The 228,018-nt window shown below is 68.3% G+C and carries 203 protein-coding genes, 4 tRNA genes, 3 rRNA genes and 1 other RNA gene (2 of these 211 running past the window's edge); 107 read left to right on the top strand and 104 right to left on the bottom strand.

Annotated features, from left to right (window positions below; translation table 11 throughout):
- The 8 genes in view from dqs_RS04295 to dqs_RS04260 are tightly spaced (at most 34 nt apart) and all read left to right on the top strand, a layout consistent with a single transcriptional unit that may run on beyond the window.
- A protein-coding gene (locus dqs_RS04295; protein WP_065339760.1) for a GspE/PulE family protein crosses the window boundary here: on the top strand, positions 1–451 show its final stretch. 1,259 nt of this gene lie to the left of the window's left edge; 451 of the gene's 1,710 nt are visible here — the last part of the coding sequence; its start codon lies beyond the left edge, outside the window; it ends in the stop codon at positions 449–451.
- Positions 448–1,653: a type II secretion system F family protein gene (locus tag dqs_RS04290; protein WP_065339759.1), complete on the top strand. Its 1,206-nt coding sequence runs from the start codon at positions 448–450 to the stop codon at positions 1,651–1,653. Before dqs_RS04295 ends, dqs_RS04290 begins: the two co-directional genes overlap by 4 nt.
- A 6-nt stretch (positions 1,654–1,659) precedes the next feature.
- Positions 1,660–3,084 (top strand): hypothetical protein, encoded by a 1,425-nt coding sequence (locus dqs_RS04285; protein WP_065339758.1) that lies wholly within the window; start codon positions 1,660–1,662, stop codon positions 3,082–3,084.
- Positions 3,081–3,671: a hypothetical protein gene (locus tag dqs_RS04280; RefSeq protein WP_065339757.1), complete on the top strand. Its 591-nt coding sequence runs from the start codon at positions 3,081–3,083 to the stop codon at positions 3,669–3,671. The genes dqs_RS04285 and dqs_RS04280 overlap by 4 nt, the downstream gene beginning before the upstream one ends.
- Positions 3,668–4,054 (top strand): hypothetical protein, encoded by a 387-nt coding sequence (locus dqs_RS04275; protein WP_065339756.1) that lies wholly within the window; start codon positions 3,668–3,670, stop codon positions 4,052–4,054. Before dqs_RS04280 ends, dqs_RS04275 begins: the two co-directional genes overlap by 4 nt.
- Before the next feature lie 14 nt (positions 4,055–4,068).
- The gene (locus dqs_RS04270; RefSeq protein WP_011764532.1) at positions 4,069–5,307 is read left to right on the top strand and encodes a hypothetical protein; all 1,239 of its coding nucleotides are present in this window, start codon (positions 4,069–4,071) and stop codon (positions 5,305–5,307) included.
- Positions 5,304–5,993, top strand: coding sequence for a type II secretion system protein (locus dqs_RS04265; RefSeq protein WP_084018216.1), 690 nt, complete (start codon positions 5,304–5,306; stop codon positions 5,991–5,993). Before dqs_RS04270 ends, dqs_RS04265 begins: the two co-directional genes overlap by 4 nt.
- A 34-nt stretch (positions 5,994–6,027) precedes the next feature.
- A complete protein-coding gene (locus tag dqs_RS04260; protein ID WP_011764530.1) occupies positions 6,028–6,675 on the top strand; it encodes a prepilin-type N-terminal cleavage/methylation domain-containing protein in 648 nt (215 codons plus the stop codon).
- A 7-nt stretch (positions 6,676–6,682) separates the two neighbouring features.
- Here the strand turns inward: dqs_RS04260 and dqs_RS04255 are convergent, their stop codons facing one another.
- Positions 6,683–8,650, bottom strand: a complete 1,968-nt coding sequence (locus dqs_RS04255; protein WP_011764529.1) for a monovalent cation:proton antiporter family protein — start codon at positions 8,648–8,650, stop codon at positions 6,683–6,685.
- Between the two features lie 199 nt (positions 8,651–8,849).
- Between dqs_RS04255 and dqs_RS04250 the strand changes: the two genes are divergently transcribed.
- The 6 genes from dqs_RS04250 (at position 8,850) to dqs_RS04225 (ending at position 13,183) form a co-directional block, all read left to right on the top strand.
- Positions 8,850–9,845, top strand: coding sequence for a KpsF/GutQ family sugar-phosphate isomerase (locus tag dqs_RS04250; RefSeq protein ID WP_065339755.1), 996 nt, complete (start codon positions 8,850–8,852; stop codon positions 9,843–9,845).
- The gene (locus tag dqs_RS04245; protein ID WP_011764527.1) at positions 9,845–10,366 is read left to right on the top strand and encodes a KdsC family phosphatase; all 522 of its coding nucleotides are present in this window, start codon (positions 9,845–9,847) and stop codon (positions 10,364–10,366) included. Before dqs_RS04250 ends, dqs_RS04245 begins: the two co-directional genes overlap by 1 nt.
- A 9-nt stretch (positions 10,367–10,375) precedes the next feature.
- Positions 10,376–10,954 (top strand): LPS export ABC transporter periplasmic protein LptC, encoded by a 579-nt coding sequence (gene lptC, locus dqs_RS04240; RefSeq protein ID WP_065339754.1) that lies wholly within the window; start codon positions 10,376–10,378, stop codon positions 10,952–10,954.
- Positions 10,951–11,523, top strand: coding sequence for a lipopolysaccharide transport periplasmic protein LptA (gene lptA / locus dqs_RS04235; RefSeq protein ID WP_011764525.1), 573 nt, complete (start codon positions 10,951–10,953; stop codon positions 11,521–11,523). Before lptC ends, lptA begins: the two co-directional genes overlap by 4 nt.
- Positions 11,524–11,549: 26 nt before the next feature.
- Positions 11,550–12,326 (top strand): enoyl-CoA hydratase, encoded by a 777-nt coding sequence (locus tag dqs_RS04230; protein WP_011764524.1) that lies wholly within the window; start codon positions 11,550–11,552, stop codon positions 12,324–12,326.
- Positions 12,327–12,622: 296 nt separating this feature from the next.
- Entirely contained in the window at positions 12,623–13,183 is a 561-nt protein-coding gene (locus dqs_RS04225; RefSeq protein WP_011764523.1) for a phasin family protein, read from the top strand.
- Between the two features lie 87 nt (positions 13,184–13,270).
- Here dqs_RS04225 and dqs_RS04220 read toward each other — a convergent pair whose 3' ends face one another.
- The 12 genes from dqs_RS04220 to dqs_RS04165 all read right to left on the bottom strand — a co-directional run bounded on the left by dqs_RS04220 (position 13,271) and on the right by dqs_RS04165 (position 28,046).
- Positions 13,271–14,029 (bottom strand): lysophospholipid acyltransferase family protein, encoded by a 759-nt coding sequence (locus dqs_RS04220; RefSeq protein ID WP_011764522.1) that lies wholly within the window; start codon positions 14,027–14,029, stop codon positions 13,271–13,273.
- Positions 14,030–14,046: 17 nt separating this feature from the next.
- Positions 14,047–14,580: a D-glycero-beta-D-manno-heptose 1,7-bisphosphate 7-phosphatase gene (gene gmhB / locus dqs_RS04215; protein ID WP_011764521.1), complete on the bottom strand. Its 534-nt coding sequence runs from the start codon at positions 14,578–14,580 to the stop codon at positions 14,047–14,049.
- A 49-nt stretch (positions 14,581–14,629) separates the two neighbouring features.
- On the bottom strand, positions 14,630–16,717 hold the full coding sequence (glyS, locus tag dqs_RS04210) for a glycine--tRNA ligase subunit beta (protein WP_065339753.1): 2,088 nt from the start codon (positions 16,715–16,717) through the stop codon (positions 14,630–14,632).
- Positions 16,714–17,640, bottom strand: coding sequence for a glycine--tRNA ligase subunit alpha (gene glyQ / locus dqs_RS04205; RefSeq protein ID WP_011764519.1), 927 nt, complete (start codon positions 17,638–17,640; stop codon positions 16,714–16,716). The genes glyS and glyQ overlap by 4 nt, the downstream gene beginning before the upstream one ends.
- A 126-nt stretch (positions 17,641–17,766) precedes the next feature.
- Positions 17,767–20,820, bottom strand: coding sequence for an efflux RND transporter permease subunit (locus dqs_RS04200; protein WP_065339752.1), 3,054 nt, complete (start codon positions 20,818–20,820; stop codon positions 17,767–17,769).
- Between the two features lie 10 nt (positions 20,821–20,830).
- The gene (locus dqs_RS04195; RefSeq protein ID WP_065339751.1) at positions 20,831–21,970 is read right to left on the bottom strand and encodes an efflux RND transporter periplasmic adaptor subunit; all 1,140 of its coding nucleotides are present in this window, start codon (positions 21,968–21,970) and stop codon (positions 20,831–20,833) included.
- A gap of 124 nt (positions 21,971–22,094) precedes the next feature.
- A complete protein-coding gene (lnt, locus tag dqs_RS04190; protein ID WP_065339750.1) occupies positions 22,095–23,609 on the bottom strand; it encodes an apolipoprotein N-acyltransferase in 1,515 nt (504 codons plus the stop codon).
- Positions 23,609–24,454: an HlyC/CorC family transporter gene (locus tag dqs_RS04185; protein ID WP_011764515.1), complete on the bottom strand. Its 846-nt coding sequence runs from the start codon at positions 24,452–24,454 to the stop codon at positions 23,609–23,611. The genes lnt and dqs_RS04185 overlap by 1 nt, the downstream gene beginning before the upstream one ends.
- Positions 24,455–24,549: 95 nt before the next feature.
- The gene (gene ybeY, locus dqs_RS04180; protein ID WP_065341636.1) at positions 24,550–25,308 is read right to left on the bottom strand and encodes an rRNA maturation RNase YbeY; all 759 of its coding nucleotides are present in this window, start codon (positions 25,306–25,308) and stop codon (positions 24,550–24,552) included.
- Positions 25,301–26,284, bottom strand: a complete 984-nt coding sequence (locus dqs_RS04175) for a PhoH family protein (RefSeq protein ID WP_065339749.1) — start codon at positions 26,282–26,284, stop codon at positions 25,301–25,303. The genes ybeY and dqs_RS04175 overlap by 8 nt, the downstream gene beginning before the upstream one ends.
- Positions 26,284–27,633 carry a tRNA (N6-isopentenyl adenosine(37)-C2)-methylthiotransferase MiaB gene (miaB, locus tag dqs_RS04170; protein WP_065339748.1) on the bottom strand — a complete coding sequence of 450 codons (1,350 nt, stop codon included), beginning with the start codon at positions 27,631–27,633 and terminating at the stop codon, positions 26,284–26,286. Before miaB ends, dqs_RS04175 begins: the two co-directional genes overlap by 1 nt.
- Before the next feature lie 14 nt (positions 27,634–27,647).
- Complete coding sequence (locus dqs_RS04165) at positions 27,648–28,046, bottom strand: hypothetical protein (RefSeq protein ID WP_232502217.1); 399 nt, start codon at positions 28,044–28,046, stop codon at positions 27,648–27,650.
- 150 nt (positions 28,047–28,196) lie between these two features.
- On the opposite strand from dqs_RS04165, the gene dqs_RS04160 reads away from it, so the two are divergent.
- Positions 28,197–28,273 (top strand) — tRNA-Met (locus dqs_RS04160).
- A gap of 149 nt (positions 28,274–28,422) precedes the next feature.
- Here dqs_RS04160 and ahpF read toward each other — a convergent pair.
- The 5 genes from ahpF to ftsY form a co-directional block, all read right to left on the bottom strand.
- Entirely contained in the window at positions 28,423–29,976 is a 1,554-nt protein-coding gene (gene ahpF, locus dqs_RS04155; protein ID WP_011764504.1) for an alkyl hydroperoxide reductase subunit F, read from the bottom strand.
- Positions 29,977–30,105: 129 nt separating this feature from the next.
- Positions 30,106–30,669: an alkyl hydroperoxide reductase subunit C gene (ahpC, locus tag dqs_RS04150; protein WP_011764503.1), complete on the bottom strand. Its 564-nt coding sequence runs from the start codon at positions 30,667–30,669 to the stop codon at positions 30,106–30,108.
- A 193-nt stretch (positions 30,670–30,862) separates the two neighbouring features.
- Positions 30,863–31,759 (bottom strand): permease-like cell division protein FtsX, encoded by an 897-nt coding sequence (ftsX, locus tag dqs_RS04145; RefSeq protein WP_065339747.1) that lies wholly within the window; start codon positions 31,757–31,759, stop codon positions 30,863–30,865.
- On the bottom strand, positions 31,756–32,415 hold the full coding sequence (locus dqs_RS04140; RefSeq protein WP_065339746.1) for a cell division ATP-binding protein FtsE: 660 nt from the start codon (positions 32,413–32,415) through the stop codon (positions 31,756–31,758). Before dqs_RS04140 ends, ftsX begins: the two co-directional genes overlap by 4 nt.
- Positions 32,412–33,560, bottom strand: coding sequence for a signal recognition particle-docking protein FtsY (gene ftsY / locus dqs_RS04135; protein ID WP_065339745.1), 1,149 nt, complete (start codon positions 33,558–33,560; stop codon positions 32,412–32,414). The genes dqs_RS04140 and ftsY overlap by 4 nt, the downstream gene beginning before the upstream one ends.
- 195 nt (positions 33,561–33,755) lie before the next feature.
- On the opposite strand from ftsY, the gene dqs_RS04130 reads away from it, so the two are divergent.
- The 5 genes from dqs_RS04130 to dqs_RS04110 are packed head-to-tail and all read left to right on the top strand — an operon-like array spanning position 33,756 to position 37,826.
- On the top strand, positions 33,756–35,147 hold the full coding sequence (locus dqs_RS04130) for a M16 family metallopeptidase (protein ID WP_065341635.1): 1,392 nt from the start codon (positions 33,756–33,758) through the stop codon (positions 35,145–35,147).
- Positions 35,148–35,175: 28 nt separating this feature from the next.
- Positions 35,176–36,528: a M16 family metallopeptidase gene (locus dqs_RS04125; protein ID WP_011764498.1), complete on the top strand. Its 1,353-nt coding sequence runs from the start codon at positions 35,176–35,178 to the stop codon at positions 36,526–36,528.
- Positions 36,525–37,064: a 16S rRNA (guanine(966)-N(2))-methyltransferase RsmD gene (gene rsmD, locus dqs_RS04120; RefSeq protein ID WP_065339744.1), complete on the top strand. Its 540-nt coding sequence runs from the start codon at positions 36,525–36,527 to the stop codon at positions 37,062–37,064. The genes dqs_RS04125 and rsmD overlap by 4 nt, the downstream gene beginning before the upstream one ends.
- The gene (gene coaD / locus dqs_RS04115) at positions 37,061–37,552 is read left to right on the top strand and encodes a pantetheine-phosphate adenylyltransferase (protein ID WP_011764496.1); all 492 of its coding nucleotides are present in this window, start codon (positions 37,061–37,063) and stop codon (positions 37,550–37,552) included. The genes rsmD and coaD overlap by 4 nt, the downstream gene beginning before the upstream one ends.
- A 16-nt stretch (positions 37,553–37,568) precedes the next feature.
- Positions 37,569–37,826 (top strand): YfhL family 4Fe-4S dicluster ferredoxin, encoded by a 258-nt coding sequence (locus tag dqs_RS04110; protein WP_011764495.1) that lies wholly within the window; start codon positions 37,569–37,571, stop codon positions 37,824–37,826.
- A gap of 67 nt (positions 37,827–37,893) precedes the next feature.
- Here the strand turns inward: dqs_RS04110 and dqs_RS04105 are convergent, their stop codons facing one another.
- Both dqs_RS04105 and mutM read right to left on the bottom strand, forming a co-directional pair.
- Complete coding sequence (locus dqs_RS04105) at positions 37,894–39,861, bottom strand: dynamin family protein (RefSeq protein ID WP_065339743.1); 1,968 nt, start codon at positions 39,859–39,861, stop codon at positions 37,894–37,896.
- 123 nt (positions 39,862–39,984) lie between these two features.
- On the bottom strand, positions 39,985–40,803 hold the full coding sequence (mutM, locus tag dqs_RS04100; RefSeq protein WP_011764493.1) for a bifunctional DNA-formamidopyrimidine glycosylase/DNA-(apurinic or apyrimidinic site) lyase: 819 nt from the start codon (positions 40,801–40,803) through the stop codon (positions 39,985–39,987).
- Positions 40,804–40,955: 152 nt separating this feature from the next.
- Between mutM and dqs_RS04095 the strand changes: the two genes are divergently transcribed.
- The 8 genes from dqs_RS04095 to ychF all read left to right on the top strand — a co-directional run bounded on the left by dqs_RS04095 (position 40,956) and on the right by ychF (position 47,687).
- A complete protein-coding gene (locus dqs_RS04095; protein ID WP_065339742.1) occupies positions 40,956–42,671 on the top strand; it encodes a tetratricopeptide repeat protein in 1,716 nt (571 codons plus the stop codon).
- Entirely contained in the window at positions 42,668–43,249 is a 582-nt protein-coding gene (gene lolB / locus dqs_RS04090) for a lipoprotein insertase outer membrane protein LolB (RefSeq protein WP_084018213.1), read from the top strand. Before dqs_RS04095 ends, lolB begins: the two co-directional genes overlap by 4 nt.
- The gene (ispE, locus tag dqs_RS04085; protein ID WP_065339740.1) at positions 43,246–44,094 is read left to right on the top strand and encodes a 4-(cytidine 5'-diphospho)-2-C-methyl-D-erythritol kinase; all 849 of its coding nucleotides are present in this window, start codon (positions 43,246–43,248) and stop codon (positions 44,092–44,094) included. The genes lolB and ispE overlap by 4 nt, the downstream gene beginning before the upstream one ends.
- 18 nt (positions 44,095–44,112) lie before the next feature.
- Positions 44,113–44,189 (top strand) — tRNA-Gln (locus dqs_RS04080).
- A gap of 79 nt (positions 44,190–44,268) precedes the next feature.
- Positions 44,269–45,219, top strand: coding sequence for a ribose-phosphate pyrophosphokinase (locus tag dqs_RS04075; RefSeq protein ID WP_011764489.1), 951 nt, complete (start codon positions 44,269–44,271; stop codon positions 45,217–45,219).
- An 81-nt stretch (positions 45,220–45,300) separates the two neighbouring features.
- The gene (locus dqs_RS04070; RefSeq protein ID WP_011764488.1) at positions 45,301–45,903 is read left to right on the top strand and encodes a 50S ribosomal protein L25/general stress protein Ctc; all 603 of its coding nucleotides are present in this window, start codon (positions 45,301–45,303) and stop codon (positions 45,901–45,903) included.
- Positions 45,904–45,942: 39 nt separating this feature from the next.
- Complete coding sequence (gene pth, locus dqs_RS04065; RefSeq protein ID WP_065339739.1) at positions 45,943–46,599, top strand: aminoacyl-tRNA hydrolase; 657 nt, start codon at positions 45,943–45,945, stop codon at positions 46,597–46,599.
- A complete protein-coding gene (ychF, locus tag dqs_RS04060; protein WP_011764486.1) occupies positions 46,596–47,687 on the top strand; it encodes a redox-regulated ATPase YchF in 1,092 nt (363 codons plus the stop codon). The genes pth and ychF overlap by 4 nt, the downstream gene beginning before the upstream one ends.
- Before the next feature lie 51 nt (positions 47,688–47,738).
- Here the strand turns inward: ychF and dqs_RS04055 are convergent, their stop codons facing one another.
- The 3 genes from dqs_RS04055 to dqs_RS04045 are packed head-to-tail and all read right to left on the bottom strand — an operon-like array spanning position 47,739 to position 50,838.
- The gene (locus tag dqs_RS04055) at positions 47,739–48,140 is read right to left on the bottom strand and encodes a GtrA family protein (RefSeq protein ID WP_065339738.1); all 402 of its coding nucleotides are present in this window, start codon (positions 48,138–48,140) and stop codon (positions 47,739–47,741) included.
- A complete protein-coding gene (locus dqs_RS04050; RefSeq protein WP_065339737.1) occupies positions 48,137–49,813 on the bottom strand; it encodes a hypothetical protein in 1,677 nt (558 codons plus the stop codon). Before dqs_RS04050 ends, dqs_RS04055 begins: the two co-directional genes overlap by 4 nt.
- Positions 49,810–50,838, bottom strand: coding sequence for a glycosyltransferase family 2 protein (locus dqs_RS04045; protein WP_236778731.1), 1,029 nt, complete (start codon positions 50,836–50,838; stop codon positions 49,810–49,812). The genes dqs_RS04050 and dqs_RS04045 overlap by 4 nt, the downstream gene beginning before the upstream one ends.
- A 97-nt stretch (positions 50,839–50,935) precedes the next feature.
- On the opposite strand from dqs_RS04045, the gene dqs_RS04040 reads away from it, so the two are divergent.
- Positions 50,936–51,856 (top strand): ChbG/HpnK family deacetylase, encoded by a 921-nt coding sequence (locus dqs_RS04040; protein WP_011764482.1) that lies wholly within the window; start codon positions 50,936–50,938, stop codon positions 51,854–51,856.
- A gap of 493 nt (positions 51,857–52,349) precedes the next feature.
- Here dqs_RS04040 and dqs_RS04035 read toward each other — a convergent pair whose 3' ends face one another.
- On the bottom strand, positions 52,350–53,630 hold the full coding sequence (locus tag dqs_RS04035) for a sialidase family protein (RefSeq protein WP_065339736.1): 1,281 nt from the start codon (positions 53,628–53,630) through the stop codon (positions 52,350–52,352).
- A gap of 55 nt (positions 53,631–53,685) precedes the next feature.
- Positions 53,686–55,311, bottom strand: coding sequence for an ArnT family glycosyltransferase (locus dqs_RS04030; protein ID WP_065339735.1), 1,626 nt, complete (start codon positions 55,309–55,311; stop codon positions 53,686–53,688).
- 113 nt (positions 55,312–55,424) lie between these two features.
- On the opposite strand from dqs_RS04030, the gene gluQRS reads away from it, so the two are divergent.
- Together gluQRS and dqs_RS04020 are read left to right on the top strand one after the other, a co-directional pair.
- Positions 55,425–56,426, top strand: a complete 1,002-nt coding sequence (gene gluQRS / locus dqs_RS04025) for a tRNA glutamyl-Q(34) synthetase GluQRS (RefSeq protein ID WP_418202060.1) — start codon at positions 55,425–55,427, stop codon at positions 56,424–56,426.
- Between the two features lie 10 nt (positions 56,427–56,436).
- On the top strand, positions 56,437–56,946 hold the full coding sequence (locus dqs_RS04020) for a CoA-binding protein (protein WP_221405619.1): 510 nt from the start codon (positions 56,437–56,439) through the stop codon (positions 56,944–56,946).
- Positions 56,947–56,952: 6 nt separating this feature from the next.
- Here dqs_RS04020 and clsB read toward each other — a convergent pair whose 3' ends face one another.
- The 4 genes from clsB to dqs_RS04000 form a co-directional block, all read right to left on the bottom strand.
- Complete coding sequence (gene clsB / locus dqs_RS04015; protein ID WP_011764477.1) at positions 56,953–58,110, bottom strand: cardiolipin synthase ClsB; 1,158 nt, start codon at positions 58,108–58,110, stop codon at positions 56,953–56,955.
- Complete coding sequence (locus dqs_RS04010; RefSeq protein WP_011764476.1) at positions 58,107–58,856, bottom strand: endonuclease/exonuclease/phosphatase family protein; 750 nt, start codon at positions 58,854–58,856, stop codon at positions 58,107–58,109. The genes clsB and dqs_RS04010 overlap by 4 nt, the downstream gene beginning before the upstream one ends.
- 21 nt (positions 58,857–58,877) lie before the next feature.
- A complete protein-coding gene (gene nadA / locus dqs_RS04005) occupies positions 58,878–59,978 on the bottom strand; it encodes a quinolinate synthase NadA (protein ID WP_011764475.1) in 1,101 nt (366 codons plus the stop codon).
- A 75-nt stretch (positions 59,979–60,053) separates the two neighbouring features.
- A complete protein-coding gene (locus dqs_RS04000) occupies positions 60,054–60,506 on the bottom strand; it encodes a rhodanese-like domain-containing protein (protein WP_011764474.1) in 453 nt (150 codons plus the stop codon).
- 53 nt (positions 60,507–60,559) lie between these two features.
- On the opposite strand from dqs_RS04000, the gene dqs_RS03995 reads away from it, so the two are divergent.
- The 11 genes from dqs_RS03995 to dqs_RS03945 all read left to right on the top strand — a co-directional run bounded on the left by dqs_RS03995 (position 60,560) and on the right by dqs_RS03945 (position 70,598).
- Complete coding sequence (locus dqs_RS03995; protein ID WP_065339734.1) at positions 60,560–61,738, top strand: cation diffusion facilitator family transporter; 1,179 nt, start codon at positions 60,560–60,562, stop codon at positions 61,736–61,738.
- A 181-nt stretch (positions 61,739–61,919) separates the two neighbouring features.
- Positions 61,920–63,329 carry a type I glutamate--ammonia ligase gene (gene glnA / locus dqs_RS03990; RefSeq protein ID WP_011764472.1) on the top strand — a complete coding sequence of 470 codons (1,410 nt, stop codon included), beginning with the start codon at positions 61,920–61,922 and terminating at the stop codon, positions 63,327–63,329.
- 128 nt (positions 63,330–63,457) lie between these two features.
- Entirely contained in the window at positions 63,458–63,934 is a 477-nt protein-coding gene (locus tag dqs_RS03985; RefSeq protein WP_011764471.1) for a DUF4124 domain-containing protein, read from the top strand.
- A gap of 61 nt (positions 63,935–63,995) precedes the next feature.
- Positions 63,996–65,069 (top strand): nitrogen regulation protein NR(II), encoded by a 1,074-nt coding sequence (glnL, locus tag dqs_RS03980; protein ID WP_011764470.1) that lies wholly within the window; start codon positions 63,996–63,998, stop codon positions 65,067–65,069.
- A 43-nt stretch (positions 65,070–65,112) separates the two neighbouring features.
- Positions 65,113–66,543: a nitrogen regulation protein NR(I) gene (gene ntrC, locus dqs_RS03975; RefSeq protein WP_011764469.1), complete on the top strand. Its 1,431-nt coding sequence runs from the start codon at positions 65,113–65,115 to the stop codon at positions 66,541–66,543.
- A 92-nt stretch (positions 66,544–66,635) separates the two neighbouring features.
- Entirely contained in the window at positions 66,636–67,433 is a 798-nt protein-coding gene (locus dqs_RS03970) for a biotin--[acetyl-CoA-carboxylase] ligase (RefSeq protein WP_065339733.1), read from the top strand.
- Positions 67,430–68,167, top strand: a complete 738-nt coding sequence (locus dqs_RS03965) for a type III pantothenate kinase (protein WP_065339732.1) — start codon at positions 67,430–67,432, stop codon at positions 68,165–68,167. Before dqs_RS03970 ends, dqs_RS03965 begins: the two co-directional genes overlap by 4 nt.
- 63 nt (positions 68,168–68,230) lie before the next feature.
- Positions 68,231–68,941, top strand: coding sequence for an SPOR domain-containing protein (locus tag dqs_RS03960; RefSeq protein ID WP_065339731.1), 711 nt, complete (start codon positions 68,231–68,233; stop codon positions 68,939–68,941).
- Positions 68,938–69,558, top strand: coding sequence for a dephospho-CoA kinase (gene coaE / locus dqs_RS03955; RefSeq protein WP_179948011.1), 621 nt, complete (start codon positions 68,938–68,940; stop codon positions 69,556–69,558). Before dqs_RS03960 ends, coaE begins: the two co-directional genes overlap by 4 nt.
- Before the next feature lie 81 nt (positions 69,559–69,639).
- Positions 69,640–70,395, top strand: a complete 756-nt coding sequence (zapD, locus tag dqs_RS03950) for a cell division protein ZapD (RefSeq protein ID WP_011764464.1) — start codon at positions 69,640–69,642, stop codon at positions 70,393–70,395.
- 2 nt (positions 70,396–70,397) lie between these two features.
- Positions 70,398–70,598 carry a DNA gyrase inhibitor YacG gene (locus dqs_RS03945; protein ID WP_011764463.1) on the top strand — a complete coding sequence of 67 codons (201 nt, stop codon included), beginning with the start codon at positions 70,398–70,400 and terminating at the stop codon, positions 70,596–70,598.
- On the opposite strand, the gene dqs_RS03940 is transcribed toward dqs_RS03945, so the two are convergent.
- Positions 70,595–71,551, bottom strand: coding sequence for a Nudix family hydrolase (locus dqs_RS03940; RefSeq protein WP_065339730.1), 957 nt, complete (start codon positions 71,549–71,551; stop codon positions 70,595–70,597). The two genes, dqs_RS03945 and dqs_RS03940, sit on opposite strands and share 4 nt — an antisense overlap.
- The gene (locus dqs_RS03935) at positions 71,544–72,407 is read right to left on the bottom strand and encodes an ATP-binding protein (RefSeq protein ID WP_011764461.1); all 864 of its coding nucleotides are present in this window, start codon (positions 72,405–72,407) and stop codon (positions 71,544–71,546) included. The genes dqs_RS03940 and dqs_RS03935 overlap by 8 nt, the downstream gene beginning before the upstream one ends.
- A gap of 179 nt (positions 72,408–72,586) precedes the next feature.
- Here dqs_RS03935 and mltA point away from each other — a divergent pair, with 179 nt between their 5' ends.
- The gene (mltA, locus tag dqs_RS03930; RefSeq protein ID WP_418202059.1) at positions 72,587–73,819 is read left to right on the top strand and encodes a murein transglycosylase A; all 1,233 of its coding nucleotides are present in this window, start codon (positions 72,587–72,589) and stop codon (positions 73,817–73,819) included.
- A 22-nt stretch (positions 73,820–73,841) separates the two neighbouring features.
- Here mltA and dqs_RS03925 read toward each other — a convergent pair whose 3' ends face one another.
- The 12 genes from dqs_RS03925 to rpsF all read right to left on the bottom strand — a co-directional run bounded on the left by dqs_RS03925 (position 73,842) and on the right by rpsF (position 84,424).
- On the bottom strand, positions 73,842–74,567 hold the full coding sequence (locus dqs_RS03925) for a DsbC family protein (RefSeq protein WP_065339729.1): 726 nt from the start codon (positions 74,565–74,567) through the stop codon (positions 73,842–73,844).
- Between the two features lie 13 nt (positions 74,568–74,580).
- On the bottom strand, positions 74,581–75,744 hold the full coding sequence (locus dqs_RS03920) for a UbiH/UbiF family hydroxylase (RefSeq protein WP_065341629.1): 1,164 nt from the start codon (positions 75,742–75,744) through the stop codon (positions 74,581–74,583).
- A 166-nt stretch (positions 75,745–75,910) separates the two neighbouring features.
- A 5S ribosomal RNA gene (gene rrf / locus dqs_RS03915) occupies positions 75,911–76,023 on the bottom strand.
- Positions 76,024–76,129: 106 nt separating this feature from the next.
- A 23S ribosomal RNA gene (locus dqs_RS03910) occupies positions 76,130–79,014 on the bottom strand.
- 264 nt (positions 79,015–79,278) lie between these two features.
- A tRNA-Ala gene (locus tag dqs_RS03905) sits at positions 79,279–79,354 on the bottom strand.
- Positions 79,355–79,381: 27 nt separating this feature from the next.
- Positions 79,382–79,458, bottom strand: a tRNA-Ile gene (locus dqs_RS03900).
- A 72-nt stretch (positions 79,459–79,530) separates the two neighbouring features.
- Positions 79,531–81,066 (bottom strand): 16S ribosomal RNA (locus dqs_RS03895).
- The 16S, 23S and 5S rRNA genes sit together here with 2 tRNA genes alongside, the layout of an rRNA operon.
- Positions 81,067–81,415: 349 nt before the next feature.
- Positions 81,416–82,825: a replicative DNA helicase gene (gene dnaB, locus dqs_RS03890; RefSeq protein ID WP_011764456.1), complete on the bottom strand. Its 1,410-nt coding sequence runs from the start codon at positions 82,823–82,825 to the stop codon at positions 81,416–81,418.
- 137 nt (positions 82,826–82,962) lie between these two features.
- Positions 82,963–83,418, bottom strand: coding sequence for a 50S ribosomal protein L9 (gene rplI, locus dqs_RS03885; RefSeq protein ID WP_011764455.1), 456 nt, complete (start codon positions 83,416–83,418; stop codon positions 82,963–82,965).
- Between the two features lie 18 nt (positions 83,419–83,436).
- Positions 83,437–83,712, bottom strand: a complete 276-nt coding sequence (rpsR, locus tag dqs_RS03880; protein ID WP_002933051.1) for a 30S ribosomal protein S18 — start codon at positions 83,710–83,712, stop codon at positions 83,437–83,439.
- Position 83,713: 1 nt separating this feature from the next.
- Positions 83,714–84,028: a primosomal replication protein N gene (gene priB / locus dqs_RS03875; RefSeq protein ID WP_065339728.1), complete on the bottom strand. Its 315-nt coding sequence runs from the start codon at positions 84,026–84,028 to the stop codon at positions 83,714–83,716.
- Between the two features lie 12 nt (positions 84,029–84,040).
- Complete coding sequence (gene rpsF, locus dqs_RS03870) at positions 84,041–84,424, bottom strand: 30S ribosomal protein S6 (RefSeq protein WP_011764453.1); 384 nt, start codon at positions 84,422–84,424, stop codon at positions 84,041–84,043.
- Between the two features lie 247 nt (positions 84,425–84,671).
- On the opposite strand from rpsF, the gene dqs_RS03865 reads away from it, so the two are divergent.
- Positions 84,672–84,995, top strand: coding sequence for a hypothetical protein (locus dqs_RS03865; RefSeq protein ID WP_065339727.1), 324 nt, complete (start codon positions 84,672–84,674; stop codon positions 84,993–84,995).
- Between the two features lie 24 nt (positions 84,996–85,019).
- On the opposite strand, the gene hrpA is transcribed toward dqs_RS03865, so the two are convergent.
- Positions 85,020–89,102, bottom strand: coding sequence for an ATP-dependent RNA helicase HrpA (hrpA, locus tag dqs_RS03860; RefSeq protein ID WP_179948010.1), 4,083 nt, complete (start codon positions 89,100–89,102; stop codon positions 85,020–85,022).
- A gap of 142 nt (positions 89,103–89,244) precedes the next feature.
- Here hrpA and dqs_RS03855 point away from each other — a divergent pair, with 142 nt between their 5' ends.
- The 18 genes from dqs_RS03855 (at position 89,245) to dqs_RS03770 (ending at position 107,951) form a co-directional block, all read left to right on the top strand.
- Positions 89,245–89,949, top strand: a complete 705-nt coding sequence (locus dqs_RS03855; protein ID WP_065339726.1) for a class I SAM-dependent methyltransferase — start codon at positions 89,245–89,247, stop codon at positions 89,947–89,949.
- A 1-nt stretch (position 89,950) separates the two neighbouring features.
- Complete coding sequence (locus dqs_RS03850; protein ID WP_011764449.1) at positions 89,951–90,484, top strand: DUF2478 domain-containing protein; 534 nt, start codon at positions 89,951–89,953, stop codon at positions 90,482–90,484.
- A gap of 4 nt (positions 90,485–90,488) precedes the next feature.
- Positions 90,489–90,740 carry a YkgJ family cysteine cluster protein gene (locus tag dqs_RS03845; protein WP_065339725.1) on the top strand — a complete coding sequence of 84 codons (252 nt, stop codon included), beginning with the start codon at positions 90,489–90,491 and terminating at the stop codon, positions 90,738–90,740.
- Positions 90,741–90,834: 94 nt separating this feature from the next.
- Positions 90,835–91,659 (top strand): undecaprenyl-diphosphate phosphatase, encoded by an 825-nt coding sequence (locus dqs_RS03840; RefSeq protein ID WP_011764447.1) that lies wholly within the window; start codon positions 90,835–90,837, stop codon positions 91,657–91,659.
- A 51-nt stretch (positions 91,660–91,710) separates the two neighbouring features.
- On the top strand, positions 91,711–92,286 hold the full coding sequence (locus dqs_RS03835; protein WP_041642290.1) for a YqiA/YcfP family alpha/beta fold hydrolase: 576 nt from the start codon (positions 91,711–91,713) through the stop codon (positions 92,284–92,286).
- 30 nt (positions 92,287–92,316) lie between these two features.
- The gene (locus dqs_RS03830; RefSeq protein WP_065339724.1) at positions 92,317–93,162 is read left to right on the top strand and encodes a class I SAM-dependent methyltransferase; all 846 of its coding nucleotides are present in this window, start codon (positions 92,317–92,319) and stop codon (positions 93,160–93,162) included.
- 66 nt (positions 93,163–93,228) lie between these two features.
- A complete protein-coding gene (locus dqs_RS03825; protein WP_065339723.1) occupies positions 93,229–95,130 on the top strand; it encodes a ribonuclease catalytic domain-containing protein in 1,902 nt (633 codons plus the stop codon).
- Between the two features lie 45 nt (positions 95,131–95,175).
- Positions 95,176–96,078, top strand: a complete 903-nt coding sequence (locus tag dqs_RS03820) for an energy transducer TonB (RefSeq protein ID WP_065339722.1) — start codon at positions 95,176–95,178, stop codon at positions 96,076–96,078.
- Positions 96,079–96,091: 13 nt separating this feature from the next.
- Positions 96,092–96,937, top strand: a complete 846-nt coding sequence (aroE, locus tag dqs_RS03815; protein ID WP_065339721.1) for a shikimate dehydrogenase — start codon at positions 96,092–96,094, stop codon at positions 96,935–96,937.
- Positions 96,934–97,629: a monofunctional biosynthetic peptidoglycan transglycosylase gene (mtgA, locus tag dqs_RS03810; RefSeq protein ID WP_065339720.1), complete on the top strand. Its 696-nt coding sequence runs from the start codon at positions 96,934–96,936 to the stop codon at positions 97,627–97,629. The genes aroE and mtgA overlap by 4 nt, the downstream gene beginning before the upstream one ends.
- 154 nt (positions 97,630–97,783) lie before the next feature.
- A complete protein-coding gene (gene mgtE, locus dqs_RS03805) occupies positions 97,784–99,226 on the top strand; it encodes a magnesium transporter (RefSeq protein WP_011764440.1) in 1,443 nt (480 codons plus the stop codon).
- A 14-nt stretch (positions 99,227–99,240) separates the two neighbouring features.
- Positions 99,241–99,948 carry a two-component system response regulator CreB gene (gene creB / locus dqs_RS03800; protein ID WP_065339719.1) on the top strand — a complete coding sequence of 236 codons (708 nt, stop codon included), beginning with the start codon at positions 99,241–99,243 and terminating at the stop codon, positions 99,946–99,948.
- 23 nt (positions 99,949–99,971) lie between these two features.
- Positions 99,972–101,402, top strand: a complete 1,431-nt coding sequence (creC, locus tag dqs_RS03795; protein WP_065339718.1) for a two-component system sensor histidine kinase CreC — start codon at positions 99,972–99,974, stop codon at positions 101,400–101,402.
- Between the two features lie 112 nt (positions 101,403–101,514).
- Positions 101,515–102,846, top strand: coding sequence for a cell envelope integrity protein CreD (creD, locus tag dqs_RS03790; protein WP_065339717.1), 1,332 nt, complete (start codon positions 101,515–101,517; stop codon positions 102,844–102,846).
- Entirely contained in the window at positions 102,843–104,198 is a 1,356-nt protein-coding gene (locus dqs_RS03785; RefSeq protein ID WP_065339716.1) for a glycoside hydrolase family 3 N-terminal domain-containing protein, read from the top strand. The genes creD and dqs_RS03785 overlap by 4 nt, the downstream gene beginning before the upstream one ends.
- 111 nt (positions 104,199–104,309) lie before the next feature.
- The gene (gene egtB / locus dqs_RS03780) at positions 104,310–105,608 is read left to right on the top strand and encodes an ergothioneine biosynthesis protein EgtB (RefSeq protein ID WP_065339715.1); all 1,299 of its coding nucleotides are present in this window, start codon (positions 104,310–104,312) and stop codon (positions 105,606–105,608) included.
- Positions 105,609–105,751: 143 nt separating this feature from the next.
- Positions 105,752–106,492, top strand: coding sequence for a nidogen-like domain-containing protein (locus dqs_RS03775; RefSeq protein WP_065339714.1), 741 nt, complete (start codon positions 105,752–105,754; stop codon positions 106,490–106,492).
- Positions 106,493–106,571: 79 nt separating this feature from the next.
- Positions 106,572–107,951: a class II fumarate hydratase gene (locus dqs_RS03770; RefSeq protein WP_065339713.1), complete on the top strand. Its 1,380-nt coding sequence runs from the start codon at positions 106,572–106,574 to the stop codon at positions 107,949–107,951.
- A gap of 374 nt (positions 107,952–108,325) precedes the next feature.
- Here dqs_RS03770 and icmF read toward each other — a convergent pair whose 3' ends face one another.
- A complete protein-coding gene (gene icmF / locus dqs_RS03765) occupies positions 108,326–111,592 on the bottom strand; it encodes a fused isobutyryl-CoA mutase/GTPase IcmF (RefSeq protein ID WP_065339712.1) in 3,267 nt (1,088 codons plus the stop codon).
- Between the two features lie 296 nt (positions 111,593–111,888).
- Here icmF and dqs_RS03760 point away from each other — a divergent pair, with 296 nt between their 5' ends.
- From dqs_RS03760 to dqs_RS03745, 4 genes are all read left to right on the top strand, one after another.
- Positions 111,889–112,911: an AraC family transcriptional regulator gene (locus dqs_RS03760; RefSeq protein WP_179948009.1), complete on the top strand. Its 1,023-nt coding sequence runs from the start codon at positions 111,889–111,891 to the stop codon at positions 112,909–112,911.
- Positions 112,912–113,060: 149 nt separating this feature from the next.
- Positions 113,061–115,118 carry a PAS-domain containing protein gene (locus dqs_RS03755; protein WP_065339710.1) on the top strand — a complete coding sequence of 686 codons (2,058 nt, stop codon included), beginning with the start codon at positions 113,061–113,063 and terminating at the stop codon, positions 115,116–115,118.
- On the top strand, positions 115,115–115,846 hold the full coding sequence (locus tag dqs_RS03750) for a response regulator transcription factor (protein ID WP_011764428.1): 732 nt from the start codon (positions 115,115–115,117) through the stop codon (positions 115,844–115,846). The genes dqs_RS03755 and dqs_RS03750 overlap by 4 nt, the downstream gene beginning before the upstream one ends.
- Before the next feature lie 799 nt (positions 115,847–116,645).
- Positions 116,646–117,122 (top strand): VOC family protein, encoded by a 477-nt coding sequence (locus tag dqs_RS03745; protein WP_065339709.1) that lies wholly within the window; start codon positions 116,646–116,648, stop codon positions 117,120–117,122.
- A gap of 21 nt (positions 117,123–117,143) precedes the next feature.
- Here the strand turns inward: dqs_RS03745 and ypfJ are convergent, their stop codons facing one another.
- The 7 genes from ypfJ to scpA all read right to left on the bottom strand — a co-directional run bounded on the left by ypfJ (position 117,144) and on the right by scpA (position 129,622).
- Positions 117,144–118,004: a KPN_02809 family neutral zinc metallopeptidase gene (ypfJ, locus tag dqs_RS03740; RefSeq protein ID WP_011764426.1), complete on the bottom strand. Its 861-nt coding sequence runs from the start codon at positions 118,002–118,004 to the stop codon at positions 117,144–117,146.
- A gap of 95 nt (positions 118,005–118,099) precedes the next feature.
- Complete coding sequence (locus dqs_RS03735) at positions 118,100–119,983, bottom strand: diguanylate cyclase (protein ID WP_084018210.1); 1,884 nt, start codon at positions 119,981–119,983, stop codon at positions 118,100–118,102.
- A gap of 8 nt (positions 119,984–119,991) precedes the next feature.
- On the bottom strand, positions 119,992–122,448 hold the full coding sequence (locus dqs_RS03730; RefSeq protein ID WP_065339707.1) for a sensor domain-containing protein: 2,457 nt from the start codon (positions 122,446–122,448) through the stop codon (positions 119,992–119,994).
- 182 nt (positions 122,449–122,630) lie between these two features.
- Positions 122,631–124,637, bottom strand: a complete 2,007-nt coding sequence (gene accC / locus dqs_RS03725; RefSeq protein ID WP_011764423.1) for an acetyl-CoA carboxylase biotin carboxylase subunit — start codon at positions 124,635–124,637, stop codon at positions 122,631–122,633.
- A gap of 138 nt (positions 124,638–124,775) precedes the next feature.
- Positions 124,776–126,311 carry an acyl-CoA carboxylase subunit beta gene (locus dqs_RS03720; RefSeq protein ID WP_011764422.1) on the bottom strand — a complete coding sequence of 512 codons (1,536 nt, stop codon included), beginning with the start codon at positions 126,309–126,311 and terminating at the stop codon, positions 124,776–124,778.
- Positions 126,312–126,376: 65 nt separating this feature from the next.
- Positions 126,377–127,390 (bottom strand): methylmalonyl Co-A mutase-associated GTPase MeaB, encoded by a 1,014-nt coding sequence (gene meaB / locus dqs_RS03715; RefSeq protein ID WP_011764421.1) that lies wholly within the window; start codon positions 127,388–127,390, stop codon positions 126,377–126,379.
- A 66-nt stretch (positions 127,391–127,456) separates the two neighbouring features.
- Positions 127,457–129,622: a methylmalonyl-CoA mutase gene (gene scpA, locus dqs_RS03710; protein WP_011764420.1), complete on the bottom strand. Its 2,166-nt coding sequence runs from the start codon at positions 129,620–129,622 to the stop codon at positions 127,457–127,459.
- A gap of 326 nt (positions 129,623–129,948) precedes the next feature.
- On the opposite strand from scpA, the gene dqs_RS03705 reads away from it, so the two are divergent.
- A complete protein-coding gene (locus dqs_RS03705; protein WP_011764419.1) occupies positions 129,949–130,620 on the top strand; it encodes a GntR family transcriptional regulator in 672 nt (223 codons plus the stop codon).
- Positions 130,621–131,151: 531 nt separating this feature from the next.
- On the opposite strand, the gene paeA is transcribed toward dqs_RS03705, so the two are convergent.
- From paeA to dqs_RS03690, 3 genes are all read right to left on the bottom strand, one after another.
- Positions 131,152–132,447, bottom strand: a complete 1,296-nt coding sequence (gene paeA / locus dqs_RS03700) for a polyamine export protein PaeA (protein WP_065339706.1) — start codon at positions 132,445–132,447, stop codon at positions 131,152–131,154.
- 153 nt (positions 132,448–132,600) lie between these two features.
- Positions 132,601–134,280, bottom strand: a complete 1,680-nt coding sequence (locus tag dqs_RS03695) for a cation acetate symporter (protein WP_011764417.1) — start codon at positions 134,278–134,280, stop codon at positions 132,601–132,603.
- Positions 134,280–134,600 (bottom strand): DUF485 domain-containing protein, encoded by a 321-nt coding sequence (locus dqs_RS03690; RefSeq protein WP_011764416.1) that lies wholly within the window; start codon positions 134,598–134,600, stop codon positions 134,280–134,282. The genes dqs_RS03695 and dqs_RS03690 overlap by 1 nt, the downstream gene beginning before the upstream one ends.
- Positions 134,601–134,846: 246 nt before the next feature.
- Between dqs_RS03690 and dqs_RS03685 the strand changes: the two genes are divergently transcribed.
- Positions 134,847–135,629, top strand: a complete 783-nt coding sequence (locus dqs_RS03685) for an enoyl-CoA hydratase/isomerase family protein (RefSeq protein WP_011764415.1) — start codon at positions 134,847–134,849, stop codon at positions 135,627–135,629.
- Between the two features lie 13 nt (positions 135,630–135,642).
- Here dqs_RS03685 and dqs_RS03680 read toward each other — a convergent pair whose 3' ends face one another.
- The 6 genes from dqs_RS03680 to urtA form a co-directional block, all read right to left on the bottom strand.
- Positions 135,643–136,596: a LysR substrate-binding domain-containing protein gene (locus dqs_RS03680; protein ID WP_065339705.1), complete on the bottom strand. Its 954-nt coding sequence runs from the start codon at positions 136,594–136,596 to the stop codon at positions 135,643–135,645.
- A 34-nt stretch (positions 136,597–136,630) separates the two neighbouring features.
- Entirely contained in the window at positions 136,631–137,323 is a 693-nt protein-coding gene (urtE, locus tag dqs_RS03675; protein ID WP_065339704.1) for an urea ABC transporter ATP-binding subunit UrtE, read from the bottom strand.
- 429 nt (positions 137,324–137,752) lie between these two features.
- Positions 137,753–138,610 (bottom strand): urea ABC transporter ATP-binding protein UrtD, encoded by an 858-nt coding sequence (urtD, locus tag dqs_RS03670; RefSeq protein ID WP_011764412.1) that lies wholly within the window; start codon positions 138,608–138,610, stop codon positions 137,753–137,755.
- Positions 138,607–139,800: an urea ABC transporter permease subunit UrtC gene (gene urtC / locus dqs_RS03665; protein ID WP_065339703.1), complete on the bottom strand. Its 1,194-nt coding sequence runs from the start codon at positions 139,798–139,800 to the stop codon at positions 138,607–138,609. The genes urtD and urtC overlap by 4 nt, the downstream gene beginning before the upstream one ends.
- 193 nt (positions 139,801–139,993) lie before the next feature.
- Positions 139,994–141,613: an urea ABC transporter permease subunit UrtB gene (urtB, locus tag dqs_RS03660; protein WP_236778730.1), complete on the bottom strand. Its 1,620-nt coding sequence runs from the start codon at positions 141,611–141,613 to the stop codon at positions 139,994–139,996.
- 278 nt (positions 141,614–141,891) lie between these two features.
- A complete protein-coding gene (gene urtA, locus dqs_RS03655) occupies positions 141,892–143,148 on the bottom strand; it encodes an urea ABC transporter substrate-binding protein (protein ID WP_011764409.1) in 1,257 nt (418 codons plus the stop codon).
- A gap of 345 nt (positions 143,149–143,493) precedes the next feature.
- On the opposite strand from urtA, the gene napE reads away from it, so the two are divergent.
- Genes napE through dqs_RS03630 form a run of 5 tightly spaced genes read left to right on the top strand, consistent with a single transcriptional unit; the run spans position 143,494 to position 147,592 of the window.
- On the top strand, positions 143,494–143,652 hold the full coding sequence (gene napE / locus dqs_RS03650; RefSeq protein WP_011764408.1) for a periplasmic nitrate reductase, NapE protein: 159 nt from the start codon (positions 143,494–143,496) through the stop codon (positions 143,650–143,652).
- An 11-nt stretch (positions 143,653–143,663) separates the two neighbouring features.
- Entirely contained in the window at positions 143,664–143,966 is a 303-nt protein-coding gene (locus dqs_RS03645; protein ID WP_169823504.1) for a chaperone NapD, read from the top strand.
- Positions 143,938–146,430 (top strand): periplasmic nitrate reductase subunit alpha, encoded by a 2,493-nt coding sequence (gene napA / locus dqs_RS03640; RefSeq protein WP_065339701.1) that lies wholly within the window; start codon positions 143,938–143,940, stop codon positions 146,428–146,430. Before dqs_RS03645 ends, napA begins: the two co-directional genes overlap by 29 nt.
- A 10-nt stretch (positions 146,431–146,440) precedes the next feature.
- Positions 146,441–146,908, top strand: coding sequence for a nitrate reductase cytochrome c-type subunit (locus dqs_RS03635; protein ID WP_011764405.1), 468 nt, complete (start codon positions 146,441–146,443; stop codon positions 146,906–146,908).
- A gap of 12 nt (positions 146,909–146,920) precedes the next feature.
- Entirely contained in the window at positions 146,921–147,592 is a 672-nt protein-coding gene (locus dqs_RS03630) for a NapC/NirT family cytochrome c (RefSeq protein ID WP_011764404.1), read from the top strand.
- A gap of 19 nt (positions 147,593–147,611) precedes the next feature.
- On the opposite strand, the gene dqs_RS03625 is transcribed toward dqs_RS03630, so the two are convergent.
- Genes dqs_RS03625 through dqs_RS03600 form a run of 6 tightly spaced genes read right to left on the bottom strand, consistent with a single transcriptional unit; the run spans position 147,612 to position 153,391 of the window.
- Positions 147,612–148,556, bottom strand: a complete 945-nt coding sequence (locus dqs_RS03625) for a phosphatidate cytidylyltransferase (protein ID WP_157108140.1) — start codon at positions 148,554–148,556, stop codon at positions 147,612–147,614.
- A 5-nt stretch (positions 148,557–148,561) separates the two neighbouring features.
- Positions 148,562–149,185 (bottom strand): lysophospholipid acyltransferase family protein, encoded by a 624-nt coding sequence (locus tag dqs_RS03620; RefSeq protein WP_065339700.1) that lies wholly within the window; start codon positions 149,183–149,185, stop codon positions 148,562–148,564.
- Positions 149,186–149,214: 29 nt separating this feature from the next.
- Positions 149,215–149,658 carry a hypothetical protein gene (locus dqs_RS03615; protein WP_065339699.1) on the bottom strand — a complete coding sequence of 148 codons (444 nt, stop codon included), beginning with the start codon at positions 149,656–149,658 and terminating at the stop codon, positions 149,215–149,217.
- Positions 149,651–151,009: a phosphatase PAP2/dual specificity phosphatase family protein gene (locus tag dqs_RS03610; RefSeq protein ID WP_065341625.1), complete on the bottom strand. Its 1,359-nt coding sequence runs from the start codon at positions 151,007–151,009 to the stop codon at positions 149,651–149,653. Before dqs_RS03610 ends, dqs_RS03615 begins: the two co-directional genes overlap by 8 nt.
- On the bottom strand, positions 151,006–152,772 hold the full coding sequence (locus tag dqs_RS03605) for a bifunctional alpha/beta hydrolase/class I SAM-dependent methyltransferase (RefSeq protein ID WP_065339698.1): 1,767 nt from the start codon (positions 152,770–152,772) through the stop codon (positions 151,006–151,008). Before dqs_RS03605 ends, dqs_RS03610 begins: the two co-directional genes overlap by 4 nt.
- A 7-nt stretch (positions 152,773–152,779) precedes the next feature.
- Positions 152,780–153,391: a CDP-alcohol phosphatidyltransferase family protein gene (locus dqs_RS03600; RefSeq protein WP_065339697.1), complete on the bottom strand. Its 612-nt coding sequence runs from the start codon at positions 153,389–153,391 to the stop codon at positions 152,780–152,782.
- 223 nt (positions 153,392–153,614) lie between these two features.
- Here dqs_RS03600 and dqs_RS21070 point away from each other — a divergent pair, with 223 nt between their 5' ends.
- A complete protein-coding gene (locus tag dqs_RS21070; protein ID WP_011764397.1) occupies positions 153,615–154,166 on the top strand; it encodes a hypothetical protein in 552 nt (183 codons plus the stop codon).
- 40 nt (positions 154,167–154,206) lie between these two features.
- Here the strand turns inward: dqs_RS21070 and dqs_RS03590 are convergent, their stop codons facing one another.
- Both dqs_RS03590 and dqs_RS03585 read right to left on the bottom strand, forming a co-directional pair.
- Positions 154,207–154,755, bottom strand: coding sequence for a YgjP-like metallopeptidase domain-containing protein (locus dqs_RS03590; RefSeq protein WP_065339696.1), 549 nt, complete (start codon positions 154,753–154,755; stop codon positions 154,207–154,209).
- 7 nt (positions 154,756–154,762) lie between these two features.
- Entirely contained in the window at positions 154,763–156,667 is a 1,905-nt protein-coding gene (locus tag dqs_RS03585) for an ABC transporter ATP-binding protein (RefSeq protein ID WP_269465819.1), read from the bottom strand.
- 148 nt (positions 156,668–156,815) lie between these two features.
- On the opposite strand from dqs_RS03585, the gene gorA reads away from it, so the two are divergent.
- Positions 156,816–158,153 carry a glutathione-disulfide reductase gene (gene gorA, locus dqs_RS03580; protein ID WP_065339695.1) on the top strand — a complete coding sequence of 446 codons (1,338 nt, stop codon included), beginning with the start codon at positions 156,816–156,818 and terminating at the stop codon, positions 158,151–158,153.
- A 9-nt stretch (positions 158,154–158,162) separates the two neighbouring features.
- Here gorA and dqs_RS03575 read toward each other — a convergent pair whose 3' ends face one another.
- The 5 genes from dqs_RS03575 to dqs_RS03555 all read right to left on the bottom strand — a co-directional run bounded on the left by dqs_RS03575 (position 158,163) and on the right by dqs_RS03555 (position 167,490).
- A complete protein-coding gene (locus dqs_RS03575; protein ID WP_065339694.1) occupies positions 158,163–159,794 on the bottom strand; it encodes a GDYXXLXY domain-containing protein in 1,632 nt (543 codons plus the stop codon).
- Entirely contained in the window at positions 159,791–160,753 is a 963-nt protein-coding gene (locus dqs_RS03570) for a DUF2157 domain-containing protein (RefSeq protein WP_065339693.1), read from the bottom strand. The genes dqs_RS03575 and dqs_RS03570 overlap by 4 nt, the downstream gene beginning before the upstream one ends.
- Positions 160,754–161,510: 757 nt before the next feature.
- Positions 161,511–162,467 carry a response regulator transcription factor gene (locus dqs_RS03565; RefSeq protein ID WP_011764391.1) on the bottom strand — a complete coding sequence of 319 codons (957 nt, stop codon included), beginning with the start codon at positions 162,465–162,467 and terminating at the stop codon, positions 161,511–161,513.
- Positions 162,464–165,925: a hybrid sensor histidine kinase/response regulator gene (locus dqs_RS03560; protein WP_065339692.1), complete on the bottom strand. Its 3,462-nt coding sequence runs from the start codon at positions 165,923–165,925 to the stop codon at positions 162,464–162,466. Before dqs_RS03560 ends, dqs_RS03565 begins: the two co-directional genes overlap by 4 nt.
- A gap of 122 nt (positions 165,926–166,047) precedes the next feature.
- Positions 166,048–167,490 carry a TolC family outer membrane protein gene (locus dqs_RS03555; protein ID WP_065339691.1) on the bottom strand — a complete coding sequence of 481 codons (1,443 nt, stop codon included), beginning with the start codon at positions 167,488–167,490 and terminating at the stop codon, positions 166,048–166,050.
- Positions 167,491–167,726: 236 nt separating this feature from the next.
- Here dqs_RS03555 and dqs_RS03550 point away from each other — a divergent pair, with 236 nt between their 5' ends.
- Both dqs_RS03550 and dqs_RS03545 read left to right on the top strand, forming a co-directional pair.
- Entirely contained in the window at positions 167,727–168,416 is a 690-nt protein-coding gene (locus dqs_RS03550; protein WP_065339690.1) for a transglutaminase-like cysteine peptidase, read from the top strand.
- A gap of 34 nt (positions 168,417–168,450) precedes the next feature.
- A complete protein-coding gene (locus dqs_RS03545; RefSeq protein ID WP_011764387.1) occupies positions 168,451–170,364 on the top strand; it encodes a bifunctional diguanylate cyclase/phosphodiesterase in 1,914 nt (637 codons plus the stop codon).
- On the opposite strand, the gene dqs_RS03540 is transcribed toward dqs_RS03545, so the two are convergent.
- The 6 genes from dqs_RS03540 to dqs_RS03515 all read right to left on the bottom strand — a co-directional run bounded on the left by dqs_RS03540 (position 170,365) and on the right by dqs_RS03515 (position 179,213).
- On the bottom strand, positions 170,365–170,703 hold the full coding sequence (locus tag dqs_RS03540; RefSeq protein ID WP_065339689.1) for a hypothetical protein: 339 nt from the start codon (positions 170,701–170,703) through the stop codon (positions 170,365–170,367).
- A 26-nt stretch (positions 170,704–170,729) separates the two neighbouring features.
- Positions 170,730–171,956, bottom strand: a complete 1,227-nt coding sequence (locus tag dqs_RS03535) for a glycosyltransferase (RefSeq protein ID WP_011764385.1) — start codon at positions 171,954–171,956, stop codon at positions 170,730–170,732.
- 79 nt (positions 171,957–172,035) lie between these two features.
- Positions 172,036–174,879 (bottom strand): retention module-containing protein, encoded by a 2,844-nt coding sequence (locus tag dqs_RS03530; RefSeq protein ID WP_065339688.1) that lies wholly within the window; start codon positions 174,877–174,879, stop codon positions 172,036–172,038.
- Between the two features lie 124 nt (positions 174,880–175,003).
- Positions 175,004–175,615, bottom strand: coding sequence for a response regulator transcription factor (locus dqs_RS03525; RefSeq protein ID WP_065339687.1), 612 nt, complete (start codon positions 175,613–175,615; stop codon positions 175,004–175,006).
- Positions 175,612–177,027 (bottom strand): HlyD family type I secretion periplasmic adaptor subunit, encoded by a 1,416-nt coding sequence (locus dqs_RS03520; protein WP_065339686.1) that lies wholly within the window; start codon positions 177,025–177,027, stop codon positions 175,612–175,614. Before dqs_RS03520 ends, dqs_RS03525 begins: the two co-directional genes overlap by 4 nt.
- The gene (locus dqs_RS03515) at positions 177,027–179,213 is read right to left on the bottom strand and encodes a type I secretion system permease/ATPase (protein WP_065339685.1); all 2,187 of its coding nucleotides are present in this window, start codon (positions 179,211–179,213) and stop codon (positions 177,027–177,029) included. The genes dqs_RS03520 and dqs_RS03515 overlap by 1 nt, the downstream gene beginning before the upstream one ends.
- A gap of 235 nt (positions 179,214–179,448) precedes the next feature.
- Between dqs_RS03515 and dqs_RS03510 the strand changes: the two genes are divergently transcribed.
- The 6 genes from dqs_RS03510 to dqs_RS03490 are packed head-to-tail and all read left to right on the top strand — an operon-like array spanning position 179,449 to position 183,164.
- Positions 179,449–179,811: a PilZ domain-containing protein gene (locus tag dqs_RS03510; RefSeq protein WP_065339684.1), complete on the top strand. Its 363-nt coding sequence runs from the start codon at positions 179,449–179,451 to the stop codon at positions 179,809–179,811.
- 37 nt (positions 179,812–179,848) lie between these two features.
- Entirely contained in the window at positions 179,849–180,373 is a 525-nt protein-coding gene (locus dqs_RS03505; protein ID WP_236778729.1) for a Fur family transcriptional regulator, read from the top strand.
- A 25-nt stretch (positions 180,374–180,398) separates the two neighbouring features.
- Positions 180,399–180,572, top strand: a complete 174-nt coding sequence (locus tag dqs_RS20655) for a hypothetical protein (RefSeq protein WP_157108139.1) — start codon at positions 180,399–180,401, stop codon at positions 180,570–180,572.
- 8 nt (positions 180,573–180,580) lie between these two features.
- On the top strand, positions 180,581–181,351 hold the full coding sequence (locus tag dqs_RS03500; protein WP_065339682.1) for a metal ABC transporter ATP-binding protein: 771 nt from the start codon (positions 180,581–180,583) through the stop codon (positions 181,349–181,351).
- Positions 181,348–182,232, top strand: a complete 885-nt coding sequence (locus dqs_RS03495; RefSeq protein ID WP_011764376.1) for a metal ABC transporter permease — start codon at positions 181,348–181,350, stop codon at positions 182,230–182,232. The genes dqs_RS03500 and dqs_RS03495 overlap by 4 nt, the downstream gene beginning before the upstream one ends.
- Before the next feature lie 2 nt (positions 182,233–182,234).
- Positions 182,235–183,164 carry a metal ABC transporter solute-binding protein, Zn/Mn family gene (locus tag dqs_RS03490; protein WP_065339681.1) on the top strand — a complete coding sequence of 310 codons (930 nt, stop codon included), beginning with the start codon at positions 182,235–182,237 and terminating at the stop codon, positions 183,162–183,164.
- 7 nt (positions 183,165–183,171) lie between these two features.
- Here the strand turns inward: dqs_RS03490 and dqs_RS03485 are convergent, their stop codons facing one another.
- The 10 genes from dqs_RS03485 to dqs_RS21005 form a co-directional block, all read right to left on the bottom strand.
- On the bottom strand, positions 183,172–183,480 hold the full coding sequence (locus tag dqs_RS03485; protein WP_011764374.1) for a hypothetical protein: 309 nt from the start codon (positions 183,478–183,480) through the stop codon (positions 183,172–183,174).
- Between the two features lie 112 nt (positions 183,481–183,592).
- Positions 183,593–184,990, bottom strand: a complete 1,398-nt coding sequence (locus dqs_RS03480; RefSeq protein WP_065339680.1) for a (Fe-S)-binding protein — start codon at positions 184,988–184,990, stop codon at positions 183,593–183,595.
- Between the two features lie 97 nt (positions 184,991–185,087).
- On the bottom strand, positions 185,088–185,456 hold the full coding sequence (locus tag dqs_RS03475) for a hypothetical protein (RefSeq protein ID WP_011764372.1): 369 nt from the start codon (positions 185,454–185,456) through the stop codon (positions 185,088–185,090).
- Between the two features lie 65 nt (positions 185,457–185,521).
- Positions 185,522–186,328 (bottom strand): sulfite exporter TauE/SafE family protein, encoded by an 807-nt coding sequence (locus dqs_RS03470; RefSeq protein ID WP_011764371.1) that lies wholly within the window; start codon positions 186,326–186,328, stop codon positions 185,522–185,524.
- On the bottom strand, positions 186,318–186,797 hold the full coding sequence (locus dqs_RS03465; RefSeq protein WP_065339679.1) for an EVE domain-containing protein: 480 nt from the start codon (positions 186,795–186,797) through the stop codon (positions 186,318–186,320). The genes dqs_RS03470 and dqs_RS03465 overlap by 11 nt, the downstream gene beginning before the upstream one ends.
- A gap of 119 nt (positions 186,798–186,916) precedes the next feature.
- Positions 186,917–187,099: non-coding RNA, 6S RNA (gene ssrS / locus dqs_RS21330), on the bottom strand.
- A gap of 47 nt (positions 187,100–187,146) precedes the next feature.
- Positions 187,147–187,443, bottom strand: a complete 297-nt coding sequence (locus dqs_RS03460) for a cell division protein ZapA (protein WP_011764369.1) — start codon at positions 187,441–187,443, stop codon at positions 187,147–187,149.
- 8 nt (positions 187,444–187,451) lie between these two features.
- A complete protein-coding gene (locus tag dqs_RS03455; protein WP_011764368.1) occupies positions 187,452–187,646 on the bottom strand; it encodes a hypothetical protein in 195 nt (64 codons plus the stop codon).
- A gap of 85 nt (positions 187,647–187,731) precedes the next feature.
- Positions 187,732–189,582, bottom strand: a complete 1,851-nt coding sequence (ilvD, locus tag dqs_RS03450; RefSeq protein ID WP_065339678.1) for a dihydroxy-acid dehydratase — start codon at positions 189,580–189,582, stop codon at positions 187,732–187,734.
- A gap of 68 nt (positions 189,583–189,650) precedes the next feature.
- Positions 189,651–192,650, bottom strand: coding sequence for an HD domain-containing phosphohydrolase (locus dqs_RS21005; protein WP_065339677.1), 3,000 nt, complete (start codon positions 192,648–192,650; stop codon positions 189,651–189,653).
- 107 nt (positions 192,651–192,757) lie between these two features.
- On the opposite strand from dqs_RS21005, the gene dqs_RS03440 reads away from it, so the two are divergent.
- Positions 192,758–193,201 carry a FecR family protein gene (locus dqs_RS03440; RefSeq protein WP_011764365.1) on the top strand — a complete coding sequence of 148 codons (444 nt, stop codon included), beginning with the start codon at positions 192,758–192,760 and terminating at the stop codon, positions 193,199–193,201.
- Positions 193,198–193,794, top strand: coding sequence for an OmpA family protein (locus tag dqs_RS03435; RefSeq protein WP_065339676.1), 597 nt, complete (start codon positions 193,198–193,200; stop codon positions 193,792–193,794). Before dqs_RS03440 ends, dqs_RS03435 begins: the two co-directional genes overlap by 4 nt.
- Positions 193,795–193,829: 35 nt before the next feature.
- On the opposite strand, the gene dqs_RS03430 is transcribed toward dqs_RS03435, so the two are convergent.
- Complete coding sequence (locus dqs_RS03430) at positions 193,830–195,938, bottom strand: CHASE2 domain-containing protein (RefSeq protein WP_065339675.1); 2,109 nt, start codon at positions 195,936–195,938, stop codon at positions 193,830–193,832.
- Between the two features lie 126 nt (positions 195,939–196,064).
- On the opposite strand from dqs_RS03430, the gene dqs_RS03425 reads away from it, so the two are divergent.
- Together dqs_RS03425 and lgt are read left to right on the top strand one after the other, a co-directional pair.
- Positions 196,065–196,745: a YceH family protein gene (locus dqs_RS03425; protein WP_011764362.1), complete on the top strand. Its 681-nt coding sequence runs from the start codon at positions 196,065–196,067 to the stop codon at positions 196,743–196,745.
- Between the two features lie 13 nt (positions 196,746–196,758).
- Positions 196,759–197,556, top strand: coding sequence for a prolipoprotein diacylglyceryl transferase (gene lgt / locus dqs_RS03420; protein WP_011764361.1), 798 nt, complete (start codon positions 196,759–196,761; stop codon positions 197,554–197,556).
- 19 nt (positions 197,557–197,575) lie between these two features.
- Here the strand turns inward: lgt and dqs_RS03415 are convergent, their stop codons facing one another.
- On the bottom strand, positions 197,576–197,998 hold the full coding sequence (locus dqs_RS03415) for a helix-turn-helix domain-containing protein (protein ID WP_011764360.1): 423 nt from the start codon (positions 197,996–197,998) through the stop codon (positions 197,576–197,578).
- Positions 197,999–198,064: 66 nt separating this feature from the next.
- Positions 198,065–198,739 carry a PAS domain-containing protein gene (locus dqs_RS03410; protein WP_011764359.1) on the bottom strand — a complete coding sequence of 225 codons (675 nt, stop codon included), beginning with the start codon at positions 198,737–198,739 and terminating at the stop codon, positions 198,065–198,067.
- Positions 198,740–198,867: 128 nt separating this feature from the next.
- Between dqs_RS03410 and dqs_RS03405 the strand changes: the two genes are divergently transcribed.
- The 4 genes from dqs_RS03405 (at position 198,868) to dqs_RS03390 (ending at position 204,439) form a co-directional block, all read left to right on the top strand.
- Positions 198,868–200,250: a malonyl-CoA decarboxylase gene (locus dqs_RS03405; protein WP_011764358.1), complete on the top strand. Its 1,383-nt coding sequence runs from the start codon at positions 198,868–198,870 to the stop codon at positions 200,248–200,250.
- Between the two features lie 100 nt (positions 200,251–200,350).
- On the top strand, positions 200,351–202,798 hold the full coding sequence (locus tag dqs_RS03400; protein WP_011764357.1) for an EAL domain-containing protein: 2,448 nt from the start codon (positions 200,351–200,353) through the stop codon (positions 202,796–202,798).
- A complete protein-coding gene (locus tag dqs_RS03395) occupies positions 202,795–204,003 on the top strand; it encodes a hypothetical protein (RefSeq protein WP_011764356.1) in 1,209 nt (402 codons plus the stop codon). The genes dqs_RS03400 and dqs_RS03395 overlap by 4 nt, the downstream gene beginning before the upstream one ends.
- Complete coding sequence (locus dqs_RS03390; protein ID WP_011764355.1) at positions 203,990–204,439, top strand: hypothetical protein; 450 nt, start codon at positions 203,990–203,992, stop codon at positions 204,437–204,439. Before dqs_RS03395 ends, dqs_RS03390 begins: the two co-directional genes overlap by 14 nt.
- Before the next feature lie 9 nt (positions 204,440–204,448).
- Here dqs_RS03390 and dqs_RS03385 read toward each other — a convergent pair whose 3' ends face one another.
- On the bottom strand, positions 204,449–205,171 hold the full coding sequence (locus dqs_RS03385; RefSeq protein ID WP_065339674.1) for a fumarylacetoacetate hydrolase family protein: 723 nt from the start codon (positions 205,169–205,171) through the stop codon (positions 204,449–204,451).
- 169 nt (positions 205,172–205,340) lie between these two features.
- On the opposite strand from dqs_RS03385, the gene hemP reads away from it, so the two are divergent.
- The 9 genes from hemP (at position 205,341) to adeC (ending at position 213,388) form a co-directional block, all read left to right on the top strand.
- Complete coding sequence (gene hemP, locus dqs_RS20420; protein ID WP_084018199.1) at positions 205,341–205,550, top strand: hemin uptake protein HemP; 210 nt, start codon at positions 205,341–205,343, stop codon at positions 205,548–205,550.
- A 40-nt stretch (positions 205,551–205,590) separates the two neighbouring features.
- The gene (locus dqs_RS03380; RefSeq protein WP_011764352.1) at positions 205,591–205,833 is read left to right on the top strand and encodes a (2Fe-2S)-binding protein; all 243 of its coding nucleotides are present in this window, start codon (positions 205,591–205,593) and stop codon (positions 205,831–205,833) included.
- Positions 205,830–206,306 carry a bacterioferritin gene (bfr, locus tag dqs_RS03375; RefSeq protein ID WP_065339673.1) on the top strand — a complete coding sequence of 159 codons (477 nt, stop codon included), beginning with the start codon at positions 205,830–205,832 and terminating at the stop codon, positions 206,304–206,306. Before dqs_RS03380 ends, bfr begins: the two co-directional genes overlap by 4 nt.
- 286 nt (positions 206,307–206,592) lie before the next feature.
- A complete protein-coding gene (locus tag dqs_RS03370; protein ID WP_084018740.1) occupies positions 206,593–207,342 on the top strand; it encodes an energy transducer TonB in 750 nt (249 codons plus the stop codon).
- 2 nt (positions 207,343–207,344) lie between these two features.
- Positions 207,345–208,106: a MotA/TolQ/ExbB proton channel family protein gene (locus dqs_RS03365; protein WP_011764349.1), complete on the top strand. Its 762-nt coding sequence runs from the start codon at positions 207,345–207,347 to the stop codon at positions 208,104–208,106.
- Positions 208,106–208,522: an ExbD/TolR family protein gene (locus dqs_RS03360; protein ID WP_011764348.1), complete on the top strand. Its 417-nt coding sequence runs from the start codon at positions 208,106–208,108 to the stop codon at positions 208,520–208,522. Before dqs_RS03365 ends, dqs_RS03360 begins: the two co-directional genes overlap by 1 nt.
- 311 nt (positions 208,523–208,833) lie before the next feature.
- A complete protein-coding gene (locus dqs_RS03355) occupies positions 208,834–209,985 on the top strand; it encodes a MacA family efflux pump subunit (RefSeq protein WP_236778728.1) in 1,152 nt (383 codons plus the stop codon).
- On the top strand, positions 209,982–211,952 hold the full coding sequence (locus dqs_RS03350) for a MacB family efflux pump subunit (RefSeq protein WP_011764346.1): 1,971 nt from the start codon (positions 209,982–209,984) through the stop codon (positions 211,950–211,952). Before dqs_RS03355 ends, dqs_RS03350 begins: the two co-directional genes overlap by 4 nt.
- Before the next feature lie 14 nt (positions 211,953–211,966).
- A complete protein-coding gene (adeC, locus tag dqs_RS03345; RefSeq protein WP_065339670.1) occupies positions 211,967–213,388 on the top strand; it encodes an AdeC/AdeK/OprM family multidrug efflux complex outer membrane factor in 1,422 nt (473 codons plus the stop codon).
- A 10-nt stretch (positions 213,389–213,398) separates the two neighbouring features.
- On the opposite strand, the gene dqs_RS03340 is transcribed toward adeC, so the two are convergent.
- The 3 genes from dqs_RS03340 to dqs_RS03330 all read right to left on the bottom strand — a co-directional run bounded on the left by dqs_RS03340 (position 213,399) and on the right by dqs_RS03330 (position 217,471).
- The gene (locus dqs_RS03340) at positions 213,399–214,520 is read right to left on the bottom strand and encodes an alpha-hydroxy acid oxidase (protein WP_065339669.1); all 1,122 of its coding nucleotides are present in this window, start codon (positions 214,518–214,520) and stop codon (positions 213,399–213,401) included.
- A complete protein-coding gene (locus dqs_RS03335) occupies positions 214,513–215,196 on the bottom strand; it encodes a Fe2+-dependent dioxygenase (protein WP_065339668.1) in 684 nt (227 codons plus the stop codon). The genes dqs_RS03340 and dqs_RS03335 overlap by 8 nt, the downstream gene beginning before the upstream one ends.
- 76 nt (positions 215,197–215,272) lie before the next feature.
- Positions 215,273–217,471: a TonB-dependent receptor gene (locus dqs_RS03330; RefSeq protein WP_011764342.1), complete on the bottom strand. Its 2,199-nt coding sequence runs from the start codon at positions 217,469–217,471 to the stop codon at positions 215,273–215,275.
- A gap of 232 nt (positions 217,472–217,703) precedes the next feature.
- On the opposite strand from dqs_RS03330, the gene feoB reads away from it, so the two are divergent.
- Together feoB and dqs_RS03320 are read left to right on the top strand one after the other, a co-directional pair.
- Positions 217,704–219,659: a ferrous iron transport protein B gene (feoB, locus tag dqs_RS03325; protein WP_065339667.1), complete on the top strand. Its 1,956-nt coding sequence runs from the start codon at positions 217,704–217,706 to the stop codon at positions 219,657–219,659.
- Between the two features lie 8 nt (positions 219,660–219,667).
- Positions 219,668–219,922, top strand: coding sequence for a ferrous iron transport protein A (locus tag dqs_RS03320; RefSeq protein ID WP_011764340.1), 255 nt, complete (start codon positions 219,668–219,670; stop codon positions 219,920–219,922).
- Between the two features lie 6 nt (positions 219,923–219,928).
- Here the strand turns inward: dqs_RS03320 and dqs_RS03315 are convergent, their stop codons facing one another.
- Positions 219,929–220,255 carry an AzlD domain-containing protein gene (locus tag dqs_RS03315; RefSeq protein WP_065339666.1) on the bottom strand — a complete coding sequence of 109 codons (327 nt, stop codon included), beginning with the start codon at positions 220,253–220,255 and terminating at the stop codon, positions 219,929–219,931.
- On the bottom strand, positions 220,252–220,956 hold the full coding sequence (locus dqs_RS03310) for an AzlC family ABC transporter permease (protein WP_011764338.1): 705 nt from the start codon (positions 220,954–220,956) through the stop codon (positions 220,252–220,254). The genes dqs_RS03315 and dqs_RS03310 overlap by 4 nt, the downstream gene beginning before the upstream one ends.
- A gap of 178 nt (positions 220,957–221,134) precedes the next feature.
- Between dqs_RS03310 and ruvA the strand changes: the two genes are divergently transcribed.
- From ruvA to dqs_RS03290, 4 genes are read left to right on the top strand one after another with little or no spacing between them, the layout of a single operon-like run.
- Positions 221,135–221,734 carry a Holliday junction branch migration protein RuvA gene (gene ruvA, locus dqs_RS03305; protein WP_065339665.1) on the top strand — a complete coding sequence of 200 codons (600 nt, stop codon included), beginning with the start codon at positions 221,135–221,137 and terminating at the stop codon, positions 221,732–221,734.
- A gap of 55 nt (positions 221,735–221,789) precedes the next feature.
- Positions 221,790–222,848 (top strand): Holliday junction branch migration DNA helicase RuvB, encoded by a 1,059-nt coding sequence (ruvB, locus tag dqs_RS03300; RefSeq protein ID WP_011764336.1) that lies wholly within the window; start codon positions 221,790–221,792, stop codon positions 222,846–222,848.
- 4 nt (positions 222,849–222,852) lie between these two features.
- On the top strand, positions 222,853–223,071 hold the full coding sequence (locus tag dqs_RS03295; protein ID WP_065339664.1) for a hypothetical protein: 219 nt from the start codon (positions 222,853–222,855) through the stop codon (positions 223,069–223,071).
- Complete coding sequence (locus dqs_RS03290; RefSeq protein ID WP_065339663.1) at positions 223,071–223,421, top strand: hypothetical protein; 351 nt, start codon at positions 223,071–223,073, stop codon at positions 223,419–223,421. The genes dqs_RS03295 and dqs_RS03290 overlap by 1 nt, the downstream gene beginning before the upstream one ends.
- On the opposite strand, the gene dqs_RS03285 is transcribed toward dqs_RS03290, so the two are convergent.
- From dqs_RS03285 to dapF, 5 genes are all read right to left on the bottom strand, one after another.
- On the bottom strand, positions 223,418–224,605 hold the full coding sequence (locus dqs_RS03285; protein WP_065339662.1) for a class I SAM-dependent rRNA methyltransferase: 1,188 nt from the start codon (positions 224,603–224,605) through the stop codon (positions 223,418–223,420). The two genes, dqs_RS03290 and dqs_RS03285, sit on opposite strands and share 4 nt — an antisense overlap.
- 65 nt (positions 224,606–224,670) lie before the next feature.
- Entirely contained in the window at positions 224,671–225,174 is a 504-nt protein-coding gene (locus tag dqs_RS03280; RefSeq protein ID WP_011764332.1) for an IclR family transcriptional regulator, read from the bottom strand.
- 143 nt (positions 225,175–225,317) lie between these two features.
- Positions 225,318–226,229, bottom strand: coding sequence for a tyrosine-type recombinase/integrase (locus tag dqs_RS03275; protein ID WP_065339661.1), 912 nt, complete (start codon positions 226,227–226,229; stop codon positions 225,318–225,320).
- Positions 226,230–226,308: 79 nt separating this feature from the next.
- Complete coding sequence (locus dqs_RS03270; protein WP_065339660.1) at positions 226,309–226,962, bottom strand: DUF484 family protein; 654 nt, start codon at positions 226,960–226,962, stop codon at positions 226,309–226,311.
- Positions 226,963–227,002: 40 nt separating this feature from the next.
- A complete protein-coding gene (dapF, locus tag dqs_RS03265) occupies positions 227,003–227,836 on the bottom strand; it encodes a diaminopimelate epimerase (RefSeq protein WP_065339659.1) in 834 nt (277 codons plus the stop codon).
- A 161-nt stretch (positions 227,837–227,997) separates the two neighbouring features.
- On the opposite strand from dapF, the gene dqs_RS03260 reads away from it, so the two are divergent.
- A protein-coding gene (locus dqs_RS03260; RefSeq protein WP_011764328.1) for a hypothetical protein crosses the window boundary here: on the top strand, positions 227,998–228,018 show its beginning. It continues 246 nt past the right edge of the window; 21 of the gene's 267 nt are visible here — the first part of the coding sequence; the start codon lies at positions 227,998–228,000; its stop codon lies beyond the right edge, outside the window.

Genomic DNA, 228,018 nt, shown 5'->3' with positions numbered 1-228,018 from the left:
CGCCGGCTCGGCGCTCGGCGCGCTGCCCCGGCTGCGCGAACTGGGGGTGTCGCCCGAGATGCTGGCGGGTAACCTCATCGGCATCGTCGCCCAACGCCTGGTGCGCCGCCTTTGCCCGGACTGCGCCGAAACAGTGGCGATCGAGCCGTGGGCGCGACCCTACCTCGCCACCAACGACAGCACAGCCGCCACCCGGATGCAGGCCCGCGGCTGTGCCCGCTGCAACTTCCAGGGCTATCGCGGCCGGCTCGCGCTGATGGAAATCCTGCCGGTCGACACGGGGCTGGACGACCTCCTCGCCCGCGGCGCCAACCGTTCCGACCTGCTCGCCCATGCGCAGCGTCAGGGCCATGTCGGGCTTGCCGCTGCGGGGCTCGCCCGGGTGCGGGCCGGAGACACCACGCTGGAAGAACTGCTGCGCGTCGTCGACGTCCGTGGAGCCCGGCGATGAGCAGACTGCAGGCCCATGCCTATCGCGCGGTCAACGGCGACGGCCGCCGGGTGCGCGGTCGGGCCCACGCGCTGCACCTCAACGATCTCGAAGCACGGCTCGCCACCCGCGGGCTCACCCTCATCCACGGCGAAGTGGCGCGCCGCAGCCTTCGGCCCCAGCCTCGCCTGCCCGCGCGCGAGCTGGGCGCGTTCTGCGCCCAGCTCGCCCATCTGCTGGAGGCCGGCATCCCGCTGGTGGAGGCCCTGCGCGACCTCGGCGAGGGCAACGCGACGCCCGCCGCGCGCCCCTGGGACGACATCGCGACCGCGCTCGAGGGCGGCGACACCCTGTCCGACGCCTGCGCCGCGCGCGCCGATCTGTTCGACGAGGTCTTCGTCAGCCTGCTGCGCGCCGGCGAGCAGGCCGGGCGCCTCCCCGCAGTCCTGCACCATCTGGCGGCGACGCTGGAACGCAGTGCGCAGGTGGCCGCCCATCTGCGCCGGATGTCTATCTATCCCACCTTCGTGCTTGCGGTTCTTGCGGTCGCGGCCGGAACAGCCCTGGTCTTCGTGGTGCCGCAACTGAGCTCCCTGTTCCGCAGCCTGGGCGAAACCCTGCCGTGGCAAACCCGCGCGCTGCTCAGCCTGTCGGACCTCGTGCTCAGGCACGGCGCCTGGGCCACGGTCGTGGCGGTCCTTTGCCTCGCCGGCGTGCGCCTCGCGCTCCTGCGCAGCATCGCATTCCGCCTTCAGGTCCACGCCGCGCTGCTGCGTCTGCCGGTGGTCGGCGGGCTGTGGCACACCGCGCTGCTCGCCCGCGTCTGCCAGGTCCTCGCGGTGTCCTACGAGGCCGGCGTGCCGATCGTCGCCGCAGTCACCACCGCCGCGGGCACCGCAGGCAACCTTGTGGTCCGCACCGGCCTGGAGCAGGTCGCCGACGACATTGCGGCCGGGGCAGATCTGAGCGGAGCGCTTGCCTCAACCCGCGTGTTCCCGCCGCGGGTCACACGGATGCTGCGGGTCGGCGAGCACAGCGGTACGCTCGACCGCGCCCTGCGGCACGCCGGCGCCTTCTACGAGCGCGAACTGCAGGAAGGCGTCGCGCGCTTGCAAGCCGCGGTCGAGCCGGCGCTCACTGTGCTGCTCGGCCTGCTGATGCTGTGGATCATGAGCGCGATCCTCGGCCCCATCTACGACGTGCTCGGAAAGCTGCCGCTGTAGGCCGCCATGGGACGAGACTGCCTGCTCCTGATTTCCGCGGCCGGCGCAAGGGCATGGACGCAGCAGCGCAGCGGCCTGGCGCCCGGACCGCACTTCGCCGCCGATGCGGCGGGCCACGCGGCCTTTTCTGAATGGCTGAGCACCTGCCCGGCCGCCTCCTTTACGCTGCTCGCCGACCTCGCGGGCGAAAGCTTGCGCCTGGAAACCCTCCCGCGCAGCCGGGGCCGCGACCGGACATCGCTGATCTCGCGCCGATGCCGGCAGCACTTTCCCGACACCCCATACACCGCGGCGCAGCCCTTCCGGGCGCCATCCGGTGCGCCCCCACGGGAGACAGTGCTGCTGTCCGCGCTCACGCCCGCGGATGCGCTCGAACCCTGGCTGCAGCGTCTGGCCGCGCAAGGCAGTGCGGTACGCTCACTGCACGGCATGGGCTTCGCGCTCGCCCTGTGGGTGCGCCGGCACGGCCGCCGCCAGCCCGTCCTGCGCGGCGACTTCCTGCTGGTGAGCGCGTCCCCCGCGGGTGAGCGGCACAGCTATTTCCAGCACGGGCAGCTGCGGTTCTCCCGCCTGATCGGTGACGGCGAGGAAGCGCCGCTGCGGCGCAGCGAGGCCCACCTCTACGCCCACGACCTGACCGACCGGCGCACGCCGCTGACGATCGTCGGCGTGGGCGCCGAAGACCTCGTCGCCGCGCACAATTCCGGCCCGCACCATGAAGGCGGCATCCCGGCGCCCTTCCAACCGGTCGCGCTGCACCTGCCGTCGCCCGCCGGCCCCGACGCCGCTTGGCTCGCCCCACTCCACCGGCTACTGAGCCGCGCGCTGCACCCGCAGGCCGGGCACGCCCCCGCAGACTTGGTACGCGTCTTCCGCGCCCGCCGTGCCCTCGCCACCCTCGGCGGGATGGCCGCTGCAGTCGGCGTCATCGCGCTTGCCGGGGCAGCGGGCGTCGCCCTCTCGACGCGCCCGCTCGTGCAGCACAACGCCGAGCTCACGGAGCGACTGGCCGTCGACGCACGCACCCTTGCGGCACTTCAGGCCGACACGCCCGCAACGCCGCACCCGCCCGCCGCGATGCGCGCGATCGCGGCCGAGCTTGGCCGCCAACGCCGGCTTCACGCGGAACCCCGGCAGGCACTGGCGACCATCGCCGCGGTGCTCGACCGCCACCCGCAGGCAGTGCTGCACGAACTGCGCTGGGAGCGACCGCCGCAGGACGGCGCCGGCCCGGCACCGCTGCGGGTGACCCTGCGGCTCGAACTGGACGGAAGCGATGACCGCGCCAGCGCGCGTGGTGCCGAACGCCTTGCCGCCGATCTCGCGCGCCAGCCGGGTATCCAGCTCCGGCCGATCCCCGCTGAAACCGCCCCCGGCGCGACACCCGCCGGACATCTCCGGCTCGAACTCCAGTTTCTGGAGCCCGCATGAATCGCCGGCGTGCATGGCGTACTCACGCCTCGAGCTACCGCGCGCTTGTCCTTGGAGCGGCGCTGCTGCTGATCGGCGGGGCAACGCTTGCCGCGGCGCTGACCCACCAGGAAGTCGAGCGGGCGGCTTCGGCCCGCCTGCAGCGGGAGTTGGCGGACACAAGCGCCGGCATCGATGCCACGCGCCAAAGCCTCCTGCAACTGCGCAGTGATCTTGCAAGCTATCGCGCACTGCTCGCACACGGCACGCTCGGCCCCGAGCGCACCGCGCGCTGGGCCGACACCCTTGCCCGCCAGCTCGCCACGCAGGAGCTTGGGCACGTGAGCGTGCAGTTCACCGCTGCACGCCCGCTGCTGGCGGACAGCCCGCAGGGGCTACACGCGGCCACCGCACGTATCGCCGTCGAGCTTTCTCACGAGGAGGCGCTGCTGGACCTCCTCGACGGCGTCGCCGGCACGGCGGACGCCCTCGTCATCGGCCGCGGTTGCGACGTCCTTCGGCGCAGCACAAACCCCGCACCTGCCGCGCTCCACGCGGAATGCGAATTCGACTGGATCGCCCTGTCGGGGCCGGGCAGGGCGCCGTGAAGCGGCGATCCGCCCTGCTCCCGCTCCTGCTCGCGCTGTGGTCCGGCTCCGCCCCCGCGGCCCCGCTCGGACGCTTGTTCTTCACGCCGGCCGAACGTGCCGCCGGCGCGCTGGCAGTTTCACCTCCGCCGACCACCAGCCCGACTGCCGCGGCACCGCGGCTGGACGGGGTGCTACGCACCGGCCGCGGCCGCACGCTCGTCTGGCTCGACGGCGAGCCACGCGTCCTGGAAGCCGGCGCCCGACTCCGGTTCGACCCCGCGCACGGCGAGGCCACGTTCAGCCTGGCAGCCGCCCCGCTGCGCCTGGGCGACACGGACGCCCCCGAGCCCGCGCCGCGCTGGCGCCGCGCGATCACCGGCACGCGCGAGCCCCTGCCATGAGGCACTCCATCCCTGTGGCACACAGAAGCGGCGGCGTCGCGCTGCTCGGCCTGCTTCTGCTCGCGGCGGTGGTTGGGGCCGCGCTGTTCGTTGCCGGTACCGATCTTGAAGGGAAGATACGGGCGCGCCACACCGCGGCCAGCCTCGAGACGCTCGCCTCCGCCCGCGCAGCCCTCGCCGGCTATGCGCTCAGCTATCCGGAGCGCCATCCCGACCAGGGATACGGCTATTTACCCTGCCCGGACAGCGGCAACGATGGCGCACCCGCCGGCGCCTGCGGCAGCCGCGGCCTCGCGGCCTTCGGGCGCTTCCCGTATCGCACGCTGGGTCTTGCAGACGTGCGCGATGGCGACGGCGAGTGCCTGTGGTATGCGGTGGCGGCCAGCGGCAAGAACAACCCCAAGGCGCAGGTATTCGACTGGGACTCGCCGGGCGACTTCGAACTGCGCTCGCTCGGCGGGCACGTCCTGGCGGGGTCCGACGCCCCTTCTGCGCGCGCGCTCGCGGTGGTCTTCGCCCCTGGCCGCGCACTGCAGGGACAGCAACGTCCGCCCAGCGCCGCCCGCTGCAGCGGCGGCGCACGGGCCGCGGATGACATCGCGCACTACCTCGAGGGCGGCTATGTCCCGACCGCGACCGGGCCGCTCAGCGTGCATCAGGGCGAGGCCGGCAACACGTCCAACAACGACCTGATTGCCTGGCTGACCACCGACGACATTTTCGACGCGCTGCGGCGGCGGCCCGAATTCGCCGCCTACCTCAACGGCTTTCTCGACACTGCCGCCGCAGCCCTCGTCACCGCGTCGCTGCAGCCAGCGTTCGTCGACCGTCACGCCGTGCCTGTCGCCGGCCCGCTGGCGCAGGGACCGCTTCCCGACGCAGCAGCACTCGGCCTTGCCTTGACGGCCGCCGCGCGGCACGACAACTGGCGCGAACAGGCGCGCTTCGTGGTCTGCACCGATGGCAGCGCCTGCCTCACGGCCTCACTGGCCGAGAGCGCGGCCGCGCCGGCACCGGTGGGGCTCGGGCAATGCCGGGTTGCCGTGTTGTTTGCCGGCGAACGCATCCGCAGCGGCAACGGCGCCCAACGACGCGGCACAGCGGCCGAACGCGAGGATTACGCCAACTGGTTCGAAGGGCCGAATCCGCAGCTGCTGTCGGGTGGTGGCGGCCAACTCGCGGGCTATCGCCACTTCGCGGTCGCCGACCCGCGCCGCCCCGCCCACGAAGACGTCGTCCGTTGCCTGCCATGAATCGCGCGCCCCAACCCCGGCACCGGCGCGCACGCGGTTTCACGCTGGCCGAACTCGCCATCGTGCTGGTCGTGATCGGCCTGCTCACCGGTGGCATGCTCGGCCCGCTCGCCAGCCGGCTCGAAGCCCGCCAGCGCCAGGAAACGTCGGAACGCCTGCGCGACATCGAGCAGGCGCTCTACGGTTTCGCCATCCTGCATGGCCGCCTGCCCTGCCCCAGCACCGAACCTGACCCCGGCAGCGCGGGTTATGGACGCGAGAACGCACCACCGTGCGACGACAGCGTCGAAGGCATGCTGCCGTGGCGCACCCTTGGCCTGGGGCCGGTTGACGCGTGGGGCACGCCGCGCAGCAGCCCCACGGCGCCCTGGCCGGGTCACTGGCGCTATCGGGTGGATCCCGCCTTCGCCGCCGCCGGCGGCATCAGCGCCGCCACGGTACCCCTCTCCAATCTCCAGCTCTACGACCACGACAACCGGCCGATCACGGTCGAAAGCGAATCGCGCGCGGTCGCCATCGTGTACTCCACCGGCAACAACCTGCGGGCCGACGGGCTCAACGCGAGCTACTCGGCCACCCATCCGCGCTATCAGGCGGGCGAGGCCACTGCCTCGTTCGACGACCTGTTGATCTGGATCGGCCATCCGCTGCTGATTGCGCGGCTCGCCCAGGCCGGCCGGCTCTGACCCCGCTTTCCTTCAACCACTGCACAACACGACCATGCACTCACGACAACACGGCTTCACCCTCGTCGAAATCGCCATCGTCCTCGTCATCATCGGCCTGCTGCTCGGCGGGGTGCTCAAGGGGCAGGAGATTCTCAACAATGCCAAGGTCAAGAATCTCACCCAGGACTTCCGCGGCATCCCGATGCTGCTGCACGGCTACCGCGACAAATACCGCGCCACGCCGGGCGACGACGCCAACGCACGCCGTCACATCTGCCCCGCAGCGGCCGGTGAATGCACGACGAACGGCAACGGTGACGGGCTCATCGGCGGCAACTGGAATGACACCGCAGCGTCCGAGTCCTTCCTGTTCTGGCAGCACGTGCGGATGGCCAATCTTGCGGCGGGCGCCACCGACACCGCGGATCCGGGCTATGCGCCGCGTAATGCGGAAGGCGGCCGCCTCGGCATCCAGAGCAGCGGCGACGCCGCGCCGCTCGGCGTACCCGGCAGCTACGCACTGTGTTCGGCCGCAGTGCCCGGCCGCTTCGTGCGCCAGATCGACCTTGCGGTGGATGACGGCGAACCGGCGACCGGCACCCTGCGCGCCGGTACCCAGGGGGCGGGCGGATTGACCGCGCTGGCCGCCGACACGCCGGTGGACGATGCCGCGACCTACGTGCTCTGCCTCGGATTCTGAGCGCGCATCAACCCTTCAGCACGCGCTCCTCGGCCTGCTCCAGCCCCTGCGGCAGGCCGAGCAGCACCAGCACGTCGCCGGCGACGATGCGGGTTTCGGGGCCGGGCGACAGGCCCCGGATGCCGCGGCGGCGTACCGCGGAGACCCCCACGCCAAACTCTTCCAGCGCGAGTTCGCCTATCGTCCGCCCGACCGCAGGCGCCGCGTCGGGCACCGTCACCGAATGCAGGCGCGCCTGGCTGTTCTCCGCCACTTCGCCGATGTCGGTGGCGCCATGGAAGAAGCCGCGCATCAACGCGTAGCGCTGGTTGCGGATGTCGCGGATGCGCTTGACCACGCGGCTGAGCGGTACGCCGATCAGCGCCAGCGCATGCGAGGCCAGCATGATGCTGCCTTCGAAGGCCTCCGGCACCACTTCCGCCGCGCCGCCCAGCGACAGCTTTTCCATGTCGGCCTCGTCCACCGCCCGCACCACGATGGGCAGGCCGGGGCGCAGCGCATGCGCGTGGTGCATCACCCGCAGCGCAGCCTCGACCTCGGCAAACGAAATCACCAACGCACTGGCGCGCATGATCCCGGCCGCCATCAGCGTCTCGCGCCGCGCCGCGTCCCCATAAACCACGGTGTCGCCGGCCGCGCCGGCCTCGCGCACCCGTTCCGGGTCCAGGTCCAGCGCGACGTAGCTCAGGTTCTCCTGCTCGAGGAAGCGCGCCATGTACTGGCCGCTGCGGCCGTAACCGCACACGATGATGTGCTTGTCGGTATTGAGCGACTGGGCCGCGACCCGCGTCAGCTCCATCGACCGCAGCAGCCATTCGGAAGCGACGAAGCGCATCACGAGCTTGTCGCTGACCTGCACGATCAGCGGCGCCACCAGCATCGACAGCACCAGCGCCGCCACCGTGACCTGCACCAGCCCCGCCGGCATCAGCCGCAGCCCCACGATTTCGGACAGCAGCACGAAGCCGAACTCCCCGCCGGCGCACAACCACAGGCCCGAGCGCATGGCGGTCCCCGGTGGCGAGCGGAACGCGCGCGAAGCGGCGAACACGATCAGGAACTTGGCGGCCAGCAAGGCCACCACCAGGCCGATGACGGCCGGCAGGTGCCACACGATCGTCTCGACGTCGAGGAACATCCCGACGGTGACGAAGAACAGCCCGAGCAGCACGTCGCGGAACGGTTTGATGTCCTCCTCGACCTGGTAGCGATACTCGGTTTCGGAAATCAGCATGCCGGCGAGGAAGGCACCCAGCGCCAGCGACAGGCCCACCAGTTCCGACAGCCAGGCCAGGCCCAGCGTAATGAACAGCACGTTGAGCATGAACAGCTCGCCGGATCGGCGCCGTGCCACCAGCGTGAACCACCACCGCATCAGCCGGGGGCCGAACACCAGCACCAGCGCCAGCAGCACCACCGCCTTGATCCCGGCCAGCCCGAGCGTGACGGCGAGTTCCTCGGCAGGGCGCGACAGGGCCGGCAGCAGAATCAGCAGCGGCACCACCGCGAGATCCTGGAACAGCAGCACGCCGATGATCTCCCGCCCGTGCCGGCTGTCGAGTTCGAGCCGGTCAGCCAGGAGCTTCGACAGGATCGCGGTGGAGGACATCGCGATGGTGCCGCCCAGCGCGAACGCTGCCGCCCACCCCAGTCCGCCCAGCCTGCCAAGCACCAGCGTCAGCGCGATGCTGCCGACTACCTGGGCGGCGCCCAGCCCGAACACGATGTTCTTCATCGCCAGCAACCGCGGCAACGAGAATTCGAGCCCGATCGAGAACATCAGGAAGACGACGCCGAACTCGGCGAGATGGCGGGCGCCCGCGGAGTCGGGCACCAGGTTGAAGGCGTGCGGCCCCACCATCGCGCCGACCAGCAGGTAGCCGAGCACGGGCGGGAGATTGACGCTGCGCAGCACGGCCACCAGCACGACGGCCGCGGCCAGCAGCAACAGGACGAGATCTAGGGTGTTCAACATCGGGCGGGCGGGCCTTGTCCGGAGCGTGCCGGGTGGGCCGCCCATTTGTTATACAATCGCGGGCCGATCATTCGCCGCCGCACTGCAGCACGCTTTGCCGCGGAGACAGCGCAGCGCCGGACGTGGCCGCGCCGGTGACCGGTGCTCTACCCGAACGGCGTCTGCCGCGTTTTTCCACCAGTGTAACCGCTTCGCCAGCATGGACCCAATCGCGCCGGGCACTGCGCCCACTCACCGTGCCGCCGAACTCGCCCGCCACGTGCTGCGCGTCGAAGCTGCGGCCGTCGCCGCGCTCGCCGAGCGTGTGGGCGACGACTTTGAACGTGCCGTCGAGCTGATCCTCGCCCGTAGCGGTCGCGTCATCGTGACCGGCATCGGCAAGTCGGGCCACATTGCCCGCAAGCTCGCTGCCACGCTCGCCAGCACCGGAACCCCCGCCTATTTCGTGCACGCGGCCGAGGCTGCGCATGGCGACCTCGGCATGATCACCCCGGAGGACGTGGTGATCGCGCTGTCGAATTCCGGGGCAAGCGAAGAACTGCTGATGATCGTGCCGCTCGTGAAGCGCCAGGGCGCGCGTCTGATCGCGCTCACGGGGCGGCCCGATTCGCCGCTCGCGCGCGAGGCGGACGTGCATCTGGACGGGGCGGTCAGCGAAGAGGCCTGTCCGCTCAATCTCGCCCCGACCGCGAGCACCACTGCGGCGCTCGCGCTCGGCGACGCGCTCGCCGTGGCCCTGCTCGACGCCCGTGGCTTCGGTCCGGACGACTTTGCCCGCTCGCACCCGGGCGGCTCGCTGGGCCGCCGCCTTCTCACCCACGTCAGGGACGTCATGCGGCCCGCACCGGAAGTCCCGGTGGTGGGGCGCGAGGCCGCGCTCGCCGAAGCGCTGCTGGCGATGACGCGGGGGGGCATGGGGATGACGGTCGTCGCCGATCCCGACGGCCGCCCGCTCGGCATCTTCACCGACGGCGACCTGCGCCGCGCGCTCGAGAAAGGCATCGACGTGCGCGCCGCACGGATCGCGGACCTCATGACCCCGCAGCCGCGCCACATCTCGCCTGATGCCCTCGCGGCGGAGGCGGCCGAAGTGATGGAACGCCAGCGCATCAGCCAGTTGCTGGTGCTCGATGCCGCGGGCAAGCTGGCCGGCGCACTCACCACCCACGACCTGATGCTCGCGAAGGTAATCTGATGGCCCAGCCGGAATCCGCCGCAAAAATCCGCCTGATGGGGTTCGATGTCGACGGTGTCCTCACCGACGGCAGCCTGTACTTCACCCCCAACGGCGAAGAGATCAAGGTCTTTTCCAGCCTCGACGGACACGGCATCAAGATGCTGCAGCAGGCCGGCATCGAGGTTGCGATCATCAGCGGGCGAAGCTCCAGGGCGCTCGCACTGCGCGCAGCCAACCTGGGCATCGGCGAACTGCACATGGGCGTCGAAGACAAACGCGCCTGTCTGGACGACCTTCTCGCGCGCCGCGGCATCGCGCGGGCGGAAGCCGGCTACATGGGCGACGACGTGGTCGATCTTCCCATCCTGCGCGCCTGCGGCTTTTCCGCCACGCCGGCCGACGGCCATCCGTTCGTCCGCGAACACGTCGATTTCGTTGCCAGCCGCGACGGCGGCCGCGGCGCCGTGCGCGAGGTGTGCGACTTCCTGCTGGCGAGCCGCGGCGTGCTCGACGCGATGCACGCCGCCTACCTCGACTGAGCGCCGACGATGCAGGCCGCCTACCGGCTCTATCCCGTGATTGCCCTCGCTCTGCTGGCGGGCGCCTCCGTATGGCTGGAGCGGGTGTCCCGTAACGACACCCCCGCTGCCGCGCCGGCGCAGCAGACGGGGCCGGACTTCATTGCCGAACAGACGCGCCTGATCGGCTTCGGCAAGGATGGCAACATCCGCTACGAACTGGTCAGCGAACGCAGCGCGCATTTTCCCCAGGGCGACATCACCCGCATCGCACTGCCGCGGCTGGTGATGTTCTCCGAGGGACGTGCGACCCGGGTCACCGCCGCGCAGGGCGAGGTCAGCCCCGGCGGCGAACGCGTCGATCTTTCCGGCGCGGTGCGCGTGCGTCGGGGCGGCGACGGCAACGGGAGCGAGCTGGCCCTCGACAGCGAAACCCTCAGCGTCTGGCCAGACGATCATCGCGCCGAAAGCCAGTCCCCGGTTTCGCTGGTCCATGGCCGCAATACTGCGCAGGCCCAGGGCATGCGCGCAGACAACCTGTTCGGCACGCTGGAACTGATCGGCCAAGCCCGCGTCCGCCTGCCCCGTCGTCAAGAGAATCCGTCATGAAGCTCCTCAACCGCGCCCTTCTGGCCCCGGCCGCCCTGACCCTTGCACTGGCCGCTGCGCCGGCCCTTGCCGAGCGCGCCGACCGCGACCAGCCGGTCAACATCGAAGCCAACAAGGTCACGGTGGACGACCGCAACAAGGTCCACATCTTCGAAGGCGACGTCGTCCTGACCCAGGGCACGCTGGTCATCAAGGGCGACAAGCTGGTGGTCACGCAGGACGCCGGCGGTTTCCAGAATGGCGTTGCCACCGCCTCCAACCCGCGCCTGGCCACCTTCCGCCAGAAGCGCGAAGGCAGCAACGAATACGTCTACGGCGAAGCCGAGCGGATCGAGTACAGCAGCCGCACCGAGAAAGCCAAGCTCTTCGTGCGCGCCAAGGTCACCAGCGGCGGCGACGAAGTGCGCGGCCACTTCATCGAGTACGACTCGATGAGCGAGAACTACCTCGTCACCAATGCTCCCGGCGCCGCGCCGGCCGCCACCAGCGGCGGCGACGGCCGGGTGCGCGCGGTGATCCAGCCCAAGAGTGACAACAAAGCGGGCGGCGCCGAAAGCGCCAAGCCCTGAAAACCACGCACTGCCCAGGAGATAGCATGAGCTTCGAGAACATCCTCACCGAGACCCGCGGCCGCGTCGGGCTCATCACCCTCAACCGGCCGAAGGCGCTCAACGCGCTCAATGACGCCCTGGTGGACGAAGTCGGCCAGGCGCTGGACGCCTTCGAGGCCGACGAGAACATCGGCGCAATCGTCATCACCGGTTCGGAGAAGGCCTTCGCCGCGGGCGCCGACATCGGCGCCATGGCGACCTTCTCGTACATGGACGCCTACAAGGGCGACTACATCACCCGCAACTGGGAACGCGTGAAGACCTGCCGCAAGCCGGTGATCGCCGCGGTGGCCGGTTTCGCCCTCGGCGGCGGCTGCGAACTGGCGATGATGTGCGACATCATCATTGCCGCCGACACCGCGAAGTTCGGACAACCCGAAGTCAAGCTCGGCATCCTGCCGGGTGCCGGCGGAACCCAGCGCCTCCCGCGCGCAGTGGGCAAGGCCAAGGCGATGGACATGTGCCTGACCGCCCGCTTCATGGACGCCACCGAAGCGGAACGCGCCGGCCTGGTGTCTCGCGTCGTCCCGGCGGACACGCTCGTCGATGAGGCGCTCTCGGCGGCTGAAGCCATCGCCAGCTACTCGCTGCCGGTCGTCATGATGATCAAGGAATCGGTCAACCGGGCATTCGAAAGCAGCCTCAACGAAGGCCTGCTGTTCGAGCGCCGCGTGTTCCACGCCGCCTTCGCGCTCAACGACCAGAAAGAAGGCATGGCGGCCTTCGTCGCCAAGCGCAAAGCCAACTTCAGTCACGACTGAGCGGCCGCCCACAGCCCGTCTCCCGCGGCGGGGCGCTCGCCCCGCCCGCCTCCCCGCTGTTGCCCACTCCGGGCACTTCCGACTGCGGAAACTCCCTGCAAATCAGTGCTGTAACTCGGTTGTCGTCAGCGCGCCGTAAGATAGGTCGCAAATAATTCGGTCCCAATTGTGCAGCGCACTAAATTGGGGTTGACAGCAGGGTCTCCGGCCTTATAATCGGCCCCAATGTTGCGTTGCAACATCACACATCGGGCACCACGCTGCGATGTAAATGACGTCCTACCAAGGAGATCATCATGACTGCTACCCCTGAGCAAATCACCGCCGCCGCCAAGGCCAACATCGAAACGCTGCTGACCCTGGCCAACTCCGCTTTCTCCAACGTCGAGCGCCTCGCCGCGCTGAACCTGAACACCGCCCGTTCGGTGCTGGAAGACGGCGTTGCCAACACCAAGGCGCTGCTCGCCGCCAAGGACGTGCAGGAGTTCGTCAGCCTGCAGACCTCGCTGGCCCAGCCGCTGATCGAAAAGGCCGTTGCGTACAACCGCAGCGTCTATGAAATCGCTTCGCAAAGCCAGGAAGAGCTGTCCAAGCTGTTCGAAGGCCAGGTCGCCGAGCTGAACAAGAGCCTCGCCGCCGCCCTCGACAAGGCCGCCAAGTCCGCCCCGGCCGGCTCCGACGTCGCCGTCGCCGCCGTGAAGTCGGCGATTGCTGCCGCCAACAGCGCCTACGACAGCGTCAGCAAGGCTGCCAAGCAGGTCGCCGAAATCGCCGAAGCCAATGTGGCCGCCGCGACCAACGCCACCGTGAAGGCCGTCACCACCACCAGCAAGGCCGCCTCCAAGAAGGTTGCCTAAGCTCGGCTGACGCCGCATCCGGCTCCGCCGGACGAAAAAAAGCCCCGCTCATGCGGGGCTTTTTTTGTTTGATAGCGGAGCGCCGATTCAGCCGGCATCCACTTCGGGCAGCAGCGTCGGCGCGTCACCGGTGTAGTGATGCGGGAACAGGCGGCGCATCTCGCCCTCCACCCATTCTTCGGCACGGCGGTTGATCTCTTCCGCCTTGACGCCCTTGACCTCGATCGCCGGGCCGATGCTGACCGTGATCTCGCCCGGATGCTTGAGGAAGGCATTGCGGCGCCAGAACTCGCCGGCGTTGTGCGCCACCGGAACCACCGGCACGCCGGCCCGTTTGGCCAGCCAGGCGCCCCCGACCTTGTAGCGCCGCGCCGTGCCCGGGGCCACCCGCGTGCCTTCCGGGAACACCACCACCCAGAAGCCTTCCTTCAGGCGCGCCCGGCCCTGCTCCACCACCTGCGCCAGCGCGTCCTTGCCGGCGGCACGGTCGATTGCAATGCCGGGAATCGCCGCCAGGCCCCAGCCGAAGAACGGCACCTTCAGCAGCTCGCGCTTCAGCACGAAGCACAGCGGCGGAAAGATCACCTGCAGCGCCATGGTCTCCCATGCCGACTGGTGCTTGGACAGGATCACGGCCGGCCCCGCCGGGATGTTCTCGGCACCGACCACGCGGTAGCGGATGCCGAGCAGGTGGCGCACGAACCACATCACCAGCGGTGCCCACGAGGTGATGACGCGGTGGCGCAGATGCGGGGAGAACGGGAACATCAGCATCCCGAGAATGGCGTACGGCGGGGTGACCACCGCGAGCACGATGGCGAACAACAGGGAACGCAGCAGAATCACGTTGAGATCGAGGTCCTTCAGGCGGTGAGGTCGGCGACCACGGAGGCGAGGTCGGGGTAGATGAGGGCGTTGTCGGGCAGCGCGGGATCCTCGCGGGTCTTGAGTCCCTTGCCGGTCAGCACGAGATAGGGCTGACAGCCGACCGCGGCGCCGGCCTGCAGGTCGCGCAGGCTGTCGCCCACACAGGGCACCCCTGCCAGGTCGGCGTTGAAGCGCGCGGCGATCTGCAGGAACAGGCCCGGCTTGGGCTTGCGGCATTCACAGGTGGAGTCCGCCGCGTGCGGACAGAAGAAGATCGCGTCGAGCCGCCCGCCGACCTGCGCGAGGCTCTTCACCATCTTTTCATTGATCGCGTTCAGCGTATCCATGCCGAACAGGCCACGGCCGACGCCCGACTGGTTGGACGCCACCACGACGCGCCAACCCCATTGGTTGAGCTTGGCGATCGCCTCGAGCGAGCCGGGAATCGGCTTCCACTCTTCCGGCGACTTGATGAACTGGTCGGAGTCGTAGTTGATGACGCCGTCACGGTCGAGAATGATGAGCTTCACAGGGGCTCCGGACGGGAAGGCCGGCCCGGCGGTCGCCGGGCCGTGGCGGTCAGGCCGACAGGCGGGAAATGTCGGCGACCTGGTTCATCAGGCCGGCCAGTTGCGCCAGCAGCGCGAGGCGGTTCTGCCGCGTCAGCGGCTCCTCGGCCATCACCATGACACCGTCGAAGAAGGCGTCGACCTCGGCCCGCACGCCGGCGAGCACGCACAGCGCGTCGGTGTAGTCCTCGTTGGCGACGTGGGACTTCACCAGCGGCGCGATCTCGATCACGCGGTGGAACAGCGCCTTCTCGGCGTCCTCCTGCAGCAGCGCGACATCGGGCTCACCCGGCGCGCCTTCGGCCTTCTTCAGGATGTTCACGATGCGCTTGTTGGCCGCAGCCAGCGCCTCGGCTTCGGACAGTGCGCGGAAGGCCTCGACCGCGGCGAGCTTGGCGGGCACCAGGTCGATGCGGGTGGGCGCCAGCGCGAGCACCGCGTCGATCGCGGCGACTTCGCCGCCGCTCTCGCGGAGCAGGTTCTTCAGGCGTTCGCGCATGAAGTCGAGCAGCTGTGCCTGGAATCCGTCGGCGGTGAGCAGGCCCGGCTTGAAGCCGGCAGCGGCGTCGGCCACCAGTGCGGCCAGATCCAGCGGCAGCGGCGCTTCCATCAGGATGCGCAGCACGCCGAGCGCGGCGCGGCGCAGCGCGAACGGGTCCTTGTCACCGGTCGGCACCATGCCGATGCCGAAGAAGCCGACCAGGGCGTCCAGCTTGTCGGCCAGCGCCACCGCGGCGGCGACATTGCCCGCCGGCAGCGCATCGCCGGCGAAGCGTGGCTGGTAGTGGGCCTGCACCGCGTCCGCAACCACCGCGCCTTCGCCATCGTGCAGCGCGTAATAGCGGCCCATGATGCCCTGCAGCTCGGGGAACTCGCCCACCATCTCGGAGACGAGGTCGGCCTTGGCCAGACGCGCGGCGCGCCTGGCCGCCGCTTCGTCCGAACGCAGGCGCGCGGCGATCTTGCCGGCGAGCGCTTCGAGGCGTTCGACGCGTTCGAGCACGCTGCCGAGCTTGTTGTGATAGACCACGTTGGCCAGCCGCGGCAGGCGCGAATCGAGCTTGTGCTTCTTGTCGGTCTCGAAGAAGAAGCGCGCGTCGGACAGGCGCGGGCGCACCACGCGGGCGTTGCCGGTGACGATGTTCACCGGGTCTTCCATGCGCATGTTCGAGACGATCAGGAAGCGGTTCTGCAGCTTGCCGGCGGCATCGAACAGCGGGAAGTACTTCTGGTTGGCGCGCATCGTCAGGATCAGGCATTCCTGCGGGACGGCGAGGAATTCGGCCTCGAACTCGCCGACATACACCGTCGGGTGCTCGACCAGCGCGGTGACTTCGTCGAGCAGGTCGGTGTAGTCGTCGAGCTGGGCGCCCAGGCGGGCAGCTTCCGCGAGCAGCTGGCGCTCGATGTCGGCGCGACGCTCGGCGAAGTCCGGCACCACCTTGCCTTCGGCAAGCAGCGTGGGCTCGTAGGCGTCGGCGGTGGCGATGTCGATCTCGCCGCGGCTCATGAAACGGTGGCCGCGGGTGCTGCGGCCGGCATCGAGGTCGAGCACGCGGCCCGGCACCACCTCGGCGCCGTGCAGCATCACCAGCTTGTGCACCGGACGCACGAAGGTGGCATCGCCATCGCCCCAGCGCATCACCTTGGGAATGGGCAGTGCCTTGACCGCATCATGCACGATGGCGGCAAGCACCTCGGCGAGCCTGGCGCCCGGCACCACGGCAGTGTGGAACAGCGCCTCGGCCTTGCCGTCCATGCGGCGCTCGAAGGCAGGGACCGCACTCGCGGGGATGCCCTTAGCTTCCATCTTCTTCAGCAGCGCCGGCGTCGGCTTGCCGTCGGCGTCGAGGGCGACCGCGACCGGCATCAGCTTTTCGGTGACTTCCTTCGCGGCCGCTTCGGCGGCGACGCCCGCCATGGTGATGGCGATGCGGCGCGGGCTGGCGAACCAGCGGAAGGCGCCGTCGGCGGCGGCGAGGCCGCGCGCCTTGAGGCCCTCGGCGATCTTGGTGGCGAAGGTTTCGCCCAGCCGCGGCAGCGCCTTGGGCGGCAGTTCCTCGGTGAGCAGTTCGACGAGCAGGGTGTTGGCCGTCATTGCGCGGCCTCCTTGTTCTGTTGCGGCAGCATCGGGAAGCCGAGCGCCTCGCGGGATTCGAAATACGCCTGCGCGACCGCGCGCGACAGGTTGCGGATGCGGCCGATGTAGGCGGCGCGCTCGGTCACCGAGATGGCGCCGCGGGCATCCAGCATGTTGAAGTTGTGCGCCGCCTTCAGCACCATCTCATAGGCGGGCAGCGCCAGGCCGGCGTCCATCAGGCGCTTCGCCTCGGACTCGTAGTTGTTGAACAGCGAGAACAGGAAATCGACGTTGGAGTGCTCGAAGTTGTACTTCGACTGCTCGACTTCGTTCTGGTGATAGACGTCGCCGTAGGTCACCTTCGAACCATCGGGATACACCGCCCAGGTGAGGTCGTAGACGTTCTCGACGCCCTGCAGATACATCGCCAGGCGTTCCAGGCCGTAGGTGATCTCGCCCAGCACCGGCTTGCAGTCGAGGCCGCCGACCTGCTGGAAGTAGGTGAACTGCGTCACTTCCATGCCGTCCAGCCACACTTCCCAACCCAGACCCCAGGCGCCGAGCGTGGGGTTTTCCCAGTCGTCCTCGACGAAGCGGATGTCGTGCGCGTTGGGGTCGATGCCGAGCGCGCGCAGGCTGTCGAGGTAGAGTTCCTGAATGTTGAGCGGCGACGGCTTCAACACCACCTGGTACTGGTAGTAGTGCTGCAGGCGGTTGGGGTTCTCGCCGTAGCGGCCGTCCTTGGGCCGGCGCGAAGGCTGCACGTAGGCAGCATTCCAGGGTTCCGGGCCGATCGCGCGCAGGAAGGTGGCGGTGTGCGAGGTACCGGCGCCGACTTCGAGATCGTAGGGTTGCAGCAGCACGCAGCCGCGCTCGCCCCAGAACTGCTGGAGCGTCAGGATGACTTGCTGGAAGGTGGGTTTGGCGTGGGCAGGCGACATGGTCTCGGGGCCTCGCGGCCGCGCAGCGAACACAAAGACCGGGATTTTACTGGGATTCCCCCACCGGCGGCGAAGTTTGACCCATGCCGCGCGCAAGAAGCGCGCGCGCCATGGCCCGCCCGTCGCTCACCCGCGCCCGAACAGCGCGAGAAAGCGGTTCTTGAAGCTATCGACGTAGGTGAACACCACCGGCACCACCAACAGGCTGAGCACCGTCGAAGTGATCAGGCCGCCGATCACCGCGATCGCCATCGGCGAGCGGAAGCTGGTGTCCGCCGCCCCGGCGCCGATCGCGATCGGCATCATCCCCGCGCCCATCGCGATGGTGGTCATCACGATCGGCCGCGCGCGCTTGCGGCAGGCGTCCAGCAGCGCTTCGCTGCGGCTCATGCCGTGGTCGCGGCGCGCCACGATGGCGTACTCCACCAGCAGGATGGAGTTCTTGGTGGCGATGCCCATCAGCATGATCAGCCCGATCAGCGAGGGCATCGAAAAGCTCTTCTGCGCGATCAGCAGGCCGACGAAGGCCCCTCCGAGCGACAACGGCAGCGCCATCAGGATGGTCACCGGATGCAGCAGATCCTTGAACAGCAGCACCAGCACGATGTAGATGCAGAGCACGCCGGTGAGCATCGCCAGCCCGAAGCTGGCGAACAGCTCGCCCATCACCTCTGCGTCCCCGACCGGCACCACGCGGATGCCCGGCGGCAGGTTCTTCACCGACGGCAGTTCGGCGACCGCGGCGGTTACGTCGCCCAGCGGCAGGCCGGAGAGTTCGATCTCGAAATTGATGTTGCGCGAACGGTCGTAGCGGTCGATGACCGCCGGACCGCCGGCGACCTCGAGCGTCGCCACCTGGCGCAGCATCACCGGGCCTTCCGCGCCGGGCACCGCGAGCCGCTCCAGCAGCGCCAGATCCTGCCGCGCGGACTCGTCCAGGCGTACCAGGATGGGCACCTGGCGCTGCGACAGGTTGAGCTTGGCGAGCGACATGTCGTAATCGCCGAGCGTGGCCACGCGCAGGGTTTCGCCAATGGCGCTGCTGGTGACGCCGAGATCGGCAGCGCGTGCAAAGTCCGGCCGCACCGCGATCTCCGGCCGGATCAGGCTCGCGGTCGACGCCACGCTGCCGAGACCGGGAATCGTGCGCAGGTCGCGCTCCACCGCCAGCGCGGTGGACTGCAGCGCGCGCGGATCCTCGCCAGTGAGGACCAGCACGTATTTTTCGCCCGAGCCGCCGAGGCCCACCTTGCTGCGCACCCCTGGCAGGGGTTCGAGCGCGGCGCGGATGCGGTTCTCGATGTCCTGCTTGCGCGGGCGCTCGCCGCGCGGCGAGAGCTGTACCGTAAGGGTGGCCTTGCGCACCTCGCCCTCCCCCTTGGGCGCGAACGGATCGCCGCCGGCGCTGCCCGCGCCGATGGTGGTGTAGACGCTCACCACGTGATCGACCCGGGTGAGCGCGAGCCGCGCTTCCTCCGCGACCGCGCGCGTGGTGGCCAGCGTCGCGCCGGGCGGCAGCTCCAGGTACACCTGGGTCTGGGAGTTGTCGTCGGGCGGAATGAAGCCGGTGGGCAGCAGCGGCACCAGCATCAGCGATCCGATGAAGAACGCGGCCGCGGCCAGCATTGTCAGCGCGCGGTGGCGCAGGCAGCGCTCGGCCCAGCGCTCATACCACGCCAGCCAGCGCGGCTCGCGATGCGTCCCCACCACGGGCTTCAGGATGTAGGCCGCCATCATGGGCGTGAGCACGCGCGCCACGACCAGCGACGCGAACACCGCCAGCGCCGCGGTCCAGCCGAACTGCTTGAAGAACTTGCCCGCCACGCCGCTCATGAAAGCAGTGGGCAGGAACACCGCGATCAGCGTGAAGGTGGTCGCGATCACCGCGAGGCCGATCTCGTCCGCCGCCTCCATCGCCGCCTCGTATGGGGTCTTGCCCATGCGCAGGTGGCGCACGATGTTCTCGACTTCGACGATCGCGTCGTCGACCAGGATGCCCACCACCAGCGACAGGGCCAGCAAGGTGATCACGTTGACCGAGAAGCCAAGCAGATACATGCCGATGAAGGCCGGGATGACCGACAGCGGCAGCGCGACCGCTGACACGAAGGTGGCGCGCCAGTCGCGCAGGAACAGCCACACCACCAGCACCGCCAGCAGCGCCCCCTCGTACAGCAGCTGCAGCGAACCGTCGTACTCCTCCTGCACCGGCGCGACGAAGTTGAAGGCCTCGGTGATCTCGATGTCGGGATGGGCCGCCCGCAGCTCGTCCAGCGCGCCCTGCACCGCCGCGCCGACCTCGACCTCGCTCTCGCCGCGGCTGCGCGCCACTTCGAAGCCGACCACCGGCTGCCCATTCAGCAGCGCTGCCGAGCGCGGCTCGGCGAAGGTGTCGGTGATGCTTGCCACCTGCGACAGACGGATCGACCGCCCATCGCTCAGCGCAAGCTCCAGATCCGCGAGTTCGGCGGCGGACGCGACCGTCGCCAGCGTGCGCACGGGCTGCTCGCCACCGCCCAGATCGGCGCGGCCCCCGGCGCTTTCCGTCTGCACCTGGCGCAGCTGGCGCGAGATGTCGGCCGCGGTGGCCCCCAGGGCTTGCAGGCGCAGCGGATCGAGCGTGACCCGCAGTTCGCGCGTGACCCCGCCGACGCGGGTCACGGCGCCGACACCGCGTACCGCGAGCAGGCGCCGCGACACGGTGTCGTCCACGAACCAGGACAGCGCCTCGTCGTCCATGCGTGCCGAACGGATGGTGAACGCCAGCACCGGCTGGCCGGCCAGATCGACCTTGTTCACGATGGGGTCGCGCAGGTCGCCCGGCAGATCGGCCTTGACCCGCGCGACCGCCGAGCGCACGTCGTCCACCGCTTCCTGCACCGGCTTCTCGAGGCGGAATTCCACCGTGATGACGACGCTGCCGTCCTGCACCTTGGTGTAGATGTGCTTGAGCCCCTGCAGCGTGGCGATTGCGTTCTCGATCTTGCGCGCCACGTCGTTCTCGAGCTGCGAGGGGGTCGCGCCCGGCAGCGAAGCGGTGACGGTGACCGTGGGCAGATCGATGTCCGGGAAGTTCTGCACCTTCATGCCGGCAAACGACAGCAGCCCGGCGAAGCTGAGCAACACGAACAGCATCACCGCGGGGATCGGGTTGCGGATCGACCAGGCGGATACGTTCATCGGGCGCTCCTCAGCGCGGGTCGGCCGGGGCTTCCGCCACCCGCACCAGATCGCCTTCGTTGAGGAAGCCGGCGCCCGCGACCACCACGCGCGCGTCGGCCGGCAAGCCGTCGACCACCTCCACCCGGTCGCCGACGCGGCGCCCCGTCTGGATCTTGATCTGGCTGACGCGGTCGTCCTCGCCCACGCGGAACACGTAGCTGAAGGCCTCGCGCACCACCACCGCCTGCTGCGGCAGCGTAAGGCCGGTGGACGCGCCCAGTTCGAACTCGCCGCGGGCGAACATGCCCGCGCGCGGCCCCGCACCCGCTTGCGCCGATTCGGCGGCAGCAAGATCGACATAGGCCAGCCCGGAGCGCGTGCGCGGATCGACGGTGGGCGCGAGCATGCGGACCTTGCCGCCCGCCTCGCTGCCGTCCGGCAGCGTCAGGCGCACCGGCGTTCCTACCCGGACCCGCGCCATTTCGGCCGCCGTCAGCTCGGCCCGCCATTCCAGCCGCCCCTGCCGGATCATCCGGAACAGCTCCGCCCCCGTCCCTACCACTGCCCCGACCGTGGCGCTGCGCGACGAGATCACGCCGTGGTCGGGCGCAACCACACGGGCGTGCGCCAGCCGGACCTCCTGGGCCGCGAGCGTGGCGCGGGCCGCGGCGATACGCGCCTGGGTGGTGCGCTCGGCGGTGAGGTACTGCACCACCTGCTGTTCGCTCATCGCCCCGCCGCTGCGCAGGTTGCGCGCACGTTCGGCATTGGCCTGCGCTTCCGCCGCGGCAGCCTCGGCCTCCAGCAGCGCCGCGCGCGCCTGGGCAACGTCGGCGCGCAGCGTGTCTTCGTCGAAGCGGGCCAGCAGTTGACCGGCGCGGACACGGTCACCCACATTCACCAACACCTCGAGCAGGCGCTGATCGCCGACGCCGGCGCCGATGCTGGCCTCCTGCCAGGCGGCAATGTCGCCATTGGCGGCGATGCGCAAGGGCAACGGGCGGCTTTCAGGCGTGGTGGTGGTCACCGTCAGGGCCGGTCGCGGCGCCGCAGGCGGGCGCTCCGCGACCGCATCGCCGGCAGGCGGGCGCAGCACGGCAATGGCAAGGACCAGGGTCGCGGCAAGCGCCGCGAGCACCAGGGCGCGTCGGGAAATAGGCTTCTTCATGAGCGTGTGGTCAGCCGGCGCGGAGCGAGTGGCCGCGACTTCCGGCCACGCACCGAGTTACTGGAATTGGGGCGTCGCGAAGCCTACCACTTCCGCGGAACGAATGACGAATGCCTGCGAGGCGTCACCGTCCCACGCTTCGCGCGAGCGGGCGCACGCGCAGCGCGGCGCCGGCAATGCCGAGCACCAGTGCCAGTGCCGCGAACGCAAGCGCGGCGCCGTCTCCCCAGCGCGCGTAGGGGGTCAGGCCGCTGTAGCCGCGCACTTCGGCATGCAACACGCCCTGCTCGAAGGCCGGCAGCACCGCGCTGACCATTCCGTCCGGCTGGACCACCGCGGTCATGCCGGTGTTGGTCGCGCGCAGCATCGGCCGCCCGCTCTCCAGCGCCCGCACCCGGGCGATCTGCAGATGCTGGGGCTGGGCCAGCGAGTCGCCATACCAGGCAAGATTGGACAGGTTGAGCAGCAGCGTGGCCTCCGGCAGGCTGCGCACGATCTCCGCGCCGAAGAGATCCTCGTAACAGATGTTCAGCGCCACGCGGTGCTCGCCGAACACCATCGGCGCCTGGTGCTCCGGGCCGCGCGTCTGATCCGACATCGGGATGTTGACCAAGCGGTAGAACCAGCCGAAGAGCGGCGGCGAGTATTCACCGAAGGGCACCAGATGGCGCTTGGCGTAGAACTGGCCCGGCTGTTCGCCAAAACTGAGCGCGGCGTTGTAGATGCGCTGCCCGGCATCGCGGCTGAACACCCCCAGCACCAGGCTGCCGCCGTTCGCGCGTACGTAGTCGCCGAGCAGTTCGAGATAGCCATTCGGCAACTGCTCGGCCAGTGCCGGCAGCGTGGTTTCGGGCAGCACCACCAGTTGGGCGGAGGCATCGCGCACCAGTCGCGCATTGGTCTGCAACACCGCGGCGAAGTGCTCGGGGCGCCATTTGAGGTGCTGCTCCACGTTGGTCTGGACGAGCGCCACCGACAGCGGAGCGTCTTCCGGCGCGGTCCACTGCACGCGCCCCAGCAGAGCACCCGCGATCCACGGGATCGCCGCCACAGCCAGGGCCGGGCGCCACGTTGCCCGATCCCGTCCGCCCCGCGCCGCCAGCGCGAGTGCCGCCGCCATCCACGCCATCACGCCGCCGACGCCATACACGCCGACAACCGGCATCAAGCCGGCGAGCGGGCTTGGCGGCGTCTGCGAATAGCCCACGGCCAGCCACGGGAAACCGGTGAACAGCACGCCTCGCAGCCATTCCCCGCCCACCCACAGCCCGGCGAAGAGCAACCCCGAAAGCGCCACGCTACCGGACGGTGCCGTGCGGCGCAGGCGCACGAACGCCGCCGCGACCAGGGCCGGATAGAGCGCGAGGAAGGCGCAGAACAGCGCCACTGCCAGCACCGCCAGCGGCGGCGGCATGCCGCCGAAGCGTGCGAGCGCAACGTAAAGCCAGGAAACCCCGCTGCCGAAGGCCCCCAGCCCCCAGCCGAACCCGAGCAGGAAGCCCGCGCGCGCGCGCGCCTCCCCGGCCAGCAGGAACACCAGCCCGGCCAGGCTCACGAGGGCGAGCGGAAACAGTTCGAACGGCGCCAGCGCGGGCGTAAGCGTCGCGCCCGCCAGCGCGGCCAGCACCAGGCGCCGCATCAGTTCGCCGTCACGTCGGAAACCTGCGGCAGACGCTCGACCAGCAAGGTGTGGATGCGACGGCTGTCGGCGCGCAGGACCTGCACCCGCAGCCCGTCGACGTCGATCACCTCGCCGCGCACCGGCAGGCGCCCGAGCCGCCGCAGGATCAGGCCGCCGATGGTATCGACGTCCTCCTCATGGCAGCGGGTGCCGAAGGCCGCATTGAAGTCCTCGATCTCGGTGCTCGCCTGCACCCGGTAGCGGCCCTTGTGATCCAGCCGGATGCGCGCGCCGATCTCGTCGAAGTCGTACTCGTCCTCGATGTCACCGACGATCTGTTCGAGCACGTCTTCGATGGTGATCAGGCCGGATACGCCGCCGTACTCATCGACGACGATGGCCATGTGATTGTGGCTGACGCGGAATTCGCGCAGCAGCACGTTGAGGCGCTTGGACTCCGGCACGAACACGGCCGGCCGCAGCATTTCGCGCAGGTTGAATTCACGCCCGGCGAAGTAGCGCAACAGGTCCTTGGCCAGCAGGATGCCGACCACGTCGTCCTTGCTTTCACCCACCGCCGGAAAGCGCGAATGCGCGGTATCGATGACGAACTCGGCGATGCGCTCCATGGGGTCGGCGAGGCGGATGACATCCATGCGCGAGCGCGACACCATCACGTCGCGGACCTGGAGTTCGGAAACCTGCAACGCGCCCTCGATGATCGAGAAGGCGTCGGCATCGAGCAGGCCGCGCTCGAGCGCGGCGTGCAGCAGGACCAGCAACTCGTCGCGGTCTTCCGGCTCTCGCGAGAGCATGGAAGACAGCCGTTCGAGCAGGGTCGGTTTACTAGGGACACTATCCATGTAGGGTGCGGTAGACAAGAACCAGGATTTGGGACCGAGCAAGTTTCATGCGTGTTACGTACGCTCCCAAATCCTCGATCTTCCCGCGTGCCTCCTCAGGCGTAAGGGTTGGCGTAGCCGAGGCCCCGCAGAATGTTCGTCTCCGCCGTTTCCATCGCCTCGGCCTCGGCGTCGTCTTCGTGGTCCAGGCCCTGCAGATGCAGCATGCCGTGCACCACCAGATGGGCGAAATGGGCATCGAGCGACTTGCCCTGCTCGGCCGCTTCACGCACCACCACGGGGACGCACAGCACCAGATCGCCCATCAAGGGCATGCCTTCGACCGCCGGAGCGCCTCCTTCCTCACCATAGACGAAGGTCAGGACGTTGGTGGCGTAGTCCTTGCCGCGATACCCCAGGTTGAGCGCCCGCCCCTCGGTCTCGCCGACCAGCCGGACGGTAACCTCGGCGTCGGTGCGCAGCGCGGCCTGCGCCCAGCGCCGGATCTGGTGCTTCTTGGGGGCGGCCGCCTTGTCGCCACCGTCGAGCGCCTTCTGCACCTCCAGCGTCAGCACCGGCAGCTTGGCGGCCACCGGCAGGTCGATGTCGGCGACCTGCGGTTGCTGCACGACCTCGACCCGCAGCGCGACCGCATTGCACGCGCTCGGCTGGATCGTGATCACCGGCAGGTCGCCGTCGTCGTCCCCGGCCACGTCGGCTTCGATGTCGAGATGCGCCCACCCGTCGTTGGGCAGCGTCAGGGTCAGGCGGCGGCCGTCGCCGTAGTCGATCTCCAGGCGCTCGGCCTTGATCCGCGAGCTCTTGCCGGCGGCATCCACCGCGACGATGCGCACCCCGTCCGCCTGCTTAGGCATGTTCTTCACCTGCATCCTTCTTGTGGGCCTCGGCCTGTCGCGCCGCCTGGTTGTCATAGGCTTCGACGATGCGTGCGACCAGCGGATGGCGCACCACGTCTTCCTTCTTGAATTCGGTAAATGCGATCCCGCGCACGCCGGCAAGCACCTCGCGCGCCTCGCGCAGACCGCTGCGGGTGGCGCGCGGCAGATCGACCTGGGTGAGATCGCCCGTGACCACCGCCTTGGCGCCGAAACCGATGCGCGTGAGGAACATCTTCATCTGCTCGGGCGTCGTGTTCTGCGCCTCGTCGAGGATAATGAAGGCGTTGTTGAGCGTGCGCCCGCGCATGAAGGCCAGCGGGGCAATCTCGATGCTGCCGCGCTCGAAGAGCTTGGCCACGCGATCGAAGCCCATCAGATCGTAGAGGGCGTCGTAGAGCGGCCGCAGGTAGGGATCGACCTTCTGGGCGAGATCGCCGGGCAGGAAACCGAGGCGCTCGCCCGCTTCCACCGCGGGCCGGGTCAGGATGATGCGCTCGACCAGGTCGCGCTCGAAAGCGTCGACCGCGCTGGCCACCGCCAGATAGGTCTTGCCCGTGCCCGCCGGACCAATGCCGAAGGTGATGTCGTGATCCTGGATGTGGCGCAGGTATTCGACCTGGCGCGGGGTGCGACCGTGGAGTTCGGAGCGGCGCGTGAGCAGCGCCGGCGCCGGCAGCGGGTTCTCACCGCGATTGGCGATCTCGATCAGGCCGAGTTGCACGTCGTCCACCGTCAGGTCCTTCTCGGCGCGCTCGTAGAAGTGCTTGAGCGCCATCTCGCCGCGCAGCACCTGGGCGGGATGGCCGTGCAGCGTGAACTGTTCGCCACGGCGGGTCACGGTGATGTCGAAGGCGTTCTCGATCTGGCGCAGGTTCTCGTCCAGCACCCCGCACAAGCGCGCCAGCCGGAGGTTATCCACCGGCTCGAAGAACACTTCCAGAATCTTGGCCATCAGCTTTCCCGGGTAAGGATTTCGCCGCGCAGGCTGTGCGGCAGCGCCGAGGTGATCCGCACCTCGATGAACTGGCCGACGAGCCGGTCGCGGTGGGGCGACGGCGCCGGGAAGTTGACCACGCGATTGTTGTCGGTGCGCCCCATCAGTTCCTCGGCGCTCTTGCGCGAGACGCCCTCGACCAGGATGCGCTGCACGCTGCCCACCATCGACTGGCTGACCGCCTGGGCCTGTTCGTCGATGCGCTTTTGCAGCCGGGCAAGCCACGCCAGCTTGGTCTCCTGCGGCACCGGATCTTCGAGGTCCGCGGCGGGCGTGCCGGGTCGGGCGCTGTAGACAAAGCTGAAGGAGCCGTCGAAGCCGACCTCGTCGATCAGCTTCATCGTCTTCTCGAAATCTTCCTCGGTTTCGCCGGGGAAGCCGACGATGAAGTCGGACGACAGCGACAGGTCGGGGCGCGCCGAGCGCAGCTTGCGCACGATGGACTTGAACTCGAGCACCGAGTAGCCGCGCTTCATCGCCGCCAGGATGCGGTCGGAGCCCGACTGGACCGGCAGATGCAGCTGCGACACCAGCTTGGGGATCTTCACGTAGGCGTCGAACAGGCGCTGCGTCATCTCGCGCGGGTGCGAGGTCGTGTAGCGGATGCGCTCGATGCCGGGAATCTCCGCGACGCATTCGAGCAGGAAGGCAAAGTCGCCCTCCTCGCCCGCGTCACGCACGATCTCGCCGCGCCAGGCGTTGACGTTCTGGCCGAGCAGCGTCACTTCCTTGACGCCCTGCTCCGCCAGGCCGGCAATCTCCGCCAGCACGTCTTCGAGCGGGCGCGAGATCTCCTCGCCGCGGGTATAAGGCACGACGCAGAAGGTGCAGTACTTGGAACAGCCTTCCATGATCGACACGAAAGCGCTCGCCCCTTCGACCCGCGCGGGCGGCATGGCGTCGAACTTCTCGATCTCGGGAAACGAGATATCCACCTGCGAGCGGCCGCTCTGCTTGCGCGCCGCGATCAGCGCCGGCAGCCGGTGCAGGGTTTGCGGCCCGAAGACCACGTCCACATAAGGCGCGCGGGCGACGATGGCGTCGCCTTCCTGGCTCGCTACACAGCCACCGACACCGATGATGAGATCGGGCTTGAGCTGCTTCAGGTGCTTGACTCGCCCGAGGTCGTGGAACACCTTTTCCTGCGCCTTCTCGCGCACGGAGCAGGTGTTGAAGAGGATGACGTCCGCCTCCTCCGGGTTGTCCGTCTTGGCAATGCCTTCGCCGGCACCGAGCACGTCCGCCATCTTTTCGGAGTCGTACTCGTTCATCTGGCACCCGAAGGTGCGGATGTAGAGCTTCTTCATCGGGGAAATTCCGTTTACTGCTTGGGGTCGACCACCGCGATTTCCGCCGGGGTAAGCACCCACACCCGGTGCACCTGGCCCGCGTTGTCGATTTGCGCCCGCACCTTGTACTCGCCGGCAATGGCCGTCGGCATCACGATGCGGTTGTCGGTGTCGCGAATCTGCGCGCCGGGACTCAGCGTCAGCACGCGATCGCTCTTGAAGAAACTGCCTGCCTTGATCTTCACCGTTCCCGCCCCCGCAAAGACCATCACCACGCGCTGGGCGTCGGGCGGAAAGCTGCGGGTCAGCGACGCCAGCACCCCACCGGCCGCGAGCGGCAGCAGCAGAAGGACAACGAAGAGGGAGCGAAGCGCGCGCAAGGAAGGGCCCGCAGAACGCGGCAGACAAAAAGGGGGAGCGCCGATGATCACCGAAGCACCTCCCCCTGTCAATTCAAACCCCTTTATAAATCAAGCCCTCTGCTCAACTTCCGCACAGTCGCCGGGGGACCGCCGTCCGCGCGACCGCCGCCCACGTATTGACGGCACCCTCCGCAACCCGCTATATTCGCGCGCTCGGTTGGTGATGTAGCTCAGACGGTTAGAGCGACGGATTCATAACCCGTAGGTCGGCGGTTCGATTCCGCCCATCACCACCACAAAAATTTCAAGCCCCTGTTTTCGCGGCGTTTGCCGTGACCACAGGGGCTTTTCATTTCCCGCGTCGATCACACGAAAGTCGTATCGACCCCTTGGAAGCGAAAATCCCGCCACCGGGCGGGATTTCCGTACATGGCGACCGGAAGGCTCAGGCAGGCACCGACGTCCGGATCAGGTGATCGAAGGCCGCCAGCGAGGCCTTTGATCCCTCACCCATCGCGATGATGATCTGCTTGTACGGCACCGTGGTGCAGTCGCCCGCGGCGAATACGCCCGGCACCGAGGTCTGACCCTTGGCATCGACGATGATCTCCCCGAAGCGGGTGAGTTCGACCGTGCCCTTCAGGAAGTCGGTGTTGGGCAGCAGACCGATCTGCACGAAGATGCCTTCCAGCTCCAGGCGCTTTTCTTCGCCGCTCACGCGGTCCTTGTACACCAGGCCATTCACCTTTTCGGCCCCGGTCACCTCGGTGGTCTGTGCGCTCTTGATCACCGTGACGTTGGGCAGGCTGGCGAGCTTCTTCTGCAGCACCGCGTCCGCACGCAGGGTGTCGGCAAATTCCAGCAGCGTGACATGGGCGACGATGCCGGCGAGATCGATCGCGGCTTCAACGCCGGAGTTGCCGCCGCCGATCACCGCCACGCGCTTGCCCTTGAACAGCGGGCCGTCGCAGTGCGGGCAGTAAGCCACGCCCTTGCCGCGGTATTCCTTTTCGCCCGGCACGTTCATTTCGCGCCAGCGCGCCCCGGTCGCCAGAATCACCGTCTTCGCCTTCAGCGTGCCACCGTTTTCAAGCCTGACCTCGTGGATGTCGCCCGGCACCAGTGCGGTCGCCCGCTGCAGGTTCATCACGTCGACCTCGTACTGCTTGACGTGCTCCTCCAGCGCCATCGCGAGCTTCGGACCTTCGGTTTCCTTCACCGAGATGAAGTTCTCGATCGCGAGCGTGTCCATCACCTGGCCGCCGAAGCGTTCGGCCAGCACGCCGGTGCGGATGCCCTTGCGCGCCGCGTAGATCGCCGCCGCGGCGCCCGCCGGACCGCCGCCGACGACGAGCACGTCGAACACGTCCTTGGCGGAGAGCTTGGCCGCGTCGCGCTTGGCCGCACCGGTGTCGATCTTGGCGAGGATTTCACCGAGTTCCATGCGGCCGGCGCCAAACTCCTGGCCGTTGAGATAGACGGTGGGCACCGCCATGATCTGGCGCTTCTCGACCTCTTCCTGGAACACGCCGCCGTCGATCATGGTGTGGCGGATGTTGGGGTTGAGGATGGACAGCAGGTTCAAGGCCTGCACCACGTCCGGGCAGTTGTGGCAGGACAGCGAGATGTAGGTCTCGAAGTTGAACTCGCCTTCGAGCGCCTTGATCTGCTCGATCACGTCGGCTTCGACCTTCGGCGGATAACCCGCCGACTGCAGCAGCGCGAGGATGAGCGAGGTGAATTCGTGGCCCATCGGCAGGCCGGCAAAGCGCACGCGCGCCTCTCCGCCCTTGGGGCCGACCGAGAACGAGGGCTTGCGCTCATTGTCGTCGCGCCGCTCGATCACGGTGATCAGGTGGGACTGCTCGGCGACGTCGGCCAGCAGTTCCTGCATTTCGCGCGACTTCGCGCCATCGTCCAGCGACGCCACGATCTCGATCGGCTGCGTCACCCGCTCCAGATAGGCTTTCAGTTGAGTCTTGATGTTGGCGTCCAGCATGATGATTTTTCCTTGCTTGTTCGGCGCCGCCGGTGTTTTCGGCAGCCAGATACGACACAGCCGGCGCATGGCCGGCTGCAGAGCACATCGCCCCGGGCCGGATGGGCCCGGGCAGATTGCAGCGGCTGCTTAGATCTTGCCAACCAGGTCGATGGACGGAGCCAGCGTCTTTTCGCCTTCCTTCCACTTGGCCGGGCAGACTTCGTTCGGGTGCGAGGCGACGTATTGGGCGGCCTTCAGCTTGCGCACGGTTTCGGTGACATCGCGGGCGATGGCGTTGTCGTGCACTTCCATGGTCTTGATGACGCCTTCCGGGTTGATGATGAAGGTGCCGCGCAGCGCCAGGCCTTCTTCGGCGATATGCACGTCGAAGGCGTTGGTCAGCGCGTGGGTCGGGTCACCAACCAGCGCGAACTTGGCCTTGCCCACGGCGGGCGAGGTTTCGTGCCACACCTTGTGGGAGAAGTGGGTGTCGGTGGTGACGATGTACACCTCGGCACCGGCCTTCTCGAACTCGGCGTAGTGTTCAGCCGCATCTTCGATTTCGGTCGGGCAGTTGAAGGTGAAGGCGGCCGGCATGAAGATCAGCACGGACCACTTGCCCTTCAGGTCGGCGTCGGTCACTTCGATGAACTTGCCGTTCTTGTAGGCTTGGGCTTTGAAAGGCTGGACTTGGGTGTTGATCAGGGACATTGCGTATCCTCCAAAACAGGGTGAGTGGAACGGCGTGACAAAACTCTATGGCTGAAGTTTAAGACCGGGGCCTGAATTGCTCTAATTGATTATCAGGATACCGCTCATTGATAACAACTATGAGAAGCTTCGAGCGCCCTCAGTGACCTCGCATGTTCCACTTTACCTATATGGCAACACCGCCGGGCCGATTTCAAGCCCCGGCGAGGTGTCGCCGCACCGAGATCGCCGCCCCCATCCAGCCCAGCACCGCGGCAAAGGCCACTACCACCGCCGACTCCACCGCCCCCGGCCCGCTCAGCGCGAACACCGCGCCGTAGCTTTCCGCCAGGGCTGCAACCGGACGCTCCAGCGCCTTCACCCCCAGCCACACCGTGCCCAGCGCCACCAGCCCGCCGAGCGCGCCCTGCAGGCTGCCGAACCAGTAGAACGGCCGGCGGATGAACGGGTCGGTTGCGCCAAGCAGGCGGCTGACTTCGATCTCGGCGCGCTGCGTCATGATCTGCAGGCGGATGGTGTTGAAGGTGACGATCACGAGCGCCAGCCCCAACAGTGCCGCGAGCATCAGCACCGCGGAGCGCCCCAGCCCGAGCAGCGCATGCAGGCGTTTGACCCAGGCGGAATCGACCTGCACGTGGGCGACCGCCGGCCAGCCCTTCATCTGGGTCGCGAGCCGGTCGAACAGCGCCGGATCCTCCCCGCGCGGGCTGACGATGAAGGCATCCGGCAGCGGATTGGCGGCCAGCCCCCCGAGCACATCGCCCAGCCCGCTGCGCTCCAGTTGTTTGAGCGCCTCGTCGCGCGATACGTAGCGATAGCTCGCCAGTGCCGCCTCGGCCTTCAGGTTCCGGTCGACCGCGGCCACCTGTGCCGCGCCGGCGCCGGGCGCCATGAAGACGCTGATCTCGGGCGTACCCGAGACACCGCGGACCAGCGACGAGACGTTGTCGAGCAGCAGATAGCCGCCCGCAGGCAGGGACAGTGCGATGCCAACCACCAGCGCCGACAGCAGCGTGCAGAGCGGTTGGCTGGCCAGCCGCCGCAGCGCGTGGGCGATCGCACGCAGGTGAAGATAGAGCCAGTGGATCATGCGGCCTCCGCGAGCAAGCCTTTGCTCAGCATCAGGCGGCGCGGAGCGTTCTCGGCAAACAGACTGGCGTCATGGGTGGACACCAGCACCGTGACACCTGCGCTATGGAAGGACTTGAACAGCGCGGCGATACCCGCCGCCGAGGCCGGATCGAGGTGCGCAGTGGGTTCGTCGGCGATCAGGACGCTCGGGCGGTTGACCACCGCGCGCGCAATCGCCACGCGCTGTTGCTCGCCGCCCGAAAGACCGGCCGGCATTTCCTTCTCGCGGCCCGCCAGACCCACCCGCTCCAGCGCCGCCGTGGCCCTTTTGGCGGCATCACGCGGCGGGTGACCCGTGATGACCAGCGGCAGCATCACGTTGTCGAACACGTTGCGGTCGAACAGCAGGCGGCTTTCCTGCAGCACCAGCCCGAGGTTGCGCCGCAGGTAGGGAATCGCGCGGCGCGGCAGGCGGGACACATCCTCGCCGTTGATCCGGACGGTTCCCGCGGTGGGCCGCTCGATGACGGGGATGAGCTTGAGCAGCGTGCTCTTGCCCGCGCCGGAATGGCCCGACAACACCACCAGTTCGCCACGCGCGATCTCGAAACTGACCCCGGCCAGCGCGGTGTAGCCGCCGGCGTAGCGCTTGGCCACCTGCTCGAACGCGATCATGCCGAGGCGTCGCCGCGCTTGGTCGCCCCCGAGGGGGACGGCTCGAACAAGGCATCGATGAACTCGCGGGCCTTGAACGGCTGCAGGTCGTCGATGCCCTCGCCCACGCCAATGAAGCGTAGCGGCTTGGGGCACTGGCGCGCGATCGCCGCGACGACCCCGCCTTTCGCGGTGCCGTCGAGCTTGGTGACGACCAGGCCGGTGACGCCGATCGCGGCATCGAAGGCCTTGACCTGTGCCAGCGCGTTCTGGCCGATGTTGGCGTCCAGCACCAGCACGACCTCGTGCGGGCCGCTGGCATCCGCCTTGGCGATCACGCGCCGCACCTTGGCGATCTCCTCCATCAGGTGCAGTTGCGTGGGCAGCCGGCCCGCGGTGTCGGCGAGTACGATGTCGATGCCGCGCGCACGGGCGGCATTGATCGCATCGAAGATCACCGCGGCCGCATCGCCGCCGTCCTGAGCGATCACGGTGACGTTGTTGCGCTCGCCCCAGGTCATCAGCTGCTCGCGCGCGGCGGCGCGGAAGGTGTCGCCGGCCGCCAGCAGCACGCTCTTGCCCTGGGCCTGGAAATACTTGGCAAGCTTGCCGATCGAGGTCGTCTTGCCCGAGCCATTCACCCCCGCGATCATGATGATGTAGGGCTTGTGACCGGACACGTCCAGCGGCTGCTCCAGCGGCGCGATGATCTTGTGCAGCGCATCGGCCAACGCCGCCTGCAACTGGTCGGCGGTTTCCAGCCGGTCGCGCTTCCAGCTCAGACGCAGTTCATCGAGCAGATACTGGGTGGCGTCGACACCGCAGTCCGCCATCAACAGGGTCGTTTCCAGCTCTTCGAGCAGATCCTCGTCGATCTTGCGGCGCCCGAACAGGTTGGCCAGCCCCCCGCCGAGCTGCTGGCGCGTGCGCGCCAGGCCGGCCTTGAGGCGTTCGCCCCAGGAAAGCTTGGGTGCGGCCGCCGGCTCGGCGGGCGCAGTGACGGGCTGGGCCGGGACGGACTGGGCCGGGGCGGGCGAAATCGGCGCGGGAGCAGCGACGGGCGCGTCGGCAGCGATCGCCGGGGCCTGCTCCGCAGACGGCGACGCGGGCTGCGGATCGCGCCCGGCAGGTTCGGGCTTGCCGGACTTCTTGAAGAAACCAAACATGGGCGCTCGGGTCAGAGGGGGCGTTCGTACACGGCAGCCCGGCTTGCAGCACGCTGCAACGCGGCCGCCACGACCGGATGCCAGGTGCCGGCGAGGCACGGCGTTCCGGATAAGGCTAAGATGCGGCTCCCCGGCGGACGGGTGGGCTCCGCCCTCGAAAAGCGCCGCGAATTCTACCAGATGCAGGACATCCCCATGTTTCGGCTGACCTTTCCGCGCACACTCCTTTTCGCCGCCGTCCTGCTGGGCGGCGCCGTCCAGGCCGCGTCCGCACCGGACGCGAACACCTTCGAAACCACGCTTCCCAACGGGATGAAGGTCATTGTCAAGGAAGACCGTCGCGCCCCGTCCGCGGTCCATATGGTGTGGTACCGCAGCGGCTCGATGGACGAGCCGGACGGCGTGTCCGGCGTCGCCCACGTGCTCGAACACATGATGTTCAAGGGCACCAAGAAGGTCGGCCCGGGCGAGTTCAACAAGCGCGTGGCCGAACTCGGCGGCCGCGACAACGCCTTCACCAGCAAGGACTACACCGCCTACTTCCAGCAGATTCCGCCTTCGCACCTGGATGCCGTGATGGCACTCGAAGCGGACCGCATGCGCAACCTCGTCATCACCGACGCCGAGTTCGGGCGCGAGGTCGAGGTCGTGAAGGAAGAGCGCCGCCTGCGCACCGACGACCAGCCGCGCGCGCTGGTTCATGAGCAGCTGATGGCGACGGCCTTCCAGGCGCACCCCTACCGGCGGCCGATCATTGGCTGGATGAGCGACCTCGACGGCATGACCGCGAGCGACGCGCGCACCTGGTACAAGCGCTGGTACGCGCCCAACAATGCCTACCTCGTCGTCGTCGGCGATGTCTCGCACGAAGCGGTGTTCCGCCAGGCGCGCGAACACTACGGCGTGATCCCGGCACGGCAACTGCCCCCCCGCCGCGTGCCGGCCGAACCGGAGCAGCGCGGCACGCGCCATGCCACCGTCAAGGCCCCTGCGGAGCTGCCCTACCTGGCACTTGCATGGCACGCGCCGGCACTGCGCAACCCCGCTGCCGACCGCGACGCCTATGCGCTGCAGGTGCTGGCCGCGGTGCTGGATGGCTACGACGGCGCCCGCCTCACCCGCAGACTGGTGCGCGACAGCCGCGTTGCGGTGTCGGCCGGTGCCGGCTACGACGCCACCGGCCGCGGTCCGGCGCTGTTCTACCTGGACGGCGTGCCGGCGCCGGGCAAAACCATGGACGACCTGGAGGCGGCGCTGCGTGCGGAGATCCAGCGCATTCGCGACGAAGGTGTGGGCGAGGACGAGCTGGCCCGCGTAAAGACCCAGGCGGTTGCCGCACAGGTCTACAAGCGCGACTCGCTGATGGGGCAGGCGATGGAAATCGGCTTCCTCGAAGCCTCCAACCTGTCGTGGCGCGACGATGAACGGTTGCTGGACGGCCTGCGCAGCGTCACCGCGGAGGAGGTTCGCAGCGTTGCGCAACGCTATTTCGGCGACGACACCCTGACCGCGGCCCGCCTGTTCCCGCTGCCGATGGACAACAACGCGCCCCGCCCTGCCGCAGCCCCCGCCGCCCTCCGTCACTGAGCGTCCAGCCCCGACCGCGAGCCTGACCATGACAACGACACTTCCGCGTCCGCTCCCCCGTCCGTTTGCCTTCCTGCTCGGCGTGCTCCTGCTCGCCGTAGCCCACACTGCCCTCGCCGCGCCGCGCATCGAGCAATGGAACACCGCCGCCGGCGCCCGCGTGCTCTTCGTCGAGAACCATGCGCTGCCCATGGTGGATGTGCAGATCGACTTTGCCGCCGGCAGTGCAGCCGACCCGGCGGCCAAGGCCGGACTCGCCAGCCTGGTGCGCAGCCTGCTCGACGCCGGCACCGCCACGCTCGACGAACAGGCGATCGCCGACCGCAGCGCCGATATCGGTGCCCAGATCGGCGGCAGCACGGACCTCGACCGCAGCAGCCTGTCGGTCCGCAGCCTGTCGTCGGCCCGCGAGCGTGACGCCGCGGTGGCGCTGGCCGCCGAGCTGCTCGCGCGTCCGGTCTTTCCCGCCCAGGTGCTGGAGCGGGAGCGGGCCCGCGCGATCGCCGGACTGCGCGAATCGCTGACGCGCCCGGCCACGCTCGCCGCGCGCCGCTTCAATGCGGCGGTCTATCCCAACCACCCCTACGGCACCAACGTCACCGAAGAGTCGCTGGCCGCGGTCAGCCGCGAAGACCTGGTCGCCTTTCACCGCCGCTACTACGCCGCCACCGGGGCCTCGATCGCCATCGTCGGCGACGTCGACCGCGCGACCGCCGAGCAGATCGCGCTGCGGCTCACCGAGGGCCTGCCCCGCACCGCGCCGCCGGCGCCGCTGCCTCCCCCCGCGCTGCCCACGGCCGGCGAAACCCACATTCCGCATCCGTCCGCCCAGGCTCACATCCTCGTCGGACAACCCGGCATGTCGCGCCAGGACCCGGACTACTTTCCGCTGCTGGTCGGCAACTACACCCTGGGCGGTGGCGGCTTCGTCTCCCGCCTGACCTCTGAAGTCCGCGAGAAGCGCGGCTTCGCGTACAGCGTCTATAGCTATTTCGTGCCGCAGCAGGTCGCCGGCATCTTCCAGATCGGCCTGCAGACACGCGGCAGCCAGGCCGGCGAGGCGCTGGACGTGGTGCGCCGCACGCTCGCGGGCTTCATCGCCGAAGGCCCCACCGCGGCGGAACTGAAAAGCGCGAAGGACAACCTGATCAACGGCTTCGGCCTGCGGCTCGACTCGAACCGGAAGATCCTCGACCACGTCGCCATGATCGGCTTCTACCGCCTGCCGCTGGACTGGCTCGACACCTATCCGCGCAAGGTGGAGGCCGTGACTGCGGAGCAGGTTCGCGACGCCTTCGCGCGGCGAGTGCGTCCCGAGCACATGGTGACCGTGGTGGCCGGCGGCGATGGCGATACCCAGGCCAAGGCCGCGGCACGGTGAGCCGGGTCCGTATCGTGGGCGGGACCTGGCGTTCCCGCCTGCTCGATGTCGCCGCGGTTGAGGGCCTGCGCCCCACCCCCGACCGCGTACGCGAAACGCTGTTCAACTGGCTGGGGCAACGCCTGGACGGGCTGCGCTGCCTGGACCTCTTCGCCGGCACCGGCATTCTCGGCTTCGAAGCCGCATCGCGCGGGGCCGAGGCGGTCACCCTGGTGGAGCAGAACCCGCGTGCGCTCGACGCACTGCACAAGGCCGCAATAACCCTTCAGGCCTCGCAGGTAGAGATCGTGCGCGGCGATGCGGTAAGATTCCTGCAGAACACGACGGCCAGGTTCGACGTGGTATTTCTCGACCCACCCTACCATCAGGGCTGGCTCGACCGCGTGGAACCCTGGCTCGACCGCGTGCTCGACAAGGACGGCTGGCTCTACGCAGAAGCTGAAACGCCGCTCGACCGGCTGGGCAAGTGGCAGACGCTCAAGCAGGGGCACGCCGGCCTGGTCCATTACCACCTGATGCAGAGGGCAGACGAATGAGGGATGGGGTCGCGATCTACCCGGGGACCTTCGATCCCTTCACCCGCGGGCACGAGGACCTCGTACGACGGGCCTCGCTGCTGTTCGATCAGGTCGTGGTCGGCGTGGCCGAGAGCCGTGGCAAGGCGCCGATCTTCACGCTCGAAGAACGCGTGGAGATCGCACGCGAGGTCGTCAAACCCTTTCCGAATGTCCGCGTCGCGGGCTTCGACGGGCTGCTGATGGATTTCCTGCGCGCCCAGAATGGCCGGGTTATCCTGCGCGGCCTGCGGGCGGTGTCGGACTTCGAGTACGAGTTCCAGATGGCGGGCATGAACCGGAAACTTTTTCCGGACGTCGAAACCGTATTCCTCACGCCCGCGGAGGAGTACATGTTCATCTCTGCGACGATGGTGAGGGAAATCGCCCGCCTCGGCGGCGACGTCAGCAAGTTCGTTCAACCGAGCGTACTGACGCAACTGCAGCAGAAAGTAAGTTCAAAGCGATAGCAAGGAAGCGACAAACATGTCACTGATCATTACCGACGAATGCATCAACTGCGACGTCTGTGAACCCGAATGCCCGAACGGCGCCATTTCCCAGGGCGACGAGATCTACCAGATCGACCCGAACAAGTGCACCGAGTGCGTCGGCCACTTCGATGAGCCGCAGTGCCAGCAGGTGTGCCCGGTGGACTGTATCCCGCACGACCCGGATCACCAGGAAACCAAGGACCAGCTGATGCAGAAGTTCCTCAAGCTCAGCGCCGCGGCCAAGGCCTGATTTCCGGCTGGCCGAAAACGACAAGGGCGAGCCCGCGGGCTCGCCCTTGTCGTTTCCGGATCGTGCGTCAGGCAACCCGCTCGAGCGCCTGCGGCGCCGGAGCCTGACGCAGCGGCACGCCGAGCGCGTCCGCGATACCCGCCTCGATCCCGGCCAGTTCGTCCATCAGCGCCTGCACCCCGGCCTCGGCCTGGCGCAACTCCTCCACGCGGTCCTCCAGCGTGTCGGTGGCCTGATGGATGCGCTTCACGCTGTCCAGGCGGCGCTTGAGCTGCAGCTGATACTCGCGCACCTGGGTTTCCAGCGGCGACATCACCGCGCGCAGCCACTGCTCGACATCGCGATTGGCCAGTTCGAAGGTCCGACGCGCCTGCAGCGCGACGGTTTCGAAGAACTTCTGTGTCAGCGTGTGCTTCTCGGTGGTGACGAGAGTGAAGGTGTTGTTGATCTGGCGGTTGAAGCCCTTTTCGAGGCGGTCGAGTTCCTGCTCGTAGCGAAGCGTGGAAAACGCTTCGGGCGCGTTCAGCTTGAGGCCGTGTTCCACGCTGAAGCGCTTGTACATGGCCTCGAGCATGCGGCTGATTTCGCCGATGTCCTCGGTCGAGCGCTGCAGATTCGCGCGCAGATTGGCGAAGAAGCCCTCCATCGCCTCGCTCAGGCCACGCGAGAAGGTGGACTCGAGCATCGCCTCCCGGGTACGCCGGGTTTCATCGCGCAAGGTATCCAGCCCGAGGTGCGCCAGCAGCGTATTGGTCATGGTCGAAAACACCGAGCGCACCGCGTAGTACTTCTGCAGCCCCTCTTCAAACTCGTCCTTTTCCGCGCGGATCTTGCGCATCATGTACTCGATGACGCTCTGGTTCTTGCCGCGCAGGTCGGTCAGTTCCTGCAACTGCTCGCGCACGCCGTCCAGCCGTGCCTGCAGCAGCGCGCGCGTCTGGTCGACCAGCTCGGTGGTTTCGCCCAGCGTGTTGTCACGCACGATGTCCTGCTTGGTGGGCAGCAGGTCCTCGGTCAGCGCACGTTCGAGCAGCGGCAGGCGGCTGCGTTCAAGCAGCGCGGCATCGCGGGTCACCCGTGCCACCAGCCCCTTCTGCGCCGACACCGGAAATACCGTCGCCGGCTCGATCTCCAGGGTTTCGGCGACATTGGCCACCTGCCGATCCAGTTCGGCGTCGATCCGCGCCTGGTCGCGCAGGCCGTCCCACAGGCCGTCGATCTTGTTGAGTACGACGAGGCGCCCCTTCTGGCCGCCCGCCCCCGCATGCACGTAATGCCGCCACACCGCGAGGTCGCTGTGGGTGACGCCGGTATCCGCGGCGAGGATGAACAGCACCGCGTGCGCATTGGGCAGCATCGACAGGGTCAGCTCCGGCTCCGCGCCGATCGCGTTCAGCCCCGGGGTATCGAGCACCACCAGACCCTGTTCGAGCAGCGGATGCGGAAACTGGATGACCGCGTGGCGCCAGCGCGGAATCTCGACCAGGCCATCGCCGCCGGGCTTCAGGCCTTCCTCGCCGGAGGGGTCGACCTTGAAGCCCAACTGCTCGGCTTCGGCCTGCCCGACGCGCTCGGTTTCACCCACGCGCGCCAACGCTTCCTGCAGCTCGGTCGCGGAGTCCGCCTTCAGCGGCGTGATCGACCAATGGTCGTCGGCATGCTTGAGTTCGCCCACGGGCGCCTGGAGCGCGCGCGTACGGATCGGCAGCAGGCGAAGTTCGGGGCGCGCGCCGGCCTGCCATTGCAGTTCTGTCGGGCACATCGTGGTGCGCCCTGCGCTGGACGGCAGGATGCGATCGCCGAAGTCGGAAAAGAAGATCGCGTTGATCAGCTCGGACTTGCCGCGCGAGAACTCCGCCACGAAGGCCACCGTCAGGCGGTCGTCGCGCAGGCGGTCGAGCAGGTACTGCAGCCGCAGATCGCCGTGGGCATCGCCGACCTCGTTGCGGGTCAGCCAGCTGCGCAGGCGCGAGATCGCGTCGCTGGCGCCGGTACGCCACCGGCTGTAGGCGGAAAACTGGTCAACGAGATTCATTCCACACCCCCGATTCCACATGCATTTTCTGCGGCAAAAAACACCGTCAGCATAGCGCCCTTCGCGACCGGCTTCCACGCCGTCGGTCGGACCGCGGGCAGCGGCCGGCATCGCCGTCGCTATTCAGGCGCGGCGCTGGCAGCGCGGACAGAAGAAGGTCGCGCGCTGGCCGCTGACGAAGCGGCGGATGACGCTGCCGCACACGCGGCAGGCTTCGCCTTCACGGTCGTAAGCGAAATACTGCTGCTGGAAGTATCCGGGCCGGCCGTCGCCGCCGACGAAATCGCGCAGGGTGCTGCCGCCCGCGGCGATCGCTTCGGTTAGCGTTTCCTTCACCGCCAGCACCAGCCGCGCCGCGCGCTGCGGCCCGATCGCACCCGCCGGCTCCAGCGGATGGATACGCGACCGGAACAGGCTTTCGGAGGCGTAGATGTTGCCCACGCCGACCACCCGCCGGCCATCCATCAGCACATGCTTGATGGGGGCCCGCAGGCCGCGGGTCGCGGCCACCCAGTAGCGCGCATCGAACGCGTCGTCCAGCGGCTCCGGCCCCAGCCCGGCCAGCAGCGGGTGGGCGACGGCGCCGCCCTCCTGCCAGAGCACCATGCCGAAACGCCGCGGGTCGCGCAGCCGCAGCGAAGTCTCGCCGAACACCAGGTCGAGATGGTCGTGCTTGCCGGCCGGCTCCCCCGCCGCGACCACCCGCAGACTGCCCGACATGCCGAGATGCACGACAAGCCCGCCGCGATCGAAATCGAGCAACAGGTACTTCGCCCGCCGCGACACGCTGGCGAGCACCTGGCCCGCGGCGAGCTGGGCAAGGTTGTCCGGCACCGGCACGCGCAGCCGCGGGTTTCGCACCACGACCGCGCTCAGGCGCCGACCTTCGACATGAGGGCGCACGCCGCGGCAGGTGGTTTCCACTTCGGGCAGTTCGGGCATCGGGACTCCGGATCGACTCGGCGCGCACCGACTTGCGGGGCGCCTTGCAAAGTACCTACCATGAGGCGAACGGAATTCTAGAACACCCCTCCAATGGCCGACATCCCGCCCGGACCCATCCCGGGCGCGCCACCGTCCACCGGACTACACGCATGAAATGCTCTCCTTCGCGATTCGCCGCAAGCGCGGCGCTGGCCGTCGCCGCCACGCTGTTCGGCGCCCTTCCCGCGAGTGCTCAGGCCCCGGCGCGCGACTCCCGTGAGTCGCTGCCCAACCAGGAACTCAGCCCCAATGTGCTGTACCAGTTCCTGCTCGCCGAAATCGCCGGCGCCCGCGGCCAGATCGGCCTGTCCACCCGGCTCTACCTTGAACTGGCCCGCAGCACCCGGGATCCCCGCATCGCCCGCCGCGCGACCGAAATCGCGCTGTTCTCGCGCAACGCCGAAGCCGCCACCCAGGCGGCCCGGCTCTGGGCCGAGATTTCGCCGCAGTCGGAAGAAGCACGGCGCATCCTCGACACGGTCGCGACGGGGCGCGAAAGCCGGCTCGACGAGATCCAGATCCAGCTGGCGCGGGCGCTGGCGCAAAACCCCGAGCACCTCGCGCAGAACCTGATGGGCCTCAACCGCGCGCTCACGCGCGTGCAGGACAAGCAACTGACGCGGGACCTGGTGTGGCGCCTCACCGAACCCTATCTCGAGCAACCCGAGGCGCACTTCGCGCGCGCGCAGGCCGCCATCCTGGCGGACAACGCCATGGAGGCAGCGGCCGAGATCGACCGCGCCCTGAACCTGCGTGCCGATTGGGAGCCGGGCATCCTGTTCAAGGCGCAGCTGCTGCAGCAGGCCGGCGCGCACGAAGAAGCGGCCGCCTTGCTGGCGCGCCAGCTCGAACGCACCCCCGACAGCACCTCGCTGCGCCTCGCCCACGCCCGGGCGCTGGTCGGTGCGCGCCAGTTCGAGGCCGCCCGCGGCGAGTTCCGCCGCCTGCTCGACGCCGCCCCGGACGACCGCGACCTGATGTACGCCAACGCGCTGCTCGCGCAGCAACTCGATGACGACGCGGCCGCCGAAGCGCTGTTCTCCCGCGCGCTCGAAGCCGGCCACCCGGAAGCCGACGCAATCCGGATCAACCTGGGTCAGCTCGCCGACAAGCGCGGCGACCCCGCGGGCGCGCGGCGCTGGTACGAACAGGTCGGCCCCGGGCGTCATTTCGGCGAGGCGCGGATACGCCTGGCACAAGCACTCGCAAAGGACGGCAAGCTGGACGAGGCACGCCGCATCCTGCGCGAGGAAGGCGGCGACGAGGACGCGCGCCGCCGCTTCATCCTGGCCGAAGCCCAGTTGCTGCGCGATGCGGACCGGAGTGCGGAAGCGCTGCAGGTCGTGGACCAGGCATTGCGCGGCGCACCGGACGACACCGACCTGCTCTACGAATCGGCCATGCTGGCCGAACGGCTGGACCGCATGGAAGTGATGGAAGGCCGGCTGCGCAAGGTCATCGCGCTCGCCCCGGACCACGCCCACGCCTACAACGCGCTCGGTTACTCGCTGGCGGACCGCGGTCAACGCCTGGAGGAAGCGCAGCAGCTGATCGAGCGCGCACTCGAACTCTCGCCCGAAGACCCCTTCATTCTCGACAGTCTCGGTTGGGTGCGTTTCCGCCAGGGCCACCTGCAGGATGCCGCCACACACCTGCAACGGGCCTACGGCATCCGCGCGGACCCCGAGATTGCCGCCCACCTGGGCGAAGTGCTGTGGCGCCTGGACCGCCGCGAGGACGCCAACCGGCTGTTCGACGAAGCCTTGCGCGCCCATCCCGACAACACCGTGCTGCGCGACACCGCCGTGCGCCTGCGCAAGCCATGAGGCCGGCTCGCCGATTCCTCGCGGCGCTGGCCTGCGTCGCGGGCGCACTGCTGTCCGCCTGCGCCACGCCGACGCCGCGCGCCGAACGCGCGGTACTCCGCGAAGTCAGCGCGCAGTTTTTCCTCGGCGGCCGGATGTCCGCCAGCGACGGCAATCAGGGCGCCAGCGGACGGATCGAATGGCAGCACGACGCCGCGGGCGACGAGGTGACCGTCTATTCGCCACTGGGGCAGATTGCCGCGCGCCTGATCAGTTCGCCGACCGGCGCCGAGCTGCTGACCAGCGACGGCCAGCGCTACCAGGCGGAAAACGCCGAGGCCCTGATGCCGCGCGTGTTCGGCTTTGGCGTGCCGGTTTCGCGCCTGGCGCACTGGGTGCAGGCCGCGCCGCCGCCGGGCGCCGAAGTGCGCGAACTGGACGCGGCGGGCCGCCCGGCGCTGGTGATCGATCAGGGCTGGCGCGTCGATTATCTCGAGTATCCGGATACGCGCGCCCGCACACTCCCCACCCGGGTAGAAGTCTCCCGCGGCGACGCACGCATCCGGCTGATCATCGACCAGTGGGAGCTGCTGCAATGACCAACAGCGGTGTCCTCGCCGGCTGCCCCGCGCCGGCCAAGCTGAACCTGTTCCTGCATGTCGTCGGACGCCGCGACGACGGCTACCACCTGCTGCAGACCGCATTCCGGCTGCTCGACTGGGGCGACCGCCTGGACTTCCGCGTGCGCGACGACGGCCTCATCCGCCGCACCAACCAGGTGGCCGGCGTCGCCGAGGACGACGATCTGGTCGTGCGCGCCGCGCGCCGCCTGCAGCAGGCCACAGGCACGCCGCTCGGTGCGGACATCACGCTGCACAAGGTATTACCAATGGGAGGGGGCGTCGGCGGTGGCAGTTCGGACGCCGCGACCACACTGATTGCGCTCAACCATCTGTGGCAGACCGGCCTCACCCGCGCCGACCTGCAACAGCTCGGGCTCGCGCTCGGCGCTGACGTTCCGTTCTTCATCTATGGCCGCGACGCCTTTGCCGAGGGCGTGGGCGAAGCCTTCCAGCCGCTGGCGCTGCCTGCAGCCGTGTATGTGGTGCTGTCACCAGAGGTCAGCGTGCCCACCGCCGAGATTTTTTCAGCAAAGGGCTTGACTCGGGATACACCCCCAATCAGAATAGCGGACTTCGCAGCGAGCCCTACCCGAAACGACTTACAAGCAACGGCCTGTAGTCGATATCCGGAAGTAGGACGGGCAATAAACTGGCTGGAGCACTACGCACCAGCGCGGATGACCGGCTCAGGCGCATGCGTGTTTGCCGAGGTGGCTTCGGAAATCGAAGCAGACGAAATCGTCAGCCTCTGTCCCGCACGCTGGAAAGCCTGGAAGGCGAAAAGCCTGGCGCGGCATCCGTTGTACGGTTTGCTCGACTAGCTGACGAAAAAGGTTTCTTGGGGAGTCGCCAAGTCGGTTAAGGCACCGGATTTTGATTCCGGCATTCGAGGGTTCGAATCCTTCCTCCCCAGCCAAACGACGACGGGCAGGCCACGGGCCTGCCCGTGTTGTTTTTGACTACGGTTTCATTCTTTCGGCATCGGAGATTCGGTCATGCCCTACGGCAGCCTGATGGTCTTCACCGGCAACGCCAATCCCAAGCTCGCTGCCGACGTGGCGCGTCGCCTGGGCATCTCCCTCGGTTCGGTCACGGTGGGCCGCTTCTCCGACGGCGAGGTCAACGTCGAACTGCTCGAAAACGTCCGCGGCAAGGACGTCTTCATCCTGCAGCCGACCTGTGCGCCCACCAACGAAAACCTGATGGAACTGCTGGTGCTGGTCGACGCGCTGAAGCGCGCCTCCGCCGGCCGCATCACCGCCGCCATCCCCTACTTCGGCTACGCCCGCCAGGACCGCCGCCCGCGCTCGGCGCGGGTACCGATCACGGCCAAGGTCGTCGCCAACATGCTGCAGGCCGTCGGCGTTCAGCGCGTGCTGACGATGGACCTGCACGCCGACCAGATCCAGGGCTTCTTCGACATCCCGGTCGATAACGTCTATGCCGCACCGGTGCTGCTGGCCGACCTCGACAAGCAGAAGTACGACGACCTGATGGTGGTGTCGCCGGACGTCGGCGGCGTGGTGCGTGCGCGCGCCTTCGCCAAGCGCATGGAATGCGACCTGGCGATCATCGACAAGCGCCGCCCGAAAGCCAACGTGTCCGAAGTCATGAACATCATTGGTGAGGTGGACGGCCGCACCTGTGTGATCATGGACGACATCGTCGATACCGCCGGCACGCTGTGCAAGGCCGCCAGCGCGCTCAAGGAACACGGCGCCAAGCGCGTGCTCGCCTACTGTACCCACGCGGTGCTGTCCGGCGCCGCGGTGTCGCGCATCAACGACTCCGAACTCGACGAACTCGTCGTCACCGACACCATCCCGCTGCGCGACGACGCCAAGGCCAGCTCGCGCATCCGCCAAGTCTCGGTCGCCTCGCTGCTGGCCGACACGGTGCTGCGGATCAGCAACGAGGAATCGGTTTCCTCGCTGTTCATGGAATAAGTTTCGAACCGCGGCCCAGCCGCGGTTTTTCCATCTTCGCCTGGTCGCGGGCGAAGGTTCTTCAACCAGGAGTTTTTCAACATGACCATCGAATTCAACGCTACCAAGCGCGAAGGACAGGGATCGAGTGCGAGCCGCCGCCTGCGTCGCGCCGCTCAAGTGCCGGGCATCATCTACGGTGCCGGCAAGGATGCCCAGCCGATCACGCTCGACCACAACGAGCTGTACCACCTGCTGAAGAAGGAAGCCTTCCACGCCTCCGTGCTGTCGATCAACGTCGAAGGCGCCAAGGAAACCGTGGTGCTGCGTGACACCCAGTGGCACGCCTACAAGCAGCAAGTGCTGCACATCGACTTCCAGCGCGTCGACGCTTCGCAGAAGCTGCACCTGAAGGTGCCGCTGCACTTCGTGAACGGCGACAACGCCCCCGCGGTCAAGCTCGGCGGCAACATCATCGCCCACGTCATGACCGAACTCGACGTCCAGTGCCTGCCGTCCTCGCTGCCTGAGTTCATCGAAGTCGACCTCGCCGCGCTCGAAGCCGGCCAGTCGATCCACGTGTCCCAGCTCAAGCTGCCGGCCGGCGTCGAAGCCGTCCACCACGGCGAAGGCGACCCGGTGGTGGCCTCGGCCCAGACCACCCGTGGCGCGGCTGCCGCCGAAGGCGAAGGCGAAGCGGCCTAAGGCCCGCTTCCCGCCCGCAATGCCGGAGACCGACACCTGATGAGCGCCGCACCTCCGCGTCTCGTCGTCGGTCTCGGCAATCCGGGCGCCGAATATTCCGAAACCCGGCACAACGCCGGGTTTTGGTTTTGTGAGCGGCTCGCCGACACGCTCGGCGTACGCTTCTCGCACGAATCCCGTTTTCACGGCCTGGTCGCCAACGCGCGCGAGGCCGGGGTCTGGCTGCTGATGCCGCAGACCTACATGAACCGCTCCGGCCAGGCAATCGGCGCACTGGCGCGCTTCTACCGCATCGCACCGGCCGAAATCCTGGTGGTGCACGACGAACTCGACATCCCGCCCGGCCAGCTGCGGCTGAAGTTCGGCGGCGGTCTCGGCGGCCACAACGGCCTCAAGGACACCTCCGCCCATCTGGGCACCAACGACTACTGGCGCCTGCGCGTCGGCATCGGCCACCCGGGCGACCGCAACGAGGTGGTGAACTTCGTGCTCAAGCCCGCCCGCCGCGAGGAACAGACGCTGATCGACGAAAGTCTCGATCGCGCGCTCGCCGCCTGGCCCACGCTCGCCAAGGGCGACTGGAACACCGCCACCCAGCGGCTCAACGCCCGCCCGGCGCCCCCCAAACCGCCCAAGGCCCCGAAGGCGCCCCCGCCCGCCGCGGCCGACCAACCCAAGGACGAATCCCAGCCATGAGCCTGAAATGCGGAATCGTCGGCCTGCCCAACGTCGGCAAGTCGACCCTGTTCAACGCCCTCACCAAGGCCGGTATCGAAGCGGCGAACTACCCCTTCTGCACGATCGAGCCCAACGTCGGCATCGTCGAGGTGCCGGACCCGCGTCTCGCGGCGCTGTCCGAGATCGTCAAGCCGCAGAAGATCCAGCCCGCCATCGTCGAGTTCGTCGACATCGCCGGTCTGGTCGCGGGTGCCTCCAAGGGTGAAGGCCTCGGCAACCAGTTCCTCGCCAACATCCGCGAGACCGACGCGATCGTGCACGTGGTGCGCTGCTTTGCCGACGACAACGTGGTGCATGTGTCCGGCAGCGTCGATCCGATCCGCGACATCGAGGTCATCGACACCGAACTCGCACTGGCCGACATGGCCACGGTGGAGAAGGCGCTCAATCGCTACAAGCGCCCTGCCGCCGCCGGCGACAAGGACGCCAAGGTGCTGGTCGCCGTGCTCGAAAAGTGTTTCGCCCAGCTCGACACCGGCAAGCCGGTGCGTGCGCTCGACCTCTCCAGGGAAGAGCTGGCGAGCATCAAGCAGTTCTGCCTGATCACGCAGAAGCCGGTGCTGTACGCCGCCAACGTGGCCGAGGACGGCTTCGAGAACAATCCGCACCTGGATGCGGTGCGCGCCCACGCCGCCGCAGAGGGCGCCGAGGTGGTCGCGCTGTGCGCCGCCATCGAAGCCGAGATCGCCGACCTGGACGACGCCGACAAGAAGGACTTCCTGGAATCCATGGGCCTCGAAGAGCCCGGCCTCGACCGCCTGATCCGAGCCGGCTACAAGCTGCTCGGCCTGCAGACCTACTTCACCGCCGGGGTGAAGGAAGTACGCGCCTGGACCATCCACGTCGGCGACACCGCGCCGCAGGCCGCCGGGGTGATCCACACCGACTTCGAGCGCGGCTTCATCCGCGCGCAGACGATCGCTTTCGACGACTTCATCGCCTTCAAGGGCGAGGCCGGCGCCAAGGAAGCGGGCAAGATGCGCGCGGAAGGCAAGGACTACGTGGTGAAGGACGGCGACGTGCTGAACTTCCTGTTCAACGTCTGACCGCCGCCCCTTCCCGCCCCCGCCCCGCCGGTACCGCCGGCGGGGCGTTTTTCATTCTCCGGCCGGGGGGCGTGCGCCGAAGGTCCACAGCGCGTTGGCGCCGTAGTGCCAGATCATCAGCAGCGCGGTCGTCAGCACCTGGGCGAGCAGATACTGCATGCCCAACGCATGCACCAGCAGCCGCATCAGCAACGCGTTCCACACCAGGCCCAACCCCGCCACCGCGAAGAAGCGCGGCAAGGCCTCGGTGTGGGCGCGCTCGGACGCGAACACCAGTTTGCGGTTGAGCCCGTAGTTGACCAGCGCGCCGAGCACGAAGCCTGCGACCGAGCCCACGACCGGGTCCGCCCCGCCCCCCTCGACGAGCGCCAGCAGCAGCGCGTAGTGCGCCAGAGTGCCCACCGCCCCGACGGTGGCGAAGCGGAGGAAGCGGGCGAAATGGACGGCGCTCATCGCGGTGCCCGCTCCTCGCCGACCAGCATGCGGCGGTCACGCAGCACGCCGAGCACCACGCCCTCGCGCACCACTTCCGCGACGACCGGACCCTTCGACGCGGTATCGCAATCCATGTGCGTGGGTGACAGGAAGAAATCCGCGACGCGCCAGTCGCGTGTCACCTCGAAGCGCTCGTCCAGCCACGCGGCGGCCTGCAGCGACTCCGCGCACACCGCGACACGATAGGGATGCGCCGGCGCCCGTCCCTCGGCGCTGACCAGCGCCTCCAGGTCGGTCGTGAGTTCGCGCAGGCTGAGCGCCCAGTAGTCCTGCTCCCAGCGCTCCACGGTGCCGCGCAGCCCCCCGGCGAGGCCGTTGTAGGCGACGTACTCGTAGGGATGCAGCCGCACCAGCGTGGTCAGATGGGCCGCCGCCATCACCGCGCACGCAACGGCGCCCGCAAGACGCGCACGCGGCCAGCGCGCCGCACGCACCCAGGCCGACACCAGGCCGATGGCGGCGACCACTGCGAAAGGCGGCAGCAGGAAGGTGAAATGGCGGATGCCGTTGTACAGCGGCGGCGCCGCCAGCAGCGTGTAGCCGAGCGGGAACAGCGCCGCCAGCACCACCGGCAGCCACGGCACCGCAGCGCGGCGGTAGGACCCGGATTCGCTCAGGCGCGGGACGGTGCGCAGGCCCGCAAGCAGCGCCAGCGCGAGCCCCAGCAGGAACAGCTCCGGCAGCCGTACCAGCAGGTATCGGGAGAGATAGGTCGCGGGTGCGTCGCCGTTCTGCATCACCACGCCTGCCAGTATCGTGTCGAGCTGGAAGGAGAAGTGCGAGAAGGTCGTCATCGCGGTGTAGAGGTTGCCGGGCGCCATCACCGACCACGGCCAGAACAGCCCCATCAGCGCCACCGCGAGCACGACCGCGGGCAGCAGGCGCCGCAGCGAACGCAGCAGGAAGACGCTGCGCCCGCGCACGTCCGGGGCGGCCAGCCACGCCGCAAGCAGCATCCCCGTACCCAGATAGAACACCGCGAACACCGCGCCGACGCGCAGACCGAAAGCGCAGCCGAAGGCGACCCCGAGACCAACCAGGGTTGCCAACCCCGGCCGTGGCAGCTGTTGCAGCACCACGACCGTGAAGTACAGCGACCACACCATCGCGGTTGCAAACGGCACGTCCTTGGTATGCGTGAACAGTGCGCCGGACCACGCCCCGGTGAGGCCCAACAGCAGCAGCGCGAGGAAACCGGCCCACTCCGCGCGCGCATCCTCCGGGCCGAACGCGAGTGCGGCAACACGGCGGGTCAGCAGCCAGGTGCCGGCCATGCCCAGGATGCCGAAGGCCGCGGACAGCAGGTGGCGCAGGTCCCACACGTTCATCGGCACCACGCGCTCCAGCCCCGCCGCGATCAGGTCAAAGAGGCCGCCGTACAGGTAGAGGTTCTTGTACGCGAAGGCACTGCGGTCGGCGAAGCCCGAGCCGTAGAAATCGACCAGCAGGCGACCGTAGACGTGCTGGACCTCCTCGTCGTTGCTGATGCCGTGCTGGCGGAAACTGGCGAGCACGTAGGCGACCAGCGCCCCGAACAGCGCCACCGACAGCAACCGCGCCAGCCGCGCGGACGACCACGCGCCGGCGGGCGCTGCGAGCGCAGCGCCCCTCGCTTCTCCGCCGCGACTCACCCGCGCTCTGCCGGCTCGTCGAAACCGATGCGCTCCGCCACCAGGAACAGCGGCCGCGCCTTGACCTCGGTGAAGATGCGCCCGACGTACTCGCCGAGCACGCCGAGGCTGATCAGCTGGATGCCGGACAGGAACAGCACCGCGACCATGATCGAGGCGTAGCCCGGCACGTCGATGCCCCAGATCGCGGTGCGGACGACCAGCCAGGTGCCGTAAAGGCCGGAAATCGCGGCCATCGCCATGCCCACCAGCGACCACACACGCAGCGGCAGCGTGCTGAAGGTCGACAGGCCATCGACCGCATAGCGCAGCAGCCGCAGCATCGACCACGCGGACGCACCCGCGGCGCGCTCCTCGGGGTCGAAATCGACCTCGACCTGCCGGAAGCCGACCCAGCTCGTGATGCCTTTCATGAAGCGCGTGCGCTCGGGCAGGCTGTTGATTGCCGCTACCACCTTGCGGTCGAACAGACGGAAGTCGCCACCGCCCTCGGCCAGCGCCACCTCGGACACACGCTTGAACAGGCCGTAGAACGCCTGCGACAGCTGGCGCCGCAGCCAGGGATCGGTATCGCGCGAGCGGCGGACCGCGGTGACCATGTCGGCCCCCTGCTGCCACCGCCGCACCATCTCCGGGATCAGCTCCGGCGGGTGCTGGAGGTCGCCGTCCATCAGGATCACGACGTCGCCGGTCGCCGCGCGCAGGCCCGCGGCCATCGCCGCCTCCTTGCCGAAGTTGCGCGCGAAGCGGATCGCACGCACGCAGGGATCGACCGCCCGCAGCATCGCGACCTCGGCAAACGTCGTGTCGCGGCTGCCGTCGTCGACGAACACCAGTTCGCGCCGTTCCACGCTCAGGCCCAGCGTGTCGAGCACTGTGCCCAGGCGCTGGTGGAGCAAGCCCAGCGACCCACTTTCGTTATACAAGGGAATGACGATGGACAGCACCGCGATACGCCCGCGCGCGGGAGCGGGTTCGACGGCGGCCGGCTGGGCCAGCGCCAGGTGAAGATCGGGACGGGACACGGTGCCTGCAACCTCTAATGGGTGGTTCGGGAGGGATGCAGCGTAAACGGCACAAACCCCTCGCGCGTTGACCCCGAATCGGTTACAAGCAATTGCTATGACAGCGTTTTTTGATTTTCACCCGGTCGTCGTGTGTGCCGACGACTACGGCATCGCGGCGGGCGTCAGCACCGCCATCGCGCAACTGATCGAAGCCGGGCGGCTATCGGCCACAAGTTGCATGAGCACGCTGCCCGACTGGCGCCGCGCCGCGCCCGAATTGCGCGCGGTCGTGGCACGCCAGGCGGCCGATGTCGGCCTTCACCTCACGCTCACCGACCATCACGCGGCCACGCCGGCACGCGGACTGGCCGACCACGGCCGCCTGCCGCCGCTCGGCCGGGTGCTGCGCCAGTCGCTTGCGGGCGGACTGCCGCGCGCCGCGGTGCGCGACGAGTTACGCGCCCAGCTCGATGCGTTCGAGGATGCGTGGGGCGCACCGCCGGACTACATCGACGGCCACCAGCACGTGCATCTGTTTGCCGGTGTGCGCGAGGCCGTGGTGGATGAGGTGGCGCGCCGCTACCCGCTTGGCCGGGTCTGGGTGCGCGACTGCGTGGAAGCGCCCGCACGCTGCGTGCGGCGCGGGGTGGCCACCCCGAAGGCGCTGTTTCTCGCCAGCCTGGGACGGCCGTTGCGGCGCCTGCTGCGCACCGCAGGCATTCCGGCCAACGACGGCTTTTCGGGGCTGCACGACTTCGCCTCGCCCCAGCCCTTCGGCGCCAAGATGCGCCGCTTTCTGGCGTTGCCGGGGCCGCGCCCGCTGGTCCATGTGCACCCCGGCCGGGTCGATGCCGAGCTGCGCGCGTGCGACAGTCTGACGACGCCGCGCGAGGCGGAACTCGCCTACCTCGCGTCGGCGGCGTTCCCGGCCGACCTGGCGGAAGCCGGCCTGCGCATCGCGCGGTACGCCGAATTCGCCGCGATGGAGAGCAGCGCCAATAGCCCGCCGAGCGCCAGCAGCGGGTCGATCAGGTAGTCCCACAGATTGGGCGTTTCAAGCACCTGCGCGCGCCATCCCGCGAGCGCGGCCGCGATGGCCGCCGCCAGCACCCGGCATTCGCCCGCCCAGGCCAGCAGCGCCAGCGCACCTGCGCACAGCGGCAACACCGCGCCGCCGTAACCCCACAGGTAGGGATCGACCGGGCCGAAGCCGAGCGCGGGCGGATAGAACAGCACGCCGACCACGGCCCCCAGGGCCGCCACCAGGTGCCGCTCCCGCAGCGGGAAGCGGCGTGTTGCGGCCGGACACGCGCGCGCCTGCAGCAGCGCCGCGAGCACAACCAGCGTGGTCAGCGCGGGATCGGCGAACGCACCGCGCAGCGCCGCCAGCGCGCCGCCGCCCAGCGGCAGGTGCAGCAGCGCGGCGAACACCGCGAGCACCGCGAGGGCTCGCCGCGGACGCCCGTGCAGGCCCGGTACGCACAGCGTCAAAGCCAGTGCCCAGGCGAGTGTTGCGAGCACGGTCGCGATCACAGCTTGCCCTCCAGCCAGGCACGATTGAACTGAATGTGGCGCACGAAGGAACGGTTCCAGGTGTAGACGAGATGGAAGTCGCCGTCGGCGGCGCGGACGAGGTAGGGATAGTCGTACTGCCAGCCGCAGGCGCCCTGGTTGCGGCACAGGTTGCGCTCGGCCACGCGCACGAGGTCGGCGGCCGCCGGCCCGGGCCCCAGGTCGGCCACGTCGGCTTCCAACCGGGCGCGGAAGACCTCGCCCCCGGCTTCGTGGCCGGCGAAATCCTGCTTGTCCTCGAAGCGGTGGATCGACCGCCAGTTGCGGCCGCCGTCCTCGCTCACCAGCAGGGACAGGCGCAGCCGTTCGTCCTCGGTGTCGTTGGCAACCGCGAGCAGGCGTCCATCATCCAGGCGTAGCGCAGCCAGGGCGGAGTTGGGATTGGCGAGCGTGGTCGGCTCCACTGCCGACCAGCTTCGCCCGCCGTCGGCGGTTTCGCTGCGCCAGGCGCGGAACGGCCCGTGCTCACCGCCATAGCGCATCAAGGCCACCGCACGCTGCTCGTCCTCCACCAGCACCACCGGCTGCAGGGAGCGCCGGCCGTGGTCCATGCGCACCTTGCGCCGCACCTCGCCTTCATCCGACAACACCAGCAATTCGGCAAACTTGCCCGCCATCTCGTGATACACCGGCAGCCCGACATCGCCGTTGTCGAAGAACACCGGAAAGCCCTTCACCAGCGTGCTGAGGTTGAAGAAGGGCGTGGCGGCAAGCCGGCGCGCCGGCAGCCAGGTTGCGCCGAGATCGGGCGAGCGCAGCAGGTTGAGGTGGCTGGTGGCCCAGCCGCCGAGCGTGACGCTGACGTACACCACCCACAACTCGCCGTGCGGCGTGACGAAGGCCACCGGGTTGCCCATCTTGCGGACCAGGCGCCCGACATCGGCCGAGGTCTGTTCCGGCGTGGCGATGGCGTGCTGGCGCCCCCAGCCGGCCTCGCCCGGGTTGCGGGTGGCGGCATAGACCTTCACCTCGGTGCCGCCTTCGCGCTCCCCGCCGAACCATGTGGCGAACAGCCGGCCATCGGGGAGCACCGCCACCGACGCCGCATGCACGCGCGGCGGGTCGGGCAGATTGACGATTGCGCTGGCAAACAGCGGCGACGCCCCCGGGGAAGCAGCCGTCGCGGCCGCGGGCGGGGCCACGAAGCGCGGAGCCGGCGCCGGGTTGAAGCCGGGCAGCGCGGCCCACGCGGTGAGCGCTGCAATCGCAATGAAGCCGAAGCGGCGAACGCTGATCATTGAACCTCCCTGAGGGCAGCGCGCGACTCCGCTGCGCGGGCAGAGGTATCGGTGCTCATTCGCCCACCTTCAACAGCACATGTTCGGTCAAGGTCTTGGGCCGGCGGGCGGGATCGAGGAACTGCGCGTTGAGGCGGGTGATGCGGAAATCGGGGTTGCTCGCCAGCACTTCATACCGCACCCCGGCTGCGGTCAGGGCGTCGCGCCCGCCCGCCGAGGTGTAGAGATAGCGCGGGCCCTCACCGCGCTGCAGCTGCGCAAGCGGCACCGACGGCGTCAGCCGCGCGGTGTAGAAATCGAAGCTGTTGGCGCGGCCGTAGCCATCCAGGTAGGCGATCTGATCGACCGGAAGCGCCAGCTCGCGCGCTGCGGCAGCCAGCTGGTTTCCCGCCTGATAGCCCAGCAGGCGCGGGTAGAAGTTGAAGTTGAGCAGGAAATTGAACACCGCGGCGACCGCCACCGTCGCCACCACGACCCGGGCAACCCCACGGCGCCGGAACGCCAGCACCGCGCCCGCCGTCGCCAGTGCCGCGGCGCCGAGCACGACGACTGGCGACGTCAGCGGGAAGACCCACCCATTCAACGCCAGTGCGATCGTCACCAGCAGCGCCCCGGCCACCCACTGTGCGACGCGCAGCCCGCGGCCGGCCTCGGCGTCAAGCCGCGGCGCCAGCCAGCCCGCGAGTTGCACGGCGAACAAGGGCAGCAGGATGTTGAGATAGTGCGGCAGCTTGAAGCGCGACGCCGAAATGATCGCGAACAGCACCACCAGCGTGCCGAGCGTGAGCAGCTCGCCCCCCGCCTGCGGCCGCAGCCGCGCGGCCACCACCCGCCGCCCGTGCGCCCACAACGCCGCGAGCGCGAGCAGGGACCACGGCAGGAAGGCCCACAGGAAGGTGTGGACGAAGAACAGCGGATCCTGCGCGCCGGCGTTGCCGAAACGCTCGCCGGCCAGACGCTCGAAGTTCTGCGACCACAGGATGAAGCGCACCCCGTCGGCACCGAACTGGTGGTGATAGGCGTAGAGCACCGGCGACGCCAGCAGCAGGGTCAGCACTCCCAGCACCAGCCAGCGCGGGTCGAACAGGCGCTGCCAGTCGCGCCGATAGAGCAGGTGCAGGAAGACCGCGATCAAGGGCATCGCCACGCCGATCATGCCTTTGGTGGAAAAGCCGAGCGCGAGGCCGAGCGCCGCGAGCGCCAGATTGCGCCAGCGCGGGCGGGCGACGAATTCCGCGAGTTGCCAGATCGAGAACGCGATCGCACCGGTCAGCAGCGCGTCCATGCGGACGTCGTTGTTGGCCAGGACGAAAGCGAGCGCGCTGGCCAGCACCAGGCCTGCCAGGCGTCCGGCCGCGGGGGAATACAACAGCGCAGCCAGGCGCGCGGTCGAATACACCGCCAGCACCGAAAACAGCAGCGAAGGCAGCTTGTAGGCGAAGGTATTGACGCCGAACACCTTGAAGCCGAGCGCCGCCAGCCAGAACAGCAGGTGAGGCTTGTCGAGGTAGTTCTCGCCCTGAGTCACCAGGCTGAGATAGTCGCCGCTCAGATGCATGTGGAGCGCAATCCCCGCGTGGTGCGCGGAGTCGTTGTTCATCAGCGGCACCATCAGACCGCCGACGTAGGCGACGGCGAGCAGCAGGTAGCAGGCAAGAACGGATCGGGAATCGAGTCGCACGGCGCGGCGTCTGGCAGAAGAAAACAGGGTGAAGGGAGGGCCGCTGCGCTCTCGATGAGTGCGCCGCGAGGGCGGACCGGCGCGCAGCCGGGCAGGCGGCGGCGAATGCTATCATGCGGCGCCAACCCGGCGCCCGCAGCACGCGGGCCCCGCCGTCCGCTGGCCGCCTGCCGATGACCGCCGCCGATACCGCTCCCGTCCCGCGTCCCGTTCCGCCGGCGCCCGCGCGCCATGTCGGCCGCTTTGCGCCCTCCCCCACCGGCCCCCTGCATTTCGGCTCGCTCGTTGCCGCTGCCGCGAGCTGGCTGGAGGCCCAGGCCCACGACGGGCGCTGGCTGCTGCGCATCGAGGATGTGGACGCGCCGCGCTGTGTGCCTGGCGCAGCCGCGGACATCCTCGCCACGCTCGACCGTTTCGGCTTCCGGTGGGACGGGGAGGTGGTGTACCAGAGTACGCGCACCGCAGCCTACGAAGCGGCGCTCGAACACCTGCGCAGCAGCGGGTACGCCTTTCCCTGCGGTTGCACGCGCGCCGAACTCGCCGCCGCACCGCTTGCCCGCGACGGCTCGCGCCGCTACCCGGGCACCTGCCGCAACGGCCTCGCCCCAGGGCGCGGCGCGCGCGCCTGGCGGGTGCGGGCGGAAGGCGTGGTGCGCTTCGAAGACGGCGTACAGGGCTGGCAGGAGGAGGATCTCGCACGCGACTGCGGCGACTATGTGGTGCGGCGCGCAGACGGGTTGTTCGCCTACCAGCTCGCGGTCGTGGTGGACGATGCCGCAGCCGGCGTCACCCACGTCGTGCGCGGTGCCGACCTGCTCGATTCCACCGCGCGCCAGACCCATCTCCACCGCCTGCTGGGCAGTGCGGCGCCGGCGCATGCCCATGTGCCCGTGGCCACCAACGCCGCCGGCGAGAAGCTGTCGAAGCAGACCCACGCGCTCGCGCTCGATCCCGCCGCTCCGGCGCCCGCGCTGCTGGCGGCGCTGGCCTTTCTCGGCCAGAATCCCCCGCCAGAACTCGCGCGCGCCACGCCGGCGGAGGTATGGGCATGGGCGCGCATGCACTGGCGCCTTGCCGGCGTGCCCCGCCAGCGCCACGCGCCGGCTCCAGCCTGAGGACCCACACATGCCAGCCACCCCGCAAGGACAGTTCATCGACGACATCGCCGGCCTGCGCCGCGTTCTGCAGCAGACCCGCAGCATCGCCGTGGTGGGCCTGTCGGCCAACTGGAACCGGCCGAGCTACTTTGCCGCCAAGTACATGCAGACCCGCGGCTACCGCATCATTCCGGTCAATCCCGCCTACGAGGAGGTGCTGGGCGAGAAGTGCTACCCCAGCCTGCGCGCGATTCCGGAGCCAGTCGACATGGTCGATGTGTTTCGCCGCGCCGAGGAAGTGCCGGCGATCGTCGATGACGCGATCGCGATCGGCGCCCGCACGCTCTGGCTGCAGCTGGGTGTCATCCACCCCGAAGCCGCAGCGAAGGCGCAGGCGGGCGGGCTGGATGTGGTGATGGACCGCTGCGTGAAGATCGAATTCGCCCGCCTCTTTGGCGGGCTCAACTGGGTGGGCGTCAATACCGGCGTGATTTCGGCCAAGCGTGCCGGACGCAGCCTGCCGCGACCGGGCGCCTGATCCCCCTCAGTGCCGCCCGCCGTAGCCCGCGATGCCGATCGCGAGGCGTACGGCCTGGTAGGCCAGCCAGCTCGCAACCCGCCGCAAGGTCCGCTGGCGCCGCCAGTCTTCGCGATGCAGTTCGCGCGCGCCCTCCTGCACTGCGGACTCCAGACTGCGGTGCAGCGATCCGGCGAAGCCCGCATCTTCCACCACCACGTTGGCCTCGCGCGCCAGCCACAGGCTGAACGGGTCGATGTTGCTCGACCCCACCGTGGCCCAGCGCCGGTCCACCACGGCCACCTTGGCGTGCAGATAGCTGCGGTGGTACTCGAAAAGGCGGATGCCGCGCTGCAGGAAGTGCGGATAGAGCGCACGCGTGGCGTGAGCGAGCACCGGGTGGTCGGCCAGCCCCTGCAGCACCAGCGTGACCCGCACCCCGCGCGCGGCGGCCTCCAGCAGGGCCTGGCGGAACTGCCGCCCGGGGAAGAAGTACGCGTTGGCGATCACGATCTCCTCGCGTGCCCGCCCGATCGCGGCAAGGTAGGCGTCCTCGATGTCGCGCCGGTGACGCAGGTTGTCGCGCACCAGAAACGCCGCGCGCAGCCCGCCCGCCGGTGGACCGCGCCGCGGCAGGCGCATCGCCTCCTGCAGCCGGCGCTGCAGGCTGGCCCACGACACCAGCCGCCACAGGCGGTGCACCGCCTCGGCGATCTCCGCGAGCAGCGGCCCCTCCACCCGCACGGCGTAGTCGTAGCGGGGATGCGGCGGGCCGGACAGTTCGAAGTCGTCGGTGATGTTGATGCCGCCGACGAAGGCCACGCGCGCGTCGATCAACGCGATCTTGCGGTGCATGCGCCGCAGCCGATGGCGCCGCAGCGAGGTGAGCCGCAGTTCGCGGCGGAAGATCAGCACCTCGACGCCGTCGGCGAGCAGCCCCGGCATCAGGTCGCGAACGAACTCGCGCCCGCCGAAGCCATCGACCAGCACCCGCACGCGCACGCCGCGCGCGGCTGCACGCACCAGCGCCGCGGCAATGCGGCGCCCGACCACGTCACGGCTGAAGATGTAGGTTTCGAGGAAGATCTCGTGCCGGGCGCTGTCGATCTCCGCTTCCAGCGCCGGGAAGTACTGCAGACCGTTCTCCAGCAGCGCGATCGCGTTGCCTTCGACCAGCACCGTCAATGCACAAGCTCCAGGTCGGCGGTGAGCGCGGCGTGATCCGAGATGCGCGACCAGGGCTCGCCGTAATGGACTTCGGCGCGGCGGACCTGGAAACCGCGCACATAGATGCGGTCGAGCCGGAACAGCGGCAGCGCGCTCGGAAAGCTGCGCGGCGGACGCACGCTGCCCGCGCCGAAGGCCTCCACGAGGCCGAGCCGCCGGCACAGCACCGAATCGGCGTGGTTGCGCCAGTCGTTGAAGTCGCCGGCGATGATCAACGGCGCGCCGTCGGGCGCGAGCCGCTCCATCCGCTCGGCCAGCGCCTCCATCTGACGGCGGCGGCTGCCCGCCATCAGGCCGAGGTGCACACAGACGCAATGGACCACGGTGTCCTCCCCGGGCAGCTGCACCTCGCAGTGGAGCAGCCCGCGGCGTTCGAAGCGGTGGTCGGAGACGTCCTGGTTGTCCGACGACAGGATGGCGTGGCGGCTGAGGATGGCGTTGCCGTGGTGGCCGTGGTCGTACACCGCGTTGCCGCCGTAGGCGGTCTGATGCCACACGTCCTCGGCGAGAAACTCGTACTGCGGGTGCGCCGGCCAGTCGGCGTGGCGGCGCGAATGGCGCAGGTGCAGGCCCTGCACCTCCTGCAGAAAGACGAGATCGACGTCGAGACTGCGCAGGCGCTCGCGGAGGTCGTGCACCACCATGCGCCGGTTGAACTGCGAAAAGCCCTTGTGGATGTTGTAGGTGCAGATCCGCAAGCCCATCGCCGCCTCCGCTTTACATGGTCAGGACACCGCCAGCATACGATCGAGCGCCACGCGCGCGAGTTCGGCCTCGTGCGCCGGCACCTGGATGCGGTTCACCACGTTGCCCTCGGCCAGGTTTTCCAGCGTCCACGCGAGGTGTTGCGGATCGATGCGCTGCATGGTGGAGCACATGCAGACGGTGGGCGCCATGAACTGGACGATCTTGCCTTCCGGTTTCATTTCCTCGGCCAGCCGGTTCACCAGGTTCAGTTCCGTGCCCACCAGCCAGCGGGTATTGGCGGGCGCGGCCGCGATCGTCTTGATGATGTATTCGGTGGAGCCGACGAAGTCGGAGTTCTGGCACACCTCCAGGCTGCTCTCCGGATGCGAGATGACCAGCCCGTCCGGATGCTGCATGCGCCAGCGGCGGATGTGGCTTTCCTGGAACATCTGGTGCACCGAACAGTGGCCCTTCCACAACAGCACCTTGGCGTTGCGGATCTGCTCCGGGGTGAGGCCGCCGTATTCGAGATCAGGGTCCCATACCACCATCTGCTCGAGCGGGATGCCCTTCTTGTAGCCGGTCCAGCGGCCCAGGTGCTGGTCGGGGAAGAACAGCACCTTCTCGCGCTGCGCAAAGGCCCAGTCGAGGATGGTGGGCGCGTTGGTGGACGTGCACACGATGCCGCCGTGCTCACCGCAGAAGGCCTTGAGATCGGCCGCCGAGTTGATGTACGTGACCGGGGTGATCAGGTCGTCCGGCGTGTCCAGCACCTCGCCCAGTTCGCGCCAGCAGCGCTCCACCTTGGCGAGATTGGCCATGTCGGCCATCGAACAGCCGGCCGCGAGGTCCGGCAGGATGGCGATCTGGCTGGGCTTGGACAGGATGTCCGCCACCTCGGCCATGAAATGCACGCCGCAGAAAACGATGTACTCGGCATCAGTCTGCGAGGCCAGCCGGGCGAGCTTCAGCGAGTCGCCGGTGAGGTCGGCGTGCTGATAGACATCGGCGCGCTGGTAGTGGTGGCACAGCAGCACGGCGCGATCACCCAGTCGGGCGCGCGCGGCACGGATGCGCTCCTGCGCCTCGGTGTCCTGCAGTGCATTGAAACGGTCGAAACTGATGGTGGCAACTTGCATGGTGCGTCGGCTCTGTCGCGAATGTCTTTCAGACCACGGGGCAGCAGCAGCGTTGCCGCGCCCGCGAAGGCGGAATCAGCCCTGGTGCCAGGGCAGCCCGGCGTGGCGCCAGCCGCCGATGCGGTTGCGCTGGCCGTTGGCGTCCTTGTCGCCCTCGAAGCCTTCGAGGACGTTGTAGCAATTGGTGAACCCGGCCGACTTGGCAGCCCGCGCCGCGGCATCGGAACGCGCCCCGCTGCGGCACATGAACATCACCAGCGCCTCCGGATCGACCTGTTGACGAAGCTGGTTGAGGAAGGCCGGATTGGGCTGGCTGCCAGGCCAGCTGAGCCACTCGATCTCGACCGCGTTGGGCACGCGGCCCACCCAGTCCCATTCGGCGCGGGTACGCACGTCGACGAGACGCGCACCCGGGGCAAGCCCCCAGACCTGGTGCGCCTCGGCGGGCGTCAGCGCGCCTTCATACGGCAGGTTCATCGCCGTCGCCCGCTCGCGGGCGAGATCAAGCAGTTCGGATAGGGTGGCCATGGTGGTGTCCGGCTAGAATGCGCGAGCCCCCGAGTATACCCGTTCCCCTTTCCATGCACGCCCCTCCCCCCTCCGCTCCGACGCTCGCGCCGGCGGAAGCCGCGACACGCGCGGCCGGCATCCAGCGCGCCGCGCTCGCCGCCATCTGCACCAACGCCCTGCTGGTCGTCAGCCAGGTCGTGATCGGACTGCTGTCGAACGCCTTCAGCCTGGTGGCCGACGCGATGCACACGCTGTCCGACCTGGTTACCGACATCCTGGTGCTGTTCGCGGGCCGTCGCGGTGCGGAGCCGGCCGACCACAACCACCCCTACGGCCACGGCCGCATCGAAACCTTCGTGTCCTTGCTGCTGGGTGTCGCGCTCGGCGCGGTGGGCGCCGGCTTCCTGTGGGCGTCCGGCATGCGCCTGCAACACATGGATGCGGCACCGACGCTGCACCCGGTGGCGCTTGGCATGGCGCTCTTCACCTTGCTCGCCAAGGAGGTGCTGTTCCGCTACACGCTCGCCGCGGCGCGCCGGCTCCAGGCGCCGCTGCTGGAAGCCAACGCCTGGCACGCGCGCTCGGATGCCGCCTCGTCGCTGGTGGTGGCAGTCGGCATTGGCGGCAGTCTGGCCGGCTTTCCGTTCCTGGAGCCGCTGGCGGCCGCGCTGGTCGGATTCCTGATCGCCCACACCGGGTGGCGCGTCGTCGCAGGCGCAGTCCGCGAACTGATCGACACCGCGCTTCCCGACGAAGAAGTGGCGCGACTGCGCACGACGATCCGCGCCACCCCGGGCGTGGCCGGGCTGCACGACCTGCGTACCCGCCGCATGGCCAACCGGGTGCTGTGCGATGCCCACGTGCAGGTGGAACCGCGCATCACCGTATCCGAAGGCCACCGGATCTCGGACGCGGTGTACTACCGCGTCCGCGCCCAGCACCCCGAAGTGCAGGACATCCTCGTCCACGTGGATCCGGAGCACGACGGTCCGCTGCACGGCACCGCCACCCACCCGCTGCCCGAACGCAGCGACATCCTGCCCGTGGTGCACGAATTGCTCGGCGACGCCGCCCCGCCGCCAAGCCGCGTCCAGCTCCATTACTTAGGCCATAGAATCGAGGTCGAAGTGCTGCTGCCCCGCAATGGCGCGGAGATCGACGCCGAGGCACTCAAACAGCGCACGGATGCGTGGCTGCGGTCGCATCCCCAGTTCCGCAGCATCACCTTCTTCGCGCCAATCGCCCCATGATAGTGCAGCACAAAATCTCAATGCACTTAATTGGTGCATCGAAGCGCAGCTAGCGAAATTCCTGGCTTGTGGCACAATGCCGCATCGGCCGCGAACCGCCTGGCACAAAAAATGCTTTAAGTCGCCGCAACGGAAGTTCGACCGTTTATTTCAGGGATTGCCCTTCTCACCAGGAGTGAATATGAACGCTCAAGACGTCATGAAGATGATCCAGGAAAACGAAGTGCGCTTCGTGGACCTGCGCTTTACGGATACCCGCGGCAAGGAACAGCACGTCGGCCTGCCGGTGTCGGCCTTCGAAGAAGATCACTTCGAGCACGGCCACCCGTTCGACGGCTCCTCGATCGCCGGCTGGAAGGGCATCCAGGCTTCCGACATGATCCTGATGCCGGATGCGGCTTCCGCCTACATCGATCCCTTCTTCGACGAAACCACCCTGGTGCTGGCTTGCGACGTCATCGAGCCGTCCGACGGCAAGGGCTACGACCGCGACCCGCGCTCCATCGCCAAGCGCGCCGAGGCCTACTTGAAGAGCACCGGCATCGGCGACACCGCCTTCTTCGGCCCGGAACCCGAGTTCTTCATCTTCGACGCGGTCGAATGGTCGGTCGACATGTCGGGCGTCTATAGCAAGATCATCTCCGAAGAAGCGGCCTGGTCCACCGCCGACAAGTTCGAAGGCGGCAACACCGGCCACCGTCCGAAGGTCAAGGGCGGCTACTTCCCGGTTCCCCCGGTCGACAGCCTGAACGACATCCGTGCCGCCATGGTGCTGGCACTCGAAGCCGCCGGCATCCCGGTCGAAGTTCACCACCACGAAGTGGCGAACGCCGGCCAGTGCGAAATCGGCACCAAGTTCAGCACGCTGACCAAGCGCGCCGACTGGACGCAGACCCTGAAGTACATCGTCCACAACGTGGCCCACCAGTACGGCAAGACCGCCACCTTCATGCCGAAGCCGATCGTCGGCGACAACGGCTCGGGCATGCACGTGCACCAGTCGATCTGGAAGGACGGCCAGAACCTGTTCGCGGGCAACGGCTACGCCGGCCTGTCGGAAACCGCGCTGTACTACATCGGCGGCATCATCAAGCACGCCCGCGCGCTGAACGCCATCACCAACCCGGCCACCAACTCCTACAAGCGTCTGGTGCCGCACTACGAAGCGCCGACCAAGCTGGCCTACTCCGCCCGCAACCGTTCCGCCTCGATCCGCATCCCGTACGTGGCCAACCCGAAGGGTCGCCGCATCGAGTCGCGCTTCCCGGATCCGGCTGCCAACCCGTACCTGTGCTTCGCCGCGCTGCTGATGGCCGGCCTGGACGGCATCCAGAACAAGATCCACCCGGGCGATCCGGCCGACAAGAACCTGTACGACCTGCCGCCGGAAGAAGACGCGCTGATCCCGACCGTGTGTACCAGCCTCGACCAGGCGCTGGAATACCTGGACAAGGATCGCGAGTTCCTGACCCGTGGCGGCGTGTTCTCCAATGACTTCATCGACGCTTACATCGAGCTGAAGATGGAAGAAGTGAACCGCCTGCGCGTCACCACCCACCCGGTGGAATTCGACCTGTACTACAGCCTGTAATCGGCTGCGCTACGGCGTCCAATGAAAAAGGACGGGCATTGCCCGTCCTTTTTTTATCGGGTCTAATCGCTCCGCTGTCCCGTCCCCACCGCAGCTTTTCCCTGCCGCTCCTCGTTGTGGACACCGTCATGCCGAAGCTTCGCATCCTGCCGTTCGCGTTCATGCTGCTCGCCGCACCGCTCGCCCACGCCGAAGTCTATAAGTGCGTCGATGCGGACGGCCGCGTCACCTACACCAACGACCGCAACGTCGGCCGCGGCTGCAAGCAACTCTCGCAGGACCAGTCCGTCTCCACGATGCCCCCGCCGGCGCGTTCGCCCGCTTCGCCCGGTGCCGCAGCGTCTCCCACCTTCCCGCGCGTCACGCCGGATGCCCAACGCGCCCGCGACGACAGCCGGCGCCAGGTGCTGGAGAAGGAACTCGCCACCGAGGAAGCCGCACTCGCCGAAGCCCGCAAGAGCCTGGGCGAGCAGGAAGCGGTCCGGCTTGGCGACGAGCGCAACTACCAGCGCGTGCTCGACCGCCTGCAGCCGTTCAAGGACAAGGTCGACCTGCACGAGCGCAATATCGAAGCACTGAAGCGCGAGATCGCCAACCTGCGCTGACGCGAAGCCGGGGAGCACGCGCCCCGGTCCGACTCACCTCCGTTCCGGTCGCCCGTTCCCCATGGCTCGATCCTCCTCCTCCCAGCCGATCGCGGCAGAGAGTTTCAATGGCCTCGACCTGCTGTCTTCCGCGGTCGTGATGATCGATGAAAGACGCGTCATCCGTTACATCAATCCGGGCGCAGAAAACCTGTTCGCGATCAGCCAGCGCAAGCTGCTCGGCGCACCGCTCGCGCGCCTGCTCGGCGAACCCGCCGGGCTCGGCACCGCGCTCGACAACGTGCTCCGCACCAACTGGAGCTACACCGGGCAGGACCTGACCATCGCGCGCCCCGCGTCGGAAGCCATCCATGTCGATTGCACGGTCAGCCCGGTCGACATCGCGGGCGTCAAGCTGCTGCTCGAGTTCCGCCCGATCGACGCCCAGTTGCGCGTCGCCCGCGAGGAGCAACTGCTGCAGCAGCAGCAGGCCAACCGCGAGCTGATCCGCAACCTCGCGCACGAGATCAAGAATCCGCTCGGCGGCATCCGCGGCTCGGCGCAGCTGCTGGAGCGCGAACTCGCCGATCCGCAACTGCGCGAATACACCGAAGTCATCATCGCCGAAGCCGACCGGCTGCAGGACCTGATGAACCGGCTGCTGACCTCGCACTCGATGATGCGGCCCGCGCAGCTCAACATCCATGATGTCCTGGAGCGCGTGCGCCGCCTGATCCTCGCCGAGTTCCCGGACGTGGTGATCCGGCGCGACTACGACACCAGCCTGCCCGAACTCACCGCCGACCGCGAACAACTGATCCAGGCCATCCTCAACATCGCGCGCAACGCGGCGCAGGCCCTGGGCGGAAAGGGCGAAATCCGGCTGCGCACCCGGGTCGCACGCCAGGTCACGCTCGCCAAGCGCCGCTACAAGCTGGCACTGGAATTGCAAGTGATCGACAACGGCCCCGGTATTCCGGATGAGATTCGCGACAAGATCTTCTACCCGCTTGTTTCGGGCCGCGACGGTGGTAGCGGACTGGGCTTGTCACTGGCCCAGAGCTTCGTGGAGCAGCACCAGGGCATGATCGACGTCGATAGCCGCCCGGGACGAACCTGCTTTTGCATCCTGCTGCCGATTACCGATCGGACCTGACGCATCCATCGCGTCGTCCGCACCAACTTAGTGCTCTATTACGATGAATACCGTCTGGATCGTGGATGACGACCGCTCCATCCGCTGGGTGCTGGAAAAGGCCCTCAGCCGAGAGGAGATTCCCCACCGCAGCTTCACCTCGGCCAACGAGGCGCTGGCCGAACTCGAATCGACCGCCCATCCGCCCAAGGTGCTGGTTTCCGACATCCGGATGCCCGGCGAAAGCGGGCTGACCCTGCTGCAGCGGGTCAAGAATCTGCACCCGCACCTTCCGGTCATCATCATGACCGCGTACTCCGACCTCGAGAGCGCGGTCGCCGCCTTCCAGGGCGGCGCGTTTGAATACCTGCCGAAGCCCTTCGATGTGGACCAGGCAGTGGCCCTGGTGCGGCGTGCAATCGACCAGAGCGCGCACCAGGAAGGTGCGCAAGAGGAAACCGCGCTCGCGCCCGAGATTCTCGGCCAGGCGCCGTCGATGCAGGAGGTGTTCCGCGCCATTGGCCGCCTGTCGCAGTCGCACGCGACCGTGCTGATCAATGGTGAATCCGGCACCGGCAAGGAACTGGTGGCACGCGCCCTGCACCGGCATAGCCCGCGACGCGACGCGCCCTTCATCGCGATCAACACCGCCGCGATCCCGCGCGACCTGCTCGAATCCGAGTTGTTCGGCCATGAGCGCGGCGCCTTCACCGGCGCTGCCGCACAGCGCCGCGGCCGCTTCGAACAGGCCGAGAACGGCACGCTGTTCCTCGACGAAATCGGCGACATGCCGTCCGAACTGCAGACCCGGCTGCTGCGCGTGCTGTCCGATGGCAACTTCTACCGGGTGGGCGGCCACCAGCCGATCAAGGCCAATGTGCGGGTGATCGCCGCCACCCACCAGGATCTCGAAGAGCGCGTCCGCCTCGGGCTGTTCCGCGAGGACCTCTTCCACCGCCTCAACGTGATCCGGCTGCGCCTGCCGCCGCTGCGCGAACGCCGCGAGGACGTGCCCATCCTGGTCCGCCACTTCCTGCAACGCAGCGCGCAGGAACTCGGTGTGGAGAGCAAGCGCATCTCGGAAGGCGCCATCAAGTACCTGCAGGCGCTGCCCTTCCCCGGCAACGTGCGTCAGCTCGAGAACCTGTGCCACTGGCTCACGGTGATGGCGCCGGGGCAGGTGGTCGAAGTGGCCGACCTGCCGCCCGAAATGCGCGACCAGCCGACCCGCGAGGCCCCGGTGAACTGGGTGGACGGTCTCGGTCTCGAAGCAGATCGCATGATCGCCGCCAACCCCGGCGAGGTCTTCGACAAGCTCACGCGCGAATTCGAGCGCACGCTGATCCGCCGCGCGCTGACGGCCACGGGCGGACGGCGCATCGAGGCCGCCCAGTTGCTCGGGATCGGGCGCAACACCATCACGCGCAAGATCCAGGAACTGGGCATGGACGACGATCACCGGCCAGCGGCCGGCGAAGGCGAGCACGAGGACTGACGCAGCGGCGTCGGCGGCGATGCACCACGCTCGTGCATCGCCCCTCAATGACGGATAATGCGCAGCCTTTACGGCCATTGTCCTGACTGTCGATGAGCGCTCTCCTGTCCTCGCCTGCCGCGATCAACGCCGCTCTCGGCGACCTTGTGGACCGCTTCGCGGTGCGCTGCATCGCGCGCTGCGGCTCCACCAACAGCGAACTCCTGAACGCGACGCCGCCCGACGACGATCGCGTGCACGTCCTCGTGGCCGACGAGCAGACCGGCGGCCGCGGTCGCCGGGGCAGGCAGTGGCTGTCGTGGCCCGAAGGCAGCCTCACGTTTTCCAGCCTGTGGCGTTTCGCGCCCGGGGCGCCAGTGCCGGCGGGGCTGTCGCTGGTGGCGGGCCTCGCGCTCGCGCGCGCGCTCGAGAAATTGGGCCTGGAAGGCATCCAGCTCAAGTGGCCGAACGACCTCCTGGTGCACGGTTGCAAGCTCGCCGGCATCCTGGTCGAACTCCTGCCCGGCCGCGGTCGCACGCCTGCGGCCGTCATCGGGATCGGGCTCAATCTGAGACTGCCGCCGGAAGCGGACATTCCGGACCAAGGCGGCGTGACCGACCTCCATACCGAAATTCCCGCGCTGCCGCCGCGCGAGCAACTGCTCGCCGCCATCCTCCGCGAGCTTCACGCGGCGCTGGACTTGTACGCGATGGCCGGATTCGGCGCGCTGCGTGGCGCCTGGCAGCAACGCAACGCCTTCGCCGACCTGCCGGTACGCATCTTCGGCGAGGGCAGTGAAATCGTCGGCATCTGCACCGGCGTGGACGAGGACGGTGCGCTGCTGGTCCGCACCGACGCGGGCGTGGTACGCGTGCTGTCCGGCGAAGTGTCGCTGCGGGCTGCGCCATGATCCTGCTGCTCGACGTCGGCAATACCCGGATCAAGTGGCGGGTCGTTCAAGCGGCCGGCACGCCGGCAATGGCCGAGGGGGCGCTCGGCCATGCCGAAGTCCATGGGTTGCAGGCGATAGTGGCGGGCTTTCCGGCACTCCGGCGCATGGTCGGCAGCAACGTCGCAGGAGCGAGCCTGGGCGCCGCACTGGACGGCATGCTGACCACCGCCGGCATTGCCGGTCGATGGGTGCAGGCCGCCCGCGACGAACACGGCGTCCGCAACGGCTACGACCGTCCTGCGCAGCTCGGCACCGACCGCTGGGCGGCCCTGATCGGCGCGCGGCGGCTGCATGGCGGCCCCTGCCTCGTCGTCAGCGCCGGCACCGCCACCACGGTGGATCACCTGGATGCGGACGGACAGTTCCAGGGCGGGCTCATCCTGCCCGGCATCGACCTCATGCGCCAATCCCTGGCATCGAATACCAGCGGACTGCGGCTGGAGGACGGCCACGTTACGCCCCATCCTCGCAACACCGCGGACGCGATCGAGTCGGGTTGTGCGATGGCGCAGGCAGGTGCTGTCGAGCGCATGTTCGCGCAACTCGTCCCTCAGGAGGACGCACTGTGCGTGCTCACCGGCGGCGCTGCGCCACGGTTTGCCGACCTTCTGTCGGTTCGAACCCGCGCCGTGCCCAACCTGGTCCTCGACGGACTCGCCGTCATTGCCGCGGCGGACGCCGCGGACAGTTGAACCCCCCACCCTACCGGCACCCGGGCGTGGCCCGGCTACGGACGAATCAGGTAAGCTCTTCGCATGGTCTGGACACGCTTTGCGCTCATCCTGCTGCTGATTCTCAACGGCCTCGCCCTTGCCGCGATCGCCGGTTGGTTCGGCGCTCCCGCGTCCGTCGGCGAGCCCGAACGCGTCGCCAACCAGTTGCATCCGGAACGGGTGCGCTTCATCGGTGAACAGGCGCCGTCGGCGAGCGCCGCGGTCTCGGCCGCCCCCGCAGCAACAGCGGACAACACGACCGCCGCCAATGAAGCCCCGGCTCCGTCGGCTCCACCGGCAGAGCCGCCGCCCGCATCGACCCTGGCGTGCGCGTCCTGGTCCGGACTCAGCGCAGAAGAAGCCGAACGTCTCGCTGCCCGCATCGCCGAAGCGGGCCTTACCGTTCGCCGTCACAGCGGCGAAGCGCCCGCGTCGTGGTGGGTCCGTTTGCCGCCGCAGGGTTCGCGCGATCAGGCGGAACGCAAGGTGCGCGAATTGAAGGCACTTGGTGTCACCGACTACTTCATCGTGCAGGATGCGGGGCCAAACCAGTTTGCGATCTCGTTGGGCCTGTTCAAATCCGAAGCCGCAGCCCACCAACAACTCGCACAGCTGCGCAGCCGCGGTGTGCGCACTGCGGGTGTCGCGCCCCGCCTGGCTGTCACGCAGGCCGTCGATGCCATCGCCACGGAGGAACAATTGCGGCGTGTCGCGACCGGCCTCCCCGCTGCGAACGCGACCTGCACGCCGTGAAACGCCCCTACGTCGTCGGCCTGAGCGGAGGCATAGGCAGCGGCAAGAGCGCAGCGGCGGATCGCTTCGCCCACCTGGGCGCCACGCTCGTCGATACCGATGCGATCGCACACGCGCTGACCGGCCCCGGCGGCGCGGCGATGCCGCAGATCGCCGCACACTTCGGCTCAGCCTGTATCACCGCCGACGGCCGCATGGACCGTGATGCGATGCGGGCGCTGGTCTTCTCCCGACCCGCCGCCCGACGCGAACTGGAAGCCATCCTGCATCCGATGATCCGGACCGAAAGCGACCGCCAGGTGGCCGCTGCACCCAGCCCCTACGTCATCCTCGCCATTCCCCTGCTCGTTGAATCCGGCACCGCCCGCGCGCGGTGCGACCGGATCTGCATCGTCGATTGCCCTGAAGCCTTGCAGATCGAACGGGTGCGGGCGCGAAGCGGGCTGGAGGAGGCGCAGATTCTCGCGATCATGCGGGCACAGGCCAGCCGGGCGGAGCGCCTGGCCGTAGCCGACGACGTGATCGACAACAGCACGACCCTGAGCGCCTTGCATGCACAGGTGGATATCCTGCATGCGCGCTATCTCGCGCTCGCGGGCGATACCACCAAGGTCTAGGCGGTGCAACGGCGGGCTGGCGACGCTGTGCTATCATCGACCGATTACTCTGGAGCGCCGGAATCTTGCGGACAAGACGCGGTGATTAGCTACGAATACCCTCTCAGCGAGCGCATTCGCACGCTACTTCGCCTTGAAGACCTGTTCCGCAAGGTCGCTCATTTTGGCGGCAGCGAAGCACCGCTCGACCATCATGTCGCGCTGCTGACCATCTTCGAGATTCTTGAAGTCGCCAGCCGCGCCGACCTGAAGGTCGACCTGGTGCAGGAGCTTGAGCGGCAGCGTCAGATCCTGCTGTCGTTCCGCAACAACCCGGAAATTTCCGAAGAGGCGCTGGCCGGCGCGCTTTATGAGATCGAACAGGCCTCGACCGCGCTGCTGTCGATGGCGGGCAAGATCGGGCAATACCTGCGCGAGAACGAGTGGCTGATGGGCATCCGCAGCCGCGCGGCAATTCCCGGTGGCGTCTGTCAGTTCGACCTGCCTTCCTACCATTTCTGGCTGAACCGGGACGCGGCCGAACGGCGTCACGACCTTGACGCCTGGATCATGCCGATGACGCCGATCCGCGACGGCATCGAAATCGTGATGCGTCTGTTGCGGAGCAGCGGCCGCCCCGAGCAGCAACGCGCACGCGCCGGCACCTACCAGCTGACGATGGCGGGACGCGTCGCCCAGATGTTGCGCGTGCGCATTCCGCGCAGCGAAGCGGTCGTGCCGGAGATCAGCGCCAACAAGTACGCACTCAACATCCGCTTCATGCTTCCCGAAACCGTTGCTCGTCCCCGCGTCGCCGAGCGCGAGATCACCTTCGAGCTGACTTTCTGCACGCTTTGAACGTGGTCGATCACGCCCCCCGCATCGTCAAATGCCCGACCTGCGGCGCCCAGGTGCCCTGGGTGCCGGAGAGCCGCTACCGGCCGTTCTGTTCGGCGCGTTGCCGCCAGATCGACCTCGGTGCATGGGCGAGCGAGGAATACAAGGTTCCGACCTCGCCCCCCGACGACACCGACGCGGCCGAAACCGGCTCGGGGCGCTAAGCGCCCCACGCCCCGCGGATCGCCGCAACACCATGCGCCCCATGGTCGCGGGCGCAATCCATGTCGCCCCAGCCGAGACCACCGAGCGCAAAGACCGGAAATGGCAGCGTGCCTGCCAACTCGCCAAAGCGCGCCCAGCCGAGCGCAGCCTGGCCAGGATGGGATGCCGTGGGCCGCACCGGCCCGAGCACGGCGTAGTCCAGCCCCAGGGCCGCCGCCGCCAGCAGCTCCTCTTCCGAGTGGCAAGACGCTCCGACCCACTCGAACGCGGGGCGGACCGTGCAATCAAGGAGTGCCGCTGACGGAAGGTGCACCCCGGGCGCACCCACTGCACGGGCAAGATCGAGGTCGCCATTGATGACCACGATTCCACCGGCCGCGGCTACGCGGCGCACCACTTCCTGTGCGAATTCGATCTGCTGCCGGCGAGGCAGCGCCGCTTCGCGCACCTGCACCAGGCGCAGGCCCGCGCCCAGGGCCTGCTCAAGCTCGTCCAGCTGACGCGCCACGCCCCGTTCGGCGGCCTGCGTGATACCCATCCGGCGCGGCAGTTGCAGCGCCTTCAGGATCGGGCCGTTGGCGGGCAACATCGGCGCGCACGCGGTCGCGATCAGCTCCGGCTCGGCCCAGCGCAGCGCCGCATGCACGTGCGCCACCGGCGCTCCGGACCACGCCGGAACCTCGAAGAAGTGCAAGCGGACGTGAGCGTGTTCGTAGTCGTGCTCGCGGGTCAGCCAGGGCCGCACGTGCGGCACCACGATGCCTAGCTCCTCGGCCAGCTCGCGCTTGAGCGCATCTGCCGCGGATTCGCCAGGTTCGACCTTGCCTCCGGGGAATTCCCAGTAGCCGGGATAGAAGGTGTCGGGTGCGCGCTGCCCGAGCAACACCCGTCCGCGCTCCAGGATGACCCCGGCCGCGACATTGACGATCTTGCGGGCGCCCACCTCAGCCATCCTCCCGGCCCGCGTAGTCCCGCGCGAACTGCCACGCAACCCGCCCAGAGCGTGCGCCACGCATCAGCGCCCACTGCAGCGCTTCCTGGCGTGCCGCCGCGATGCGCCGCTTGGGGACACGGAAGACGCCGAGCCAGTGCTCCACGATCTCCAGGTATTCATCCTGGTTGAAGGGATAGAAGGACACCCACAAGCCGAATCTGTCCGACAGCGACACCTTCTCCTCCACCGCCTCGCCAGGGTGAAGCTCGCCGCCGGCGTGACGTACCTGAAGATTTTCGTCGTGGTACTCCGGCATCAGGTGGCGACGGTTGGAGGTGGCGTAGACCAGCACGTTGGCCGACATCGCGGCAATCGACCCATCGAGCACGCTCTTCAAGGCCTTGTAGGCGTCCTCGCCTTCCTCGAACGACAGGTCGTCGCAGTAGAGGATGAAGCGCTCCGGCCGTCCCGCTACCAGGTCGACGATTTCGGGCAGCGCCACGAGGTCGGATTTGTCGACCTCGATCAGCCGCAGCCCCTGATCCGCATAAGCATTGAGCAAGCCCTTGATCAGCGAAGACTTCCCCGTTCCGCGCGCGCCGGTCAACAGGACATTGTTGGCGCTGCGGCCGGCGAGGAACTGACGCGTGTTGCGGTCTATACGCTCCTTCTGGGAATCGACGTCCTTCAGGTCCTCAAGGCGTATGCGGTCGACAAGCTTCACCGGCACCAGCGCGCCACGCCCGTTTCGCCGCTGCCAGCGGAAAGCCTTCGCCGCGGTCCAGTCCGGTTCGGGAGCCGGCGCCGGGAGCAGCGCATCGAGTCGATCCAGCAAGGCTTCAGCCCGCTGCAGGAATCCATTCAGGTCAGTCATCGTCGTTCTTGTCTTCCAGCTGGTTCCGGCCTCTTGGCCAGGTTGCCCACACCACGACACCGACCAGCGCGAGCGCAATGCCAACCTCGAGAAATATCACCCACATCCCGCACACCTCCGGCCGGCTCGCTAGAGCCCGTATACTTCGTTCGGTCCATGCAGTTTACCGTGAAGCAACCATGACGCTCCTGCCCCGCTCCATCGCCCCCGTCCTTGCCAGCTGCGCGCTGCTTCTGTCTGCCTGCAGTTCTTCGCCGACGCTGCCGGTCGCCCCGGTCTCCACGCCACAAGCCTGTCCATCGCCTACGGTGTGCCAAGCCTGCGCCGCATGTCCGGCAGCGCAGCCGGTGGCCGAAGTTCCGCCCCACCGCGCAGCCAGCTGGACGGAAATCGACGGCTGGCGGGACGACGACCCGAGCGAAGCGTGGTCCGCCTTTCGCAAGTCCTGCAACGTGCTAGAAAAACAGGCGCCGTGGCAGGCCAGCTGCAAAGCCGCCCGCCAGTTGGGAGAGGCGCCAGGCGCCGCGCAGGCACGCGCATTCTTCGAACGCCACTTCTCGCCCTGGCAGCTGGTCAATCCCGACGGCAGCGAACAGGGCCTGATCACCGGCTATTACGAACCGCTGATCAAAGCCAGCCGTACCCCGGACGCGCTCTACCGGTGGCCAGTGCACGGCACGCCGGGCGACCTCCTTACCATCGACCTTGCCTCCGTCTATCCGGAACTGAAGGGCTACCGGTTGCGCGGCCGTCTGGTTGGCAACAAGGTGCTCCCGTACTGGAAGCGCGACGAGCTGGGTGACCAGGGAAGCCGCCTGCCCGCCCCGGTGCTGCTGTGGGCCGCGGACCCCATCGATCTGTTTTTCATGCAGGTGCAGGGGTCCGGTCGCGCTGAGCTGCCAGATGGCAGCGTGCTCCGGCTGGGATACGCGGACCAGAATGGCCACCCCTATCAATCCATTGGTCGCTGGCTCGTTCAGCAGGGGCAGCTGAGCCTGGACAAGGCATCGATGGACGGCATCCGCGACTGGGCACGGCGACATCCGCAACGCCTGGAAGAAATGCTGAACAGCAATCCAAGCTACGTATTCTTCCGTGAGTTGCCCTCGTCGGTCGAAGGCCCCATCGGCGCTCAAGGCGCGCCGCTGACGGCAAACCGCAGCATCGCGATCGATTCGCGCTTCGTTGCGCTCGGCGCCCCGGTCTTTCTTGCCACCACCCAGCCGAATAGCGACACCCCGCTCAAGCGGCTGATGATCGCGCAGGATACCGGCGGAGCCATCAAGGGGGCAGTGAGGGCCGACTACTTCTGGGGTTTTGGCCCGCAGGCCGGCGCAATGGCAGGTCGGATGCGCCAGCAGGGCAGGATGTGGGTCCTGCTTCCGAATGGAATGAAGCCGACGGCGAACTAACGCTCGCCGCCGGTGTGGGTGCTCAACGAGGCGCCACGCGGGCAAGCGCCTTTTCGAGTTCGGGCAACTGGACGAAGCCGCCGATCCGCGTGCCGTCGGACAGAAAAATTGTCGGCGTGCCGTTGATCCGCAGTTTCTGGCCCAGTTCCACATTGCGGTCCACGACCGCGGAATTGCAGTCGTCGCCGCTCGGCGCCTTCCCGCTGACGATCCAGTCATTCCAGGCCTTGGCCCGGTCCTTGGAGCACCAGATGCTCCGCGACTTCGCGGTGGAGTCCTGACTGAGAATCGGATAGAGGAACGTGTAGATCGTCACGTCCGGCATCTGCGCGAGTTCTTTTGCCAGACGCTTGCAATAGCCGCAGTTCGGATCTTCGAACGTTGCGATCACACGCTTTCCATTTCCCTTCACCTGCTTCACCGCCTGGTCCAGCGGCAGTGTCGAGAAATCAATGGAGGACAGTTGGTTGAGCTTGGCTTGCGTAAGGTCACGGCGCGTGCGGGTATCGATGACGCGACCATCCATGATGAAGCTGGTCTTGTCATCGGTGTAGATGATCTCGCCGCTCTTCAACACGACCTCGTAGAGGCCCGCATAGGGCGTGCGTGTCACGGACTCCACCGCTGCCGATCCGATGAAGGCATCAACGCCCTTGCGCACATCTTCCTCGCCGGCTGCAACAAGCGTCGGAAGCAATCCGAACGCAATAACGAGCGCGAATCGGCCCGCGGATTTCAACGCCACCATCCAGTTCTCCTTGTCAAAACTTTCCATGCACCGCGTAACGCGTCAGCGCGGACCTTACGACCGGCAGACGGTCCGTAAGGTTCAGACCAAGATTGCGGACGAACGCCGCCAGCGGATTCCGGGCCGCGAACAGACGGTTGATTCCGTGCGTCACGTACTGCACCAGAAACGGCTCTTCCGCCCGCTCTCTAGCATAGGACCTCAACAGGCGCTCGTCGCCCGGGTCGGCCCAGGCGGGCGCGGAAAGCAGCCTCTGGCTCAACACCCGCGCGTCCTGAAATCCAAGATTGATGCCATGCCCCGACAGCGGATGAATCGCGTGTGCCGCATCACCGATCAAGGCAACCCGAGACGCTACGACGCGGTCGAGTCGCATGAAACGAAGCGGAAATGCGGCGGGCGGCGTCACCACCGACAACCGGCCCCACGCGGCCCCGCCCCGCTCCTGGACTCGCCGCGTGAACTGTTCTGGCGTCATGGCCATGAGCGTTTCCGCCAGAGCGGCAGGCGCCGACCACACCAACGACATCATCCGCCCCGGCAACGGCAACCACGCGACCACGCCTTCGTCGGTGAACCACTGCAAGGCTTCGTTTCGATGAGGGCGTTCACACGAAAAATTGGCCACCACCGCCGTCTCTTCATAATCGACCGACGAGGCTTTGATGGCGGTCTGGCTGCGAACCCAGGAGTCACGCCCATCTGCACCGACAAGCAGTCGCGTGTGCAGCAGGCGACCATCCTCAAGCTCCAGTGCGGCGTCATTCCCGGAAACCGTCAGCGCAGTCGGCCGGGCCGGCGCAAATACCGTGACGTTATGCTGCCGCTTGAGTGACTCCCACAGTTCGCGATGAACGAGGCTGGACTCTCCAATCCAAGCGAGTTCGCGCAATCCACACCCAGCCGCATCGAATCGCAAACGACCGCCGTCGTCGCCACGCACGTCCATGGAATGAACGGGACACAGGCGGTCGGCGTCAAGATGCTGCCAGACACCCAGCGTCCCCAGAAAGTCGGCGCTCGCTGGACTGTAAGCATAAATTCTCGAATCCCAGCCCTGGCTGGGAGTCGGCAATCCAGCATCGACAACTGCCACCCGCAAACTGCTCGCGCGAAGCGCAACCGTAAGCGCGGCACCAGCCAATCCTCCGCCCACAACCACTACGTCGAAATTCATCATCGTCGCTGACAGTACTTGGCAGGTTTGATTGTGCCCTGCCTGCGCGCCGACGTCAGCCCTCGATCACGTCAGGAACGGGGCTTCGAGCAGGGGAGGCAATAACCGGTTTTTTCCAATAAAAAAAGCCCGCACGATAGATCGTGCGGGCTTTTTTTTGTAGTTAGTCTGACGATGACCTACTTTCACGAGCGCGGGCTCACTATCATCGGCGCGGTCTTGTTTCACGGTCCTGTTCGGGATGGGAAGGGGTGGTACCAAGACGCTATGGTCGTCAGACTTTGACTTGTTGCCTGGCAGGGGGTGGTCTGCCTGGCCAAATTGGGAAGAAGCGTTATGGTTGCGTGACTGCGTCGTCGAGTTTGACGCTGTGTATCAAGGTTATAGGATCAAGCCTCACGGGCAATTAGTATCGGTTAGCTTAACGCATTACTGCGCTTCCACACCCGACCTATCAACGTGGTGGTCTTCCACGACCCTTCAGGGGGATCGAGTCCCCAGGGAAGTCTCATCTTGAGGCGAGTTTCCCGCTTAGATGCTTTCAGCGGTTATCTCTTCCGCACTTAGCTACCCGGCGATGCGACTGGCGTCACAACCGGTACACCAGAGGTGCGTCCACTCCGGTCCTCTCGTACTAGGAGCAGGTCCCCTCAAACTTCCAGCGCCCACGGCAGATAGGGACCAAACTGTCTCACGACGTTTTAAACCCAGCTCACGTACCACTTTAAATGGCGAACAGCCATACCCTTGGGACCGGCTACAGCCCCAGGATGTGATGAGCCGACATCGAGGTGCCAAACTCCGCCGTCGATGTGAACTCTTGGGCGGAATCAGCCTGTTATCCCCAGAGTACCTTTTATCCGTTGAGCGATGGCCCTTCCATACAGAACCACCGGATCACTATGTCCTGCTTTCGCACCTGCTCGACTTGTCGGTCTCGCAGTCAAGCCTCCTTTTGCCATTGCACTATCAGTACGATGTCCGACCGTACCTAGGAGACCTTCGAACTCCTCCGTTACCTTTTGGGAGGAGACCGCCCCAGTCAAACTGCCTACCATGCACTGTTCCCGACCCGGATTCACGGGCCTGGGTTAGAACCTCAACGACACCAGGGTGGTATTTCAAGGACGGCTCCACCAGAACTAGCGTCCTGGCTTCAAAGCCTCCCACCTATCCTACACAAGTCCCGTCAAAGTCCAATGCAAAGCTACAGTAAAGGTTCATGGGGTCTTTCCGTCTAGCCGCGGGGAGATTGCATCTTCACAAACATTTCAACTTCGCTGAGTCTCAGGAGGAGACAGTGTGGCCATCGTTACGCCATTCGTGCAGGTCGGAACTTACCCGACAAGGAATTTCGCTACCTTAGGACCGTTATAGTTACGGCCGCCGTTTACCGGGGCTTCGATCAAGAGCTTGCACCCCATCACTTAACCTTCCGGCACCGGGCAGGCGTCACACCCTATACGTCCACTTTCGTGTTTGCAGAGTGCTGTGTTTTTAATAAACAGTCGCAGCCACCGATTCTCTGCGGCCCCTTCGCCCTTCGGATGTACTCCTACAAGCTAATGGGGCATACCTTCTCCCGAAGTTACGGTATCAATTTGCCGAGTTCCTTCTCCTGAGTTCTCTCAAGCGCCTTGGTATTTTCAACCTGCCCACCTGTGTCGGTTTGCGGTACGGTCGATTCTAGACTGAAGCTTAGAGGCTTTTCCTGGAAGCAGGGTATCAACCACTTCGCGAACAAGTTCGCTCGTCATCACGCCTCAGCTCAGCTCTCCGGATTTGCCTAGAGAGCACGCCTACACGCTTAAACCGGGACGTCCAACACCCGGCCGGCCTAACCTTCTCCGTCCCCCCATCGCATCTAGAACCGGTACAGGAATATTGACCTGTTTCCCATCGACTACGCATTTCTGCCTCGCCTTAGGGGCCGACTCACCCTGCGCCGATGAACGTTGCGCAGGAAACCTTGGGCTTTCGGCGAGGGTGCTTTTCACACCCTTTATCGCTACTCATGTCAGCATTCGCACTTCCGATACCTCCAGCATCCCTTACGAGACACCTTCGCAGGCTTACGGAACGCTCCCCTACCACGTGTCAAAGACACATCCGCAGCTTCGGTTCATGGCTTGAGCCCCGTTACATCTTCCGCGCAGGACGACTCGACTAGTGAGCTATTACGCTTTCTTTAAAGGGTGGCTGCTTCTAAGCCAACCTCCTAGCTGTCTATGCCTTCCCACCTCGTTTGCCACTTAGCCATGCATTTGGGACCTTAGCTGGCGGTCTGGGTTGTTTCCCTCTTGACACCGGACGTTAGCACCCGATGTCTGTCTGCCGTATATCACTTTGCGGTATTCGGAGTTTGCTATCGCGGGGTAGATCGCAGTGACCCCCCCAACGATTACAGTGCTCTACCCCCGCAAGTGTCCGTACGACGCACTACCTAAATAGTTTTCGGGGAGAACCAGCTATTTCCGGATTTGTTTAGCCTTTCACCCCTATCCACAGCTCATCCCCTAGTTTTTCAACACTAGTGGGTTCGGACCTCCAGTGCGTGTTACCGCACCTTCATCCTGGCCATGGATAGATCATCCGGTTTCGGGTCTACGCCCAGCGACTATGTCGCCCTTATCAGACTCGCTTTCGCTACGCCTCCCCTATTCGGTTAAGCTCGCCACTGAACGTAAGTCGCTGACCCATTATACAAAAGGTACGCAGTCACCCGTTTCCAGGCTCCCACTGTTTGTATGCATGCGGTTTCAGGATCTATTTCACTCCCCTCCCGGGGTTCTTTTCGCCTTTCCCTCACGGTACTGGTTCACTATCGGTCGATCACGAGTATTTAGCCTTGGAGGATGGTCCCCCCATCTTCAGACAGGATTACACGTGTCCCGCCCTACTTGTCGCACGCTCAGACCCGCCACCGGCTTTTCGCATACGGGACTATCACCCTGTATCGTCGGACTTTCCAGACCGTTTTGCTAAGCTGATGGTTTAGTCGTGCAGGCTCTTCCCCGTTCGCTCGCCACTACTTGGGGAATCTCGGTTGATTTCTTTTCCTACGGCTACTTAGATGTTTCAGTTCGCCGCGTTCGCTTCCACGTACCTATGGATTCAGTACGGGATGACCCTTGCGGGCCGGGTTTCCCCATTCGGATATCGGGGGATCAAAGCTCCATTGCCAGCTCCCCCCCGCTTTTCGCAGGCTTGCACGTCCTTCATCGCCTGTGATCGCCAAGGCATCCACCACATGCACTTAGTCGCTTGATCCTATAACCTTGGACCCTCGACTCACTGGCGTGAGCTGAAGATCCGGTCACAGGTCGAACTCGTTTGTGCGATCAGGACTGTGCTGACTACGCAGCCCTGATCAATGCAATCACACAACCCGTGCAACACATCGTTGATGTGCTGCACTAACTTCTTCCAATTTGTTAAAGAGCGAACCTCTGGCGTTGGCCAAGAGGTCAGGCATGCTCACGCGTTCGATGCGCATGACTGACGTCTCGGATGAAGCACGGTACTGCGGGCGACTGGTGGAGCTGGTCGGGATCGAACCGACGACCTACGGCTTGCAAAGCCGCCGCTCTCCCAGCTGAGCTACAGCCCCTTGTCTGACTTGTGCCTGGACAAGGACTGGTGGGTCTGGTTGGGTTCGAACCAACGACCCCCGCCTTATCAAGACGGTGCTCTAACCAGCTGAGCTACAGACCCTCGTGCTTCGAGGCTCTTCGCTTGAACAACCGATAAGGTGTGGATACTTGGCCGAAGATGGCTTTTCTCTTGAAAGGAGGTGATCCAGCCGCACCTTCCGATACGGCTACCTTGTTACGACTTCACCCCAGTCATGAATCTCACCGTGGTAAGCGCCCTCCCGAAGGTTAAGCTACCTACTTCTGGTGAAACCCACTCCCATGGTGTGACGGGCGGTGTGTACAAGACCCGGGAACGTATTCACCGCAGCATGCTGATCTGCGATTACTAGCGATTCCGACTTCACGCAGTCGAGTTGCAGACTACGATCCGGACTACGATCGGCTTTAAGGGATTAGCTCCACCTCGCGGTTTGGCAACCCTCTGTACCGACCATTGTATGACGTGTGAAGCCCTACCCATAAGGGCCATGAGGACTTGACGTCATCCCCACCTTCCTCCGGTTTGTCACCGGCAGTCTCATTAAAGTGCCCAACTGAATGATGGCAATTAATGACAAGGGTTGCGCTCGTTGCGGGACTTAACCCAACATCTCACGACACGAGCTGACGACAGCCATGCAGCACCTGTGTCCTGGTTCCCGAAGGCACCCTCGGCTCTCACCAAGGTTCCAGGCATGTCAAGGGTAGGTAAGGTTTTTCGCGTTGCATCGAATTAATCCACATCATCCACCGCTTGTGCGGGTCCCCGTCAATTCCTTTGAGTTTTAACCTTGCGGCCGTACTCCCCAGGCGGTCAACTTCACGCGTTAGCTGCGTTACTCACAGAGTTACCTCTACGAACAACTAGTTGACATCGTTTAGGGCGTGGACTACCAGGGTATCTAATCCTGTTTGCTCCCCACGCTTTCGTGCATGAGCGTCAGTACAGGCCCAGGGGGCTGCCTTCGCCATCGGTGTTCCTCCACATCTCTACGCATTTCACTGCTACACGTGGAATTCCACCCCCCTCTGCCGTACTCTAGCCTTGCAGTCACAAGCGCAGTTCCCAGGTTAAGCCCGGGGATTTCACACCTGTCTTACAAAACCGCCTGCGCACGCTTTACGCCCAGTAATTCCGATTAACGCTCGCACCCTACGTATTACCGCGGCTGCTGGCACGTAGTTAGCCGGTGCTTCTTCTTACGGTACCGTCATCCACGCGGGATATTAGCCCGCGCGATTTCTTTCCGTCCGAAAGAGCTTTACAACCCGAAGGCCTTCTTCACTCACGCGGCATGGCTGGATCAGGCTTTCGCCCATTGTCCAAAATTCCCCACTGCTGCCTCCCGTAGGAGTCTGGGCCGTGTCTCAGTCCCAGTGTGGCGGATCATCCTCTCAGACCCGCTACAGATCGTCGCCTTGGTGAGCCTTTACCTCACCAACTAGCTAATCTGACATCGGCCGCTCCAATCACGTGAGGTCTTGCGATCCCCCACTTTCCCCCTCAGGGCGTATGCGGTATTAGCTACGCTTTCGCGTAGTTATCCCCCATGACTGGGCACGTTCCGATGCATTACTCACCCGTTCGCCACTCGCCGGCGGGCCGAAGCCCCCGCTGCCGTTCGACTTGCATGTGTAAAGCATGCCGCCAGCGTTCAATCTGAGCCAGGATCAAACTCTTAAGTTCAATCCATACAAAGCACTCAAAGTCATTACTGACATGAGCACCTAATCATTGCGAAACAAAACCGCCGAAGCGGCTCGCCACACAACAACCAAGCACCCACACTTATCGGTTGTTCAACTTTTTAAAGAGCGCTGCAATCGCTGCAGCAGAGAAACGAGATTATGGACAACTTAGTTCGCTTCGTCAACCCCGTCGCAACGCTTATTTCAAAACCAACGCTGCAGACACTGAAACAGAACCGCTCGCCTCCCTTTTCCGCGACCGCCCTAAACAAGGGCTAACGCGAAAGAGCCGCGCAGTATAAAGCCCTTGTTCGAAAGGTCAAGCGGATTGCGGAGAAACTTGGCGATTACTCATCCGCTGTGTAGAAGCCGCCGCCGGCGAAATTCTCGAAGCGCGTGTATTGGCCCAGGAAGGTCATGCGAATCACACCCGTCGGGCCATTACGGTGCTTGCCGATAATCAGCTCTGCAGTTCCCTTGTCCGGCGAATCAGGGTTGTAAACCTCATCCCGGTAAATGAACATGATGATGTCCGCGTCCTGCTCAATTGCACCCGACTCACGCAAGTCGGACATCACGGGGCGTTTGTTCGGCCGTTGTTCCAGGCTTCGATTCAGCTGCGACAGGGCAATGATAGGAACGTGCAGCTCTTTTGCCAGCGCCTTGATCGAGCGGGAAATCTCGGAAAGCTCGGCGGCACGGTTATCGCTATCCTTGCTCCCCGTCATCAGCTGCAGGTAGTCGATCACGATCAGCCCCAGCTTGCCGCACTGACGGGCAAGCCGGCGCGCACGTGCGCGCAGGTCAATCGGATTCAGGCCGGGCGTTTCATCAATATAGAGCGGCGCGTCGTACAGCTTTCCCATTGCAACGGTGAGGCGCTGCCAGTCCTCGTCGGTGAGCCGCCCGCTGCGGATCTTCTGCATGTCGATACGGCCGACCGACGAGATGAAGCGGGTCGCAAGCTGGGTGCCGGGCATTTCCATCGAGAAGATCGCTACCGGCAAACGGGCTTCCACCGCGACGTGTTCAGCCACGTTAAGCGCAAACGTCGTCTTGCCCATGGCCGGCCGCCCGGCGACGATCAACATATCCGACGGCTGCAGGCCGGACGTCTTGTCGTCGAGATCGACGAAACCGGACGGAATACCCGTTACCTCCGAGGGGCTGTCGCGGTCGTACAGTTCCTGCACGCGGTCGACCACCTGCTTCAGGATGGGCTGGATCGAAATGAAACCGCTTGCGTGACGCGCCCCCGCCTCTGCGATCTCGAATACCTTCGCCTCCGCCTCATCGAGCAGCGACTTGGCGTCCTTGCCCGAGGGCGTCAGCGCGGACGCCGCGATCTCGTCGCCCACCGCGACCAGCTTACGCAGGATCGCGCGCTCCCGAACGATTTCGGCGTAGCGCCGGATGTTCGCCGCCGACGGCGTGTTGTTGGCAATCTCTGCCAGATACACCAGTCCGCCAGCCTGCTCCGCTTCGCCGTTCTTCTCGAGCGATTCGAAAACAGTGACGACGTCGGCCGGCTTGCCGAGGTCGATGAGGCGGGTGATGTGGCGGTAGATGCGGCGATGATCGTCGCGGTAGAAATCCGCCTCGTTCACCAGGTCGGCGATGCGCTCCCAGGCCGCGTTGTCGATCAGGATGCCACCGATCAGTGACTGCTCGGCCTCCAGCGAATGCGGAGGAAGCTTGATCGAGGCCATTTCGGGATCATGCGGTCCATCCTGAAACCGGCGGGAAGTACTACTCATGTCGTGCTGCTCACGGAAAAGGAGGCGGCGGAACGCAACATTCTAGCGAGGGATGCGCACCGCTCCTTGTGAAGAAAGGCGATTCAAAAAGCAAAAGGGCTGCCGAAGCAGCCCTTGATGCCAGCTAAAGCAGATGCTTACTGCTGTTGCTCGCCGAGCACCGAAACCGTGATCGAAACCACGACGTCGGAGTGCAGCGCGACTTCCAGCTGGGTGTCGCCAATCTGCTTCAGCGGGCCGTCCGGCATGCGGACGGTGGAGCGCTCGATCTCGAACCCTTGAGCGGCCAGCGCCTCGGCAACGTCGGCGTTGGTCACGGAGCCGAACAGGCGACCATCCATACCCGCCTTGCGCGCGATCTGGACCATCAGGCCTTCCAGCTTCGCACCGACTTCCTGAGCCGCGGCGAGCTTTTCCGCCTGCTGGCGCTCGAGTTCGGCACGACGAGCCTCGAACTCGGCCAGGTTGGCCTGATTGGCACGCTTGGCCTTGCCCTGCGGGATCAGGAAGTTGCGGGCGTAGCCGTCCTTGACCTTGACCACGTCACCCAGGTTGCCCAGGTTCACGACCTTTTCGAGAAGAATGATTTGCATGACGTCTTTCCTCTTCTCTTATTGGTGCAGATCGGTGTAAGGCATCAGCGCCAGGAAGCGGGCGCGCTTGACGGCGACCGACAGCTGACGCTGGTAACCGGCCTTGGTACCGGTGATGCGAGCCGGCATGATCTTGGCGTTTTCGGTGATGAAGTCCTTCAGGATATCCACATCCTTGTAGTCGACTTCTTCGATCTTCTCCGCGGTGAAGCGGCAGAACTTGCGACGCTTGAAGAGACCGCGACCACCGCGATCGTCCTTCTTCTTGAACTTGGACTTGGGCTTGAAAGCCATTTCAGTTTCCTTCTACAAATTCGATCTTGTTCAGGTGCAGCACCGGCAGACGGCTGCGCATGCTTTTCGCAGCGAGAAATCCGGTTGTCACCACTCGCGTTCCCGGCACCACAGTGGCCAGGATGCTGGCCAGCTCCCCTACCGCCACAGCCTGAAGCTCCACCGTCACCGACCGCTCGAGACCGGCTTCGACCTGCTTCGACTCATGAGTGAGCGTACAGCTCGCAACCGCAGTACCGGCGGGGGTACGACGCAGAGGCAGTAGTTCGGCGACCGTGGCTTCGAGGCGCAGTTCGTTGAGCCCCGACTCCAACACTTACCGGGCCGATCAGGCCTCGGCGGCCTCGGCCGGCTTGCCTTCGTCGCCAGCGGCGGGCGTCAGCGAGCGCGACTTCTCTTCCTTCATCATCGGCGACGGGGTGGTGACCGCCTTCTTCATCTTGATGGTGAGGTGGCGCAGCACGGCGTCGTTGAACTTGAACGCGTGCTCGAGTTCGCCCAGCGCTTCGCCGTCGCACTCGATGTTCATCAGGACGTAGTGGGCCTTGTGCACCTTCTGGATCGGGTAAGCCAGCTGACGGCGACCCCAGTCTTCCAGGCGGTGGATCTGGCCGTTGCGGGCGGTCACGATCGACTTGTAGCGGTCGATCATGGCCGGCACCTGCTCGGACTGGTCCGGGTGGACGATAAACACGATTTCGTAGTGTCGCATGCAGACTCCTTGCGGTTTGAAGTTCAGCCCCCCGGCATGCGAAACCGGTGGAGCAAGGGAAAGCCCTGCACTATAGCAAGAACTCGGGAAAATCCAAAAGCCCCGCGTGCTGCCCGCGGAGGAAAGGGTTGGATAAACCGATGCTTACACATTCCCGCTTACAGACTCGGAAGCAGCCGGCCAAGGCCGCTCGCTAATATCCGCTTCACCACCTTGTCCACACAGGACATCCAGAGGAAGCACGATCATGAAACCGACCACGCTGCGCTACCTTGCGCCCATTCTCCTGTGCGGCGGCCTGCTTGCCGCGCTTCCCGCCCAGGCCCACGGCGACCGCTACGATCGCGACGACCGGGCGGAATGGCGGCATCGCCACTGGGGCCATCCGCACAAGCATCACTTCCACGGTCGCGAAACCGTGGTGCGCGAACGGGTGATCATCCGCGAACGGCCGCGCTATTACGAAGAGGAGGTGCGCTACTACGAACGTCCGGCGTATCGCGCCTACCGGCACGACCCGGCCGTTGTGATCGGCGTGCAGATTCCGCCGCTGGTGATCCCTCTGCGCTGACCGCCTGGCGCCGCCCGGCCGTACTCAGCGCGGCCGGGCCTCCCAGATTTTCTGCAGGCGCTTCACCGAGACCGGCATCGGCGTCTTCAACTCCTGCGCGAACAGTCCGACGCGCAGTTCTTCAAGCAACCAGCGGAACTCCTCCAGCACCGGGTCCAACACCCAGGCCCGGCTGCGCGCCACCCGTTCGCGCTCGTAGGCCGCCGCAAGCGTCTTCCACTCCGCCATCGACTGGGCATCGCGCGCCGTGTTGTTACGGAGCTTGTCGATGCGCACCGCCACCGCTTTGAGGTAGCGCGGGAGCTGGGCAAGCCGCTCCCACGGGAGGGCCACCAGAAAATCCTTCGGCAGCAACGCGGCAAGCTGCGCCTGGACGTCCGCAACCACGTCGGGAAAGGTCTTGAGGCCGGACACCCGTTTTTGCACCACTGCATAGTCGGCCAGGATCTGCCCGGTCAGGCGCGCGAACTCCTGCGCCACCAAGGTGATGCGCGGCTTCGCTTCGGCGATGCGGCGCTCGAAGGCCGCCGCATCGGCCGGCAAGGGCTCGAGCAGGCAGGTGCGGGCAAGCGTGGCGTCGATCAGCCGTTGGCGCAGTTCCGCCTCGGTGCCGAACGAGAGGTACTGGAGGGCGAGTTCGCGCAGCCCCGGCAGCCGCTCGATCGCCTTGACCTGATCACGCAGATTGAGTGCGAAGAGCCGCGCCAAGCCCCGACGATGGACCTGCGCCGCTTCTTCCTGGGTGTCGTAGGGGCGTAGCGATACGCTGGCGCCGTCGTCGTGCAACGCCGGAAACCCGATCACGTCGCGGCCGCCGACCTTGACCTCCAGCAGCTCCGGCAAAGGCGGGAAAGTCCAGGCGGTGTGGCCCGCGTACGTGGCACCGTCGTTTCCGCCCGCAGGGGTCGAAGCCTTCCGCTGCGGTGCGCTCGTGGCGGCTGGCGCCGCCGCGGCGGAAGCCGTCGCGTCGGCCGCGCCGCTCAGCCGCGCGCCGCGAAAACGCTCGGCGATCTGCTCGCGATAGCGCGCCCGCAGGTCGGCGAGGTTTCTTGACTGCGCCAGCGGCCGCCCGTGCTCGTCGATGACGCGGAAGTTCATGAAGCAGTGCGGATTGAGATTTTCCGGACGGAAGCTTTCCAATGGCAGCTTCAGTTGCACCCGCTCCTCGACAAAGCGTTGCAGCGCCTTCAGCAGGGGCTCGCCGGTATCGAACTCCCCCGACTCGAACTGCTCCATGAACGCCGCAGCGCTCTCGCTCATCGGCTGCAGGCGATGGCGGTGCTTCTGCGGCACGGTCTTCAGCAGCGCGGTCACCTTCTCTTCGAGCAGCCCCGGCACCAGCCATTCGCAGCGCGCCGCCGGCACCTGGTTGAGCATCGCCAGCGGCACGGTCAGCGTCACGCCGTCGTCGGCCTCGCCCGGCTGATGCAGGTAACCGAGCTTGAGCTTCTGGCCGAGCACTTCGAGCTGGGTCGGGAAACGCTCGGTGGTGATGCCCTCGGCCTCGTGCCGCATCAGCTGTTCGCGCGACAGGTACAGCAGCTTGGGTTCGCGTTTCTCCGCCGCCTTGCGCCAGTGCTCGAAACCAGCCAGGTCGACCACCTCCGCGGGAATCTTGGCGTCGTAGAAGGCCTCGATCAACGCCTCATCCACCAGCACGTCGGGACGGCGCGACTTGTGTTCCAGGCGCTCGATCTCCGCCACCAGCTTGCGGTTGTGGGCGAGGAAGGCCATCGCCCGTGCCGGCCCTTCGGCAATTTCGCCCGCCACCAGCCCTTCGCGGATGAAGAGTTCGCGGCATAGCGCCGGATCGATGTCGCGATAATTGACCCCGCGCCGGCCGTACAGCACCAGCCCGTGCACCGTGCCGCGCTCCCACGCGCGCACGCTACCCGCGGTTTTCGACCAGTGCGGCTCGAACACGTGGCGCTTCAGCAGATGCGCGCCCACCTCCTCCACCCACTCGGGCTCGATGCGGGCCAGACAGCGCGCGAACAGCCGGGAGGTATCGACCAGCTCGGCGCCCATGATCCATTTGCCCGCCTTCTTCGCGAGCGCCGAGCCGGGGTGCGGCCAGAACTTGATGCCGCGTGCGCCGAGGTAGGCCCCTGCCTGCGGCCCCTTCGCTCCCTGGTCTTCCTCGGTCTTGCAGCCGATGTGGCCGAGCAGGCCGGCGAGCAGCGCCTTGTGGATGGCCTCGTAGTTGGCCGGCAGTTCGTTCTCCTTCCAGCCGTGCTCGGCGCACAAGCTGTGGAGCTGCGTGTAGACGTCGCGCCACTCGCGCATGCGCAGCCAGGACAGGAAGTGCCTCTTGCACCACTGTTTCTGCTGGTTGCCGGATTCGTGGCGCTGCACTTCCTCCCAGGCCTGCCACAAGCGGAGATACCAGAGGAATTCCGAGCGCTGGTCCTGCTCGCCGCCGCGGAACTTGGCGTGCGCCTGGTCGGCCGCGCCGGTGCTCTCGGGCGGCCGCTCGCGCGGGTCCTGCACCGACAGCGCGGCCGCGATCACCAGCAGCTCCTTCAGGCAGCCGCGGTCGCGCGCAGCGAGGATCATGCGGCCGATCTTGGGGTCGAGCGGCAGCTTGGCAAGTTCGACGCCGATCGGCGTGAGTTCGCGCTGCTCGTCGTCGCTCACCGCGCCGAGTTCGGTCAGCAGCTGGTAACCGTCGGCGATCAGGCGCCCGCCCGGCGGATCGATGAAGGGGAAATCCTCCACCGCGCCGAGCTTGAGCGCCTTCATGCGCAGAATGACCCCGGCGAGCGAGGAGCGCAGGATCTCCGGATCGGTGTGCGCCGGACGGCGGTTGAAGTCGTCCTCGGCATAGAGGCGGAAGCAGATGCCGTCCATCACCCGGCCGCAGCGGCCGGCGCGCTGGCGCGCGGCGGATTGGGCGATGTTCTCGATCTGCAGTTGCTCGACCTTGTTGCGCGGCGAATAGCGCTTGACCCGCGCCTGGCCGGTGTCGACCACGTAGCGGATGCCGGGCACGGTCAGCGAGGTCTCGGCAACGTTGGTTGCCAACACCACCCGCCGCCCCTTGCCGCTGGCGAACACCCGCGCCTGCTCCTGCGCCGACTGGCGCGCGAACAGCGGCAGGATCTCGGTGCCGGCGGCGTGATGCGCCTTGCGCAGCGCCTCGGCGGCCTCGCGGATCTCGCGCTCGCCGGGCAGGAACACCAGCACGTCGCCCGGCCCGCAGGACTGCGCCTCGTCCACCGCATCGACCAGCGCGTCGAGCAGCTCCTTGCCCTTCTGCCGGCGCGGGCCGCCCTTGTCGCCCGCCGGCGCCTCGTCGGCCTCCTCCACCGGGCGGTAGCGCATCTCGATCGGATACAGCCGGCCGGAGACCTCGATCACTGGCGCCGGCTTGTCGTCGGCGCTGGCGAAGTGGCGCGCGAAACGGTCGGCGTCCAGCGTTGCCGAGGTGACGATGAGCTTGAGGTCGGGCCGGCGCGGCAGCAGCGTCTTCAGGTAGCCGAGCAGGAAGTCGATGTTGAGGCTGCGTTCGTGGGCCTCGTCGATGATGATCGTGTCGTAGGCGGCGAGCAGCGGGTCGGTCTGGGTTTCCGCCAGCAGGATGCCGTCGGTCATCAGCTTGATGTGGCTGTCGGCGGACAACCGGTCGGTAAAGCGGATCTTGTAGCCGACCGCGCGACCGAGTTCGCTGTTCAGTTCCTGGGCGATGCGGCTCGCGGTGGCGCGCGCCGCCAGCCGGCGCGGCTGGGTGTGGCCGATCAGGCCGGCGGCGCCGCGGCCGAGCGACAGGCAGATCTTGGGCAACTGGGTGGTCTTGCCGGAGCCGGTCTCGCCGCAGACGATGATCACTTGATGCGCTTCAAGCGCCGCAGCGATCTCGTCACGCCGCGCCGACACCGGCAGCTCGGCCGGAAAGCTGGGCACCGGCAACGCCGCCCGGCGCGCCGCCAGCGCCGCGCGCGAACGCTCGCGCAGCGCGGCGAGGTCGGCCACGAGCCTGTCGCGCCGCTCGCCGCGCTGGCGGCCGATGTCGCGCGCCAGCCGCCGCAGGCGCGGGCGGTCGGCGCTCAGGCAATCGTCGAAGTGTTCGATGGCCGCGCCGCGGCCAGCTTGCTGCATCTGCTTCATTGAATCGACCCGCGCGACGGCCGAACGCCGCCGCGCCTGCGCACAAAACGCAGCATTATCCCCGCCGCGGGCGCCGCGGCACAGCCGTGCCGCCCGCTATACTCGATCTCCGTCCCGCCGCGGTGTTGCCGCCGCCCTGCAGATGTCCGTACCGCCTCAGCCCTGCCCGCTGTGCCTTGCCGCCGCGGCGCCGTTCCACCTGCGTGAAGCGCGCCGCCGCATGCCCGCGCGCGACTACCACCGCTGCCCCGTCTGCGCGCTGGTGTTCGTACCCGCCCCGTTTCATCTCGACCCCGCCGCCGAGCGCGCCGAATACGACCTGCACCGCAATGACCCGGCCGATGCGGGCTACCGCCGCTTTCTCGGCCGCCTCGTTACGCCGCTGGCGGCCATGCTGCCGGCCGGCGCACGTGGCCTGGACTACGGCTGCGGCCCGGCCCCGGCGCTGCAATCGCTGCTGCATGAAGCCGGTTTCGACTGCGCGACCTACGACCCCCACTACCAGCCCGACCCGAGCGTGCTCGACGGGCGCTACGACTTCATCACCTGCACCGAAGTCGCGGAACACTTCGCCGCTCCGCGTCAGGAATTCGACCGCCTCCACGCACTGCTGGCCGACCGTGGCGTGCTCGCGCTGATGACCCGCCGCCCCGACGAACACACCGATTTCGCCAACTGGCACTATTCGCGCGACCCGACGCACATCGCCTTCTACGCCGCCGACACCCTGCGCTGGATCGGCCGCCACTACGGTATGGCGCTCACGCTCGCCGACAACGACATCGCGCTGCTGCACAAGCGCGGCGTGAGTGCGACAATCCCGGCTCCACGCCCCGGCGCCCGCTGACATGACCGCACAGACCTCCTCCCCGCTGCCGATCGCCGCCATCCTCTACACCCCGCAGGACAACATCGAGATGATCCTGATGGAAGCGGCCGCCGCGCTCGGCGAGCGCGGGGTGCGCCTGGGCGGCGTCATCCAGCACGACATCGGCATCAGCGCCAACGACCCGTGCGCGATGGAACTCGAAGACCTGTCGTCCGGCGCGCGCTTCTCGCTGTCGCAGGAACTCGGCCGCGGCTCCGAAGCCTGCCGGCTCGACCCGGATGCGCTTGCGCGCGCCTCGATGATCGTGCGCAACGGGCTGGACCAGGGCGCCGACCTCGTCATCTTCAACAAGTTCGGCGCCCAGGAAGCCGCGGGCGCCGGGCTGCGCACCGAGATGGGGCTGGCCGCGCTCGCGGGCACCCCGCTGCTGACCGCCGTCGGCCACCGCTTCCTGCCGGAATGGAACGACTTCACCGGCGGCGAAGGCAGCCTGCTGCAACCCACAGTCGCCAGCGTGCTGGCGTGGTGGAACAGCCTTCGCGGCGACGCCTGAAACGATGGACTGCCGTCCGGGCTGCGCCGCCTGCTGCATCGCGCCCTCGATTTCCAGCCCGATTCCCGGCCTGCCCGCGGGCAAGCCCGCCGGCGTCCGCTGCCCCCAGCTCGACGACGCCGATCACTGCCGACTGTTCGGCAACCCGACGCGACCGCGCGTCTGCGGCAGTCTGCAGCCCTCCGCCGAGATGTGCGGCGACAGCCGCGCCCACGCGCTGGCGTGGCTGACGCGACTGGAATCCCTCACCGCCTGAGTCCCTGCGCGCCGCCGCCTGCGGCGCCGCAACATTGCGCCCGGTATAATCGGCGGCCGCATTCGTCATGCACAGCCCCGGAGCCGCCCGCCGCATGGATATCACCCTGCTTCTGACCGCCCTGATCCTCGGCATCGTCGAGGGCCTGACCGAATTCCTGCCGGTATCGTCCACCGGCCACCTGATCATCCTCGGCGACCTGCTGGGCTACAACGACGAAGCGAGCAAGGTGTTCAAGATCGTCATCCAACTCGCGGCCATCCTTGCAGTGTGCTGGGACTACCGCGAACGACTGATCAAGGTCGCCGTGGGCGTGCCGAGCGACCGCAGCGCGCAACGTTTCGTCGGTCTGCTGCTGCTCGGCTTCCTGCCGGCCGCGGTGCTCGGTTTCCTGTTCCACTCCACGATCAAGAACGTGCTGTTCAACCCGCTGGTGGTCGCCACCGCCCTGGTGGTCGGCGGCCTCATCATCCTGTACGTCGAAAAACGCGCCTATCACCCGCGCGTGACGAGCGTGGACGAGATGCGCTGGGGCGACGCGCTGAAGGTCGGCTTCGCCCAGGCGCTGGCGATGATTCCCGGCACCTCGCGCTCCGGCGCCACCATCATGGGCGGGCTGATCTTCGGCCTGTCGCGCAAGACCGCGGCGGAGTTCTCGTTCTTTCTCGCGATTCCGACGATGCTCGCCGCCACTGTCTACGACGTCTATAAGAACTGGACCCTGCTGCGGGTGGAAGACCTGCCGGTGTTCGCGGTGGGTTTCGTGGCCTCGTTCTTTGCCGCGATGTGGGCGGTCAAGAGCTTCATCCGCTTCATCTCCAACCACACCTTCGTGGTGTTCGCCTGGTATCGCATCGTGTTCGGCATCGTCGTGCTGGCGACCTGGCAATTCGATCTGGTGTCGTGGAGCACGCCCTGAACCGGGCAGCCGTCGCCGACTAAACTGAGAGTTATGTCCGCCCCCGCCCCGATGATCGTCTACCTGCACGGCTTCCGCTCCGCCCCCGCCTCGGTCAAGGCCCAGGCGCTGCGCGCGCGCATGGCCGCGCGCGGGCTGGGCGAGGCGTTCTGGTGCGAACAGCTTCCGGTGTCGCCGTGGGCAGCGGTGGGGCTGGCCAGCGCGCAGATCGAACGCAGCCTCGCCAACGGCGGCACCCCTACGGTTGTGGGCAGTTCGCTCGGCGGGTATTACGCCACCTGGCTCGCGGAAAAATACCGCCTGCGCGCGGTGCTGGTGAATCCCGCTGTGGTGGCGCCGCTGTCGCTCGAAGCCTATGTGGGCGAACAGACCAACCTCTACACCGGCGAACGCTTCCAGTTCACCCAGCGCCACATCGACGAGTTGCGTGCGCTCGAGATTCCACGCATCACGCGGCCCGAACGCTACTGGCTGCTGGTCGAAACCGGCGACGAGGTGCTCGACTACCGCCACGCGGTCCAACGCTATGCCGGTGCGCACCAGACCGTGCTGGAAGGCGGCGACCACGGCTTTTCGCGCTGGAACGACTACCTCGACGACGTCATCGCCTTTGCCGGGCCGGTCTGAACCCGTCCCGCCCCGTCAACCGGAGCCCGCATGACCCAGGACGCCCCCTTCGACCCGCGGCGCTTCAAGGCGCAGGAACGCGCCGGCTTCAACCGCATCGCAGCGCGCTACGCCGGCGGTGCGCCACTGCGTGCAGCGCTTGCCGAGGCCGTGCTGAACGCCGCCCGGCTCGAACCCGGCCTGCGCGTGCTCGACCTCGCCAGCGGCCCCGGCCTGCTCGCCCTCCCCGCCGCCACGCAGGTCGCGCCTCACGGCTGGGTGCTGGCCACCGACATTGCCGAAACCATGCTGGCCGAAGCGGCGCGGCGCAGCGACGACACCGCGCCGCTGCTGTTCGCCGCCGCTGACGCTGAACACCTGTGCGTGCCGGACGCGTCGATCGACCGCGTGCTCGCCGGCCTCGCGCTGTTCCTGTTCCCCGACCCGGCGCGCGCGCTGGCGGAGGTCAGGCGCGTGCTCGCCCCCGGCGGGCGGGTCGTGCTGTCGGTGTGGGGGCCGCGCGCCGAGGTGCCGCTGCTGCACCGCGCGCAAGATGCCATCGCCACCGCGCTGGGGCCGCCGCGGGTGGCGCGCCCCTCGGTGTTCCGACTCGGCGAAGGCGACGCGCTCGCGCAGCTGCTCGACGCCGCCGGCTTCACCGATATCCGGGTCGAACCCTGCACCTTCAGCTGCCCGTTCGACGATGCCGACGCCTACTGGCAGGCTTTTCTCGACCTCGCCGGCGGCGTGGCCGAGGCCATGGCGCAGGTGCCCGAATCCCGCCTCGCCGCCGTGCGCGCTGCGGTGGCCGACGCGATCGCTCCGCACCGGCTGCCCGCCGGCGGCTACCGGCTGCCCGCCACCGCGCTGGTCGCAGTGGCGCGCCGGCCCGACTGACGGCCCCCCGGCAAGGGCCGCGAATCCAGTAAACTGTGCGGCTTGCTCATTCCCTGGCGGTAGTCGATGTTCGTGCTGTTCGAAGAGGACGGGGCCTTCAAGGCCGGAACCATCCTCGCTGAAAACGATGCCTCCCTGCAGGTCGAGAACACCCACGGCAAACGGGTCAAGATCAAGCGCGCCAACGTGCTGCTGAACTTCCGCGAGCCGTCGCCGGCCGACCTGCTGGCACGCGCCGAGGCGGCCGCCGAAGCCCTCGACACCGAGTTCCTGTGGGAGGTCTGTGGCGACGATGAATTCGGCTTTGCCGAGTTCGCCGCCGAATACCACGGCCACGCGCCGAGCGCGGTGGAAGCCGCCACCGTGTTGCTGCGCCTGCATTCGGCACCGATCTGGTTCCACCGCAAGGGCCGCGGCCGCTTCCGCAAGGCCCCGACGGAGATCCTGCAGGCCGCGCTCGCCGGGCTGGAGAAGAAGCGCCAGCAGGCGCTGGCGATCGAGGAGATGCGCGCCGAGCTGGTGGAAGGCCGCATGCCCGCCGCCTTCACCGGCATGCTGCCGCAGATCCTCTACCGCCCGGACCGCAACCGCATCGAGGTCAAGGCGCTGGAAGCCGCCTGCGTCGACACCGGGCTGTCGGCGCCGCGCCTGCTGCTCAAGTGCGGCGCGCTGGCGTCGAGCTTCGACTACCACTTCAACCGCTTCCTGTTCGAGTACTTCCCCGAAGGGCTGGCCTTCCCCGACTTCGAGCCCCCGGTCGTGCCTGCCGACCTGCCGCGCGCCGATGTCGCCGCGTTCTCGATCGACGACGCCACCACCACCGAGATCGACGACGCCTTCTCGGTCACGCCGCGCGCCGGTGGCGGCTGGCGGGTCGGCATCCACATCGCCGCGCCGGGGCTGGGCTGCGAGCGCGGCTCCACGCTCGACACGATCGCCCGCCGGCGCCTGTCCACGGTGTACATGCCCGGCAACAAGATCACCATGCTGCCGGACCAGATGGTGCAGGCCTACACGCTGGCCGAGGGCCGTGACTGCCCCGCGGTGTCGCTGTATCTCGACGTCACCGCCGACCTCGCCATCCTCGGCCAGGAAAGCCGGCTCGAGATCGTCCCCATCGTCGCCAACCTGCGCCACCACGACATCGAACCGGTGTTCAACGACGAAACCGTGCATGAGGGCGTGCCCGACTTCCCGTGGAAGCGCGAGCTGATGCTGTTGTGGGATCTCGCCACCGTGCTCGAAGCCGGACGCGGCAAGCCCGCGGCCAACCAGAACCAGGTGGACCACAGCTTCTACGTCGATTGGCAGACCGAGACCGCCGACGGCCCGGGCTACATCACCATCGGCAAGCGCCTGCGCGGCTCGCCGATGGACAAGCTGGTGGCCGAGCTGATGATCCTGGCCAACTCCACCTGGGGCAAGCTGCTCGACGAGGCCGGCGTGCCGGGGCTGTACCGCGTGCAGAGCGGCGGCAAGGTGCGCATGACCACCACCGCCGGCCCACACGAAGGCCTGGGGGTGGATTGCTACGCGTGGTCCAGCTCGCCGCTGCGGCGCTATGTAGACCTGGTGAACCAGTGGCAGATCATCTCGGTGCTGCAAGGCCGTCCGCCCGCGTTCGCGCCGAAGTCGGCCGAGCTGATGGCCGCGCTGCGCGACTTCGAACTCACCTACGCCGCGTATGCGGAGTTCCAGCGCCAGATGGAGCGCTACTGGTGCGTGCGCTGGCTGCGCCAGCACGGCGCCGGCCCGGTCGATGCGATCGTGCTGCGCGACAACGTGGTGCGGCTCGAGGCCGTGCCGCTGGTGTTCAAGGTGCCGTCGATGCCGTTGCAGATGCCCGGCAGCCGCGTGCGCCTGGTGGTGGAAGGCAGCGACCTGCTCGATGTCGAGGTCGAGGCGCGCTTCCAGCAGATCCTGTCCGAACCCGACCCGGAAGACTATGCCGAATTCGAAGGCCCGTGAGCACGGCGCAGCGCGCTGAACACAGGCCGAGCGAATAACAAAACCATGTCGCCGACCCTCCCTCCCACCCGCCGCGCCGGCCGCTTCGCCACGCTGGGCGCGATCGCGCGCGGCACGCCGCTGCTGGTGCTCGCGTTCGCGCTGTCGGGGCTGCTGCACGCCACCCTGCTGGCGGTCCATTTCGTGTCGCCGCCGCCCAAGCCCACGCGTGACCGCGGTCTTGAAGTGGTGCTGGTCAACGCCCGCCACGCCAGGGCGCCCGACCAGGCCCAGGTGCTGGCGCAAGCCAATCTCGACGGCGGCGGCACCAGCGACAAGGCGGTCACGCCCAAGTCGCCGCTGCCGCCGCAGGACGCGCGCCGCGAGGGCACCGCGCTGACCGAGGCGCGGCGCAAGGTGCAGCAGCAGGAGCGCACGCAGCAGGAACTGCTCACCCGCGTGAAGCAGGCGCCCGCGGTGGCGAGCACGCGCGAACATGCCGAACAGCCCGCGCCCACGCCGCAGGCCTCCGGGCTGGACCTGCTCGACAGCGCGGCCGCGATCGCCCGCATCGAAGCGCAGATCGACCGCAACCTGGAGGAATACGCCAAGCGCCCGCGCAAGAAATTCATCGGCGCGCGCGCGCGCGAGTACCGCTTCGCCCAGTACGTGGAGGACTGGCGCCTGAAGATCGAGCGCATCGGCACCCTCAACTACCCGGACGCCGCTCGCGGCAAGCTCTACGGCAGCCTGCTGCTGTCGGTGTCGATCCGCGCCGACGGCAGCGTGGCGAGCGTGGAAGTCACCCGCAGCTCGGGCCACAAGGTGCTGGACGAAGCGGCGATGCGCATCGTCAACATGTCGGCGCCCTACGCCCCCTTCCCGCCGGACATCAGCCGCGACACCGATATCATCGAGATCGTGCGGACCTGGACCTTCACCAATACCGACCAGGTGCGCGCCAACTAGGAGCCCGCAGCGCATGGACCGCTACGCCGTCGTCGGCAACCCGATCGCCCACAGCAAGTCGCCGCAGATCCACGCCGCCTTCGCGCGCCAGACCGGCGAGGCACTGGGCTACGAAGCCATCCTCGCGCCGCTCGATGGCTTCGTGGACACCGTGCTCGCGTTCCGCGCGATGGGCGGGCGCGGCATGAACGTGACCGTGCCGTTCAAGCTCGAAGCCCACGCGCTTGCCACGCGCCTCACGCCGCGCGCGGCGGCCGCGGGCGCCGTCAATACGCTCGCCTTCGGCGGGCCGGAAACCCCGGACGACATCCTCGGCGACAACACCGACGGCGCCGGCCTGGTGCGCGACCTCACCGTCAATCTCGGCTGTCCCTTGCACGGCCGCCGCGTGCTGCTGCTCGGCGCCGGTGGCGCGGCGCGCGGCGCGCTGCTGCCGCTGCTGGAGCAGGCGCCGGCCGCGCTGACGATCGCCAACCGCACCGCGGCGAAGGCGGTCGAACTGGCCGCCGGCTTTGCCGCCGGCCACCCCGGCGTGGCGATTGACGGCGGCGGCTTCGATGCGCTCGCCGGCCGCCGCTTCGACGTGGTCATCAATGCCACCGCCGCCAGCCTTGCCGACCAGGCGCCGCCGCTGCCGGCTGGCATCTACGCCGAAGGCGCGCTGGCCTACGACATGATGTACGGCCGCGGCGACACCCCCTTTCTTGCCGCCGCCCGGGCCGACGGTGCCGGGCGGCTGGCCGACGGGCTGGGCATGCTGGCCGAGCAGGCCGCCGAGAGCTTCCTGCTGTGGCGCGGCGTGCGCCCCGACACCGCCCCGGTGCTGGCCGATCTGCGCGCCCGTCTCGCCGCCGCATGAAGACGCTGTGGCGCTGGCTCGGCCGCGCCCTGCTCGCCGCCTTCGCGCTGTTGCTGCTCTGGCAGGTCTGGCTGTTCGCGCAGGTGGCGTGGTGGCGCACGCACAATCCGGACAGCACCAGCTTCATGCGCCTGCGGCTCGATGCGCTGCAGGAGAAGAAGCCGGACGCGCGCCTGCGCCACACCTGGGTGCCCTACGAGCAGATCTCCATCCACCTCAAGCGCGCCGTGGTCGCGGCCGAGGACGACGGCTTCGTCGACCATGAGGGTTTCGACTGGGAAGGGATCCAGCGCGCGCTGGAGAAGAACGAACGCAAGGGCCGCCCGGTGTCCGGCGGCTCCACGATCAGCCAGCAGCTTGCCAAGAACCTCTTCCTGTCGCCCTCGCGCAGCTACTTCCGCAAGGCGCAGGAGGCAGTGATCACCGTGATGATCGAGCAGCTGTGGAGCAAGCGCCGCATCCTCGAGGTGTATCTGAACGTGGTCGAATGGGGCAACGGCATCTTCGGCGCCGAAGCCGCCGCGCGGCGCTATTACGGCCTGCCGGCCAGCCGCCTCGGCCCTGCCGAAGCAGCGCGGCTGGCGGTGATGCTGCCCAACCCGCGCAAGTACGAGCGCAGCTTCGGGCCGCGCCTCGCCGCCCACGCCGACCGCATCCGCGGCCGCATGGCCTGGGCCGAAGTCCCGCCCTGATCGGTGCGTCGTGAGCGCGCGCGCGGTCGCTGCTCCGCCGGCGGGCGCCGCGTGGCGGCAAATCCGCCACAGCGGGCCGAGCGGGGTCGCGCCGCGGCGCCCGAGTCCGTAGAATTCGCGTCTCGCTCAGCCACCCCCACCGGCCCTTCGCGCAATGACCCCGGAAGAGGAACTCCACCCCGACGACGTCCAGCACCACCTGCGCGAAGTGCAGGAGCTGCTCGCACGCCAGAAGCTGGTGGAAGACCTGGTGCACCGCCAGGACATGCCGCGCCACGAACTGGTGGAATCGCTGGTGCACAAGCAGCACGTCGCCGAGCTGCGCAGCAAGCTCGACTCGCTGCACCCGGCCGACATCGCCTACATCCTCGAAGCGCTGCCGCTCGAAGAGCGCCTGTTCGTCTGGGACCTGGTCAAGGCCGAGCGCGACGGCGAGATCCTGCTCGAAGTCTCGGATGCGGTCCGCGAATCGCTGATCGAGACCATGGCGCCGGAGGAGTTGAAGGCCGCGGCGGAAACGCTGGACGCCGACGAACTCGCCGACCTTGCGCCCGACCTGCCGCCCGAGGTCATCCAGGACGTCTTCCAGTCGCTCGACCACGAAGGGCGCGAGCAGCTGCGCGCCGCGATGTCCTACCCGGAGGACTCGGTCGGCGCGCTGATGGACTTCGACCTGATGACCGTCCGCGAGGACGTCACGCTCGAAGTCGTGCTGCGCTACCTGCGCCGCTTCGACGAACTGCCCGATCACACCGACAAGCTCTTCGTGGTCGACCGCGAGGATCGCCTGAAGGGCATCCTGTCGCTCGAATCCCTGCTGCTCAACGACCCCGAGTCGCTGGTCGCCGACGTGATGCGCAAGGAGGTGATGATCAGCTTCGAGCCGGCCGACGACGCCGACGACGCGGCGCAGGCCTTCGAGCGTTACGACCTGGTGTCGGCGCCGGTGATCGGCCCCGACAAGCGCCTGATCGGCCGTCTCACCGTGGCCGACGTGGTCGATTACATCCGTGAGGAATCCGAGGCCGAGATCCTCAGCCACGCCGGTCTGCGCGAAGAGGAAGACATCTTCGCCTCGGTATGGGACTCGGTGAAGAACCGCTGGTCGTGGCTGGCGGTCAACCTCGTCACCGCCTTCGTCGCGTCGCGCGTGATCGGCGCCTTCGAAGGTTCGATCGAGAAGCTGGTCGCGCTCGCCGCGCTGATGCCCATCGTCGCCGGCATCGGCGGCAACTCCGGCAACCAGACGGTGACGATGATCGTGCGCGCGATCGCGATCGGCCAGGTCGAGCAAAGCGCGATGCAGCGCCTGCTGAAGAAGGAGATCAGCGTCGCGCTGATCAACGGCCTGGTGTGGGGCGGCCTGCTCGGCATCCTGTCCTGGTGGCTGTACCACAGCGCCGCCCTCGGCGTGGTGATGACCGCGGCGATGACGCTCAACCTGCTGCTCGCCGCCACCGCCGGCGTCGCCATCCCCATGCTGCGCCAGCGCCTCGGCGCCGACCCGGCGATCGGGGGCTCGGTGATGATCACCGCGCTCACCGACTCCGGCGGCTTCTTCATCTTCCTCGGCCTTGCCACGCTGTTCCTGCTGTGAGCGGCGCGGCGGCAATGTCCCGGCGCATCCTGATCGTCGATGACGAACCGGCGATCGCCGACATGCTCGCCTACGCGCTGCGCACCGAGGGCTACGAACCCGACTGCGTCGGCCTTGGCGGCGACGCGCTGGCGGCGCTGCGCGGCGGCGCCGACTACGCGCTCGTGATCCTCGACGTCGGCCTGCCCGACCAGTCCGGCTTCGACGTCTGCCGCGCGCTGCGGCGCGAATCCGACGTGCCGGTGATCTTCCTCACCGCGCGCAGCGACGAGGTGGATCGCATCGTCGGCCTCGAACTCGGCGCCGACGACTACGTGCCCAAGCCGTTCAGCCCGCGCGAGGTCGCCTCGCGGGTGCGCGCCATCCTGCGCCGCGCGCGGCCGCAGCCGGCCGCTGTCGCGCCGGCGCCGGCGGCGGAAACCTGCAGCGCGCCCTTCCACCACGATGCCGACGGCGCCCGCATCGCCTACCACGGCGTGTGGCTGTCGCTGACGCGCTACGAATACCGCCTGCTCGCCACCCTGCTCGACCGCCCCGGCCGGGTGCAGAGCCGCGCCCAGCTGATGGCCGACGTCTGGCGCGACGCCGAGGACAGCCTGGAGCGCACGGTGGACGCCCACATCAAGACCCTGCGCGCCAAGCTGCGCGCGGTGCGCGAGGACGAAGACCCGATCGAGACCCACCGCGGCCTGGGCTACAGCCTGCGCCCGGCGCAACGCTGAATGCCGCACCGCAGGCGCCGCCGATGAACATCGCGATCCGCTTCTTCATCGGCTATTTCCTGATCGTCGGGCTCGCGGCCTGGTTCGTGCTCAACATCTTCGCGCGCGAGGTCGAACCCGGCCTGCGCCAGGCCACCGAAGACACCCTGGTCGACGCCGCCAACCTGCTCGCGGAATTCGCCGCCGAGCACCTGGGCCCGGGCGACGGCGGCTTCGAACGCGATCGCTTCGCCACCGCGGTGCGCCGCGCCCAGGCCCGCGTTCCGCGCGCCGACATCTACGGCGTACCGAAAACCGCGGTGGACTTCCGCGTGTATCTGACTGACGCCCGCGGCATCGTGCTGTTCGACTCCGAAGGCAGCGCGGAGGGGGCCGACTACAGCCAGTGGCGCGACGTCGCCCGCGTGCTGCGTGGCGAATACGGCGCGCGCAGCACGCGCGACGACCCCGCCGACCCCAACAGCTCGGTGATGTATGTCGCCGCCCCGGTGCTGCTCGACGGGCGGCTGGCGGGGGTGGTCAGCGTCGCCAAGCCGGCCGCGGCGCTGCTGCCCTACGCCGACCAGGCGCGCGACCGGGTGCGCCGCGCCGGCTGGCTGCTGCTCGGCAGCTCGGCGCTGATCGGCCTCGCATTCACGTTGTGGCTCACCTGGTCGCTCAACCGCCTGCGCGACTACGCGCGCGCGGTCGCCCGCGGCGACAAGGCGGTGGCGCCGACCGGCGGCGGCGGTCAGCTCTCCGAACTGGCGCGCGCGCTGGCCGAAATGCGCGCGCGGCTGGACGGCAAGCAGTATGTCGAACACTACGTGCAGAGCCTCGCCCACGAACTCAAGAGCCCGCTCACCGCGGTGCGCGGCGCCGCCGAACTGCTCGCCGAGGCCCCCTCGGCCGACGACCGCGCGCGCTTCGTCGGCCACATCGGCGAACAGGCCGAACGCATGCAGCTGATCATCGACCGCCTGCTCGCGCTGGCCCGCGTGGAGCAGTTGCAGGCGCCGGAGGCACTCGCCGAAATCGCGCTGGGCGAACTCGCGGCCGAGGTCGTCGCCAGCCGCCAGCCACAACTGGCCGCGCGCGGGCTGCAGGTGGACATCGGCGGCGAGGGCGAGCGGCGCGTGCGCGGCGACCGCTTCCTGTTGCAGCAAGCGCTCGCCAACCTGGTGGACAACGCAATCGACTTTTCCCCGCCCGGCGCCCGCATCGGGCTGACGCTGGGCGGCGATGCCAGCCACCAGGTCATCACCGTGCGCGACCATGGCCCCGGCGCGCCGGAGTTCGCGCTGCCGCAGCTCTTCGACCGCTTCTACTCGCTGCCGCGGCCCGCCACCGGGCGCAAGAGCACCGGCCTCGGGCTGGCCTTCGTGCGCGAAGTGGCGCGGGTGCACGGTGGCGATGCCGACTTCGCCAACGCGCCCGAGGGCGGCGCCCAGGCGCGCATCGTGCTGCCGCGCTAAGCCGCCCCGCGGCACGGTTTCACACACGCCCCGCGCCACTTCACCCTCGCTTCACCGCGCCTTCACGGCCGCCGCCGAGACTTCCCCGCGTCATGTTCACGAGGGGAATCCCATGCAAAGAAAGCTGTTCGCCAAGCTCGGCATCATCGTGCTGCTGTCGATCATCCTGCTGATCCCGCTGGCGATGATCGAAGCCCAGATCGCCGCCCGCAGCGAGCGCCAGGACGAGGTGGTCGAAGACATCGCCGCCAGCGCCGCGGGGGCGCAGACCCTGGTCGGTCCGGTGCTGAGCGTGCGCTACCGCGAACGCGTGACGCTGCGCCAGCGCGACGCCGCGGGCAAGGAAACCGTGCAGCGCGAAATCGTCGAGCGCGTGCTGGTGCTGCCGCCGGCCGTGCTCGGCATCGATGGCGATGCGAGCGTCGAGACACGCCAGCGCGGTCTCTATCGCGCCAACCTGTTCCACCTCGCGGCCCACCTGCAGGGCCACTTCGAAGTACCGCCCCGGCTCGGGCTGGACGAGGGCCGCGAACTGGTGGATGCGCGTGCGGCGCTGGTGCTCGGCCTCGGCGACAGCCGTGGCGTCGGCAACGACCCGGAGGTGAAGGTGAACGGCCGCGCACACCGCTTCACCCCCGGCGGCGGTGGCGCGCTGGACGGCGCGGCGCTGCAGGTGGACCTGGGCGCACTGGCGCTGGACGGGCAACGGCTGGAGTTCGCCTTTCCGCTCGCGCTCACCGGCTCGTCCCGGCTGGCGATCGCACCGGCCGGGGATGCCACCACGGTGACGCTGCGTTCGCCCTGGCCCCATCCGAGCTTCCAGGGCCGCTTCCTGCCGCTCAGCCGCAGCGTGAGCGCGCGCGGGTTCGAAGCGCAATGGCAGGTGTCCCATCTCGCCCGCAGTTTCGACCGCGTGCTGGCCACCGCCGCCGGCGAGGACCGCGGCCGCCCCGAGGCGCTGGTGGTCGGCTTCATCGAGCCGGTAAATGTGTACTTGAAGGCCGAGCGCGCGGTGAAGTACGGCGTGCTGTTCGTGGTCCTCACCTTCGCCGCCTTCTTCCTCACCGAAGTGCTGCGCCGGCTGCCGATCCACCCGCTGCAGTACCTGCTGGTCGGCCTTGCGCTCGCGGTGTTCTTCCTGCTGCTGGTCGCGCTGTCCGAGCATCTCGCGTTCGGCCTGGCCTACGCACTGTCTGCCGCTGCCTGCGTGGCGCTGATCGGCAGCTACCTGGCGGGCGCGCTGGGCAGTGCGCGCCGCGGCGCGGCCTACGGCGGCGGCATCGCCGCGCTCTACGGCGTGCTGTACGGGGTGCTGCTGTCCGAAGACAACGCCTTGCTGATGGGCGCGCTGCTGCTGTTCGCCGCGCTCGCCGCCAGCATGCTCGCCACACGCCGCATCGACTGGTACCGCCTCGGCGCGACGGCGCCGGGAGAGGCCGCGTGAGGGCCGGCGCGCGTCTGCTGCGCTGGGGCAGCGCGGCGCTCGCCCTGCTGCTGGCGCACGATCCGCACACGCCCTACCTGCTCGCGGTGCGCGGCGTCATCGTGCCCGCGCTGGTCGTCGCGGGCGTACTCGGCGCGGCGTGGGCGGGGCGCGCCGCCTGCCGCCGGCGGCTGGGGTGGCGCGAGGCCGCCGTGCTCGCCGCAGCCGGCATCACGGTGGCGACGCTGGCGCTGGCCGATGCCCACCGCTTCGCCGCAGCCCGCCTGGAAGTGCTCGCGGCAGGCGCGTCGGACCCGCAGCTGCGCCGCCTTGGCGCCCACTTCATGATCGGCTACCGCGATGCGGACGAAGTCGCGGCGCTCGCCGCGCGCGGCCTCATCGGCGGCATCTACCTCGGCCGCCACAACGTGCGCGGGCGCAGCGTCGAAGCCGTGCGGGCGGAGATCGACCGCCTGCAGGCTCTGCGCGCGCGCAACGCGCTGCCGCCGCTGATCGTCGCGGCCGACCAGGAAGGCGGCAGCGTCGCGCACATGAGCCCGCCGCTGGCGCCGCAGCCGGCGCTGGCCAGCGTGCTCGCGGGCGACGAGGCGGGGCTGGAAGCGCGGGCGCGCGACTATGGCCGTCTGCAAGGGGCAGGGCTCGCAGCACTGGGCGTGACGCTGAATTTCGGTCCGGTGGTCGATCTGCGCCCCGCGCACGGCGGGCCGCTGTTCGACACCCATACCCGTATCGGCGAACGCGCCATCGACGGCGATCCGGCGCGGGTCGCGCGGGTGGCCCGCGCCTATGCCGAAGGGCTGGCCGACGCCGGCGTGCAGGCGACCCTGAAGCACTTCCCGGGGCTGGGTGGCGTCATGCGCGACACCCATCACTTTGCCGCCCGCCTCGACACCCCGGGCGCGGTGCTCGCAGCGCACGACTGGCAGGCGTTTCGCGGCGCCGCGCCCGCCAGTGCCGCGATGATGGTCGGCCACGTGGTGCTGCCGGAGCTGGACGCCGACCGACCGGCATCGCTCTCGCCCGCAGTGGTGCAGGGGCTGCTGCGGCGCGGCTGGGGCTACCAGGGCCTGCTGGTCACCGACGACCTCAACATGGGCGCGGTGTATCGCCGCGGCACCTGCCGCGCGGCGGTGGAGGCGCTGGAAGCCGGCATCGACCTCGTCCTGATTTCCTACGATCCGGCGCAGTTCTACCGTGCGCTGCTGTGTGCGCGCCGCGCCTTCGACGAAGGCCGGCTGCAGCCGGAATTGCTCGCCGCGGGGCGCAGTCGGCTCGCCGCCGCGGCGCACTTATCCACAGCCGCCGGTGGACAAGCTGTGCGCGAAATGTGGACGCAGGCCGCAAGCCCTTGAACCGGCGGGAAACGCGACGCCTGAAACGGCCTGTCCGTCGGTGGCGATTTGACGGCCACCCGGGCCTCTGCTTTGCTGGAGCCAGGAAGCAAAAAAACCGGGAGGGACGCCATGAACACGCTGCTGCATACCGCCGATCGCGGCGACGAACTCGACCGCGCCGCCTGGGCCCAGCGCTATCGCCGGGTGCGCGACGCCAGCACCGACCTCTGTGCGCCGCTGGCGGTGGAGGACTACGTGATCCAGGCCTGTGAGGAAGCCAGCCCGGCAAAATGGCACCTGGCGCATGTCAGCTGGTTCTTCGAAACCTTCATCCTCACCGAATACCTGCCCGGCTACAGCGAGTTCCATCCGCGCTACCGACAGTTGTTCAACTCCTACTACCAGCAGATCGGGGAGGTCTTTCCGCGTGCCGCACGCGGCACGCTGGCGCGCCCGACCGTGGACGAAGTGCTGCGCTATCGCGCCCACGTGGATGCGGGGATGCTGGCGCTGCTGGCCGAACGCGCCGACCTGCCGTGGGCCGAAATCCTGCAGCGGCTGGAAATCGGCCTGAATCACGAGCAGCAGCACCAGGAACTGCTGCTCACCGACATCAAGCGCAACTTCGCCGCCAACCCGTTGCGCCCCGCCTACCGGCTCGACCTGCCCCACCCTGCACAGCGCCCGCGCGCGCCGCTGGAGTGGGTGAGCTTCGAGGGCGGGGTGTACGAGATCGGCGCCCCGGCGCTGGGCGAGCACTTCAGCTACGACAACGAAACGCCGCGCCACCGCGTCTATCTGCAGCCCTTCCGGCTCGCGTCGCGGCTGGTGACCAACGGCGAATTCCTCGCCTTCATCGAATCCGGCGGTTATTCCAATCCCGCGCTATGGCTGGCGGACGGCTGGACCCAGGTGCGCAGCGCGGGCTGGTCGGCGCCGCTGTACTGGGAGCGCATCGGCGGGGAATGGTGGCACTACACGCTGGGCGGCATGGCGCCGCTGGCGCCGGACGAGCCGGTGTGCCACGTCAGCCACTACGAGGCCGCCGCCTACGCCGCCTGGGCCGGGCGGCGGCTGCCAACCGAAGCGGAATGGGAGGTGGCCGCCGCCACGCAGCCGGTGGCCGGCAACCTGCGTGAAACCGGCTTCCTGCGGCCGACGGTGGCGCCGGCCGGCGCCGGCCCCGCCCAACTCTACGGCGACGTCTGGGAGCACACCGGCTCCGCCTACCTGCCCTACCCCGGCTACCACGCCGCCGAAGGCGCGATCGGCGAATACAACGGCAAGTTCATGTGCAACCAGATGGTGCTGCGCGGCGGCTCCTGCGTCACCCCGGCCGACCACCTGCGCGCGACCTATCGCAACTTCTTCTATCCGCAGGAGCGCTGGCAATTCCAGGGGTTCCGCCTGGCAGAGGACGCCACCTGAACACCGCCGGCATGTCGGACGCTTTGACAGACCACGCCGAAAGGATGATTTTGAGCAGACTTTTACCCATTTAATCCGTGCGTTATTAAAACGGCACGGGCAATGCTTGGACCCGCGAGGATTCAACCCTCGCGAGGTTCACAATGACAAAGAGAAGCCTGCTCCTCCCCGCGCTGTTCGCGGCCGCATCCTGCCTCCCCGGCGCGGCCTCGGCGGCGCTCTACACCACCGCGCTCGGTAGCCAGATTGCCTCGCTGAGCGACTGCGACGACTGCTACAGCGGCCCCTACGGTTTTGGCGCCGGCCACAGCCTCAGCTACTTCGGCGGCAGCTACAACGGCCTCTACGTGGGCAGCAACGGCTACGTCACCCTGGGCGAAGGCGTCTCCGATTTCGTCACCCGTCCGCTCGACACCCAGGATCTGGCGCCCATGATCGCGGCGCTGTTCACCGACCTCGACAGCCGCGCCGACGACGCCTCGCGGGTATACGTCAACACCGCGCAAGCCGGCCAGATCATCGTCACCTGGTCGCAGATGGGCCATTACGACACCACCTACAGCGTGCGTAGCACCTTCCAGCTGGTGATCCGCTCCGACCAGTTCGCCTATGCCGAGGGCGAGGGCCAGGTCGGCTTCTTCTACGACACGATCACCGACGATGCGATCGCCAGCGCCGGTTTCGGCGACGGCTATTTCCCGTCGATTCCGGGCGAGGTGGCGCTCTTCCTCGGTCCCGCCAGCGCGCAGTCGGGCGCCGCGCCGCGCTGGTTCGTGCTGCGCGACGGAATTCCAGATGTGGTGGGGCAGGTGCCCGAGCCGGGCGCACTCGGGCTCGCCGCGCTCGGCCTGCTGGGCCTCGGGCTGCGCCGCCGGCGCTGCTGATACTGCCCACCCCGCGGCGGCCGAACGTTCGGCCGCCGCCGGTGCTCCAACCGCCATCCCGACGCGACAGGAGAGGCTGATGGATCCGAGCACCCGAATCGAACGCGACAGCATGGGCGAGATGGCGGTGCCGCTCGCCGCGCTGTACGGCGCGCAGACGCAACGCGCCGTGCTCAACTTCCCCATCAGTGGCCAGCGCCTGCCGCCGGCCTTCATCCGCGCGCTGCTGCTGGTCAAGCTCGCCGCCGCGCGCGCCAACGTGGAACTCGGGCAGCTGCCCGCGCCCACCGGCGAGGCCATCGCGCAGGCCTGCGAACAACTGCTGGCGGGCGAGTTCATGCAGCACTTTCCGGTCGACGTGTTCCAGACCGGTTCCGGCACCAGCTCCAACATGAACGCCAACGAGGTCGTTGCGACGGTTGCCAGCCGCATCCTCGGCGCGCCGGTCAGCCCCAACGACGACGTCAACCACGGCCAGAGCAGCAACGACACGGTGCCGAGCGCGATCCACATCGCCGCGGCGATTGCGCTCGCCGGCGAACTGCTGCCGGCACTGCGCTACCTCGCCCACACCATCCGCGACAAGGCGCGCACGGTGCATCACCACGTCAAGACCGGCCGCACCCACCTGATGGACGCCATGCCGGTGCGGATGAGCCAGGTGCTCAACGGCTGGGCGCAGCAGCTCGACACCGACATCGAGCACCTGCGCGCGCTGCTGCCTTCGGTGCAGAGCCTCGCCCAGGGCGGCACCGCGGTGGGAACCGGCATCAACGCCCATCCGCAGTTCGCTGCCTGCTTCTGCGCCGAACTCGGCCGCCTGACCGGGCTGGGTTTCACCCCGGCGCACGACTACTTCGCGCTGATGGGGGCGCAGGACGTGGCGGTGGCGCTGTCGGGCCAGCTCAAGACCACCGCGGTAAGCCTGATGAAGATCGCCAACGACCTGCGCTGGATGAACTCCGGCCCGCTTGCCGGGCTGGGCGAGATCGAGCTGGAGGCGCTGCAGCCGGGCTCCTCCATCATGCCGGGCAAGGTGAACCCGGTGATCCCGGAAGCGACCTGCATGGTCGCGGCGCAGGTGATCGGCAACGACGCCGCGATCACCGTGGCGGGCCAATCCGGCAATTTCGAACTCAACGTGATGCTGCCGCTGATCGCCCACAACCTGCTCGGCAGCCTGCACCTGCTGACTACCACCAGCCGCCTGCTGGCCGACCGCGCGATCGCGGGCTTCCGGGTAAACGACGCCCGCCTGAAGGAGGCGCTGGCGCGCAACCCCATTCTGGTGACTGCGCTGAATCCGGTCATCGGCTACGCCAAGGCGGCGGAAATCGCCAAGCAGGCCTATCGCGAGGGACGCCCGATCATCGACGTCGCCGCCGAGCAGACCGGCATCGACCGCGCCGAACTCGAACGCCTGCTTGACCCCGAGAAGCTCACCGCCGGCGGGCTGTGAGTTTCTTCGGTTTATCCCCGTCCGCCGTGGGCGAAGCTGTGGACAAGCTGTGGGGCCGGTGCGCAGCGCCTTGAGCGCAATGGCTTTTTTCGCCTTGCACAAAAATGTGGCAAGCGCGCCCGCGCCCTACGCCGGGCGCATTTCTGCTGCCTGCCCGCCGCCCACGCGCTGTGGATAAGCGGGTTCGACGCGGTTTTCCACGCCCGCAGCGGCCTTTATCCACGCCGCCCGTGGACCACGCTGTGGACAAGTTGTGGGCCGCGCGCGGAGACGCTTGAGCCGCAAGGATTTTTCCGTGCTGCACAAAAAATAGGCAGCACCAGAAAGCAGAACGGCGCCGAAGCGCCGTTTCTCTCTGTTGTGGTTGGGCGTGCTTACATGCTGCGCCGGTACTGGCCGCCCACCTTGTACAGCGCCTCGGTGATCTGGCCGAGCGAGCAGTAGCGCACCGCATCGACCAGCACCTCGAACACGTTGCCGTTCTCGATCACCGTCTGCTGCAGCTTGGCCTGCCATTTCGGCGCTTCGGCCTTGTTGCGGGCGTGGAAGTCCTTCAGACGGGCAAGCTGGCTCTGCTTTTCTTCCTCGGTGGAACGCGCCAGCTCGATCTCCTGCTGGGCCTGGCCCTTGGGGTTGAGGAAGGTGTTCACGCCGATGATCGGGTAGGAGCCGTCGTGCTTCTTGTGCTCGTAGTAGAGCGACTCCTCCTGGATCTTGCCGCGCTGGTAGCCGGTCTCCATCGCGCCGAGCACCCCGCCGCGCGACGCGATGGCCTCGAACTCCTTCAGCACCGCTTCTTCAACGAGGTCGGTGAGTTCCTCGACGATGAAGCTGCCCTGGTTGGGGTTCTCGTTCTTGGCCAGGCCCCACTCGCGGTTGATGATGAGCTGGATCGCCATCGCGCGCCGCACCGATTCCTCGGTCGGCGTGGTGATCGCCTCGTCGTAGGCGTTGGTGTGCAGGCTGTTGCAGTTGTCGTAGATCGCTATCAGCGCCTGCAGCGTGGTGCGGATGTCGTTGAAGTCCATCTCCTGCGCGTGCAGCGAGCGGCCGGAGGTCTGGACGTGGTACTTCAGCTTCTGGCTGCGCTCGTTGGCGCCGTACTTGTTCTTCATCGCCACCGCCCAGATGCGGCGGGCGACGCGGCCGATCACGGTGTATTCCGGGTCCATGCCGTTGCTGAAGAAGAAGCTGAGGTTGGGCGCGAAATCGTCGATGTGCATGCCGCGCGCCAGATACGACTCCACATAGGTGAAGCCGTTGGCGAGCGTGAACGCGAGCTGGCTGATCGGGTTGGCGCCGGCTTCGGCGATGTGGTAACCCGAGATCGACACCGAGTAGAAGTTCTGCACCTTGTTGTGCACGAAGAACTCCTGGATGTCGCCCATCATCTTCAGCGCGAACTCCGTGCTGAAGATGCAGGTGTTCTGGCCCTGGTCTTCCTTGAGGATGTCGGCCTGCACCGTGCCGCGCACGGAAGACAGCGTCCATGCGCGGATCTTGGCGTACTCGTCCTCGGTCGGGTCGCGGCCGTTGTCGGCCTTGAACTTGGCGAACTGCTGTTCCAGCGCGGTGTTGAAGAAGAAGGCGAGGATGATCGGCGCCGGGCCGTTGATCGTCATCGACACCGAGGTGGTCGGGCAGCACAGGTCGAAGCCGTCGTACAGCACCTTCATGTCGTCCAGCGTCGCGATGGACACGCCGGAGTTGCCGATCTTGCCGTAGATGTCCGGGCGCAGATCGGGGTCGCAGCCGTAGAGCGTGACCGAGTCGAAGGCGGTACTGAGGCGATGCGCCGGCATGCCTTCGGACACCTTCTTGAAGCGGCGGTTGGTGCGGAAGGCGTCGCCCTCGCCCGCGAACATCCGCGTGGGGTCCTCGCCCTCGCGCTTGAAAGCGAACACGCCGGCGGTGTAGGGGAAGGAGCCGGGCACGTTCTCCTTCATCAGGAATTTCAACGTCTCGCCGTCGTCGTCGAAGTTGGGCAGCGCGACCTTGCGGATCTTGCTGCCGGACAGCGATTCATAGGTGAGCTTGGTGCGGATCTCCTTGTCGCGGATCTTCACCACGTATTCGTCGGCGGCGTACAGCGCCTTCTCTGTCGGCCACTGCTCCAGCAGCTTCTTCGCCACCGGGGTCAGTTCGCCGTCCTTCCAGTTGATCAGCTCGTCGAAGGAACCGACATCCTTGCCGCACTGCTCGAACAGCGCCTTGGCGGTTTTCAGCGACTGGCGCTCGCGGGCGACGCGCGCCTGCTGCAGCACATGCTTGTGGTAGTCGCGCACGGTGTCGGCGATCTCCGCGAGGTAGCGGGTGCGCTCGGCCGGCACGATGGCGCGGCCCTTCGACGAAGCCTTGACCGTGACGAGGGGCAGCGTGCCGCCCTTGGCCTTCAGGCCCTTTTCCACCAGCCGCGGGAAGATCGCCTGGTAGAGCGCGGTGACGCCGTCGTCGTTGAAGCGCGCCGCCATGGTGCCGAACACCGGCATGTCGTCGGTGGGCTGGGTGAAGAGTTCGCGGTTGCGCTGGTACTGCTTGCGCACGTCGCGCAGCGCGTCTTCCGCGCCCTTGCGGTCGAACTTGTTGATCGCGACGAAATCGGCGAAGTCCAGCATGTCGATCTTCTCGAGCTGGCTCGCGGCGCCGAATTCCGGCGTCATCACGTACAGCGACAGATCGACGAAGGGCACGATCGCGGCGTCGCCCTGGCCGATGCCGGAGGTCTCGACGATCACCAGGTCGAAGCCGGACAGCTTGCACGCGGCGATGACCTCGGGCAGCGCGGCCGAGACTTCCGAGCCGGTGTCGCGGGTGGCCAGCGAGCGCATGAAGATGTGTTCGTGCTCGATCGCGTTCATGCGGATGCGGTCGCCGAGCAGCGCGCCGCCGGTGCGCTTGCGCGAGGGGTCGATCGAGACGATGGCGATCCGGAGCGTGTCGTTGTGGTCGAGGCGGAAGCGGCGCACCAGCTCGTCGGTGAGCGAGCTTTTGCCCGCGCCGCCGGTGCCGGTGATGCCCAGCGTCGGCGTCTTGCACTTGGCCGCGGCATCCTTGATCGCCTGCTTCACGTCGTCGCTGCAGGCGCCGTTTTCCAGCGCGGTGATGATCTGCGCCAGCGCGCGGCGGTCGCCGGAGGCGAGGCGCTTGAGCATTTCGTCGGCCGACTTGGGCGCGACATGGGTGAGATCGACGTCGGAACGTTCGACCACGTCGTTGATCATGCCCTGCAGGCCGATGGTGGCGCCGTCTTCCGGCGAGTAGATGCGGGTGACGCCGTAGTCGTGGAGTTCCTTGATCTCCGACGGCACGATCACCCCGCCGCCGCCGCCGAAGACCTTGATGTTCTCGCCACCGTTGGCCTTCAGCAGGTCGATCATGTACTTGAAGAACTCGACGTGACCGCCCTGGTAGCTGGTGATGGCGATGCCCTGCACGTCTTCCTGCAGCGCCGCCTTGACGATCTCGCCCACCGAGCGGTTGTGGCCGAGGTGGATGACCTCGGCGCCGGTCGATTGCAGGATGCGGCGCATGATGTTGATCGAGGCGTCGTGGCCGTCGAACAGCGCGGCGGCGGTGACGAAGCGCACCTTGTTCTTCGGCTTGTAGGGCGAAAGCTTCTTGGCGATGCTCAGGTCGGTCATGGTGTCTCCCCCGTGTCGATACCCCGGCAAGCGGAACGCGACACCGTTTGCCCCCAGCTGTCGCAGGGCGGCGGGTGCGAAACGGTCACGGCGCCGGATTGAATAATGTGTGTCCTCCGAATGGTAGAAGCCGCTCCCCCGCTTTGCCATTGCCGCCGCCGACGACGATCGTGCAAAATCCGCCAAATTCTCCCTCTGCTTCGAGTGTGTTTTTTACGCCTGTGAGCACCGCCGCGCCAACCCCCGCCTCGCCCCGGCAACACCGCCAAACCGCGCGCAACCGCGCGACGGTGGCGATGGGTTTCGTGACCGGCATGCTCGCCGGGCTGCAGCGGCGCGGGCTGGATGCGGCGCCGCTGCTCGCCGTGGCGGGCGTCGGCCTTGCAGACTCCGCCAGCCGGATTCCGGTTGACCGCTACGCGGCGCTGTACAACCTGATCGTGCGTGAACTCGACGACGAGGGCTTCGCGCTGTTCGCCGCCCGGATGCCCGTCGGCAGCTTCGAGTTCCTCTGCCGCGGCATGCTCGGCGCCGCCTCGCTGGCCGAGGCGCTCGACCGCGCCGCGCGCTTCCTGCGCATCGTGCTGCCCGATCTGGCGGTGACGGTGGTGCGCGAACCCGGCGCCGGCCATGCCGAATTGCGCATTGCCGAAACGCGCCCGCTCGCCGCCGGCGCCGACGACCCGGCGCGGGTGTTCGCCTTCGAGTGGCTGTTGCGCCTGCTGCACGGCGTGGCCTGCTGGTTCGTCGGCCGCGGGCTGGCGCTGGACGCGGTGCGCTTTCCCTACACCCGCCCGGCACATGCCGACGACTACGCGCTGGTCTATACCGAGCACTCGTCCTTCGGCGGCGACGCGCTGGTGGCGCGCTTCCAGGCCAACCTGCTCGACCTGCCGCTGCGCCGCGACGACGCCGCGCTCGCCGCCTTCCTCGACGGCGCGCCGGGCAAGATCACCATGCTCTACCGGCGCGACCGCGAGATGGTGTTCCGGGTGCGCGACATCCTGCGCGACGCGCTGCCGGAGAACCTCTCGCTCGACGAGGTGGCCGACCGCCTGCACCAGTCGCCGCGCACGCTGGCGCGCCGGCTGGAAGAAGAAGGCTCCGGCTTTCGCACCATCAAGGACGCCACCCGGCGCGACATCGCGCTCGCGCGGCTGACCAAGACCCGCCAGCCGATCGCGCAGCTCGCCGCCGACCTCGGCTACGCCGACACCTCGGCCTTCTACCGCGCCTTCGTGGCCTGGACCGGGGTGTCGCCGGAGCGCTTCCGCGGCCGCCTGGGGGAACGCGCCGCCCCGCGCAGGGCGGGTGACTGAAGGTGGATGGAGCGACGCCAAGCGCCGCTTCGGCTATGCTGCGGCAGTTGACGCGAACGTCAACCAAGGGCGCCGCGGTTTGCGCCCGCGACCGAATGTGCAACCATCGGCGCGATAAATAAAAGCATGCGGAGGGGAGACAGAGAGCCATGGCGAAGCCCGCCGACCATTCGCCCACGCCGGAACAACGCCGCCGCTACGACCTGCTGCTGGCGGGGCTGGACCTGCTCGACCAGGCCATCGCGGTGTTCGACGCCGCGCCCAAGCTGGTCACCTGGAACAAGGCGCTGCTGCGCCTGCTCGACTTTCCCGAATCCATGGTGCGGGTCGGCACGCCGTTCGAGGATTTCGTGCGTTTCAACGCCGAACGCGGCGAATACGGCGATGGCGATCTCGAACGGCTGGTGAACGAGCGCATGGCGGCCGCGCGCTCCTTCCAGCCGCACTACGCCGAACGCGCGCGCCCCAATGGCAAGATCCTGGCGATCCGCGGGGTGCCGATTCCCAACCTCGGCTTCGTCTCGCTGTGGACCGACATCACCGAGCAGCGCCGCTACGAAACCGTGATCCAGGAGCAGAACAGCCGCCTGGAAGAACGCGTGCGCGCCCGCACCGCCGAGCTGGAAGAAGCCAACGCACACCTGGCGCGCGCCAAGGCCGACATCGACGACATCGCCGGCGCGCTGTCGAAGAGCGAAGAGCGGCTGCGCCTGATCCTCGACTCCATCCCCGCGCTGATCGCGCACGTGGATGCCAGCCAGCGCTACCTGTTCGCCAACCGCAGCTACGCGCAGTGGTTCGGCACCACCAAGGAAGAGATCGTGGGCCGCAGCATCGCCGAGGTGTTCGGGGCGCGGGCCTACGCGGCGATTTCCCCCCATCTGGAAAACGCCACCCACGGCGAGCGCGTGACCTACGAGTATTCGCGCAAGAACGCCGACGGCCAGACGGTGCACGCGCGCAGCGTGGTGGTGCCCGACGTTTCGGCCGAGGGCGGCTTCCAGGGCTATTTCGTGCTGTCGATCGACATCACCGAGCAGAAGGCCCACCAGGCCGCGCTGGTGCAGGCGCAGAAGATGGAAGCGGTGGGCCAGCTGACCGGCGGGCTGGCGCACGACTTCAACAACCTGCTGACCATCATCATCGGCAACCTGTCGGCGCTGCAGACCCAGCTCGGCGACGGTCCCGGCGCGGAATACGTGGCCCCGGCGCTGCAGGCCTCGCGCCGCGGTGCGGAGCTGATCAAGCGCCTGCTCAGTTTCTCGCGCCGGCAACCGCTGGAGCCGAGCGCGGTGGAGGTGGGCGCGCTGGTGCAGAACATGTCGCACCTGCTGGAGCGCTCGCTGTCGGAAACCATCACGGTGCGGCTGGCGCTGCCGGCCGAGCCGTTGCACGCGCTGGTCGATCCTCACCAGCTGGAAAACGCACTGCTCAACCTCGCCCTCAATGCGCGCGATGCGATGCCCGAAGGCGGCCAGTTGACGATCACGGTGACGCGGCGCGAGATCGACCTCGACATCGCGCGCCTGGTCGAGGTGCCGGCCGGCAGCTACGTGCAGATCGACGTAACCGACACCGGCAGCGGCATCGATCCGGCGCTGTTGCCGCGGTTGTTCGAGCCCTTCTTCACCACCAAGCCGTTCGGCATCGGCAGCGGGCTCGGCCTGTCGATGGTGTATGGCTTCGTGCGCCAGTCCGGCGGCAACATCCGCATCCTCAGCACGCCGGGCGAAGGCACCAACGTGCGCTTCGTGCTGCCGATGACCCAGCCGGCGCCGCCTCCCTCGCCCGAGTCCGCCCCCGCCGCCGCCCCGCCCCGGCTGCGCAGCGGCCCGGTGCTGCTGGTGGAGGACGAGCCGGCGGTGCGCCAGGTGATCCGCATGCAGCTCACGGCGCTCGGCTATCCGGTGATCGAAGCCGAGAACGGCGTCGAGGCGCTGAGCCTGCTGGAAAACGTCGAAGACATCGCGATCCTGGTCAGCGATACCGTGATGCCCGGCGGCATCGGCGGACGCGAACTCGCCGCGCGCGCGCGCCGCCTGCGCCCCGACCTGCCGATCCTGCTGATCACCGGCTACGCCAGCAGCAGCGGCAACCCGACGCCGCCCCCGGCCGACATTCCGGTGTTGCGCAAACCTTTCGATCAGGCGGCGCTGGCCGCCGCGCTGCAGAACATCCATCCGCCGCAGGAGCACGAACCCTCATGAGTGCGACCCGACCCGAGGCCAGTCCGCCGACCATCTTCGTCCTGGAGGACGAGCCGGACATTGCGCGGCTGATCTGCAGCAGCCTGACCGAGTACGGTTTCCGCTGCGAACATCTGACGACGGGCCGCCAGTTGCTGCAGCGCGCGCGCCAGCAGACGCCCGACCTGTGCATCGTCGACCTCGGCCTGCCCGACATGGACGGCATGCAGGTGGTGCGCGAACTGCAGGACGGCAGCCCGTGCGCGGTGCTGATCCTGACCGGCCGCAACGATGTGACCGACCGCGTGCTCGGTCTGGAGCTGGGGGCGGACGACTACATCGTCAAGCCGTTCGAGCCGCGCGAGCTGGTCGCACGGGTGCGTTCCATCCTGCGCCGCTACCAGCGCTCGGCGCCGCCGGAGACCAGCGCCGCGGAGAAGACCGTCGCCCGTTTCGCCGGCTGGACCTTCGACGGCGGGCGGTTGACCATGACCGCGCCGGACGGCCGGGAGGTGAATCTCTCTGCCGCCGAGGCGAGCCTGCTGGCGGTGCTGTTGCGGCGGCCGAACAAGATTTTTTCGCGCGAACAGTTGCTGGGCGAGCGCGACGTCGATCCCTTCGACCGCAGCATCGACGTACGCATCTCGCGCCTGCGCCGCAAGCTCGACGACGACCCGCAGAATCCCCGGCTGATCAAGACGGTGTACGGGGCGGGGTATCTGTTTGCGGCGCAGGTGAGTTGGGAGTAGCAGGTCAGGCGACGACCGCTTCCCCCGACGTGACCGGGCGACGGGGCGACCGCACGAACCGGAACCTCCGGCGCTGAGGTTTTTCGCACCCTCCACTTCAAGGGGAGGGCTGGGGTGGGGATGGGGTACCGCCCCTTGCCTCCAGCCACCGCGCAACCCCGCCTCCACCCCACCGTCCGCGCGCGGCAACGAGGCCAGCGTGCCCGCGCCTGACGTTCGCTGGCCTGCGGCTTCCCGCCCGTGACGCACCCGCCGAGGCGACGGCGCAAAAAGCGGACGCTACCGGGCTGAACGGTTTTACTCCCTCCCCTTCAAGGGGAGGGCTGGGGTGGGGATGGGGCACCGCCCATTGCCTCCAGCCCGCACGCAACCCCGTCTCCACCCCACCGCCCGCGCGCGGCAACAAGGCCAGCGTGCCCGCGCCTGACGTTCGCGGCCTGCGGCTTCCCGCGCGGGACGCACCCGCCGGGGCGGCGACGCAAACTCGCCCTGGGGGCTCGAACATGCGTCGCCTTCTTCCCCGGCGGGCACGCCCCGCGCGGCGCTCTCGACAGGCGCACGCCCGCAGGCCTCGTTGCCGCGGGGAACATTGGGGACGCTTTTGAGCTTGCCGGCGAGCGGCGGTAGCGCGTTTCGTTGTTCTCCTCACGCCATGGAGCGAGCATGCCTTGGTTAGGTGTGTGCTGGGGCTTCTCCATACCGCCCCTCCGATCCCAGCCGTCTGTTCCGCTTCTCCTTTTCGCCGTTCTCGACTCCGCTATAATTATGAATTCTTAATCCACTTCAGCAGGAGTTCCGCATGTCGCAGCGTCCGTTCAAGATCCTCGGCGTCCAGCAGATCGCCATCGGCGGCCCGAGCAAGGAAAAGCTCAAGACCTTCTGGGTGGATATGCTGGGGCTGGAAGTCACCGGCAACTTCGTCTCGGAGCGCGAGAACGTGGACGAAGATATCTGCGCGATGGGCAAGGGGCCGTTCAAGGTGGAAGTCGACCTGATGCAACCGCTCGATCCCGAGAGGAAGCCCGCGGTGCATGCGACCCCGCTCAATCACATCGGCCTGTGGGTGGATGATCTGCCGGTGGCGGTGGAATGGCTGACAGCGCAGGGCGTGCGCTTCGCGCCGGGCGGCATCCGCCGCGGCGCCGCGGGCTATGACATCACCTTCCTGCACCCGAAGGGCAACGAGGAATTCCCGATCGGCGGCGAGGGCGTGCTGGTGGAGCTGGTGCAGGCACCGCCGGAGGTGGTCGAAGCCTTCGCCCGCCTCGCCGGCTGAGGAGGCGGGGTGGCCGTGCGCTCAGGGCGAGCGCGCGGCGAAGGTGTCGCAGGCCTGCAGGCTGCCGTGCTGCAGGCCGGTGCGGAACCAGCGCACCCGCTGTTCCGCGCTGCCGTGCGTGAAGCTGTCCGGCACCGCATAGCCCTGCGCTTGCTTCTGCAGGCGGTCGTCGCCGATCGCGGCGGCCGCCGTCAGCGCTTCTTCCACGTCGCCCGCCTCCAGCACCTGGCGCGAACGGTCGGCGTGGTGGGCCCAGACCCCGGCAAAGCAGTCCGCCTGCAGTTCCAGCCGCACCGACAACGCATTGCTCTCGCGCGGTGAAAGCCGGGCGCGGGCGCGCTGCGCGCGCTCGGAAACGCCGAGCAGGTTCTGCACATGATGGCCGATCTCGTGGGCGATCACGTAGGCCTGGGCGAAATCGCCGGGCGCGCGGAAGCGCTGCTGCAGATCGTCGTAGAAGCTGAGGTCGATATAGACCTTCTGGTCGGCCGGACAGTAGAACGGACCCATCGCCGCCTGGCCGGTGCCGCAGGCGGTGCCCGTGACGCCGGAGAACAGCACCAGCCGCGGCGCCTGGTAGGTGCGCCCGGCGCCGCTGAAGATGTCGCTCCAGGTGTCCTCGGTGTCGGCCAGCACCATCGAAACAAAGCGCCCCGCTTCGTCCTGCGGGCGGCTGGCGGGCCGCTCGACCGCCGCCGGCGGGCGCACGACCTCGGCGGTCTGCAGCAGCAGCGCCGGATCGACGCCGAAGTAAAGCGCGACCAGCGTCAGCACGATGCCGCCGAGGCCGAGCTTTCCACCGCCCCCGAGCCGGAATCCGCCGCCGCCTTCGCCGCGCCGGTCCTCGATGTTGTCGCTTTCCCTGCCGTGATCGAAACGCATCCGTGGGCCCTCGCCTGCCGCGGGGCCGCGCCCCGGTCGTGCTTCCATTATGGAACAGTGGCGCCGCTTCCCAAGGAGCCGGTTCGTGACCCGTGCTAGGGCCTGAGGCCCGCCGGATGCGCGGCCTGTTCGGGGCTGTTGCGCCGCCAGCCGCCCTTGCCCGCGGCCTTGACGCGGTACATGGCACGGTCGGCGGCGAGGATCAGCTGATCGACGTCGCGGCCGTCGGCGGGGTAGAGCGCGATGCCGATGCTGGCGCCGATCTGGTGGGCCACGCCCGATTCGACCACCGGCTCGGCGAGCGCGGCGACCAGCTTGGCGGCGACGCGCACCGCCTGGTCCTCGCCGGAGAACGGTTCGAGCACCACGACGAACTCGTCGCCGCCCAAACGCGCGACGGTGTCGGAGGCCCGCACCTGCGCCTTCATGCGGGTTGCCGCTGCGGCCAGCACGGCGTCGCCCACCGCATGGCCATAGCCGTCGTTCACCGCCTTGAAGCCGTCGAGGTCGAGCAGCAGCACCGCAAGCTGGGTGTCCTGGCGGTCGGCGCGCAGCATCGCGTGGCGGATGCGCTCCTCCAGCATCACGCGGTTGTACAGCCCGGTGAGCGGATCGTGGAAGGCGAGTTGTTGCAGCGCGAGTTCGTTGTCGCGCAGGCGGCGGTTGGCGGCCTGCAGTTCGGCGGTGCGCTCGGCGACCCTCTGCTCCAGGCGCTGGCCGGCTTCCTGCAGCGTATCGACCAGCGCCTGCCGCGCCGCCTCGCGCTCGCGCCGCATCACGTTGATGCGGTCGGCCATCGCGAACGACAGCAACAGCATTTCGAGCGCCGAGCCGATCTGCATCGCGTGGGTGGTCAGCCACACCGTCGGCAGCCAGCCGAAGTTGCGCATTGCCATCACCACCACGCCCACCAGCAGCAGCGCCCACGCGAGCAGGAACACGCGCGCGCCGGGGTGGCCGCGCACCGCGCCGCGCACGCCGGCAAGCGCGGCGATGGGGGCGAAGCCGATGCCCGCCAGCGAGGTGAGCATGGCCGCGAAGCGGTAGCCGAGGACCAGATGCGCCGCCACCGCCGCGAGGAACACCCATGCCGCCACCGCCAGGCAGCGGTCGAGCCGGGGTACGGTGTTGCGGGTGTCGAGAAAGCTGCGGGTGAACAGCGTCCCGAAGAATCCGGTGAGCGCCATCCCGACCGGGAAGCTGAGATGGCTCCAGGTGGGCCAGGCCGGCCACAGGAACTCGCCCCCGGCGCCGGTCTGGCCGGCAAAGCCCACGGCCAGCGAAGCGACGAAGCCGACGTAGCGCAGGAAGACCTGTTCGCGCAGCGCCACCCACAGCAGCAGGTTGTAGAGCGCGAGCGCGGTCAGCATGCCGAAGTAGAGCGCATCCTCACTGTAGGCGCGCTGGTCGCGCGCGCCCAGCGCGGTCTGCGTCCACAACCGGAGCGGCACGGTCAGCGAGCCTTCGGAGGCCACCTTTACGTATACCTCCAGCCGTTCGCCCGGCGCCAGCGGCGGCAAGGGGAAAACCGGGCTGCGGTGCTGCCAGGGACGGGCGTAGAAGGCGATGCGATCGCCCGCGACCTGGTGGGCTTCGCCGCCGGGGCCGAAGGCATGAAACTCGACGCGGTCGAGCGACGGGAAGCCCACCTCCAGCAGCCAGCGCGCGTCGCCGGGCGCCGCGGCGGCAACGCTGAAATGCAGCCAGATGTCCGCCGCGCGATAACCGAAATTGAGTTCACCGCCGCGCGCCGGCTCCGCGGGCGCGCCCTCGCCGCGCGCGAACGCAGCCTTCGCCGCCTCCAGCGACAGGCTGCGGCCGTCATCCACCAGCACGCTGACGCGCCGCGCCAGGTCCACTTCGCCGTGCGCGGGGTCGAGCGCGATGTCGTCCGCGCGTGCGCCCCCCGCCGCGATCGCCAGCGCCCATGCCAGCATCGCCCAGATCAACCGGGCTGCCCACTGCCGTACCGACGTCATGGTGAGCCTCAGATTCCCGCGCGTTCGACCGCGCCGAGGAAGTCCGCCGCGGCCTGCGGTCGGCCCACCAGATAACCCTGGTAGGCCTCGCAGCCGAGGCTGCGCAGAAACGCGAGTTGCTCCGCGGTCTCCACGCCCTCCGCGATGACGCCCAGCCGCATCTGGTGGGCCATCGCGACCACAGTGGCGACGATCATGCGGTCGTTCTCGTCGTCGGCGATGTCGCGCACGAAGGAGCGGTCTATCTTCAGCGCATCGACCGCGAAGCGTTTGAGATAGGCGAGCGAGGAATAGCCAGTGCCGAAGTCGTCGATCGACAGCCGCACGCCCAGGCCCTTCAGTGCGGCCAGCGTCGCCACCGCACGGTCGGCGTCCTCCATCACCGTGCTTTCGGTGATTTCGAGTTCGAGCAGCGCGGCAGGAAAACCCGTGCGGTCGAGGATGTCGCGCACGGTGGCGGTCAGGTCGCCGGCCCGGAACTGGCGGGTGGACAGGTTGACCGCGATCGTCAGCGGACGGCCGCAATCCAGCCACTCGCGCCCCTGCCGGCAGGCGGATTCCAGCACCCATTCGCCCAGCGGCACGATCAGGCCGGTTTCTTCGGCCAGCGGAATGAAGCGCAGCGGCGCGATCATGCCCTCGGTCGGGTGGTTCCAGCGCACCAGGGCTTCGGCACCGACCACCTCGCCCTTGTCCAGCGCCACCACCGGCTGGAAATGCAGCACGAACTCGCCGCGCTCCAGCCCGCGCCGCAAGGCGGCCTCCAGCCCCAGCCGTTCGTGTGCGGCGCGGGTGAGGTCGGCGGTGTAGAAGCGGTAGACGTTGCGCCCGGCCTCCTTCGCCTGATACAGCGCCGCGTCGGCGTTGCTGATCAGCTGGGTGGCATCGTCGGTGTCGAGCGGATAGAGGCTGATGCCGATGCTGGCGCCGACGAAGACTTCCTGCCCGCTCGCCAGCTGGAAGGACTGATTGAGCAGGTCGATGATTTCCTGCGCGAAGTCGGCCACGTCGTTGGCGCTGCGGATGCGGTCGAGCAGGATCACGAACTCGTCGCCCCCCAGCCGCGCCAGCGTGTCCTCGGCGCGGATGCGCGAACGCAGGCGACGTGCGATCTCGATCAGCAGTTCGTCGCCGACCGGGTGGCCGAGGCTGTCGTTGACGTTCTTGAAGCGGTCGATGTCGAGGAACAGCACCGCCAGCATCTCGCCGCTGCGTTGCACGCGCTCCACGCCATGTGCCAGGCGCAGGTTGAGCAGCACGCGGTTGGGCAGGTCGGTCAGCGCGTCGTAATGCGCCAGCCGCTGCAGCCGCGCCTCGGTTTCCTTCATGCGCGAGATGTCGGAGAACACCCCGACGTAATGCGACACCTTGCCGTTGTGGTCGCGCACCACCGACAGCGTCAGCAGTTCGGGGAAGATCTCGCCGTTCTTGCGCCGGTTCCAGATCTCGCCCTGCCAGTGGCCGGCCTCATGCACGCCGCGCCACATCGCGTCGTAGTAGGCGGCATCGTGCCGCCCCGAACGCAGCAGGTTGGGGCTGCGCCCGATGACTTCTTCCGGACCGTAGCCGGTGATCACGGTAAACGCGCGGTTGACCGCGATGATGCGGTTCTTGGCGTCGGCGATGATCACGCCTTCGCCGGTGTTCTCGAACACCGTCGCGGCCTGGCGCAGGCTCTGCTCGGCGAGCTTGCGGTCGGTGATGTCCTGCACGGTGCCGATGCCGGCCAGCGCGGCGCCGTCGGCGGCGCGGCGGAACTCGGCGCGCTCGTGCACCCAGCGCACCTCGCCGCCCACGATGACGCGGTGCGTGAGGTCGTAGTCGCCGCGGGCCACCGCCTGCCGCCAGGCCGCCTCCACCAGCGCCTGATCCTCGGGGTGGACCACGCTCAGGAACAGCTCGTAGCTCGGCACGCATCCCGGCGCCTGTCCGAACAAGCGGCAGGTCTCGGCCGACCAGTCCATCTGGCCGCTGACGAAATCCACATACCAGCTGCCGGTGCGGGCGACCGCCTGCGCGCGCTCCAGGTTCTCCTGGCTGCGCCGCAGGGCTTCGGCGGTTTCGCGGAACACGGTGACGTCGCGGCTGATGCCGACCACGCCGCGGCGCCCGCTGGCAGCGTCGCGGAAGGGCGTTTTCAGGGTGTCCACCAGCACGCGGCGGCCGTCGGGATAGACGATCCACTCTTCGTTGCGGCTGGAGCGGCCGCTGGCGAGCACCGCGCTGTCGTAGCCGCGGTAGGAGTCGGCGGTGGAAAGATCGAACAGGTCGCGGTCGGTGTAACCGATCAGCTCGGCCTCGCGGCGTCCCGTGTAGGCCTCGAAGGCGCGGTTGCAGCCAAGGTAGCGGCCCGCCTCGTCCTTGAAGAAGACAAGGTCGGGGATCACGTCGATCAGCGCGCGCAGCAGGGAATCCTCGCCCTCGTCAGCGACGGTTTCGAGATCGACGGGCAAGGTGGGTTCCATGCAGCGGCCAGCGAGGGAGGACCTTGCATTGTGACCCAGCCGCAGTCGCGAAACCCCCAAATTGAGCACGGCGGTAAACAAAAAAGGGCCCGCTTGCGCGGGCCCATCCCTCGACAGGTATCCGGCGCTCTGTGTCGCCGGATCTCCCTCCCCATCGAACGAAAAAGGTCGAACCTGGGTTCTTATTCGAACTCGATGATGACGTCGTCCACCGCGAGGCTGGCGCCCGGCTTGATCACGACCTTCTTGACCTTGCCGTCCTGCTCGGCCTTCAGCAGGTTCTCCATCTTCATCGCCTCGATGACCGCGAGCTTTTCGCCGGCCTTCACTTCCTGGCCTTCGCTGACCGACACTTCACGCAGCAGGCCCGGCATCGGCGACAGCAGGAACTTCGACAGGTCGGGCGGCAGCTTCACCGGCATCAGGCTCTGCAGCTCGGCCGCGCGCTTGGACATGACCAGGAAGTCGGCCTGCGTGCCCCAGTGGAACAGGCGGTAGCGCATCTTGTGGCGCTCGACCTGCAGCGTGAACTCATTGCCGTTGCAGGTGCCGTTGAACAGCGCCTGGCCCAGCTGCCAGTCCGACTTGATGGTGTAGGTCTCGCCGTTCAGGGTGACCGCGTAGCCGCCCGCGACCGGGGTGGCGGTGACCGGCAGCAGCTCGTTCTGGTTGTCGGTGCCAAGGCGGATCACGACCCACTCGTTGCCCACCGCGCGCTCGTGGCCCGGCAGCTGGCCGGAGACGCGCGCGGCACGGTCGATGTAGCTGCGATGCACATAGGCGGCGACGGCGGCGAGCAGCGCCGGGTCATCGTGCGGCACCATCGAGGCGTCGAAGCCCTTCGGGAACTCCTCGGCGATGAAGCCGGTGTTGAAGTTGCCCGAGCAGAAGCGCGGGTGCTGCATCAGCGCGGCCTGGAACGGGATGTTGGAGCTGATGCCGCGGATCACGAAGGCGTTGAGCGCGTCGCGCATGCGGCCGATCGCCTGGTCGCGGGTGGCACCGTGCACGATGAGCTTGGCGATCATCGAGTCGTAGAACATCGAGATCTCACCGCCGTCATAGACGCCGGTATCGACGCGGACCTGGCCGTCGACCTCGGCCGGCGGCTGGAAGCGCACCAGGCGGCCGGTGGAGGGCAGGAAGCCGCGGAACGGATCTTCGGCGTTGATGCGGCATTCCATCGCCCAGCCGTTGATCTTCACGTCGGCCTGGGAGAGCGGCAGCTTCTCGCCGGCGGCGACGCGGATCATCTGCTCGACGAGGTCCAGCCCGGTGATCAGCTCGGTGACCGGGTGCTCCACCTGGAGGCGGGTGTTCATCTCCAGGAAGTAGAACTCCTTGGTGGCGCCGGAGACGACGAACTCGACCGTGCCGGCCGATTCGTAGTTCACCGCGCGCGCCAGCGCCACAGCCTGCTCGCCCATGGCCTTGCGCATCTCGGCATCGACGAAGGGGCTCGGCGCCTCCTCGATGACCTTCTGGTGACGGCGCTGGATCGAGCAGTCGCGCTCGTTCAGGTACACGTAGTTGCCGTGCGAGTCGCCGAGCACCTGGATTTCGATGTGGCGCGGCTCGAGCACGTACTTCTCGATGAAGACGCGGTCGTCGCCGAAGGAGTTGCGCGCTTCATTGACGCAGGACGAGAAGCCTTCGAAGGCCTGCTCGTCGTTGTAGGCCACGCGCAGGCCCTTGCCGCCGCCGCCGGCGGAGGCCTTGATCATCACCGGGTAGCCGATCTTCTTGGCGATCTCGACCGCTTCGGCCGGGCCGGCGATGGCGTCGTTGTAGCCGGGGATGGTATTGACCTTGGCTTCGATCGCGAGCTTCTTCGACTCGATCTTGTCGCCCATCTTGGCGACCGAGTAGTGCTTCGGACCGATGAACTTGATGCCTTCCTCTTCGAGGCGGCGCGAGAACTCGGCGTTCTCGGACAGGAAGCCATAGCCCGGATGGACAGCCTCGGCGCCGGTCTGCTTGCACGCGGCGATGATGCGGTCCATGACGAGGTAGGAATCTTTCGACGGCGCCGGGCCGATGCAGACGGCTTCGTCGGCGAGGTCGACGTGCAGCGCATCCTTGTCCGCCTCGGAATAGACGGCGACGGTCTTGATGCCCATCTTGCGGGCGGTCTTGATCACGCGGCAGGCGATTTCGCCGCGGTTAGCAATCAGGATCTTGGTAAACATACGTTATCTCTCCGCGGCTCAATCGCAGCGTGCTACGCACGCACGGCGATTTGACTTCGTCTCTGCGCCGCTTTGCGGCTGGTCGCCGCGGTTGGCAATCAGGATCTTGGTAAACATTGCGTTAAGTCTCCCCGGCGATCAGAGCGGAATGTTGCCGTGCTTGCGCCACGGGTTGTCGAGCTGCTTGTCGGCCAGCATCGCCAGGCTGCGGCAGATGCGCTTGCGGGTGTTGTGCGGCATCACGACGTCGTCGATGAAGCCGCGGCTGGCGGCCACGAAGGGGTTGGCGAACTTGGCCTTGTACTCGGCTTCGCGCTCGGCGAGCTTTTCCGGGTTGTTCTTTTCTTCGCGGAAGATGATCTCCACCGCGCCCTTCGGCCCCATCACCGCGATCTCGGCGCTGGGCCAGGCGAGGTTGACGTCGCCGCGCAGGTGCTTGGAGGCCATCACGTCGTAGGCGCCGCCGTAGGCCTTGCGGGTGATCACGGTGACCTTGGGCACGGTGCATTCGGCGTAGGCGTACAGCAGCTTGGCACCGTGCTTGATGATGCCGCCGTATTCCTGGGCGGTGCCCGGCATGAAGCCCGGGACGTCGACGAAGGTGACCACCGGGATGTTGAAGGCGTCGCAGAAGCGGACGAAGCGCGCGGCCTTGATCGCGCTCTTGATGTCCAGGCAACCGGCCAGCACCAGCGGCTGGTTGGCGACGATGCCGACCGGCTGGCCGTCCATGCGCGCCATGCCGATGATGATGTTCTTGGCGTAGTCGGGCTGCAGTTCGAAGAAGTCGCAGTCATCGACCACCTTGATGATCAGCTCCTTCATGTCGTACGGCTTGTTGGGGTTGTCCGGCACCAGGGTGTCGAGCGAGAAGTCCTGACGGTCGGCCGGATCGTTGGTCGGCTGCACCGGCGGCTTTTCGCGGTTGGACGACGGCAGGTAGTTCATGAAGCGGCGCAGCATGGTGAGCGCCTCGACGTCGTTCTCGAACGCGAGATCGGCCACGCCGGACTTGCTGGTGTGGGTCACCGCGCCGCCGAGTTCCTCGGCGGTGACGTCTTCGTGGGTCACGGTCTTCACCACTTCCGGACCGGTCACGAACATGTACGACGAATCCTTCACCATGAAGATGAAGTCGGTCATCGACGGCGAATACACCGCGCCGCCGGCGCAGGGGCCCATGATCATCGAGATCTGCGGGATCACGCCCGAGGCCATCACGTTGCGCTGGAACACGTCGGCATAGCCGCCGAGCGAGGCCACGCCTTCCTGGATGCGGGCGCCGCCCGAGTCGTTGAGGCCGATCACCGGCGCGCCGACCTTCATCGCGTGGTCCATCACCTTGCAGATCTTCTCGGCGTGGGTTTCGGACAGCGAGCCGCCGAACACCGTGAAGTCCTGCGAGAACACGAACACCAGCCGGCCGTTGATGGTGCCGTAGCCGGTCACCACGCCGTCGCCCGGGGTCTTCTCCGCCTTGTCCATGCCGAAGTCGACGCAGCGGTGCTCCTTGAACATGTCCCATTCCTCGAAGGAATCGGGATCGAGCAGCAGCTCGATGCGCTCGCGCGCGGTGAGCTTGCCCTTGGCATGCTGGGAGTCGATCCGCTTCTGGCCGCCGCCCAGGCGGGCCGCAGCGCGCTTCTCGTCCAGCTGACGGATGATGTCGTGCATTGATGACCTCCTTTAAGGTTCCTTGCCGCCCGTCCGCGCAATCGCGGGCGGAACGTGTTTTCGTTTCAATTCGTTCGGTTCAGGCAGCCGAGCAGGCGCTGCGCCGCCGCCGAGGGCGTGGTGCCGCCCGCCTCCACCGCGGCCGCCAGCAGCGGCAGCGCGTCGCGCACGCCGGGGTGGTTGCGGAAGCGGCTGCGCAGCCCGGTGTCTATCAGTTCCCACATCCACGCCAGCGCCTGGTGGCGGCGCTTGGCCTCGAACTCGCCGCTCTTCGTCATCGCGCCGCGGTAGTCCTGCACGGCGTTCCAGAACTCGGCGATGCCGTCCTTCTTCAGCGCCGACAGCGTCAGCACCGGCACCGTCCAGTTGGGGCTGGCCGGGCGCAGCATGTGCAGCGCGGTCTTCATCTGCGACTTCGCCCGCATCGCCGCGCCGGCGTCGATGTCGGCCTTGTTGATGACGATCAGGTCGGCGATCTCCATGATGCCTTTCTTGATCGCCTGCAGATCGTCGCCGGCATTGGGCAGCTGCAGCAGGCAGAAGATGTCGGTCATGCCGGCCACCGCGGTCTCGCTCTGCCCCACGCCGACGGTCTCGACGATGATCACGTCGAAGCCGGCGGCCTCGCACACCAGCAGGGTCTCGCGCGTCTTCTCGGCGACACCGCCGAGGGAACCGGCCGACGGGCTGGGACGGATGAAGGCCGCCGGATTCTGCGACAGCAGTTCCATGCGCGTCTTGTCGCCGAGGATGGAGCCGCCGGTCAGCGACGACGACGGATCGACCGCCAGCACCGCCACGCGCAGGCCCTGCTCGATGAGGTAGAGCCCGAGCGCCTCGATGAAGGTGGACTTGCCCACCCCCGGCACGCCGGAAATGCCCACCCGCATCGCCCCGCCGGTGTGCGGCAGCAGCGCCTCCAGCACCGCGCGCGCACGCGCTTTGTGGTCCTCGCGCTGCGACTCGATCAGCGTGATGGTCTTGGCGAGCGGGCGCAGCTGGCGCGCACGCACCCCCTCGACCAGGGCGAGATCGGCGTCATCGAGCACGGGCAGGCTTTCGGGCATGTTCATGGCCATCGGGCGGACGGAGACGGGCTGCGCCCGCACCCCGCCATGACGGCGAGTTGCGGGCAGCGAAGCGTATCAGGCCGCGACCTTGGCCGCGCGGATCTGCTTCAGCACTTCGCGCGCCGCCTTCGGGATCGGCGTACCCGGGCCGAAGATGCCCTTGGCACCGGCGGCGTAGAGCGCGTCGTAGTCCTGCGCCGGGATCACGCCACCGACGAAGGTGATGATGTCTTCGGCGCCCAAGCGCTTCAGCTCGGCGATGATGGCCGGCACCAGGGTCTTGTGGCCGGCGGCGAGGCTGGAGCAGCCGACCGCGTGCACATCGTTTTCCACCGCGTGGCGGGCCGCTTCTTCCGGGGTCTGGAAGAGCGGGCCGATGTCGATGTCGAAGCCGAGGTCGGCGAAGGCGGAAGCCACCACCTTGGCGCCACGGTCGTGGCCGTCCTGGCCGAGCTTGGCGATCATGATGCGGGGGCGGCGGCCTTCCTCGGCGATGAAGGCTTCGATCTCGGCCTTCAGTTCCTTCCAGTCGGCGTCGTCTTCCACCACGGCGCCATACACGCCGGACACCGCCTGCGGGTTGGCACGGTAGCGGCCGAACACCTTTTCCAGCGCGTCGGAGATTTCGCCCACCGAGGCGCGCAGACGCACCGCCTTGACCGCGAGGTCGAGCAGGTTGCCTTCGCCGCTTTCGGCGCACTGGGTGAGCGCGTCGAGCGCGGCCTGCACCGCGGCGCTGTCGCGGGTGGCGCGGATCTTGGTGAGACGGGCGATCTGCGCTTCACGCACGGCGTGGTTGTCGATGTCGAGGATCTCGATCGGGTCTTCCTTCGCCAGCTTGTACTTGTTCACGCCGACGATGACGTCCTTGCCGGAGTCGATGCGCGCCTGCTTGTCGGCGGCGCATTCCTCGACCTTCATCTTGGCCCAGCCGGATTCGACCGCCTTGGTCATGCCGCCCATGGCCTCGATTTCCTCGATCAGCGCCCAGGCCTTGTCTGCCATGTCCTGGGTGAGCTTTTCCATCATGTAGGAGCCGGCCCAGGGATCGACGACGTTACAGATGTGGGTCTCTTCCTGGATGATGATCTGGGTGTTGCGAGCGATGCGGGCCGAGAACTCGGTGGGCAGCGCGATCGCTTCGTCGAGCGCGTTGGTGTGCAGCGACTGGGTGCCGCCGAACACCGCGGCCATCGCCTCGATGGTGGTGCGGACCACGTTGTTGTACGGGTCCTGCTCGGTGAGCGACCAGCCGGAAGTCTGCGAGTGGGTGCGCAGCATCATCGACTTGGGGCTCTTGGGGTTGAACTGCTTCATGATCCGCCACCACAGCAGGCGCGCGGCGCGCATCTTGGCGATCTCGAGGTAGAAGTTCATGCCCACCGCCCAGAAGAAGGACAGGCGGCCGGCGAAGGTGTCGACGTCCATGCCGGCGGCGATGCCGGTGCGCACGTATTCGAGACCGTCGGCGAGCGTGAAGGCCAGTTCGATGGCCTGGTTCGCGCCCGCTTCCTGGATGTGGTAGCCCGAGATCGAGATGCTGTTGAACTTGGGCATGTGCGACGACGTGTACTGGAAGATGTCGGCGATGATCTTCATCGACGGCGTCGGCGGGTAGATGTAGGTGTTGCGGACCATGAACTCCTTGAGGATGTCGTTCTGGATGGTCCCGGACAGCTTGTCCTGCGCCACGCCCTGCTCTTCGGCCGCGACGATGTAGCCGGCGAGGATGGGCAGCACCGCGCCGTTCATGGTCATCGACACCGAGATCTTGTCGAGCGGGATGCCGTCGAACAGGATCTTCATGTCTTCCACCGAGTCGATCGCCACGCCGGCCTTGCCGACGTCGCCGAGCACGCGGGGATTGTCGGAGTCGTAGCCGCGGTGGGTGGCGAGGTCGAAGGCCACCGACACGCCCTGGCCGCCGGCGGCGAGCGCCTTGCGGTAGAAGGCGTTGGATTCTTCCGCGGTGGAGAAGCCGGCGTACTGGCGGATGGTCCACGGCTTGACCGCGTACATCGTGGGCTGCGGGCCGCGCAGGAAGGGCTCGAAGCCCGGCAGGGTGTCGGCGTGCGGCAGGTCGGCGGTGTCAGCCTTGGTGTACAGCGGCTTGACGGTCAGGCCTTCCGGCGTGATCCAGTTCAGCTTGTCCAGTTGGCCGTCCGGCGCCTGCTTGGCGGCGGCCTTGTTCCAGGCCTCGAGATCCGGTTGCGGATAGGCGGGCAGGTTGGCGTTCGACATGACTAACCCTCACTGAATCAGTAGCGCCGCCGCAGCGGCATAGATGTATGTGTGACAAGCACCGACCGGCGACGACGAGACCGCCCGCGAACCATACCGCGGGCGGCCGTCGGCGCTCCGACGGGCAACGCAGTCCCTCTCATGCGCGGCGCGCTTGCGCGCTCCGCCTCCCATGCCTGCGTCGCCACCGGAAAGACGATCGTGGAAGCGCTTGACTTCGATCAGGTTGGAAATAATACTTTATCCATAATTATGCATGCAACCGTCGGAGACCCATACGACGCCCGCTCCGGGTATCCTTGCGCGCCTCCGCCCACCACACCGCCATGACAGCGTCCCGCATCGCCCCGCTCGCGCTTTATCAGGAAGTCGCAGAACGCCTGCGCGAGCGCATCTTCTCGCACGAACTGCCGCCGGGCACCTGGGTGGACGAGCAGGCACTGGCCGAGCAATACGGCATCTCGCGCACGCCGCTGCGCGAAGCGCTGAAGGTGCTGGCCTCCGAAGGCCTGGTCACGCTCAAGCCGCGCCGTGGCTGCTACGTCACCGAGATTTCCGAGCGCGACCTCGACGAGGTCTTCAACATCATTGCCCTGCTGGAAGGCGAATGCGCCCGCGCCTCGGTGGCGCGCGCCAGCGACGCCGACCTTGCCCGCCTGCGCGACATCCACGCCACACTGGAAGCCGCCGCCGCCGCGCAGGATATCGACCGCTTCTTCGAGGCCAACCAGGCTTTCCATCACGTGCTGCAGCAGATCGCCGACAACCGCTGGCTGCTGCAGGTGATCGAGGACCTGCGCAAGGTGATCAAGCTGTCGCGCCACCATTCGCTGTTTTCCGAAGGCCGCCTGGAGCAGTCGCTCGCCGAACACCGAGAGATCCTGGAAGCGGTGCTGGCGCGCGATCCGGACGCGGCGGAAACCCGGATGCGCCGCCACATCCACAGCGGCCGCGCGGCGCTGTCTCGAATCGCGGAGGCGCGCAACCGCGCCGCGTAGTTTTTCTGCCCCCGCCCGCTGCGCGGTCGCCCCCCGAGGGGGCACGCGATCGCCTTGGGACGGCCCGGCGGCGATCGCGGTTTTCTGCCCCCGCCCGCTGCACGGCAGGAGTGCCGGCTTTGCACAGCCGGCCCGTTCCGCAGGCACGGAGCAGTGCTCCGTGAAACCCCTGCTTCACCCCCCCCGAGGGGGCACGCGATCACCTTGGGGCGGCCCGGCGGCGATCGCGGTTTTCTGCCCCCGCCCGCTGCACGGCAGGAGTGCCGGCTTTGCACAGCCGGCCCGTTCCGCAGGCACGGAGCAACGCTCCGTGAAACCCCTGCTTCACCCCCCAAGGGGGCACGCGATCGCCTTGGGGCGGCCCGGCGGCGATCGCGGTTTTCTGCCCCCGCCCGCTGCGCGGCAGGAGTGCCGGCTTTGCACAGCCGGCCCGTTCCGCAGGCACGGAGCAGTGCTCCGTGAAACCCCTGCTTCACCCCCAAGGGGGCACGCGATCGCCTTGGGGCGGCCCGGCGGCGATCGCTGTGGTGATCAGGCCGCGGCGGGCTCCCGCGTCACCAGCACCTGGTCGATGCGGTAGTTGTCGATGTCGACCACTTCGAACTTGTAGCCGGCGTAGACCACGAAGTCGGTGCGCTTGGGCACCTTGCGCAGCCGGTACATCAGAAAGCCGGCGATCGTCTCGTAGTTCTCGAAGCCTTCGAAAACCTCGATCTCCAGCGCCTGCATCACGTCCTCGATCGGGGTGACGCCGTCGATCAGCCAGGAGCAATCATCGCGGCGCACGATCAGTTCCTCCTGGTAGGGGCTGCCGAGTTCGCCCATCACGGTGTTCATGACGTCCTGCAGCGTCAGCAGGCCGACCACCAGCGCGTACTCGCTGATCACCAGCGCGAAGTCCTCCTTGGCGTCGCGGAAGCGCTCCAGTGCCTCGAACAGTGTCAGCGTGTCCGGCAGCATCAGCACCTTGCGCACGATCGGCTGGGTGCGCAGCGACAGGTCCTGCCCCTGCAGGATGCGGCGGAAGAGGTCCTTCGCATCCACGTAGCCGATGACGTCGTCGATGCCGCTCTCGCACACCGGGAACTTGCCGTGCGGATGCGCCGCCATCTTGCGCCGGATGCTGTCCTCGGCTTCGCCCAGCGTGAAGTACACGACGCTGTCGCGCGAGGTCATCGCCGAGGGCACGATGCGGGCGTCCAGTTCGAACACGTTGCGGATCAGGTTCTGCTCCTGCTCCAGCAGTGCGCCGGCGCGCGTGCCGGCTTCGGCCATCGCGAGGATGTCGTCCGAGGTGATGTCGTCCGCGCGCGCGCTCGGCACGCCGAACAGCCCGAACAGGCGGTCCGCCAGGCTGTTGAACAGCCACACCAGCGGCGCGAACAGCCACATGCTGGCCTGGATCGGTCGCACCACCCGCATCGCCACCGCCTCGGGCTTCACCATCGCCAGGCGCTTGGGCATCAGATCGGCCAGCAGCACGAACATCGAAGTCACGAAGACGAACGCGATCACGAAACTGACGGTGCCGAGCGCGGGGCCGGCGTAGAACGGGCGCAGCGCGGACTCCACGTAGGGCGACAGCGCCTGCTCGCCGACGATGCCGCCGAGGATGGCGACCGCGTTGAGCGCGATCTGCACCACGGTGAAGAAGCTGCCGGGGCTCTCCTGCAGCGCCAGTACGCGCCGCGCGTCGGCCACGCCCTCTTCCGCCAGTTGCTGGAGCTTGATCTTGCGCGCTGCCGCCAGCGAGATTTCGGCGAGCGAGAAGAAGGCGCTGACCGCGATCAGCAGCAGGATGAGCAGCAGGTGGTTGAGCAGCGCCACGGAGGCTCCCGCGCGGGAAATGAGACGCGGGCGAGTCTAGCACCCGGCCATGACGCCGCCACCTCGCCCGCCGCAAACAAGAACCCCCTCGGGCCCGAAAGCCGGAGGGGGTTCGGGGCCGCACATGGCGGCCGGGGTGTGCAGCGACGCGGCTTAGTGCGCGGCGGCGCTGGCGGCGCCGACACCGGTCTGCGCACGCACGTACTGGTCTTCGAAGGCCTCGCGCTCGCTGCGCGCCTTGTGGCTGGAGTCGAGCAGCGACACCACGATGGTCGCGAGGAAGGCAAGCGGCATCGAGAACAGCGCCGGCTGCGTCCAGGGGAAGATCGGCGCGGCGTTGCCGAGCACATCCACCCACACCGACTTCGACAGCACCACGAAGGTCACCGCGCTGAACAGGCCGAGGTAGCCGCCGGCAAGCGCGCCGCGGGTGGTCAGGCCCTTCCAGTACATCGACAGGATCAGCACCGGGAAGTTGGCGGACGCGGCGACACCGAAGGCGAGCGCAACCATGAAGGCGACGTTCATCTTCTCGAACACGATGCCGAGCAGCACCGCGACCACGCCGAGACCGATGGTGGCGAACTTGGAGACGCGGATCTCGGTGGTTTCCGAGGCGCGGCCCTTCATGATCACGCGGGCGTAGATGTCGTGCGAGATCGCCGAGGCACCAGCCAGCGCCAGGCCGGCCACCACCGCGAGGATGGTCGCGAAGGCCACCGCCGACAGGAAGCCGAGCAGCAGGTTGCCGCCCACCGCGTGCGCCAGGTGCATCGCCACCATGTTGCCGCCGCCGACGATCTTGCCGGCGAGATCGCCGCCTTCGAAGTATTGCGGGTTCTGGCCGACGATCAGGATGGCGGCCAGGCCCATCAGCGCGATCACGTTGAAGAAGTACGCGATGATGCCCGAGGCGTAGAGCACCGACTTGCGCGCTTCCTTGGCGTCGGTCACGGTGAAGAAGCGCATCAGGATGTGCGGCAGGCCCGCGGTGCCGAACATCAGGCCGAGGCCGAGCGAGATCGCGGTGACCGGATCGGCGAGCAGGCTGCCCGGGTTGAACAGCTTGGGCCCGAGCTTATGCACTTCCATCGCGCGGGTGGCCAGCGCCTCGAAGCTGAAGCCGAACTGGCTCAGCGCCAGCAGCATCACGGTGGTGCCGCCGAGCAGCAGCATGCAGGCCTTGATGATCTGCACCCAGGTGGTGGCGACCATGCCGCCGAAGGTGACGTAGACCATCATCAGCGCGCCGACGACGAACAGCGCGACGGTGTAGTCCAGACCGAACAGCAGCTTGATCAGCTGGCCGGCGCCGACCATCTGCGCGACGAGGTAGAAGCACACCACGGTCAGCGAGCTGACCGCCGCCATCGTGCGCACCTTGCCTTGGTCGAGGCGGTAGGCGGTGATGTCGGCGAAGGTGAACTTGCCCAGGTTGCGCAGGCGTTCGGCCATCAGGAACAGGATGATCGGCCAGCCGACGAAGAACGCGATCATGTAGATGTAGGCATCCACACCCTGCGCGTACATCATCGCGGTAAGGCCGAGCAGGGTGGCGGCGGACATGTAGTCGCCGGCGATCGCGAGGCCGTTCTGGAAGCCGGTGATGCCACCGCCGGCGGTGTAGAAATCGGACGCCGACTTGGTGCGGCTGGCCGCCCAGTAGGTGATCCCGAGGGTCATCAGCACGAACACGAAGAACATGCCGATGGCGTGCAGGTTGAGCGGCTGCTTCTGCGCGGCTTCCATCGCGGGGCCGGCGGCCAGGGCGGCGGCCGACAGCGGCAGCGAGGCCAGGCCGAGGGCCAGGCGGGACAGGCGGGATGCGTTCATTACTTCTCCTCCTGCCAGGCGGCGCGGACGATCTCGGTGTTGATCGCGTCGAACTCGCCGTTGGCGCGGCGCACATAGACGAAGGTCAGCACCCAGAAAAAGATGAACTGGAACAGACCGGCGACGATGCCGATGGTCAGGTTGCTGCCCTCCGACAGGCGCTGGCCGACAATCTGCGGCGCGAAGGCCACCACCAGCACGAAGCCGTAGAACACGACGAGCACGATCGCCGCCAGCAGCGTGGCGAAGCGGGTGCGCTTGGCGACAAGCTCCGCGAAACGCGGGTTGCGCCTGATATGGGCGTACACAGAACTGGACATCTCTCTCCTCTCCTCAAGAAAACAACGCGGGATCGTTGCTTCCTCCACCCTCCTTTTTCCGCCCTCCCGTCTGACGCGGGGTGCCGGTTTTTACGGATGATATATTATTCTTATGACTCCATACCATAGTGTATGGACGGGTTTTGTCAAACTCAGCATCTGCGCCACAATCGTGGCCATCCGACTCCCCGCCGGGGGGCGTGGCGAAAGCGCCCGCCGCCCGGCCGCAACCCCAACAGGCCCCCGATGAACGGACAGATCCTTGTCGATCGCGGCGATGCCGTCGCCACGGTTTCCCTTTCCAACCCCGGCAAGCTGAACGCGGTGAATGCCGGCATGTGGCGCCAGTTGCGCGCAGCCTTTGCGGAACTCGGTGCCGATCCCGGCGTGCGCTGCATCGTGCTGCGCGGAGCGGGCGACGAGGCCTTCGCCGCCGGCGGCGACATCGAGGAGTTCCGCACCGTGCGCGCGACGGTGGACGACGCCCTGCACTACCACGAGGAACTGGTGGCGGCCGCGCTCAACGCGATCCGTGACTGTCCGGTGCCGACGGTGGCGGCGATTCGCGGCGCCTGCGTCGGCGGCGGGCTGGAGATCGCCGGCTGCTGCGACCTGCGCATCGCGGGCGCGTCTTCGCGCTTCGGCGCACCGATCAACAAGCTCGGCTTCTCGATGTACCCGGGGGAAATGGCGGGCCTGCTGGCGCTGGTGGGTCCGGCGGTGGTGCTGGAGATCCTGCTGGAGGGCCGCATCCTGGACGCCGCCGAGGCTTTGCAGAAGGGCCTACTGAGCAGGGTCGTCGATGACGCGAACGTGTTCGACGAAGCCGCCGCCTGCGCCGCGCGCATCGCCGCCGGGGCGCCGCTGGTGGCGCGCTGGCACAAGCAGTGGGCGAAGCGCCTGCAGCGCCCGGAGCCGCTGAGCGAAGCCGAACGCCGCGCGGCCTTCGACTTCCTCGCCACCGAGGACTACCGCGAGGGACTGGAAGCCTTCCTCGCCAAGCGCAAGCCGGTGTTCAAGGGGCGCTGAACGCGCCGCCGCTTCAGGCCACGCGCCGCAGCGGCGCCGGTGCCGGATCGGGCCGTGCGGCGCGGATGATGCGTTCGCGCAGCCAGCGGCATTCGGCAGAGTGCTGGCTGCGGTCGTGCCACAGCAGGTAGTAGGCCATGCGCGGCAGCTCGGCCGGCGCATCCACCACCGCCATCGGCAGGAAATCGGCGTAGTGCGAGGCGAAGCGCGCCGGTGCGGTAAACACCAGGTCGGACTGCAGCACCATGTACGGCGCCATGTGGAAATACGGCACATGGGCGACGACGTTGCGGCGCAGGCGCTCGCGCGCGAGGTAGACGTCCACCACCCCGCGTTGGCCGACCGAGTAGGAGGTGGGCACCACGTGCTCGGCCGCCAGCCAGGCCGACAGGGTGAGCGGCGCGCCCGCCAGCGGGTGGCCGGTGCGCATCATCACCACCATGCGGTCCTCGAACAGCGGCGCGGTGCGCAGGTGTTCCGGCGGGTTGGGCCAGTTGCCGATGACGAGGTCGAGTTCGCCCGATTCGAGCGCACGCGGGTAGTCGAAGGTCTGCGTCATCGAGTGAAACGCGACCTGCGCGCCCGGTGCCTGGCGATGGATGTCGGCGACGATCTCGCCCAGCATCAGCGCATTGAGGTAATCGGGCGTGGCGATGTTGAAGACGCGGCGCGAGTTGGCCGGTTCGAAGCCTTCGGGTCCGGCGGCGATGCGTTCCATCTGTTCGAGCGCGATGCGCACCGGTTCGAGCAGTTCGGCGCCGCGTTCGGTGGGCGTCATGCCGGTCCGCGAGCGCACGAGCAGCTTGTCGCCGGTGATGTCGCGCAGGCGCTTGAGCGCGGTGCTGACCGCGGGCTGCGACTGGTTGAGCCGGCGCGCGGCGCGCGACACGCTGCCTTCGGTGAGCAGTACGTGCAGCACGCGCAGCAGGTGCGCGTCGAGCGAATCCCAGGTGCATCCGTTGGCCATCGAGGGTTCTCCTGTGGGGGTGCGGTGGGGGGGTTCAGACCGCGAGCGCTTCGCGCACGCCGTCGGCATCCATGTTGGCGCCCTCGCCGCGCATGACGATTTCGCCACGCTCCATGACGAGGTATTGATCGGAGAGGGCGCGGGCGAAGTCGTAATACTGTTCGACGAGCAGGATGGCCATCTCGCCGGTGGCGGCGAGGCTGCGGATGGCGCGTTCGATGTCCTTGATGATCGAGGGCTGGATGCCCTCGGTCGGTTCGTCGAGGATCAGCAGCTTGGGGCCGAAGGCGAGCGCGCGGCCGATGGCGAGCTGTTGTTGCTGGCCGCCGGAGAGGTCGCCGCCGCGCCGCCCCATCATCTGCTTGAGTACCGGGAACATTTCGAAGATGCGTTGCGGGATGCTGCTGCCGCGCGGCTGCGTGGCGAGACCCATCAGCAGGTTTTCTTCGACGCTGAGGCGCGGAAAGATTTCGCGCCCTTGCGGGACGTAGCCGATGCCGGCGCGCACGCGGTTGTACGATGGTGCGCGGGTGATGTCCTGCGCACCGAAGTGGATCGTGCCGCTGGCGGCGGGCACGAGGCCCATCAGGGTCTTGAGCAGCGTGGTCTTGCCGACGCCGTTACGGCCGAGCAGCGTGGTGACCTTGCCCACCGGCACTTCGAACGAGAGGCCGCGCAGGATGTGGCTGCCGCCGTAGTACTGGTTGAGGTTGTCGACTTTCAGCATGTTTCGTCCTTTCGGCGGGTCCTGGCTTTTGGCCGCGGGGCCGGGGTCAGGGTGTTAAGCAAAAAGTGGGCGCGGTTGTTTTGGTGGTGCTTGGCGGCGGCGGTTCTAACGCCAGCCGCGCGGGGTGTTTCTTCCGGGGCTGCGGAACTCGCTCACTCCGTTCGCTCGGACAGTCCTCGCCCCTCCACAAACACCCCACACGACTGGCTTGGCGTAGCAGGTCGCTCAAGCCTTGAAGTTCGCGGGGCCTGGAACGCACGCAGCCGGTCCCGGCCCTGAGCATCCACCGGGTCGAGCCGGATGTGCGGGGTATTCCTGGAAGGGGCGAGGACTGCCGAGCGAACGTAGTGAGCGAGTTCCGCAGCCCCTGGAAGGAATACCCCGCGCAGCCGGCGGTTTCACGCAACCACCGTTCAGCACAGGGAAAACTCAACGCCCCAGATAAACCTCGATAACCCGCGAATCCGCCTGCACCGTGGCGAGATCACCTTCAGCCAGCACCGATCCTTCGCACAGCACGGTGACCTTGCCGCCGAGCGCCTCGACGAAGGCCATGTCGTGCTCCACCACCATCAGTGAATGCTTGCCGGCGAGGCTCACGAACAGTTCGGCGGTGCGCTCGGTTTCGTCGTCGGTCATGCCGGCCACCGGCTCGTCGAGCAGCAGCAGCTTGGGCTCCTGCATCAGCAGCATGCCGATCTCCAGCCACTGCTTCTGACCGTGCGACAGCAGCCCGGCACTGCGGTCGGCGAACTTGTCGAGGCGGATCTGCTTGAGCACGTCGGCGATGCGGTCGCGCTCGTCGTCGAACAGGCTGGCGAACAGCGTGCGGCGCACCCGCTTGTCGGCCTTCATCGCCAGTTCCAGGTTCTCGAACGCGCTGTGGTTCTCGAAGATGGTCGGCTTCTGGAACTTGCGGCCGATGCCGGCGTGGGCGATCTCCGGCTCGGTCATGCGGGTCAGGTCCAGAGTCTGGCCGAAGAAGGCCTTGCCCTCGTCGGGCCGCGTCTTGCCGGTGATGACGTCCATCATCGTGGTCTTGCCGGCGCCGTTGGGGCCGATGATGCAGCGCAGCTCGCCCGCGTCGATCGTGAGCGACAGCTTGTTGAGCGCGCGGAAGCCGTCGAAGCTCACCGTGATGTCGTCCAGATACAGGATGACGTTGTGCGACAGGTCCAGTTCGCCGGTGGCGACGTGGCCGGTGGCGGCGGCGCCCTCCCAGTTCTCGCGCCCGCCCGCTTCGGCGAAGGCGCGCGCGCGGCGTTCCAGTTCGGTGGTTTCGGTCATGCCGTGGCTCCCTTGGCGACGGTGGTTTCGGGCGCGGTTTCGCCCACGGGCGCTGCGGTCACGGCCGGCGCCGCCGCCGCGCTGTCGGGGCCCTTGCGGGCGCGCAGCTTGCGCCACAGACCAACCACGCCGTCCGGCAGGTAAAGCGTGACCGCGATGAAGAGGAAGCCGAGGAAGAAGGGCCAGTATTCCGGCACGGTGACGGTGAAGAAGCTCTTGGCCAGATTGACGATGCCGGCGCCGAGCACCGCGCCCACCAGCGTGCCGCGGCCGCCCACGGCCACCCACACCGCAATCTCGATCGAGTTGGCCGGGCTCATTTCCGAGGGGTTGATGATGCCCACCTGCGGCACGTAGAGCGCGCCCGCCAGGCCGCACAACACCGCCGACAGCGTCCACATGAAGAGCTTGTAGTGCAGCGGGTTGTAGCCGATGAACATGACCCGGCTCTCGGCATCGCGGATGGCGGCGAGCACGCGGCCGAAGCGCGAGGAAACGAGGTAGCGGCCGAGCACCAGGCAGGCGATCAGCAGCAGCGCGGAGAGCGCGAACAGCGTCGCCCGCATTTCCGGCGAGGTGATGCTGTAGCCGAGGATGCGCTTGAAGTCGGTGAAGCCGTTGTTGCCGCCGAAGCCGGTCTCGTTGCGGAAGAACAGCAGCATCGCGGCGTAGGTGAGCGCCTGGGTGATGATGGAGAAGTACACACCCTTGATGCGCGAGCGGAAGGCGAAGTAGCCGAACACGAAGGCGACCAGGCCGGGCAGCGCCATGGCGAGGAAGAGCGCCCACAGGAAGGAGTCGGACCCCGCCCAGTACCAGGGCAGTTCCTTCCAGTCGAGGAAGACCATGAAGTCCGGCAGGTCGCTCTGGTAGCTGCCGTCGCGGCCGATCTGGCGCATCAGATACATGCCGAAGGCGTAGCCGCCGAGGGCGAAGAAGAGGCCGTGGCCGAGGCTGAGGATGCCGGCGTAGCCCCAGATCAGGTCCATCGCCACCGCCACCACCATGTAGCACAGGATCTTGCCGAGCAGGCTGACGGTGTAGGCCGACAGGTGCAGCGCATGGCCCTCCGGCAGTGCGAGGTGGGCGACGGGCACGCCGACGCAGGCGACGACGGCGAAGATCGCGAGCGCGACCCAGCCGGTCTTCGGCATGCTCTGGAACAGTCTTACGGTGAATGGGGTGCGCATTTGGGGGGCGCCTCCTTTTGCTTGAATGGCTTTCGTCACACCTTCGGTGCTGCAGGTCTCGCGGCTTGCGAGGCGCGCCGGCCGGGGTGTTCGCTCCGCGGGCTGCGGAACTCGCTCACTGCGTTCGCTCGGACAGTCCTCGCCCGCTGCGCGAACACCCCGACCGTCGCTGCGGTGATCGGGGCTTGCTGTCTCAGCTGTCGGCGAAGCGTCCCTTGAGGGCGAAGATCCCCTGCGGGCGCTTCTGGATGAAGACGATGATGAACACCAGCACCAGGATCTTGGCGATCACCGCGCCGGCCCAGCCTTCGAGGAACTTGGCGACGATGCCCAGCCCGAGCGCCGCCCACACCGCGCCGGCCAACTGGCCGACGCCGCCGAGCACCACGACCATGAAGGCATCGACGATGTAGCCCTGGCCCATCGCCGGGCCGACGTTGGCGATCTGCGACAGCGCCAGCCCGCCCAGCCCGGCCACGCCGGAGCCGATCGCGAAGGCCAGCGTATCGACCCGCGCCGTCGGCACGCCGACGCAGCCGGCCATCGGGCGGTTCTGGGTGACGGCGCGCACGAACATGCCGAGCCGGGTCTTCTGCATCATCAGCCAGATCAGCACCAGCACGAAGACGGCGAAGCCGATGATGACGATGCGGTTGTAGGGCAGCACCACGCCCGCGGCGAGTTCCATGCCGCCCGACATCCAGCCCGGATTGGCGAGTTCGAGGTTCTGAGGACCGAACACCACGCGCGCAGCCTGGATCAGCACCAGCGACAGGCCCCACGTGGCGAGCAGCGATTCCAGCGGGCGGCCGTAGAGGTGGCGCAGCACCAGCCGCTCCATCGCCACGCCGACCAGCGCGGCAGCGAAGAAGGCGACCGGGATGGCGGCGACCACGTACCAGTCGAGGTAGGCCGGCAGGTAGCTGCGGAACAGGCCCTGCACCAGGAAGGTGGCGTAGGCGCCGACCATCAGCAGTTCGCCGTGGGCCATGTTGATGATGCCCATCACGCCGTAGGTGATCGCGAGGCCGAGCGCGGCCAGCAGCAGGATGGAGCCGAGCGACAGGCCGGAGAACACCGTACCCACCGCCTGCGCCGTGGCGATGCGACGGTCGATCGCCTTGATCGAGGCTTCGGCCGCGGCGCGCACCTCGGCGTCGGGTTCGGCCCAGCTGGCGTCCTTGCCCTCGCCGCGCTTTTCCAGCAGCGCGGCGAGCATGTTCTTTACCGCCGGATCGGAGGATTCGCCGAGCGCCTCGGCGGCCTTCAGGCGCTTGGCGGCGTCGGCGGAGCCGAGGTTGACGCGGGCGACCGCGCGGCTGAGCACGCCGCGCACGGCTTCGTCCTTTTCCCCGGCGAGCGTGCGTTCGAACAGCGGCAGCAGCGATTCGGAGGTGTTCTCGGTCAGCGTGTTGGCGGCAGCGAGGCGATCGGCCCCGCTCTCCGCCGACAGCGCCAGCGCGGCATGCGCGGTGGCGAGGGCGCGGCGGATGCGGTTGTTCACCGTGATCGTCTCGACCTCGTCGGCGGCGATCTGCAGGGCTTCGCCGCTGGCGGCGTCCTTGACCGCGTCGCCATCGATGACGACCACCTTGTCGGCGGCGGTGCCGACATTGCCGGCCTCCACCGCATCGAGCAGCGCGCGCGCCGCGGCGCTGCCCTCCACGCCCAACGCCTCGATGGCGGCGACGCGGCTGTTGAAATCGCCGGCGAACCCGGCCACCAGGGCGGGATCGAGCGCGGCACGGGCCGGCAGGGCAAGGCAGGCGAGCGAGGCGAAGAGCAGCGCGAGCCGCAGCAGCAATCGGTTCATGGCAGGCTCCATCGGATCATTCGCCCGCGGGGGCGAATCGGGAATTCGGGGCAAACAAGCGGCCGGTGTCGGACGAACGCCGCAGCCGGCGGGAGGTGAAACTCCCTCCCCTTCAAGGGGAGGGCTGGGGTGGGGATGGGGTCAGACGCGTGCCCAACCCCATCCCCCTCCTAACCGGGAGTCTCGGCTTCGCCTCGCCGCTACACCGGCGGCAAGCATGCTTGCAGAAACCCCGGCTCCGCCCCCCTTGAAAGGGGAGGGACAAAGCGAACCCTGACTCAAAGCCCCTGCTTGCCTTCGTTACCCGGGATGAACGGGCTCCACGGCTGGGCGCGGATCGGCTCCTTGGTCTTCCACACCACGTCGAACTGGCCGTCGGCGCGCACTTCGCCGATGAACACCGGCTTGTGCAGGTGGTGGTTGGTCTTGTCCATGGTCAGCGTGAAGCCGGACGGCGCCTTGAAGGTCTGGCCGCCGAGCGCGGCGATGACCTTGTCGGTGTCGGTGGACTTGGCCTTCTCGACCGCCTGCTTCCACATGTAGATGCCGACGTAGGTGGCTTCCATCGGGTCGTTGGTGACCACGGTGTCGGCGTTGGGCACGCCGTTCTTCTTCGCCCAGTCCTTGTACTTCTTGATGAAGGCGGTGTTTTCCGGGTTCTTCACGGTCATGAAGTAGTTCCAGGCGGCGAGGTGGCCGACCAGCGGCTTGGTGTCGACGCCGCGCAGTTCCTCTTCACCCACCGAGAACGCCACCACCGGCACGTCGGTCGCCTTCAGGCCGGCGTTGCCGAGTTCCTTGTAGAACGGCACGTTGGAGTCGCCGTTGATGGTGGAGATCACCGCCGTCTTCTTGCCCTCGGAGGCGAACTTCTTGATGTTGGCGATGATGGTCTGGTAGTCCGAGTGACCGAAGGGAGTGTAGTCCTCCATGATGTCCGCATCGGCCACGCCCTTGCTCTTGAGGAAGGCGCGCAGGATCTTGTTGGTGGTGCGCGGATACACGTAGTCGGTGCCCAGCAGCACGAAGCGCTTGGCGCTGCCGCCTTCGGCGCTCATCAGGTATTCCACGGCCGGGATGGCCTGCTGGTTGGGCGCGGCGCCGGTGTAGAACACGTTCTTTTCCAGCTCTTCGCCTTCGTACTGCACCGGGTAGAACAGCAGGCCGTTCAATTCCTTGAACACCGGGTTCACCGACTTGCGGGAGACCGAGGTCCAGCAGCCGAACACCGCGGCGACCTTGTCCTGGGCAACCAGCTGGCGCGCCTTCTCGGCGAACAGCGGCCAGTTCGACGCCGGGTCGACCACCACCGGCTCCAGCTTCTTGCCCATCACGCCGCCCTTGGCGTTGATTTCCTCGATCGTCATCAGCGCGACGTTCTTCAGCGCGGTCTCGGAGATCGCCATCGTGCCCGACAGCGAATGCAGGATGCCGACCTTGATGGTGTCGGCGGCGTGGGCGCCGAACGGCGCGCCGATCGCGGCGATGGAAGCGGACAGCGCGAGGGCCTTGATGAAGCTGCGACGGGTTTGCATGTAGGTCTCCCTGGTCTAGGACGGTTCTGGATGCGGCCGGGGCCGCGTTGCAGTGCACGAGTCGAGATTAGGCGTCGGGCGGCGGCACCGGAATACGCAAGATGGCGTACCCCGCGGCGTGCCGATGCCCGGCGCATCCTCCCGCCCTTCCCCGACATGAGGTGTCCGCGGACGCGAACAGCGTGGCGCGCGCGCCCTTCATTACAGCGGCATGCGCTGCTGCAGCGCAGCGCAAGTCATTGTTCTAGTTGGGAACATTTTTCAAACCGGGGTGGTCGGATTGGGTAATGCGGCTTACATCTCGTGTCCGGAGCCTCCCCTCCGGCCCCCTCAGAGGAGATGCAGATGTCACAAGAACCGCCGTCTACCCGCCAGGAGGAGTTGCGCTCCTTCCTGTTTCTCGCCTTCGTCACCGCCCCTGTGCTCGCCGTGCTGATCGTGGCCGGCTATGGCTTCGCGGTGTGGATGTTCCAGCTGCTCAGCGGCCAGTTGCCCACCTCCTGAGGCCGCCCACCGTGCTTGAAGACATCGAGGTTCATGTGACCGGCGTCCTGGTTCAGGCGCTGCCCGACCACGTGCAGGCGGTCTGCGCGGCGGTGGCGAATTTCCCGGAAGCCGAGGTCTGCGCCGTCAGCGAAACCGGCAAGCTCGTGGTGGTGTGCGAGTGCGCCAGCGCTGACGAAACCCTTGCCCTGCTCGACCGCATCCGCGATCTCGCCGGGGTGGCCAATGTCGCGCTGGTGTACCAGCACACCGAGACCGGCGCCGAGATGGATGAGGAGATCGACGATGAAGCTGACCCGCCGCGCGTTCATTAAGCAGTCCGCCGCCCTCAGCACCGCTGCTGCGGCCGGCATCCCGGCCGAAACGCTGGGCGCCAACATCGTCACCGACGCCGCGCTGACCAAGCTCGCCTGGCACAAGGCGCCCTGTCGCTTCTGCGGCGTGGGCTGCGGGGTGAACGTGGCGGTGCGCGACAACCGCGTCGTCGCCACCCACGGCGACATCAACGCCGAGGTCAATCGCGGCATCAACTGCGTCAAGGGCTACTTCCTGTCCAAGATCATGTACGGCGCCGACCGCCTGACCGAGCCGCTGCTGCGCCAGACCAACGGCCAGTACGACAAGAACGGCGATCTGCAGCCGGTGAGCTGGGAGCGCGCCTTCGACGTGATGGCCGAGCAGTTCAAGAAGGCGCTGCGCGAGAAGGGGCCGTCCGGCGTGGGCATGTTCGGCTCGGGCCAATGGACCATCTGGGAAGGTTACGCCGCCGCCAAGCTCTACAAGGCAGGCTTCCGTTCCAACAACATCGACCCCAACGCGCGCCATTGCATGGCCTCCGCCGTGGCCGGCTTCATGCGCACCTTCGGCATGGACGAGCCGATGGGCTGCTACGACGACTTCGAGCAGGCCGACGCCTTCGTGCTGTGGGGCGCGAACATGGCAGAGATGCACCCCATCCTGTGGACGCGGCTGACCGACCGCCGGCTGTCCGCGCCGCAGTCGAGGGTCGCGGTGCTGTCGGTGTTCGAACACCGCTGTTACGACCTCGCCGACCTGACGCTGACCTTCCGCCCCCAGACCGACCTCGCGATCCTCAACTACATCGCCAACTACATCATCCAGCGCGGCGCGGTGAATCGCGACTTCATCAACCGCCACACCCGCTTCATGACCGGCAACACCGACATCGGCTACGGCCTGCGGCCGGAGCACCCGCTGCAGAAGGCCAAGAACGTCGCCGCGCCGGGCGGCGGACAGCCGAGCACGTTCGACGAGTACGCCGCCTTCGTGGCCAAGTACGACGTGGACACGGTGGCGCGCCTGTCCAATGTGCCGAAGGACCGGCTGGAGCAGCTCGCGCAGCTCTACGCCGATCCCAAGGTCAAGGTGATGTCGCTGTTCACGATGGGCTTCAACCAGCACACGCGCGGCACCTGGTGCAGCCACCTGCTGTACAACCTGCACCTGCTCACCGGCAAGATCTCGTCGCCGGGCAACGGGCCGTTCTCGCTCACCGGCCAGCCTTCGGCCTGCGGCACCGCGCGCGAGGTCGGCACCTTCTCGCACCGGCTGCCGGCCGACATGGTCGTCACCAATCCGCAGCACCGCGAAACCGCGGAACGCATCTGGAAGCTGCCGGCAGGCACCATCCCCGACAAGCCGGGCTACCACGCGGTGTTGCAGAACCGCATGCTCAAGGACGGCCAACTGCAGGCCTACTGGGTGATGTGCAACAACAACATGCAGGCCGCGCCCAACATCGCGCAGGAAGCCTGGCCCGGCTACCGCAACCCGTCCAACTTCGTCGTGGTGTCCGACGCCTACCCGACCATGACCACGGTGGCGGCGGACCTGGTGCTGCCGACGGCGATGTGGGTGGAGAAAGAAGGCGCCTACGGCAACGCCGAGCGCCGCACCCAGTTCTGGCACCAGCTGGTGCAGGCGCCCGGACAGGCGCGTTCGGACCTGTGGCAGCTGATGGAATTCTCCAAGCGCTTCCGCATGGAAGAAGTGTGGCCCGCCGAACTGCTGGCCAAGGCGCCGCAGTACCGCGGCAAGACCTTGTTCGACGTGCTGTTCCGCAACGGCGAGGTCGACAAGTTCCCCGCCACGCAGGTCGAGGCCGGCTACGCCAACGACGAAGCCCGCGCCTTCGGCTTCTACCCGCAGAAGGGGCTGTTCGAGGAGTACGCCCAGTTTGGCCGCGGCCACGGCCACGACCTCGCGCCTTTCGACACCTACCACCAGGTGCGCGGGCTGCGCTGGCCGGTGGTAAACGGCCAGGAAACGCGCTGGCGCTACCGCGAGGGCCTGGACCCCTACGTGAAGGCCGGCGAGGACGTGAAGTTCTACGGCATGCCCGACGGCAAGGCGGTGATCTACGCCCTGCCCTACGAACCGGCGGCCGAGGAGCCGGACAAGGAGTACCCGTTCTGGCTATGCACCGGCCGTGTGCTGGAACACTGGCATTCCGGCTCGATGACGCAGCGCGTGCCGGAACTGCACCGCGCCTTCCCGAATGCGGTGTGCTTCATGCACCCGGACGACACCCGCAAGCTCGGCCTGCGCCGCGGCGACGAGATCGAGGTGGTGTCGCGCCGCGGGGTCATGCGCACCCGGGTGGAGACGCGCGGCCGCAACAAGCCGCCACCGGGCCTGGTGTTCGTGCCCTGGTTCGATGCCAGCCAGCTGATCAACAAGGTGACGCTGGACGCGACCTGCCCGATCTCGCTGCAGACGGACTTCAAGAAGTGCGCGGTGAACATCCGCAAGGTCTAGGAGAACAGCCATGCGCATCCTGCTTCCCTTCGCGCTGGCTGCCGCCTTCGCCGGCGCCGCGCTCGCCCAGCATGTCGACAACGCCCGCGGCCCCACGCCGCTGATGGAGGAACGCACGCCACCGCCGCTGCAGAACCCGGACAACAGCGACGTGCGCCGCCAGCGCGCCTACGCCATGCAGCCGCCGATTATTCCGCACAAGATCGAGGGCTACCAGCTCGACCGCAACGTCAATCGCTGCATGATGTGCCACGCCCGCACCCGCACCGAGCAGAGCCAGGCGCCGATGATCAGCGTGTCCCACTTCACCGACCGCGACGGCAACTTCCTCGCCGAGCTGTCGCCGCGGCGTTATTTCTGCCTGCAGTGCCACGTGCCCCAGGTGCCGGTCAATCCGATCGTGGAGAACCGCTTCATCGACGTCGAAACCATGCTCAGGCGCGGCGGCTCCGCCTCCACGCTGCCCGAGCAACGCTGAGCGGAGGCGCCCATGTTCGGCCTTCTGAAGCGGTACTGGCGGGTGATCCGCCGCCCCAGCACGCACTACAGCCTGGGTCTGCTGGTGATCGGCGGCTTTGTCGGCGGGGTGTTGTTCTGGGGCGGCTTCAACACCGCGCTGGAAGCCACCAACACCGAGCCGTTCTGCACCAGTTGCCACGAGATGTACGACAACGTCTACCAGGAGCTGCAGCCCACCATCCACTTCACCAACCGCAGCGGGGTGCGCGCCACCTGCCCGGACTGCCACGTGCCGCACCGCTGGACGGCCAAGATCGCGCGCAAGATGCAGGCATCGAAGGAGGTGTGGGGCAAGGTGTTCGGCACCATCTCGACGCGCGAGAAGTTCGAGGGCATGCGCCTGGCGCTGGCGGTCAACGAATGGCGCCGGCTCAAGGCCAACAACTCGCTGGAATGCCGCAACTGCCACCAGTTCAACTCGATGGACTTCACCCGCCAGAGCCCGCGCGCGCAACACGCACATTCCACTTCGCTGGCCAAGGGCGAACGCACCTGCATCGACTGCCACATCGGCATCGCCCACCGCCTGCCCAACCTGGAAGGCGTGGACAGGCTGGTCGAAGCCCATGGCGGGCGCAACGTGCTGCCGGCGCTGGTCAGCGGCGGACTGCAGGAGGACATGGCGCCGCCCGCGCCGCGGTGAGCGACGGCGGGCAGCGCCGCTACGGCACCCACCAGTAGCGGACGATGTGGAAGAACACCGGGGCGGAGAAGCTGATCGAATCGACGCGGTCGAGCATGCCGCCGTGGCCTTCGATCAGGCTGCCCCAGTCCTTCACGCCGCGATCGCGTTTGATCGCCGACAGCACGAAGCCGCCGAAGAAGCCGAGCACATTCACCACCAGCGCCACGGCGGCTGCCTGCAGCGGCGAGAACGGCGTGATCCACCACATCGCCGCGCCCACCGCGGTGGAGCTGGCGACGCCGCCGAGCAGGCCTTCCACGGTTTTCGACGGCGACACCGCGGGGTTGAGCTTGTGCCGTCCGCACAGCTTGCCCCACACATACTGGAAGACGTCGGACGACTGCACCACCAGCACCAGGAACACGATCAGCAGCGCGCCCTTGCCCTCGTAGCCCGGAATCTGCAGCGTCAGCAGCGCCGGCACGTGCGACAGGCAATACACGCAGATCATCAGCCCCCACTGCACCTTGGCCGCGCGTTCGAGAAAGCGCGTGGTGTCGCTGCCGAGCGCCGCCGAGATCGGCAACAGCAGGAAGCCGTACACCGGGATCAGGATCGAGAACAGCCCGTACCAGCCGATCGCGATCAGGTAGTACTGCAGCGGCAGCAACACGAAGAAGCTCCACAGCAGCGCCCGATGGTCGCCGCGCCGGGTGTGCGTGAGCGAGACGAATTCGCGCAGGCACTGGAAGGAAATGAAGGCGAACAGCCCGATGACGCCGCCGTCGCCGGCCCAGATCGCAAGCGCGATCAGCCCGATCATCACCCACCACGCCTTGAGCCGCGCGTTGAGGTTGTCGATCACCGCGTGCGGCGTGGCCGGCGCAAGGCGGAACTTGAGCACGGCGCCTACCAGGCTGGCGGCGGCGAGCACTGCGAACACGCCGCCGAACACGGCAACCAGGGTTTCGCTGAGGTTCATGATCGTCAATCCAGTGCGGGGGCCAGGTCGAGCAGCGCCGTGCGGGCGCGGGCGAGAAAATCGGTCTTGGCCTCGCCGGCCTGCCATTGCAGCGCGCCGCCGAAGCTGAGCGAACACAGCAGCGGCACCGGCACGTAGCTGCCTTTGGGCATCACCCGCCCCAGGTTCTCGATCCACACCGGCACGAACTCCACCGCCGGATTGGCGCGCGCGAGATGATAGATGCCGCTCTTGAACGGCAGCAGGCCGTCGCCGAGGTTGCGCGTGCCTTCCGGGAACACGATCAGGGAGTCACCAGCGGCCAGCGCCGCGCTCATCTGCGCCACCGGGTCGGCTTGCCGGCTGGCGGCGCTGCGGTCGATCAACACCCCGCGGAACACCCGCTCCGCGATGTAGCGCCGCAGCCGGTCCGTCAGCCAGTAGTCCGCCCCGGCAACCGGCCGGGTGGATTGCCGCAGCGCGGGTGGCAGCGACGCCCAGATCAGCAGGAAGTCGCCATGGCTGCGGTGGTTGGCGAAATACACGCGTTGGCGCGCGTCGGGCGCATTGTCGCGCCAGGTGGCCCTCACCCCGGTGATCAGTTTGGCGAACCCACACAGGGCCGACCCCGTGAGTCTTTCAAGTCCCATGCCCGCGCCCCGCTCCGATGCCCTGCCTGTCAGTAAGGCCAGCGAATATACAGCGCCGCCGCCACCAGACATGCCAGCTGCAACACGGTCGCGATCAGCTGGCGCTGGAGCAGCCGCCTCGCACCGCGACAGCGGTCGGCAAGCGAACGCCCGGCCGGCGCCAGCCCGAGCGCGCGATCGAATGCCGCCATCGTATCGGCGGGAGCAGCAGCGGGATCGTGCAGCCAGTGTCCGGACCAGCGCCGGAACACCCGCTCGTCGTAGGCCACCCGCAACGCGTGGTACTGCGCCGGCAGCGCCAGCAGCAGGCTCGCCCACAGCGGCAGCGCGGGGATCTCGCGGCCTAGCATCAGGACCGCCAGCGCGAACAGCGCCAGGGCCGCCGACGCACGCCCGAGCGGGCGGCCGAGCGCGAGCAGATCCGCGCACGCGGCGGCACGCGCGGCGGCGTCCACGCGCTCGCGGTCACTCATCGGCGCTGCCCGTCTGCGCGGCGCAGCCTGCCAGCGCCGCGCGCAGGCCGTCCCCGAGGACGACGCGCGGACGGGCGCGCGCCACCATGGCCACCGCCTGATCGACATCGGCGGCGCGTCCGCTGAGCAGCAGCCAGGCCGCGACGGCGGCGGCACTGCGCGAATAGCCGAGCGCGCAGCACACCAGCAGCGGTCCGTTGGCAGCCCGCCGTTCGGCCTCGATGCCGCGCGCGGCGGCGATCAGCGCGGACGATTCCGGCGCCACCAGATCCAGCCATGGGAGCGTGGCGTAACGCCACGGCCCGCGCGGCGCGGGCAGTTCGGCGGACAGGTCGAACAAGGCGGCAAATCCGCCGGCCCGCATCGCCGCCGCGTCCGGCATGCGGCCCACCCAGACCCCGTCGCAAACCGCGTCCGGCCGCGGCTGGCGGCGCGTCCACGCGCGCGAGTTGAGCCAGGCACCGAGCATGTAGGGCGCGAACAGGCAGCGTGCCGCGATGCTGTGGCCCGTGGCGTCCTTCTGGAATCCCGCCGCCCCCGGCCCGGCGTAGCAGAACGCCACCAGGGCGAGCGCCAGCGCGGGCCAGGCGAGCCACAGGGCCACGCCGCCCACCGCGAGCGCGGCCGCTGCGAGAAGGGCCGCGCCGGCCAGGTAGGCAAAGGCCAGACGCAGGCGGCCCCGGCTTGCCCGGCGGCGCCAGCCCGCAAGCGGAGAAGGTCCGCGCTCCGGCCACAACCAGAGGCACAGCAGGCCCACCGCGGCGCCCGTCGGCACATCGATGAAGTGGTGCTGGTAGGTGGTCAGCACCGAGAGCCCGATCGCCAGCGCCCAGACATGGACCACCCCGCGCCAGCGCCCCGGCACGGCGCGGGCGAAGCACGCCCAGATGATCACCAGCAGGCTGATGTGCAGCGAGGGCGCCTGGTTGTAGGGCTGATCGAAGCCGGCGAGCAGCGTGAACAGGGTGCCGGGCAGACCGTCCGCGGCGGGCCGCTCGAACGCGAAACGCAGCGGGAACAGCAGGAAGCAGGCAACCGACACGCATTGCGCGGCGAGCAGACGATACGCCTGGCGATCGACCGCCTGCGCGCTCCGGCAGCACAGGAAGGACAGGCCGTAGAGCAGGTCGATCGACCAGTACGGCACGATGCTCCACGGCACGAAGGGAATCGCGCGCTCCCACTCGAAGAACAGCGCGTCGGTGACGCCGCGCGCCGCGGCCATGGAATTGGCGTAGCCGTAGCTGAGAAAGAAGAAGGGGCCGAGCAGCACCAGCCAGCCGATGCTGCGCAGCCAGTGGATGCGCCCGTCCGTCAGCGGCAGCGCCAGCGCGGGCACGGGGCGGCTCATGCGGCGCGCCGGCGCGCCAGCGAGACGGTGAAGATGCCCCACTCGTCCACCCGCTGCTCCAGCTTGTCGAAGCCCGCCGCCTCCACCAGCTGGTCCATCTCCGCCTGCGAGCGCCGCCGCATTACCCAGGCCGCGCCGCCGCGATGGCTGGTGAGCGCGCGGGCGATCATTTCGAGCTGCGGGTGCCAGGGCTGGCCGGTGTAGATCAGGTAGCCACCGGGTTCGACCGCCGCGGCCATGCCGGCGAGCGAGCGGCGCACCGCATCGTTGTCGGGAAAGAGTTCGTAGAGCCCGGAGACGATGCCGATGGTGGGACGCGGGCGGACCGTGGCGACCGACGCCTCGTCGAACGCGTCGCCGCGCTCGAAGCGGGCGATGTCCGCCAGCCCCTTCGCGGCGATCAGGGCGCTGCCGTCGCGCACGTTGATCTCGCTGAAGTCGCGCAGCAGGATGGCTTCCACGCGCTGGGGCGCCCGCGCCAGGCCCTCGAGCACGTAACGGCCGTGGCCGGCGGCGATGTCGAGCACCCGCACCGGGCGGCCGTCGCGCTGCAGCAGCGCGAGCGCCTTCTGCAGCAGTTCTTCGACGTTCAGCTTGCGCTGGCGGATACCGCGCCAACCGATCGCATCGAGGTACCGCCGGTCCACCAGCCGCCCCAGCGGCGCGAGCGGGCCACGGCCCGTAGGGGTGTTGCGATAGACATAGTCGAGCGTGCTGCCGGAATCGAAGCCGGTGTCGTGCCCCAGCCGGACACCGGCCGACAGCCAGCCGCCCACGCGCAGCCCGGCGCGATAGGCCTTCCAGTACAACCCTCGCGGGCTGAGCGCCGGCAGCGGCGCCGCGAGCGCGCGCGCTTCTTCAAAGCTTGGTCCCTGGCGATGCGATTCCAGCAGGCCGACGCGCTGGGGCGCAGCGGCGAACTGGCGCAGGATGAAGTCGCGCACCTTGTCGATCGCGAGCGTGCGGTCGCGCTCGCCCAGGGTGTCGTGGAAGAAGCCGGGCAGCACGTGCTTTTCCTTGACGGCGGAACCCAGGCGGTCGAAGAACGCGTGCTGGGGCGCGTGATGCACCACCCAGTCGGCACCGGAGATCAGCAGCTGCGTCGGCACCGTGATCGCCTGCGCGTCGGCGACCACACGCTCGCCGGCCTCGTACAGCGCAAGCAGGATGTTGACCGAGATCGCGCGCGCGATCAGCGGATCGGCGTCGTAGGACGCCTGGCGCGCCGGATCGTGCGTGAGGAACTTGGACTTGACGTAGCTGTTGACGAAGAAATTGCCGCGCAGGCGCCGCATCAGCGCCAGACCGGCGCGCGCGAACGGCACGTAGAGCTTGACCTTGAACGCCGGCGACGCGAGCACCAGACAGCGCACGCGCGGCGCGTAGTCGTGCGCCCAGGTGCTCACCAGCACAGCACCGACGCTTTGCGCCAGCACCGCCATGTCCTGCTCGGCAATGCCCCAGGTGTCGCGGATATGCTCGATGAAGGTCTGCACGTCGCGCACCGAGCTGCCCAGGCTGGGCGAGTCGCCGCGCGCGCCCGGCGACATGCCGTGGCCGCGGGCATCCCAGGCGAAGATGTCGAATTCCGGCAGCGCCAGTTCATCGGCCAGATGCGCCATGCGCCCCGAGTGCTCGTGGCCACGGTGGAACATCACCACGCAGCCGCGCCGCGGCGCCGTGGCGGGCCAGTAGCGATAGAACAGGGCGACGCCATCGTGGGTGGTGAAATGGTGTTGCTGGACCGGACGGGTAGTGGTCATGTAACCCTCAACGGGACGAAGAAGCCTGGCGCACGCCGCTGCGCACGCGGTTGATGAGATTGAGCGCGATCGCCGCGGCCGCGGCGGGCATTACCCACGCCAGCCAGCCGGGCAGCGTGCCGGCCAGCCCCAGCCAGAGGCCGAGGGCGCCAAACAGGAACGCGCGGTCGCTCTTGCCCATCGGCCCGTCATAGCAACGCGGCGCGCCGACCATCGGCCCGAGGGCGCCGGCCATCTCGGACCACGAGGCAAGCAGGGTCACCGCACCCACACTTTCCCACCCGAACGGCGGCACCAGTGCGAACGGCAGGAACAGCGCCGCGTCGGCGATGACGTCGGCGAGTTCGTTAAGGTAGGCGCCAAGCGCCGACTTCTGGCCGAACTCGCGCGCGAGCATGCCGTCGATGGCGTTCAGCGCCATGCGCAGGAACATCCACCCCGGCAGCAGCAGGAACAGCGCCGGCCGCGGCACGAAGAACAGCAACGCGCCCAGCGCGATGGACACGGCGGCCGCGGCGAGCGTGACCTGGTTGGCTGTGACGCCCGCGGCCGCAAGCCGGCGCACCAGGGGGCGAAGCAGGGACTGGAAACGCGACTTGAGCAGGTAGATCGATGACATCGGCGACGCCCGGAACAGGATCGCGAGATACTACATATTTATACAGCATAGAAAAAGTACCTCCTGCATGGCCGGGCGTCACCGACGCTTACAGCTCTGTCCGCCGGAGGCGGCATATCGTGAAACCCGCGCCCGCGCGCGCGGATGCAAGACCACAGACCGGACAACCGGTCGGGCCAGCCCCACGCAAGGGCGGCCACAGCGCAAACACAAGGAGAAGATCATGCGACCAGGCACCTCCCTCAAGGCAGGCGTGCTCGCCGCCCTGACGACGGGCATTCTTGCCGCCACCCCCGCCCTCGCGGAGAAGCCCGACTGGGCCGGCGGCGGCCATGGCGGCGGCAAGCACGAACAGCGCGACAAGGGCCGCGGCGGCCCGGACCGGGACGACCGTCGCGGAGATGACCGCCGGGGCGAGCGCGACTACCGCGACGACCGCCGCGCGCCCTCGGTATCGGTGGACGTGCACTTCCACGACCGCCAGCGCACCGTCATCCGCGAGTACTACCACCGCGAGTTCTCGGGCGGCCACTGTCCGCCGGGGCTGGCGAAGAAGCACAACGGCTGCATGCCGCCGGGCCAGGCCAAGAAGTGGAGCCGCGGCCGGCCGCTGCCGCGCGACGTGGTCTATTACGACCTTCCGCCCGCGCTCGTGGTCGAGATCGGCGTGCCGCCGCCGGGCTACAAGTACGTGCGTGTCGCGAGCGACATCCTGATGATCGCGATCGGCACCAGCATGGTGGTCGATGCGATCGAGGATCTCAGCCGGATGTGATCGCGGCGGGCGACGCCTGACCCGGCGCCGCCTTTCGCGCTCAGTGGCCTGCGCCCGCCGCCGCGGGCGCGGTCCCGCCCGCGCCCCACAAGCGCGCGCCGCCGGCCTCGAGGTGGCACAGATACACCCGCAGGTCGAACTCGTACTGGTGGTAGGCCGGTTCCATGTGGGTGCATAGCTGGTAGAAGGCCTTGTCGTGCTCGCGCTCCTTCAGGTGGGCGAGTTCGTGCACCACGATCATGCGCAGGAACTCGTCCGGCACTTCGCGGAACAGGCTGGCGATGCGGATTTCGCGCTTCGCCTTGAGTTTGCTGCCCTGCACGCGCGAGATCGCGGTGTGGGTTCCGAGCGCGTGGCGCACGACATGCAGCGTGTTGTCGTACTGCACGCGCGACAGCGGCTCGGCCTTGCGCATGAATTCGGCCTTCAGACCGGCCACGTAGTCGTACAGCGCGGCGTCGGTGCGCACCGCGTGTGCCGTCCGGTAGCGCCCGGCCAGCATTGCCGCCAGCCGGCCCTCCTCCATCAGCGCGCTCACCTGGGCAACCAGCGGCGCCGGGTAGCCGGCGAGGTATTTCATCGTGCTCATCGCCGCCTCACACCGGCTCGGCCAGCCGGCTGGCGCCGCCCGCGGGGGGCGACAGCTCGTCATCCGCTTCCTCGCCGAGGAAACCGCCGCTCTGGTGAGCCCACAGCCGCGCGTAGAGACCGCCGCGCGCCAGCAGGCTGCGGTGGTCGCCTTCCTCGACGATGCGGCCGCGGTCGAGCACGATCAGCCGGTCCATCGCCGCGATCGTCGATAGCCGGTGGGCGATCGCCACCACCGTCTTGCCTTCCATCAGCCGGTACAGGCTGGCCTGGATCGCGGCCTCGACCTCGGAGTCGAGCGCGCTGGTGGCCTCGTCCAGCAACAGGATGGGCGCGTCCTTCAGCATCACCCGCGCGATCGCGATGCGCTGGCGCTGCCCGCCGGAGAGCTTGACCCCGCGCTCGCCGACGTGAGCATCGTAGCCCCGGCGTCCCTGCGGATCGCCCAGCCCCTGGACGAATTCGTGCGCTTCGGCGCGGCGGGCGGCGGCGATCATGTCCTCGTCGCTCGCGTCCGGGCGGCCATACAGGATGTTGTCGCGCACGGAGCGGTGCAGCAGCGAGGTGTCCTGCGTGACCATGCCGATCTGCGCGCGCAGGCTGTCCTGCGTCACCCCGGCAATGTCCTGGCCGTCGATCAGGATGCGGCCCTGGTCCACGTCGTAGAAGCGCAGCAGCAGATTCACGATGGTCGATTTGCCCGCGCCCGAGCGCCCCACCAGGCCGATCTTCTCGCCCGGCCGGATCACCAGGTCGAGCGCATCGATGACCTTGCGCGCCTGCGGATCGCGTTCGCCGTAGCTGAAGGACAGCGACTCGAAGCGGATCTCGCCGCGGCTCACCTGCAGCGGGCGCGCATCAGGGCGGTCGACCACCACGTGCGGCCGCGCCAGGGTGTTGATGCCGTCCTGCACGGTGCCGACATGCTCGAACAGCGAAGCCAGCTCCCACATCACCCAGTGCGACATGCCGTTCAGCCGCAGCGCCATCGCGGTCGCCGCCGCCACCGCGCCGATGCCCACCTGGCCCTGCGTCCACAGCCACAGCGCCACCCCGGCGGTGCTCAGGATCAAGCCCATGCTGAGGCTGTGATTGATGACCTCGATGCCGCTCACCAGCCGCATCTGGCCATGCACCGTCACCATGAACTCCTTCATCGCCGCGCGCGCGTACGAGGCCTCGCGCCCCGCGTGCGAGAACAGCTTCACCGTGGCGATGTTGGTGTAGGCGTCGGTGATGCGCCCGGTCATCAGCGCGCGGGCGTCCGCCTGCGCGCGCGACACCGCCGACAGGCGCGGCACGAACCAGCGCAGCGCGGTGAGATAGCACCCGATCCAGCCGAGGAAGGGCAGCAGCAGCCAGGCGTCGAAGCTGCCCACCACCGCCGCCAGCGTGACGAAGTAGATCACCACGAACACCAGGATGTCGGTGAGGATCAGGCACGTGTCGCGCACCGCGAGCGCCGTCTGCATCACCTTGGCCGCCACCCGGCCGGCAAACTCGTCCTGGTAGAAGGCCATGCTCTGGCCCAACATCAGGCGGTGGAAGTTCCAGCGCAGGCGCATCGGGAAATTGCCCGCCAGCGTCTGGTGCTTGAGCATGGTCTGCAGCGCGACCAGCGCGATGCTGCCGACGATGACGGCGCCCAGCGCGAGCAGCGTGCCGCCTTCGTCCGCCCACAGGTGCGCGGGCGCGATCGCCGACAGCCAGTCCACGATGCGTCCCAGCATCGCGAACAGCAGCGCCTCGAAGGCCCCGATCGTCGCGGTCAGCGCCGTCATGCCGAGGATGTAGGGCCGCACGCCCTCGGTGCCCGCCCACAGGAAGGCGAGAAAACCGCGCGGTGGCGTGCGCGGCAGCGCCTCGGGGTAAGGGTCGACCAGGTTTTCGAACAGGCGGAACAAACGGGACACGACAATCTCCAAAATCCGGGCGCGTACGGCAGGCGCTGGCAAGGCTGTATACCAGAAGATGCCGCCGCACCCGTTTGGTGCCCGGCGCGTTCCATTCCCGCCGCATTTCTTCTTCCCGCGCCCCGCGGCGCCCCTTGCGGAGACGACGATGACGCACTTTGACTACCTGGTGATCGGCGGCGGCAGCGGCGGCGTCGCCACCGCACGGCGGGCGGCGGAATACGGCGCGCGCGTGCTGCTGATCGAAAGCGCCCGCCTCGGCGGCACCTGCGTCAATGCCGGCTGCGTGCCCAAGAAGCTGATGTGGCATGCGGCAGGCATCGGCCACGCGCTGCACGACGCGGCGGCGTTCGGCTTCCGTGTCGATGGCCTGCGCTTCGACTGGGCTGCGCTGAAGCGCGGCCGCGACGACTTCGTCGCCTACCTCAACGGCGTCTATGCCAGCCTGCTCGACAAGGCCGGCGTCAGCGTGGTGCGTGGCCACGCGCGCTTCGTCGATGCGCACACCGTGGAGGTTGGCGAACAGCGCTACAGCGCACCCCACATCGTCATCGCCACCGGCGGCGAACCGCGCGTGCCGGACTCGCCCGGGGCCGCGCTCGGCATCACGTCGGACGGCTTCTTCGCGCTCGACCACCTGCCGGCGCGCACCATCGTCGTCGGCGGCGGCTACATCGCGGTCGAGCTGGCGGGCGTGCTCGCGGCGCTTGGCAGCGAGGTCACGATGCTGGTGCGCGGCGAACATCTGCTGCGCCCCTTCGACGCCATGGTGCGCGACGAACTCGCATTGCAGATGCGCGACGCCGGCATCCGCATCGTCACCGGCAGCGAAGCCGGCGCGGTGCGCCGCGCGGACGACGGTGCGCTGCGGGCGGCCTGCGGCAGCGCCGAGTTCGAGGGCGACACGCTGATCTGGGCGATCGGCCGCCAGGCGCGCACCGCCGGCCTGAACCTCGCCGCCGCCGGCCTGGGCACAGAGAAGGACGGCAGCATCGCCACCGACGCCTGGCAGGACACCGCGGTGCCCGGCATCCATGCCATCGGCGACGTCACCGGGCGCGTGGAGCTGACCCCGGTTGCGATCGCTGCCGGCCGCCGTCTTGCGGCGCGCCTGTTCGGCGGCCAGCCGGAAGCGCGGCTCGACTACGAGAACGTCCCGTCGGTGGTGTTCAGTCATCCGCCGATCGGCACCGTGGGCCTGACCGAAGAGGCCGCCCGCGCCCGCCATGCGGACGTGCGCGTCTACCACACCCGCTTCACCGCGATGTACCACGCGCTCAAGCCGCAGCGGCCCAAGACCGCGATGAAGCTGGTGTGCGCCGGCCCGCAGGAGCAGGTGGTCGGCTGCCACGTCATCGGCGAAGGCGCGGACGAAATGCTGCAGGGCTTCGCGGTGGCGATACGGATGGGCGCCACCAAGGCGGACTTCGACGACACCGTGGCGATCCACCCCACCAGCGCCGAGGAGCTGGTGACGATGCGCTAGTCCGGCGTTCTACAGCGGCGCCAGGTCCTCGCCGCGCAAGCCCACCAGCAGCGCCTTGCCATCGGCATCCACGCGGAACTCGCCGAAGCGCGCGGCGGCCCAGCGCTCACCCTCGCCCTCGGGAAAGTAGAAGGCGTCGGTCACCAGCATCCAGCGGCCGGCGCGCGGCACCAGGCGGATCACGACCTCATCGGACTGCAGCGCGCTGCCGTCGTCCGGCCGGCGCGCGGTAACCACGCCGCGTGCATCCAGGCGCAGCGCCAGCCGCGGCGTATCGAGCACGAAAGGGTCCGGGTCTTCGCCCCGACGCTCCGCCCAGGCGAGGAAATTGAGCGCCATGTAGTCGCCCTGCATCAGCGAGCGCGGATCGACCGGCGCCAGCGGCACGAACACGGTGCGCCCGTGCGCGATCAGCTGCTCCTTCTGCACGATGGCGCCCACCGCCACCAGCACCACCGCCACGGTGCCAAGGGCGATGACCCAGGCCGCGCCGCGGCCGGCGTGCGCCGGAACGCCAGCCACCGCCGGCTTCGCCTGCCGCGCACGCGCGCCCCATGCCGCGAGCGTGCCGAGTACCGCCGCGGCACCCACCAGCACCCCGGCCTTGGTCGCCAGCGGCCACGCGAGCTGGTAGTAGAACGCGCCGATGATCCACGCCGCGGCCACCAGTGCAGTCAGCGCCAGCACGGCGCGGCGGCTCGCGGCGCAGATCGCGGCGGCGAGCAGCACCGCGCCGAGCGCCGGCAGGAAGAGCGCAAGGCCGGCGAGCACGAGGACCACGCCCGCGCACCAGGCTTGGCGCAGCCCGGGCCAGCGCCGCGCCAGCCACAGCCCGGCGCCGAGCGCCAGCACCGCAGACAGCCCCGCCCACCCGCCGGCAAGCCCGGCCCCGCCCGCCCGCGGCCCGTCGGCGAGCGCCTCCGCCAGTTCGACCGCTGCCGCCGCGCCGAGGTTGGCACCGAGCAGGAAGGTGGTGCCGGACCACAGCGCGAACGCCGCGAGCACCGCCGCCAGCCAGCCGCCGCCGATCGCTTCGAGCGCCGCGGCGACACCCGCACGGCCCTCGGCAAGCGCGCGCTGCTGTCCCTGCAGCGCGGCGATCCAGACCAGCAGTTGCAGATGAAGCACCGCGGCCGGCGGCACCAGGAAGCCGAGCCCGTCATAGGCCAGGTCGGTGATCACCAGCCAGATCAGCACCGCCGCCGCGGCCCCGAGCAGGGCGCGCAGCCACGCCTGCGGCACCCCCGCGGCCACGCCCAACGCCAGCACTGCCATCACGCCCGCGGCCACCCGTTCCGGACTGCTGTCGAGCAGGCCGAGCGCGATCAGACCCGCGCCGGCAAGCAGGCCGGGCACTGCCAGTTGCTCGATGAACAAGGACACGCCGCGCCCGCGCAGCACCATCACGGCCGCCGCCAGCAGCAGACCGCCGACGACGATCGCCCCCACCCCGCTATCGACCAGATCCATAGCCAGCGCCACGAAGCCGAGCAAGGGAAGCGCCGCCAGCCAGGCGCCCAGCCCGGTCAGCAGCACCACGGGCCACGGCCGGCCACCGCCGGGCGCCGCCGCCTCACCTGCCGGAATCAGCCCGGCCGCCGCGGCGTCTTCCAGCAGACGCTGCCACTGTGCCCGGTTCATGTGCGCGCTCCGTCGTCCGCGCGGCGCACCAGCGCCAGGATCACTGCCACCGTGCCCGCCAGCAGCGCCGCCGCGGCAACACCGAGCACCAGCAGGCCGCCGACCTCGCTGTGCCCCGCCAGCAACAGCCGCGCGAGGCCGCACACCAGCAGCACGTTGAGCCCGAGGCCCACGGCGCTGACGCAGTACACGTCGAAGGCCCGCGGCGCCGCGAACAGGGCGGCAGCGGCGGCAAGCGCCAGCAGTCCGAGCAGGTAGAGCATGGGGCTGTCGTCGAAAAGCCCCACCAGCGCACTGGCGCTGATCGCCGCGGTCGCGAGCGTCAGCGCGAGCCGCGCCGACCACGGCCCGGCTCCGCTCCAGCGCCGCAAGGGCGCGCTCAGGCTCGCGGCCAGGCCCAGCCACAGCAGCCAGGACACGAGATGCACGCCAAGCTCACCGGCGCGCCACGCGCTGTGGCCGTTGTAGGCATAGAGCCACAGCGAAAGGGCGCTGCCCGCGACCAGCGCCCAGGGCGCCCACACCACGTCGCTACGGACCCCCAGCGCCAGCGGCAGGCCCAGCGCCGCCCACAGCGCGAACAGCTGCCAGGGGTCGGCGCCGGTCTGGTAGGTCTGGCCGAAATAGGCAAACAGCCCGCCGGTGGCGAGAAAGGCAAGCAGCGCCAGCGGCGCGCGCAGACGCGGACGCAGCGCCGCGCCCAGCCCCATCGCCACCACCGCGCCGATCAACAGGCCGAAGCGCCCGAAGCGGCCGAACACCGCCCAGTTCGCCGCCACCCACAGGATCAGGCCGAAGCCGCCGAGCGCGGCAGCCAGCACGGCGACGCTGCGGACCGCAAGCGGGCGCAGCAGCGCGGGTTCGCGGTCGAGTCCGGCAAGTTCGAGGAGGCGCGCGCTGGCACCGGCATCGAGCCGGTGGCGGGCGGCGAGTTCATAAAGGCTGAGACGCGGGTTCAAAGGATTCTCCGGCGAGCCGTGCGGGGCGGTGGATGGAGGGCAGCTCGGTGCGCGCTTCGCCGGCATGGGGGCGATGTCGTGCGACGCGCAGCCCGGAATCATATGCCCGTCACATTTGCCGGCCAAACGGAAGCGGGTGGGGTGAGGGCTGGCTGGCGCGCGGAGGCTTGAACAGGATGGGGAACGAGCCCCGCGCCCCATGGAGCCACGGCGGTTCTAGTTCCTCCCCCTTCAAGGGGGAGGCCAGGAGGGGGATGGGGTTGGGTTCAGCGAACAGCTGAGCGAAACCCCATCCCCACCCCAGCCCTCCCCTTGAAGGGGAGGGAGCAAACAGGCCAGCCCGGGAGTCTTCGCTTCGCTCCACCGCTCGGGCAAGCGGCAGCGGGTCCCTGCCGAAATAGAAACGCAACGCATGCCGTGGAGGGCGATGGTTCTAGTTCCTCCCCCGTCAAGGGGGAGGTTAGGAGGGGGATGGGGTTCGGGTTCAGCGAACAGCTGAGCGAAACCCCATCCCCACCCCAGCCCTCCCCTTGAAGGGGAGGGGGCAAATCAGGCTAGCCCGGTGGCCTTCGCTTCGCTCCGTCGTTCGACAGGCCGCAAGCAGTGCTTGCCGAAACCCCTGTCTCACCCCCTTGAAGGAGAGGAGTAGCCGCGTCCAGCCCGAGCGTCCCTGCCAGACTCCAACGTTCAGGAGGCGGAAAACGATGCAAGCCGAAACGACTGCCTCACCAGAGCCGGGCGCAAAGCGGCCCGGCCCTCAGCCGCCCTCGCCCGCGCCGCGGATCTTCGCCAGCGCCATCGACGCGGCCGCGGTGCGGGTTTCCACGCCGAGCTTCTCGAACACATGCTCCAGGTGCTTGTGCACCGTGCGCGGGCTGGAGCCGAGGATGTCGCCGATGTCGCGGTTGGTCTTGCCTCGGGTGACCCAGTACAGCACCTCGGCCTCGCGCGTGGTGAGGCGGAAGGCGGCGATCAGGGCCTCGATCGCGCTGGCGTCGTTCTCCTCGCGCAGCACCACCAGCCACTCCTCCTCGCCGGTGTGGTCGTGGAACGAGGCGAGCAGCCGGCGGGCGCCGTCGGCCATCACCAGCGGCGCGACCTCGCGGCGTTCGCGGCGCGCGAGTTCCGCGGCGAGGATCCACTCGATCAGCCGCGGCGGCGTGGTTTCGTCGGCGCCGATGTCGAACCAGTTGCGGATCAGCTGGCGCGCGAGCGGCGTCTGCCAGACCAGCTTGCCGTCGGTGGCGCGCACCGCCACGGTGGCCTGGCCGAAGGCGTCGAGCGCGCTGCGCGCCTGCTTCATCTGGCGCGCGTTCTGCACGTGGGCGGCGATGCGCGCCAGCACCTCGGCCGGCTTGATCGGCTTGGTGACGTAGTCGGCGCCGCCGGCGGCGAAGGCGGCGACCACGTGCTCGGTCTCGGTGAGGCCGGTCATGAAGATCAGCGGGATGGCGCGGGTGACGAAGTCGGCCTTGAGCCGCCGCGCCACCTCGAAGCCATCCATGCCGGGCATCACCGCGTCGAGCAGCACCACGTCGGGCAGGCTCTGGCGGGCGCGGGCGAGCGCGCTTTCGCCGTTGGTGGCGACCAGCACGGTGTAGCCGGCTTCGTCGAGCGCGTCGTGCAGCAGCGAGAGGTTCTCCGGCACATCATCGACGATCAGCACGATGCCGGCCGACTGCGGCACGGCGACGGTGGCGGGGGACGGGCTCATTGCGGGGCTTCGCTCCGGCGCAGGATTTCGTGCATGGCGTCGAACTGGAACTGGCGCGCGAGTTCGCGCTGCACGCGCACGAACTCGGCGTAATCGGGTGCGAGGCGCTCGATCTCGGCGAGCTTGGCGAGGATGCCGCGCAGGTAGCCGAGGTCGATCAGCTGTTCGAGTTCCTGCACCGCATCGGCTGGCGGGCGCACCAGATGGGGGGCCGGAGCCGGGACCGGCTGCGGCGCCGCCGGTTCGACGCGCTCGGCCCACACCCAGTCGAGCTGCAGGCGGCGGCCGATCCAGTCGAGCAGTTCCTCGACCCGGATCGGCTTCAGGATGAAGTCCTCCGGCGCGATGCCGACGTCGTTGTCCAGGCCCTTGTCGAAGGCGTTGGCCGAGATGATCGCCACCGGCACCTCGTCGAAGCCCGCATCGCGCAGGCGGCGGATGGTCTCCCAGCCGTCGATGCCGGGCATCGCCAGATCCATGAAGACGAGATGCGGACGGAAGGCCGGCACCATCTCCAGGCATTCATAACCCGACGCCGCCTGGCCGATCTCGAAGCCGAGCGGTTCGAGCAGGCTGGCGAGCAGCTCGCGGTCGACCCGCTCGTTGTCCACCGTGAGGATGCGCCGGCGCACGCCCTGGTAGCCGATGCGCTGGGTGCGCGGCTGCACCGCTTCCGCCTGGGCGCCGTGCACCTGCGGCAGGAACAGGCGGATGCGGAAGGTGCTGCCCTCGCCCGGCACGCTATCCACGCTGAGTTCGCCGCCCATCAGGTCGGTCAGCATCTTGCTGATCGTCAGCCCCAGTCCGGTGCCGGTGGTGGTGCGCGCGCTGCTGCCGCGGGCGAAGGGCTCGAAGATCTGCTGCAGTTCGCCGGCGGCGATGCCGGGGCCGCTGTCCTCGACCTCGATCAGCGCCATCTCGCGGCGGTAGGTGAGCTTGACCCGCACACGGCCGCGCGGGGTGAACTTGATCGCGTTGCCGATGATGTTGATCAGGATCTGGCGCAGCCGCTTCTCGTCGGCGCGCACCACCTCGGGCAGCGTGCCGACGGTCTCGAACACGAAGTCCAGCCCCTTGTCGCGCGCCTGCGGTTCGAACATGCCGACCAGTTGGTGCACGAAGGCGGGGAAGGCCAGCGGGCGCATGTCGAGCGCGAACTTGCCGCTTTCGATGCGGGCGATGTCCAGCGTGCCCTCGATCAGCGACAGCAGGTGCTCGCCGCTCTTCTTGATGACGCTGACCGCCTGGCGGCGGTGCGGAGGAATCGCCTCGTCGCCGTCGAGGATCTGGGCGTAGCCGAGGATGCTGTTGAGCGGCGTGCGCAGCTCGTGGCTGATCGAGGTGACGTAGCGGCTCTTGGCCTGATTGGCCTGCTCGGCGACGCGGCGTGCGTTCTGCAGTTGCTCGTCGGTGCGGCGGTGGGACTCGATCTCCTGCATCAGCAGCTGGGTCTGGCGGTTGGACTCCTCCTGCGCCACATGCCGGCTCTTGTGGGTCAGCACCATCCACCACACGCCGATACCGCTTACCAGGACGAGCGCGGCGAAGGTCTTGACCAGCACGCCCTGCAGCGCGCCGCGCGCGACATCCGGACCGAGCGCCAGCACCTCGTGGTAGTACAGCGTGCCGAGCAGCAACACCAGAAAGCCGGTGACGCCGCCCATCAGCAGCAGGTAGTGGCCGAGGCCGCCGTCGATATAGGGCTGCAGCCCGCCCGGCACCAGCCGCCGCACCAGCGCCGACCACTGCGCCGACAGCCGCGCGTGCGGCTTGCAGAGGTCGCCGCAGCGCGCGTCGAGCGAGCAGCACAGCGAGCAGATGGTGCCCTGGTAGGCGGGACAGTGGCTGGTGTCCTCGGGTTCGAAGTCCTGCCCGCAGATCGCGCAGCGGCGCGTCGCGACCCAGGCGCGGCCGGCGGTGGCGACGGGCTCCGGCGGGCGCGCGAGGTAGTAGCGCCCCTTGGTCGCCCACGCGATCAGCGGCGAGGTGACAAGCGCGGCGACCAGCGCGACGAAGGGCGCGAACGGTTGCCAGGCCGGGCCGAAGACGCCGACGAAGGTCGACACCGACAGGATGGAGGCGACCAGCATCGCGCCCACACCCACCGGGTTGATGTCGTAGAGATGGCTGCGCTTGAACTCGATGCCCGGCGGCGACCAGCCCATCGGCTTGTTGATGACGAGGTCGGCCACCACCGCCACCATCCACGAGATGGCGACATTGGAGTACAGCCCGAGCACCTGCCCCAACGCCTGGAACACGTTCATCTCCATCAGCAAGAGGCCGATGAGGATGTTGAACACCACCCACACCACCCGCCCCGGATGGCTATGGGTGAGGCGCGAGAAGAAGTTGGACCACGCCAGCGAGCCGGCATAGGCGTTGGTGACGTTGATCTTGAGCTGCGACACGATGACGAACAGCGCGGTCACCACCACCGCCCACAGCGCGCTGTCGAACACGCCGGAGAAGCCGAGCAGATACATCTGGTTGGGGTCGACCGCCTTCTCCGCCGGCATGCCCTCGCGCAGCAGCAGCCAGGCGAGCAGCGCGCCGCCCAGCATCTTGACCACGCCGATCAGCACCCAGCCCGGCCCGCCCAGCACCACGCCGGCGAGCCAGCGCCAGCGGTTCTGCGCGGTGCGCGCCGGCATGAAGCGCAGGTAGTCGGCCTGCTCGCCCATCTGGGTGATCAGCGCCGCGCCCACCGTCATCGCGGCGGCGAACAGGTGGAGGTCGAACACGCCGGGCTCGCCCTTCTCGCCCGGGTACTGCCACAGCCCGGCAAGCGCCGCCGGGTCCTCGCGCAGCAGGAAGAAGAAGGGCAGCGCGAGCAGGAACAGCCACAGCGGCTGGGTCAGCGTCTGCAGCTTGGAGATCACCGTGATGCCGTGGGTGACCAGCGGGATCACCACCAGCGCGCAGACCAGGTAGCCCCACGCCGGCGGAATGCCGAGCGCGAGTTCCAGCGCGTAGGCCATGATCGCCGCTTCGAGCGCGAACAGGATGAAGGTGAAGGACGCGTACACCAGCGAGGACAGCGTGGAGCCGATGTAGCCGAAGCCGGAGCCGCGCGTCAGCAGGTCCATGTCCACGCCGTGGCGCGCGGCATAGAGGCTGATCGGCAGGCCGGTGAGGAAGATGATGAGGCCGAGTGCGAGGATGGCCCAGAAGCTGTTGATGAAGCCGTAGCTCACCAGCATGGTGGCGCCGACCGCTTCCAGCACCAGGAAGGAGGCCGCGCCGAAGGCGGTGTTGCCGACGCGGAACTCGGTCCACTTGCGGAAGCTGCGCGGCGTGAAGCGCAGCGCGTAGTCTTCCAGCGTCTCGTTGGCGACCCAGGTGTTGTAGTCGCGGCGGATCTTGACGACGCGCTGCACCGGCTCGTGCTCGGCCGCCGGCGCGCCCGCGGCGCGGGCGGAGGAAGCAAGGCGGGCGTCGGAATCGGCTGCGTTCATCGTCAACGGAAAAAGGGCGGCTGCGGCGGGATGGCGCTCCATTCTAGAGCAGCAAACCGCGGCATCCGCCCCGGGTGCGTCGCGCCCTGCCCTTCAACGGCCGGGCGCGGACGAACGGACGCTCAGCGGCGGCCGGCGTCGCGCATCGCGTCGGACAGCAGTTGGGCCTTGTCGACCTGCAGCGGCGACGGCGCCTCCGGCGGGCACATGGTTTCGGGGTCGATGCCGGCGCGGTCCTGGCCGATGTCCTTCGCGGCCGGCAGGTCCTCGCGCGCCACTTCCAGCGCGCTCATCAGCTTGCCCAGCCCGTTCAGCGTGCGCGCCTGCGCGATCACCTGGTCGTAGCGCGCGTTGGCGTAGGCGCGGCGGGCCTGGAAGTACTCGTTCTCGGTGTCGAGCAGATCGAGCAGGGTCCGCTGGCCGATGTCGAACTGGCGGCGGTAGGCCTCGCGCGCCTTCTCGATCGACAGCTGGTGCTGGTCGAGGTAGCGCAGCTGCTCGGTCAGGCGCTGGGTGTCGTTATAGGCGATCGCCAGCGTCTGGCGCAGGTCGCGGCAGGCCTTCTCGCGCAGGTCCTTGGACTGGTTGAGCGACTCGGCCGCCGAGCGCAGGCGGGCCTGGTCGGCGCCGCCGCGGAACAGGTTGTAGTTGAAGACGAGCTGCACCACGCTGTCGCTGGAGCGGCCATCGACGCCGTCGAGGTTGCGGTCGATCGACTTGTAGGCCTGCAGTTCGACGCGCGGGTGGTAGGCCGAGCGACGGCTTTCCACCATGGCCTGGCCGGCGCGCACGTTCTCGACCGCGGCGTTGATCGCCGGGCTGGTGTTGAAGGCTTCGCGCAGCGCATCGCGCGGGTTGGCCGGCAGCGGCATCGCGGTCAGGGTTTCGCCGAGGTCGGGCAGCGCTTCCGGCGGGGTGTCGCCCACCAGGCGCTGATAGCGCGCGGTGACGTCGTGCAGGTTGGAGACTTCGGTCAGCAGGTTGGATTCGGCGAGCGCCAGACGGCCGCTGGCCTGTTCCTGGTCGACGCGGCGGCCGACGCCGGCGCCGGCGCGCTGGGCGATCTGGTCGGAGATCAGCTTGTGCTCGACGTAGTTGGCCTTGGCGAGACGCACTAGCTCACGGTAGCGCAGGACATCGCCATAGGCGCGAACCACTTCCAGCGCGGCGCTTTCAGAGGTCTCGATCAGTTCGTAGTAGCGCGCGAGCTTGGCGTAGCCCATCCGCGCGACTTCACTTTGGGTGAAGAAGCCGTCGTACACCATTTGGGTGAGCGACAGGGTGGCGCCGCGGTGCGTGTAGTCATTGGTGCCGGTGGTCGGACGGTCGATCCGCTCGCGGCCGATCGCGGCGTTCAGGTCCACCTGCGGGTAGTAGCCGCCGCGCGCCGCATCCTGGTCCGCGGTCGCGCCCTGGAACGCGTGCCAGCGCGCCTGGACTTCGGGGTTGGACACCACGGCCTTGCGCACCGCGTCGCGCAGGGGTTCCGGCGTCGCCGCGATCGCGGGCGCCACCTGCAGTGTCGACAGGACGGCAAGGCAAACCAGGGTGCGAACCTTCTTCATGACCTCTCCAAACGGAATAAGACGAAAGCCGGAGCCGTTGGTTACCGCCCCAGCATGGGTAGCGGCGCATGATATCGGATCGTTACAGCACGTAATGGCAAATCGGCGACGCACGGAGGCAAATTCCACACAAATGGCAGGCCCCCTTCTCGCGCCTCGGCGAAGTCGGCTAAGGTGAGCGCGTTTCGTGCCGCTCCCCCCGCATGCCCGTCCTTTTCCCCCGGCTCCTTCCCGTGATGTCGCAGCGTTCGCGCGCGCTCGCCGCGGCCTTGAGAAGCCTGTGCGCGGCGGCCGCAGTGGCGCTGGCGTGGCTGTGTGCGGCCGCGCCGGACCTGGACCGCATGCAGAGCCAGGCGGCAGAGCGCTTCGGCTCCACGGCGGCCGAGCTGGTGGCGGCCTGGCGCCGGCTGCTGGGCGAAAGCGCGGCCGAGACCGACGCCGACAAGCTCGCGCGGGTGAACACCTTCTTCAATCGCCGCCTGCTGTTCGAGGACGACAGCGTGGTGTGGCGCCAGAACGATTACTGGGCCACGCCGCTGGAAACGATGGGGCGCGGCGCCGGCGACTGCGAGGATTTCGCGATTGCCAAGTACATGACCTTGCGCCTGCTCGGGGTGCCGGCCGACAAGCTGCGGCTGATCTACGTGCGCGCGCAGATCGGCGGCCCCGGCAGCACCGCGTCGCAGGCGCACATGGTGCTGGGCTATTTCGCCACGCCCACCGACGAGCCGCTGGTGCTCGACAACCTGATCTCGGAGATCCGCCCGGCGGCACGTCGGCCGGACCTCTTTCCGGTCTTTTCCTTCAACGACGAAGGCCTCTGGGTGGCCGGCGCGAGCACCTCGTCCGCCGACCCCACCGCGCGCCTGTCGCGCTGGCGCGACGCGCTCGACCGCATGCGGCGCGAAGGCCTGACGCTGCCCTGAACTCATCCCGAATCCCCACCGGAACGACCCGCCCATGTCCCTGATCAAGCAACTCTGGATCGCCATCGCCCTGGTCACCGTGCTCTCGCTCGGCGGCAGCTTCGTCGTCAGCACACTGGCGGCGCGCCACTACCTGCAACAGGAGCTGGCGGTGAAGAACATGGACAACGCCGCCTCGCTCGCGCTGTCGCTGTCGCAGATGCCGAAGGACCCGGTGACGGTGGAGCTGCAGGTGGCGGCGCAGTTCGACACCGGCCACTACCGGCTGATCCGCCTGACCGGTGCGAGCGGCGAGGTGCTGGTCGAGCGCAGTTTCGACGGCGCCGAAGCGAGCGCGCCGGCGTGGTTCATGGCGCTGGTGCCGATCGAGACCCAGCCCGGCGTCGCCCAGGTGCAGGACGGCTGGCATCAGTTCGGCACGCTGTCGGTGGAGACCCACAGCCGCTACGCCTACGACTCGCTGTGGCAGGCGACGCGCCAGCTGCTGATGTGGTTCGTCGGCGGCGGCCTGCTGACCGGCCTGGTCGGCACCCTCGCGCTGAAGTTCATCACCCGGCCGCTGGACCGCATGGTCGAGCAGGCCGAGGCGATCGGCGGGCGCCGCTTCGTCACCACGCCGGAGCCGCGCACGCTGGAGTTCCGCAGCGTGGTGCGGGCGATGAACGCGCTCTCGGACCGCGTGCGCAGCATGCTGGCCGAGGAATCCCAGCGTCTGGAGGCGCTGCGGCGCCAGACCCAGCAGGACGAACTCACCGGCCTTTTCAACCGCGCCCAGCTGCTGCGCCAGCTCGATGCCGCGCTGAGCGGCGAAGCGAGCGCGGACGGCGTGATGCTGATCGCGCGCGTGGCCGACCTTGCCGCACTCAACCAGCGCCTGGGCCGGTTGGCGGTGGACAACACGCTGCGCACGCTGGCCGGGGCGCTCGGCGGCTTCACCGCGGCGCACCCGGGATGGGACTGCGGGCGCCTGAACGCCACCGACTTCGCGCTGATCGCGCCGGGCGCGGTGGACGCCGCGGCGCTGGCCGACGAACTCGCGCACACCCTCGACACCGCGCTGACGCCGGTGAGCGAGATCCACCGCCTGCATCTCGCCGCCACGCCCTATGCGGCGCAGGAAGCGCGCAGCGCGGTGCTGACCCGGCTGGACGGCGTGCTCGCGGCAAGCGAGCTGCACGGCGACCGCGCGGTGCGTGTCGGCATCGCCGATGGTGCCGAGGCCGGCCCGCAGGGCGCGGGCGAATGGCGCCGCCTGCTCGACGCCGCGCTCGCGGCGGGACACATCGAGCTGGCGCGCTTCCCGGTGATCGACCGCGACGGCGCGCTGCTCCACGACGAAGCGCCGGTGCGCCTCGCGCTGGACGGCAACTGGTACGCCGCCGGACGCTTCATGCCGTGGGCGGCGCGGCTGGGCATGATGGTGGCAGTGGATACCGCCGTGGCGCGCACCGCACTGGCGGCGCTGGCGGCCGACGGCGCGGCCACGCTGGCGATCAACCTGTCGGTGGAGGCGCTGCGCGACGCCGGCTTCCGCGACGCCCTCTATCACCTGCTGGAATCCGACCCCGCGGCCGCGCGCCGGCTGTGGATCGACGTGCCGGAACACGCGGCGCTGCAATATCAGGTGGAGTTCCGCGCGCTGTGCCTCGCGCTGCGCCCGCTCGGCTGCCGCGTCGGCCTCAAGCACGCGGGGCCGGCGTTCTCGCGCATCGCCGAGCTGCACGACCTCGGGCTGGACTACATCAAGGTGGCGGCGGCCTTCGTGCGCGACATCGACAACTCGCCGGGCAACATGGCCTTCGTGCGCGGGCTGTGCACCATCGCCCACTCGATCGGCCTGCAGACGATTGCCGAAGGCGTCAGCACCGAGGCGGAGCGCGATGCGCTGCCCGACCTCGGCCTGGACGGCATGACCGGCCCCGCGATCCGCCGCCCGCAGGCGGCTTGATCAGAGCAGCCCGGCGTCGTCGTCGAGCAGGCTGTCGCTGTGCAGGGACTGGCGCAGCGACCGCCGCTGCAACAGGCGGTTCTGCGCCGGCAGCGGCAGGTCGGTGAAGCGGATCACGTCCTTGGCGAGCAGGGTGTCGATCAAATCCTCGATCACGCGGATCAGGCCGATGTCGGAGCTTTCCAGCGCCGCAAGCGCTTCGCCGGGGTGGCTGCCGAGGCGGCGTGCGAATGCAGCCACCGCCGGGTCGCCCGGCTCCAGCCACTCGCGCGCGGCCGCGCTTTGCTCCAGGGCGACCGCGGTGATGTTCCCGGACGCGTCACGTTCTACGAAGGGCATGCCGGCAGCTCCGTTCGGGATGTAGGTTACTTGCGCAGCTTGTGCTGGTGGATGGCGGTCTCGAAGATCGCCAGATAGCGCCGCGCGACGCTGGAGACGCTGAAGCGCTCATGGGCGTCAGCCAGGGCGTTGGCCGAAAGATGATCGAAATCCTGCGGCGCGTCGATGATGTCGGTGGCGTTGCGCACCCAGCTGGCCATGTCGTCGTACTTGCACAGCAGGCCGTTGTAGCCGTGCCGGATCACCTCCGGCACGAAGCAGCGGTCGCTGGCGATGATCTTCTTGCCGCGGAACAGCAGCTCGAACAGGCCCCAGTTGGCCGAGCCGAACTGCAGCGGGTACAGGAACATGTCCATCGCTTCGACATAGCTGGCGAACTCGTCGTAGCCGGCGAACTTGACGTGCTGGAAGCTCGAGCCCTCGCCCAGCGTGATGCCTTCGCGCTGCAGCACGTACTGCATGAAGGATTCCGGCCGCGACTCGGCGGCCGGGAAAGCCTGCTGCAGGAAAGCCTCCTCATAGCTGTAGAGCACCTTGGGCGAGCCGCAGAACACGAAGCGCACCTGCGGCCGGACCTTGAGGATTTCCTTCGCGATCATCACGAACTGCTCGAAGCCCTTGGCCGACGACAGGTCGCGCGCCGAGAAGCCGATGTGGAACACGCCCTCTTCCTTGACGAAGGTGGAGGGCTTGCGTGTGATGTTGAAGCCTTCCATCTGCGGATGGATGCGCTCGTGCAGGCAGCTCGGGAACATCGACTTGGCATAGGCGCTCGGCACGATCACCAGCTCGCTCTTGAGCGCCTGGTGATAGCTCGTCATCTCGAACACCTTGTCGCGGTAGGTGGCGTAGTCCGGCTGCGGGTACTTGGGGTCGTGGCCGTGGTGGCCGAACGACGGGAATTCGATGTAGGTGATGATGGGGATGTCGAACTCGTCGAACAGCTGCAGCGGAAAACCGCCGGAGCCGTGGGCGACGATGAGATCGATGCCGGTCTTCTTCAGCAGTTCGTTCACCGCCTGCTTGATCAGGAAGGAACGCTGCATCCGGGCCTCGAGGTTCTTCGTATAGAAGTAGCTCTTGGGGTTCTCTTCGGCCAGCGCGAACGGCACCAGATTGGGAATCCTGTCCTTGTTGGCGTTGTAGACGCCCGTGGAACACAGGAACCAGGAGTGCGCGAGACCTTCGGCGTTCAGGTGCTCATGCAGGGTCTGGAACTGGCCCAGGCCCTCGTGGACGAACAGAACCCTCATCAAAATCCTCGTGTCGTTCGAAAAAAACACAAGGCGGCGGGCCCGAAGGCCCGCCGCCGCTTACCGAAGCCGCACCTGATTAATCGACGCTCGGCGTGGTGGTGGTCAGCAGCGAGTTGACCGGGTCGGTCTGGAAGCTGGCCAGCGGATCGGTACTGCCGCCGCCACCGCTACCCGAATCACCGCCTTCGATCAGGCTGTCGCTCTGCCCCAGCACGTCGCCCGCCGGCAGCGCATCACCCAGCACCGTCTCGCCCTGCACCGTGCTGGTCGCGGTGTCGGTCACCGTGGCGGTGTCGGTCACGGTATCGGTACCGACCGAAGTCACGGTCTCGGTGAATTGGGTGACCGTGACGGTTTCGGTGAATTGCGTGACGGTCTCGGTCGCCTCGGTGACCGTCTCGGTCATCGTCGCCGCAGTCACGGTCTCGGTGCCGGTGGTCACGGTTTCTGCCAGCGCGGTGCCGCTGACCGTTTCGGTGCCGGTGGTGACCGTTTCGGTCAGCGCCGGAACGGTGACGGTCTCGGTGCCGGTCGTGATCGTCTCGGTCATCGTGGACACTTCGACGGTCTCGGTCCCGATGGTCACGGTCTCGGTCACCGTCGGCACATTGACGGTTTCGGTGCCGGTGGTGACGGTGTCGATCGTCGTCGGCACATCCACAGTCTCGGTGCCGCTGATCACGGTGGCGGTGGTGGTCGGCACATCCACGGTTTCGGTGACCACCGTGAAGGTTTCGATCATCGTCGGCACGTCGATCGTCTGGGTACCCACGGTGACCGTTTCGGTCACGGTCGGCACTTCGACGGTCTGGGTTCCGACGGTCGTGGTCGCGATCGTGGTCGGCACTTCGATCGTGTGGGTGCCCACGGTCACCGTTTCAGTCACGGTCGGCACTTCGACGGTCTGGGTGCCCACCGTCACGGTGTCGGTCATGGTCGGCACTTCGACCGTCTGCGTCCCCACCGTCACGGTGTCGGTGGTGGTGGGCACGGCGACGGTCTGCGTGCCGGTCGTCACCGTTTCGGTGGTGGTCGCCACGGTCACGGTTTCGGTGCCGGCGGTCACCGTCGGGGTCGCCGTGGTGCCGGTCTCGGTCACGGTGACGGTTTCGGTATGGGTGACCTGCAGGGCCACGCCGATCAGCGCGCCGATGCTGAACTTGCCGCCGGTGGCGCTGATTTCGAGCCACTGGTACTGGCCGCCCACGACGAAGTTGCCGTCAGCCGCGACCGAGGCGCCGGTACCGCTGCCGTTCGACGAGCTGGTCCAGGTGAAGTTGGCCGGGCCGTTGATGACGTCGATATTCAGGCTGACGTTGCTCACCGAGGTCGGCTGGCCGTTGGCATCCAGGAAGGTGACGCGCAGCTTCTCACCGTTCTGCATGTGCGGCTGATCGACGCCGAGGTAGCCGTTCTTCTCGTTGATCTGGCCGGTGGTCGAGGTGAAGAGGATGGTGAGGCCGTTCACCGTGACGTAGTAGCTGCCGCCAGGGCCGCCGGCCTTGATCGCCAGACCCTGCGTGCTGAACTCGGTCGAGGTCACCGCGGTGGTTGCGGTGTAGGAGGTCGAGGTGACGGTCGGCGTGGTGGTGGTCACGTTGACCGTCTGGGTGCCGATGGTGACGGTGTCGATGGTGGTCGGCACGGTCACGGTGGCCGTGCCGGTGGTGACGGTTTCGGTGACGGTCGGCACGCCCACGGTCTCGGTGCCCACGGTGGTGGTGGCGACCTGGGTCGGGACCGAGACGGTTTCGGTGCCGATCACGACGGTGGCGGTGGTGGTCGGGACGTCGACCGTTTCGGTGCCCACGGTCACGGTGTCGACCGCGGTCGGGACATCGACGGTTTCGGTGCCAATGAGGACGGTCGCGGTCGTCGTCGGGACATCAACGGTTTCGGTGCCCACGGTGACGGTTTCGATCATCGTCGGCACTTCGACGGTCTGCGTGCCGATCGTGACGGTCTCGGTCGTCGTCGGCACTTCGACGGTCTGCGTGCCCACGGTGACGGTGTCGATCGTGGTCGGCACCAGCACGGTCTGGGTGCCGACGGTGACGGTCTCGGTCAGCGCCGGGACGGTGACGGTTTCGGTGCCGATGGTGACGGTTTCGATCGTGGTCGGCACTTCGACGGTCTGGGTGCCGATGGTGACGGTCTCGGTCGTCGTCGGCACTTCGATGGTCTGGGTGCCGGTGGTGACGGTTTCGATCACGGTCGGCACTTCCACCGTCTGCGTGACGACGGTGACGGTTTCGGTCACCGCGGTGCCGGTCACCGTCTGCGTGACGATGCCGGTCACGGTGTCGGTGATGATGCCGGTGACGGTGCCGGTGACCGGCAGCGTGACGGTTTCGGTGATCGTCACGGTTTCGGTCAGCGTGACCGTGACGGTTTCGGTGACCGGCTCGGTCGGCAGCGTGACCAGCACGGTGGGCGATTCTTCGACGTCGGCCGGCAGGATCAGCGGGATGTCGTCCTGCGCCAGCGCGCTGAACTCGAATTCGAGCGGGGTCACGCCTTCGGCGATGCGCAGCAGGCGGACGAAGTTGTTGCCTTCGCCGCCGCCGCCGCCGCCCAGACCGGCCGCGGGTGCTTCAAGCGCCGCGTCCAGATCGCCGCCCTGGTTGAGGGCCTGGATCACGCGATCGATCTCGCCGCCGGCCAGTTGCGCATCCTGCGCCTGCGGGCGGGTGGTTTCGTCCATGTCGGCGCGAACCGCCACGGTCTGCTTTTCCGGGATGTCGAGACGCGAGCCATCTTCCATCGCCAGTTCGACACGGCCGCCGGCCGCGGTGACGATGGTTTCGCCTTCGCGCAGGACGTCGCCCGCCTTCAGCGCGCGCGTCTTGCCCTCGGCGTCGCGGGCAAACACGTTGCCGGTGACGGCGACTACGGTGGCGACGGGAGTTGCGTTAGCCATTGCAGACCTCAATTCGGGAAGTTCATGGAGCCCGGCGGCAGCCGGACGGGAATTCGTGACGAGTCCATCCTAGGACGCCCGCCCGGGGCGGCCTATTGGACCGAAGGACAGTGGGTGACGGAGGTCACGGCGCGGTGGCCGCCGCGGCCTGGCTGGCGCCGACGCGCAGCACCAGTTGCAGGCGGTCGCGTACGCCGAGCTTTTCGAAGATCGCGCCCAGGTGCGCCTTGACCGTGCGTTCGGTCACGCCCAGCGTGCGCGCAACCTCCTTGTTGGTCATGCCGGCGGCAACCGCCTGGGCCACCTCGGCTTCGCGCGGCGACAGCCCTGCGAGCACGTCGGTACGCATCGCCGGCAGGCGCGGGCGCAGCGCGGTCAGCAGGCGTCCCATCAGCGTCTCGCCCACCCACAACCCGCCGTGCGAGACCACGGTGTCGATCTCCTGCAGCAGCGCCGCGGTGGCCAGCCCGTGCGCATAACCGCGCGCGCCCAGCTCGAGCGCGGCCAGGCCTTCGCTTTCATCCGGCTGCAGCGACAGCACCACCACGATCACCCCGGCCGCGGCCAGGGTGCCGATACGGCTGCGCCAGTCCGGCAACTCGGCGCACAACCAGACGCGGTCGCCGGCAGCGGGCGCGACACCGTCGGCGTTCGCGGCAACGACGGCGTGCGGGAACGCTTCGGTCCACCGGGGTGAGGAAAATCCGTTGCGGGTGAGGAAGAAGTGTCGGCTCATCGTTCGGACAGTGCGTTGGCCTTGGCCCGCAGCACGGGCTTCAGCAGGTAGGAGAGGATGGTCTTCTTGCCGGTCAGGATGTCCACTTCGGCCACCATGCCCGGAATGATCGGCAGGTTTTCACCCAGAGAGGAACGCAGCGTGCGCACCCGCACCACGTAGAAGGCGGAACCCTTTGCATCGACCACGGTGTCGGCGGAAATCTGGTCCACGACCGCCTCCAGGCCGCCGTAGATCGAGAAGTCGTACGCGGAGAACTTGACCAGCGCCGACTGACCCGGGCGCAGGAAGGCGATGTCGCTCGGCTTGACCTGCGCTTCGAGGATCAGCGCGTCGTCGAGCGGCACGATCTCGGCCACTTCCTTGCCCGGCTGGACCACGCCACCCACGGTGTTGACGAGGATGCGCTTGACCGTGCCGCGCATCGGCGCGCGGATTTCGGCGTGCTTGACGCGGTCGGCCAGCATGCGGCTGCCCTGGGTCAGGCTGCCCAGCCGAGCCATGGTGTCCGAAAGCTCGTTGCGCAGCTGGTTGCGCACCGTCAGCTCGATCTCCTGGATCTTGCGCGTGGATTCGGCGATGGCCGACTGGATGCGCGAAATCTGCGCCGCGCTCTGCTCGCGCTCGCCGCGCAAGCGCGACACGTCGCGCTCCAGACGCAGCAGTTCGACCTCGGATACCGCGCCGGAGGCCGCGAGCGGCTTGGTGACCTTGAGTTCCTGCTGCACCAGTTCGTAGGCGCGGGCGGCGTTCTCACTGCGGGCGCGCACCTCGTTGAGTTCCTGCTCGCGCTGGCGCAGCTGGTCGCGCGCGATCGACTGCTGCGCGTCCATCTCGGCGCGGCTAGATTCATACAGCCGGCGCTCGTGGGCGGCGATGTCCGCCGCCTCCTTCTCCAGCTCGGCCGGCACCGAGAACGGCGTCCCCTGGGTCAGCGCCTCGAGCCGCCGGCGCTTGATTTCCAGCGCGAGGAACTCGGCGCGGTTTTCCAGCAGCGAGGACATGAAACGGGTGGGATCGACCTTGAGCAGCAGCTGCCCGGCCTCGACCACCTCGCCCTCGCGCACCGCGATCGACTCCACCACGCCGCCATCGACCGACTGGATGATCTGCAGCTGGCTGGACGGGATCACCTTGCCGTCGCCCTTGGTCACCTCGTCCACATGCGCCACCGCGGCCCAGCCGAGCAGCACCAGCAGCGCGATCGCGCTTACCTTGAGTACCGCGCGCGCGCGCAGCGGCTCCTGCTGCAGGCGCGCCCAGTCGGCGTCGCTCGCCCAGTCCAGGCTGTCGTCGCGCTCCACGCTCGACAGGCGCGCGAGCAGGCCGCCGAAGAGTTTGCCGCCGGTGCCGGAGAAGCGTTCGGTGACCGTGCCGAAGCGCCTGAAGACGTCTTGCCCGAACGCAGCCATCAGCCGACCCTCCCGATGCGACCCTGGCGCAACGCTTCCACCACCTGCGCCTTGGGACCGTCGGCGACGATGCGGCCGCCATCGACCACGATGACGCGATCGACCAGGTCGAGCAGCGAGGTACGGTGGGTGATCACGATCATGGTCTTGTTCTTCGCGTACTCGCCGAGGCGGCGCTTCACGCCCTCCTCGCTGGAGTGGTCCATCGACGCAGTGGGTTCGTCGAGCAGCAGGATGGGCGGATCGTTGATGACCGCGCGCGCGATCGCGACGCCTTGGCGCTGGCCGCCCGAGAGCGATTCGCCGCGCTCGCCGATCAGCATCTCGAACCCCTGCGGGTGGGCATTGACGAAGTCGGCGATGCCGGCCACCTCGGCCGCGCGGATCACGTCGGCGTCCTCGGCCAGCGGCGCGCCCATGGTCAGGTTCTCGCGCAGCGAGCCATAGAACAGCGTGACGTCCTGCTGCACGTAGCCGATATGGCGGCGCAGTTCGGCCGGATCGAGTTGGCGCATGTCGATGCCGTCGATCAGCACCGCGCCCGAGGTCGGGCGGTAGAGGCCGAGGATGAGCTTTTCGAGCGTGGTCTTGCCGGAGCCGACGCGGCCCAGCACGCCGACGCGCTCGCCCGCGCGGATGCGGAACGACACCCCGCGCAGCGCCTCGGTCTGCTGGCCGGGGTAGCGGAAGCCGACGTCGCGGAACTCGATCTCGCCTTCGAAGCTGCCGCGGCTGATGAAGGTGCTGCCCTCGGGGCGCTCCACTTCACGCTGCATCATCTGGTCCAGCGATTCGAGCGCGGTGGAGGCGTTGTGGTACTGGATCAGCAGCCCGGCGACCTGGCCGATCGGCGCCATCGCCCGCGAGGCCAGCATGTAGCACGCGATCAGGCCGCCCATCGACAGTTCGTTGCGGCCGATCAGATAGACGCCGGCGACGATGATGACGACGTTGACCACCTGCTGTACCACCGAGGTGCCGTTGGTGGCGGTGGCCGACAACAGGCGCAACTGGGCCGCCACGCGCGCCAGCAGCGCAGCGCTCTTCTCCCACTTGCGCTGCAGCGGCGCCTCGGCGCCAAGCGCCTTCAGCGTCTCGAGGCCGACCAGGCCTTCGACCAGCGTCGCATTGCGTTGCGCGCCCGCGCGGTAGGTCATCTCCGACAGTTCGTGCATGCGCCCCTGCACGCTCAGCGCGTACAGCAGCACGATGGCGACGCCGATGACGAAAGGCAGCAGCAGCGGCCACGCGATCCAGCCGATCACCACCAGGAAGACCAGCGCGAAGGGCAGGTCGATGAAGGACACCACGGTGGCCGAGCCGATGAAGTCGCGCACCGATTCGAACGCGCGCAGGTTGGCGGCGAAGGAGCCGGCCGAGGGCGGCCGCTCTTCCATGCGCATGCCCAGCACGCGCTCCATGATGTGGGAGGAAATCTTGACGTCGGCCCGATTGCCGGCGAGGTCGATGAAATAACCGCGCAAGGTGCGCAGCACGAGGTCGGCCACCAGCACCACCACCACGCCCACCGCCAGCACCCACAGCGTCTCGGTGGCGTTGTTGGGCACGACGCGGTCGTACACATTCATCGTGAACAGCGGCATGCCGAGCGCGAACACGTTGATCATGAAGGCGGCAAGCAGCACGTCGCGGTAGAGCGAACGGCTTTCGCCGATGACGCCCCAGAACCAGTGATGGCCGCGCTGCTGGCGCACGACCGGCGTGCGGGCGTCGAAATGCTGGCGCGGACGCACGTAGATGGCACGGCCGATGTAGCGCGCGGCAAGGTCGTCGCGGGCAAGCTCGACCACCGCGTCGCCGAGTTCGGGAAACACCACGCGGGCCACGCTGCGGTCCGCATTCCAGCCGGTGAGCACGCAGGCGGAATCCTCGCGCAGCAGCAGCACGGTGGGCGCCAGCGCGTCGTTCAGGCGCTCCAGCGGCAGCGAAACGATGCGGCTGCTCAGGCCCGCGCGCCGCGCGGCACGTTCGAACAGCGAAGGCGGCAGCCCTTCGTCGCCCACCGGCAGGCCGGCCAGCACCGCGTCGCGGGTGACCGCGACGCCATGGGCGCGCGCGACCAGCAGCAGGCAGTCGACCAGGGCGTGATGCGCTCCACTTCCCCGAGCAGCGGCGGCAACCCCGTCCGAGCCCGGTGCATAATCCGATACCAGTCCTTCAGCCACGGCCAGCGATACTCCCGAAGTTCCATGCCGGCCTACTGCGAAGGTCAAAGCAACCAACAGCGAGTCGAATAGCCGAACACCCTAAGCCCAACGTGGGCAACCGGCGCGGATTGTCGCACGGGGTGAAGGCCCGGAGCGTGACGCGTGCCCGCTTTGAAGTGGCTTTTCGGCGCCATCCGACGGACGGTCGAATCGTATGAACGGAGTAGGCGCGCAGGCGCGCCGGGAGAACAGCATGAGCGTCGAACACCGCCACTTTTCGCGCATCCGCTTCCAGACCGGCGCGCACCTGCTGATCGACGGACGGGAGATCGCATGCGAAGTCTGCGACCTGTCGCTGAAAGGCGCGCTGATCGAGGCGCCCGACCCGGCCACGCTGCCGCCACCCGGCGAACGCTGCCTGCTCGAACTGCAGCTGGACAGCGACGCCCTGGTCCGCATGGAAGGCGACGTCGCGCATGTCGAGGGCCGCCGCCTCGGCCTGGTGTGCCGCGAGATCGACCTCGACAGCATCACCCATCTGCGCCGCCTGATCGAGCTGAACCTGGGCGACGCCGCGCTGCTGCAGCGCGAGTTCGGGGCGCTGATCGGCGGCTGATCAGGCACCCGCCGCGCCGCGGGTTGCTAATGCTACAATGTTGCAGTTACAACGGACTGCAACCCGCGTGCGCGCCTCCCATCCCACCGCCAAGCTTTCATCGACAGCCAGCAGCACGGGCGACTCCGCCGCGCGCCGGTTGATCGTCGACCACGGCGGGCGGGTCACCCGCACCCGGGTCGCGGTCATCGAAGCCTTGCAGGGCAGTGCGCACCCCTTGTCGCACGATGAACTCGGCCACGCGCTCGCCGCGCGCGCGGTGCCGCACGACAGGGTGACGCTGTACCGCGCGCTCGACTGGCTGGTCGAACAGGGCATCGCGCGCCGCATCGCCGGCAGCGACCGCGCGTGGCGCTTCGAAATCCGCGCCCGCGGCGCGCATCACCACGCGCATTTCCACTGCGACCGCTGCGGCCAGGTGGTGTGTCTGGAAGACCTGCAACCCAGCCTCGCGGCCGCGCTGCCGGCCGGCTTTCAGCTCGACCGCGCGGAGCTGGTGCTGCACGGCGCCTGCGCCGCCTGCGGCCGCAGCGCCGAAGATGACAACCCGCCCGCGCCCTGAAACGCCGGCAGCCGATACCGCGCCCATGTCCGCCTCCCATCCCCATCCGCACACCCACGCCGCGCCGCACGCTCATGCCCATGTGCCGCGCATCGCAATGCCGCGCAGCGCGCTGCTCGCCGGCTTGGGCGCCCGCATCGCCTGGGCGGCCGGCGCCACCGCGCTGCTGTGGCTGTGCGTCGCCTGGGCGCTGGGGTGAGGCCGGCCATGCACCCGGTCAAGCCCCCGGCCATCCACATCGACAACCTGACGCTGGGCTACGAGCGCCACCCGGCGGTGCATCATCTGTCGGTGGAGATCGCACCGGGCGCGCTGGTCGCCGTGGTCGGCCCCAACGGGGCCGGCAAATCCACGCTACTGAAGGGACTGGCGGGCGAACTGCGCCCGATCGGCGGGCACATCCGCCTGGCCGATGCCGGGCGCGCCGATGTGGCCTACATGCCCCAGCGCAGCGAGATGGATCACAGCTTTCCGCTGTCGGTATTCGAAATGGTGGCAATGGGCCTGTGGCATGAGGTCGGCGCCTTCGGCCGGGTCGGCGCCGCGCATGCACGGCGCATCGAGGCAGCGCTTACCGCGGTGGGCCTGGGCGGCTTCGAGGCCCGCGCGATCGGCTCGCTGTCGGGCGGGCAGTTGCAGCGCGCCCGCTTTGCCCGCCTGATCCTGCAGGATGCCCCACTGATCCTGCTTGACGAGCCCTTTGCCGCAATCGACGCCCGCACCGTGGGCGACCTGGTGCGGCTGATTCTCGACTGGCACGCCCAGGGCCGCACCGTGCTTACGGTGGTGCACGACTACGACCAGGTGCGCCGCCACTTTCCGCATTGCCTGCTGCTGGCGCGCGAACTGGTCGCCTACGGCCCCACGGCCGAGGTGCTGACCGCCGAGCGGCTGGCACGCGCGCGGCGCCTGTCCGAGGCATTCGACGACTACGCCCCGGAATGCCACGTCGAAGAAGCGGCGGAGGCCCGGCGATGAACCTGCTTTCCGTCGTGATCGACTACCTCGTCACGCCGTTCGCCGACTTCGGCTTCATGCGTCGTGCGCTGGCCGGCTGCCTGGCGCTGTCGCTCGGCGCGACGCCGGTGGGCGCCTTCCTGCTGCTGCGGCGCATGAGCCTGATGGGCGATGCGATGAGCCACGCCATCCTGCCCGGCGCGGCGCTCGGCTACCTCGCGTTCGGGCTGTCGCTGGGGGCGATGACGGTCGGCGGCATCGTCGCCGGGCTGGTGGTGGTGTTCGCGGCCGGCGCGGTCACCCGCGCCTCGGTGCTGAAGGAGGACGCCAGCCTTGCCGCGTTCTACCTGCTGTCGCTCGCGGCCGGCGTGATGATCGTGTCGCTGCGCGGGCGCAACCTCGATCTGCTGCATGTGCTGTTCGGCTCGGTGCTCGCGCTTGACGACCGCTCGCTGGTGTTGATCGCCAGCATCGCCAGCGCCACCGCGTTCGGCCTCGCGCTGCTGTTCCGCCCGCTGGTGCTGGAATGCCTCGACCCCGCCTTCCTGCGTGCGGTCGGACGCTGGTCGCCGGTGGCGCACTACGGGTTCCTGGTGCTGGTGGTGCTCAATCTCGTCGCCGGCTTCCATGCGCTCGGCACCCTGATGGCGGTGGGCATCATGATCCTGCCGGCGGCAGCCGCGCGGCTGTGGGCGCGGCGGCTGTCCGCCATGCTGGCGCTCGCGGTGGCGATCGCCTTCGGCAGCTCGGTGGGCGGCCTGTTGCTGTCCTTCCATGCCGACGTGCCAGCCGGGCCGGCCATCGTGCTGCTCTGCGGGCTGGCCTATTTCGCCTCGCTGCTGGCGGCGCCCGGCGGCCTGCTCGCCGGCCGGCTGCCGGTCCGCCGCCACCTGGAATCCTGACCATGCTGCCCGCCTTCGTCGCCCGCCCGCTGCGCGCACTGCTGCTCTGCATCGTCGCCGCCCCGGCCGCGGCGCTCGCCGCCCCGCTTGAAGTGGTGACGAGCTTCAGCATCCTGGCCGATTTCGTGCGCCAGGTCGGCGGCGAGCGGGTGTCCGTCCATGCCCTGGTGGGCGAGGACGGCGACACCCACGCCTTCCAGCCGCGCCCGTCCGACGCCCGGCGGGTCGGCAGCGCCGCGCTGGTGGTGGCAAACGGGCTGGGCTTTGACGATTGGGTCGCGCGTCTGGCGCGCTCGGCGGGCTACCGGGGTGAAGTGGTGTTGGCCGCGCAAGGCGTGGCGACGCTGGAGATGAACGATCACGCGCACGACGACGGCAAGGGCCCCGACCAGCACGCGGTGGACCCGCACGCGTGGCAGGACACGCGCAATGCGGAACGCTACGTGGACAACATCGCCGAGGCGCTGGCCCGCACCGACCCGGCCGGCGCCGCGATCTATCGTGCCAATGCGGCGCGCTATCGCGCCCAGCTACGCGAACTGGACGCCGAACTACGCGCGCTGGTGGCCACCCTGCCCGCCACGCGGCGCAAGGTCGTCAGCTCGCACGACGCCTTCGGCTACCTGGCGCACGCCTACGGGCTGCGCTTTCTCGCGCCGGTCGGCGTATCCAACAATGCCGAGCCGACAGCGCAAGGCGTGGCGCGGCTGATCCGCCAGTTGAAGGCCGAACAGGTGCCTGCGGTGTTCCTGGAGAACATTGCCGACCCGCGCCTGATCGAACGCATCCGCAGCGAAAGCGGGGCCCGGGTGGGCGGCACGCTGTATTCGGATGCGCTGTCGGCCGCGGGTGGCCCCGCGCCCGACTACCTCGCCCTGATGCGGCACAACGTGCGCACGCTGGTGGCGGCGCTTGCCGCCCCGGCGCGCTGACCCGTTCTCAGCAGAAACGTAGCAGGCGATCGGCCTGCGACGGAAAGCTGGCGCGCAGTTGCTCGCGCAGCCGGCCGGCCAGCCCGGAGCACCGCGCGATGTCCGCAGCGCCGAGGCTCTGCGAAAAGGCCGCCAGCGCGTCGCGCAGCACCCCGCCGAGATCAGCGTCCTGCAGGGTTTCACGCAAGGTGGCACGGAAGTCGCCGTAGGCCACGCAGGCCGCCGGGCAATCGCCTTCCTGCATGCACTGCACCACCACCGACAGCCGGTCCTCGGCATTCAGCGTCTTCTCAGCACAGGGAGCATTCGCAAGCATTGTCGGATTCCTCACGAAAATTTCGTACCTGGGTACCTAAAAGCATTTTCCAGGCCATGCCCGAACGCAGATTTGATCTGGCGCAACAGGCCCGAAGATCGGCCACCCCGGTTCAGGCCAGTGCGCGCTGCAGCAACTCGGCCACATGCACGGGGCGGCGGCCGGCGCCGTCGCGGATCTGATGGCGACACGAAAATCCGTCCGCCACCACCGGGGCCTCCGGCTCGGCGGCGCGCACCGCCGGCAGCAGTGCCGCCTCCGCCAGCTTGCGGGAAACCGCCTGGTTGCGGGCCTGCAGGCCGAAGCTGCCGGCCATGCCACAGCAGCCACTGTCGATCATCCCGAACGAAAAGCCGGGAATCAGCCCGAGGACCGTGCTGACCGCCGGCATCGCGCCGTAGGCCTTCTGGTGGCAATGGCCGTGCACAAGCGCCGGCGGCAGAACCAGCGGCTTCAGTGCGAGGCGCAGCCGGCCGGCGGCGTGCTCGCGCGCGAGGAACTCCTCGAACAGGAAGACCTGCCCGGCAAGCCGTCCCACGTCCGGTCCCAGCCCCAGGCTGAAGTACTCGTCCTTGAGCATGAACAGGCACGACGGCTCCAGCCCGACGACGGGGATGCGGGCCGCGAGCGCCGGCGCCAACGCGGCCATCATGCGACGGGCCTCGGCACGCGCGTCGTCCACCAGCCCGAACGAGAGCTTGGAACGGCCGCAGCACAGCGGGCGGGTCGGGTTGGCGTCATCCGCCGCCGGCGCAAGCACCGTCACCCGGTAACCCGCGGCGCGCAGTACCGCGAGCGCGGCCTCGGCCACGCCGGGCTCGAAATGGCGGCAGAAGCTATCGACCAGCAGCGCAACCTGCGGCCCCTCGGCAGGAACCGAAGCGGGGGATGCATCCTTGAAGGGACGCGAGGCGGGCGCCGGCAGGCGGCGCTCGCGTGCGATGCCCCACCAGCGCTCGCCGAGCGCCGCAAGCGGGGCGACCCGGTTTCGCAGCGCGACCAGCCAGCGCAACGCGGGATAGGCCGCGAGGTGGTCGGTGAAGGACGCCAGCAGGCGCGCCTGCGCGGGCACGCCCTCGCGCGCGTTACGCTGGGCGAGGTACTCGGCGCGCAGCAGGGCCATATCCACCCCGTTCGGGCACTCGCGCTTGCAGCCCTTGCAGGACAGGCACAGCGCCATGGCCTCCGCGAGTCGCGGATCGCTGAAATCCACGGCGTCGTCCGCGCCGGCGAGCGCGGCATTGAGCGCTTCGATCCGCCCGCGGGTGGAATGGAGTGGATCTTCCGTGGCGCGAAAGCTGGGACACATCACGCCGGGACTGTCGGTGCGCAGGCAGGCGCGATTGCCGGTGCACAGCGCCACCGCCTTGCCGAAAGCGCCGCCCGCCACGGGCGCCGCCGCTGCGCCGAACGCGTCGCCGCCGAATGAGCCGGCACCGAAAGGATCGGCACCGAAGGGGTCGCCCATGCCAGTGTTGTCGTAGGCGGACCAGTCGAGTTTGGTTTCCATGCATAACCTCCGCGAGCATTCAAGCAAGCCGGAGGCCAACTCGAATGGACGCGGAGGAGGCCCGCATGGGCGATTGCACCGCGAACGGCTGTCGGGTTTACGACAATGTCGCCCCGCTGTCAGGCGCGGGCCGGTACCAGTTCGGATTGGCTTCGCGGTAGACGCGCAGCCATTGCAGGGTGTCGGTAGTGAATTCGCGCGCGGCGGTCCACAGCGCAAGCGGGCCAACGCGATCGGCGGCGAGGTCTTCGCCCAGCGCGAGCCAGCGCGCCCAATCCATTTCTGGCAGGGCGGCGCGCGCTTCGTCGGGCAGCGCTGCGGCGATCGCTGCCATGCGCCGCAGCCGCTTGATGGTTTCGCCGCGGGTCAGCCGGCTGCGCGCCAGGCCCTCGGCATCGACCTCTTCGGTCAGGGTAAGGATGTCGGCGGCGAGCGCCTCGAGCTGGTCATGCGGGGTGTCGTTCATGGCGGCGGAGCAATGCACGGCCGGAGCGGCCGCATCCCGGACCAGCAAGCATCACGCCAGCGGGATCAACTGAAGATGCTGTAGAGCATCTTCACGCACAGCAGGATCAGCACGCCGGCGAAGATCTTCTTCAGGGTGGCCACCGGCAGGCGGTGCGCCAGGGCCGCGCCCACCGGCGCGGTGAAATAGCTCACGCCGCTGACCAGCACCAGCGCCGGCAGGTAGACGAAGCCGAGCGACAGCGGCGGCAGGCCGGCTTCGCCCCAGCCGTTGATCAGGTAGCCCAGCGTACCCGCAAGCGCGATCGGCAGCCCGATCGCCGCGGAGGTGCCGATCGCGTGCTGGACCTTGACGTTGCACCAGGTCATGAACGGCACCGACAGCGAACCGCCGCCGATCGCCACCAAGGCCGACACGCCGCCGATGCCGAGCCCGGCAGCACCGAGTCCGAGCGTGCCTGGCAGCTCGCGCGAGGGCTTGGGTTTGACGTTGATCAGCATCTGCGTGGAGACGTAGGCCATGAACACCGCGAAGAAGATCGCCAGCGGCACCGTATCGGCATGCGCCGCAATGAAGGTGCCACCAAAGGTACCGAGCAGGATGCCGGGGGTGATGCCGCGCACCACCTCCCAGCGCACCGCGCCGTGCCGGTGATGGGTGCGCAGGCTGGAGATCGAGGTCAGCACGATCGCCGCCATCGAGGTGCCGAGCGCAAGGTGCACCACCTGGGCGAGCGGGAAACCCTGGGCGATGAAAAGCGTCGTCAGCATCGGCACCATGATGCCGCCGCCGCCGATGCCGAGCAGCCCGGCAAAGAAGCCGACCACCGCGCCCAGCAGCGGATAGGCGAGCCACCACAGATCAAATGCCATCGTTGTCCAGCCCCATCAGTTCGCGGGTGATGAAGCGCCACTCGGCCGGATCCACGGGCGTGATCGACAGCCGGTTGGCGCGCGCAAGGACGCGCATGTTGGCGAGTTCGGTATGGCTGCGCAACTCCGCCAGCGGCACCAGCCGCGTCTTGCGCACGAACTGGACGTCCACATTCAGCCAGCGCGGCGCTTCGGGCGTGGACTTCGGGTCGTGATACGGACTGGCGGGGTCGAACTGGGTCGCGTCCGGGTAGGCCGGGCTCGATACGCGGGCAATTCCGGCGATGCCGGGCTGCGGGCAGCTCGAATGGTAGAAGAACACCGCGTCGCCGACCTGCATCTGGTCGCGCATCAGGTTGCGCGCCTGATAGTTGCGTACGCCGTACCAGGGCACGGTGCCGCCGGGACGACGGGCGAGGTCGTCGATCGAACAATCGTCGGGCTCGGACTTCATCAGCCAGTAGCGCATGGCAGGTCCATCGAAGTGAACAGGCGCCGCAAAAAAACGCGGCGCGGGGCAGGAGGCAGCGCAGATGCGCGATCCCCGGTGAACGCAAAAGGCACGGCTTGCGCCGTGCCTTTGCTGTTTGGCCCCCCGCCTGTGCCGTCTCCGCCGGGCATCCTGAACCTAGGGTTCAGGGAGGTCGCGTCCCTTCCGCATCAGGCTCACCCGGCTAGGGGCATGCACACCAGCGGTGTCTATGGTCGGCAACCTAGTCTCTCGACATTGGTTCAAGGAATCTACGGCTTCAACGAACACTGCAGGGGATTGATCATCGCGTGCCACAACACCGGACAGCGCTCTCCAACCCATTGAGTCAGAAGAGTTTTTCTTGCTGTGCCAGCACCCCGTCGAGGCGCGCTTTCATGAGTTCGATTCTACGCTTCGCGGCCGGCATGTCAAACCCGTTGCCGCGCTGGAACTGCAGAAATTCGTGCGCGATATTGAGTGCCGTCATGATCGCGAGGCGCTCTCCGGAGGAATGCGTTTTTTCGGCCAACTCGACGAGCTTGCCATCGACGAAGGCCGCCGCGGCGAGCAGCGCATCGCGATTTTCGGGGGCGCAGGAAACCCGGTATTCCTTGCCGAGCAGCGTGATGTCGAGCGCGTCCATTGGGGTCCTCAGGCTTCCGGCAGTTGTTCGAGCACGGCTTCGATCTTGCTCGTGGCGTAGCTCACCTTGTCCGCCAGCGCGCGGTTGTCGGATTCGAGCTTCACCACCCGCGCGCGCAGGTCGCGGTTCTCGGCCTTGAGGCCGGTGTACAGACTGATGAGCTGTTCCAGCTGCGCTTCGAGATGGGTGAGGTCGGCGTCCATGGTCTCGATGGTAGAGGGGGCCGCGCGAGGCGGTCAATTGATGGGGGAGACGGGGCGGCGGCCTTGATCGCCGCCCCCGCTTCGTTCAGCGCTGGACCTGGGTAATGTCGCGCACCGCCCCGGTGTCGGCCGAGGTGGTGAGCGCAGCATAGGCCTGCAGCGCGGCCGAAACGACGCGCTCGCGGTTTGCCGGTTTCCAGGCCGCTGCGCCTTTGGCCTCCATCGCGGCGCGGCGGCGGGCAAGTTCTTCATCGGACACCGCCAGCGCGATGCGGCGGTTGGGGATGTCGATCTCGATCGTGTCGCCGTCTTCCACCAGCGCGATCGCGCCGCCCATCGCGGCCTCCGGCGAAGCGTGGCCGATCGACAGGCCCGAAGTGCCGCCGGAGAAGCGGCCATCGGTCAGCAGCGCACATTCCTTGCCGAGGCCGCGGCTCTTCAGGTACGAGGTGGGGTACAGCATCTCCTGCATGCCGGGGCCGCCCTTGGGGCCCTCGTAGCGGATCACGACCACGTCGCCCGCCTGCACCTGCTCGCCCAGGATGCCTTCGACAGCGTCTTCCTGGCTTTCGTACACCCGCGCCTTGCCGGTGAACTGCCAGATCGACTCATCCACGCCGGCGGTCTTCACGATGCAGCCCTTTTCGGCGATGTTGCCGTACAGCACCGCGAGGCCGCCGTCCTGGCTGAAGGCGTTGGCCTTGTTGCGGATCACGCCCTTGGCGCGGTCCATGTCGAGTTCGCTCCAGCGCCGGTTCTGGCTGAAGGCCACCTGGGTCGGCACGCCGCCCGGGGCGGCGAGGAAGAAATCGAACACCGCCTTGTCGTGCGCCTGCATGATGTCCCAGCGGCCCAACGCTTCGCCCAGCGTCTTGCTGTGCACCGTGGGCACATCCCGGTTGAGCAGGCCGGCGCGGTCGAGTTCGCCGAGGATGCTCATGATCCCGCCGGCGCGGTGCACGTCCTCGATATGCACGTCCGGCACCGCCGGCGCCACCTTGCACAGGCAGGGCACGTGGCGCGAGATGCGATCGATGTCCTTCATCGTGAAGTCCACCCCTGCCTCCTTGGCGGCGGCGAGCAGGTGCAGCACGGTGTTGGTGGACCCGCCCATCGCCACGTCCAGGCTGATCGCGTTCTCGAACGCGGCGAAGCTGGCGATGGCGCGCGGCAGCACCGTGGCGTCGTCCTTCTCGTAGTAGCGCTTGGCGAGATCGACGATGCGGCGGCCGGCCTCGCGGAACAGCTTTTCGCGGTCGGCATGGGTGGCCAGCGTGGTGCCATTGCCGGGCAGCGACAGGCCCAGCGCTTCGGTCAGGCAGTTCATCGAGTTGGCGGTGAACATGCCGGAGCAGGACCCACAGGTGGGACAGGCGGAGCGTTCGATCGCGTCGACTTCCTCGTCCGAACAGTTCTTGTCCGCGGCCTTGACCATCGCATCGACGAGGTCGAGCGGGATGATCTTGGCTTCCCATTTCACCTTGCCGGCCTCCATCGGCCCGCCGGAGACGAAGATGGTGGGAATGTTGAGGCGCAGCGCGGCCATCAGCATGCCCGGGGTGATCTTGTCGCAGTTGGAGATGCACACCAGCGCGTCCGCGGTGTGCGCGTTCACCATGTATTCGACGCTGTCGGCGATGAGGTCGCGCGAGGGCAGCGAATACAGCATGCCGCCGTGGCCCATGGCGATGCCGTCATCGACCGCGATGGTGTTGAATTCCTTCGCGACGCCGCCGGCGGCTTCGATCTCGCGCGCGACAAGCTGGCCGAGGTCCTTCAGGTGCACATGACCCGGCACGAACTGGGTGAAGCTGTTGGCGATCGCGATGATCGGCTTTTCGAAGTCGCCGTCCTTCATGCCGGTGGCGCGCCACAGGGCGCGGGCACCTGCCATGTTGCGGCCGGCGGTGGAGGTGCGGGAACGGTATTGGGGCATTGCGGGACTCCGGGCGAACTGCGGTAGACCGTCGATTCTACCCGCCGCGGCGGCGATGCGTCAGGCCCTCAGGCGGTGCAGACCTCCGCCAGATAGTGATCGATGTCCACGTCATCGATCTGGGCGGGATCAAGGAAGCGCTGCGCGTAGCGCAGATAGACGCCCGAACGCAGGAAGAGCGCAAACACGTCCGGGTCCACATGGCGCTGGCGCGCCAGCCGGGCAAGGATCGCGATCGCCTCGGACAGCGGCTTGGCCTTCTTGTAGGGGCGATCGGCGGCCGTCAGCGCCTCGAAGATGTCGGCGACCGCCATGATCCGCGCCGGGATCGACAGCTCCTCCTGCGCCAGCCCCTTCGGGTAGCCGGAACCGGTCAGTGTTTCATGGTGCGTGCCGGCGTATTCGGGGACGCGCGCGAGCTGCCGCGGCAACGGCAGCGCATCGAGCATGATGATGGTCTGCATGATGTGCTCGTTGATCTTGAAGCGCTCCTCCTCGGTCAGCGTGCCGCGGGTCACGCTCAGGTTGTACAGCTCACCGAAGTTGTAGAGGTTCTCGGGCACACGCACGCGAAACCCGTAGCGCGGATCGAAACGTTGTGCGGCCGGCCGCGGCACCACCTGCCAGGGGTGGTCGGCGAGCAGCGTCTCGACCGCCGGCAGCCCTGCCGCGGGCAGGTCGGCGCGCCGCCGCAGTTCGTCCTGCGACAGGCCGAGCCGGTCGTCGAAATGGCGCAGCCAGGTCTGGCCGCCGATGTCGCGCAGACGCGCCTGGTGGCCCTGCTCCATCGCCTCGCCGCCGATGTTGCACTCTGCAACGAAGCGGAATTCGTCCTGCAGCCGCGCCTTGCGCGCGGCGAACGCGGTATTAGCGGCCTCGGCATCCTCGCCTTGCAGCAGGCGCTGCAGACGCTCGATCTCGGCGTCGCGCAGCAGCACTTCGAAGCGGGTGCGGACTTCATGGATGCGGTTGTAGATCGTCTCCAGCTTGGTGGCCTTGTCGACCACGTATTCCGGCGTGGTGACCTTGCCGCAGTCGTGCAGCCACGCACCGATGCGGAACTCGCGCCACTCCTCCTCGCTGTCGAAGCGAAAGGCGGCCAGCGGTCCGCTGTCGGCCTCGCACGCGGCCTCGGCCAGCATCACCGCGAGTTCGGGTACCCGCTCGCAGTGGCCGCCGGTGTAGGGGCTCTTGGCGTCGATCGCGCCCGCTACCAGGCGCACCAGCGCGTCCATCAGCTTCTGCTGCGAGTCGAGCAGGTTGTGGTTATCGAGCGCGACCGCCGACTGCGACGCCAGCGCCTCGACGTACGGCACCAGCTGGGCCGGGAACGCGACAGGCGCGCCGGTCTCGGGGTCGGTGGCATTGAGGAACTGCAGCACGCCGATGACCTCGCCACCGCTGCTGGTCATCGGCACCGTCAGCATCGACACGGTGCGATAGCCGGTAGCGCTGTCCATGCCGCGCGCGCCGCTGACGTCGAAGCGGGTTTCGGTCGCAGTGTCGTCGATCCGCACGGTCTGGCGGTGCAGCGCCACCCACACCGCGACGAAGTGCTCATTGGGTGCGCCGGTGTGCGGGTCGTGCAGCGGAATCTCCATCTGCGGCAGCGGGTCGTTGCGGCTGCGCAGCGCGAAACGCAGGCTGCCTTCCGGCGTGACCATCAGCAGCGACGCGGCGTCGGCGTTGCACAGGCGCTTGCCGACGCCGAGGATGTGGGCGAGCAGGCGCTCGTGGTCGCGTTCCGCGGACAGCCGCAACCCGTTGTCGACGAGGCTTTCCAGCTTGTCGAGCGCCTCGTTGAGCGCGCGGGTACGGGCCTGGATCGACGCCTTCATGGTGCGGTGCGCCTCACTCAGGGTGTCGATCTCGTAGAACATCGAGCGCACCTCGACCGCCCCGGAAAAATCCATCTGCATCACGCGTTCGGAATCGCGTGCGAGCAGGCCCAGTGTGCGCGACGCATGACGCGCGGCAAAGAACGCGATCGGCAGCGAGATGCACAGCACCAGCGCCGACACCCGCACCAGGTCGTCGCGGGCACGTTCGATGGCACCGGCAAAGGCATCCACCGGCGCAAACGCGACCACCTGGAAGGTCGTATCCGCCGCCACCGTGACTTCCTGGCCGGCGAACACGAAATCGCGCCCGAGCACCGCGGTCACGCTGCCGCTGGCCGGCGGCAGGCCGTCGGCGCGCAGGGTGCCGAGGAAGGGATCGTCGGCACTGGTGAGCGGCTGCAAGGTGGGCGGCCTGGACGCTCCGAGGCCGTCGCTGGCGTGATAGAGCAACAAGCGCTGCGCGCCGTCCAGCACGGCCACGCCGCCGGGCCACTCGCCCAGCGAGGCGCCAACGAAGGCAGCGAGCTCCCCGAGCGCGAGATCGGCGCCGAACACGCCCTGCCCGCCCGCAAGCGCCTGCGACAGGGTGACCCCGAGTTCGCCCGAGGACTGGAACACATAGGGATCGGTGGCCTGCAGCCCGGCACGCTGCATCGCCGCGCTGTACCAGGGGCGCGACTGCGGCAGATACACCGCGTCGGCGCTGCGCCGCCCGAGTTCGTGCGCGGCCTCGTCGTAGAAGCGCCAGGTCTCCACCCGGCGCGCGCCGTCTGCGGTGATGGAGCGCAGCGCAAACCACGTCGAAGCCGGCGCCGAGAGCGCGGCGATCACGCCGGCGTTGCCCCGGACGCCGACCAGTTGCAGGAAGGCGCCGTCGTCGAAACCGACGTAGAAACCATACACCTGGGGATTGACGCGCAATTCGGCGAACAGCCCCGCGAGCGGCGCATCGGCGTCGAGGCGGCTCAGCGCGGCGCGATAGGCGGGCGCCTCGAAGGCGGCGTGGGCGCCCACCACACGGCCGGCGCGCGCCAGGGTTTCCTGCAGCTTCAGCGCATTGCGGTCGGCGACCTGCGCAAACACCGCGCGCGCATGCTCACGCGCCATTTCCTCGAAGCGGTGCAGCACGCTGAGCAGGAACACGCTCATCAGCGCGATCACCAGCACCACCAGCAATGCAGTGGCTACGTAGTGGAAACGAACCCGCAAACCCCGCCATGCCGGCATCAGCGCCTCCTCGGTCGCACTGTCCGCCCGCGCCGCCGCCGGGATTGCGCATTGCGCGCAGCCGGGGTAAAAGGCGTCAATGCCAACGGCAATGGACGGAGCCTGCCGTGAACCTACGCCAAACCATCTCGATCTGCGCCCTCTGCGCAGCCAGCTTCGGCGCCTTTGCCCAGGCAGCACCGATAGGATACGTCAAGACTTTGAGCGGTGACGCCGTCATCGTGGGGAGTAGCGGCGAACAGGCTGCCGATGTAGGCAGCGCGGTCTTTGCCGGCGACCGCATCCGCACGCGGGCCAATGGCAGCCTGGGCCTCACGCTGAAGGACAACACCATGATGGCGATCGGCCCGGACACTGAAATCAGCGTGGACGAATTCGCCTACGCGCCCGCCAGCGAACAGCTGCGGCTGGGCGCGCGCATCATGCGCGGCACGCTGCAATTCGTGTCCGGCATCATCGCCAAGCTGCGGCCCGAGGCCGTCACGATCAGCACGCCCACCGCCACCATCGGGGTGCGCGGCACCCGTTTCCTGGTCAAGGTGGCTGAATGAGGCGGCACGCGCGCGCCGCATCGATCGCCCTGCTCCTCGCCACCTTGCTGAGCGGGTGCGCCCCACGCTCCTATCTGGTCCTGCTCGAAAACACGGACGGCTCCACCGGCAAGGTCATCGTCGAAGGCAGCGACGGCCGCCGCCAGGTCGTGGAGCGTGCCGGGGACGGCGTCAGCCTTGCCGCCTCGCCCGCGCCGGTCGCCACGACGCCGGAAACCCTGTCCTCCGACTTTGGCCCGGCAATGGCCGCGCTCCCCCCACCGCCAACCAGTTTCCTGCTGTATTTCGAAACCGCAGCCGCGCGCCTGACGCCGGAATCGCGCAACCAGTTGCCGCGCGTGCTGGCCCAAGTGCGATCCCGTCCGGCGCCGGACATCTCCATCATCGGCCATACCGATACGGTGGGCAGCAACGCCGACAACGAGGCGCTCGGGCTGGTACGCGCACGCACGGTGCTCAAGCTGCTGGAAGCGGCCGGCGTCACGGCGCGCGAGATCACCGTCACGTCGCACGGCGAACGCAACCTGCTGGTTCCAACCGCGGACAACACCGACGAAGCCCGCAACCGCCGGGTCGAAGTCACCGTGCGCTGAGCCTCCCCGCGCCGGTCCCTGCGCGCCACGACCGGCTACTTGTAGCCCATCTCGATCAGCGTGCCGCGGTGGCCCGCCCGCAAGCGCTGCAGGTGAAACGCGACCAGCCCGTCTGCCGGACGTTCGGCCGCAAGGCGCGCGAAGGCCGCCTGTGCGGCATCCGGTGCCCGGTCGAGCAGATCGAACGCGGCATCGTAGGCGGAGTCCGGCTGACCGGCGCCCGGCAGTGGTTCGAACACCGCCAGCGCACTGTTCTTGCCCTGTAACCGCACCGTGCCCACGGCACGCGCCGCCACGTCCGGACAGGCCTCACGCACCGCCGCCGAGATGCAGATCCGCGTACCCAGCCACTTGTTGGCGGACTCCAGCCGCGCCGCGGTATTCACCGGGTCGCCGAGCGCGCGGTAGTCGAACATCGTCTGCCCGCCGAAGTTGCCGACGATCACCTCGCCGCTATGCACGCCGATGCGGGTATGGCCGAAGGCGATGCCTTGCGCACGCACTCCTTCGGCATATCGCTCGCTGAAGGCGTGCATCTCGAGGGCGCAGGCGAGCGCGCGGCGGGCGTGGTCGGGCTGCGCCAGCGGCGCCGAGAACAGCACCGCCACCGCGTCGCCGACGATGCGGTCGAGCGTGCCCTGGTGGCGGAAGGCGATGGCGACCATGCCCTCGAGATAGTCGTTCAACAGGCCCACCGCGCGTTCCGGCGCCAGGCTCTCGATCAGGCGGGTGTAGCCGGCAAGATCGGTGAATACGAAACTGCACACGCAGCGCTCGCCGCCCAGCTTCAAGGCTTGCGGATGGCGCACCAGGTAGTCCACCAGATTGGGCGACAGATACCGCGCGAAGGCCTGACGCAGCCAGCGCTGGCGGCTCTCCTGGCGCCGGTAACGAACCAGGCCGGCCATGACCGACGCAACCAGGGTGGCCAACACCGGCAGCGCGGGATCGAGCAGAAGCCGCCCGCCGGCGAACGCCGCTGCGCCCGCCCCGAGCATCGCAAGCGCCGCGCCGCCGGCGAACAGCGCGGCCGGCAGCGCAGCCAGGCGCAGCGCCACCAGTACGCCACCAAGGCTGCCGGCAAGCAGCATCAGCAGCTCGAACGCTTCCGCCCATTGGGGCCGCACCGGAAAACGCCCCGCCAGTGCCTGGCGCAAGGCCTGGGCATGGATTTCGATCCCGGGCACGACCTCGCCCAAGGGACTGAAACGCAAATCCAGCAAGCCCTTGGCGGAGCTGCCCACCAGCACGATCCGCCCCTGCAGCGAGGCGAGCGGCGCATCGGCCGACAGCACCCGCCACGCTGGCAGGAACGGCTGCTCGGGCGCCGCAGCGTAGTGGAGCCACGCTTCCCCGGCCGACGTGACCGGCAGGCGCCGCGCGCCCACCCGCAGCGCCGCAAGCTGTCCGCCCTCGCCTTCCAGCACGAGGTTGTGCCCGCCGCCCGCAAGCCGCAGCAATTCGGCATCGAGCGCCGGCACCCACCCGTCGGCCAGCCGCATCACCATGGGTACGCGGCGCACCACGCCATCCCCGTCGGCAGCGAAGCTGATGCTGCCCAGCCCTGCCGCGGCAGCGGCCAGCCCGGGCAAGGGCATCACCGCCGCGTGGGCCTGCGCCGTCACCGGCAGCGCGTCGACGCCTCGCGTCACGATGCGGAACGGCCACTTCACGCCGGTCGTGCCGCCACCGTTCTCGCGGTCGACGGCGAAACCGAGCGCCGCGGGCGGCGCCCCAAGGCTGGCGGCAAAGACCTCATCATGGTCCGGCAGGGCGTCAAGCTCCCGCGCCAGCGCGCGGGGCAGCGCGAGGTCACGTGCCAGCACCGTAGGGGAACTGCGATCGCGCTCGGCGAACAGGATGTCGAACCCGACCGCCACCGCGCCTGCCTCCGCCAGCCGGCGCTGCAGCACGGCAAAGCGGGTCCGCGGCCAGGGCCACTGCCCCAGCCGGGAAAGGCTCTCGTCGTCGATATCGACCACCACCACATCCGGGACGGCCGACGGCGGGCGCGGAAACCAGCGCTGGTACTGGTCGAAAACGGCATATCGCAGGGTCTTCGCCATGCCCGGCTGGAGCAAGTGCGCGGCGGCAGCGGCGCCAACAGACAGCGCGAGGACGAGGAGGAAGAGAAAACGCCGCATCAACACCGGCCCTGAGGCCCCGGGGAATATTCCGCGATCTTAACGGAGGGCGTGCGGTACGCGCCGCCGCGCGCAACGGATTGCCGGCTCCATTATCATCGCCCCTCCCGCCCCACAGGACACACCATGGATACCACCCCCGCAGCGCCCGATGCCAGCTTCGACCTCGACCCGGCTGAAATCCGTGTGCTCGGGGTGCTCGTCGAGAAAGCCTTCCTGACGCCGGACGCCTACCCGCTGTCGGTCAACGCACTGGTCGCCGGCTGCAACCAGCTCACCGCGCGCGAACCGGTGATGGCACTGAGCGAGGGCGAGGTGCAGGCCGCGATCGACAGCCTGCTTGCGCGGCGGCTGGTATCGCGGCGCGACCAGGCCGGCGGCCGGGTCGCGAAGTACGAACACCAGCTGCGCCTGCGGCACTCCCTCCCTCCTGCCGAGCAGGCCGTGCTCGCGCTGCTGATGCTGCGCGGCCCGCAGACGCCGGGCGAACTGCGCAGCCGCAGCGAGCGCATGCACCGCTTCGACGACATCGCCGCAGTAGAGGCGGTACTCGAACACCTGGGCGAAAAATACCCCCCGATGGCAGCGGCGCTGCCGCGTGCCCCCGGCACCAAGGAGATCCGCCACATGCATCTGCTGGGCGGCGCCGAAGCCCTGGAGGCTGCCGCAGAAGGCCTCGCCAGCGCTGCCGCCGGCGGCACGGGTCGCGGCCGACTGGCCGAGCTGGAAGAGGAGGTGCAGCGCCTGCGGTCCGAAGTGGCCGAACTGCGCGCCGCCTTCGACACCTTCCGCCAGCAGTTCGACTGAAGCGGGGCCGATCATGCTCGTGCATCCCCAGTTCGACCCGGTCGCGATTGCGGTGGGTCCGGTCGCAGTGCGCTGGTACGGCCTGATGTACCTGCTGGCCTTCGTGCTCTTCGTGGTGCTGGGGCGGGCGCACGCGCGGCGGCGGCCCGAACTCGGCTGGAACGCGCAGGCGATCGACGACCTGCTGCTCTACGGGGTGCTGGGCGTCATCATCGGCGGGCGCCTCGGCGAAGTGCTGTTCTACCAACCCGGCTATTACCTGTCCCATCCCGCGGAGATCCTTGCCGTCTGGAAGGGCGGCATGAGTTTTCACGGCGGCTTCCTCGGCGTGCTCGTCGCCATGTGGCTGTACGGACAACGCAGCGGCCGGGGCTTCTGGCAGATCACCGACTTCATCGCCCCGCTGGTGCCGACCGGGCTCGCGGCCGGGCGTATCGGCAACTTCATCAATGGCGAACTGTGGGGACGGCCGGCGTCGCCGGACCTGCCCTGGGCGATGATCTTTCCGTGGGTGGATGCCCTGCCACGCCACCCGTCGCAGCTGTACCAGGCAGCGGGTGAAGGCCTGCTGCTGTTCGCGATCGTGTGGGTGTTCGCCGCCAAGCCCCGCCCGCTGCGGGCGGTGTCGGCCGTATTCCTGATCGGCTACGGCAGCCTTCGCTTCGTCGCGGAGTTCTTCCGTACGCCCGATCCGGGAATCTTCAGCGATCTGGTACCGGGGCTGTCGACCGCGCAGTGGCTGTGCGTGCCCATGGTCGTCGTGGGCCTCGCGCTCCTGAAACACGCTGCGCACGCCCGCGCGCGCGGCTGAAGCAGGGGCGGGCCGCGCTTCAGTGGTGGCGGACGCGTTCCAGATGTTCTGCCAGCGTGCTGAGGCACTGCGGCAGGCTGTCGCAGGTGACGACCTCGTCGGCGCCCAGCGCGCGGGCGGCACGGGCAGGCATGGAGTCCAGCGCCGGCACCACGGAAACCACACAGGCACCTGGCGCGACGCGCTTCAGCATCCCGACCAGGCGGGCCGGTTCATGCATGGCGATGCGCCAGTCGAGCACGGTGACGTCGGGACGCAGACGGAAGAAGAGTTGCATGGCCTCGCTTTCGGCCGCGGTACGGCCGACGACCTCGATTTCGGTCGCTTCGCCCAGATACTGGGTTACGTGCGCGCAGCACAGGGGCTCCGGCATCGCCAGCATCACGCGCAAGGGAACCGCGGCGAGGTCGTCAGGCAAATACATCTTCTGCATCAGGATCATTCATGCACCTCCGATGCCACAATGGCATAAGCGGTGCGCATCAGCAAGAATGCCGGCCGGGCCAGGTCAGGTGGTGTGTTCCACGGACAACACCCCGTTGGAACCGGACGACCGCCGGCGCCCGGTAATGTCAAGGTAGGTCCCGATCAGCCTCAGAGGCAAGCCCTGCGCATCGCGATCGACGATCTGGCCCACCGAGCTGAACCAGCGAAACTCGCCGTTAGGCATAGCCAGCCGAAACTCGCTCGCATATTGCTCGCTGCGCCCTTCGAGATAGTCGCGGAAACGCTGGCGGAAAGGCTCGCGGTCATCCGGATGCAGGCGCCCGAGCCACACCTCGGCGGGCTCACGAAAGGCCGCCGGCGGCCGACCCAGCATGCGCGCGGCCTCCTCGTCGTATTCGACTTCGCGGCTTTCCACCAGATAATCCCAAAGACCAAGGCCGGTGGCGCGCAGCGCAATCCGCAAACGGGCCTCCCGCCGCAGCAGCACCTCCTGCAATTCGGCCTGCCGGGCGTAACCGCGACGCACCATCGCCCACAGCATCAGTGCGGTGCCCACCACGAAAACGATGCCCTTCAATGTCTGTACGTCGGTCAGCCGGTCGGGGTCGCGCACCCAGATTCCGATCACCTGATCCGAATATACGATCCACGCCACCGCGAATGCCGCATAGATAAGTGCCACGGGGAGAGCGAGCATCGCTGGCGAGGGCAACACGGGCAACGGCGAATTCGGCATCGGATCCTCCCGGGATGGAAGCGGAATGCATTGATCTTACGCCTCCGCTCGTCCGGAAGCAGCCCAAGCGGCTTGCGGACGCGATATGATCGTGGCAAACGAAAGTCCTGCTGGAGGAGAGCAGAGCAATGTCTGCCACCGGCCTCATCTCGAAAAGCCTGTCGCGCGTGCGCGCCATGGTCGCCGAAGCGGCTGGCCGGAACCGGGAACCGTCCGTCCGTACGCTCGAACGCATACGCCAGCAACTGCGCGAATGCGCCGAAGGCCGCGGCGGCGAAGTATCCACCCGCCAGCGCGCCGCCCGGCTCGCCGATACCTATCTGAGTCTGGACGACGGCGGTCGCCTGGCCTTCCTGCGCATCATCGCGCTCGAATTCGGCCCCGACCCCGCCAAGGTGGCGAGCGCACACAAGGCCTACCAGGCGGCCATCGGCACCGATCGCCAGTGGGACTCCGAAGCGGCGCTGCGTGCGGCGATGCGTTCCCAACGCCTGCGCATCCTCACCCAGTTCAACGCCATTCCGCAGGGCGTCAAGTTCCTGGTCGATCTGCGTGCCGACCTGCTCCGCTTCCTCGCCGACGAGCCGCTGCTCAAGCCGCTCGACCGCGAACTCGAGGCGCGCCTGGCAGCATGGTTCGATGTCGGCTTCCTCGAACTCGCCCGCATCACATGGAACTCCCCCGCGGCGCTGCTCGAAAAGCTCGTCCAGTACGAAGCGGTCCATGAGATCCGCTCGTGGCGCGACCTCAAGAACCGGCTCGACTCCGACCGCCGCTGCTATGCGTTCTTCCACCCCCGGATGCCGCTCGAACCCTTGATCTTCGTCGAGGTGGCGCTCGTGGAGGAACTTGCCGACAACGTCCAGAAGCTGCTCGACGAAAACGCGCCCGTGGCCGACCCCGCGCGCGCCAGCGCCGCGATCTTCTACTCGATCAGCAACACCCAGGCGGGCCTGCGCGGGGTGTCCTTCGGCAACTTCCTGCTCAAGCGCGTGGTGGAAGACCTGCAGCGCGACTATCCGCGCCTGCACACCTTTGCCACCCTGTCGCCCATTCCGGGCCTGGTGGGCTGGATGCGGCGCCACCCCGAACAGCTCGCCGAAGCCTTCACGCCCAACGACTGGAAACGCCTCGCCGCGCTCGGCATCGAAGGGCCTGACGCGCCCGCGCTGCGTGCCCTGCTGAGCGCGCCGCGGGAGGCGATGGCAGACACGCAACTGCAGCGCGCGCTGCGCGAACCCCTGCTGCGGGTGGCCGCGTACTACCTGCTCAACGCCGCGCGCGACGGCAAGCCCGTGGATCCGGTCGCCCGCTTTCACCTCGGCAACGGCGCCCGCGTCGAGCGCCTCAACTGGCTCGCCGACACCGCCGACAAGGGCCACGAGCAGTCGTGGGGCATGATGGTGAACTACCTGTACGACCCCGACCGTATCGAGGCCAACCTGGAGTCCTTCGCCAGCGAAGGCCGCGTCGACGCCTCGGCCTCGGTCCGTCGCCTCGCGCGGCGCTGAGCGCAACGGAAGCACGCGTGCCCCCCGCTCCCATCTTCCTCGCCGCCCGCGCCGATGCCCGGCCTCGCGTCCCGGCCGCCGCATCCCCACGGAACTCATAGTGCGCCTGCCCTTCCGGCACTCCTCGATCCGGTTCCGACTGCTGCTGGCCAGCACCGCAGTGCAGGTGGTGCTGCTCACGCTGCTGCTGGCCAACAGCGTGCGGCTGATGAACGACGCGGCCTCGGCCAGCCTCGCCACGCTGACCACGCAGAACGCCAGCATGCTGCACGCCATGGCCACCGCCTACGGCGAACAGGGCCGCTACCGCACGCTTCAGGACGTGCTCGGCGAACTGCTCACCGACTCCACGGAAGGCCTGGTCTATGTGCGGATCGGCGGACCGGATGGTCAGCTGCTGGTCAGCGCCGGGCTTCCCGCGATGACGACGCTGCCGCCGCCCACGCCCGACATGGCCCAGGCCCTCGGATCGCTGATCGACCGCCCCATCATCCATGTACGGCGGCCGCTGCTGCTCGAGCGCAACGAGGTCGGCTTCCTCCAGTTCGGCGTTTCGGTCTCGGTGCTGGCCGCCGCGCGCCAGGCCATCATCCAGCAGGGCACGCTGATCGCGCTCGCCGAAATCCTGCTTACCTTCATCCTGCTGTCCGGCATCGGCTACCTGCTCACCCACAATCTCGGCCGCCTGCTGGCGGGCAGCCGTGCGATCGCGGAAGGCCACCTTGATCACCGCCTGCCGGAAAAGGGCGAGGACGAACTGGCCCGGCTCGCGCGCAACTTCAACGTGATGGCCGCGACCCTGCAGCAGCGGGTCGGCGAACTGCAACGTACGGCCCTGCAGCTGCGCACCAGCGAGGAACGCTACGCGCTGGCACTGCGTGGCGCCAACGACGGACTGTGGGACTGGGATCTTCCGACCGGCCAGGTCTATTTCTCCGAACGCTTCTGCGAAATCGTGGGTCGCGACATGAGCGGCTTCAGCAATGCGCAGGACGCACTCGCGAGCTACCTGCACCCCGACGAACTCGAAACCTACCGCGAGGTGATGCGTGCCCACCTGCGCGGCGAGAGCGCGCAATTCATGCTGGAGCACCGCATCCGCCAGGGCGACGGCAAGGTGCGCTGGGTCATGACGCGCGGCGTCGCGCAACGCGATGCCGGCGGTCGCGCTACCCGCATGGCCGGCTCGATCAGCGACATCGACCTGCGCAAGCGCGCCGAGCAGCAGCTGGTGCACGACGCGCTGCACGACGGGCTCACGGGCCTGCCCAACCGCGCCCTCTTCATCGAGCACGTGCAGCAGGCCCTTGGCCACCAGCGCCGCGACGAAAATGCGCGCTTTGCCGTCCTCGCAATCAACATCGAACGCTTCAGCCTGATCAACGACAGCTTCGGCCACGCGGCGGGTGACGAGTTGCTGCGTCGCGTCGCCGAGCACATCGTCGCATCGATGCGGGCGGGCGACGTCGCTGCACGCGTCGGCGGCGACCAGTTCGCCCTGCTGCTCAATGGCATCGACGGCAGCACCGAGGCCTTGCGCGTGGCCGAAAGCCTGGTCGAGCTGCCCGGCCTCAGCGCCCCCGCCGCCGGCCGGCCGCTGCACCTGCGCTGCCGCATCGGGGTGGCGGTCAGCGACATCGAGCGCGATGACGCCGAGGCCTTGTTGCGCGACGCCGACAACGCGCTGCACAAGGCGCGCCGCGATCAGGCCGACCCGGTCGAGTTCTTCCACGCCTCGATGCACACCCAGGCGGTCCGCGCGCTGCAGCTCGAAGCCGACCTGCGCACCGCGCTGCGCATCGGCGGCCTTACGGTGCACTACCAACCCATCGTCGCGCTCGGCGATCGCCGCCTGACGAGCTTCGAAGCGCTGGTGCGCTGGCGCCACCCCACGCACGGCCTGCTCCCGCCGCTGGAGTTCATTCCGCTCGCCGAAACCCTCGACCTGATCCACGACGTCGGCATGCGCGTGCTCACCCTGGTCTGCCGCGACCTGCTGGAATGGGGCATCGCCTATCCCGGCCGGGCCTTGCCTTCGGTCAGCGTCAATCTGTCGGCACGACAGCTGTCGCGGCCGAATCTGGCGGACGAACTGCTGGACGTGATCGAAAGCCACGGCGTGCCGATCTCCTGCCTGCGCTTCGAGGTCACCGAAAGCGTGCTCGCCGATCCCGACGGTCCGGCGAAGCCGGTCCTGCATCAACTGCGCGAGGCCGGCGCGTCGGTGCTCATCGACGACTTCGGCACCGGCTACTCGGCACTCAGCTACCTGCACACCATCCCGTGCGACATCGTCAAACTCGACGGCACCTTCGTACGCTCCATCACCCAGGACAGCCGCCTGCGCGACATCGTCCGGCGCAGCATCCAGCTCGCCCACGATCTCGGCATCGCGGTGGTCGCCGAATGCATCGAGCACGAAGATCAGGCCTCGGTGCTGTATGGCATGGACTGCGACTACGGCCAGGGCTATCTCTATTCGCGCCCGCTGGAAGCGGACGACGCCCGCCGCTTGCTGGCGCCCTCAAACCCGGGCACTCCCCAATGAAACCCGCCATTCCGATCCTTTGCCTGGCCCTGTTGCTGGGCCTCGCTCCCCCCGCCCGGGCCGATGCCCCCGAAATCCGCTGGTCGGCCTTCGGCACCGTCGGCGCGGTCGTCACCGACGACGAAGACGTGCGCTTCATCCGCAGCGGCATCGACCACCCCGGCGCCGAATCGCCCGATTTCGGTCCGGACAGCGTGCTCGGCGTGCAGGGCAACATCAACCTCTCCGAGCAGGCAGGCGCGGTGCTGCAGGTCATCAGCCGCGAGAACCCGGAAGGCGACTACACGCCGCGGGTGACGCTCGCCTTCCTCAGCTATGCGCTGGCCCCCACGCTGACCGCCCGCATCGGCCGCATGCGGGTGCCATTCTTCATGCTGTCCGACTCGCTCGACATCAACTACGCCAATCCGTGGGTGCGGCCGCCGATCGAGGTCTATGGGCTCAACCCGTTCTCCGACCTTGACGGGGTCGACCTGCTGTACCGCACCCGCATCGGCAACACCGACCTAGAAATCCATCCGTACGCCGGCAGCAGCTACATACCGATCCACCGCCGCGGCAATGCACGGCTGCGCGAGCTGTACGGCATCAACCTGGCGCTCACGCACGATCACCTGTCGCTCTACCTCGGCCACGCCGAGGCGCGGGTCGCCCTGCATTGGGACGACAACGAATACAACACCATGACCGCGCAGTTGCGCAGCTTCGGGCTCGGCAGCGTGGTCGCCCAACTGAGCGGCAACGACGGCTATGCCGCCTTCAGCTCGGCCGGCGTGCAATGGGACGACGGGCGCTGGCTGCTGATCGGCGAATACGCCCGCCGCGAGAACCGCTCGTATGCCAACAGTGCGCACGGCTGGTACGTCACCGTGGGGCGACGCGTCGGCGCGACGCTGCCCTACCTTTCGTTCGCCCGCCACACCCAGGACCGCCCCACCTCCGGCTCGTCCGCAGTGCCCGCCGGCTCGCCCTTCCAGCCCTTCATCGAGGGCTTCGACAAGTCGCGCAACATCGCCCAGCACAGCACCACCGCCGGGGTGCGCTGGGACTTCACCCGCAATGCCGCGTTCAAGGCCGAACTGTCACATATCCGCACCGATCCCGACGCCTGGGGATCACTGTTCCCACGCGGCAATCCCGCCTTCGCCCGGATGGGCGACCGCAGCTACAACGTGCTGAGCGTCTCCGTCGATGTCGCGTTCTGACCCACCGCCCGTTGCCTCCTGCTGGCGGCACGCGGTCGCGCTGCTCGCTGCGCTCATGCTGAGCGGATCCGCCTGGGCCGAGCTGGTGCTGGTCGCCGCGCGCAGCGGCCCCATCCCGGCCCTGTCACGCGAAGAAGCCGAGCAGCTTTACCTGGGCCGCCGCACCACGCTGGCCGACGGCACCCCGGTCAGCCTCGTCGACCTGCCCGCCGGGGCCGCGCGCGACAGCTTCTACCAGGAACTCACCGGCAAGAATCCCAGCCAGACCCGCGCCTACTGGTCGCGGCTGGTGTTTACCGGCAGGGCACTGCCGCCGCGCGAGGCGGCTACGGTGGCCGAAGCGCGCGACTGGATCGCGACCCGCCCCGGCACCATCGGCTACCTGCCCGTCGGCAGCCCCGACGACCGCCTGCGCGTGCTGTTGCGGCTGCCTTGATCCGCGTCGTCAGGCGTGCTGCGGGGCGACGATCTCCAGCCGCAGCTCGCCGACCCGCGCGATGCGGCCGTGCAGACGATCGCCCGCCACCACAGCGCCCACGCCTTCCGGCGTGCCGGTAAACACCAGATCCCCGGCCCTCAGCTCGAAGTAGCGCGACAGGAAGGCCAGCGTTTCCGGCACGTTCCAGATCATGTCGGCCAGATCGCCCGCCTGGCGCCGCACGCCGTTGACGTCCAGCACGATCTCACCGGCGGCAAGAACCTCCGCCAGCGGCCGGATCGGCGAGATGGGCGCCGAATGGTCGAAGGCCTTGCCCGCATCCCACGGCCGCCCCGCGGCCTTGGCCGCTGCCTGCAGATCGCGGCGCGTCATGTCCAGCCCTACCGCATAGCCGTAAATGCAGCCCGCCGCCTGCTCCGGCGTCAGACCGCTACCGCCGGCCGCGAGCGCCACCACCAGTTCGAGTTCGTGATGTAGGTCGGAAGTCGCCACAGGGTAGGACATCCGACCACACTCGCCTTCGCCCACGGGGAGCACCGCATCGGCCGGCTTGGTAAAGAAGAACGGGGCCTCGCGCGCCGGGTCGCCACCCATTTCGCGCGCGTGGGCGGCGTAGTTGCGGGCCACGCAGAAGATCCGGCGCACCGGGAAGACACCGCCTCCCAGCACCGGCACGACAGGCTGCGGAGCAGGCGGAATCACGTGGAATGCTTCGTGCTTTTCAGACATTCAGATCACCTCGGGAACGACCACGCCAGTCGGCGGTGGCCGGTATTGTGACCAGCTCCGGAATGTCCGGTCCAGCCGGGCACCGGTATCCCGAAGGAGCAAGAGCGGATATTGACGCCCCGGCGGACTGATGTTGTAATGCAAATCATTCCTATTCGTGTGATGAATCATGGCAACCGAGTCCTCAGACCCCTGCAGCCCCGCCGTGGCGACCCCGCGCCCCGAGCGGGCAGTGGCCGAGGCTCCTGCGGACGAGCAGGGCCCGGCGATTTCCAGCGCGCAACTGCTCGCTGGCCGGCCCTGCGTGACCATCGATCATCAGGGCGTCAATTACGTACTGCGCGCGACCCGCGCAGGCAAGCTGATCCTGACCAAGTAAGCCGCCTGGCAAGGCTAAAAACCCTCAACGAGGCTAGACTATGTACGTCTGTGTCTGCAACGCGGTAACCGAGCGCCACATCAACGAAGCTGTTCGCGAAGGCGTGTCCACCCTGCGCCATCTCCGCAAGGAGCTGGGGGTGACAGCCGAGTGCGGGCGCTGCGCGGTGTGTGCGCGCGACTGCCTGCGTTCGGCGCTCGCCGAGAAGACCCAGCGTCCTGCGGCGGCACCGGTGCACATCGGTGTCGCTCCCTCGTTTTCCCTTGCCGCGGAGGCCTCATGAAAGGCGATAAGAAGGTAATCCAGCTGCTCAACAAGCAGCTCACAAACGAACTGACCGCGATCAACCAGTACTTCCTCCATGCCCGCATGTATAAGAACTGGGGGCTGGGACAGCTGGGCAAACACGAGTACGAGGAATCGATCGAAGAGATGAAGCACGCCGACAAGCTGATCGAGCGCGTGCTGTTTCTCGAAGGTCTTCCGAATCTGCAGAACCTGAACAAGTTGATGATCGGCGAGAACGTTCCCGAATGCATCCAGGGCGATCTGGCACTGGAAAGCGCTTCGCGCACCGACCTCGTCGAAGCCATTGCCTACTGCGAATCCTGTAAGGACTACGTCTCGCGCGAACTGCTCGAAGACATCCTCGAGGACACCGAGGAACACATCGACTACCTCGAAACCCAGCTGGAACTGATTGGCAGCGTGGGCTTGCAGAACTACCTGCAGTCCCAGATGGAAACCCACTCCTGAGCCTGCAGGCGGGCGGCCACCGCGGTCCGCCCGCCGCCAGCCAGCTCCACCGCGGAGCGAGCCAGCAGGCCCCCAAGGCAAAGGACACCTGTTCGCTCATGTACTCCGCACCGTTGACGCTCCTCATGGCCGCAATCCGGCCGGGAACCGCCGCATCGTCGGAACCCGCCGCGTGCGCGTCGCAACGGCCCTGCAACGGCGACCGTCCATCCTTCGCGTCCGCCGCATCCCCGCTTCGACGTATCGCCGGAATCCCCGCATGAACGCCGCAACCCAGGTTCTTTCCATGACCGTACCGTCCCCCGCGACACCCACCGTCCGCCCGGTCGCACGCCCCGTCGCTGTGGCGGTCGCGCCCCGGCAGCGTCGGCCGCGCGCGCCGGAACGGCTGGGGCTGGGGGTGCTGGTGGTGGTCGCCCACGCCGCCGGTCTGCTCGCGCTCGCCTACGTGCGCAGCCCCGAGCCGCCCCCCGAGATCCGGCCGATCGAGATTGCCTTCATCCCGCTCGAAGCGCCGCCGCAGCCCGAGCCGGTCAAGCCCGAACCCGTGAAGCAGGCCCCGCAGCCCAAGAAGCCCGCCGAGGTGCGCCCCAAGCCGCCCAAGCCCACGCCGCAACCGGTTGCGGAAAAGATCACCGCGTCGCCCAACGCGCTGAGCGCCGAGCCCGCCCCGCCGGCACCCGCCCAGCCGGCCGCGCCTGCTGTCGCCAATCCCGCGCCGCCGGCCCCGCCCGCCCCGCCGCCGGTGGTGGCCGCCCGCTTCGACGCCGACTATCTCAACAACCCCAAGCCCGCCTACCCGCCGCTATCCACCCGGCTGCGCGAGGAAGGTACCGTGATGCTGCGCGTGCAGGTCACCGCCGAAGGCCTGCCGGGCCAGATCGAGATCAACCGCAGTTCGGGCTTCGAGCGCCTCGACAGCGCAGCGCGCGCCGCCGTGGCCCGCTGGCGTTTCGTGCCGGCCCGCCAGGGCGACCGCGCGATCGAGGCCTGGGTGCTCGTCCCCCTCGTTTTCAAACTGACTGAAGGAAGGTAAACATGGAAGGAACCCAAGCCTTCGGATTCGCCCATCTGTGGGGACAGTCCGACGCCATCATCCGTACGGTGGCCATCCTACTGCTGGCGATGTCGGTCACCAGCTGGTATCTGATCCTGGTGCGCGCGCTGCGCCAGTTGCGCGCGCGTCGCAGCATCGACGCCGTCGACGCGTTCTGGGCCGCGTCCGACCTCAGTCAGGGGCTCAAGCGCCTGCAGGACCAGGCGCCCGACTCGCCCTTCGACGACCTCGCCCGCCAGGGCGCCGCCGCCGCCGACCACGTGCGCCGCCACACCCATCAGGAAACCCTGGGCGGCAAGCTGGACGCCGACGAGTTCATCACCCGCGCGCTGCGCAAGTCGATCTCGCTGTCCACCGCCCGCCTGGAAGCCGGCCTGACGATGCTCGCCTCGATCGGCTCCACCGCGCCCTTCGTCGGCCTGTTCGGCACCGTGTGGGGCATCTACCACGCGCTGGTGAACATCTCCGCCTCCGGCATGGCGACGCTGGACAAGGTTGCCGGCCCGGTGGGCGAGGCGCTGATCATGACCGCCTTCGGCCTCTTCGTCGCGATCCCCGCGGTGCTCGCCTACAATGCCTTCACCCGCGCCAACCGCGTCGAACTGTCCGAACTGGACGCCTTCGCCCACGACCTGCACGCCTGGTTCTCCACCGGCGCCCGCATCGCGCCGCTGCCGGGTCAGGGCGCTGAAACCGCCACCAAGGCCGGCGCCACCCGCCTGGCCGCCGCGGGAGCCGCGTAATGGCTTTCGGCGGTTTCCACCAGGGCGGCGAGCGCCAGCCGACCAGCGACATCAATATGGTGCCGCTGATCGACGTGATGCTGGTGCTGCTGATCGTGTTCATGATCACCGCGCCGCTGCTCACCCACTCGGTCAAGATCGACCTGCCCAAGGCGGCCAGCCAGCCCAACGTCGAGAAGCCGGAAACGGTCACGCTCGCGCTGGACGGCGACGGCAAGCTGTTCTGGAACAACGAGCCGCTGCCCGACGACCAGTTGGCGACGCGGCTGACGGAGGCCGCCGGCCGCACGCCGCAACCGGAACTGCACCTGCGCGCGGACCAGAACACGCGTTACCAGAAGCTCGCCGAAGTCATGTCCGAGGCGCGCGAGGCCGGCATCGAGAAGATGGGTTTCATCACCGTCCCCGAACGCTGAACCCCGGCTGCTCCCGGCTGCTTTCGCTCCGCCGACGGCGCACCCCGCAGATCGCGGTGTGCGCCGTTTTTCTTGCCGGCGCCGGCCGCGCCGCCACGCCCCTCGACTGCAATACGATACACAGCCGCAACACGGGCTCGACTATGCTTGGTCCCGCTATCCCGCACGCTCCCGCCTTCTTCGCATCCCTGCCCCCCGCCCCGCAATGACGCCCCACCCCGCCACTCCGTCCGCGCCTTCGCCGCCGCATCCTCATCGCAGCCCTTGGCCTGGGCGCCCTCGCCGTCGGCGCCGCCTTCACCTGGCCCCGATTGTTCGGCAACGGCGATCCCACGGCGCTCTACCAGTTCGCCACCGTCAGCCGCGGAGACATCGAGGACGTGGTGACCGCTACCGGAACGCTGCAGCCGCGCGAGTATGTCGACGTCGGCGCGCAGGTTTCCGGACAGCTGAAGAAGATCCACGTCGAGGTCGGCTCGCTGGTCAAGAACGGCGACCTGCTCGGCGAGATCGACTCCACCGTTTACCTTTCCAAGGTGGATGCCTCGCGCGCCCAGCTGCGTAACCTGCGTGCCCAGCTGAAGGAGCGCGAGGCCCAAGTCGCCCTCGCGCAGGTGCAGTTCAAGCGCCAGACCGCGCTGATGGCGGAGGACGCCACCACCACCGAAACGCTGCAGACCGCCGAGGCCACGCTGAAGTCGGCCGAGGCGCAGCTCGAAGCGCTGCGCGCGCAGATCGAGCAGTACGAATCGACGCTGCGCGGCGACGAGGCCAACCTGCAGTACGCCCGCATCATGTCGCCGATGACCGGCACCGTGGTCTCGATCACCGCCCGCCAGGGCCAGACGCTGAACACCAACCAGTCGGCGCCGACCATCCTGCGCGTCGCCGACCTGACGACGATGACCGTGCAGACCCAGGTGTCCGAAGCCGATGTGAGCCGTCTCAAGCTCGGCATGGCGGCCTATTTCACCACGCTGGGCGGCCACGGCAAGCGCTGGTACGGCAAGCTGGACAAGATCGAACCGACGCCCACGGTGACCAACAACGTGGTGCTGTACAACGCGCTGTTCGACGTTCCCAACGACGACAACCTGTTGATGACGCAGATGACCGCCCAGGTGTTCTTCATCGTCGCCCAGGCCAAGGACGTGCTGCAGATTCCGCTCGCGGCGGTATCGCAGGGCGCGCGCGGTCCGCGCGCCGGAGCGCAACCCGCCGCGGGCGGCGCACTCGCCGGCGCCGCCCGCGGGAACGGCCCGCGCCGGGCCACGGTCAAGGTGCTGCGCGCCGACAACACGCTGGAGGAACGCGAGGTGCAGATCGGCGTATCCAACCGCGTCCAGGCTCAGGTGCTGGACGGGCTGCAGGAAGGCGAGCGCGTGGTCGCCGGCCTGCTGAGCGCACCCGCACCCGCTGCATCGACCACCAGCAACCGTCAGGGACCGCCGCCCCGCCTATGAAGCGCGAAGCCTTCTCCCCCTCGGCCAGCAGTACCGGAGCGGGAACGCCGCTGATCGAACTCGCCGGCATCACGCGCAGCTTCCGCAACGGCGAGATCGAGACGCGGGTTCTGCACGGCATCGACCTCACCATCTACCCGGGCGAGTTCGTCGCCATCGTCGGCGCCTCGGGTTCGGGCAAATCGACGCTGATGAACATCCTCGGTTGCCTGGACCGGCCGAGCAGCGGCACCTACCGCTTCATGGGCGAAGACGTTGCCGGTTTCGACCGCGACGAACTCGCCCGCCTGCGCCGCGAGGCCTTCGGCTTCGTGTTCCAGAGCTACAACCTGCTCGGCGGCGCCAGCGCACGCGAGAACGTCGAGGTGCCGGCGGTGTATTCCGGCATGCCGCCCGCCGAGCGCCACGCGCGCGCCGAGCAGCTGCTCGCCTCGCTCGGCCTCGGCGAGCGCAGCCACCACCGCCCCAGCCAGCTCTCCGGCGGCCAGCAGCAGCGCGTGTCGATCGCGCGTGCGCTGATGAACGGCGGCCGCATCATCCTCGCCGACGAGCCCACCGGCGCGCTCGACAGCAGGAGCGGCGAAGAGGTGATGAAGCTGCTGCGCCAGCTCTCCGCCGAAGGCCACACCATCATCCTGATCACCCATGCGCGCGAAGTGGCCGAGATGGCCCAGCGTATCATCGAAATCCGCGACGGCCACATCGTCGCCGACCCCGGCCCGAGCAAGCCGCAGGGGCCGGAGCCCGACTTCGCTCCGCATGTGGACCGCACCTCGTCGATGTCGGACCTGGTCGAAGCCACCCGCACCGCGCTGCGCGCGCTGCGTGCCAACCTGTTCCGCTCGGCGCTGACCCTGCTCGGCATCGTCATCGGCGTCGCTTCGGTGATCGCGATGCTGGCGATCGGCGACGGCGCCAAGGCCAAGGTGGTGGACCAGATCAGCGCGATGGGCACCAACCTGCTCACCGTGCGTCCCGGCGCGCCCAACCAGCGCGGGCGCGAAACCACCGCCACGCTGGTGATCGAGGACGTGCGCGCGATCGCCGAGCTGCCCAACGTGCTCGCCTCGGTGCCGGAACAGAGCGCCAGCGTCACCCTGCGGGCGGACAACACCGACCAGCGCACCACCGCCAATGCCACCTCCTGGAACTACGGGGTCGCGCGCAACTGGCCGGTGGCGAGCGGCACCTTCTTCAGCGCCGAGGACGAGGCGCGCTACGCCACCGTCGCGGTGCTCGGCCAGACCACCGCGGGCGCGCTGTTCCCGGGCGTCGACCCGATCGGCCAGTACGTGCTGGTGAACAACATCCCCTTCCAGGTCATCGGCGTGATGAGTCCCAAGGGCGCCACGCCCTGGGGCCAGGACCAGGACGACATCGTCTTTGTGCCCTTCACCACCGGCAGCCTGCGGGTGACCGGCCAGCGCTACCTGCGCAACGTCACCGTCGCGGTGGAGGACGTCTCCCGCATCGACGCGACGCAGAACGAGGTCAGCCAGCTGCTGCTCGCGCGCCACGGCGTCGAGGACTTCCAGATCCGCAACATGGCCTCGGTGATCGACACCGTGTCGGCCACCCAGAACACGCTCACGATCCTGCTCGGCACGGTGGCGGCGATCTCGCTGCTGGTGGGCGGCATCGGCGTCATGAACATCATGCTGGTGTCGGTCACCGAGCGCACCCGCGAGATCGGCATCCGCATGGCCACCGGCGCGCGCATGAAGAACATCCTGCAGCAGTTCCTGATCGAGGCGCTGGTGGTGTCCGCGCTCGGCGGCCTCATCGGTGTCGCCGTCGGGCTGGGCACCGCGGCGGTGATCGCGCTGTTCGACACGCCGATCAAGTATTCGCTGCTGCCGGTGGTGCTCGCCTTCGGCTGCGCCTTCGCCACCGGTCTGGTATTCGGCTACCTGCCCGCACGCAAGGCCGCCCGGCTGGACCCGGTGGTCGCCCTCGCTTCCGAATGACAGTTCCACACACCATGACCGCTTCCGTCGCGCGCCTGCGCCTTGCCCCCGTGCTGCTCGCCGCGCTGGTCGCCGGCTGCGCCTTCACCGAACCGGTCGCGCGCCCCGACCAGCCGCTACCCGCGCAGTGGACCGAACAGCCCGGCCCTGCCGCCGCCACCCCACTGCCCGACACCTGGTGGCAGTCCTTCGGCTCGCCGGCACTGGACGCGCTGGTGGCCGAGGCGCTGGTTGCCAGCCCTGACCTGCAGGTGCAGGCGGAGCGCGTGCTCCAGGCCGAACTCGCGCTGCGCCAGACGCGTGCGTCGCTGTTCCCGTGGCTCACGCTCGACGCCGACAGCGGCTGGCGCCGCGCCGACGCCGGCGACCGCGGCGCGAGCACGGTGACCGAAACCAAGACCACCTCGCTCGGCCTTTCCGCCAGTTACGAGGTCGATCTGTGGGGCCGCGTGGCCGCCAACGTGGGCAGCGCGCGCGCCAGCCTCAACGCCACCCGCTACGACCGCGACAGCGTGCGCCTGTCGCTCGCCGCGAGCGTCGCCACCACCTATTTCCAGCTGCTGACGCTGCAGGAGCGGCTGGAGATCGCACGCCAGAACCTGGCGATTGCCGAACGCGTGCTGCGCGTGGTCGAGGCGCGCTACCGCAACGGGGCCGCGTCGGCACTGGAAGTGAGCCAGCAGCGCACCACGGTGCTCACCCAGCGCGCTGCGATCGAACCGCTGGAGGTCAGCGTGCGCCAGACGCGCTCCGCGCTCGCCATCCTGCTCGGCCGCAATCCGCAGGACGCCGCGCCGGAATTCGAACGCCTCGAAGCGCTGGCCATCCCCACGGTGACACCCGGCCTGCCCGCCGAACTGCTGCTGCGCCGGCCCGACCTGGCGAGCGTGGAAGCCAGCCTGGCCGCCGCCTCCGCCGACATCGCCGCGGCGCGCGCCGCCTTGCTGCCCAGCATCAGCCTGTCGGCCGGCGGCGGCGTGGCCAGCAGCCTGCTGCTGTCGCTGGCCGACCCGGGCACCACGGTGTCGCTGTCGGCCTCGCTGGTGCAGACCATCTTCGACGGCGGCCGCCTGCAGGCCGCGGTCGACATCGCCCGCTCGCGCCAGCGCGAACTGCTCGAGAGCTACCGCAGCGCGATCATCACCGCGTTGAAGGAAGTGGAAGACGCGCTCGGCAACGCCAGCCGCGACGCCAATCAGGAAGCCGCGCAGCGCGAGATCCTCGCCGAAGCCCAGCGCGCGCTGCGTCTGGCCGAGCTGCGCTACCGCGAGGGCGCGGCCGACCTGCTCACCGTGCTGGACGCCCAGCGCACGCTGTTCTCGGCGCAGGACCAGCTCGCCCAGCTGCGCCAGGCGCGGCTGACCGATGCGGTCGGGCTGTACAAGGCGCTCGGGGGCGGCTGGCGGGCGGAGAACTCGATGGCGGCGGGCGGCTGAGGCAGCCCGCTCAGCGCGGGGCCGCCAGCAGCGCCTGCGGCCCGATGTCCGCCAGCGTCGCGCAGCCGGCGAGCGCCATCGCCACTTCCAGCTCGTCGCGCAGCAGGCGGATGACGTGGGCGACGCCGAGCGGTCCGGCGGCGGCGAGTGCGTGGATATAGCCGCGCCCCACCAGCACCGCGCGCGCACCGAGCGCGATCGCCTTGAACACATCGCTGCCGCGGCGGATACCGCCGTCGAGCAGCAGCGCAACGCGGTCGCCGACGGCATCGGCCATCGCCGGCAACATCTCCAGCGCCGGCGGCAGCGTGTCCAGCGTGCGGCCGCCGTGGTTGGAGACGATGAGCCCGGCGGCGCCGAGATCGGCGGCGATGCGGGCATCCTCCGGATGCAATACGCCTTTCAGAATGACCGGCAGCCGGGTGATCCCGGACAGCCATTCGACGTCCCGCCAGGTTGGCGCCTCGCGCATCAGGCCCTGGAACACCGCGCTGTCGTGCTCGCCCAGCGCCGGCCGCACGGGCGCAGGCGCGCCGCGCAGGTTGGCGGAATCGATGCCCGGCGGCAGCTGGAAGCCGGCGCGGTGTTCGCGGTTGCGCACGCCATTGAGCGGCGCGTCGATGGTGAACACGATGCCGCTGTAGCCGGCACGCTCGGCACGCTCGACCAGCGCGCGCGACACGCCGCGGTCCGGCTGCAGGTAGAGCTGGAACCAGCGCGGCCCGGCGCCGACCGCGGCGACCTCTTCCAGCGTGTAACTGGACAGCGTGCTCAGCACCAGGCCGGTGTCGAGCGCCGCCGCGGCATAGGCGCTGGCGCGCTCACCATCGGGATGGAACAGCTTCTGCCAGGCCACCGGCGCCAGCAGGATGGGGTGGGCCAGCTCCAGCCCGGGCAGGCTGCAGCGGGTGTGGCCGGCAGTGACGTCGCGCAGCACGCGCGGCAGGATGCGCAGGCGGTCGTAGGCCTCGCGGTTCCAGCGCCAGCTCAGCTCGTCGGCGGCGGCGCTGTGCAGATAAGCCCAGGCGTTGTCGTCCAGGCAGGCGCGCGAGAAACGCTCGTAGTCGACGACCGCCGCGATCTCGCGCGGGATGGCGGCAAGGCGCTGGGCGGGCTTGCCGGCCTCAGGCATCGGCCCACAGGCGCAGCAGGTTGTGATAGGTGCCGGTGAGGCGCACGACGGCGTCGTTGTCCTCCCCGACACTCTGGCGCAGTTGCAGCAGCGCCATGTCCATGTCGAACAGCAGGCGGCGCTGGTGGGCGTCGCGCACCATGCTCTGCATGAACATGAAGCACGCCACGCGCGCGCCGGCCGTGACCGGCGTGACCTGGTGGATGGACGAGGACGGATACACCACCGCGCTGCCGGCCTTGAGCTTGACGCCGTGGGTGCCGAAAGTGTCGGCGATGGTCAGCACGCCGCCTTCGTATTCCTCCGGGTCGGACAGGAACACGGTGGCCGAGACATCGGCGCGCACATAGCCGCCTTCGGGCGCCAGCCGCATCGCGTTGTCGGTGTGGTAACCGTAGTGGTTGCTGTCGCCGGCGTAGCGGTTGAAGAAGGGCGTGAGCACGCGCAGCGGCAGCGCCGCGGCGAAGAACAGCGGGTTGCGGTTGAGCGCACCGAGGATGAGGCGGCGCAGCGCGGGCAGATGCTCGGCATCTTCCGGCAGTTGCTCGTTGTTCTTGGAATAAAGCGCCTGCGGGCCGGCAGTGACATGGCCGCTGACCCAGCGCGAGGCCGCGATCAGCTTGCGCGCCTGTGCCAGCTCCTCGGGGCTCAGGACGTCGTCGATCGTGATCAGCATGCAGCCTCCGGCAGGGTGGGGTGAAACGCCCGCGGCGCGCCACTGAGGGCGGCACCGCGGGTGATGCAGGGATGGATCAGAACTTGAACTCGGTGGTCAGGATGGCCGAGCGACGCGTGCCGGGGACCGTAAAGCCGCCGTTGTCGTAGATCGCATCGTAATAGACCTCGTCGAACAGGTTGCGCAGGTTCAGGCGCACCGCCCACTTCGGCTGCTCGTAGGCCACCATCGCGTCCCAGCGCACGTAGGCCGGCGCCTTGTTCGGGTTGAACGCCGCGGTGCCGCCGGCGGACGGGTTGTAGCCGTAGCGTTCGCCCTTGCCTTCGGCGCCGCCGCCCACCTTCCAGCCGTTGCCCAGCGCGTAGGTCGACCAGAAGTTGAAGGTGTAGGTCGGCGTGTTGCGCGCGCGCTCGCCCTTGAAGTTGGGGTTGGCCGAGGTGACGACGCCCGTGGTGGCGTTGCGGTTCACCGCCACCTTCAGGATCTCGGAGTCCATCAGCGCGAGGCCGGCGAACACTTCCCACTTGTCGGTGATGCGGCCGGCAAGTTCGAACTCGAGACCGTCGGTGCGACGCTTGCGGGTCAGGATGGACGCGGTGGACTCGAGGTCGTTGTTGCGTTCCCAGTCCTTCGTGGCGCGGTACAGCGCGGTGCGGAAGGCGAGATCGCCTTCGAAGAACATGAACTTGGCGCCGAGTTCGACCACGTCGGAACGCTCGGGCGGGAATTCGCCGCCGGAGAGCTGGTAGAGGTCGGCGGTCGGGCTGAACGAGTCGCTCCAGCTCAGGTAGTAGTGGGCGTACTCGCTCGGCTGCCACGACAGGCCGGCACGGTAGCTGTTCTCGTTGAACTTGAGTTCAGGCGAGCGGACCGCGCTGTACTCGGCATCCATGAAGTCGCGGCGGGCGCCGAGCACGACCTTCCAGTCCTTGACGAACTCGATGCTGTCCTGCGCATACACCGAGTAGGTGTCGCCTTCGTACTTCGACGCGCTGGCGCGGTTCACCACGCTGCTGCTGTAGTACGGACGCGCGTTGGTGCCGAGGTTGAGCAGACCCCAGCGCACCGAATCCTCGTGCAGGTATTCGATGCCGGTGACCAGCTCGTGCTTCATGCCGAGCGCGTTGAACTCGGTGCTGAAGTCCGACTGCAGCACCAGGTTGTCGGTATCGGACTTGCGCGTCTTGGGCGCGTTGCCGCGATCGGACGGCGCCACCGTGTTGGACGGCGCCGAAGCCCAGTAGGCGCGCTTGTAGTTGGAGTAGCGCAGCTGGGTGCGCAGCTGGGTCTTGCCGGTGAAGCGGTAGGTGTGGGTGACGGTCGAGATGTTGGTCTCGCTTTCGTCGAAGTTCTGGTCGATGCCCCAGAAGTCGCTCTCGTCGAAGCGCTTGGTCGGCTTGTGGGTGGCGTTGTCGAACGAGATGCCGTAATCGGGGTTGTCGTCGGTGCGCAGGTACTGGTGGCTGACGATCAGCTCGTTGTCGGTGAAGAGGCCGAAACCGATGCTGGCGGCCGCGCCTTCGCGGTGGATTTCGGGCTCGGTGCCGGTGGCCGGGTTGGAGCGCCAGCTGCCTTCGTCACGCTTCATCACGTTCAGGCGCACGGCGGTGGTGTCGCCCAGCACCTTGTTGAAGTCGCCGGTGAGTTCGCGGTAGTCGTCGGTGCCGACGCTGCCGGTGACGCGGTTGCGATCGACCAGCATCGGCGTCTTCGACACCTGGTTGATCACGCCGCCGGCCTGGCCGCGGCCGAACAGCATCGCCGCCGCGCCGCGCAGCACGTCGACCTGCTCCAGATTGAAGGTTTCGCGGTTGTACTGGGCGGTGTCGCGGATGCCGTCGAGGTAGATGTCGCCGTAGGTGTAGAAGCCGCGCAGCATCATGTTGTCGCCGGAGCGGCCGCCTTCGGCAGCGTTGAAGGTGAGGCCGGAGACGTTGCGCAGCGCTTCCTTCAGCGAACCGACCTGCTGCTCTTCCATCAGCGAGCGGGTCACCGTGGTGATCGCTTGCGGCACATCATGCGGATCTTGCAGGGTCTTGCCGACGCGGGTGGCGGTGGCGCGGTAGCCGTCTTCCGGCGGCGCCTCGGTGGTGGCGTTGACGGTCACGGCCGACAGCGCCTTCTCCTTCGGGGCCGGGGTCGCGGTGTCCTGGGCCATCGCACTCAGCGACAGGCCGCCCGCCATCAGGGCGGCGCCCAGCGGCAGCAGGCGGACGGGTTGGGCGGGGGCAGCTGCAGCCTGGGCGGCAGGCTTGCGCGCAAGTTTCTTCTTCATGTCGTTCCTTATACGAATGTCGAAAAATCTGGCTGGCTTGCGCGAGGCTGGCTGGCTGTTGGGTTACTGATTCGGGGCGAATCGCGGCGGTGGTTTTTGTGCACCGAAACATTCGACGCGAACTGGATAGTAAGTGATAATAATTATCATGCACAAACAAACTTCGTTACAAACGAAAATCGTTCTCGTTGAGACGAATGTCGCATCGACACAACAGCCCGTCTGACCCGCCATGACCCTTGCCGCCACCGCAGCGTCTCCCGCCCGCACCTTCGCCCTCGTCGGCCACCCCAATGTCGGCAAGTCGGTCCTGTTCCACCGCCTCACCGGCACATATGTAAACGTCTCCAACTACCCGGGCACCACCGTCGAAGTCGCGCGCGCCACGCCGCGCTTCGACCGCGAGGCCTCGCTGCTCGACACCCCGGGCGTACTCGCCCTGCCCTCGCGCAGCGACGACGAACGCGCAACGATGCGCGCGCTGCTGCAGGAGGACATGCGCACGCTGATCCAGGTGGGCGATGCCAAGAACCTGCGCCGAACGCTCAACCTGACCGCGTTGCTGGCCGAACTCGGCGTACCGATGGTGATGGCGCTGAACATGACCGACGAGGCGAGCGCGCGCGGCGTGACGGTGGATAGCGCCGCGCTGGCCGAGGCGCTGGGGGTGCCGGTGGTGGCGACGGTGGCCACCGGCGGCGAGGGCGTGGCGCCGCTGACCGACGCGCTGCCGCGCGCCTGCGCGCCTGCGCCGCTGCTGCGCTACGACGCCGATACCGAAGCGGCAATCGAACGCATCGCTGCACTGATCACCGCCCACGCGCCCCATCCGCGCCTGGCCCCGCGCGGGCTGGCGATCCTGCTGCTCGGCCACGACAGCGAGGTCGTGCGCTGGATCGACGAGCACGCCGGCGACAAGGCGGCGCTGATTCATCAGGCCCTCATCGCCGCCTCGAACATCGGCAAGGAGCCGCTCGCTGCCCGCCTCGCGCGCGAACGCGGCCGCGCCGCCGAAGCGCTGGCACGCACCGTGAGCCACCAGGCAGCCGGCAAGGAGCGCACGCTGTCACTGCTGGTCGGCCAGCTCGCCGTGCATCCGCTGTGGGGATGGCCGATGCTGCTCGGCGTGCTGTTCCTGGTGTACCTCTTCGTCGGCGACTTCGGCGCCGGCACCCTGGTGGGCCTGCTGGAAGAAGACTTCTTCGGCGGCGTGCTCAATCCGGCCTTCACCGAGTTCGTCCAGCAACACATCAGCGCGCCCTGGCTCGCCGACCTGCTGGTGGGTGAATACGGACTATGGACGATGGGCATGACCTACGCGCTGGCGCTGATCCTGCCCATCGTCACGACCTTCTTCCTCGCCTTCGGCGTGCTGGAGGATTCCGGCTATTTCTCGCGCCTGTCGGTGATCGCCAACCGCAGCTTCGCCGCCATCGGCCTCAACGGCCGCGCAGTGCTGCCGATGGTGCTGGGGCTGGGCTGCGTGACCATGGCCACGCTCACTACCCGCATCCTGCACACCCCGCGTGAGCGCCTGATCACCACCTTCCTGATGGCATTGGCAATTCCATGCTCCGCCCAGCTCGGCGTGGTGCTCGGCCTGCTCGGCGGCATCTCGCTCGGCGCGCTGACGATCTGGGGCATCACCATCGCCTGCGTGCTGCTGTTCACCGGCTGGCTGGCGGGCAAGCTGGTCAAGGGCCGCCGCATCCCGCTGGTCACCGAACTGCCGCCGATGCGGATGCCGGTGCTCGGCAACGTGCTGAAGAAGACGGGCGGCCGCCTGAAGTGGTATCTGATCGAGGTGATCCCGCTGTTCCTGATCGGCACCTTCATCATGTTCGTGCTCGACCGCCTCGGCATCCTGCCGTGGATCATCAAGGCCGGCGAACCCGTGGTGACGGGCTGGCTGGGCCTGCCGCCGGAGGCGAGCGCCGCGTTCGTGATGGGCTTCCTGCGGCGTGACTTCGGCGCCACCGGCCTGTTCGCACTCAGCCACGAGCTGAGCATGGTGCAGGCGGTGGTCGGCATGGTCACGATCACGCTGTTCGTGCCCTGCATCGCCAGCGTGATGATGATCGTCAAGGAGCAGGGCCTGCGCACCGCGGCGCTGATGCTCGCGATGATCATGCCCACCGCCTTCCTGATCGGCGGCATCCTCAACCACGTCCTGCGCCTGTTCTTCTGAGTCCGCCGATGAACGCCCCCGCCTCCCCCGCGCACGAGCGCATCCGCCTGACCGGCACCCCGGTCGGCCGCCAGGCCCGCATCGCCGACTTCGGCGACGGCATCGACCCGCTGCAACGCGAACAGCTGCACGCCTACGGCCTGTCCGCGCCGCACCAGGTCACCGTGCTGCAACAGCAGCCGATGACGGTGGTGCTGTGCGACCACGTCGAACTCGCGCTCGAGCACGAGGTGGCGCGCAACATCTGGGTGGAGGCGGACTGAGCCGGCCTACCAGCCCAGACCGCGCCGCAACAGCAGCAGCACACCCATCCCGCACACGAAGGGCAGCCACGGGTTGCGCCAGCGCGTGGCGACCAGCACCACCACGAGCCCGGCCGCAAGCTTGGGGTTGAGCGGATCGAGCGCCCCGTCGTCGAGCAACAGGTCGGGCATCACCAGGCCGGCCAGTGCCGCGGCAGGCGCGTAGCGCAGCAGCCGCTGCACCACTGGCGGCAGGCGCGCGCGTTCGCCCAGCAGGATGAAGCTGCCGCGGGTCGCCACGGTGGTCATGCCGATCAGGCAGAAGGTCAGCCACAACAGCGCGTCACCGCTCATCGCGCACCCCGCTTTTGCAAGCCGTGCTCGGCCGCGAAGCCGGCGAGGATGCCCACCGCGATGCCGGCGATCAGCCCCAACCGCAGTGGCAGCCCGCGCAGCAGCACGGTGGCGATGCCGCCCGCCAGTGCGGCGACCAGCATCGGCCGGGTGCGACTCATCGGCAGCATCATCACCAGCAGCGCGATCGTCGCCATGAACTCCAGCGACCACCCCTGCGGCACGATGCCCGCGCCGAGCACGCCGGCCAGCGTGAAGAGCTGCCACAGCGTCCACACCCACAGCGACGGCCCAAGGTAGTAGCCCCAGCGCCAGTGCGGATCGTCGGCCTTCAACAGGCGCTCGGTGCACATCGCGAACACGCCATCGACCAGCAGGTAGCTCGATGCCAGCCGGCGCGCCAGCCCATAGTCGTGGAACGCCGGCGCCAGCGCGGCGCTGAAGATCACGAAGCGCAGATTGAGCGCGAGCGCGGTCAGCACGATCAGCCACAGCGGCGCCCCGCTCGCGAGCAGCGGCAGCGTGCCGAGCTGGGCGGTGCCGGCATACACGATCAGGTTCATGCCGGCCGCCTGCAACGGCGACAGACCGGCGGAAACCATCGCGATGCCGGTGACCACCGCCCATGGCAGCAGCCCGACCGACATCGGCATGAAGTCGCGGATGCCCTCGCGGGCACCGTCGCGGAACGCAGGATTCATCGGCGAAGACGCAAAAGCATGCAGCTTAGGCAGCGCCGCCGCGGCCGGCCATGTACGCCTCGCCGCAGTTCGACCATCACACCCGCAGCCGCCGGGCGCTCGCGGACGCCCGGGCCAGCCGCTACACTCCAGCCCCATCCTTCGCCCGCGGCCGCGCCGCACCCACAGGAAGACCCGAATGATCGGACGCATCAGCGGCCTGCTGCTCGAAAAGAACCCGCCGCAGATCCTGGTCGACGCCCACGGCGTCGGCTACGAACTCGAAGTGCCGATGAGCACCTTCTACGGCCTGCCCGCCACCGGCACCCAGGTCAGCCTGCACACCCACCTCGCGATCCGCGAGGACGGCCACTTCCTGTACGGCTTCGCCACCGACGAGGAGCGCACCGCATTCCGCCAGTTGCTCAAGGTCTCCGGCATCGGCGCGCGCACCGCGCTCGCGGTGCTGTCGGGGCTGTCGGTGTCCGACCTCGCGCAGGCGGTGGCGCTGCAGGAAGCCGGACGGCTGGTGAAGATTCCCGGTATCGGCAAGAAAACCGCGGAACGCCTGCTGCTGGAGCTGCGCGACAAGCTCGGCAAGGCGTTGCCGCAGGTCGCCGGCGCGCGGCTGGCCGCGGTCGCAGGGGGTGCGCCGGACGCGAAGAGCGACATCCTCAATGCGCTGCTCGCGCTCGGCTACAACGAGAAGGAAGCGCTTGGCGCGATGAAGGGCCTGACCGAGGACACCGGCGTCTCCGACGGCATCCGCCAGGCGCTCAAGCTGCTGTCCAAGGCCTGAACAAAACCACAGTCATGCGCACCCCGGCAGGCGTCCGAGCGGCTAAACTCTCGCCATGATCGAAACCGACAAGCTCCGCGCCGCCGCGCCCGAGCGCCTGATCTCGCCGCAGCCCGCCGACCGCCAGGAAGACGCGGTCGAACGCGCACTGCGCCCCAAGCGCCTGGCGGAATACGTCGGTCAGGCCAAGATCCGCGAACAGCTGGAAATCTTCATCCACGCGGCCAAGAAGCGCAGCGAAGCGCTCGACCACGTGCTGCTGTTCGGTCCGCCCGGGCTGGGCAAGACCACGCTGGCCCACATCGTCGCCGCCGAGATGGGCGTCAACCTGCGCCAGACCTCCGGCCCGGTGCTGGAACGCGCCGGCGACCTCGCCGCGCTGCTGACCAACCTCGAACCGCACGACGTGCTGTTCATCGACGAGATCCACCGCCTGTCGCCGGTGGTCGAGGAAATCCTCTACCCGGCGCTGGAAGACTTCCAGATCGACATCATGATCGGCGAAGGCCCGGCCGCGCGCTCGGTCAAGCTCGACCTGCCGCCCTTCACGCTGGTCGGCGCCACCACCCGCGCCGGCATGCTCACCAACCCGCTGCGCGACCGCTTCGGCATCGTGTCGCGGCTGGAGTTCTACACGCCGGACGAGCTCGGCTTCATCGTCAGCCGCTCGGCGCGCCTGCTCAATGTCGAGATCGACGACGACGGCGCGCTCGAAATCGCCCGCCGCGCACGCGGCACGCCCCGCATCGCCAACCGTCTGCTGCGCCGGGTGCGCGACTACGCCGAGGTCAAGGCCGGCGGCCACATCACCCGAGCGGTGGCCGATGCCGCGCTGCGCATGCTGGACGTCGACAGCCTCGGGCTGGACCTGATGGACCGCAAGATGCTGTCGGCGATGCTGGAAAAATTCGGCGGCGGCCCGGTCGGGCTGGACAACCTCGCCGCCGCGATCGGCGAATCCACCGACACCATCGAGGACGTCATCGAGCCCTACCTGATCCAGCAGGGCTATCTGCAGCGCACCCCGCGCGGCCGCATGGCGACGCACTCGATCTGGCAGCATTTCGGCCTCGCCCCGCCGCGCCCCGGCGGCACCGACCTCTTCGGCGGCTAGGCGGATGCTGGTTCCGCTTCTGCTCGGGCTGCTGGCCCTGGCGCTGCTGGCCGTGCTGGCCACGCGTGGGCGCGCCACGCAAAGTCGCCGGCGCGCGGCGCACGGTACGGACGGCCCGGGCGGCACCACCAGCGCCACCGGCGACAGCGACGGCAATGACGGCGCCGGCGATGGAGGAGGAGACGGCGGCAGCGGCGGCGACGGCGGCGGAGGCGGCGACTGATGCGGAGCGCGCAGGTGCTGATGTTCTGCCTGTGCGTGATCGGCGGCCTGTTTTTGCTCGTGCAGGCGCCGAGCTTCTTCATGCCGGACCGCTGGGACCCGGCCGTGGGGCGCGCCTTCGGGCCGCTCCAGTCCCGGCTGCTCGGCGCGGCGCTGCTCGCGATCGCATGGCTGGGGCTGGACTACCTGCGCAACCGCTACTACAGCGAGACCCGGCAACTGCCGGGCGTGCCGCAGCAACGGCGCTATTTCGCGGTGCTGGTGCTGGCGCTGGCGCTGCTCAGCGCCGCCTTCAACCTCGCGCCGCCCGGCCCCAACCCGGACTACCGGCCGCCGGCCAGTGCCCGTTAGGCGATCTGGATCGCCAGCCCTTTCAGGTATTCACCCTCCGGCACCGACAGCCCGATCGGGTGGTCCGGCGCCGCCGACAGGCGATGCAGGATGCGCGCATCGACACCGGCATCCGACGCCGCGCCGGCAACGATCTTCTGGAACAGCTCCAGACCGATGCCGCCCGAGCAGGAGTAGGTCATCAGGATGCCGCCCGGCGCCAGCAGGCGGAAGCCGAACAGGTTGATGTCCTTGTAGGCGCGCGCTGCGCGCTCGGCGTGCGCGGCCGAAGGCGCGAACTTGGGCGGATCGAGCACGATCAGGTCGAAGCTGCGGCCTTCGGTGCGCAGTGCCCGCAGCGCCTCGAACACATCCTCTTCCCACCAGTCCGCCCGCGCGGCATCCAGTTGCGGGTTGAGCGCGAGGTTGCGCGCCGCGGTTGCGAGCGCGGGGCCGGAAGAGTCGATGGACAACACGCTTTCCGCGCCCCCGGCCAATGCCTGCAGCGAGAAGCCGCCGGTGTAGCAGAAGCAGTTCAGCACCCGCCCCCCGCGCGCGAGGCGCCCGGTGAGCAGGCGGTTGTCGCGCTGGTCGAGATAGAAGCCGGTCTTGTGGCCACCGGCGACATCGACCTCCATGCGCACCCCGTGCTCGACGATCTGCAAGGTCTCCGGCAGCGCGCCGTGCACGCAGCCGGTTTTCGGCTCCAGCCCTTCGAGGCCGCGGACGTCGGAATCCGAGCGTTCATAGACGGTACTGCAGCCCGTGGCCTGGACCAGCGCAGCGACGATCGCGTCGCGCCACTTGTCCGCCCCGGCGCTGGTGAGTTGCACCACCACGACGTCGCCGTAACGGTCGGCGATCACCCCGGGCAGGCCGTCGGACTCGCCGTGAATCAGGCGCAGGCCGTCCTGCCCCGTCAGCAGCGGGTGACTCTGCCGGGCCGCCACGGCCGCCGCCACGCGGCGCTTGAAGAAGGCGTGGTCGATCGTGGTATCGGCGTCGAAACACCACATGCGGGCGCGGATCTGCGACACCGGCGACCACGCGGCCCGGCCCAGCACGCGGCCGTCGGCCGACAGCACGTCAACCGTGTCCCCCGCGCGAGCACGCCCTTCGAGGCGTTCGACGGAACCGGCAAAAATCCAGGGATGGCGGCGGAGCAGCGAGCGCTCCTTGCCGGGATGCAGAAACAGACGGGCCATGGGAATCACGACGGAAAGCGGGCGGACAGTTTAGCGGCCGCCCGCTCCACGGCCAATTGCCGGCGTCAGGACTCGAGCAGGCGGCGGGCGTGGTCCGCGGTTTCGATCAGGTCGCCCAACTCGCGCGAACTCAACACCCCGCCAAAATGGCGCAGCGCCGCGGAGGTGACGTAGAGATGGCCGTTGTGGCGCTTGTTGATCCAGCCCAGTTCGATCAGCCGCACGATCTTGCGCCGCACGGTTTCGCGCGGAAGCCCGGTGGCGGCGGCGATCGAATAGGCGTTACAGGGCTTCAGCGGGCAGTGCAGATCGCCATCGGGACCGAGCGCGACCCCTTTGCCGTTCTCGGTGGCGCCGATGTTGTGCAGTGCGATTTCGCCGAGCAGGATGGGCAGCAGGATGTCGCGGTCGAATTCTTCGAACCAGCGTCGCAAGTGCCTGACCTCGTGGCGAGCAAGCAGAAGCGCCACGCGCTTGAGCACGCGTTGCTTGTCGTCTGCCACTTCATCCGCGGCTCCGGGCCCCCCCACGACACCCGGCTCCAGCTGGGGAATTGAATCGTTTGGCATAAATATCCCGCGTCACCGGCATTGCCGGATGCTGCTGGCCACCTTGCGACTGTTGTTTTATTTGCAACGAGGATATCCGAAGCCTAGTCCAGGCCCACACATCTCGATACCCAAAGTGGGGTGCAGGGACGCAACGCCCCGCCCTACTTGCGGGCCCGCGGATGAGCGGCGTCGTAGATTCGCGCCAGATGCTGAAAATCGAGGTGGGTATACACCTGGGTGCTGCGGATGCTGCTGTGTCCGAGCAACTCCTGCACCGCGCGCAGGTCGCCGCTGGATTGCAGAAGATGGCTGGCAAAGCTGTGGCGCAACATGTGCGGATGGACGTGCACGCCGAGTCCCACCGCGCGCGCGCGCCGGGCGAGGCGGTCGCGGATCGCCGACGGGCTCATGCGGCGGCCGGAGCGGGTGACGAACAGCGCCGGCTCTGCCGCCGGGGCGATTGCGGCACGGACGGTGTCCCATGCCTTCAACGCCACCCAGGCGTGCGCGCCGACCGGCACGCTGCGCGTCTTTCCGCGCTTGCCGAGCACCGTGACCATGCCTTCGGCCGGGTCCAGCCCGCCTCCAACGTCGAGCCCCGCCAGTTCCGAGAGCCGCAGGCCGGAGGAATAGAAGAGTTCGAACATCGCGAGGTCGCGCACTTCCAGCGCGGCCTCCGCGGGCGGATCGAGCAGTGCCTGCGCCTGGTCCGGCGACAGCGCGCGCGGCAGCAGCCGCGGCGATTTCGGTGCCCGGATCCCGTCGACGGGATTCGCCGGGATCAGCCGCCGCCTCAGCAGCCAGCGGTAAAGGCCACGCCAGCACGACAACACGCGTGCGATCGAACGGCCCGACAGCCCCTCGCCGTGCAGGCGCGCGACGAAGCGGCGGATGTCGGCCGCGCCCAGCGTCATCAGTGCGCGGCCGTCACCCAGGCGTTCGAGGCGGTGCAGGTCACGCCGGTAGTTTTCGAGCGTCAGCGGCGCGGCGCGGCGCTGGTCGCCGAGATAGGCGAGATACGCCTCGCACTCGTCGGTAAGCGGCGCGAGGGGCGCCTCGCGGGGCACGCTCATTCCAGCCGCTGCCCTATGCCGGCCGCCGCGGCACGACCGCCCGCATCCGGCGGCACCGATGGGTGCGCACTGGCCACGCTCACGCTATTTCGCGCAGCAGCGCCGCCGCGCACAGTTCCGCGATACGGCCGAGGTAGAGCGTGCCCATCTCCGGATAGAAGCGTTCGCCCTCCTCGCTGCCCAGCGCCAGCACGCCGACCGTCTCGCCCTGACGACGCAGCGGCATCAGGGCCATCGAACGGATATGCGGCGCCGCCTCGCCGAACCAGCCGACGATCTCGATGCTGCCCGGCGCGCCGCAGGAAGGATGGCGCAGGTCGAGCGCGTGCAGCCGCGCGGCTTCGCTGACGGCATCGAAATCGGGCCCCGTACCCTCGCCGGCCACATCCCACAGCCGCAGCGCGACGTGCGGCACGGCGAAATCCTCCTGCAGGCAGTTGAACAGCGCCTGCCGCACCGCCGCGTAACCGCGTGCGCCAAGCAGGGCCACCGCCAGCCGGTGCACCTTTTCGCTGATGTCGTCGTTTTCCTCACCGAAACGGATCAGCTCGGCGAGCTTGGATTCGAGCTGGCGGATCTTGTCGCGCAGCGCGTACAGCTGGCGCTCCGCCAGCGAAATCGCCTGGCCGCCGTGCTGCGGGTGCGGAACCGTCAGTTCGGTGAACAGCTCACCGTGCTGGGCGAGGAAGTCAGGGTTGTCGCGCAGGTAGCGGGCGACGTCGTTAGGGTTCATGCGGTGCTCCATGCGGCTGCGCGCAGCCGCGAAGATGGGATCAGGGAAGCTCGAGTTCGCCTTCGAAAACCGTGACCGCCGGGCCGGTCATCACGACCGGCGTACCCGGCCCCGCCCACGCGATTTCGAGTTCGCCGCCGCGGGTTTCGACGCGGACCGGCGACACCAGCAGGCCGCGCCCGATGCCCGCCACCACCGCGGCGCACGCGCCGGTGCCGCAGGCCAGCGTTTCGCCCGCACCGCGTTCGAATACGCGCAGGCGGATGTGGCCGGCGTCGACCACCTGCATGAAGCCGGCGTTGACCCGGGCCGGAAAGCGCGGATGGCATTCGATTTCGGCGCCCTGGCAGGCCACCGGGGCGGTGTCGACGTCGGCGACCACCTGCACCGCGTGCGGGTTGCCCATCGACACCGCGGTGATCGCCACCGTGTCTTCCGCCAGTTGCAGCGGCTGCACCCAGGCGTCGGAATCGGACACGAAGGGAATGCGCGCCGGACTCAGCTCGGGCACGCCCATGTCCACCGACACCAGCCCGTCCGGGCGCAGCGCAGGAGCGATGACGCCGGCGCGGGTTTCCACGCGGATTTCGCGCTTGTCGGTCAGGCCCTTGTCATGCACGAAGCGGACGAAGCAGCGCGCGCCGTTGCCGCACTGCTCCACCTCGCCGCCGTCGGCGTTGAAGATGCGGTAGCGGAAATCCACTTCGTCGCTGCCCGGCGGCTCGACCACCAGCAACTGGTCGCAACCGACGCCGAAATGGCGGTCGGCGATCGCCTTGACCCGCGCGGGAGTGAGGTCGACCGGCGTACGGGTGGCGTCGATGACGACGAAGTCGTTACCGAGGCCGTGCATCTTGGTGAAGCGGATATGCATGCGGGAAACATCCGGTTGGAAGCTGAAAGGGGGCGGCGTCGGCCGGAACCACTGCGTCGCGGCCGCCCGCGTCGGGTGCGGGCCTACGCGCGCTTGCCGGCAGAATTCTCGCCCAGCGACTGCCCAGCGTCCACCGCGCCTGCTGTGCCAGAATCGCGCCCATGCAGATACGCGCCTCTTCC

The organism is Azoarcus olearius, from assembly GCF_001682385.1.
GTDB classification, from domain to species: Bacteria; Pseudomonadota; Gammaproteobacteria; order Burkholderiales; family Rhodocyclaceae; genus Azoarcus; species Azoarcus olearius.
This window is presented reverse-complemented; position numbering and strand designations above follow the sequence as displayed.

Excerpts from the sequence above, each read along its gene's own strand:
- dqs_RS03480 (WP_065339680.1), bottom strand. The coding sequence starts at position 184,990 with ATGGAAACCAAACTCGACTGGTCCGCCTACGACAACACTGGCATGGGC.
- icmF (WP_065339712.1), bottom strand. The coding sequence starts at position 111,592 with ATGACCGACCTGAGCATCGCCAAGAAGCTTTCGCCCTACAAGCCGAAG.
- dqs_RS03775 (WP_065339714.1), top strand. The coding sequence starts at position 105,752 with ATGACAAAGAGAAGCCTGCTCCTCCCCGCGCTGTTCGCGGCCGCATCC.
- dqs_RS03390 (WP_011764355.1), top strand. The coding sequence starts at position 203,990 with ATGTCGCGTTCTGACCCACCGCCCGTTGCCTCCTGCTGGCGGCACGCG.
- dqs_RS03605 (WP_065339698.1), bottom strand. The coding sequence starts at position 152,772 with ATGACCACTACCCGTCCGGTCCAGCAACACCATTTCACCACCCACGAT.
- dqs_RS03540 (WP_065339689.1), bottom strand. The coding sequence starts at position 170,703 with ATGCCCTTCGTAGAACGTGACGCGTCCGGGAACATCACCGCGGTCGCC.
- ntrC (WP_011764469.1), top strand. The coding sequence starts at position 65,113 with ATGAATACCGTCTGGATCGTGGATGACGACCGCTCCATCCGCTGGGTG.
- dqs_RS03680 (WP_065339705.1), bottom strand. The coding sequence starts at position 136,596 with ATGGCCAACGGATGCACCTGGGATTCGCTCGACGCGCACCTGCTGCGC.
- dqs_RS03495 (WP_011764376.1), top strand. The coding sequence starts at position 181,348 with ATGAACCTGCTTTCCGTCGTGATCGACTACCTCGTCACGCCGTTCGCC.
- dqs_RS03635 (WP_011764405.1), top strand. The coding sequence starts at position 146,441 with ATGCGCATCCTGCTTCCCTTCGCGCTGGCTGCCGCCTTCGCCGGCGCC.
- dqs_RS04125 (WP_011764498.1), top strand. The coding sequence starts at position 35,176 with ATGACAACGACACTTCCGCGTCCGCTCCCCCGTCCGTTTGCCTTCCTG.
- dqs_RS03335 (WP_065339668.1), bottom strand. The coding sequence starts at position 215,196 with ATGCTGATCACGATCGACGACGTCCTGAGCCCCGAGGAGCTGGCACAG.
- napE (WP_011764408.1), top strand. The coding sequence starts at position 143,494 with ATGTCACAAGAACCGCCGTCTACCCGCCAGGAGGAGTTGCGCTCCTTC.
- dqs_RS04280 (WP_065339757.1), top strand. The coding sequence starts at position 3,081 with ATGAATCGCCGGCGTGCATGGCGTACTCACGCCTCGAGCTACCGCGCG.
- dqs_RS03630 (WP_011764404.1), top strand. The coding sequence starts at position 146,921 with ATGTTCGGCCTTCTGAAGCGGTACTGGCGGGTGATCCGCCGCCCCAGC.
- dqs_RS04255 (WP_011764529.1), bottom strand. The coding sequence starts at position 8,650 with ATGTTGAACACCCTAGATCTCGTCCTGTTGCTGCTGGCCGCGGCCGTC.
- dqs_RS03510 (WP_065339684.1), top strand. The coding sequence starts at position 179,449 with ATGAGCGTCGAACACCGCCACTTTTCGCGCATCCGCTTCCAGACCGGC.
- urtD (WP_011764412.1), bottom strand. The coding sequence starts at position 138,610 with ATGACCGAAACCACCGAACTGGAACGCCGCGCGCGCGCCTTCGCCGAA.
- dqs_RS03275 (WP_065339661.1), bottom strand. The coding sequence starts at position 226,229 with ATGAGCGTGCCCCGCGAGGCGCCCCTCGCGCCGCTTACCGACGAGTGC.
- dqs_RS03735 (WP_084018210.1), bottom strand. The coding sequence starts at position 119,983 with ATGACGTCGGTACGGCAGTGGGCAGCCCGGTTGATCTGGGCGATGCTG.
- dapF (WP_065339659.1), bottom strand. The coding sequence starts at position 227,836 with ATGCATATCCGCTTCACCAAGATGCACGGCCTCGGTAACGACTTCGTC.
- dqs_RS04070 (WP_011764488.1), top strand. The coding sequence starts at position 45,301 with ATGACCATCGAATTCAACGCTACCAAGCGCGAAGGACAGGGATCGAGT.
- ftsX (WP_065339747.1), bottom strand. The coding sequence starts at position 31,759 with ATGATCCACTGGCTCTATCTTCACCTGCGTGCGATCGCCCACGCGCTG.
- dqs_RS03320 (WP_011764340.1), top strand. The coding sequence starts at position 219,668 with ATGAACGCCCCCGCCTCCCCCGCGCACGAGCGCATCCGCCTGACCGGC.
- dqs_RS03820 (WP_065339722.1), top strand. The coding sequence starts at position 95,176 with ATGTCGCCGACCCTCCCTCCCACCCGCCGCGCCGGCCGCTTCGCCACG.
- ypfJ (WP_011764426.1), bottom strand. The coding sequence starts at position 118,004 with ATGCGTTTCGATCACGGCAGGGAAAGCGACAACATCGAGGACCGGCGC.
- dqs_RS04105 (WP_065339743.1), bottom strand. The coding sequence starts at position 39,861 with ATGAATCTCGTTGACCAGTTTTCCGCCTACAGCCGGTGGCGTACCGGC.
- dqs_RS03290 (WP_065339663.1), top strand. The coding sequence starts at position 223,071 with ATGCGGAGCGCGCAGGTGCTGATGTTCTGCCTGTGCGTGATCGGCGGC.
- dqs_RS04185 (WP_011764515.1), bottom strand. The coding sequence starts at position 24,454 with ATGGATAGTGTCCCTAGTAAACCGACCCTGCTCGAACGGCTGTCTTCC.
- ybeY (WP_065341636.1), bottom strand. The coding sequence starts at position 25,308 with ATGCCTAAGCAGGCGGACGGGGTGCGCATCGTCGCGGTGGATGCCGCC.
- creC (WP_065339718.1), top strand. The coding sequence starts at position 99,972 with ATGAACATCGCGATCCGCTTCTTCATCGGCTATTTCCTGATCGTCGGG.
- dqs_RS03615 (WP_065339699.1), bottom strand. The coding sequence starts at position 149,658 with ATGAGTGACCGCGAGCGCGTGGACGCCGCCGCGCGTGCCGCCGCGTGC.
- dqs_RS03695 (WP_011764417.1), bottom strand. The coding sequence starts at position 134,280 with ATGAACGCATCCCGCCTGTCCCGCCTGGCCCTCGGCCTGGCCTCGCTG.
- creB (WP_065339719.1), top strand. The coding sequence starts at position 99,241 with ATGTCCCGGCGCATCCTGATCGTCGATGACGAACCGGCGATCGCCGAC.
- dqs_RS04110 (WP_011764495.1), top strand. The coding sequence starts at position 37,569 with ATGTCACTGATCATTACCGACGAATGCATCAACTGCGACGTCTGTGAA.
- ruvB (WP_011764336.1), top strand. The coding sequence starts at position 221,790 with ATGATCGAAACCGACAAGCTCCGCGCCGCCGCGCCCGAGCGCCTGATC.
- dqs_RS04260 (WP_011764530.1), top strand. The coding sequence starts at position 6,028 with ATGCACTCACGACAACACGGCTTCACCCTCGTCGAAATCGCCATCGTC.
- dqs_RS03455 (WP_011764368.1), bottom strand. The coding sequence starts at position 187,646 with ATGGACGCCGACCTCACCCATCTCGAAGCGCAGCTGGAACAGCTCATC.
- ruvA (WP_065339665.1), top strand. The coding sequence starts at position 221,135 with ATGATCGGACGCATCAGCGGCCTGCTGCTCGAAAAGAACCCGCCGCAG.
- dqs_RS04000 (WP_011764474.1), bottom strand. The coding sequence starts at position 60,506 with ATGGCCACCCTATCCGAACTGCTTGATCTCGCCCGCGAGCGGGCGACG.
- dqs_RS03755 (WP_065339710.1), top strand. The coding sequence starts at position 113,061 with ATGGCGAAGCCCGCCGACCATTCGCCCACGCCGGAACAACGCCGCCGC.
- urtA (WP_011764409.1), bottom strand. The coding sequence starts at position 143,148 with ATGCAAACCCGTCGCAGCTTCATCAAGGCCCTCGCGCTGTCCGCTTCC.
- dqs_RS03940 (WP_065339730.1), bottom strand. The coding sequence starts at position 71,551 with ATGGCTGAGGTGGGCGCCCGCAAGATCGTCAATGTCGCGGCCGGGGTC.
- dqs_RS03395 (WP_011764356.1), top strand. The coding sequence starts at position 202,795 with ATGAAACCCGCCATTCCGATCCTTTGCCTGGCCCTGTTGCTGGGCCTC.
- lptC (WP_065339754.1), top strand. The coding sequence starts at position 10,376 with ATGCAGGCCGCCTACCGGCTCTATCCCGTGATTGCCCTCGCTCTGCTG.
- dqs_RS20655 (WP_157108139.1), top strand. The coding sequence starts at position 180,399 with ATGTCCGCCTCCCATCCCCATCCGCACACCCACGCCGCGCCGCACGCT.
- lptA (WP_011764525.1), top strand. The coding sequence starts at position 10,951 with ATGAAGCTCCTCAACCGCGCCCTTCTGGCCCCGGCCGCCCTGACCCTT.
- dqs_RS03705 (WP_011764419.1), top strand. The coding sequence starts at position 129,949 with ATGACAGCGTCCCGCATCGCCCCGCTCGCGCTTTATCAGGAAGTCGCA.
- dqs_RS03960 (WP_065339731.1), top strand. The coding sequence starts at position 68,231 with ATGGTCTGGACACGCTTTGCGCTCATCCTGCTGCTGATTCTCAACGGC.
- dqs_RS03360 (WP_011764348.1), top strand. The coding sequence starts at position 208,106 with ATGGCTTTCGGCGGTTTCCACCAGGGCGGCGAGCGCCAGCCGACCAGC.
- urtC (WP_065339703.1), bottom strand. The coding sequence starts at position 139,800 with ATGCGCACCCCATTCACCGTAAGACTGTTCCAGAGCATGCCGAAGACC.
- mltA (WP_418202059.1), top strand. The coding sequence starts at position 72,587 with ATGACGCTCCTGCCCCGCTCCATCGCCCCCGTCCTTGCCAGCTGCGCG.
- dqs_RS03855 (WP_065339726.1), top strand. The coding sequence starts at position 89,245 with ATGTCCGTACCGCCTCAGCCCTGCCCGCTGTGCCTTGCCGCCGCGGCG.
- creD (WP_065339717.1), top strand. The coding sequence starts at position 101,515 with ATGCAAAGAAAGCTGTTCGCCAAGCTCGGCATCATCGTGCTGCTGTCG.
- dqs_RS03340 (WP_065339669.1), bottom strand. The coding sequence starts at position 214,520 with ATGCCTGAGGCCGGCAAGCCCGCCCAGCGCCTTGCCGCCATCCCGCGC.
- dqs_RS03365 (WP_011764349.1), top strand. The coding sequence starts at position 207,345 with ATGGAAGGAACCCAAGCCTTCGGATTCGCCCATCTGTGGGGACAGTCC.
- dqs_RS03760 (WP_179948009.1), top strand. The coding sequence starts at position 111,889 with ATGGGTTTCGTGACCGGCATGCTCGCCGGGCTGCAGCGGCGCGGGCTG.
- dqs_RS03555 (WP_065339691.1), bottom strand. The coding sequence starts at position 167,490 with ATGAAGAAGGTTCGCACCCTGGTTTGCCTTGCCGTCCTGTCGACACTG.
- dqs_RS04265 (WP_084018216.1), top strand. The coding sequence starts at position 5,304 with ATGAATCGCGCGCCCCAACCCCGGCACCGGCGCGCACGCGGTTTCACG.
- dqs_RS04075 (WP_011764489.1), top strand. The coding sequence starts at position 44,269 with ATGCCCTACGGCAGCCTGATGGTCTTCACCGGCAACGCCAATCCCAAG.
- pth (WP_065339739.1), top strand. The coding sequence starts at position 45,943 with ATGAGCGCCGCACCTCCGCGTCTCGTCGTCGGTCTCGGCAATCCGGGC.
- dqs_RS03295 (WP_065339664.1), top strand. The coding sequence starts at position 222,853 with ATGCTGGTTCCGCTTCTGCTCGGGCTGCTGGCCCTGGCGCTGCTGGCC.
- bfr (WP_065339673.1), top strand. The coding sequence starts at position 205,830 with ATGAAAGGCGATAAGAAGGTAATCCAGCTGCTCAACAAGCAGCTCACA.
- dqs_RS03525 (WP_065339687.1), bottom strand. The coding sequence starts at position 175,615 with ATGAGCCGACACTTCTTCCTCACCCGCAACGGATTTTCCTCACCCCGG.
- ilvD (WP_065339678.1), bottom strand. The coding sequence starts at position 189,582 with ATGCCCCAATACCGTTCCCGCACCTCCACCGCCGGCCGCAACATGGCA.
- ahpC (WP_011764503.1), bottom strand. The coding sequence starts at position 30,669 with ATGTCCCTGATCAACACCCAAGTCCAGCCTTTCAAAGCCCAAGCCTAC.
- dqs_RS03280 (WP_011764332.1), bottom strand. The coding sequence starts at position 225,174 with ATGCCAAACGATTCAATTCCCCAGCTGGAGCCGGGTGTCGTGGGGGGG.
- hemP (WP_084018199.1), top strand. The coding sequence starts at position 205,341 with ATGGCAACCGAGTCCTCAGACCCCTGCAGCCCCGCCGTGGCGACCCCG.
- dqs_RS04055 (WP_065339738.1), bottom strand. The coding sequence starts at position 48,140 with ATGAGCGCCGTCCATTTCGCCCGCTTCCTCCGCTTCGCCACCGTCGGG.
- mtgA (WP_065339720.1), top strand. The coding sequence starts at position 96,934 with ATGAAGACGCTGTGGCGCTGGCTCGGCCGCGCCCTGCTCGCCGCCTTC.
- dqs_RS03690 (WP_011764416.1), bottom strand. The coding sequence starts at position 134,600 with ATGTCCAGTTCTGTGTACGCCCATATCAGGCGCAACCCGCGTTTCGCG.
- dqs_RS03500 (WP_065339682.1), top strand. The coding sequence starts at position 180,581 with ATGCACCCGGTCAAGCCCCCGGCCATCCACATCGACAACCTGACGCTG.
- dqs_RS03425 (WP_011764362.1), top strand. The coding sequence starts at position 196,065 with ATGGATACCACCCCCGCAGCGCCCGATGCCAGCTTCGACCTCGACCCG.
- dqs_RS03850 (WP_011764449.1), top strand. The coding sequence starts at position 89,951 with ATGACCGCACAGACCTCCTCCCCGCTGCCGATCGCCGCCATCCTCTAC.
- dqs_RS03770 (WP_065339713.1), top strand. The coding sequence starts at position 106,572 with ATGGATCCGAGCACCCGAATCGAACGCGACAGCATGGGCGAGATGGCG.
- dqs_RS03995 (WP_065339734.1), top strand. The coding sequence starts at position 60,560 with ATGCACGCCCCTCCCCCCTCCGCTCCGACGCTCGCGCCGGCGGAAGCC.
- dqs_RS04250 (WP_065339755.1), top strand. The coding sequence starts at position 8,850 with ATGGACCCAATCGCGCCGGGCACTGCGCCCACTCACCGTGCCGCCGAA.
- dqs_RS03590 (WP_065339696.1), bottom strand. The coding sequence starts at position 154,755 with ATGAGCACGATGAAATACCTCGCCGGCTACCCGGCGCCGCTGGTTGCC.
- dqs_RS03330 (WP_011764342.1), bottom strand. The coding sequence starts at position 217,471 with ATGAAGAAGAAACTTGCGCGCAAGCCTGCCGCCCAGGCTGCAGCTGCC.
- mgtE (WP_011764440.1), top strand. The coding sequence starts at position 97,784 with ATGACCCCGGAAGAGGAACTCCACCCCGACGACGTCCAGCACCACCTG.
- ahpF (WP_011764504.1), bottom strand. The coding sequence starts at position 29,976 with ATGCTGGACGCCAACATCAAGACTCAACTGAAAGCCTATCTGGAGCGG.
- dqs_RS03835 (WP_041642290.1), top strand. The coding sequence starts at position 91,711 with ATGATCGTCTACCTGCACGGCTTCCGCTCCGCCCCCGCCTCGGTCAAG.
- meaB (WP_011764421.1), bottom strand. The coding sequence starts at position 127,390 with ATGGCCATGAACATGCCCGAAAGCCTGCCCGTGCTCGATGACGCCGAT.
- dqs_RS03575 (WP_065339694.1), bottom strand. The coding sequence starts at position 159,794 with ATGAACCGGGCACAGTGGCAGCGTCTGCTGGAAGACGCCGCGGCGGCC.
- egtB (WP_065339715.1), top strand. The coding sequence starts at position 104,310 with ATGAACACGCTGCTGCATACCGCCGATCGCGGCGACGAACTCGACCGC.
- rpsR (WP_002933051.1), bottom strand. The coding sequence starts at position 83,712 with ATGGCTTTCAAGCCCAAGTCCAAGTTCAAGAAGAAGGACGATCGCGGT.
- dqs_RS04010 (WP_011764476.1), bottom strand. The coding sequence starts at position 58,856 with ATGGGCTTGCGGATCTGCACCTACAACATCCACAAGGGCTTTTCGCAG.
- gluQRS (WP_418202060.1), top strand. The coding sequence starts at position 55,425 with ATGCGGCGCCAACCCGGCGCCCGCAGCACGCGGGCCCCGCCGTCCGCT.
- dqs_RS03470 (WP_011764371.1), bottom strand. The coding sequence starts at position 186,328 with ATGGCATTTGATCTGTGGTGGCTCGCCTATCCGCTGCTGGGCGCGGTG.
- dqs_RS04225 (WP_011764523.1), top strand. The coding sequence starts at position 12,623 with ATGACTGCTACCCCTGAGCAAATCACCGCCGCCGCCAAGGCCAACATC.
- dqs_RS21070 (WP_011764397.1), top strand. The coding sequence starts at position 153,615 with ATGCGACCAGGCACCTCCCTCAAGGCAGGCGTGCTCGCCGCCCTGACG.
- dqs_RS03485 (WP_011764374.1), bottom strand. The coding sequence starts at position 183,480 with ATGCTTGCGAATGCTCCCTGTGCTGAGAAGACGCTGAATGCCGAGGAC.
- dqs_RS04175 (WP_065339749.1), bottom strand. The coding sequence starts at position 26,284 with ATGGCCAAGATTCTGGAAGTGTTCTTCGAGCCGGTGGATAACCTCCGG.
- aroE (WP_065339721.1), top strand. The coding sequence starts at position 96,092 with ATGGACCGCTACGCCGTCGTCGGCAACCCGATCGCCCACAGCAAGTCG.
- accC (WP_011764423.1), bottom strand. The coding sequence starts at position 124,637 with ATGTTTACCAAGATCCTGATTGCTAACCGCGGCGAAATCGCCTGCCGC.
- dqs_RS03685 (WP_011764415.1), top strand. The coding sequence starts at position 134,847 with ATGAACGGACAGATCCTTGTCGATCGCGGCGATGCCGTCGCCACGGTT.
- dqs_RS03965 (WP_065339732.1), top strand. The coding sequence starts at position 67,430 with ATGATCCTGCTGCTCGACGTCGGCAATACCCGGATCAAGTGGCGGGTC.
- dqs_RS04245 (WP_011764527.1), top strand. The coding sequence starts at position 9,845 with ATGGCCCAGCCGGAATCCGCCGCAAAAATCCGCCTGATGGGGTTCGAT.
- urtE (WP_065339704.1), bottom strand. The coding sequence starts at position 137,323 with ATGCTGAAAGTCGACAACCTCAACCAGTACTACGGCGGCAGCCACATC.
- scpA (WP_011764420.1), bottom strand. The coding sequence starts at position 129,622 with ATGTCGAACGCCAACCTGCCCGCCTATCCGCAACCGGATCTCGAGGCC.
- miaB (WP_065339748.1), bottom strand. The coding sequence starts at position 27,633 with ATGAAGAAGCTCTACATCCGCACCTTCGGGTGCCAGATGAACGAGTAC.
- dqs_RS03730 (WP_065339707.1), bottom strand. The coding sequence starts at position 122,448 with ATGGAACCCACCTTGCCCGTCGATCTCGAAACCGTCGCTGACGAGGGC.
- dqs_RS03435 (WP_065339676.1), top strand. The coding sequence starts at position 193,198 with ATGAGGCGGCACGCGCGCGCCGCATCGATCGCCCTGCTCCTCGCCACC.
- dqs_RS03720 (WP_011764422.1), bottom strand. The coding sequence starts at position 126,311 with ATGCACGACATCATCCGTCAGCTGGACGAGAAGCGCGCTGCGGCCCGC.
- urtB (WP_236778730.1), bottom strand. The coding sequence starts at position 141,613 with ATGAACCGATTGCTGCTGCGGCTCGCGCTGCTCTTCGCCTCGCTCGCC.
- dqs_RS03565 (WP_011764391.1), bottom strand. The coding sequence starts at position 162,467 with ATGAGCCCGTCCCCCGCCACCGTCGCCGTGCCGCAGTCGGCCGGCATC.
- dqs_RS03845 (WP_065339725.1), top strand. The coding sequence starts at position 90,489 with ATGGACTGCCGTCCGGGCTGCGCCGCCTGCTGCATCGCGCCCTCGATT.
- hrpA (WP_179948010.1), bottom strand. The coding sequence starts at position 89,102 with ATGAAGCAGATGCAGCAAGCTGGCCGCGGCGCGGCCATCGAACACTTC.
- dqs_RS03625 (WP_157108140.1), bottom strand. The coding sequence starts at position 148,556 with ATGAACCTCAGCGAAACCCTGGTTGCCGTGTTCGGCGGCGTGTTCGCA.
- dqs_RS03620 (WP_065339700.1), bottom strand. The coding sequence starts at position 149,185 with ATGGGACTTGAAAGACTCACGGGGTCGGCCCTGTGTGGGTTCGCCAAA.
- dqs_RS03560 (WP_065339692.1), bottom strand. The coding sequence starts at position 165,925 with ATGAACGCAGCCGATTCCGACGCCCGCCTTGCTTCCTCCGCCCGCGCC.
- mutM (WP_011764493.1), bottom strand. The coding sequence starts at position 40,803 with ATGCCCGAACTGCCCGAAGTGGAAACCACCTGCCGCGGCGTGCGCCCT.
- coaD (WP_011764496.1), top strand. The coding sequence starts at position 37,061 with ATGAGGGATGGGGTCGCGATCTACCCGGGGACCTTCGATCCCTTCACC.
- dqs_RS03925 (WP_065339729.1), bottom strand. The coding sequence starts at position 74,567 with ATGGTGGCGTTGAAATCCGCGGGCCGATTCGCGCTCGTTATTGCGTTC.
- dqs_RS03475 (WP_011764372.1), bottom strand. The coding sequence starts at position 185,456 with ATGAACGACACCCCGCATGACCAGCTCGAGGCGCTCGCCGCCGACATC.
- nadA (WP_011764475.1), bottom strand. The coding sequence starts at position 59,978 with ATGCAAGTTGCCACCATCAGTTTCGACCGTTTCAATGCACTGCAGGAC.
- dqs_RS04230 (WP_011764524.1), top strand. The coding sequence starts at position 11,550 with ATGAGCTTCGAGAACATCCTCACCGAGACCCGCGGCCGCGTCGGGCTC.
- dqs_RS03490 (WP_065339681.1), top strand. The coding sequence starts at position 182,235 with ATGCTGCCCGCCTTCGTCGCCCGCCCGCTGCGCGCACTGCTGCTCTGC.
- dqs_RS21005 (WP_065339677.1), bottom strand. The coding sequence starts at position 192,650 with ATGCCGGCATGGCGGGGTTTGCGGGTTCGTTTCCACTACGTAGCCACT.
- dqs_RS03610 (WP_065341625.1), bottom strand. The coding sequence starts at position 151,009 with ATGAGCCGCCCCGTGCCCGCGCTGGCGCTGCCGCTGACGGACGGGCGC.
- dqs_RS03285 (WP_065339662.1), bottom strand. The coding sequence starts at position 224,605 with ATGGCCCGTCTGTTTCTGCATCCCGGCAAGGAGCGCTCGCTGCTCCGC.
- dqs_RS04195 (WP_065339751.1), bottom strand. The coding sequence starts at position 21,970 with ATGAAGAAGCCTATTTCCCGACGCGCCCTGGTGCTCGCGGCGCTTGCC.
- dnaB (WP_011764456.1), bottom strand. The coding sequence starts at position 82,825 with ATGAGTAGTACTTCCCGCCGGTTTCAGGATGGACCGCATGATCCCGAA.
- dqs_RS03825 (WP_065339723.1), top strand. The coding sequence starts at position 93,229 with ATGTTCGTGCTGTTCGAAGAGGACGGGGCCTTCAAGGCCGGAACCATC.
- dqs_RS03380 (WP_011764352.1), top strand. The coding sequence starts at position 205,591 with ATGTACGTCTGTGTCTGCAACGCGGTAACCGAGCGCCACATCAACGAA.
- ispE (WP_065339740.1), top strand. The coding sequence starts at position 43,246 with ATGACCAACAGCGGTGTCCTCGCCGGCTGCCCCGCGCCGGCCAAGCTG.
- rplI (WP_011764455.1), bottom strand. The coding sequence starts at position 83,418 with ATGCAAATCATTCTTCTCGAAAAGGTCGTGAACCTGGGCAACCTGGGT.
- dqs_RS03550 (WP_065339690.1), top strand. The coding sequence starts at position 167,727 with ATGTCGCAGCGTTCGCGCGCGCTCGCCGCGGCCTTGAGAAGCCTGTGC.
- dqs_RS03535 (WP_011764385.1), bottom strand. The coding sequence starts at position 171,956 with ATGAGGGTTCTGTTCGTCCACGAGGGCCTGGGCCAGTTCCAGACCCTG.
- dqs_RS03405 (WP_011764358.1), top strand. The coding sequence starts at position 198,868 with ATGTCTGCCACCGGCCTCATCTCGAAAAGCCTGTCGCGCGTGCGCGCC.
- dqs_RS03920 (WP_065341629.1), bottom strand. The coding sequence starts at position 75,744 with ATGAATTTCGACGTAGTGGTTGTGGGCGGAGGATTGGCTGGTGCCGCG.
- dqs_RS03415 (WP_011764360.1), bottom strand. The coding sequence starts at position 197,998 with ATGATCCTGATGCAGAAGATGTATTTGCCTGACGACCTCGCCGCGGTT.
- ftsY (WP_065339745.1), bottom strand. The coding sequence starts at position 33,560 with ATGTTTGGTTTCTTCAAGAAGTCCGGCAAGCCCGAACCTGCCGGGCGC.
- dqs_RS04200 (WP_065339752.1), bottom strand. The coding sequence starts at position 20,820 with ATGAACGTATCCGCCTGGTCGATCCGCAACCCGATCCCCGCGGTGATG.
- dqs_RS03750 (WP_011764428.1), top strand. The coding sequence starts at position 115,115 with ATGAGTGCGACCCGACCCGAGGCCAGTCCGCCGACCATCTTCGTCCTG.
- dqs_RS03745 (WP_065339709.1), top strand. The coding sequence starts at position 116,646 with ATGTCGCAGCGTCCGTTCAAGATCCTCGGCGTCCAGCAGATCGCCATC.
- dqs_RS04040 (WP_011764482.1), top strand. The coding sequence starts at position 50,936 with ATGACAGCGTTTTTTGATTTTCACCCGGTCGTCGTGTGTGCCGACGAC.
- lolB (WP_084018213.1), top strand. The coding sequence starts at position 42,668 with ATGAGGCCGGCTCGCCGATTCCTCGCGGCGCTGGCCTGCGTCGCGGGC.
- ychF (WP_011764486.1), top strand. The coding sequence starts at position 46,596 with ATGAGCCTGAAATGCGGAATCGTCGGCCTGCCCAACGTCGGCAAGTCG.
- dqs_RS03370 (WP_084018740.1), top strand. The coding sequence starts at position 206,593 with ATGACCGTACCGTCCCCCGCGACACCCACCGTCCGCCCGGTCGCACGC.
- dqs_RS03465 (WP_065339679.1), bottom strand. The coding sequence starts at position 186,797 with ATGCGCTACTGGCTGATGAAGTCCGAGCCCGACGATTGTTCGATCGAC.
- glnL (WP_011764470.1), top strand. The coding sequence starts at position 63,996 with ATGGCTCGATCCTCCTCCTCCCAGCCGATCGCGGCAGAGAGTTTCAAT.
- dqs_RS04095 (WP_065339742.1), top strand. The coding sequence starts at position 40,956 with ATGAAATGCTCTCCTTCGCGATTCGCCGCAAGCGCGGCGCTGGCCGTC.
- dqs_RS03430 (WP_065339675.1), bottom strand. The coding sequence starts at position 195,938 with ATGCGGCGTTTTCTCTTCCTCCTCGTCCTCGCGCTGTCTGTTGGCGCC.
- dqs_RS04130 (WP_065341635.1), top strand. The coding sequence starts at position 33,756 with ATGTTTCGGCTGACCTTTCCGCGCACACTCCTTTTCGCCGCCGTCCTG.
- dqs_RS03270 (WP_065339660.1), bottom strand. The coding sequence starts at position 226,962 with ATGAACCCTAACGACGTCGCCCGCTACCTGCGCGACAACCCTGACTTC.
- dqs_RS04140 (WP_065339746.1), bottom strand. The coding sequence starts at position 32,415 with ATGATCGCGTTCGAGCAGGTGGCCAAGCGCTACGCCGGCGGCTACACC.
- dqs_RS03505 (WP_236778729.1), top strand. The coding sequence starts at position 179,849 with ATGTTGCAGTTACAACGGACTGCAACCCGCGTGCGCGCCTCCCATCCC.
- glyS (WP_065339753.1), bottom strand. The coding sequence starts at position 16,717 with ATGACGGCCAACACCCTGCTCGTCGAACTGCTCACCGAGGAACTGCCG.
- feoB (WP_065339667.1), top strand. The coding sequence starts at position 217,704 with ATGACCCTTGCCGCCACCGCAGCGTCTCCCGCCCGCACCTTCGCCCTC.
- dqs_RS03315 (WP_065339666.1), bottom strand. The coding sequence starts at position 220,255 with ATGAGCGGTGACGCGCTGTTGTGGCTGACCTTCTGCCTGATCGGCATG.
- dqs_RS04285 (WP_065339758.1), top strand. The coding sequence starts at position 1,660 with ATGGGACGAGACTGCCTGCTCCTGATTTCCGCGGCCGGCGCAAGGGCA.
- dqs_RS03460 (WP_011764369.1), bottom strand. The coding sequence starts at position 187,443 with ATGGACGCGCTCGACATCACGCTGCTCGGCAAGGAATACCGGGTTTCC.
- adeC (WP_065339670.1), top strand. The coding sequence starts at position 211,967 with ATGACCGCTTCCGTCGCGCGCCTGCGCCTTGCCCCCGTGCTGCTCGCC.
- napA (WP_065339701.1), top strand. The coding sequence starts at position 143,938 with ATGAAGCTGACCCGCCGCGCGTTCATTAAGCAGTCCGCCGCCCTCAGC.
- dqs_RS03840 (WP_011764447.1), top strand. The coding sequence starts at position 90,835 with ATGGATATCACCCTGCTTCTGACCGCCCTGATCCTCGGCATCGTCGAG.
- dqs_RS03865 (WP_065339727.1), top strand. The coding sequence starts at position 84,672 with ATGAAACCGACCACGCTGCGCTACCTTGCGCCCATTCTCCTGTGCGGC.
- dqs_RS03935 (WP_011764461.1), bottom strand. The coding sequence starts at position 72,407 with ATGACTGACCTGAATGGATTCCTGCAGCGGGCTGAAGCCTTGCTGGAT.
- dqs_RS03520 (WP_065339686.1), bottom strand. The coding sequence starts at position 177,027 with ATGGCTGCGTTCGGGCAAGACGTCTTCAGGCGCTTCGGCACGGTCACC.
- dqs_RS03310 (WP_011764338.1), bottom strand. The coding sequence starts at position 220,956 with ATGAATCCTGCGTTCCGCGACGGTGCCCGCGAGGGCATCCGCGACTTC.
- dqs_RS04035 (WP_065339736.1), bottom strand. The coding sequence starts at position 53,630 with ATGATCAGCGTTCGCCGCTTCGGCTTCATTGCGATTGCAGCGCTCACC.
- gorA (WP_065339695.1), top strand. The coding sequence starts at position 156,816 with ATGACGCACTTTGACTACCTGGTGATCGGCGGCGGCAGCGGCGGCGTC.
- dqs_RS03410 (WP_011764359.1), bottom strand. The coding sequence starts at position 198,739 with ATGCCGAATTCGCCGTTGCCCGTGTTGCCCTCGCCAGCGATGCTCGCT.
- dqs_RS03830 (WP_065339724.1), top strand. The coding sequence starts at position 92,317 with ATGACCCAGGACGCCCCCTTCGACCCGCGGCGCTTCAAGGCGCAGGAA.
- dqs_RS03530 (WP_065339688.1), bottom strand. The coding sequence starts at position 174,879 with ATGGCTAACGCAACTCCCGTCGCCACCGTAGTCGCCGTCACCGGCAAC.
- dqs_RS04020 (WP_221405619.1), top strand. The coding sequence starts at position 56,437 with ATGCCAGCCACCCCGCAAGGACAGTTCATCGACGACATCGCCGGCCTG.
- dqs_RS04290 (WP_065339759.1), top strand. The coding sequence starts at position 448 with ATGAGCAGACTGCAGGCCCATGCCTATCGCGCGGTCAACGGCGACGGC.
- dqs_RS03350 (WP_011764346.1), top strand. The coding sequence starts at position 209,982 with ATGAAGCGCGAAGCCTTCTCCCCCTCGGCCAGCAGTACCGGAGCGGGA.
- glnA (WP_011764472.1), top strand. The coding sequence starts at position 61,920 with ATGAACGCTCAAGACGTCATGAAGATGATCCAGGAAAACGAAGTGCGC.
- dqs_RS03600 (WP_065339697.1), bottom strand. The coding sequence starts at position 153,391 with ATGTCATCGATCTACCTGCTCAAGTCGCGTTTCCAGTCCCTGCTTCGC.
- rpsF (WP_011764453.1), bottom strand. The coding sequence starts at position 84,424 with ATGCGACACTACGAAATCGTGTTTATCGTCCACCCGGACCAGTCCGAG.
- dqs_RS03385 (WP_065339674.1), bottom strand. The coding sequence starts at position 205,171 with ATGTCTGAAAAGCACGAAGCATTCCACGTGATTCCGCCTGCTCCGCAG.
- glyQ (WP_011764519.1), bottom strand. The coding sequence starts at position 17,640 with ATGTCGCCTGCCCACGCCAAACCCACCTTCCAGCAAGTCATCCTGACG.
- dqs_RS03985 (WP_011764471.1), top strand. The coding sequence starts at position 63,458 with ATGCCGAAGCTTCGCATCCTGCCGTTCGCGTTCATGCTGCTCGCCGCA.
- lnt (WP_065339750.1), bottom strand. The coding sequence starts at position 23,609 with ATGCGGCGCCTGGTGCTGGCCGCGCTGGCGGGCGCGACGCTTACGCCC.
- dqs_RS03545 (WP_011764387.1), top strand. The coding sequence starts at position 168,451 with ATGTCCCTGATCAAGCAACTCTGGATCGCCATCGCCCTGGTCACCGTG.
- dqs_RS03970 (WP_065339733.1), top strand. The coding sequence starts at position 66,636 with ATGAGCGCTCTCCTGTCCTCGCCTGCCGCGATCAACGCCGCTCTCGGC.
- lgt (WP_011764361.1), top strand. The coding sequence starts at position 196,759 with ATGCTCGTGCATCCCCAGTTCGACCCGGTCGCGATTGCGGTGGGTCCG.